Source organism: Pseudoflavonifractor sp. MSJ-37 (assembly GCF_018917965.1).
Classification (GTDB): Bacteria; Bacillota; Clostridia; order Oscillospirales; family Oscillospiraceae; genus Pseudoflavonifractor_A.
Window position 1 is genome coordinate 228,002 of the sequence record NZ_JAHLPP010000001.1, and the last position, 230,686, is coordinate 458,687.

General features: G+C 61.6%; 201 protein-coding genes, 13 tRNA genes, 1 pseudogene, 1 CRISPR repeat array, 3 riboswitches and 2 other annotated features (2 of these 221 cut by a window edge). Of the genes and pseudogenes, 153 read left to right on the plus strand and 62 right to left on the minus strand.

All coding sequences use genetic code 11. The annotated features are described in order from the left end of the window. The 5 genes from KQI12_RS01040 to KQI12_RS01060 form a co-directional block, all read left to right on the plus strand. Window positions 1–326 carry the 3' end of a transglutaminase domain-containing protein gene (locus tag KQI12_RS01040; protein WP_216570004.1) on the plus strand. 691 nt of this gene lie to the left of the window's left edge, so the window shows 326 of its 1,017 coding nt (coding positions 692–1,017); its start codon lies beyond the left edge, outside the window; its stop codon occupies window positions 324–326. 101 nt (window positions 327–427) lie between these two features. After that, window positions 428–1,384 (plus strand): tRNA-dihydrouridine synthase, encoded by a 957-nt coding sequence (locus KQI12_RS01045; RefSeq protein WP_253290756.1) that lies wholly within the window; start codon window positions 428–430, stop codon window positions 1,382–1,384. Then, a complete protein-coding gene (locus KQI12_RS12690) occupies window positions 1,381–3,429 on the plus strand; it encodes an ASKHA domain-containing protein (RefSeq protein WP_216570006.1) in 2,049 nt (682 codons plus the stop codon). Before KQI12_RS01045 ends, KQI12_RS12690 begins: the two co-directional genes overlap by 4 nt. A 195-nt stretch (window positions 3,430–3,624) precedes the next feature. Continuing rightward, on the plus strand, window positions 3,625–4,350 hold the full coding sequence (locus KQI12_RS01055; protein WP_216570008.1) for a GntR family transcriptional regulator: 726 nt from the start codon (window positions 3,625–3,627) through the stop codon (window positions 4,348–4,350). A gap of 31 nt (window positions 4,351–4,381) precedes the next feature. After that, the gene (locus tag KQI12_RS01060; RefSeq protein ID WP_216570010.1) at window positions 4,382–4,672 is read left to right on the plus strand and encodes a hypothetical protein; all 291 of its coding nucleotides are present in this window, start codon (window positions 4,382–4,384) and stop codon (window positions 4,670–4,672) included. Between the two features lie 90 nt (window positions 4,673–4,762). Here KQI12_RS01060 and KQI12_RS01065 read toward each other — a convergent pair whose 3' ends face one another. Both KQI12_RS01065 and KQI12_RS01070 read right to left on the minus strand, forming a co-directional pair. Further along, entirely contained in the window at window positions 4,763–6,559 is a 1,797-nt protein-coding gene (locus KQI12_RS01065; RefSeq protein WP_371817915.1) for a Na/Pi cotransporter family protein, read from the minus strand. A gap of 512 nt (window positions 6,560–7,071) precedes the next feature. Beyond that, window positions 7,072–7,845: a hypothetical protein gene (locus tag KQI12_RS01070; protein WP_216570012.1), complete on the minus strand. Its 774-nt coding sequence runs from the start codon at window positions 7,843–7,845 to the stop codon at window positions 7,072–7,074. A 194-nt stretch (window positions 7,846–8,039) separates the two neighbouring features. Between KQI12_RS01070 and KQI12_RS01075 the strand changes: the two genes are divergently transcribed. From KQI12_RS01075 to KQI12_RS01155, 17 genes are all read left to right on the plus strand, one after another. Beyond that, window positions 8,040–9,131, plus strand: a complete 1,092-nt coding sequence (locus tag KQI12_RS01075; RefSeq protein ID WP_216570014.1) for an FAD:protein FMN transferase — start codon at window positions 8,040–8,042, stop codon at window positions 9,129–9,131. Next, window positions 9,100–9,522 (plus strand): NusG domain II-containing protein, encoded by a 423-nt coding sequence (locus KQI12_RS01080; RefSeq protein WP_253290757.1) that lies wholly within the window; start codon window positions 9,100–9,102, stop codon window positions 9,520–9,522. Before KQI12_RS01075 ends, KQI12_RS01080 begins: the two co-directional genes overlap by 32 nt. A 53-nt stretch (window positions 9,523–9,575) precedes the next feature. Beyond that, window positions 9,576–11,063 (plus strand): glycerol kinase GlpK, encoded by a 1,488-nt coding sequence (glpK, locus tag KQI12_RS01085; RefSeq protein WP_216571333.1) that lies wholly within the window; start codon window positions 9,576–9,578, stop codon window positions 11,061–11,063. 70 nt (window positions 11,064–11,133) lie between these two features. Beyond that, window positions 11,134–11,372, plus strand: a binding site (T-box leader). Between the two features lie 76 nt (window positions 11,373–11,448). Further along, entirely contained in the window at window positions 11,449–13,137 is a 1,689-nt protein-coding gene (leuA, locus tag KQI12_RS01090; protein ID WP_216570016.1) for a 2-isopropylmalate synthase, read from the plus strand. A 266-nt stretch (window positions 13,138–13,403) separates the two neighbouring features. Further along, window positions 13,404–14,141: a phosphatase gene (locus KQI12_RS01095; RefSeq protein ID WP_216570018.1), complete on the plus strand. Its 738-nt coding sequence runs from the start codon at window positions 13,404–13,406 to the stop codon at window positions 14,139–14,141. 254 nt (window positions 14,142–14,395) lie between these two features. Continuing rightward, window positions 14,396–17,155 (plus strand): CRISPR-associated helicase Cas3', encoded by a 2,760-nt coding sequence (gene cas3 / locus KQI12_RS01100; RefSeq protein WP_216570020.1) that lies wholly within the window; start codon window positions 14,396–14,398, stop codon window positions 17,153–17,155. Next, window positions 17,127–18,782: a type I-E CRISPR-associated protein Cse1/CasA gene (casA, locus tag KQI12_RS01105; RefSeq protein ID WP_216570022.1), complete on the plus strand. Its 1,656-nt coding sequence runs from the start codon at window positions 17,127–17,129 to the stop codon at window positions 18,780–18,782. Before cas3 ends, casA begins: the two co-directional genes overlap by 29 nt. Continuing rightward, window positions 18,775–19,368 carry a type I-E CRISPR-associated protein Cse2/CasB gene (gene casB, locus KQI12_RS01110; RefSeq protein ID WP_216570024.1) on the plus strand — a complete coding sequence of 198 codons (594 nt, stop codon included), beginning with the start codon at window positions 18,775–18,777 and terminating at the stop codon, window positions 19,366–19,368. Before casA ends, casB begins: the two co-directional genes overlap by 8 nt. Beyond that, window positions 19,361–20,446, plus strand: coding sequence for a type I-E CRISPR-associated protein Cas7/Cse4/CasC (cas7e, locus tag KQI12_RS01115; protein WP_216570026.1), 1,086 nt, complete (start codon window positions 19,361–19,363; stop codon window positions 20,444–20,446). The genes casB and cas7e overlap by 8 nt, the downstream gene beginning before the upstream one ends. Beyond that, window positions 20,443–21,093: a type I-E CRISPR-associated protein Cas5/CasD gene (cas5e, locus tag KQI12_RS01120; protein WP_216570027.1), complete on the plus strand. Its 651-nt coding sequence runs from the start codon at window positions 20,443–20,445 to the stop codon at window positions 21,091–21,093. The genes cas7e and cas5e overlap by 4 nt, the downstream gene beginning before the upstream one ends. Continuing rightward, window positions 21,084–21,725, plus strand: coding sequence for a type I-E CRISPR-associated protein Cas6/Cse3/CasE (gene cas6e, locus KQI12_RS01125; RefSeq protein WP_216570028.1), 642 nt, complete (start codon window positions 21,084–21,086; stop codon window positions 21,723–21,725). The genes cas5e and cas6e overlap by 10 nt, the downstream gene beginning before the upstream one ends. Then, complete coding sequence (cas1e, locus tag KQI12_RS01130) at window positions 21,718–22,662, plus strand: type I-E CRISPR-associated endonuclease Cas1e (RefSeq protein WP_216570029.1); 945 nt, start codon at window positions 21,718–21,720, stop codon at window positions 22,660–22,662. The genes cas6e and cas1e overlap by 8 nt, the downstream gene beginning before the upstream one ends. Next, entirely contained in the window at window positions 22,659–23,534 is an 876-nt protein-coding gene (gene cas2e / locus KQI12_RS01135; protein ID WP_216570030.1) for a type I-E CRISPR-associated endoribonuclease Cas2e, read from the plus strand. The genes cas1e and cas2e overlap by 4 nt, the downstream gene beginning before the upstream one ends. Before the next feature lie 45 nt (window positions 23,535–23,579). Further along, a CRISPR array of direct repeats spans window positions 23,580–25,864; the repeat unit is 28 nt; unit sequence CTATTCCCCGCACACGCGGGGGTGATCC. A 300-nt stretch (window positions 25,865–26,164) separates the two neighbouring features. Continuing rightward, window positions 26,165–26,384, plus strand: a binding site (T-box leader). Between the two features lie 61 nt (window positions 26,385–26,445). Then, entirely contained in the window at window positions 26,446–29,079 is a 2,634-nt protein-coding gene (locus KQI12_RS01140; protein WP_216570031.1) for a valine--tRNA ligase, read from the plus strand. Window positions 29,080–29,663: 584 nt separating this feature from the next. Further along, the gene (locus KQI12_RS01145; protein WP_216570032.1) at window positions 29,664–30,380 is read left to right on the plus strand and encodes a DUF5058 family protein; all 717 of its coding nucleotides are present in this window, start codon (window positions 29,664–29,666) and stop codon (window positions 30,378–30,380) included. A 13-nt stretch (window positions 30,381–30,393) separates the two neighbouring features. Further along, on the plus strand, window positions 30,394–31,131 hold the full coding sequence (locus tag KQI12_RS01150; RefSeq protein WP_216570034.1) for a hypothetical protein: 738 nt from the start codon (window positions 30,394–30,396) through the stop codon (window positions 31,129–31,131). Then, window positions 31,128–32,327: a M20 family metallopeptidase gene (locus KQI12_RS01155; RefSeq protein ID WP_216570036.1), complete on the plus strand. Its 1,200-nt coding sequence runs from the start codon at window positions 31,128–31,130 to the stop codon at window positions 32,325–32,327. The genes KQI12_RS01150 and KQI12_RS01155 overlap by 4 nt, the downstream gene beginning before the upstream one ends. A 384-nt stretch (window positions 32,328–32,711) precedes the next feature. Here KQI12_RS01155 and sigK read toward each other — a convergent pair whose 3' ends face one another. The 4 genes from sigK to KQI12_RS01175 all read right to left on the minus strand — a co-directional run bounded on the left by sigK (window position 32,712) and on the right by KQI12_RS01175 (window position 36,740). After that, window positions 32,712–33,407: an RNA polymerase sporulation sigma factor SigK gene (gene sigK, locus KQI12_RS01160; RefSeq protein ID WP_216570038.1), complete on the minus strand. Its 696-nt coding sequence runs from the start codon at window positions 33,405–33,407 to the stop codon at window positions 32,712–32,714. 130 nt (window positions 33,408–33,537) lie between these two features. Next, the gene (locus tag KQI12_RS01165) at window positions 33,538–33,822 is read right to left on the minus strand and encodes a hypothetical protein (RefSeq protein ID WP_216570040.1); all 285 of its coding nucleotides are present in this window, start codon (window positions 33,820–33,822) and stop codon (window positions 33,538–33,540) included. Between the two features lie 76 nt (window positions 33,823–33,898). After that, window positions 33,899–35,332 carry a PLP-dependent aminotransferase family protein gene (locus KQI12_RS01170; protein ID WP_216570042.1) on the minus strand — a complete coding sequence of 478 codons (1,434 nt, stop codon included), beginning with the start codon at window positions 35,330–35,332 and terminating at the stop codon, window positions 33,899–33,901. A 193-nt stretch (window positions 35,333–35,525) separates the two neighbouring features. Beyond that, the gene (locus KQI12_RS01175; RefSeq protein WP_216570044.1) at window positions 35,526–36,740 is read right to left on the minus strand and encodes a YgeY family selenium metabolism-linked hydrolase; all 1,215 of its coding nucleotides are present in this window, start codon (window positions 36,738–36,740) and stop codon (window positions 35,526–35,528) included. Between the two features lie 105 nt (window positions 36,741–36,845). On the opposite strand from KQI12_RS01175, the gene KQI12_RS01180 reads away from it, so the two are divergent. From KQI12_RS01180 to KQI12_RS01220, 9 genes are all read left to right on the plus strand, one after another. Next, window positions 36,846–37,853, plus strand: coding sequence for an ornithine carbamoyltransferase (locus KQI12_RS01180; RefSeq protein ID WP_216570046.1), 1,008 nt, complete (start codon window positions 36,846–36,848; stop codon window positions 37,851–37,853). 213 nt (window positions 37,854–38,066) lie between these two features. Further along, window positions 38,067–39,383 (plus strand): amidohydrolase family protein, encoded by a 1,317-nt coding sequence (locus KQI12_RS01185; protein ID WP_253290758.1) that lies wholly within the window; start codon window positions 38,067–38,069, stop codon window positions 39,381–39,383. Between the two features lie 85 nt (window positions 39,384–39,468). After that, window positions 39,469–41,793, plus strand: coding sequence for a xanthine dehydrogenase family protein molybdopterin-binding subunit (locus KQI12_RS01190; RefSeq protein ID WP_216570049.1), 2,325 nt, complete (start codon window positions 39,469–39,471; stop codon window positions 41,791–41,793). Window positions 41,794–41,805: 12 nt separating this feature from the next. Then, entirely contained in the window at window positions 41,806–42,675 is an 870-nt protein-coding gene (locus KQI12_RS01195) for a xanthine dehydrogenase family protein subunit M (protein ID WP_216570050.1), read from the plus strand. Between the two features lie 16 nt (window positions 42,676–42,691). Beyond that, window positions 42,692–43,168, plus strand: a complete 477-nt coding sequence (locus KQI12_RS01200) for a (2Fe-2S)-binding protein (protein ID WP_216570051.1) — start codon at window positions 42,692–42,694, stop codon at window positions 43,166–43,168. 88 nt (window positions 43,169–43,256) lie between these two features. Next, window positions 43,257–44,483 carry a 4Fe-4S binding protein gene (locus KQI12_RS01205; protein WP_216570052.1) on the plus strand — a complete coding sequence of 409 codons (1,227 nt, stop codon included), beginning with the start codon at window positions 43,257–43,259 and terminating at the stop codon, window positions 44,481–44,483. A 497-nt stretch (window positions 44,484–44,980) separates the two neighbouring features. Further along, window positions 44,981–47,200, plus strand: a complete 2,220-nt coding sequence (locus KQI12_RS01210) for a xanthine dehydrogenase family protein molybdopterin-binding subunit (RefSeq protein WP_216570053.1) — start codon at window positions 44,981–44,983, stop codon at window positions 47,198–47,200. A 15-nt stretch (window positions 47,201–47,215) separates the two neighbouring features. Then, window positions 47,216–49,471, plus strand: a complete 2,256-nt coding sequence (locus KQI12_RS01215) for a xanthine dehydrogenase family protein molybdopterin-binding subunit (protein ID WP_216570055.1) — start codon at window positions 47,216–47,218, stop codon at window positions 49,469–49,471. An 88-nt stretch (window positions 49,472–49,559) separates the two neighbouring features. After that, on the plus strand, window positions 49,560–50,909 hold the full coding sequence (locus tag KQI12_RS01220; RefSeq protein ID WP_216570057.1) for an amidohydrolase family protein: 1,350 nt from the start codon (window positions 49,560–49,562) through the stop codon (window positions 50,907–50,909). Window positions 50,910–51,044: 135 nt separating this feature from the next. Here the strand turns inward: KQI12_RS01220 and KQI12_RS01225 are convergent, their stop codons facing one another. After that, window positions 51,045–52,340 carry an acetyl-CoA hydrolase/transferase family protein gene (locus tag KQI12_RS01225; RefSeq protein ID WP_216570058.1) on the minus strand — a complete coding sequence of 432 codons (1,296 nt, stop codon included), beginning with the start codon at window positions 52,338–52,340 and terminating at the stop codon, window positions 51,045–51,047. A gap of 277 nt (window positions 52,341–52,617) precedes the next feature. Between KQI12_RS01225 and KQI12_RS01230 the strand changes: the two genes are divergently transcribed. Next, a complete protein-coding gene (locus KQI12_RS01230) occupies window positions 52,618–53,499 on the plus strand; it encodes a DMT family transporter (RefSeq protein WP_371817917.1) in 882 nt (293 codons plus the stop codon). Between the two features lie 57 nt (window positions 53,500–53,556). Here the strand turns inward: KQI12_RS01230 and KQI12_RS01235 are convergent, their stop codons facing one another. Continuing rightward, complete coding sequence (locus KQI12_RS01235) at window positions 53,557–55,935, minus strand: HAD-IC family P-type ATPase (RefSeq protein ID WP_216570060.1); 2,379 nt, start codon at window positions 55,933–55,935, stop codon at window positions 53,557–53,559. 180 nt (window positions 55,936–56,115) lie between these two features. Then, a complete protein-coding gene (ilvD, locus tag KQI12_RS01240; protein ID WP_216570061.1) occupies window positions 56,116–57,801 on the minus strand; it encodes a dihydroxy-acid dehydratase in 1,686 nt (561 codons plus the stop codon). Window positions 57,802–58,369: 568 nt separating this feature from the next. Between ilvD and nrdD the strand changes: the two genes are divergently transcribed. From nrdD to rplT, 6 genes are all read left to right on the plus strand, one after another. Then, entirely contained in the window at window positions 58,370–60,547 is a 2,178-nt protein-coding gene (nrdD, locus tag KQI12_RS01245; RefSeq protein WP_216570064.1) for an anaerobic ribonucleoside-triphosphate reductase, read from the plus strand. A gap of 80 nt (window positions 60,548–60,627) precedes the next feature. Continuing rightward, the gene (gene nrdG / locus KQI12_RS01250; protein ID WP_216570066.1) at window positions 60,628–61,152 is read left to right on the plus strand and encodes an anaerobic ribonucleoside-triphosphate reductase activating protein; all 525 of its coding nucleotides are present in this window, start codon (window positions 60,628–60,630) and stop codon (window positions 61,150–61,152) included. Window positions 61,153–61,443: 291 nt separating this feature from the next. Beyond that, window positions 61,444–62,958 carry a 4Fe-4S dicluster domain-containing protein gene (locus tag KQI12_RS01255; RefSeq protein ID WP_216570068.1) on the plus strand — a complete coding sequence of 505 codons (1,515 nt, stop codon included), beginning with the start codon at window positions 61,444–61,446 and terminating at the stop codon, window positions 62,956–62,958. A gap of 270 nt (window positions 62,959–63,228) precedes the next feature. Beyond that, window positions 63,229–63,780: a translation initiation factor IF-3 gene (gene infC / locus KQI12_RS01260; protein ID WP_216570070.1), complete on the plus strand. Its 552-nt coding sequence runs from the start codon at window positions 63,229–63,231 to the stop codon at window positions 63,778–63,780. A gap of 54 nt (window positions 63,781–63,834) precedes the next feature. After that, a complete protein-coding gene (gene rpmI, locus KQI12_RS01265) occupies window positions 63,835–64,038 on the plus strand; it encodes a 50S ribosomal protein L35 (protein ID WP_216570072.1) in 204 nt (67 codons plus the stop codon). Window positions 64,039–64,077: 39 nt separating this feature from the next. Further along, a complete protein-coding gene (gene rplT, locus KQI12_RS01270) occupies window positions 64,078–64,434 on the plus strand; it encodes a 50S ribosomal protein L20 (RefSeq protein WP_087259349.1) in 357 nt (118 codons plus the stop codon). Between the two features lie 54 nt (window positions 64,435–64,488). Here the strand turns inward: rplT and feoB are convergent, their stop codons facing one another. Next, window positions 64,489–66,534, minus strand: a complete 2,046-nt coding sequence (gene feoB, locus KQI12_RS01275) for a ferrous iron transport protein B (RefSeq protein WP_216570074.1) — start codon at window positions 66,532–66,534, stop codon at window positions 64,489–64,491. After that, window positions 66,531–66,785, minus strand: a complete 255-nt coding sequence (locus tag KQI12_RS01280; RefSeq protein WP_216570076.1) for a FeoA family protein — start codon at window positions 66,783–66,785, stop codon at window positions 66,531–66,533. Before KQI12_RS01280 ends, feoB begins: the two co-directional genes overlap by 4 nt. Window positions 66,786–67,098: 313 nt before the next feature. Here KQI12_RS01280 and KQI12_RS01285 point away from each other — a divergent pair, with 313 nt between their 5' ends. The 6 genes from KQI12_RS01285 to KQI12_RS01310 all read left to right on the plus strand — a co-directional run bounded on the left by KQI12_RS01285 (window position 67,099) and on the right by KQI12_RS01310 (window position 69,160). Further along, window positions 67,099–68,457: an MATE family efflux transporter gene (locus tag KQI12_RS01285; RefSeq protein ID WP_216570077.1), complete on the plus strand. Its 1,359-nt coding sequence runs from the start codon at window positions 67,099–67,101 to the stop codon at window positions 68,455–68,457. Window positions 68,458–68,621: 164 nt separating this feature from the next. Then, window positions 68,622–68,695 (plus strand) — tRNA-Gly (locus KQI12_RS01290). Window positions 68,696–68,698: 3 nt separating this feature from the next. Continuing rightward, window positions 68,699–68,775 (plus strand) — tRNA-Arg (locus tag KQI12_RS01295). A gap of 41 nt (window positions 68,776–68,816) precedes the next feature. Beyond that, window positions 68,817–68,893, plus strand: a tRNA-His gene (locus KQI12_RS01300). Window positions 68,894–68,961: 68 nt separating this feature from the next. Next, window positions 68,962–69,036, plus strand: a tRNA-Gln gene (locus KQI12_RS01305). 48 nt (window positions 69,037–69,084) lie between these two features. After that, window positions 69,085–69,160, plus strand: a tRNA-Lys gene (locus tag KQI12_RS01310). A 193-nt stretch (window positions 69,161–69,353) separates the two neighbouring features. Here the strand turns inward: KQI12_RS01310 and KQI12_RS01315 are convergent. Continuing rightward, window positions 69,354–69,749: a hypothetical protein gene (locus KQI12_RS01315; RefSeq protein ID WP_216570078.1), complete on the minus strand. Its 396-nt coding sequence runs from the start codon at window positions 69,747–69,749 to the stop codon at window positions 69,354–69,356. A 398-nt stretch (window positions 69,750–70,147) separates the two neighbouring features. Between KQI12_RS01315 and KQI12_RS01320 the strand changes: the two genes are divergently transcribed. The 8 genes from KQI12_RS01320 to KQI12_RS01355 all read left to right on the plus strand — a co-directional run bounded on the left by KQI12_RS01320 (window position 70,148) and on the right by KQI12_RS01355 (window position 81,151). Further along, window positions 70,148–71,236, plus strand: coding sequence for a glycerol dehydrogenase (locus tag KQI12_RS01320; protein ID WP_216570079.1), 1,089 nt, complete (start codon window positions 70,148–70,150; stop codon window positions 71,234–71,236). A gap of 148 nt (window positions 71,237–71,384) precedes the next feature. Then, a riboswitch (SAM riboswitch) is annotated at window positions 71,385–71,496 on the plus strand. Between the two features lie 94 nt (window positions 71,497–71,590). Further along, entirely contained in the window at window positions 71,591–72,775 is a 1,185-nt protein-coding gene (gene metK, locus KQI12_RS01325; RefSeq protein ID WP_216570080.1) for a methionine adenosyltransferase, read from the plus strand. Between the two features lie 169 nt (window positions 72,776–72,944). Continuing rightward, window positions 72,945–74,399, plus strand: coding sequence for a HAMP domain-containing sensor histidine kinase (locus KQI12_RS01330; protein ID WP_216570081.1), 1,455 nt, complete (start codon window positions 72,945–72,947; stop codon window positions 74,397–74,399). Continuing rightward, the gene (locus tag KQI12_RS01335; RefSeq protein WP_216570082.1) at window positions 74,368–75,075 is read left to right on the plus strand and encodes a response regulator transcription factor; all 708 of its coding nucleotides are present in this window, start codon (window positions 74,368–74,370) and stop codon (window positions 75,073–75,075) included. The genes KQI12_RS01330 and KQI12_RS01335 overlap by 32 nt, the downstream gene beginning before the upstream one ends. Window positions 75,076–75,505: 430 nt before the next feature. Continuing rightward, entirely contained in the window at window positions 75,506–77,320 is a 1,815-nt protein-coding gene (locus KQI12_RS01340) for an efflux RND transporter periplasmic adaptor subunit (protein WP_216570084.1), read from the plus strand. A 1-nt stretch (window position 77,321) separates the two neighbouring features. Then, a complete protein-coding gene (locus KQI12_RS01345) occupies window positions 77,322–78,065 on the plus strand; it encodes an ABC transporter ATP-binding protein (RefSeq protein ID WP_305849781.1) in 744 nt (247 codons plus the stop codon). Then, complete coding sequence (locus KQI12_RS01350) at window positions 78,062–79,252, plus strand: ABC transporter permease (RefSeq protein WP_216570087.1); 1,191 nt, start codon at window positions 78,062–78,064, stop codon at window positions 79,250–79,252. The genes KQI12_RS01345 and KQI12_RS01350 overlap by 4 nt, the downstream gene beginning before the upstream one ends. Window positions 79,253–79,279: 27 nt before the next feature. Beyond that, entirely contained in the window at window positions 79,280–81,151 is a 1,872-nt protein-coding gene (locus tag KQI12_RS01355) for an S-layer homology domain-containing protein (protein WP_216570088.1), read from the plus strand. 137 nt (window positions 81,152–81,288) lie between these two features. On the opposite strand, the gene KQI12_RS01360 is transcribed toward KQI12_RS01355, so the two are convergent. Then, window positions 81,289–81,379 (minus strand) — tRNA-Ser (locus KQI12_RS01360). Between the two features lie 423 nt (window positions 81,380–81,802). Between KQI12_RS01360 and KQI12_RS01365 the strand changes: the two genes are divergently transcribed. Both KQI12_RS01365 and KQI12_RS01370 read left to right on the plus strand, forming a co-directional pair. Next, window positions 81,803–82,621, plus strand: a complete 819-nt coding sequence (locus KQI12_RS01365; protein WP_253290759.1) for a cell wall hydrolase — start codon at window positions 81,803–81,805, stop codon at window positions 82,619–82,621. Window positions 82,622–82,780: 159 nt separating this feature from the next. Continuing rightward, window positions 82,781–83,926: a DUF4317 domain-containing protein gene (locus KQI12_RS01370; RefSeq protein WP_216570090.1), complete on the plus strand. Its 1,146-nt coding sequence runs from the start codon at window positions 82,781–82,783 to the stop codon at window positions 83,924–83,926. Here KQI12_RS01370 and KQI12_RS01375 read toward each other — a convergent pair. From KQI12_RS01375 to KQI12_RS01385, 3 genes are all read right to left on the minus strand, one after another. After that, entirely contained in the window at window positions 83,904–84,089 is a 186-nt protein-coding gene (locus KQI12_RS01375) for a hypothetical protein (protein ID WP_216570091.1), read from the minus strand. The genes KQI12_RS01370 and KQI12_RS01375 overlap by 23 nt on opposite strands. Next, entirely contained in the window at window positions 84,086–84,313 is a 228-nt protein-coding gene (locus KQI12_RS01380; RefSeq protein WP_216570092.1) for a helix-turn-helix domain-containing protein, read from the minus strand. Before KQI12_RS01380 ends, KQI12_RS01375 begins: the two co-directional genes overlap by 4 nt. Before the next feature lie 49 nt (window positions 84,314–84,362). Then, a tRNA-Ala gene (locus tag KQI12_RS01385) sits at window positions 84,363–84,438 on the minus strand. Window positions 84,439–84,783: 345 nt separating this feature from the next. On the opposite strand from KQI12_RS01385, the gene KQI12_RS01390 reads away from it, so the two are divergent. The 4 genes from KQI12_RS01390 to KQI12_RS01405 all read left to right on the plus strand — a co-directional run bounded on the left by KQI12_RS01390 (window position 84,784) and on the right by KQI12_RS01405 (window position 89,852). Further along, a complete protein-coding gene (locus KQI12_RS01390; protein WP_216570093.1) occupies window positions 84,784–86,142 on the plus strand; it encodes an MATE family efflux transporter in 1,359 nt (452 codons plus the stop codon). Window positions 86,143–86,170: 28 nt separating this feature from the next. Continuing rightward, window positions 86,171–87,031 (plus strand): hypothetical protein, encoded by an 861-nt coding sequence (locus KQI12_RS01395; protein ID WP_216570094.1) that lies wholly within the window; start codon window positions 86,171–86,173, stop codon window positions 87,029–87,031. A gap of 224 nt (window positions 87,032–87,255) precedes the next feature. Continuing rightward, the gene (locus KQI12_RS01400; RefSeq protein ID WP_216571347.1) at window positions 87,256–89,643 is read left to right on the plus strand and encodes a phosphoketolase; all 2,388 of its coding nucleotides are present in this window, start codon (window positions 87,256–87,258) and stop codon (window positions 89,641–89,643) included. After that, a complete protein-coding gene (locus KQI12_RS01405; protein WP_216570095.1) occupies window positions 89,640–89,852 on the plus strand; it encodes a hypothetical protein in 213 nt (70 codons plus the stop codon). Before KQI12_RS01400 ends, KQI12_RS01405 begins: the two co-directional genes overlap by 4 nt. A 90-nt stretch (window positions 89,853–89,942) precedes the next feature. Here KQI12_RS01405 and KQI12_RS01410 read toward each other — a convergent pair whose 3' ends face one another. The 8 genes and pseudogenes from KQI12_RS01410 to KQI12_RS01445 form a co-directional block, all read right to left on the minus strand. After that, complete coding sequence (locus KQI12_RS01410) at window positions 89,943–90,923, minus strand: lipoate--protein ligase (protein ID WP_216570096.1); 981 nt, start codon at window positions 90,921–90,923, stop codon at window positions 89,943–89,945. After that, window positions 90,910–91,770: a lipoyl synthase gene (lipA, locus tag KQI12_RS01415; protein ID WP_216570097.1), complete on the minus strand. Its 861-nt coding sequence runs from the start codon at window positions 91,768–91,770 to the stop codon at window positions 90,910–90,912. The genes KQI12_RS01410 and lipA overlap by 14 nt, the downstream gene beginning before the upstream one ends. Window positions 91,771–91,773: 3 nt before the next feature. Next, complete coding sequence (locus KQI12_RS01420) at window positions 91,774–92,013, minus strand: biotin/lipoyl-containing protein (RefSeq protein WP_216570099.1); 240 nt, start codon at window positions 92,011–92,013, stop codon at window positions 91,774–91,776. Window positions 92,014–92,099: 86 nt separating this feature from the next. Continuing rightward, window positions 92,100–93,044 carry a lipoate--protein ligase gene (locus KQI12_RS01425; protein ID WP_216570101.1) on the minus strand — a complete coding sequence of 315 codons (945 nt, stop codon included), beginning with the start codon at window positions 93,042–93,044 and terminating at the stop codon, window positions 92,100–92,102. Window positions 93,045–93,258: 214 nt separating this feature from the next. Continuing rightward, window positions 93,259–93,720, minus strand: a complete 462-nt coding sequence (locus KQI12_RS01430) for a low molecular weight protein-tyrosine-phosphatase (RefSeq protein WP_216570102.1) — start codon at window positions 93,718–93,720, stop codon at window positions 93,259–93,261. Between the two features lie 75 nt (window positions 93,721–93,795). Next, a complete protein-coding gene (gene ribE / locus KQI12_RS01435; RefSeq protein WP_216570103.1) occupies window positions 93,796–94,263 on the minus strand; it encodes a 6,7-dimethyl-8-ribityllumazine synthase in 468 nt (155 codons plus the stop codon). 61 nt (window positions 94,264–94,324) lie between these two features. After that, a pseudogene (gene ribB / locus KQI12_RS01440) lies at window positions 94,325–94,939 on the minus strand (3,4-dihydroxy-2-butanone-4-phosphate synthase); the annotation flags it as partial. Window positions 94,940–94,951: 12 nt separating this feature from the next. Further along, a complete protein-coding gene (locus tag KQI12_RS01445) occupies window positions 94,952–95,608 on the minus strand; it encodes a riboflavin synthase (RefSeq protein ID WP_216570105.1) in 657 nt (218 codons plus the stop codon). Between the two features lie 179 nt (window positions 95,609–95,787). Further along, window positions 95,788–95,903, minus strand: a riboswitch (FMN riboswitch). A 145-nt stretch (window positions 95,904–96,048) separates the two neighbouring features. Here KQI12_RS01445 and KQI12_RS01450 point away from each other — a divergent pair. Together KQI12_RS01450 and KQI12_RS01455 are read left to right on the plus strand one after the other, a co-directional pair. Then, window positions 96,049–97,356 carry a M18 family aminopeptidase gene (locus tag KQI12_RS01450; protein ID WP_216570106.1) on the plus strand — a complete coding sequence of 436 codons (1,308 nt, stop codon included), beginning with the start codon at window positions 96,049–96,051 and terminating at the stop codon, window positions 97,354–97,356. A gap of 16 nt (window positions 97,357–97,372) precedes the next feature. Next, on the plus strand, window positions 97,373–98,038 hold the full coding sequence (locus tag KQI12_RS01455) for a hypothetical protein (protein WP_216570107.1): 666 nt from the start codon (window positions 97,373–97,375) through the stop codon (window positions 98,036–98,038). A 61-nt stretch (window positions 98,039–98,099) separates the two neighbouring features. Here the strand turns inward: KQI12_RS01455 and KQI12_RS01460 are convergent, their stop codons facing one another. Then, window positions 98,100–98,855, minus strand: coding sequence for a hemolysin III family protein (locus KQI12_RS01460; RefSeq protein ID WP_216570108.1), 756 nt, complete (start codon window positions 98,853–98,855; stop codon window positions 98,100–98,102). A 197-nt stretch (window positions 98,856–99,052) separates the two neighbouring features. On the opposite strand from KQI12_RS01460, the gene KQI12_RS01465 reads away from it, so the two are divergent. Next, window positions 99,053–99,577 carry a ferritin family protein gene (locus KQI12_RS01465; protein ID WP_216570109.1) on the plus strand — a complete coding sequence of 175 codons (525 nt, stop codon included), beginning with the start codon at window positions 99,053–99,055 and terminating at the stop codon, window positions 99,575–99,577. An 88-nt stretch (window positions 99,578–99,665) separates the two neighbouring features. On the opposite strand, the gene KQI12_RS01470 is transcribed toward KQI12_RS01465, so the two are convergent. The 9 genes from KQI12_RS01470 to KQI12_RS01510 all read right to left on the minus strand — a co-directional run bounded on the left by KQI12_RS01470 (window position 99,666) and on the right by KQI12_RS01510 (window position 105,932). After that, entirely contained in the window at window positions 99,666–100,280 is a 615-nt protein-coding gene (locus KQI12_RS01470) for an S-layer homology domain-containing protein (RefSeq protein WP_216570110.1), read from the minus strand. A 52-nt stretch (window positions 100,281–100,332) separates the two neighbouring features. Further along, a complete protein-coding gene (locus KQI12_RS01475; RefSeq protein ID WP_216570111.1) occupies window positions 100,333–100,911 on the minus strand; it encodes a histidine phosphatase family protein in 579 nt (192 codons plus the stop codon). A gap of 1 nt (window position 100,912) precedes the next feature. After that, window positions 100,913–101,275, minus strand: coding sequence for a bifunctional adenosylcobinamide kinase/adenosylcobinamide-phosphate guanylyltransferase (locus KQI12_RS01480; RefSeq protein ID WP_216570112.1), 363 nt, complete (start codon window positions 101,273–101,275; stop codon window positions 100,913–100,915). Beyond that, the gene (locus KQI12_RS01485) at window positions 101,272–102,030 is read right to left on the minus strand and encodes an adenosylcobinamide-GDP ribazoletransferase (RefSeq protein ID WP_216570113.1); all 759 of its coding nucleotides are present in this window, start codon (window positions 102,028–102,030) and stop codon (window positions 101,272–101,274) included. The genes KQI12_RS01480 and KQI12_RS01485 overlap by 4 nt, the downstream gene beginning before the upstream one ends. Continuing rightward, window positions 102,012–102,548, minus strand: coding sequence for a bifunctional adenosylcobinamide kinase/adenosylcobinamide-phosphate guanylyltransferase (locus tag KQI12_RS01490; RefSeq protein ID WP_216570114.1), 537 nt, complete (start codon window positions 102,546–102,548; stop codon window positions 102,012–102,014). Before KQI12_RS01490 ends, KQI12_RS01485 begins: the two co-directional genes overlap by 19 nt. After that, complete coding sequence (locus KQI12_RS01495; RefSeq protein WP_216570115.1) at window positions 102,545–103,234, minus strand: histidine phosphatase family protein; 690 nt, start codon at window positions 103,232–103,234, stop codon at window positions 102,545–102,547. The genes KQI12_RS01490 and KQI12_RS01495 overlap by 4 nt, the downstream gene beginning before the upstream one ends. A gap of 133 nt (window positions 103,235–103,367) precedes the next feature. After that, window positions 103,368–105,221, minus strand: a complete 1,854-nt coding sequence (locus KQI12_RS01500; RefSeq protein WP_216570116.1) for a heavy metal translocating P-type ATPase — start codon at window positions 105,219–105,221, stop codon at window positions 103,368–103,370. Window positions 105,222–105,283: 62 nt separating this feature from the next. Then, window positions 105,284–105,502, minus strand: a complete 219-nt coding sequence (locus KQI12_RS01505) for a cation transporter (RefSeq protein ID WP_216570117.1) — start codon at window positions 105,500–105,502, stop codon at window positions 105,284–105,286. A gap of 58 nt (window positions 105,503–105,560) precedes the next feature. Then, the gene (locus KQI12_RS01510) at window positions 105,561–105,932 is read right to left on the minus strand and encodes a metalloregulator ArsR/SmtB family transcription factor (RefSeq protein WP_216570118.1); all 372 of its coding nucleotides are present in this window, start codon (window positions 105,930–105,932) and stop codon (window positions 105,561–105,563) included. 216 nt (window positions 105,933–106,148) lie between these two features. On the opposite strand from KQI12_RS01510, the gene KQI12_RS01515 reads away from it, so the two are divergent. Beyond that, window positions 106,149–106,236: transfer RNA gene (locus KQI12_RS01515), tRNA-Leu, on the plus strand. A 240-nt stretch (window positions 106,237–106,476) separates the two neighbouring features. Here the strand turns inward: KQI12_RS01515 and KQI12_RS01520 are convergent. Continuing rightward, window positions 106,477–107,682, minus strand: coding sequence for an FprA family A-type flavoprotein (locus KQI12_RS01520; protein WP_216570119.1), 1,206 nt, complete (start codon window positions 107,680–107,682; stop codon window positions 106,477–106,479). Window positions 107,683–107,855: 173 nt separating this feature from the next. Between KQI12_RS01520 and KQI12_RS01525 the strand changes: the two genes are divergently transcribed. The 28 genes from KQI12_RS01525 (at window position 107,856) to KQI12_RS01660 (ending at window position 136,181) form a co-directional block, all read left to right on the plus strand. Beyond that, on the plus strand, window positions 107,856–108,137 hold the full coding sequence (locus tag KQI12_RS01525) for a YabP/YqfC family sporulation protein (RefSeq protein ID WP_216570120.1): 282 nt from the start codon (window positions 107,856–107,858) through the stop codon (window positions 108,135–108,137). Window positions 108,138–108,155: 18 nt separating this feature from the next. Beyond that, window positions 108,156–109,385 carry a sporulation protein YqfD gene (locus KQI12_RS01530; RefSeq protein WP_216570121.1) on the plus strand — a complete coding sequence of 410 codons (1,230 nt, stop codon included), beginning with the start codon at window positions 108,156–108,158 and terminating at the stop codon, window positions 109,383–109,385. Next, window positions 109,382–110,359 carry a PhoH family protein gene (locus KQI12_RS01535; RefSeq protein WP_216570122.1) on the plus strand — a complete coding sequence of 326 codons (978 nt, stop codon included), beginning with the start codon at window positions 109,382–109,384 and terminating at the stop codon, window positions 110,357–110,359. The genes KQI12_RS01530 and KQI12_RS01535 overlap by 4 nt, the downstream gene beginning before the upstream one ends. Window positions 110,360–110,374: 15 nt before the next feature. Continuing rightward, window positions 110,375–110,878, plus strand: a complete 504-nt coding sequence (gene ybeY, locus KQI12_RS01540; protein WP_216570124.1) for an rRNA maturation RNase YbeY — start codon at window positions 110,375–110,377, stop codon at window positions 110,876–110,878. A gap of 89 nt (window positions 110,879–110,967) precedes the next feature. Next, a complete protein-coding gene (locus KQI12_RS01545) occupies window positions 110,968–111,225 on the plus strand; it encodes a helix-turn-helix domain-containing protein (RefSeq protein ID WP_216570126.1) in 258 nt (85 codons plus the stop codon). Between the two features lie 299 nt (window positions 111,226–111,524). Next, window positions 111,525–112,421 carry a GTPase Era gene (gene era / locus KQI12_RS01550; RefSeq protein ID WP_216570128.1) on the plus strand — a complete coding sequence of 299 codons (897 nt, stop codon included), beginning with the start codon at window positions 111,525–111,527 and terminating at the stop codon, window positions 112,419–112,421. Between the two features lie 7 nt (window positions 112,422–112,428). After that, window positions 112,429–113,223 carry a DNA repair protein RecO gene (gene recO / locus KQI12_RS01555; protein ID WP_216570130.1) on the plus strand — a complete coding sequence of 265 codons (795 nt, stop codon included), beginning with the start codon at window positions 112,429–112,431 and terminating at the stop codon, window positions 113,221–113,223. A gap of 17 nt (window positions 113,224–113,240) precedes the next feature. Further along, a complete protein-coding gene (locus KQI12_RS01560; RefSeq protein WP_216570132.1) occupies window positions 113,241–113,735 on the plus strand; it encodes a nitroreductase family protein in 495 nt (164 codons plus the stop codon). A 47-nt stretch (window positions 113,736–113,782) separates the two neighbouring features. After that, window positions 113,783–116,167 carry an endonuclease MutS2 gene (locus KQI12_RS01565; protein WP_216570134.1) on the plus strand — a complete coding sequence of 795 codons (2,385 nt, stop codon included), beginning with the start codon at window positions 113,783–113,785 and terminating at the stop codon, window positions 116,165–116,167. 148 nt (window positions 116,168–116,315) lie between these two features. After that, window positions 116,316–116,579: an HPr family phosphocarrier protein gene (locus KQI12_RS01570; protein ID WP_216570136.1), complete on the plus strand. Its 264-nt coding sequence runs from the start codon at window positions 116,316–116,318 to the stop codon at window positions 116,577–116,579. Between the two features lie 76 nt (window positions 116,580–116,655). Further along, on the plus strand, window positions 116,656–118,506 hold the full coding sequence (gene uvrC / locus KQI12_RS01575) for an excinuclease ABC subunit UvrC (protein ID WP_216570138.1): 1,851 nt from the start codon (window positions 116,656–116,658) through the stop codon (window positions 118,504–118,506). Next, window positions 118,497–119,042: a 16S rRNA (guanine(966)-N(2))-methyltransferase RsmD gene (gene rsmD / locus KQI12_RS01580; protein WP_216570139.1), complete on the plus strand. Its 546-nt coding sequence runs from the start codon at window positions 118,497–118,499 to the stop codon at window positions 119,040–119,042. Before uvrC ends, rsmD begins: the two co-directional genes overlap by 10 nt. A 45-nt stretch (window positions 119,043–119,087) precedes the next feature. Continuing rightward, on the plus strand, window positions 119,088–119,594 hold the full coding sequence (gene coaD, locus KQI12_RS01585) for a pantetheine-phosphate adenylyltransferase (protein ID WP_216570141.1): 507 nt from the start codon (window positions 119,088–119,090) through the stop codon (window positions 119,592–119,594). Window position 119,595: 1 nt separating this feature from the next. Further along, window positions 119,596–120,069 carry a hypothetical protein gene (locus tag KQI12_RS01590; protein WP_216570142.1) on the plus strand — a complete coding sequence of 158 codons (474 nt, stop codon included), beginning with the start codon at window positions 119,596–119,598 and terminating at the stop codon, window positions 120,067–120,069. 344 nt (window positions 120,070–120,413) lie between these two features. Further along, on the plus strand, window positions 120,414–120,851 hold the full coding sequence (mraZ, locus tag KQI12_RS01595; RefSeq protein ID WP_216570143.1) for a division/cell wall cluster transcriptional repressor MraZ: 438 nt from the start codon (window positions 120,414–120,416) through the stop codon (window positions 120,849–120,851). A gap of 36 nt (window positions 120,852–120,887) precedes the next feature. After that, window positions 120,888–121,823 carry a 16S rRNA (cytosine(1402)-N(4))-methyltransferase RsmH gene (gene rsmH, locus KQI12_RS01600; protein ID WP_216570144.1) on the plus strand — a complete coding sequence of 312 codons (936 nt, stop codon included), beginning with the start codon at window positions 120,888–120,890 and terminating at the stop codon, window positions 121,821–121,823. A gap of 38 nt (window positions 121,824–121,861) precedes the next feature. Beyond that, entirely contained in the window at window positions 121,862–122,428 is a 567-nt protein-coding gene (locus KQI12_RS01605) for a hypothetical protein (RefSeq protein WP_253290760.1), read from the plus strand. Window positions 122,429–122,605: 177 nt separating this feature from the next. Then, window positions 122,606–125,023 carry a penicillin-binding transpeptidase domain-containing protein gene (locus KQI12_RS01610; protein WP_216570145.1) on the plus strand — a complete coding sequence of 806 codons (2,418 nt, stop codon included), beginning with the start codon at window positions 122,606–122,608 and terminating at the stop codon, window positions 125,021–125,023. 84 nt (window positions 125,024–125,107) lie between these two features. Beyond that, window positions 125,108–126,604 (plus strand): UDP-N-acetylmuramoyl-L-alanyl-D-glutamate--2,6-diaminopimelate ligase, encoded by a 1,497-nt coding sequence (locus tag KQI12_RS01615; RefSeq protein WP_216570146.1) that lies wholly within the window; start codon window positions 125,108–125,110, stop codon window positions 126,602–126,604. Window positions 126,605–126,715: 111 nt separating this feature from the next. After that, complete coding sequence (mraY, locus tag KQI12_RS01620; protein WP_216570147.1) at window positions 126,716–127,702, plus strand: phospho-N-acetylmuramoyl-pentapeptide-transferase; 987 nt, start codon at window positions 126,716–126,718, stop codon at window positions 127,700–127,702. Window positions 127,703–127,745: 43 nt separating this feature from the next. Further along, window positions 127,746–128,957 carry a putative lipid II flippase FtsW gene (gene ftsW / locus KQI12_RS01625; RefSeq protein ID WP_216570149.1) on the plus strand — a complete coding sequence of 404 codons (1,212 nt, stop codon included), beginning with the start codon at window positions 127,746–127,748 and terminating at the stop codon, window positions 128,955–128,957. Between the two features lie 81 nt (window positions 128,958–129,038). Beyond that, entirely contained in the window at window positions 129,039–130,163 is a 1,125-nt protein-coding gene (gene murG, locus KQI12_RS01630; RefSeq protein ID WP_216570151.1) for an undecaprenyldiphospho-muramoylpentapeptide beta-N-acetylglucosaminyltransferase, read from the plus strand. 71 nt (window positions 130,164–130,234) lie between these two features. Further along, window positions 130,235–131,497, plus strand: coding sequence for a UDP-N-acetylglucosamine 1-carboxyvinyltransferase (gene murA / locus KQI12_RS01635; protein ID WP_216570153.1), 1,263 nt, complete (start codon window positions 130,235–130,237; stop codon window positions 131,495–131,497). 20 nt (window positions 131,498–131,517) lie between these two features. Continuing rightward, on the plus strand, window positions 131,518–132,420 hold the full coding sequence (locus KQI12_RS01640) for a cell division protein FtsQ/DivIB (RefSeq protein ID WP_216570155.1): 903 nt from the start codon (window positions 131,518–131,520) through the stop codon (window positions 132,418–132,420). A 24-nt stretch (window positions 132,421–132,444) separates the two neighbouring features. Further along, window positions 132,445–133,197 carry a DUF881 domain-containing protein gene (locus KQI12_RS01645; protein ID WP_253290761.1) on the plus strand — a complete coding sequence of 251 codons (753 nt, stop codon included), beginning with the start codon at window positions 132,445–132,447 and terminating at the stop codon, window positions 133,195–133,197. Next, window positions 133,197–133,553, plus strand: a complete 357-nt coding sequence (locus KQI12_RS01650; RefSeq protein ID WP_216570157.1) for a small basic family protein — start codon at window positions 133,197–133,199, stop codon at window positions 133,551–133,553. Before KQI12_RS01645 ends, KQI12_RS01650 begins: the two co-directional genes overlap by 1 nt. A gap of 95 nt (window positions 133,554–133,648) precedes the next feature. Continuing rightward, entirely contained in the window at window positions 133,649–134,812 is a 1,164-nt protein-coding gene (ftsZ, locus tag KQI12_RS01655) for a cell division protein FtsZ (RefSeq protein ID WP_216570159.1), read from the plus strand. A gap of 445 nt (window positions 134,813–135,257) precedes the next feature. Beyond that, on the plus strand, window positions 135,258–136,181 hold the full coding sequence (locus tag KQI12_RS01660) for a magnesium transporter CorA family protein (protein WP_216570161.1): 924 nt from the start codon (window positions 135,258–135,260) through the stop codon (window positions 136,179–136,181). 96 nt (window positions 136,182–136,277) lie between these two features. Here the strand turns inward: KQI12_RS01660 and KQI12_RS01665 are convergent, their stop codons facing one another. From KQI12_RS01665 to KQI12_RS01685, 5 genes are all read right to left on the minus strand, one after another. Further along, window positions 136,278–137,411 (minus strand): site-specific integrase, encoded by a 1,134-nt coding sequence (locus tag KQI12_RS01665; RefSeq protein WP_216570163.1) that lies wholly within the window; start codon window positions 137,409–137,411, stop codon window positions 136,278–136,280. Window positions 137,412–137,615: 204 nt separating this feature from the next. Continuing rightward, window positions 137,616–138,320, minus strand: coding sequence for a DUF5714 domain-containing protein (locus KQI12_RS01670; RefSeq protein ID WP_216570165.1), 705 nt, complete (start codon window positions 138,318–138,320; stop codon window positions 137,616–137,618). A 5-nt stretch (window positions 138,321–138,325) separates the two neighbouring features. Then, complete coding sequence (locus tag KQI12_RS01675; protein WP_216570166.1) at window positions 138,326–139,951, minus strand: NAD(P)/FAD-dependent oxidoreductase; 1,626 nt, start codon at window positions 139,949–139,951, stop codon at window positions 138,326–138,328. 10 nt (window positions 139,952–139,961) lie between these two features. Further along, entirely contained in the window at window positions 139,962–140,672 is a 711-nt protein-coding gene (gene deoD / locus KQI12_RS01680) for a purine-nucleoside phosphorylase (RefSeq protein WP_216570167.1), read from the minus strand. 229 nt (window positions 140,673–140,901) lie between these two features. Then, on the minus strand, window positions 140,902–142,098 hold the full coding sequence (locus KQI12_RS01685; RefSeq protein WP_216570168.1) for an acetate/propionate family kinase: 1,197 nt from the start codon (window positions 142,096–142,098) through the stop codon (window positions 140,902–140,904). Window positions 142,099–142,263: 165 nt separating this feature from the next. Here KQI12_RS01685 and KQI12_RS01690 point away from each other — a divergent pair, with 165 nt between their 5' ends. Then, entirely contained in the window at window positions 142,264–143,433 is a 1,170-nt protein-coding gene (locus tag KQI12_RS01690; protein ID WP_216570169.1) for a nucleotidyltransferase family protein, read from the plus strand. A gap of 60 nt (window positions 143,434–143,493) precedes the next feature. Here KQI12_RS01690 and KQI12_RS01695 read toward each other — a convergent pair whose 3' ends face one another. Next, on the minus strand, window positions 143,494–144,351 hold the full coding sequence (locus KQI12_RS01695) for a rhomboid family intramembrane serine protease (RefSeq protein WP_253290762.1): 858 nt from the start codon (window positions 144,349–144,351) through the stop codon (window positions 143,494–143,496). A 117-nt stretch (window positions 144,352–144,468) separates the two neighbouring features. Further along, window positions 144,469–146,799, minus strand: coding sequence for a polysaccharide pyruvyl transferase family protein (locus tag KQI12_RS01700; protein WP_216570170.1), 2,331 nt, complete (start codon window positions 146,797–146,799; stop codon window positions 144,469–144,471). 255 nt (window positions 146,800–147,054) lie between these two features. Here KQI12_RS01700 and KQI12_RS01705 point away from each other — a divergent pair, with 255 nt between their 5' ends. Next, on the plus strand, window positions 147,055–147,903 hold the full coding sequence (locus KQI12_RS01705; RefSeq protein WP_253290763.1) for an undecaprenyl-diphosphate phosphatase: 849 nt from the start codon (window positions 147,055–147,057) through the stop codon (window positions 147,901–147,903). A 41-nt stretch (window positions 147,904–147,944) separates the two neighbouring features. Further along, on the plus strand, window positions 147,945–150,830 hold the full coding sequence (locus KQI12_RS01710) for a DNA translocase FtsK (protein ID WP_253290764.1): 2,886 nt from the start codon (window positions 147,945–147,947) through the stop codon (window positions 150,828–150,830). 123 nt (window positions 150,831–150,953) lie between these two features. Here KQI12_RS01710 and KQI12_RS01715 read toward each other — a convergent pair whose 3' ends face one another. Continuing rightward, window positions 150,954–151,517, minus strand: a complete 564-nt coding sequence (locus tag KQI12_RS01715; RefSeq protein WP_216570173.1) for a nitroreductase family protein — start codon at window positions 151,515–151,517, stop codon at window positions 150,954–150,956. A gap of 339 nt (window positions 151,518–151,856) precedes the next feature. Here KQI12_RS01715 and KQI12_RS01720 point away from each other — a divergent pair, with 339 nt between their 5' ends. Genes KQI12_RS01720 through KQI12_RS01735 form a run of 4 tightly spaced genes read left to right on the plus strand, consistent with a single transcriptional unit; the run spans window position 151,857 to window position 156,085 of the window. Continuing rightward, a complete protein-coding gene (locus KQI12_RS01720; RefSeq protein WP_216570174.1) occupies window positions 151,857–152,951 on the plus strand; it encodes an ABC transporter substrate-binding protein in 1,095 nt (364 codons plus the stop codon). Further along, complete coding sequence (locus KQI12_RS01725) at window positions 152,944–154,638, plus strand: iron ABC transporter permease (protein ID WP_253290765.1); 1,695 nt, start codon at window positions 152,944–152,946, stop codon at window positions 154,636–154,638. The genes KQI12_RS01720 and KQI12_RS01725 overlap by 8 nt, the downstream gene beginning before the upstream one ends. Further along, on the plus strand, window positions 154,628–155,398 hold the full coding sequence (locus tag KQI12_RS01730; RefSeq protein ID WP_216570176.1) for an ABC transporter ATP-binding protein: 771 nt from the start codon (window positions 154,628–154,630) through the stop codon (window positions 155,396–155,398). Before KQI12_RS01725 ends, KQI12_RS01730 begins: the two co-directional genes overlap by 11 nt. Before the next feature lie 60 nt (window positions 155,399–155,458). Continuing rightward, on the plus strand, window positions 155,459–156,085 hold the full coding sequence (locus tag KQI12_RS01735) for a PHP domain-containing protein (RefSeq protein WP_216570177.1): 627 nt from the start codon (window positions 155,459–155,461) through the stop codon (window positions 156,083–156,085). A 75-nt stretch (window positions 156,086–156,160) separates the two neighbouring features. Here KQI12_RS01735 and lpdA read toward each other — a convergent pair whose 3' ends face one another. From lpdA to gcvT, 5 genes are all read right to left on the minus strand, one after another. After that, window positions 156,161–157,543 (minus strand): dihydrolipoyl dehydrogenase, encoded by a 1,383-nt coding sequence (gene lpdA / locus KQI12_RS01740; protein WP_216570179.1) that lies wholly within the window; start codon window positions 157,541–157,543, stop codon window positions 156,161–156,163. A gap of 104 nt (window positions 157,544–157,647) precedes the next feature. Further along, a complete protein-coding gene (gene gcvPB / locus KQI12_RS01745; protein ID WP_216570181.1) occupies window positions 157,648–159,096 on the minus strand; it encodes an aminomethyl-transferring glycine dehydrogenase subunit GcvPB in 1,449 nt (482 codons plus the stop codon). After that, window positions 159,093–160,409, minus strand: coding sequence for an aminomethyl-transferring glycine dehydrogenase subunit GcvPA (gene gcvPA / locus KQI12_RS01750; protein WP_216570183.1), 1,317 nt, complete (start codon window positions 160,407–160,409; stop codon window positions 159,093–159,095). The genes gcvPB and gcvPA overlap by 4 nt, the downstream gene beginning before the upstream one ends. A 4-nt stretch (window positions 160,410–160,413) precedes the next feature. Beyond that, a complete protein-coding gene (gcvH, locus tag KQI12_RS01755; protein WP_216570184.1) occupies window positions 160,414–160,794 on the minus strand; it encodes a glycine cleavage system protein GcvH in 381 nt (126 codons plus the stop codon). Window positions 160,795–160,869: 75 nt separating this feature from the next. Continuing rightward, window positions 160,870–161,949, minus strand: coding sequence for a glycine cleavage system aminomethyltransferase GcvT (gene gcvT, locus KQI12_RS01760; protein WP_216570185.1), 1,080 nt, complete (start codon window positions 161,947–161,949; stop codon window positions 160,870–160,872). Window positions 161,950–162,138: 189 nt separating this feature from the next. After that, window positions 162,139–162,226, minus strand: a riboswitch (glycine riboswitch). Between the two features lie 335 nt (window positions 162,227–162,561). On the opposite strand from gcvT, the gene KQI12_RS01765 reads away from it, so the two are divergent. Together KQI12_RS01765 and KQI12_RS01770 are read left to right on the plus strand one after the other, a co-directional pair. Next, window positions 162,562–164,355 (plus strand): FtsW/RodA/SpoVE family cell cycle protein, encoded by a 1,794-nt coding sequence (locus tag KQI12_RS01765; protein ID WP_216571358.1) that lies wholly within the window; start codon window positions 162,562–162,564, stop codon window positions 164,353–164,355. Beyond that, on the plus strand, window positions 164,352–165,722 hold the full coding sequence (locus KQI12_RS01770) for a penicillin-binding transpeptidase domain-containing protein (RefSeq protein ID WP_216570186.1): 1,371 nt from the start codon (window positions 164,352–164,354) through the stop codon (window positions 165,720–165,722). The genes KQI12_RS01765 and KQI12_RS01770 overlap by 4 nt, the downstream gene beginning before the upstream one ends. Window positions 165,723–165,758: 36 nt before the next feature. Here KQI12_RS01770 and KQI12_RS01775 read toward each other — a convergent pair whose 3' ends face one another. Continuing rightward, complete coding sequence (locus tag KQI12_RS01775; RefSeq protein ID WP_253290766.1) at window positions 165,759–166,850, minus strand: glycosyltransferase; 1,092 nt, start codon at window positions 166,848–166,850, stop codon at window positions 165,759–165,761. 111 nt (window positions 166,851–166,961) lie between these two features. Further along, on the minus strand, window positions 166,962–168,758 hold the full coding sequence (locus tag KQI12_RS01780; protein ID WP_253290767.1) for a CvpA family protein: 1,797 nt from the start codon (window positions 168,756–168,758) through the stop codon (window positions 166,962–166,964). 303 nt (window positions 168,759–169,061) lie between these two features. Here KQI12_RS01780 and KQI12_RS01785 point away from each other — a divergent pair, with 303 nt between their 5' ends. The 10 genes from KQI12_RS01785 to KQI12_RS01830 all read left to right on the plus strand — a co-directional run bounded on the left by KQI12_RS01785 (window position 169,062) and on the right by KQI12_RS01830 (window position 178,660). After that, window positions 169,062–170,900, plus strand: a complete 1,839-nt coding sequence (locus KQI12_RS01785) for a TIGR03960 family B12-binding radical SAM protein (RefSeq protein ID WP_216570187.1) — start codon at window positions 169,062–169,064, stop codon at window positions 170,898–170,900. Window positions 170,901–170,952: 52 nt separating this feature from the next. Continuing rightward, window positions 170,953–171,624: a TIGR03936 family radical SAM-associated protein gene (locus KQI12_RS01790; protein WP_216570188.1), complete on the plus strand. Its 672-nt coding sequence runs from the start codon at window positions 170,953–170,955 to the stop codon at window positions 171,622–171,624. Between the two features lie 180 nt (window positions 171,625–171,804). After that, a complete protein-coding gene (locus tag KQI12_RS01795; RefSeq protein ID WP_216570189.1) occupies window positions 171,805–172,311 on the plus strand; it encodes a DUF177 domain-containing protein in 507 nt (168 codons plus the stop codon). 43 nt (window positions 172,312–172,354) lie between these two features. Next, window positions 172,355–172,552, plus strand: coding sequence for a 50S ribosomal protein L32 (gene rpmF / locus KQI12_RS01800; RefSeq protein ID WP_216570190.1), 198 nt, complete (start codon window positions 172,355–172,357; stop codon window positions 172,550–172,552). A 142-nt stretch (window positions 172,553–172,694) separates the two neighbouring features. Further along, a complete protein-coding gene (locus KQI12_RS01805) occupies window positions 172,695–174,188 on the plus strand; it encodes a DUF512 domain-containing protein (protein ID WP_216570192.1) in 1,494 nt (497 codons plus the stop codon). Window positions 174,189–174,194: 6 nt separating this feature from the next. Beyond that, window positions 174,195–175,520, plus strand: a complete 1,326-nt coding sequence (gene der, locus KQI12_RS01810; protein ID WP_216570194.1) for a ribosome biogenesis GTPase Der — start codon at window positions 174,195–174,197, stop codon at window positions 175,518–175,520. 17 nt (window positions 175,521–175,537) lie between these two features. After that, on the plus strand, window positions 175,538–176,287 hold the full coding sequence (locus KQI12_RS01815) for a glycerol-3-phosphate acyltransferase (protein ID WP_253290768.1): 750 nt from the start codon (window positions 175,538–175,540) through the stop codon (window positions 176,285–176,287). Window positions 176,288–176,340: 53 nt separating this feature from the next. Then, window positions 176,341–177,342 (plus strand): NAD(P)H-dependent glycerol-3-phosphate dehydrogenase, encoded by a 1,002-nt coding sequence (locus tag KQI12_RS01820; RefSeq protein ID WP_305849782.1) that lies wholly within the window; start codon window positions 176,341–176,343, stop codon window positions 177,340–177,342. Between the two features lie 147 nt (window positions 177,343–177,489). After that, complete coding sequence (locus tag KQI12_RS01825) at window positions 177,490–178,149, plus strand: YitT family protein (RefSeq protein ID WP_371817920.1); 660 nt, start codon at window positions 177,490–177,492, stop codon at window positions 178,147–178,149. 13 nt (window positions 178,150–178,162) lie between these two features. Beyond that, entirely contained in the window at window positions 178,163–178,660 is a 498-nt protein-coding gene (locus KQI12_RS01830; protein WP_253290769.1) for an HD domain-containing protein, read from the plus strand. Window positions 178,661–178,740: 80 nt separating this feature from the next. Here the strand turns inward: KQI12_RS01830 and KQI12_RS01835 are convergent, their stop codons facing one another. After that, the gene (locus KQI12_RS01835) at window positions 178,741–180,021 is read right to left on the minus strand and encodes an adenylosuccinate synthase (protein ID WP_216570198.1); all 1,281 of its coding nucleotides are present in this window, start codon (window positions 180,019–180,021) and stop codon (window positions 178,741–178,743) included. A 379-nt stretch (window positions 180,022–180,400) separates the two neighbouring features. Then, window positions 180,401–181,045 (minus strand): hypothetical protein, encoded by a 645-nt coding sequence (locus KQI12_RS01840; RefSeq protein WP_216570200.1) that lies wholly within the window; start codon window positions 181,043–181,045, stop codon window positions 180,401–180,403. A 200-nt stretch (window positions 181,046–181,245) separates the two neighbouring features. Here KQI12_RS01840 and KQI12_RS01845 point away from each other — a divergent pair, with 200 nt between their 5' ends. The 27 genes from KQI12_RS01845 (at window position 181,246) to KQI12_RS01970 (ending at window position 203,424) form a co-directional block, all read left to right on the plus strand. Beyond that, entirely contained in the window at window positions 181,246–181,557 is a 312-nt protein-coding gene (locus KQI12_RS01845) for a YerC/YecD family TrpR-related protein (protein ID WP_216570202.1), read from the plus strand. After that, the gene (locus KQI12_RS01850; RefSeq protein ID WP_216570204.1) at window positions 181,544–182,302 is read left to right on the plus strand and encodes a class I SAM-dependent methyltransferase; all 759 of its coding nucleotides are present in this window, start codon (window positions 181,544–181,546) and stop codon (window positions 182,300–182,302) included. The genes KQI12_RS01845 and KQI12_RS01850 overlap by 14 nt, the downstream gene beginning before the upstream one ends. A gap of 3 nt (window positions 182,303–182,305) precedes the next feature. Continuing rightward, the gene (hslO, locus tag KQI12_RS01855; RefSeq protein ID WP_216570206.1) at window positions 182,306–183,190 is read left to right on the plus strand and encodes an Hsp33 family molecular chaperone HslO; all 885 of its coding nucleotides are present in this window, start codon (window positions 182,306–182,308) and stop codon (window positions 183,188–183,190) included. A gap of 151 nt (window positions 183,191–183,341) precedes the next feature. After that, window positions 183,342–183,417: transfer RNA gene (locus tag KQI12_RS01860), tRNA-Val, on the plus strand. A 5-nt stretch (window positions 183,418–183,422) separates the two neighbouring features. Beyond that, a tRNA-Asp gene (locus KQI12_RS01865) sits at window positions 183,423–183,499 on the plus strand. 3 nt (window positions 183,500–183,502) lie between these two features. Further along, a tRNA-Phe gene (locus KQI12_RS01870) sits at window positions 183,503–183,578 on the plus strand. A 57-nt stretch (window positions 183,579–183,635) separates the two neighbouring features. After that, a tRNA-Gly gene (locus KQI12_RS01875) sits at window positions 183,636–183,711 on the plus strand. A 33-nt stretch (window positions 183,712–183,744) separates the two neighbouring features. Next, a tRNA-Cys gene (locus KQI12_RS01880) sits at window positions 183,745–183,818 on the plus strand. A gap of 94 nt (window positions 183,819–183,912) precedes the next feature. Next, entirely contained in the window at window positions 183,913–184,563 is a 651-nt protein-coding gene (locus KQI12_RS01885) for a hypothetical protein (RefSeq protein WP_216570208.1), read from the plus strand. A 419-nt stretch (window positions 184,564–184,982) separates the two neighbouring features. Then, complete coding sequence (locus tag KQI12_RS12740) at window positions 184,983–185,939, plus strand: DUF6017 domain-containing protein (RefSeq protein ID WP_216570210.1); 957 nt, start codon at window positions 184,983–184,985, stop codon at window positions 185,937–185,939. Between the two features lie 70 nt (window positions 185,940–186,009). Further along, entirely contained in the window at window positions 186,010–187,734 is a 1,725-nt protein-coding gene (locus tag KQI12_RS01895; RefSeq protein WP_216570212.1) for a ParB N-terminal domain-containing protein, read from the plus strand. A 6-nt stretch (window positions 187,735–187,740) separates the two neighbouring features. Beyond that, entirely contained in the window at window positions 187,741–188,151 is a 411-nt protein-coding gene (locus tag KQI12_RS01900; protein ID WP_216570214.1) for a DUF3846 domain-containing protein, read from the plus strand. A gap of 6 nt (window positions 188,152–188,157) precedes the next feature. Beyond that, window positions 188,158–189,111 carry an ArdC-like ssDNA-binding domain-containing protein gene (locus KQI12_RS01905; RefSeq protein WP_216570216.1) on the plus strand — a complete coding sequence of 318 codons (954 nt, stop codon included), beginning with the start codon at window positions 188,158–188,160 and terminating at the stop codon, window positions 189,109–189,111. Beyond that, window positions 189,074–189,667, plus strand: a complete 594-nt coding sequence (locus tag KQI12_RS01910) for a hypothetical protein (protein WP_216570218.1) — start codon at window positions 189,074–189,076, stop codon at window positions 189,665–189,667. Before KQI12_RS01905 ends, KQI12_RS01910 begins: the two co-directional genes overlap by 38 nt. Before the next feature lie 14 nt (window positions 189,668–189,681). Beyond that, on the plus strand, window positions 189,682–190,527 hold the full coding sequence (locus tag KQI12_RS01915) for a hypothetical protein (protein ID WP_216570220.1): 846 nt from the start codon (window positions 189,682–189,684) through the stop codon (window positions 190,525–190,527). Window positions 190,528–190,682: 155 nt separating this feature from the next. After that, window positions 190,683–191,078: a hypothetical protein gene (locus KQI12_RS01920; RefSeq protein ID WP_216570222.1), complete on the plus strand. Its 396-nt coding sequence runs from the start codon at window positions 190,683–190,685 to the stop codon at window positions 191,076–191,078. Window positions 191,079–191,090: 12 nt separating this feature from the next. Beyond that, window positions 191,091–191,396: a plasmid mobilization relaxosome protein MobC gene (gene mobC, locus KQI12_RS01925; protein WP_216570224.1), complete on the plus strand. Its 306-nt coding sequence runs from the start codon at window positions 191,091–191,093 to the stop codon at window positions 191,394–191,396. Then, window positions 191,397–192,704 carry a relaxase/mobilization nuclease domain-containing protein gene (locus tag KQI12_RS01930; RefSeq protein WP_253290770.1) on the plus strand — a complete coding sequence of 436 codons (1,308 nt, stop codon included), beginning with the start codon at window positions 191,397–191,399 and terminating at the stop codon, window positions 192,702–192,704. Then, a complete protein-coding gene (locus tag KQI12_RS01935; RefSeq protein WP_216570226.1) occupies window positions 192,701–193,171 on the plus strand; it encodes a hypothetical protein in 471 nt (156 codons plus the stop codon). The genes KQI12_RS01930 and KQI12_RS01935 overlap by 4 nt, the downstream gene beginning before the upstream one ends. After that, window positions 193,172–193,798 (plus strand): DUF3801 domain-containing protein, encoded by a 627-nt coding sequence (locus tag KQI12_RS01940; RefSeq protein ID WP_216570228.1) that lies wholly within the window; start codon window positions 193,172–193,174, stop codon window positions 193,796–193,798. A 14-nt stretch (window positions 193,799–193,812) separates the two neighbouring features. After that, the gene (locus KQI12_RS01945) at window positions 193,813–194,682 is read left to right on the plus strand and encodes a hypothetical protein (protein WP_216570229.1); all 870 of its coding nucleotides are present in this window, start codon (window positions 193,813–193,815) and stop codon (window positions 194,680–194,682) included. Between the two features lie 337 nt (window positions 194,683–195,019). Further along, entirely contained in the window at window positions 195,020–195,880 is an 861-nt protein-coding gene (locus KQI12_RS01950; protein WP_216570231.1) for a hypothetical protein, read from the plus strand. Beyond that, window positions 195,877–196,638 (plus strand): class D sortase, encoded by a 762-nt coding sequence (locus tag KQI12_RS01955; RefSeq protein ID WP_216570233.1) that lies wholly within the window; start codon window positions 195,877–195,879, stop codon window positions 196,636–196,638. Before KQI12_RS01950 ends, KQI12_RS01955 begins: the two co-directional genes overlap by 4 nt. Before the next feature lie 162 nt (window positions 196,639–196,800). Continuing rightward, window positions 196,801–199,272, plus strand: coding sequence for a SpaA isopeptide-forming pilin-related protein (locus KQI12_RS12745; protein WP_371817921.1), 2,472 nt, complete (start codon window positions 196,801–196,803; stop codon window positions 199,270–199,272). Window positions 199,273–199,302: 30 nt separating this feature from the next. After that, window positions 199,303–201,699: a SpaA isopeptide-forming pilin-related protein gene (locus KQI12_RS12750; protein WP_371817923.1), complete on the plus strand. Its 2,397-nt coding sequence runs from the start codon at window positions 199,303–199,305 to the stop codon at window positions 201,697–201,699. An 86-nt stretch (window positions 201,700–201,785) separates the two neighbouring features. Then, window positions 201,786–202,979 (plus strand): type IV secretory system conjugative DNA transfer family protein, encoded by a 1,194-nt coding sequence (locus KQI12_RS01965; RefSeq protein WP_216570235.1) that lies wholly within the window; start codon window positions 201,786–201,788, stop codon window positions 202,977–202,979. A gap of 73 nt (window positions 202,980–203,052) precedes the next feature. Next, complete coding sequence (locus tag KQI12_RS01970; RefSeq protein WP_216570237.1) at window positions 203,053–203,424, plus strand: TnpV protein; 372 nt, start codon at window positions 203,053–203,055, stop codon at window positions 203,422–203,424. Window positions 203,425–203,473: 49 nt separating this feature from the next. On the opposite strand, the gene KQI12_RS01975 is transcribed toward KQI12_RS01970, so the two are convergent. From KQI12_RS01975 to KQI12_RS01985, 3 genes are read right to left on the minus strand one after another with little or no spacing between them, the layout of a single operon-like run. Next, window positions 203,474–204,499 (minus strand): virulence RhuM family protein, encoded by a 1,026-nt coding sequence (locus KQI12_RS01975; protein ID WP_216570238.1) that lies wholly within the window; start codon window positions 204,497–204,499, stop codon window positions 203,474–203,476. An 11-nt stretch (window positions 204,500–204,510) separates the two neighbouring features. Then, complete coding sequence (locus tag KQI12_RS01980; RefSeq protein ID WP_216570239.1) at window positions 204,511–205,419, minus strand: hypothetical protein; 909 nt, start codon at window positions 205,417–205,419, stop codon at window positions 204,511–204,513. 56 nt (window positions 205,420–205,475) lie between these two features. Then, window positions 205,476–206,411: a sigma-70 family RNA polymerase sigma factor gene (locus tag KQI12_RS01985; RefSeq protein WP_216570240.1), complete on the minus strand. Its 936-nt coding sequence runs from the start codon at window positions 206,409–206,411 to the stop codon at window positions 205,476–205,478. A gap of 246 nt (window positions 206,412–206,657) precedes the next feature. On the opposite strand from KQI12_RS01985, the gene KQI12_RS01990 reads away from it, so the two are divergent. The 7 genes from KQI12_RS01990 (at window position 206,658) to mobQ (ending at window position 213,821) form a co-directional block, all read left to right on the plus strand. After that, window positions 206,658–206,873: a transposon-encoded TnpW family protein gene (locus tag KQI12_RS01990; RefSeq protein WP_025654266.1), complete on the plus strand. Its 216-nt coding sequence runs from the start codon at window positions 206,658–206,660 to the stop codon at window positions 206,871–206,873. Then, on the plus strand, window positions 206,864–208,921 hold the full coding sequence (locus KQI12_RS01995) for a recombinase family protein (RefSeq protein WP_216570241.1): 2,058 nt from the start codon (window positions 206,864–206,866) through the stop codon (window positions 208,919–208,921). Before KQI12_RS01990 ends, KQI12_RS01995 begins: the two co-directional genes overlap by 10 nt. 71 nt (window positions 208,922–208,992) lie before the next feature. Further along, complete coding sequence (locus KQI12_RS02000; protein WP_216570242.1) at window positions 208,993–209,514, plus strand: CHC2 zinc finger domain-containing protein; 522 nt, start codon at window positions 208,993–208,995, stop codon at window positions 209,512–209,514. Next, window positions 209,486–210,787: a phage/plasmid primase, P4 family gene (locus tag KQI12_RS02005; protein ID WP_216570243.1), complete on the plus strand. Its 1,302-nt coding sequence runs from the start codon at window positions 209,486–209,488 to the stop codon at window positions 210,785–210,787. The genes KQI12_RS02000 and KQI12_RS02005 overlap by 29 nt, the downstream gene beginning before the upstream one ends. A 507-nt stretch (window positions 210,788–211,294) precedes the next feature. After that, window positions 211,295–211,510 (plus strand): DUF6471 domain-containing protein, encoded by a 216-nt coding sequence (locus tag KQI12_RS02010; protein ID WP_216570245.1) that lies wholly within the window; start codon window positions 211,295–211,297, stop codon window positions 211,508–211,510. A 16-nt stretch (window positions 211,511–211,526) separates the two neighbouring features. Continuing rightward, on the plus strand, window positions 211,527–211,733 hold the full coding sequence (locus KQI12_RS02015; RefSeq protein WP_216571373.1) for a DUF3847 domain-containing protein: 207 nt from the start codon (window positions 211,527–211,529) through the stop codon (window positions 211,731–211,733). A 378-nt stretch (window positions 211,734–212,111) separates the two neighbouring features. Next, on the plus strand, window positions 212,112–213,821 hold the full coding sequence (mobQ, locus tag KQI12_RS02020) for a MobQ family relaxase (RefSeq protein ID WP_216570247.1): 1,710 nt from the start codon (window positions 212,112–212,114) through the stop codon (window positions 213,819–213,821). Between the two features lie 97 nt (window positions 213,822–213,918). Here the strand turns inward: mobQ and KQI12_RS02025 are convergent, their stop codons facing one another. The 7 genes from KQI12_RS02025 to kdpC form a co-directional block, all read right to left on the minus strand. After that, a complete protein-coding gene (locus KQI12_RS02025; protein WP_216570248.1) occupies window positions 213,919–214,620 on the minus strand; it encodes a response regulator transcription factor in 702 nt (233 codons plus the stop codon). Then, on the minus strand, window positions 214,613–217,306 hold the full coding sequence (locus KQI12_RS02030; RefSeq protein ID WP_216570249.1) for a sensor histidine kinase KdpD: 2,694 nt from the start codon (window positions 217,304–217,306) through the stop codon (window positions 214,613–214,615). The genes KQI12_RS02025 and KQI12_RS02030 overlap by 8 nt, the downstream gene beginning before the upstream one ends. 72 nt (window positions 217,307–217,378) lie before the next feature. After that, entirely contained in the window at window positions 217,379–217,897 is a 519-nt protein-coding gene (locus KQI12_RS02035; RefSeq protein ID WP_216570250.1) for a LysR substrate-binding domain-containing protein, read from the minus strand. Window positions 217,898–217,933: 36 nt separating this feature from the next. Then, a complete protein-coding gene (locus tag KQI12_RS02040) occupies window positions 217,934–218,581 on the minus strand; it encodes a TrkA family potassium uptake protein (RefSeq protein ID WP_117785753.1) in 648 nt (215 codons plus the stop codon). 10 nt (window positions 218,582–218,591) lie between these two features. Continuing rightward, window positions 218,592–219,923, minus strand: a complete 1,332-nt coding sequence (locus KQI12_RS02045; protein ID WP_216570251.1) for a TrkH family potassium uptake protein — start codon at window positions 219,921–219,923, stop codon at window positions 218,592–218,594. A 112-nt stretch (window positions 219,924–220,035) separates the two neighbouring features. Beyond that, a complete protein-coding gene (locus KQI12_RS02050; RefSeq protein WP_216570252.1) occupies window positions 220,036–220,446 on the minus strand; it encodes a CBS domain-containing protein in 411 nt (136 codons plus the stop codon). A 7-nt stretch (window positions 220,447–220,453) separates the two neighbouring features. Continuing rightward, a complete protein-coding gene (gene kdpC, locus KQI12_RS02055) occupies window positions 220,454–221,056 on the minus strand; it encodes a potassium-transporting ATPase subunit KdpC (RefSeq protein ID WP_216570253.1) in 603 nt (200 codons plus the stop codon). A gap of 329 nt (window positions 221,057–221,385) precedes the next feature. Here kdpC and KQI12_RS02060 point away from each other — a divergent pair, with 329 nt between their 5' ends. The 10 genes from KQI12_RS02060 to KQI12_RS02105 all read left to right on the plus strand — a co-directional run. Then, entirely contained in the window at window positions 221,386–222,897 is a 1,512-nt protein-coding gene (locus KQI12_RS02060) for a ParB/RepB/Spo0J family partition protein (RefSeq protein ID WP_371817924.1), read from the plus strand. 312 nt (window positions 222,898–223,209) lie between these two features. After that, complete coding sequence (locus tag KQI12_RS02065; protein ID WP_118747572.1) at window positions 223,210–223,557, plus strand: hypothetical protein; 348 nt, start codon at window positions 223,210–223,212, stop codon at window positions 223,555–223,557. Then, window positions 223,550–224,266: an antirestriction protein ArdA gene (locus KQI12_RS02070; protein ID WP_216571376.1), complete on the plus strand. Its 717-nt coding sequence runs from the start codon at window positions 223,550–223,552 to the stop codon at window positions 224,264–224,266. The genes KQI12_RS02065 and KQI12_RS02070 overlap by 8 nt, the downstream gene beginning before the upstream one ends. Before the next feature lie 93 nt (window positions 224,267–224,359). Continuing rightward, window positions 224,360–224,830 (plus strand): PcfB family protein, encoded by a 471-nt coding sequence (locus KQI12_RS02075; RefSeq protein ID WP_216570257.1) that lies wholly within the window; start codon window positions 224,360–224,362, stop codon window positions 224,828–224,830. Between the two features lie 8 nt (window positions 224,831–224,838). Next, entirely contained in the window at window positions 224,839–227,751 is a 2,913-nt protein-coding gene (locus KQI12_RS02080; protein WP_216571379.1) for a DUF4368 domain-containing protein, read from the plus strand. Continuing rightward, window positions 227,748–228,092, plus strand: coding sequence for a TnpV protein (locus tag KQI12_RS02085; protein WP_216570259.1), 345 nt, complete (start codon window positions 227,748–227,750; stop codon window positions 228,090–228,092). Before KQI12_RS02080 ends, KQI12_RS02085 begins: the two co-directional genes overlap by 4 nt. A 166-nt stretch (window positions 228,093–228,258) precedes the next feature. Continuing rightward, window positions 228,259–228,474 (plus strand): helix-turn-helix transcriptional regulator, encoded by a 216-nt coding sequence (locus tag KQI12_RS02090; RefSeq protein WP_216570261.1) that lies wholly within the window; start codon window positions 228,259–228,261, stop codon window positions 228,472–228,474. Then, window positions 228,461–228,904 carry a hypothetical protein gene (locus KQI12_RS02095; protein ID WP_216570263.1) on the plus strand — a complete coding sequence of 148 codons (444 nt, stop codon included), beginning with the start codon at window positions 228,461–228,463 and terminating at the stop codon, window positions 228,902–228,904. Before KQI12_RS02090 ends, KQI12_RS02095 begins: the two co-directional genes overlap by 14 nt. Window positions 228,905–229,177: 273 nt before the next feature. Next, complete coding sequence (locus tag KQI12_RS02100) at window positions 229,178–229,468, plus strand: hypothetical protein (RefSeq protein ID WP_216571506.1); 291 nt, start codon at window positions 229,178–229,180, stop codon at window positions 229,466–229,468. A gap of 826 nt (window positions 229,469–230,294) precedes the next feature. After that, window positions 230,295–230,686: the 5' portion of an MFS transporter gene (locus tag KQI12_RS02105; RefSeq protein ID WP_002584949.1), read on the plus strand. 829 nt of this gene lie beyond the right edge of the window; 392 of the gene's 1,221 nt are visible here — the first part of the coding sequence; the start codon lies at window positions 230,295–230,297; its stop codon lies beyond the right edge, outside the window.

The window sequence follows — 230,686 nt, forward strand, 5'->3', positions numbered from 1 at the left end:
GGCCCGTGCCCTCCTGCATCGACGGGGACCATACCTGGTACCGGGAGAAGAAGCTCTCCTTCACGAGACCGGAGGATGTGGCCAAACGGGCCACACAGGCCATCCGGAAGAAGAAGGACCTGACCTTCCACTGGCGGGGCGGCTATCTGACTCGGGAGGTGCTGGGGGAACTGATGGCCCGGATGGAGTCCGCGGCGACGGAGAAGGGCCGCCACGTCCAGGTGAGCCTCAACTGGCCCCAGGCCGTCCTGCGGGCCTCCTTCCCGGAGCAGGCCCCGGCGGAGGCAGTCATGGCGCAGGAGGCCAACGAGGGCGAACAGTCCTGAAAAAACGGACGATACAGTTTTGAAAAGATATGATATAGTATAGACAAACGGCCCGGAGCCCCCGAAAGAGCGCCCCGGGCTGGGACGGGAGAGGAACGACGATGCGATATGACTGTGCCCCCATGGAGGGCGTGACCGGCGTGGTGTTCCGGCAGGTCCACCACCGCCATTTCCCCGGGGTGGACCAGTACCACGCCCCCTTCCTCTCGCCTACCAAGGACCATGTGTTCACCCACAGAGAGCGGCGGGAGATCGGGCGGGAGGCCAACACCGGCATCCCGGTGGTGCCTCAGCTCCTGACCAGGCGGGCGGAGGACTTCCTGTGGGCCGCGGAGGCCCTGTTCGACCTGGGCTATCCCCAGGTGGAGCTGAACCTGGGCTGTCCCTCCGGCACGGTGACGGCCAAGGGGAAGGGCTCCGGCTTCCTGCGGGACCGGGAGGGGCTGGAGGCCTTCCTGGACGAGGTGTTCGCCAAGGTGACCGGACCCGTGTCCATCAAGACCCGGCTGGGTCTGGAGGATCCGGAGGAGTTCTGGCCGCTTCTGGCGCTGTATGGCTGCTATCCCCTGGCGGAGCTGATCCTCCACCCCCGGGTGCGGGCCGACCAGTACCGGCATCCCGTCCGGCGGGAGGTCCTGCCCCGGGTGCTGGAGGAGTGGAAGCGGCCCCTGTGCTACAACGGAGATCTGGATACGCCGGCGGACATCGCCGCGCTGGAGCGGGACTGGCCCCAGATCGGGGCGGTGATGCTGGGGCGGGGACTGGCCGCCGACCCGGCGCTGATCCGGGCGCGGAAGGGGGGCCCGCCCCTGGAGCGGGCGGAGCTCCGGTCCTTCGTGGACGACCTGTACGACGGGTACAGCGCCGCCTTCGGAAGCCGCCGGAGCGCCATGTCCCGGATGAAGGAGCTCTGGGCCTATCTGCTCTGCCGCTTCGGGGACCATGAGAAGGCCGCCAAGCGGCTCCGGAAGGCCAGAGATACGGCGGAGTACGAGGAGACCGTCGCCCGGATTTTCGGAGAGCTCCCCCTCCTGCCGGAGACGAGGCCGGAGTGGTGAGCGGGGACCGGGCGTGGTGGGTCTACCTCCTGCGCTGTGCCGACGGGACCCTGTACACCGGGATGACCGACGATGTGGACCGCCGGGCCGCCGTCCACAACAGCGGCCGGGGGGCCAAATACACCCGGGGACGGCGCCCGGTGGAGCCGGTGTATCGGGAGCGCTGTGAGAGCCGGTCTGCCGCCTTGAAGCGGGAGGCGGCCCTGAAGAAGCTGAGCCGCCGGGCCAAGCTGGCCCTGATCGCCGCCCAGACAGAGGAGGAGAGGGAGCCTATGGAGCAGAGATCGTACATCCGTTTCCTGCCGTCCGGAGAGACGGCGGAGGCCGTCCCGGGGGAGAGCGTCATGGAGGCGGCCCGCCGGATGGGCCTGTGGCTGGACAGCCCCTGCGGAGGCCGGGGCACCTGCGGCAAATGCCGGGTAGAGCTCCGCCGGCCCGGCGGGACGTGGGAGAGCGTCCTGGCCTGCCAGACCGGGGCGGAGGGGGGCATGGAGGTCCGCCTGCCCGACGCGGCCGGGGGGATGGACATCCTCACTGCCGGCGGCGGCCGGACCGTGGCGGCCGACCCGCTGGTCCGCTGGACGGCCGTCCTCGGCCCGGAGCGGGGCTGCCGGACGCTCTGGGAGGGGCTGGTCCCTGCTCTGACGGAGGCGCTGGGCGGGCCCCCGGAGACGCCGGGCCTGCCGGTCCTCCGGGATCTGGGAGCCCTGCCCGAGGGGACAGAGCGGATCTGGGCCCTCCATGCGGGCCGGGAGGTGCTGGCCCTGACGGCGGAGGAGCCGAAGCCTCTCCTGCTGGCCTTCGATCTGGGCACCACGACGCTGGCGGGCTTCCTGCTGGACGGGATCACCGGGGAGACCTTGGCCGTGGGGAGCGCCCAAAATCCTCAGGCCGCCTATGGGGCCGATGTGATCGCCCGGATCGACGCCGCCGCCCGGGAGGGCGTGGAGCCCCTCCGGGCCGCCGTCCGGCAGGGGATGCTCCAGGTGGCGGAGGACATGGCCGCCCGGACGGGCCGGGCGCTGGGGGACGTGGTGCTGACGGTGCTGGCGGGGAACACCTGTATGCACCATCTGGCTCTGGGCATCCCGCCGGCCGCACTGGGGGCCGCGCCCTATGTGCCCGTGGCCCGGGCGGGGATGCTCCTGCCGGCGGAGGAGACCGGCCTGCCCGTCCATCCGGCGGGGAAGCTGGCCATGCTCCCGGATTTGGCGGGCTTCGTAGGGGCCGACACCGCGGCCTGTCTGCTGGCGGCCGAATTCGACCGGCGGGAGGAGCTGACCCTCCTGCTGGACATCGGCACCAATGGCGAGATGGTGCTGGGGGACCGGCACCGGCGGATCGCCTGCTCCACCGCCGCGGGGCCGGCCTTCGAGGGGGCGAAGCTCCGCTGCGGGATGCGGGGGACCGCCGGTGCCATCGACCATGTGCGTCTGGCGGAGGGCCGCCTGTCCGTCCATGTGGTGGGGGAGGGCAGGGCCCGGGGCATCTGCGGCTCCGGCCTGCTGGACGCCGCCGCCGCTCTGCTGGAGTCCGGGCTCATGGACGAGTCCGGGGCCCTGCTGGAGCCGGAGGAGCTGGAGGACGCGGCGCTGGCGGACCGCCTCACCGAGATCGACGGGATGCCCGCCGTGGTGCTCGCCCCGGCGGAGGATAGCGTGGACGGGAGCCCCGTGGTGCTGACCCAGATGGACATCCGGGAGCTCCAGCTGGCCAAGGCGGCGGTGGCCGCCGGCATCCGGCTCATGGCGGAGGACTTCGGCGCGGCGCTGGAGGACATCGGGACCGTGCTGATCGCCGGGGCCTTCGGCAACTTCATGGACCCGGAGAGCGCCCTGCGGATCGGCCTCCTGCCCCGGGAGCTGGCGGGGAAGCTCCACATGATCGGCAACGCCGCCGGAGCGGGGGCCTGTCTGGCCGCCCGGAACGGCGGGGAGCTGGCCCGCTGTGAAGCTCTGGCTGACGGTACGGACTATCTGGAGCTGGCGGTCCACCGGGGATTCTCCGACCTCTATCTGGAGGAGATGTCCTTCCCGGAGCAGTGAGGGGCCAAAACAGTACAGTCGAAATGGACAGTTTAGATACTGGATCGGAAAAATTTTTTGTAGGATATTGATATCTTGGAAAAGATGCGGTAAGATAAATAGGTATCCGTTTTATATCCATACAATTATAGAGATATAGGGGATATGAGGCGGATGCCACATCCCGGAACGCAGAAGCAGAGAGGAAGGCCCACCATGTCTAGAACGAACTACAGTGCCTACATGGCGATCAAGAACAAGATCCTGGAGATCTTCCGGACCGAGACCTTCGACCGGAACAAGCTCCCCTCCGAAGCCGCTCTGGCCAACCGGCTGGGCATCAGCCTCGTCACCCTGCGGGAGTCGCTGATGATGCTGGCTCTGGAGGGCTATATCACCAAACGGCACGGGTCGGGCAACTATGTCCATCCCAGTACGTTGGACTATGAGAACCGGAGCTACTACTACACGGAGTATCTGAAGAAGAAGGGCTATCAGGCCACGATCAAGCTCCTCTCTCAGGAGTGGCAGGTGGCCAATGAACAGGAGCGGGAGATGCTCAAGCTGGAGGACGGGGACAAGGTCCTGGTCAACCGACTGGTCTATCTGGCGGACGGGAACCCGGCGGTGTACACCATCGGTCGGATGCCGGAGAAGCTCTTTGTCCGCTGGGATGTGGAGGTCATGTCGTTCGCCCATATCCACGAGATGATCCGGGACTATATGGGCCGGGACGTGGCACACGCCCTGAACGAGTATATCCCCATCGGCCTGCCGGATCAGCTGGTGGATGTGTTCCAATCGCCGAAGGGGACGCCGATCGACAGCAGCGATCAGGTGTTCTACGATATCACAGATCTCCCGGTGGTCCACAATACCCACTACTTCAACCCCAAGTACTACCATCTGCGCACCCTCCAGAACTGGGATCTGGGACGCTGAGGCATAGAATAGATAGGAGGATCGATGAGCCATGAAAGTGTATGACACCATCCATAAGAACGAGCTGGAGCTGGACCGGCAGGGCCTGATCGACCAGATGCTGGCCAACCGTCAGGTGGACCTGTACCTGCCGGAGAAAAAGACCGATGAGGACGGCTATCTGACCTGGGACGTGGAGCACTGGAGCACAGTGGACGGCCGCCGCTTCATCCGTTGCTACTCTCTGGAGGGCCGGGTCCTGCGGGACTCCACCGCCCACAACAAATACGATCTGGACAACGCCTTCTTCCCGGAGGAGGCGAAAGAGGTCAAGCTGAGCTGACCGCTGGAACGAACGGACCGGCCGGACGCATCCCATGCGTCCGGCCGGTCTTTTGTATGCTATCTTCGTATCAGGAGAGGGCGCCTCGCGTCAGCCCTCGTGGGCCTTCCACTGCTCGATGGGGGCGTAGTACTTCTGGCGGGCAGCCTGGAACCGGAGGTCGAACTCCTTGTCCTCGCCGTGGTGCAGGGCGTGCATATAGGCGTGGGAATCGGTGCGGATCAGAGAGTCCGGGGGCGCGGTCTCCCGGACGATATACAGGGCGATGTTGGAGCAGTGGTCGGAGATGCGCTCCAGATTGATGAGCAGCTCCAGGAACTGGGTGCCCTGCTCGATGGTACACTCGCCGGTCTTGAGACGCTCGATGTGGCGGATGCGCAGTTCGTCCCGCATCAGGTCCACCACCTCCTCCACCGGCTCCACCTCCATGGCCAGAGCCTGAGAGCGCTGGGTATAGCAGTCCAGCGCCTTGTCGATGGTCTCGCCCACGGCGCCGGTCATGGCCTCCACCTCTTTCCTGGCGGCGCCGGAGAAGTGGAGCCCCCGCTCATGCAGGGCCACGGCGCAGTCGGAGATGTTCACGGCGTAGTCACCGATCCGCTCGAAGTCGGACAGGGTGTGCAGGAGCTCGGAGACCTTGGCGCTGTCCTCCGGAGAGAGGGATGCCCGGTCGCTGAGGCGGACCAGATAGCTGTCCAGCAGGCTCTCCAGCTTGTCCAGGGCGGCCTCGGTCTCCTTCAGCCGTTCCAGCTTCTTGGGGTCGAACTTGTCCTCCAGCAGCTCCACCGCCAGACGGTAGTTCTCCTGGGCGAAGCGGCCCATCTGGACCACCGTGTCATGGGACTTCTCCAGCGCCAGAGCGGGGGTGGCCAGGAAGCGCTCGTCCAGCACGGACACGTCATGCTGCTCGGAGTCGCCGGGGATGATGTGCTCCACCAGGAACACCAGCACGTCCCGGAAGGGGAGCAGGAGGATCGTACAGCCCAAGTTGAAGGCCAGATGCAGGTTGGCGATGCTGCCACGGTCCATGAGGCTGGTCCAGAAGGGGAAGTGGAAGAGGGCGTTGCCCACATACAGCGCGATCAGGAACACCAGCGTGCCCACCACGTTGAAGAGCAGGTGGATGCAGGCGGTGCGTTTGGCGTTCTTGCTGGCGCCGATGGCAGACAACAGAGCCGTGACGCAGGTGCCGATGTTCTGGCCCATGATGAGAGGGATCGCCACGTTGAACGTGACCACGCCGGTGGAGGTCATGGCCTGGAGGATGCCCATGGAGGCGGAGGAGCTCTGGAGCAGGGCCGTCACCAGCGCGCCCACTACCACGCCCAGGAGGGGGTTGGAGAAGGACACGAAGAGCTCCTGGAACTCGGGCATCTCCTGGAGGGGCGCCACGGCGATCTCCAGGGTGTGCATCCCGATGAACAGGAGGCCCAGGCCCAGCACGATTTGGCCGATGGTCTTTTTGTGCCCGCCCCGGATGAACATATAGAACAGGATGCCGATCACCGCCAGGATGGGGCCCAGGGCGGCGGGCTTGAGCAGGAGCATCAGGGGGTTGTCCGAGGAGATGTCGCCCAGCCGCAGGAGCTGTGCCGTCACCGTGGTGCCGATGTTGGCGCCCATGATGATGCCCACGGTCTGACGTAGCTTCATGATGCCGGCGTTGACGAAGCCCACGCACATGACGGTGGTGGCGGCGGAGCTCTGGATCAGGCCGGTGACCAGCGCGCCCAGCAGGACGCTCTTGAACACGTTGCTGGTCAGCCGCTCCAGGATGGTCTCCAGACGGCCGCTGGAGAGCTTCTCCAGACCCTCGGTCATCGTGGACATACCGAACAGGAACGTGGCGACTGCGCCGAGCATCGTGATGATGTCTATCAGATCCACACCATTTCCTCCTTGATCTCGATCATAGGGAAGCACACTTTGAGGCTATTATATAACGGAGAGACACCGTTCGTAAATCCCAAAGTCGGAAGTTGGGGAAGAATGTCTGTTTTGGATAGGATCCGGGGAAGCGATCTGGCGAAATTTTCGGACGGTATCCGAAGGGTCCCGACGAAAAAGGACCGTCCCCCAGCGGGGGACGGCCGCAGACGGTCGAAAAAGTCCGGTCTCCCGTTGAGTGAGACCGGAGCCTCGCAGAGTTCCGTCGCCCGCAGGCGACGGAATGAGAGGTAAGGTGTTTTTTCTGAGGACATGTGCCTCAGAAAAAACTCTTCTCAGGCCGCTGGTGTGCGAGCAAAGCGAGTGCGCGCGGCGGCCTGCATCCCCCTCGAAGAAATGCTGGTCCGTTCTTTGCAAAGAATGGGCCAGCATTTCTGAGAAGCGTGTCGAACTGGTTCGGCACGCAAAAAGGACCGTCCCCCAGCGGGGGACGGCCCTTCGGTCGTTCCGTATCACATGAGCTTCACGGTGTAGTACACCGCCATCGCCAGGAGCCACACGGCCAGCACGCCGTAGAGCATCATGGTGGCGCCCATCACCAGGCCGATGACCTGGACCAGCGCCGCCACCAGACCGGTGGCATAGATCATGGTGTAGTTGGCCTCCTCCGGGAGGACCTCCAACTTCCGGCCCTTCCAGGTCAGCACGCCGTCCCCGTTCTGGAGAGCGTGGGCGATCAGCGCTACGGCCACCAGAAGGACCACCTCAGCGGCCAGATAGCCGTACACCGCCGTGGGGTGCGCCACCCGGCGGTCCAGCAGGAACAGGCCCAGGAAGCCCGCCGCGCTCATGACGGCCATGGCGAAGAATTCCCGCTGATAGAGGTAGTACACCAGCGCCAGCGCCGCCAGACAGGGCACCGCCACGTAGAGGACCTTGATGCCCGTGCCCGCGTAGAGCTTGACCGCCACGGCACAGACGGCCAGCACGCCCAGCACAGTGGTCACCACCTGGGGCAGGAGCTTATGGGGGCCCTTCTTCCAGGAGACCACCCACCAGACCAACCCGGCCAGGAAGCACACCGGGAGCGCCACCGCCAGCACATCGAACACGCTCCGAAGCGCCACCGCGATCTGGATATCCTTCACTTTATAATCGGCATAATACCGGTTGAGGAGCAAAAGCAGAGCCTCTAGAACAACAGAGCCGCCGATCCAGATGAGGACGCGGTTCATCGCCGCTTCCTCCTGCTGTTTGGCCTGGTCCGCTCTTTCTCTCTTATCCATGCATTCATCTCCTGTGTCATGCAACGTTAGTCTCGCATTCGTATATTTTAGCAGATGCTCCCTGATTTTGCAACAGGAAAAACCCGCTTTTATGTCGCCTTGGATATTTACCGGGCCCGTCCTGATATGGTACAATGAGGACCGGATACCGGCCCTGCGCCGGACCTGAAAAAACGATCTTGGGAGCTTCGACTATGTGGAACCGTCACCTCTCTCTTCTCCTGCCCGTGGTCCTGCTGACGGGCCTCCTGCTCTCGGCCTGTTCCGCGCCCACGAGCGCCTCCGCCGGGGAGGAGCCCGCCGCCCGGCAGGTCTTCGCCATGAACACGATCATGTCCCTCCAGCTCTATGGCCCGGACAAGGAGGCCGCGCTGGAGGCTGCCGTGGACGAGATCGGCCGTCTGGATGCCCTCTTCGACCGGAACGACCCGGACAGCGACATCGCCCGCCTCAACGCCCACGCCGGGGACGGTTCCCCGGTGGCCCTGGCCCCGGAGACGGTGGAGGTCCTCTCCGCCGCCCTGGACGCCGGGACGGACACGGACGGGGCCTTCGACGTGACCGTGGCCCCAGTGATCGACGCCTGGGGCTTCGGGACCGGCGACGCGGCCCAGTACCGCCTGCCCAGCCGGTCCGAGCTGGACGGCCTCCTGCCGCTGGTGGACGCCTCCGCCCTCCATGTGGACGCCTCCGCCGGGACCGCCTGGCTGGATCGGGCCGGCATGGAGGTGGATCTGGGCGGCATCGCCAAGGGCTATACCGCCGCCCGGCTGGACGCCCTGCTGGATGGGTATGACGTGACCGACGCCCTGCTGGACCTGGGCAGCAGCACCATCGCCCTGCGGGGGACCAATGCCGCCGGCGATCGCTGGCGGGTGGCCGTCAAGGACCCGAAGGACCCGGACCGGTCCCTGCTGGTCCTCTCCCTGTCCGACGAGACGCTGTCCACCTCCGGGGCCTATGAGCAGTGCTTCACGGAGGACGGCGTGACCTATCACCACATCCTGGACCCCCGCACCGGCTGGCCGGGCCAGACCGGCATCTGCTCCGTCACTGTGGTGGGCGGGGACAGCGCCCGCACCGACGCCCTGTCCACCGCCCTGTTCCTGATGGGCCCCGACGAGGCGCTGGACCTGTGGCGGCGGGACGGCTCGTTCGACTGCGTGCTCTGCCTGGAGGACGGCCGGATCCTCCTCACCGAGGGGCTGGAGGACCGCTGTGCCTTTGCGGACGATACGGACAAGGAGGACGGCCATGGCTGGAACTGTGAGATCGTCCGCCGCTGACCGGCGGCGGCCCACCCTCTGGGACGGGGGCGTGGCCCTGCTGATCCTGGCGGCGGCGCTGGTGCTGCTCTGGCTCCTGCGGCCGGTCCCGGCGGACCGGCTCACCGCCGAGGTCCGGATGGACGGGGCCCTGCTCGGCGCCTATGACCTGTCGGAGCTGGGCGGCCGGACCGAGACCGTGGAGCTGGACGCCCCCTATCCCATGACGCTGGAGCTCCGCTCCAACGGGGTCCGAGTGGCCCACAGCGACTGTCCCAGTCAGGACTGCGTCCACACGGGCTGGATCGGCCGGGCGGGGGAGCAGATCGTCTGCCTCCCCAACAAGTGCATCATCTCCCTGACCGGCGGCGCGGATGCATCGGCAAACGACTTTGACGTAGTGGCGGGGTGAAAAGTTCCCGCCGGAACGACTTTTTCGAGGGACCCTTAGAAGGAGGCATCATGATGGGAGACTACCTGCTGGCACTGGACCAGGGCACCACCAGCTCCCGGGCCGTGGTCTTCGACCGCACACAGCGGATCGTGGGCATGGCCCAGAAGGAATTCACGCAGCACTATCCCCGGGAGGGATGGGTGGAGCACGACGCCATGGAGATTTGGTCCTCTCAGTACGGCGTCATGATGGAGGTACTGGCCCAATGCGGCCTCACCGGGGCGGACATCGCCGCCATCGGCATCACCGACCAGCGGGAGACCACGATCCTCTGGGACAGGGAGACCGGCCGGCCCATCCACAACGCCATCGTGTGGCAGTGCCGCCGCACGGCCCCGCTGGTGGATGACCTGCTGGCCCGGGGCTATGGAGACCACATCCGGGCGGTCACCGGCCTGGTGCCCGACGCCTATTTCTCCGCCACCAAGATCCGCTGGATCCTGGACCATGTGGAAGGGGCCCAGGCCATGGCGGAGGAGGGCCGCCTCCTCTTCGGCACGGTGGACAGCTGGCTCCTGTGGAACCTGACCGGCGGAAAGGTCCACGCCACCGACCGGACCAACGCCTCCCGCACCATGCTCTACGACATCCACCGGCTCCGCTGGGACCCGGTCCTGCTGGAGGCGTTGGACATCCCGGCCGCCCTCCTGCCGGAGGTCCGGGACTCCAGCGAGATCTACGGATATACGGACCTCCAGGGGGCGCGGGTGCCCATCGCCGGGATCGCCGGCGACCAGCAGGCTGCCCTGTTCGGACAGGCGTGCTTCTCCCCAGGCGAGGCCAAGAACACCTACGGCACCGGGTGCTTCCTGCTGATGAACACGGGCTCGGTGCCCTGCGCCAGCCGGAACGGCCTCATCACCACCATCGCCTCCAGCCTCGGGGGGAAGGTCCAGTACGCGCTGGAGGGCTCCGTGTTCGTGGGCGGCGCGGTGATCCAGTGGCTCCGGGACGAGATGCGCTTCCTGGACGAGAGCCGGGAGGCGGAGAAGTATGCCCGGTCCGTGCCCGACACCGGCGGGGTCTATCTGGTGCCCGCCTTCACCGGGCTGGGCGCGCCCTACTGGGACATGTACGCCCGTGGCTGTCTGGTGGGCCTGACCCGGGGCACGAAGCGGGAGCACATCATCCGGGCGGCACAGGAGTCCATCGCCTATCAGGTGGCCGATCTGGCCGCCGCCATGGAGAAGGACACGGGCCTCCAGCTCACCGACCTGAAGGCGGACGGCGGGGCCAGCCGGGATGCCTTCCTGCTCCAGTTCCAGGCGGACATCCTGGACCGCCCGGTCCAGCGCCCGGTCGTCCGGGAGACCACCGCCCTGGGAGCCGCCCTGCTGGCGGGCCTGGCTGTGGGCGTCTGGAAGGACCTGGATGAGCTCCGGGCCTCCTGGCGCCGGGACGCCCTCTTCACGCCGGACATGGCGCCGGACCGCCGGGAGACCCTGCTCCGCGGCTGGCACAAGGCCGTGGGCCGGAGCCTCGACTGGGCGGAGCATTGACGCCCGACCGCTCCACGCTCTGCCTACGACGATTCTCCTTGACGATCGCCCGCCTGCTTTGTATAATAGGAGAAAAGCGATGATGGGAAGAAGACAGGGAACGTCTCATCCAGAGAGCCGGCGGCGGGTGCGAGCCGGTATGAGGGCCCCCTGTGGATACTGGTCCCGGAGTTGTCCGCCTGAATCGGAAGTAGGGCGTGCCGACTGGCCTCGTTACCGGCTGTGGCCTTGCTGGAGGCCGTGAGCGTCTGCCGGAGACGGCGGACGGAACCAGGGTGGTACCGCGTACATGACTGCTACGCCCCTGACCGATTATGGTCAGGGGCTTTTGTTTTTCCCTCTGGCCCAAACTTTCTACGTTCTCATATTTTGGAGGTACAGCACGATGAGCAAAGGTTTCGAGAAGTATATCCCCTTCGTCCCCCTGAAGATGGAGCACCGCTCCTGGCCCGACAAGCAGATCAGCCATCCCCCCGTGTGGTGCTCCGTGGACCTGCGGGACGGCAACCAGGCCCTGGTGGACCCCATGAACCTGCAGGAGAAGCTGGAGTACTTCCACACGCTGGTGGACATCGGTATCAAGGAGATCGAGATCGGCTTCCCCTCCGCCTCGGAGACGGAGTATGAGATCTGCCGGGAGCTGATCGAGGGCGGCCACATCCCAGACGATGTGACCATCCAGGTGCTGGTCCAGGCCCGGCCCCATCTGATCCAGAAGACCTTCGAGGCCATCCGGGGCGCCAAGCACGTGATTCTCCACTTCTACAACTCCACCTCCACCCTCCAGCGGAAGGTGGTGTTCCACATGGACATGGACGGCATCACCAAGATCGCCACCGACGCCGCCAAGCTGATCTACGAGCTGTCCCAGCCCGTCATCGCCGAGGGCATGGACCTGCGGTATGAGTACTCCCCCGAGTCCTTCATGGGCACCGAGATGGATTACGCCGTGGAGATCTGTCAGGCCGTGCTGGAGGACCTCCACGCCACCCCGGAGAAGAGGGTCATCCTGAACCTGCCCACCACCGTGGAGAACTGCATGCCCAACTACTTCGCCGACGAGCTGGAGTACTTCATCTCCAAGCTGCCCAGCCGGGACTGCGCCATCATCTCCCTGCACCCCCACAATGACCGGGGCGAGGGCGTGGCCACCGCCGAGATGGGCCTGCTGGCTGGCGCAGAGCGGGTGGAGGCCACCCTCTTCGGCAACGGCGAGCGCACCGGCAACGTGGACATCGTGACCCTGGCCCTGAACATGCACACCCAGGGCGTGGACTCCGGCCTGGATTTCTCCCACATCAACCGGATCCGGGAGATGTACGAGCGCTGCACCAAGATGAAGGTGGGCGAGCGGCAGCCCTATGCCGGCGAGCTGGTGTTCACCGCCTTCTCCGGCTCTCATCAGGACGCCATCAACAAGGGCAGCCAGTATATGCAGGAGAGCGGCTCCGGCAAGTGGGAGATCCCCTACCTGCCCATCGACCCCGCCGATGTGGGCCGGCAGTACGAGCCCATCATCCGCATCAACTCCCAGTCCGGCAAGGGCGGCGCGGCCTTCGTCATGCAGCACTCCTTCGGCTTCGACCTGCCCAAGGCCATGCACCCGGAGTTCGGCCACATCGTGCAGGTGGAGACCGACCGGGTGGGCACCGAGCTCCAGCCCCAGCGGATCTACGAGCTCTTCAAGGAGAACTACATCGACGCCGCCAAGCCCTATGAGCTGGTCCGCCACGCCTTCGCCGAGTTCACCGACGAGGAGGGCCATTCCCACGTGACCTTCTCCGGCACCCTCCGGCACAAGGAGACCGTGTTCCAGGTCCAGGGCTCTGGCAACGGCCCCATCGACGCCTTCTTCAACGCGATCCACGGCCAGAAGATGGACCACTTCACCTTCGTGGACTACAAGGAGCACGCGATCAAGCAGGGCTCCGACTCGCAGGCCGTGGCCTACATCCACCTCCAGGATGAGAACGGGAAGGACTGGTTCGGCGTGGGCATGAGCCACAACATCAACCTGGCCCCCCTCCGCGGCATCCTGTCCGCCATCAACAGGGCTGTCACCGCGAAGGACTAAACACGTTCTGCCGGACGATCCGCGACTGAGCGGGATCGACAGGGCCGTCCGCCGCCTGTGCTACCCTCCCTTCGGGGGTGAGCGCTTCCACGGAGAGGGAACGTGCTCCAGCCGTACATGGGGGCGGAGGGGGGCTGCTCCCCCCGTTTGTCTGTTCCGCCAAACTTTACGGGCGGGGACCGGAATGGTCCCCGCCCGCTTGCATTTTCCGCCCGATCCGGGTATGCTTTTAGAGAAAAAAGACATCGAAAATGAGGAGACACAGCATGAAGCATCTCTTGGACAGCCATACCCACACCGTGGCCAGCGGCCACGCCTATTGTACTCTGCTGGAGATGGTCCGGGCCGCCGCCGACCAGGGCCTGGAGCTCATCTGCATCACGGACCACGCGCCCGCCATGGAGGGCACCACCTGCCCCGACTACTTCGCCAACCTGGGCGTGATCGACCGGGAGATCTTCGGCGTCCAGGTCATGGCCGGCGTGGAGCTGGACCTGCTGGACAGCGAGGGCCATGTGGATCTGGACCATCGGCTCCTGGCCCGGACGGACATGGCGATCGTCAGCCTGCACACCAAGTGTATCCCCACCGGGGATACGGCGGAGGCCTATACCAACGGGCTCGTCCGCGCCATGGAGGACCCCTATATCAACATCATCGGCCACCCGGACGACGGTCGCTATCCGCTGGACTACCCCACGCTGGTCCGGGCCGCCGCCGACCACGGGGTCCTGCTGGAGGTGAACAATAGCTCCCTGACCCCCGGCGGCTTCCGGCAGAACGCCCCGGTCCACTGCGCGGAGATGCTGAAGATCTGCAAGAAGGAGGGCGTTCCGGTGGTCATCGGCAGTGACGCCCACTTCTTCTCCTATGTGGGCCGCCATCAGTACGCCGAGGCCCTGCTGAAGGAGCTAGACTTCCCCGAGGAGCTGGTCCTGAACCGCGACCCCGCCGCCTTCCGGGCGGTCATCCAGACCAAGCGGGCGCAGGCGCGGAAGGGATGAAGAGGATAGATAATAATAGAAGGGTAGAAGGATGAAAAAGCTGGAGGGACGCTTCTGGAGGGCGTTCCTCCAGCTTTTTGCGCGCAAAGTCCGTAGAATGGGACTGTCATCGTGTTATGATGCGGAAAAAGGAATGAACTGGGAATGTTCGGCGAAAAGACGGAACGGGAGAGATGACGGATGGAATATTTGTGTGCCTCCACTTGATTTCTAGGCGAAATAGTGTATAATGAAATATACGAGGTGAGAACGATATGCTGGACCGAATGCCCCAAGCGATGCAGGGAACAGCGGCGGAGAGGCGCGCCGCCCTCGTGGCCAAGACAGATGCGGTGGACGAGCGGCTATGGCTCCCCCTGACGATCCATCTTCAGGACATAGCGTCCGTCATGCGGTATCTGGTGGAGGAATGGCTGCCGGAGCGGTATCATGAGAGCCTCGGTCTGAGCCGGGAGGACTTCATGGCATTGGCAACTGCGGCGGCGATGTTCCATGACATCGGAAAGAGCACCAAACTGTTCCAGTGGAGGATCACGGAGCGGAGACCGGAGCTGCGGGAACGCCTCCTGGATCTTGGGCTGGAGACGGAGTTCCAACAGCTGAGAGTGGATATCAGGCTCCCTCACGGCGCGGCTGGGGCAGAACTCCTCCGGCTGGAGGGCTTCGGGAGCAGTCTGGCCGCTGTGGTGGGGGCGCATCATGGGACTCCGGAGAGCTGGACAGATGTGGAAGACCAGCCGCTCTGGAGGGTCTCGCCACGGTCCTTCGGGTGGGAGAGCAGCAAAGACCGCTCTGGTCCGTGGGACGCGGTCCAGAAGGACCTGATTCGATGGGCGATGGAACAACAGGGACTGGAGTCTCCCGGGGCTCTGTCGGAGTGTTCAATCACGGCACAGATGGCCCTGACCGGTCTCGTCATCATGGCGGACTGGATCGCCAGCAATACGGCCTATTTCCCACTGATCCCTATGGAGGGACTGCCCGGGGAGGCACCGTCGGAGCGGGCGGAACGGGCGCTTGGGAAACTGCGTCTGCCAAAGCCGTGGAGCGTGTCGGAGGACTGGAAGTCCGAGGACTATTTCGAGGGACGGTTCGGTTTCGCCGCCAATGCGGTCCAAAAGGAGATGGAGAGAGCAGCGGCGGAGATGGAGGCACCCGGCGTGATGATCCTGGAGGCGCCTATGGGACAGGGCAAGACGGAAGCGGCGCTGGCCGCCGCGGAGATCCTGATGCAGCGCTTCCACTTGGGCGGAGCGGCCTTTTTCCTGCCTTCACAGGCTACTTCCAACGCCATGTTCCACCGGATGATCCAGTGGGCGAAGCATCAGCCGGACGCGGTCCGGATCGCCGTAGAACTGGTCCACGGTCAGGCGGGACTCAATGCAGAGTTCGAGGCGCTGGAGGAGGGGCGGGCACAGGTCGGACAGGGAGAGGCGGATGAGGAGTCCCTGACCGTCCACTCCTTCTTCCAAGGACGCAAGACTGGATTACTGGCGGATCTGGTGGTCGGCACGGTGGACCAGCTCCTGATGGCGGGACTGAAACAGCGCCATGTGATGCTGAGGCACCTGGGCCTGACCGGGAAGGTGGTCATCATCGACGAGTGCCACGCCTATGACGCATACATGAACATCTATCTGGACCGGGTGCTGGACTGGCTGGGCGCTTATAAGATTCCGGTGATCCTGTTGTCGGCCACGCTCCCGGGAAAACGCCGGGCGGGACTGCTCCGGGCCTATTCGGGACAGCGCAAAGCCAAGAAGCGGCAGACGGAAGAAGCGGAGACCAGCCAGGCCTATCCGCTGTTGAGCTGGATGGTGGATGGGACCGTCCATATGGATCCGATCCCGGACGGAGGAGAGCGCCGAAGCGTGGCGGTCCGGCGGGTGGAAGAGGACGTGGCAGCCGAAGCGGCTGGACGGGCGCTGGAGCAGGGCTGCGTCGGTATGATCGTCAACACGGTGAAGCGGGCGCAGGCTCTGCGGGACATCATGGCGGAGCGATATCCAGAGGCTGTGGTCCTGCTGGACCACTCCCGATTTCTGGCGCAGGACCGGCTGGAACACGAGGAAGAGATCCTGGACCGGGTCGGAAAGCGGTCCACGCAGGAGAAGCGGAAGGGCGTGCTGGTCATCGGCACTCAGGTGCTGGAGCAGTCTCTGGACCTGGACTTCGACCTGCTGATCACCGACCTGTGTCCTATGGAGCTCCTGCTCCAGCGGATCGGCCGTCTGCACCGGCATCCCAGACTGCGGCCGCAGGGGCTGGAAGAGGCCCGATGTCTGGTGATGGGAGCGCAGGACACACTGGAGCGCGGGAGCAGTGCCGTCTATGGAGACTATCTCCTCCTGCGGACCCGAGCCCTCCTGCCGGAGACGATCCGTCTGCCGGAGGACATCTCTCCGCTGGTACAAAAGACCTATGATGAGACCTGGTCCCCGGAGGACAGTCCGGAGTATGGAGCGGCAGAAGAGACATACCGGCTGGAGCAGGGGAAGAAACAGCAAAGGGCGAAGGGCTGCCTCCTGCCCCGGCCCGTACGGGGCATCGACCCCGACGGCATCGTGGGCCTGATGGATGACGCGCCGGGTCTCACGGATCCACAGGCCCGTGCGGCCGTCCGGGACGGAGACAGCGCCATCGAGGTGCTGGTGGTGCGTCGGACAGAGGATGGGGATCTGGAGTTGCTGTCCGGCGCGGAAAAAGGGACCCGATACCGGGCGGACAGCCAGCCCAGCAGGGAGGAAGCGAAGGCCATCGCGGCCCAGCGCCTGCGTCTGCCGGCCTATTTCGGCAAGCAGTATCGCGCGGAGGAGGTCATCCGCGAACTGGAACGCCGGACCTGGTGTCTGCCGCTCTGGACGCAGGCACCGATGCTGACCGGAGAACTGTTCCTGGTCCTGGAGGCGGATGGGACGGTCGAGCTGACCGGGGAAAAATTGTGTTACGATCCGTTGGTCGGACTGAGAGAAGTGGAGGGAGAGCATGGAGCTGATCGAATTCAATTTGCTTGAGGAACCGTGGATCCGGGTCATGACGGAGGACTGTACGGTCCAGGAGCGGTCCCTGACACAGGTGCTTCTGGAGAGCCACAAGTATCGGCGTCTGGCCGGAGAACTGCCGACGCAGGACGTGGCGGTCCTGCGCTTGCTGCTGGCGGTCCTCCATACGGTGTTCTACCGGGTGGATTCGGAGGGGGAGGACGACCCCATCGAGGAGGAGGATCAGGCCATCGAGCGCTGGCGGGAGCTGTGGGAGGCGGGGCATCTGCCGGAACCGCCCATCCGTGACTACTTAGAAGCGTGGAAGGACCGCTTCTGGCTGTTCCATCCGGAGCATCCCTTCTATCAGGTCCCGGGGGCCGGGAAGGGGACGGGCTACACGGCCGCCAAGCTGAATGGAGAGCTGTCGGAGAGCAGCAATAAGCTCCGGCTCTTCCCAATACGGGCCGGGAGGGAAAAAGAACGCCTCACCTATGCGGAGGCGGCCCGGTGGCTGGTCACGATCATGGGCTTCGATGATGTTTCGACCAAAGTAGAGACCGGAACGGGCCCAGGGTGGCTGGGCCAGCACATCGACCTCTATGCGACCGGAGATGATTTGTTTGAGACCCTCATGCTGAACCTTGTCTTTACAAGTGGAGAGGACACCATAGGAGAGGACACCATATGGGAAGAAAGTGTGCCGGCTTGGGAGAAACCCCCATTGAAAGAAGCGAAAAAGCGGCAAGTCGAAATGCCTAAGGACCAGGCGGGGCTGTTGACATTGCAGTCCAGGAGGATACTTTTGTACAGAGAGTCTGACAGAGTAGTAGCTTATCGGGTCACTGGAGGCGATTTTTTCGGGAAAGATGGAGATGTGGACGCATTCAACGAACAGATGACGCGATGGAGAAAAGAAGAGCGGAGCAGGACAAAAAAATTTTTTAGACCTGCCAAAGCAAATCCTGAGAGACAGATGTGGAGAGATTTTGAGACGATCATTGATGAGAAGAAAGAGGGACATAGACCGGGGATCGTAAGATGGGTACAGGAACTGAAAAAAGCAAAGGCCATGGGGAAGAAGATCGTCCACATCTCGTCGGTAGGTGCTGTGTATGATGCCAAGGGAAGTTCCATAGTAGAAGTCGTTGCAGATCACTTGGATTTTCATGCGGAACTTCTAGATGAAGTGGGAGGTCTATGGAACGAACGAATCCGTCAGACAATCGAGCGGGTCGATAAGGCGGCGTGGCTCCTTGGGAAACTGGCGGAGGAGCTCTTCCGGGCCGGGGGCGGTCTGCCGGACAGCCCCACACAGACGGCCAGAGTCCATCAGGCCAAACAGGAGTATTATGGCGCGGTGGACCTCCCGTTCCGGGGCTGGCTCCGGTCCATCAATCCGAAGCAGGGCAATGAGGAGGAGCTCCGGGCGGAAAAAGATATGGAATGGCGGCGGACAGCCTATCGGCTGGCGATGGAACAGGGCCGGAGGATGGTCCGCAGCGCCGGAGCGGCGGCCTTCACCGGCCGCTGGGTGAAGGACAGGAAAACAGACCGGGAGATCTGCCTCTCCTCGTCCAGTGCGTTTGACCGTTTTTCTTGGAGTATTCGGAAATGTTTTGGTATCGAAACGAAAAAGGAGGGAGAAGCCGATGGATGACCACAAGGCGATGGTGCGGTCCTATGTGCGGAAACGGCTGGGACAGTGGCAGAGGGAGACCAATGTCCATCTGCTCCGGGCGGATCTGGCGAACCTGCGCCGGGGGATCGGAAAGCGTCCCGGAGCGCTTCCGGAGCTCTGGGGCCTGCTGTTCCGGGACTTCCCGGAGGAACTCATGAGCCGGACCGGGGAGCCGACCTGGGCGGAATGGGCGGTGTCCGGCGCGCTGACCATCTATGCCCTGCATCAGCAGGGCACGGGAGAGAGCGTCCACGCGGAGGGCCAGCGGCTGGGCCTGGCCGTCCGCAGACTGGCGGGCGGCGATGAGGACCGGCTCAAGGCGGTCCAGCGCCGGTTCAATGCTTTTGCTACGGCACGGGACATGCCGGAGTGTATGCACCACCTGCGGGGGCTGGTCCAGCTCCTGCGCAGGGAAGGGATCCCGCTGGACTATGTGGAACTGGCGGGCGATCTGTATGAGTTCCAGACGCCGGAGGGGGCCGACCGGGTCCGCCTGCGCTGGGGACAGGATTTTTACCGGACCGTGGTCCGGGACGAAGATGGAAAGGATGACGACCATGCGTAACGATGAACGACTCTACGTAGATATCCACGTGCTCCAGACTGTGCCCCCCAGCTGCGTGAACCGGGACGACACCGGAAGCCCCAAGACCGCCGTCTATGGCGGCGTGACCCGGGCCCGGGTGTCCAGTCAGGCGTGGAAGCGGGCCATGCGGCTGAAGTTCCGGGAGATGCTCTCAGAGGGGGATGTGAGCCAGCGGACCAAGATGGTGGTAGACCTCATCGCGGCGGAGATCATCGCACTCTCTCCGGACTGTTCTGAGAAGCAGGCGCAGAGTCTGGGCCGGAAGGTCCTGGAGGCGGCCGGCATCAAGATCAAGGAGGACAAGGAGAAGCTCAAGACCGGCGCGCTGTTCTTCATCAGCCCCAGTCAGGTCCATGCCTTGGCAGCGATCGCGCTCCGGGAAGGAGATGGAAAATTCGACAAAGCGGAGTGTCAGGCCGCGCTGAAGAGCATGCCCGGTGTGGATCTGGCGCTGTTCGGACGGATGGTGGCGGACGATCCCTGCCTGAACTATGATGCGGCAGCACAGGTGGCCCATGCGATCTCCACCCATGCGGTGGAGAACGAGTATGATTACTTCACGGCGGTGGACGACTGCTTCCCGGAGGACAATGCGGGTGCGGGGCATCTGGGCACGGTGGAATTCAACTCCTCCACTCTGTACCGCTATGCCACCGTGAACGTGGGCGAGCTGGAAGGGATGCTGGGCGGGAAAACGCCGGAGGCGGTAAAAGCCTTCCTGGAGGCGTTCATCCGCAGTATGCCCACCGGGAAACAAAACACCTTTGCCAACTGGACCCGGCCGGACGCCGTCTATGTGACGGTCCGTAGAGATCAGCCCATCAATCTGGCCGGGGCCTTCGAGAAGCCGGTCCGGGCCGGGAACGAGGGCCATGTGGGGAACTCCATCCACGCCCTCGTGGAGTACGCGAAGGAGACCTATGCGGATTTTGCCTCCGCACCGGTGCTGGCCCTGACCGTGGGCAAGGGCATGGAGGGACTGGGAGAGCCCCATTCGGTGGATGAGTTGCTGGATGCGCTGGAGGCCTGGCTGAACAGCCATGAGGCACAGGGATGAGCACGCTGCTCTTGCGTCTGGCAGGACCGATGCAGTCCTGGGGGACGGACTCGAGATTCGACATCCGGCGCACGGGCCGGGAGCCCAGCAAGAGCGGCGTGCTCGGTCTGGCCGCCGCGGCGCTGGGCATCCGGCGGCGGGACAAAGAGGCGCTGCGTCCGCTGGCAGAGCTCCGCTTCGGCGTCCGGGTGGACCGAGAGGGCTCCATGATGCGGGACTTCCACACGGCGCGTCCGGCCAAAGGGAGCCCCTACGTGACGGAGCGCTATTATCTGGCGGATGCCGTGTTCGTGGCGGGATTGGAGAGCGGGGACAGAGGACTGCTGGAGCGGATCGGACAGGCCCTGCGGGCCCCGGCGTTCCCGCTGTATCTGGGGCGGCGCTCCTGCCCGCCGGTAGGACGCGTCTTCCTGGAGATCGTCGAAAAGCCTCTGGAAGAGGCCCTGAGGACCACCGCACCGCCGGGAGCGACTCGGCTGGTCCTGGACGCGGAGCCGGGGGAGGGGGGCGGTCTCATCCGTGATGTACCGCTGTCCTTCGATCCGGCCCGCCGGGAGTACGCCTACCGCCGGGTGACCGAGCGGTATCTGGGCTCTGACGCGGAGCATAATCCCATGGCGGAATTGGAGGACTGGATATGTACCTGACACAACTGCATCTGGATGGGGGCAGCCGCCGGACGCTGACGGCACTGTCTTCCCCAAACAAATTCCACGGGGCGGTCGAGAACGCGTTCCAGGGGCCCAGAAAGCGGAACTTGTGGCGGATCGACCATCGGAACGGTCAGGACTATCTCCTCCTCCTCAGTGAAGAGGTCCCGGATCTCACTGAGGCGGCGGACCAGTTCGCGCCGCCGGGGGAGACTTGGCAGACCAGGGAGTATGGGCCGCTCCTGGACCGGGTCCGGGCAGGCAGCCGATGGCAGTTCCGCCTGTGTGCCAGCCCAACTTACAGTGTCCCGGCGGGACCGGGCAAACGGGGGCGGGTCTGTGCGCACAGCACCACAGAGCATCAGATCCAGTGGCTGTTGGAACAGAGTGAGAAACATGGTTTCTCGCTGGAGCGGGACGACTTCACCGTCACGAAAGTGAAGTGGTACCGCTTCCGGAAGGGGACCACGGGCCATCAGGTGACCTTCCTGGCCGTGACCTACGATGGGACCCTGGAGGTCCGCGACCCGGACCGCTTCCGGGAGATGCTCTGCGGTGGGATCGGCCGGGGGAAGGCATACGGTGCCGGCCTCATGACGATCGTACACAGGGGAGAGGCTGATGGCTGAGATACCGGGCATGATCCGGCCGGAGTTGCAGGCCCTTCCCCAGATCGGGGACCGGATGACGTTCCTCTATCTGGAACGCTGTGTCCTGAACCGGCAGGACAGCGCCATCACCGTGACCGACGACCAGGGGACAGTGTTCGTGCCCGCCGCCGCGATCAGCGTACTGCTTCTGGGTCCAGGGACGAAGGTGACCCATCGTGCCATGGAACTGATCGGGGATGCCGGTGTCAGTGCCTTGTGGGTGGGAGAGCACGGCGTTCGATACTATGCCGGAGGCCGTCCGCTGACCCACAAATCGGATCTGCTGATCCGGCAGGCCCAGCTCGTCAGCAATACCCGCCTGCGGCTGGGCGTGGTCCGTCAGATGTACCGTATGCGCTTCCCGGGAGAAGATGTGTCCCAGCTCACCCTCCAGCAGCTCCGGGGCAGGGAGGGGGCCAGGATCCGCGCGGTGTACCGCCGTGCGTCGAAGGAGTGGAAGGTGCCTTGGAACGGACGGGCCTACGATCCGGATGACTTCGCAGGCGGAGATCCGGTGAACCAGGCGTTGTCCGCCGGCCACGCCTGTCTCTATGGGGCGGCCCATGCGGTGATCCAGGCGCTGGGATGTTCTCCAGGACTGGGATTCGTCCATACTGGACATGAGCGCTCCTTCGTCTATGACATCGCGGACCTGTATAAAGCGGATATCACCATACCGCTGGCCTTCGAGCTGGCGGCCACGGTGGATAAGGAACAGATCGGCTCTGCCATGCGGCGGCGGACCCGGGACGCCATGGTGCGCTGTCATCTCATGGAACGGATCGTACAAGATATAAGGACGCTGTTCGCCTGTGAAGGAGAAGAGACGGACGGCGGGGATGCGATCTATCTCTGGGACGATAAGAAAGGCATGGTAGAGAGCGGACGCTCCTACGGCATGGAGGAGGAGCGATGATCGTTGTGACGGTGACGGACTGCCCGCCCCGGCTCCGGGGAGACCTGTCCAAATGGCTGATGGAGATCGATACCGGGGTCTATGTGGGCCGGATGAGCCAGAGAGTTCGGGAAGAGCTGTGGAAACGGATCTGCGGCGAGTTGCCGAGAGGCCGGGCCACCATGGTGTATCCAGCCCAAAATGAGCAGCGGATGGAGTTTCGGGTCCACAATACGATCTGGCAGCCGGTGGACTTCGAAGGCCTGACGCTCATGCGGCGTCCTATCACGACCAGACCGCCGGAGGATGGGCAGAGACGGCCTCCCAGCAAAGCCGCGGTCAGTCAGATGGTCCAGGGGAAGCAGGCAGCCCGTGCCAGAAAAGAAGCGAGGGAGGGCTATGTGGTCATAGACATCGAGACCACGGGCCTGGACGCGGAACAGGACGAGATCCTGGAGTTGGGAGCGGTCCGTGTGATCAGCCACAAAATCGCGGAGTCGTTCTCCGCACTGGCCCGCCCTGTGCGTCCGATCCCGGATGAGATCACAGCCCTGACCGGGATCGGACAAGAGATGGTTTTCAAGGAAGGGAGAGAACTGTCGGAAGGATTGGAACGGTTTTGGAAGTTCATAGGCGAAAGCACTGTGGTAGGTCATAACCTCTCGTTCGACCTCGCTTTTCTGAGAAAGGCGAGTGTGCAGACTGGGATCTCTATGCCGAGGGTCTCCTATTGTGACACCCTGCGGCTGGCAAGAAGAGAGGTACGGGACATACCAGACTACCGGCTGGAGACGCTGGCGGCTTATTTCGGAATCGAGACAAAAGGCAGGCACCGAGCTCTGGAGGATTGCATCACGACCTTCCGGGTCTATGAGAAACTGAATGAAAACTGACTGCCGAGGGATCGAAAGCCCTTGATTTTCAAGGCTTTTTTTAGCCTATTCCCCGCACACGCGGGGGTGATCCCGATTCGCTCGAGGCGATGAGTCCGTCCTTTCCCTATTCCCCGCACACGCGGGGGTGATCCCAATCGGTCAAAATATTTAGGAGGACGAAACTTCTATTCCCCGCACACGCGGGGGTGATCCCCGGAGAGGAGAAGCCTGTGGAAAAGTGGTACGCTATTCCCCGCACACGCGGGGGTGATCCTTCTATTCGGATGTAATGCGTGGGCGGGTAAAACTATTCCCCGCACACGCGGGGGTGATCCCAGCAGGAACTATTGTACCCGCACCCGTAACCGCTATTCCCCGCACACGCGGGGGTGATCCTTTGCGTGCGCCTGCGTCTAGAGTCGGACGAACCTATTCCCCGCACACGCGGGGGTGATCCGTACGCCCATTGTGCTGACCGGGCGGCGGAGCTCTATTCCCCGCACACGCGGGGGTGATCCCATCAGCCCCGGCGGGCTGGTGCGGTACAAGCGCTATTCCCCGCACACGCGGGGGTGATCCTATGCCGCTAAAGTGAAAGCTGTATGCGAAGAGCTATTCCCCGCACACGCGGGGGTGATCCTTCGAGAAGGGAGCCTTCACCCGGGAAGAGGTCCTATTCCCCGCACACGCGGGGGTGATCCTCGGTTTCATATACACTCCCCCTTCAAGCCGTTCTATTCCCCGCACACGCGGGGGTGATCCGAGAGGTGGCCCCCGTGGAGTGGACCATCGTGACTATTCCCCGCACACGCGGGGGTGATCCTCGAAGCGGCCTTATGATGACATCGTGGAATGCCTATTCCCCGCACACGCGGGGGTGATCCCACCAGCGCCGCCGCCGCCGCCCGTGTCATCACCTATTCCCCGCACACGCGGGGGTGATCCCGGGCCATCGACACGGCCCTTGACGAACGGAAGCTATTCCCCGCACACGCGGGGGTGATCCCTACCAGAAGCAAGCGACGCTGGACTACACCGGCTATTCCCCGCACACGCGGGGGTGATCCTGAGGACTGGGGCGGCTCCTGCGCCGCTGCTGACTATTCCCCGCACACGCGGGGGTGATCCCTCAGGGACGCCGAAATAGATGCACAGGGGGCCCTATTCCCCGCACACGCGGGGGTGATCCCTCCTATATTGGCAATACCTTCCACGGAGTTTTCTATTCCCCGCACACGCGGGGGTGATCCGCTGGTCTGGGGACTTCCCCTGCATCAAACGCACTATTCCCCGCACACGCGGGGGTGATCCCGGAGATCGCCTGCATCGGCTGGTGTATCCTGACTATTCCCCGCACACGCGGGGGTGATCCCAGGGCCCGCCGTAGCTCCGGGTCGTCCTCCACCTATTCCCCGCACACGCGGGGGTGATCCCGATGACATAAACGGTCGTGATAGGAGGAGCACCTATTCCCCGCACACGCGGGGGTGATCCCGGTCTGGCTGGTGGTCTGGGTGGAGTTGGACGCTATTCCCCGCACACGCGGGGGTGATCCCTCTTCTTTTCGAGCAGGAGGATTTGGACCTTACTATTCCCCGCACACGCGGGGGTGATCCCTACGATGACAGCTATCGGGTGGACGCGCACTACTATTCCCCGCACACGCGGGGGTGATCCTGATGCTCCTGTCCTCCGACCGGAAGGACGGCACTATTCCCCGCACACGCGGGGGTGATCCCGACCGCTATCCCCTATCGCCCGCTCCATGATGCTATTCCCCGCACACGCGGGGGTAATCCTACGGCGTGGACCTTTACCGCGAGTGCTACGCCCTATTCCCCGCACACGCGGGGGTGATCCCACAGGAGGACCACAAAATGAAAACCGCCGGATCTATTCCCCGCACACGCGGGGGTGATCCTACGCCCTGATCCGCAAGTACATGGATGAGAGCCTATTCCCCGCACACGCGGGGGTGATCCCTGTGCCCCCGTACCGTCATCTCTCAGTCTGTGCTATTCCCCGCACACGCGGGGGTGATCCGGCTTATGGAGGGTATACAGATCGCCCAGAGCCCTATTCCCCGCACACGCGGGGGTGATCCCGCCTGAAGGCCGCAGCTTTTCCACTTGCTACACTATTCCCCGCACACGCGGGGGTGATCCCGTCATACAACAATCCCGCACTGCAATGCGGGGCTATTCCCCGCACACGCGGGGGTGATCCCGGGCAGGGACTATGCATATCATCATACAACCGCTATTCCCCGCACACGCGGGGGTGATCCGGTATCTGCGCTGGTGCCCTCGGTGATGCCCTTCTATTCCCCGCACACGCGGGGGTGATCCCACACACACGGGAATGATTTTGGCTGAACGAGTCAAGAAAACAAGAAAATATGGCATGATCGGCGCGGCGAGCAGTAGTGTAATGGCAGCACGCCTTGTTTGAGACAGTCCCGGTCCGATCCCGGGCGCTCGCTATGCTGTGGGGGCGATCCATCTGCAAAAAGAACAGTATCGTTCTCATCAGCCAAAGATCTCGGTCTCATGTCCTCGCCTCGATCTTCTTTCACTGTGCGCGGCCGGGCACTCCTCGCGTCCATATCCTCTTGACATTTCTCTCCCGCTCCCCTATACTGATAAAGTTGAACAGCGACGATGGGGAGGAGTACCCGTCTTTCTGGTGCAGAGAGGAGCCGGTCCGGTGCGAGGCTCCCGAGGAGAGCGGAGAAGGTCGTCCCGGAGCCGCGGCGCGGAATGGAGTAGGCGTCGCCGGAAGCCCCCGTTACGGGCAGGAGCGCGGCCCCGTTTTTTCGACGGGACCGAACTCAGGTGGTACCACGGACTGCTAAAGTTCGCCCTGAGCCCATGCGGCTCAGGGCGTTTTTCATCTGGATGGACCAGATATCTCATCAGGAGGGACCGATATGCCGAAAGAATTGAACAAGATCTATGAGCCTCAGGAGGTGGAGGACCGCATCTATAAGATGTGGGAGGAGAACGGCTGCTTCAAGGGCCGCCGTGATCCGGACAAGAAGCCCTTCACCATCGTCATGCCCCCGCCCAACGTCACCGGCCAGCTCCACATGGGCCATGCCATGGACTCCACGCTCCAGGACATCCTGATCCGCTTCAAGCGGATGGAGGGCTATGCCGCACTCTGGGTCCCCGGCACCGACCACGCCGGCATCGCCACCCAGATCAAGGTGGAGGAGGAGCTCCGCAAGAACGAGGGCCTCACCCGCTACGACCTGGGTCGGGACAAGTTCCTGGAGCGGGTCTGGGAGTGGAAGAAGAAGTACGGCAACCGCATCGTGGAGCAGCAGAAGAAGCTGGGCGCCTCCTGCGACTGGTCCCGGGCCCGCTTCACCATGGATGAGGGCCTGTCCAAGGCCGTGCGCCATGTGTTCGTCTCCCTGTACAAGAAGGGCCTCATCTACAAGGGCAGCCGGATCATCAACTGGTGCCCCCACTGCGTCACCGCTCTGTCTGACGCGGAGGTGGAGTATAAGGACAAGCCCGGCCACCTGTGGCACCTGAAGTACCCCATCAAGGGCGAGAAGGGCCGCTATGTGATCGTGGCCACCACCCGTCCCGAGACCATGATGGGCGACACCGGCGTGGCCGTGAACCCCAATGACGAGCGCTACAAGGACCTGGTGGGCAAGACCTGCATCCTGCCCCTCATGGATCGGGAGATCCCCATCGTGGCCGACGAGTATGTGGACATGGAGTTCGGCACCGGCTGCGTGAAGATGACGCCCGCCCACGACCCCAACGACTTCGAGGTAGGCCTGCGCCATAACCTGGAGACCATCCGGGTGCTGGACGACAACGGCAAGGTCAACGCCAACGGCGGCAAGTATGAGGGCATGGACCGCTATGAGGCCCGGAAGGCCGTCATCGCCGACCTGGACCAGATGGGCCTGCTGGAAAAGACCGAGGACCACGCCCATAACGTGGGCACCTGCTACCGCTGCGGCACCGATGTGGAGCCCATCATCTCCGCCCAGTGGTTCGTGAAGATGGAGCCGCTGGCCAAGGAGGCCTTGCGGGTGGTCAACGAAGGCGAGGTCCAGTTCGTCCCCGACCGCTTCTCCAAGACCTACACCAACTGGATGGAGAACGTCCACGACTGGTGCATCTCCCGTCAGTTGTGGTGGGGCCATCAGATCCCCGCCTGGACCTGCCAGGACTGCGGCCATATCACCGTGTCCGAGGAGGATCCCACCGAGTGTGAGCACTGCCGCTCCCACCACATCAAGCAGGAGGAGGACGTGCTGGACACCTGGTTCTCCTCCGCCCTGTGGCCCTTCTCCACGCTGGGCTGGCCCGAGCAGACCGAGGACTTCAAATACTTCTATCCCACCGACGTGCTGGTCACCGGCTACGACATCATCTTCTTCTGGGTGGCCCGGATGATCTTCTCCGCCTGCGAGCACACCGGCAAGCCGCCCTTCCACACCGTGTTCATCCACGGCCTGGTCCGGGACGACAAGGGCCGCAAGATGTCCAAGTCTCTGGGCAACGGCATCGACCCGCTGGAGATGGCGGACAAGTACGGCGCCGACGCCCTGCGCTTCAATCTGGTCACGGGCAACTCCCCCGGAAACGATATGCGCTTCTACACCGAACGGTGCGAGGCCATGCGCAACTTCGCCAACAAGATCTGGAATGCCAGCCGCTTCCTGATGATGAACCTGACCATCGACAAGTGCGAGCTGCCTGAGCACCTGGAGCTGGAGGACAAGTGGATCCTGTCCAAGCTCAACCGCGTGATCCCCGAGGTCACCGAGAACATGGAGAAGTTCGAGCTGGGCGTGGCCGCGCAGAAGGTCTACGACTTCATCTGGGACTCCTACTGCGACTGGTATATCGAGCTGACCAAGGCCCGCCTCCAGGGCGAGGACCAGGAGGCCAAGACCAACGCCCAGAAGGTCCTGTGCTACGTCCTGACCGAGACCCTGAAGCTCCTCCATCCCTTCATGCCCTATATCACCGAGGAAATCTGGCAGGCTCTGCCCCATGAGGGCGACTTCCTGATGCTCCAGAAGTGGCCGGAGCACCATGTGTCTCTGGACTTCCCCGAGGAGGAGAAGGCCATGGAGCTGATCATGGACGCCATCCGGGGCATCCGCACCCGCCGGGCCGAGATGAACGTGCCGCCCTCCAAGAAGGCCCATCTGACCGTGGCCACGCTGGAGCGGGACGTGTTCACCGCCGGGATCCCCTTCCTGAAGCGTCTGGCCTCCGCCAGCGACGTGGAGGTGGTGCCCTTCATCGAGGGCCAGGCCGAGCAGGAGGGCCAGGTGACCATCGTGACCCACGCCGCCCAGATCTCCATCCCTCTGGGCGAGCTGGTGGATCTGGAGAAGGAGAAGGCCCGCGTGCAGAAGGAGCTGGACAAGAACAAGAAGCTCCTCACCGGCCTGCAGGGCAAGCTGAGCAACCCCGGCTTCGTCTCCAAGGCCCCCGCCAATGTGGTGGAGGCCGAGCGGGAGCGGGCCGCCAAGCTCACCGCGCTGATCGACAAGCTGGAGAGCCAGCTCAAGAACATGTGACCATCGGTCAGCGTGTCGAACCAGCATTTCTGAGATGGGATGCAGGCCGCCGCGCGCACTCGCTGCGCTCGCACACTAGCGGCCCGAGAAGAGTTTTTTCTGAGGCACATGCCCTCAGAAAAAACGCCTTACATCTGATCCCGTCACCTGCGGGTGACGGAACTCTGCGAGGCTCTTGCATCGCTCAACGTGAGGAATGACTTTTTTGACCGTCTGCGACCGGGCATCCGCAAACACGCGGATGCCCGGTCTCTGCATCCCAGCGCTCTCTCCAGACGGATCAGGGGGTATTTTTCGGGGCGTTTTGCCCTGGAAATACCCCTTTTTCTTATAAGCGGAACGGAAATGCCGTATATGGAACGTGCGCCGCCTCCACCGTCTCCCGGCGCGGACAGGCCGCACTTGTCATGCTTTTTCGTTACCCCATACCGAAAAGCCCGATGGCCGGGGGATTTTCTTCTTTGCACGATCGTGCTATCCTAAGTCTGCAAACACCCACACGATCTGTGGAAAGGTGCACATTCCCGCAGACCTGCTCCCGTGGGCACCAGAGAAAAGCAGAGTTCGGAAAAAGGAGGAGAACCATGTCTGAGACTGATATCATCCAAACCATAAACCGTGAGATCATCCCCTTCTGCGCGCTCCTCATCCTCTTCGTGTGTGTACAGGCCATCCTGTTCATGCGGCACGCCCTTCGCTTCAACCACAAATACCAGCTCTTCTCCAAACAGGAGATCGCGAGCGCCATGCGGAGCTCCGCCGTCATCACGATCGGCCCGGCCTTCTCCGTGATGCTGGTGGTGGTGTCCCTCATCCCACTGCTGGGCTCCGTCGTCACGTTCATGCGCTGCGGCGTCATCGGCGCCGCCGATTACGAGTTGATGAACGCCCAGATCGCCGCGCAGGCCCTGGGCATGTCCTTCGAGGACCATGACCTGACTGCCGCCGCCTTCACTGTGGCCATCTTCGGATGTACGCTGGCCAGCGCGCCCTGGTTCATCCATACGATCATCTCCTGCAAGGCCATGGACAAGATGGCCATCAAGTCCGCCCACAAAAAGCGCTCCTTCATGCCGGTGCTGGGCACCGCCGCCAGCCTGGGCTTCATCGGCTACTGGGCCATCGACACCGGCCGCAAGAGCGTGGCGAACACCGTGTCCATCGTGGCCAGTCTGCTGGTGTCCTTCGCCGTGGCCAAGATCGCCAGGAAGGTCCCCAAGATCGCCGACTGGAGCATGGCCATCGCCATGGTGCTGGGCATGATCGTGGGCGCCGTCGTCAACATCATCACTGCCGGGTAAAGGAGGTCATGTCATGAACGAGAAGAACGAGTCCGTCCATGTGGACACCGCTGTGGAACAGGAATTCAACACCAGCTATACCGACAAGGTCCATGTGATCGGCCGGATCACCATGGCCATTGCCTTCCTCCTCTCCTTCCTGCCGGTGCTGTACCTGCACTTCGTCAAGGGCTATCAGGCGCCTCTGTCCGCCTACATCACCGTGGCCACCACCATCGCCGCCATGCGGGTGGGCATGTGGATCTCCGAGCCCTTCACCTGGTACCCCGTGCTGGGCTCCGCCTCCCTGTACATGGGCTATTTCTCCGGCAACGTGAAGAACCTGCGGGTGCCCGTGGCCCAGAACCTCCAGTCCAAATACAACGTGGAGGTCAACAGCCCCAAGGGCCAGGTCATCACCACCATCGGCGTGGGCATCTCCGTGTTCGTGAACATCGTCATCCTGCTGATCGTGGTGGCCGTGGGCACCGTCATCATCCCCATGCTGCCCCCGGTGGTGCTGAGCGCCTTCAACTACGTCATCCCCACTCTGATCGGATCCCTGCTGGCGATCCACTTCCAGAAGCGGGGCTTCGTGGGCGTCCTGCGCTGGGTCATCCCCAGCATCATCGTGTTCTTCCTGATGAAGAGCGGCATCGTGCCGCCCAAGTACGCGACCTCCATCTCCATCGCGGCCACCGTGCTGGCGGGCTACATCGTGTTCGTGGCCCAGGGGAAGATCGAGGACAAGAAGGAGGCGAACAAGGGATGACGATCGACACGAGCTGGGTCAGACAGGAGGCCGCCGCCCTCCAGGAGCAGATGGTCCGGGACCGCCGCTGGCTCCACAGCCACCCCGAGGTGGGCGAGCATCTGCCGGGGACCGTGGGCTATGTGGAGTCCCGTCTGGAGGAGATGGGCATCGCGTACCGGGAGCTCTGCGACAGCGGACTGGTAGTCCTGCTGGGCGGGAAGCATCCGGGCAAGTGCCTCATCGTCCGGGCGGACATGGACGCCCTGCCCATGCGGGAGGAGTCCGGACTGCCCTTCGCCTCCCAGTGCGACGCGGCCCACACCTGCGGCCACGACCTGCACACGGCCATGATGCTGGCGGTCTGCCGCATCCTGAAGGAGCATGAGGACGAGATCCAGGGCACCGTCAAGGCGGTGTTCCAGCCCGCGGAGGAGAACTTCCGGGGCGCGGCCAAGATGCTGGAGTCCGGCCTTCTGGAGGACCCGAAGGTGGACGCCGCCGTGACCCTCCATGTGAACTCCATGTCCCCCTATCCAGTGGGGGCCCTGTCCCTGATGCCTGCCGGGCCCATCCTGGCCTCCTGCGATACCTACCGTATCGAGGTGGAGGGCGTGGGTGGCCACGGGGCCTATCCCGCCAAGTGCGTGGATCCGATCTCCATCGGCGCCCACATCTTGGTGGCCCTCCAGCAGATCAACGCCCGGGAGCTGACCCGGGACGAGCCCATCGTGCTCACGCAGGGCAGCTTCCACAGCGGGAAGGCCCCCAACATCATCCCCTCCAGCGCGGTCATCGAGGGCACCCTGCGGACCTTCGACGAGGATCTGCGCCAGCGCTGTCTCAAGCGCATCGAGGAGATCGTCACATCGGTGGGGGAGATGTACCGGGCCAAGGCCGCCTTCACGGTGATGGGCGGCTGTTCCCCCATGGTCAACGACCCCGGCCTCCGCTCCGACGCTCTCCGATACTTCCGGGAGATGCTGGGCGAGGACATGGTGTTCGAGAAAAAAGAAGTGGGCATGGCCAGTGAGGACTTCGGCAATGTCATCAAGTACGTCCCCGGCATCCAGATCACGTTGGTGGCGGGCAGTACGCTGGATGGCGCCAAGTACCAGCAGCACCATCCCAAGGTGGTGTTCGATGAGGGCATCATGACCAACGGCACCTCGGCCTTCGTCACCTTCGCCCTCCGCTGGCTGGCGGAACAGCAATAAGACGAAACGATCCCCTTTCCTCCTCTATGACAGTGAGCTCCCCGAGACCCATCCGGGTCCGGGGAGCTCACGAAGCGTGTCGAACCAGTTCGACACGCTTCTCAGAAATGCTGGTCCGTTCTTTGCGAAGAACGGACCAGTATTTCTTCGATGGGGATGCAGGCCGCCGCGCGCACTCGCTATGCTCGCACACTAGCGGCCTGAGAAGAGTTTTTTCTGAGGCACATGTCCTCAGAAAAAACGCCTTACATCTGCTTCCGTCCCCTGCGGGTGACGGAACTCTGCGAGGCTCTTGTATCGCTCAACGTGAGAAATGACTTTTTTGACCGTCTGAGTGAGCTCCCCGAGACCCATCCGGGTCCGGGGAGCTCACGTCATTTCGGTCTATCGCTGACCCTCCATGGCGGCCTCCAGCTTTTGGAGGGCCTTCTTCTCGATGCGGGAGACATAGGACCGGCTGATGCCGCACCGGGCGGCGATCTCCCGCTGGGTCAGGGGCTCCCGGCCATCCAGGCCGTAGCGCAGACGGATGACCATGGTCTCCCGTTCGTCCAGGACCTCCTCCACACACCGGCGGACCCGTGCGCAGGAATCCCGGGTATGGAGGGTCTCCAGCATATCATCCTCCACCCGGATCGTGTCTAGGATGGACAGGGAGTCCCCCTCCTCACTGCCGTCCAGCGTCTCCGACAGGGAGACCTCCCCCTGGAGCTTCCGCTGGGCGCGAAAATGCATCAGGAGCTCGTTCTCGATGCACCGGCTGGCATAGGTGGCCAGGCGGACGTTCTTATCGGGCTTGAAGGTGCGGATGCCCTTGATGAGCCCGATGGTCCCGATGGAGATCAGGTCATCGGTGTCGCCGTTGGGGGTGTAGTACTTTTTGACGATGTGGGCCACCAGCCGGAGATTGTGTTCGATGAGGCGGTCCCGGGCGGAGCGGTCTCCGGCCCACATGGCCTCCAGACAGGCCCGTTCCTCCTCCGCCTTCAGGGGCCGGGGGAAGGACCCGCCCTCCCCGCCGGAGAGCCGCAGGGTCAGGAACAGACTGTTCAGCAGCAGAGCCAGCCACGGTGCGATCATAGGATGTCCTCCTCGCGTCAGCGTAGGGATGTCAGCATCCCCCAGAGCATCCTATTCCGGGAAGGGACGTCCCGATCACGGGACAGGGGACCGCTAAGTACGCCGCCCCCGGAGGGGACGGCGGAGCGCGTCAGCGCCAGCAGGAGCCGGACCGGTCCGAACGCCGGCCCTCCCACTCCGGATCCCAGGGCCCATCGCCCCGGAGGAAGCTGGGGAGGGACGGACCGTCTCCCCGGGAGCTCCCGGAAGAGCGGCGGTCGGTCTCCACCACATAGATGATCCGGCGGTCATCGTCCCCCTCGAAGGAACGTCCGCACGCCCGGGCGAAGCCGGGACAACGGCACTGTCCGCACCGATACCACCGGCACAGACAGCAGCAGTTTCTGCGGCCACAGTTGTTGGAACAGCTGCACATCGAGATCCCCTCCTGGATGAGTCGGCGGGAGGTCCCGCCATGCCATCCTATGCGGCGGGAGCGGAGCGGTGCCCGGTCAGCCATTGCGGAAGAGGGGCGACCAGGCCTTGGCCAGACGGCCCATGGCGGGGGCCATCTCCCCAGCATCCAAAGGGCCGTAGCCCATCACCAGGGTGGGGGGCGCATCCGGCTCCGGCGGCGTCAGAGCATAGTCCGACAGGGGGGAGACTCCGACGCCGGTCCGGGCCGCCGCCTCTACCAGCGCCCGCTCCGAGGGACCTGCCGAGGCCTGGAACAGCAGATGCAGGCCGGATCCCGTGCCGGAAAAGGTCCCCCAGGCCGTCAGGCCCGCTGCCTCTGCCGCGGCCAGAAGGGCGTCCCGGCGCTGGCGGTAGATGGTGCGCATCCGCCGGACATGGCGCTCGAAGTGGTCCAGCTCCAGGAACCGGGCCAGCGTGTACTGCTCGAAGGAGGGCACAGTGGAGGCGTAGAACAGGAATTCCTTCTGGTACCGCTCCAGGAGATGGGGGGGCAGGACCATGAAGCCGATGCGCAGAGAGGGGGCCAGGCTCTTGGCGAAGGTGTTCAGATAGATCACCCGCTCCCCGGTGTCCAGGCTCTGGAGAGCGGGGATGGGCCGGCCGTCGAAGCGGAACTCGCTGTCGTAATCATCCTCGATGAGATAGCGCCCCGGCTTCTCCATGGCCCAGTTCAGCAGAGCCTGCCGCCGAGAGACCGGCATGACTGTGCCCAGCGGGAAGTGGTGGGAGGGGGTGATGTGAGCCACCCGGGCTCCGGACCAGCGGAGGGCATCCACCCGCAGGCCGTGCTCGTCCAGCGGGATGGGGCACACCAGCGCCCCCGCGTGGGAGAAGAGCAGAGGGGCCTTCCGGTAGCCGGGGTCCTCCACGGCCCAGCCGCCATCGTGGCCCAGAAGCTGGAGGAGCAGGGCGGTCAGATACTCCGATCCGGCGCCCACCACGATCTGCTCCGGCTTGGCCCGGATGCCCCGGAAGGAATAGAGATACCGGACGATGGCCTCCCGGAGTTCCAGGACGCCCTGGGGCGGAGAAGAGGCCAGCAGGGCGCTGTCCTCCTGACTGAGCACCTCCCGCATGAGCTTGGCCCAGGTGGCGAAGGGGAAGTGGACGGTGTCCACCGCGTTGGTGGCGAAGTCATAGAGCACGGGCGTCTCCGGCCGTTCCACAGAGGCGGGGGAGATGGCTGGTCCGGCGGCGGGTACGGGTGCGTGAGGGATCTCATCCGGCTCAGGCATCCACACGAAGAACCCCCGCTTGGGCTCTGACCGGAGGTAGCCCTCGGCCAGGAGCTGGGAATAGGCCCCCTCTACCGTGACCACGCTGACCTCCAGATGGGCGGCCAGAGACCGCTTGGAGGGCAGACGGGTCCCGGGCGGCAGGACTCCGGCGGCGATCTCCTGCCGGATCTTTCGGTAGATCTGTTCATATAACGGCTGCCGGGCCTTGGGGTCCAGAGTCAAGGTGAGCATGGGGCCTTCCTCCAAAAACGATATCCTACCATGATACTGTAATATATAAGGTAGGGGATGGATCCATTATATCACGGGGATCCGACTGTGGATAGTGGACAGCGCCGCTCCGCAGGCAAAAAGAGCGCCCCGGGCGCACCGCTCGGCGGCACGCCCGGGGCTGTCTCATGTACACAGGAGAGCGCGGTCGGACTTAGTCCTTCTTGGGGACCATGATGGGCAGGGAGGCGTAGAAGCAGATGGCGTCCATCAGCTCGTCCACGGGCACCTTGTCCTGAGTGGAGTGGCACAGGGAGTCATCGCCGGGACCGTAGCCGATGGCGGGGATGCCCAGACGGCCGCACATATGGGTGGCGTTGGTGCAGAACTCCCACTTGTCCACGACGGGGGCCTTGTCGAACAGCTCGGTGAAGGCCTCCACGCCGGCCTTGATCAGAGGATGATCCTCGGGCATGACCCAGGAGGGGAAGTAGTCCACGCAGGTGATGTCGTAACCGGTGTAGGTCTTGACCTTCTCGGTGTCGATGGAGGCGGTGACGCCCTCGATGCCCTCGTAGAACTGAGCGGTCTCCTTCAGCAGGTCCTCGATGGACTCGCCGCAGGAGATGCGGCGGTCACAGGTGATGATGGCCTCGCCGGGGATGGTGTTCAGAGAGGGAGCCTTGCACTCCACCATGGTGACCTCGATAGAACCCTTGCCCAGGAAGGGATCCTCCACGAAGTCCTGGAACTTGTCCACCTTCTCCATGATGGGCAGAGCCTTCACCAGGGCGTTGTCGCCGCGCCAGGCGGTGGAGGCGTGGGCGCACTTGCCGGGAACGTCGATCTTGATCAGGGCACGGCCCTTGTGGCCGCGGATGACGCGGTTGTTGGAGGACTCGGCCACCAGCACGAAATCGGGCTTGATGTCGGGGTTCTCTTCCAGCATGGCCTTCACGCAGGAGCCCTCGACGTCCTCCTCGGAGATGGAGCCGGACACCCACAGGGTGAAGTCCTTGTCCAGGCCCAGAGCCTTCAGGGCCTTGCCGGCGAAAGTGATGCCGGTCAGGCAGCCCTTGTCGTCCACGGCGCCGCGGCCGCGGAGGACCTTGCCCTCCTCCATCTGGGCCTTCAGGGGATCCATGCCCCAGTCGGCGGGGTCGCCCAGCTCGACGGTGTCGATGTGGGAGTCATACATGAGGACGGTCTTGCCGGAGCCGACGCGGCCCACCACGTTGCCCACGGGATCCACGCGGACCTCGTCGAAGCCGAACTCCTTCATCTTGCCGGCCAGGAACTGGATGGCGTTGCCCTCATTATAGGTAACGCTCTCGATGGCGATGAAGTCCTTCAGGAACTGGACGACCTCGTCTTCCTGGGCCTTGACATACTCCTTGATCTGGGCCAGCGCTTCTTTTTTCGTGATCATGTGAATTCCTCCTTGATTTTTTCGAGAGATGCTGTTATGATTATACCATAAAGTTCTCAAGAGTTATAGAGACTTTTGGAAAAAATTTTTAGGAGGTTCACAACAATGAAGACTGGTCTCAAGGGCAAGCATTTCCTCTGCGAGCAGGATTGGACGAACGAGGAGCTCAATACTCTGATGGACGTGGCGTCCGCCCTGAAGATGGACAACCTGCTGGACACCCATAAGTACGATGAGCTGCTGAAGAACAAGACCCTGTTCATGCTGTTCTTCGAGGAGTCCACCCGTACCCGCAACGCTTTCGAGTGCGGCATCACCCAGCTGGGCGGCCACGGCAACTACCTGACCCCCAAGGCGACTCAGATCGACCACGGCGAGACTCCTCAGGACACCATCGAGGTCCTGTCCCGCATGGGCCACGGCCTGGGCATGCGCAACACCCTGGTGGGCGGCCACGAGTACATGCAGAAGCTGGCCAAGTATTCCAAGATCCCCATCTACAACATGCAGTGCGATCTGTGGCACCCCACTCAGTCCATCGCTGACCTGTTCACCATCAAGGAGAAGTTCCACAATGAGCTGAAGGGCCGCAAGTTCGTCATCTCCTGGACCTCCGCCGGCAACTACATGCGTCCTCTGTCCATGGCTCAGTCCCTGGTCACCCTGATGCCCCGCTTCGGCATGGACGTGACCCTGGCTGTCCCCTCCAAGGAGTTCGAGCTGATGCCCGAGGCCATGGAGACTGCCCGCAAGAACGCTGAGTTCTACGGCTCCAAGTTCGAGGTCTGCAACGACATGGACGCTGCCTGCGAGGGCGCCGACGTGGTCTACGCCAAGGGCTGGGGCCCCATCATGGCCGTGGGCGACGACGAGAAGGCCGGTGTCGAGATGATCAACGCCAACCCCGGCTGGTGCGTCGACTCCCGCCGCATGGCTCTGGCCAAGAACACCGCCATCTACATGCACTGCATGCCCGCTGACCGCGGCATCGAGGTCACCGACGAGGTCGCTGACTCCGCTCAGTCCGTCATCTATGATGAGGCCGAGAACCGCATGCACACCATCAAGGCCCTGATGGCTCTGACCATGGGCAACATCCAGAGCCGCCGCTAAGCAAGCGCTCTGACGCGGGACCTTTTTGTCCCCGCCCCGCCGCTCCGGCGGCGGGGCGGGGCTCCTGCGAAACCAGGAACAACAAACAAGGCGCCTCGCGCTTGACAAAAAAAGCGGCACATCGCACATATGTGCCGCTTTTTTTACGAATGTTCTGTGAAAACTGTTCGGTTTGAACTGAGAGGTACGCAAGCAACAGGGAGGATGGACAACATGGCAGCAGCGACTATCATCCACGGCGGAGCCGTGCTCCTGCAGGAGGGGCTCAAGATGGACTGGGGCGTCAAGCTCCAGGACGGTCTCATCGCGGAGGTGGGCCCCAACGGGAGCCTCACCGCTCAGGACGGCGACGAAGTGATCGAGGTCAGGGACCAGGTAATCCTGCCCGGCTTCATCAACGGACACAACCATATGTATAATGTGTTCTGCCGCGGTATCAGCACCGACGCGGTCGTCACCGAGTTCTCCAGCTTCCTGGACGACTACTGGTGGCCCTATATCGAGAACCGCATCACCCCCGAGTTCGCGGAAGTCACCGCCCGGTGGTCCAGCGTGGAGATGATCGACAGCGGCGTCACCACCAGCTTCGACATCCTGGAGGCCCCCAATGCCATCCCTGGCGCTCTGGAGCGGGAAGGCAAGGTCCTCAAGGAGGCCGGCCTGCGTGCCATCCTCACCTTCGAAGCCTGCCAGCGCATGAGCCCCGAGAACGCGGAGCTGGGCCTGAAGGAGAACGCGGACATGGTCCGCGCCCATCAGGATGACCCCTTCGTGAAGGGTGCCATGAGCATCCACACCCTCTTCACCTGCGACAAGGAGTATGTGAAGAAGGCCCGTGCCATGGCGAAGGAGCTGGGCTGCAAGTTCCATATGCACCTGTCCGAGAGCGTCTTCGAGCCCAACTGGGTGAAGGAGCACTATGACGATAAGCCTGTGCGCGTCTATGACGAGCTGGGCGTGCTGGACAGCGACGTCCTGGCTTCTCAGGTGGTCCAGGCAGATCAGGAGGAGATCGACATCCTGGCCCGGACCGGTGCGTCCGTGGTCACGATGCCTCTCTCCAACTGCGAGGTGGGCGGCGGCATCGCCCCTGTGCCCGACCTGCTGGACGCCGGCGTCAAGGTGGGCATCGGTACCGACGGTTATATCAACAACTTCTTTGAAGTCATGCGCGGCGCTTTCCTGATCCATAAGGCATTCCGGCAGGACCCACAGGTGATGGGTGCCCGGCAGGTCTACCGGATGGCCACGGATATGGGGGCCGATGCGCTCGGCATGCCGAACGCGGGGCGGATCGCCCCGGGGATGCTGGCCGACGTCATCACCGTCAAAATGCTCGATACGCCCACGCCCATCAACGAAAAGAATATCTACGACCAACTGATCCTGTATCGGAACCCCGCCGATGTGAAGAACGTCTTCGTCGGCGGCCGGCAGCTCAAGAAGGACGGCGTCATCACGACGCTGGACGTTGAGAAGGCCCGCGAAGAGATGCGCGCGGCCACCGCAGAGTTCTGGAAGTTCAAGTGAATCCAGGCCTTTTCCGTCCCTTAGACAGGAGGGAAAAGCGAAAAGCCCTGTTCCAGATGGGATCCCATGCGAGGAAGGTGATTTCATGCCCCTGTTAGGCGAACTGAATAAGAACTACAAGGTCATCAATCGATCCGTGCCCCGGATCGACGGAGTCGATAAGGTGAGCGGCCGGGCCCATTACGCCGCGGACCTGAAATTCGTGGACATGGTCTATGGCGGCTGCCTGCGCAGCGGTCATTCCCACGCCAAGGTCACCAAGATCGACACCAGCAAGGCCAAGGCCATGCCCGGCGTGCTGGCGGTCGTGACCGCAGCTGATATGCCCAAACCCAAGAGCTGTGCCGGCCCCGCCGCCTATATGTACCTGACGGATGAGGTCAAGTACGCCGGCGATGTGGTGGCGCTCGTCTGCGCCGAGACCAAGCTCATCGTGGAAGAGGCCCTCCGGGCCATCGAGGTGGAGTACGAGGACCTACCCGGCGTGTATACGATCCGGGAGGCTATGGAGCCCGGCGCTCCGGTGGTCCACGAGAACTACCCCGGCAACAAGTTCAAGGACTCCTATTTCCCCATCCGCAAGGGCGATGTGGAAAAAGGCTTCGAGGAGGCCGACCTCATCATCGAGCGGGAGTACGAGACCCAGTATATCGAGCACTCCTATATCGAGCCGGAGGCTGTGGTCTGCATCCAGAACCCCACCGACGGTGTCATGACCGTCCATGCTTCCGCGCAGAACCCGTTCTTCACCCGCCGCTACATCGCGGACGTCCTGGGCGTCGGCATGAACGAGGTCCGTGTGTTCCAGGAGAACGTGGGCGGCACCTTCGGCGGCAAGGAAGAGGGTCTGGGCATGCTGGCGGCCCGCTGTGCTTACCTGTGCAAGCTGGTGGGACGGCCCGTCAAGATGACCTTCTCCCGGGAGGAGTCCTTCCTGGAGAGCGCTAAGCGGCATCCCTTCCTGCTCCACTATAAGGTGGGCGTCAAGAAGGACGGCCATATCGTGGCCTGGGAGGGCAGCCAGATCGACAACTGCGGCGCCTACAACAACCAGACCCAGTTCATGAACTCCCGCGCCAGCATCCACAGCTGCGGCGCGTATACCATCCCCAACGTGAAGACCGACACCTTCGGCGTCTTCACCAACAACATCCACGGCGGCGCCATGCGCGGCTACAGCTCTCCCCAGCTGATCTGGGGCCAGGAGCAGCTGATCGAGGAGATCGCCGAGGAACTGGGTATGGATCCCCTGGAGTTCCGCCGTATCAACTGCCTGAAGGAAGACACCACGAACGCCACCGGCCAGGTCATGCACCACGTGATCCTGCCCGAGATCATGGAGTATACCGCCAAAAAGACGGACTATCAGCGCAAGCACGAGGAGTATAAGCACCAGACCAACAAGCATAAGCGCAAGGGCATCGGTATGTCCATCGCCCACCGCGGCTGTGGTCTGGGCGCCGAGTCTCCCGACGCCTCCGGCGCCATGGCCATCGCCAATGAGGACGGCACCGTCCTGATCAACACCGGTCTGGCGGAGAACGGCCAGGGTCTGAAGACCGCCTTCTCCCAGATCGCCGCCGAGGCCATCGGCATCCCCTATGAGCTGATCCGCTTCTACGGCACCGACACTCAGGCCATCGCCGACTCCGGCATGACCGTCGCCTCCCGCGGTACTGTCATGGGCTCTCAGTCCACCCGCAAGGTGGGCTATCGCCTGAACGAGATCATGCGCGGCAACGCGCTGGCCCTTGGCTTCTTCAAGGATCAGGAGGACGTGCATGACGTGTCCCAGATCGTGCTGGAGGACGGCTTCTTCCACACGACCTCCAAGCCCGATGTGAAGGTCCCCTTCAAGGACGTGTGCAATGCCAGTCTGTGGACCGGCCGCCAGATGGCCGCCTATGAGTGGTTCATGCCCCCGGCCTGCGATCAGGATCACCACACCGGTCAGGGCACCGCGTTCCCCACCTTCGCCTATGGCTGCTGTGTGGCCGAGGTCGAGGTGGACATGGATACCGGCTATGTGGATGTGGTGAAGGTCACCGCCTCCCACGACGTGGGCACCGCGATCAACCCCGCCCTGGTGCTGGGCCAGATCTATGGCGGCATCGTCATGGGTCAGGGCTACGCCGTCACCGAAGAGGTGGAGGTCAGCAAGGGCAAGGTCCGCAATCAGAACTTCGAGAACTATATCATCCCCACTGCCGCGGATATGCCCGAGATGGACGTGAATATCTTCGAGTGTGATGACCCCGCAGGTACTTTCGGGGCCAAGAGCATCGGCGAGCCCGCCACCGAAGCGGTGGGCGCGGCCATCATCAATGCCATCTACAACGCCACTGGCCGCCGCATCCGGGAGAATCCCGCCAACCTGGAGCGAGTCCTGCTGGGCAAGAAGCTGAGATAAGGGGAGTCACGAATGCAAAGACTGAGTTATCTGAAGCCCCAGACCCTGGAAGAGGCTCTGGGCTATCTGAACGAATACGGCGAGAAGGTCAAGCCCTACGCCGGCGGCACGGACCTGATGGTCCAGCTCCGGGAGCACACCTCCAAGCTAAAGGACGTGGAGTATCTGATGGACGTGCAGTATCTGCCGGAGCTGCGCGGCATCGAGGTCAAGGACGACTGCATCAGCATCGGCTGTATGACCTCTCACACCGAGGTGAACGAGTCTCCCGTCCTGCGGGAGCATGTGCCCTTCCTGTCCATCGCCTCCTCTACCGTGGGCTCCACCCAGGTGCGGAACAAGGGCACCGTGGGCGGCAACATCTGCAACGCCTCTCCCGCGGCGGACACCCTGTCCCCCTTCGTGGCCCTGAACGCCCGCCTGACCGTGGTCAGCGTGGACGGCACTCGCGAGGTGCTGGTGAAGGAAGCCATGGAGAAGGCCGGCAAGCTGAAGTTTGCCCCCAATGAGATGGCCACCCGGATCACCATCGACCGGCTGGACGGCTGGCATACCGCCTTCATCAAGCTGGGCCGCCGCAAGGCTCTGGCGATCTCCCGCATGAACTGCGCCGTGGCCCTGAAGCTGGAGGACGGCGTGATCGCCGACGCCCGCATCGCTCCCGGCTGCGTGTTCGCCACCCCCGACCGGGTGGAGAAGGCCGAGGAACTGGTGAAGGGCCAGAAGCCCTCCGCGGAGCTCTTCGAGAAGGCCGGCCTGGCCGTCTCCGAGGAGATGATCGCCCGCACCGGCATCCGCTGGTCGACCGAGTACAAGAAGCCTGTCATCGAGGCCCTCATCCAGCGCGCCCTCTGCCGGGCCGCGGGTCTGCCCGAGGACTGAGGGAGGAGGACTGGATATGAAGAAGATCACTTTGGAGTGTTTCCTCAATGAGGAGCCGGTCTCTCTGGAGATCGACGAGAATGCCCGTCTGCTGGACGTCATCCGTGACGTGGCCGGTCTGACCGGCACCAAGGAAGGCTGCGGCGTCGGCGAGTGCGGCGCCTGCACCGTCATCGTGGACGGCGAGACCGTGGATTCCTGCATCGTGCTGGCCGCCTCCATGCAGGGCAAGCACATCACCACGGTGGAGGGCCTGTCCAAGAACGGCGAGCTGGATCCCATCCAGCAGGCCGTGCTGGACCACCACGCTTTGCAGTGCGGGTTCTGCACCCCCGGCTTCCTGATGAGCGCCAAGGCGCTCCTGGACAAGAAGCCCGACCCCACCCGCGACGAGATCAAGATGGCCATCGCCGGCAACCTGTGCCGCTGCACGGGCTATCAGCAGCTGGTGGAAGCGTTTGAAGACGCGGCGAAGGAGTATCAGAAGCGCTGATGCACCCTGGGCCTGTCGATAGTATCCTCGCCGACTGACGGAGGAGGATCGACCCTATATTTTTGGAGAATAAGAGGAGCGATTAGAGATGTTCGACAAGGAAAAGGTCAAGGGCGCTTCTATCGGCGTCAAATTCTGCGGTTACGATCTCCAGAGCCCGTTCATCGTGGGATCCGGCCCTCTCACCTATGGTTCTGAGGGCATGATCCGTGCCCATCAGGCTGGTGTCGGCGCTGTGGTCACCAAGACCATCCGTCTGGGTGCCGCCATCAACCCCGCCCATCACATGGCCAAGATCAGCAACGAGGCGATCCTGAACTGCGAGAAGTGGGCGGATTCCGACCGCTTCCAGTGGTACGAGAAGGAGATCCCCGAGGCGGTCAAGGCCGGCGCCATCGTCATCGGCTCCGTGGGCCACACCCCCATCGAGGCCAAGGCCATCGTGGAGGACGTGGAGAAGGCCGGCGCTCACATCATCGAGCTGGTCTCCTACACCGAGGACACCCTGCTGCCCATGCTGGACTACGCCAAGGAGCACGTGAACATCCCTGTCATCTGCAAGCTGTCCGGCAACTGGCCCGATCCCGCCGGCACCGCCAAGAAGTGCTATGAGCACGGCGCCGACGGCCTGTGCGCCATCGACTCCATCGGCCCCACCCTGATGATCGACGTGGAGAAGCGCGCCCCCGTGATGATGAGCAACGACGGCTACGGCTGGATGACCGGCGCCCCCATCAAGCCCATCTCTCTGCGCATCAACAGCCAGATCACCCGCAACGTGCCTGGCTATAAGAACCTGTACGGCACCGGCGGCGTGATGAAGGCCGATGACGCCATCGAGTACCTGATGACCGGCTGCAACGCCGTGGGCATCTGCTCCGTGGGCATCCTGAAGGGCCTGGACTATGTGGAGAAGATGTGCTACAAGCTGTCCGACCGCCTGAAGGAGCTGGGCTTCAACTCCATCCAGGAGGCCATGGGCGTGGCTCTGCCCAACTTCCCTTCCACCGAGAACATCACCGACATGGGCTTCCACTTCGACGCCAAGAAGTGCTCCAAGTGCCACCTGTGTGAGACGGTCTGCTGCTACAAGGCCCGCAAGGTCATCGTGCCGGAGGACAAGACTCAGCTGCCGGAGATGACTCTGGACCGCAGCCTGTGCCGTTCCTGCGGCCTGTGCGCCGATGTGTGCCCCACCCACGCTCTGACTAGCTTCGTGGAGGACCAGTCCGCCGAGAACGCCAAGCGCGCCGCGGCTTCCAAGAACTTCGACGCCATGGTGAAGGCTCAGGATCCCAAGCTGCTGGAGCGCTGATCTCCGGCGGTACCATACTTACTGTGATACAAGCATCCCTATATCGTTACTGACAAAGTGACTCGACTGTCGTGGAGATGTCCCCCGGGCGTATGCATTTCGCGTCTGCCGCCCTGGCCGCCCGGGGGCCCTCCATTCAGCGACGGCGGGTGTATCAAACGTGCGTGTGAACCACTCCCTTGTGATGGAGGAGGGACCGCAGTTTCGTTCAGGCACGAGAAGGACAGGGAGGCAGGCGCGCTCCATCGAACACGCGGATGGAGCGCGCCTGCCTCCTTTTGTTGTGTTCTTTGATAACAGTCGAACGAACGGCTGCTGTACGTCGGGCATACCTGAGTGTTGGGACCACCGAGCGATGTAGACAGGCATCGGCGGCATCGGCACCGGACTCCAGGCTATGTGGACCGTAGTATGATGTAGTTGAAGTCGAGGAATGCCGTGGGCAGAGCCAGAAGCCGTCTCGATCACCGATTTTTTTTCATTAGGAGATGAAACGTATGAAGGCATATAGCCAGATCGGAGAAAGTACCCCTATCCGGGACGCAGCTCTGAAAGTGACCGGCCGAAAGATGTACGTGGGGGACATGAAGCTCCATGGGATGCTGTATGGAGAGATCGTGTTCAGCAAGGTGGCCCACGCCAAGATCCGCTCGATCGACACCAGCGCGGCCGAGGCTCTGCCCGGTGTGCGCGCGGTGGTCTGCTACAAGAACGCCCCCGACACCCTCTACAACAGCGCGGTCCGCTTCTATGAGCATCAGATCCCCGACACGGAGCGGATCTTCGACGACACCGTCCGCTTCGTGGGCGACCGTGTGGCGGCCGTGGCCGCCGATACCCCCGCGATCGCCAAGAAGGCGGCCGGACTCATCAAGGTGGAGTACGAGCCTCTGCCCGTCTATCTGGACCCTGAGGAGGCCATGAAGGAGGGCGCTTATCCCATCCACGGCGATAAGAACGCCATCACCACCATGGTCCATAACGCCGGCGATCTGGAAAAGGGTTTCGCGGAAGCCGACCAGATCTTCGAGGACCGTTATACCACTCAGCCCATCCATCACTGTGCCATCGAGCCCCATGTGACGCTGGCCGACTATGACTTCACCGGCAAGCTCACCGTCTATACGTCCTGCCAGAACACCTTCGGCTACCGCATCATCCTCAGCCGGATCTTCAAGATGCCCATGAGCAAGATCCGGGTGGTCACGCCCGCCATCGGCGGCGCCTTCGGCGGTAAGCTGGAGATGACCATCGAGCCTGTGGCGGCCCTGCTGTCCATGAAGGCTGGCCGTCCGGTGAAGCTGGCCCTCTCCCGTCAGGCCTGCATCGACTCCACCCGGACCCGCCATGCCTCTGTGGTGTATCTGAAGACCGGCGTGAAGAACGACGGTACCATCGTGGCCCAGGACGTGCGCATCATCACCAATACGGGCGCTTATGCCACCAGCGCCCTGAACGTGCTGGGCGCCCTGAGCCATAAGGTGTTCAAGGTCTACAAGATCCCCAATATGCGCTTCACCGGCATCCCCGTGTACACCAACACGCCCATCGCCGGCGCCATGCGCGGCTACGGCTCTCCTCAGGCCTTCTTCGGCCAGCAGCGCCAGTTCCAGAAGATCGCCAAGGCTCTGGGCATGTCTGTGGTCGACCTCCAGATGAAGAACCTGGTGGATCCCGAGGACTCCGATCCCATGGGCTTCAAGCTGGGCAACCCCCGTCCTAAGGACTGTGTCCGCCGGGGCGTGGAGCTCATGGAGAACTGGAAGCCTCTGGACGACGAGGGCGGCAAGTACGCCATCGGCGTGGGCATGGCCGTGGGCGCGCACGGCTGCGGCTGCTTCGGCGCCCACCGGGACCAAGCCGCCGTCATGATCAAGATGAACGAGGACGGCACCCTGACCTACTTCACCGGCACCCATGATATGGGCAATGGCTCCGTCACCGCCCAGACACAGGTCATCTCCAATACCCTGAAGCTCCCTCTGGCCTCAATCACCACGATGGAGGCCGACACCGATGCCTGCCCCTGGCAGCTGGGCGACTATTCCAGCCACGGCATCTTCGTGGTGGCCAGCGCGGCCAAAAAGTGCGCCGAGTCCGTGGCGGCCGATTTGATCCACCAGGCCTCTCTCATGCTGTCCAAGCCGGAGGAGGACCTGGAGATCTGCGAAGAAGGCATCCGGGTGAAGAGCACCGGAGAGACCACCTCCCTCAGCGATGTGATCGTCTACTCCCAGGACAAGTCCCACCACGAGATCATCTGTCAGGAGACCTATCCCATGCCCAACGGCCCCAGCGCCTATGGCGCCCACTTTGCCCGGGTCAAGGTGGAGAAGACCACCGGCAAGGTCATCGCCACCGATTATGTGGCCGTCCACGACGTGGGCAAGGTCATCAACCGGATGGGCATCGAGGGCCAGCTCCAGGGCGGCATCCAGATGGGGCTGGGCTATGCTCTGTGCGAGGGCCTGAAGTTCGACGAGAACGGCCGGAACATCTACAACAACTTCCGGAAGTATAAGATGTTCACCGCCGACCAGATGCCCAGCATCCAGGTGGACTTCATCGAAGAGCTGGAGCCCAACGGACCCTATGGCGCCAAGAGCATCGGCGAGGCCGCGGTCGTGCCAGCCAATCCTGCGGTGATGAACGCCGTGTGCGATGCGCTTGGGAAGGAGATCGACGGCTCCCCCTATCGGGACTGGACGGGTGAATAAGGAGGGCTCAGGAACATGGCTAATCATCGCAAAGATGTCTTTGCCAAAGTGACCGGCAAGGCCATCTACGCCAACGATATCAAGATGCCCGGCATGGTGTTCTGCAAGGTCGTGCGTTCTACCATCGCCAGCGGCAAGATCCTTTCTATCGACAGCTCTGAGGCGGAGAAGGTGCCCGGCGTGATCCGGATCATCACCGCCAAGGACATCCCAGGCATCCCCAACCAGCCTTGCGACCGGCCTGTCATCTGCGGCGACCGGGTGCGCTACATCGGTGATGCGGTGGCTCTGGTGGCCGCCGAGACCAAGGAGCAGGCCGAGGAGGCCGTCGCTCTGGTCAAGGTGGAGTACGAGCCCCTGCCCGCCAACTTCGACCCCATGCACGCGCTGGATGAGAATGCCCCGCTGGTCCACGACAGCGGCAACACCATCTGCAAGTGGAGGACCTTCCGGGGCGACGCCGAGGGCACCTTCCCCAAGTGCGACCATGTGATCGAGCGGGACTATGTGACTTCCCGGGTCCAGCATGTCTGTATCGAGACCGAGGCGGCGGTGGCCTACACCGACCAGATCACTAACCAGATGATCGTCCGGTGCCCCGTGAACAGCCCCTTCGTGATCCGCAAGACTGTGGCTGAGACGCTGGGCGTGCCCTACACGCAGGTCCGGGTGGTCCTGGCGGTGATCGGCGCCTCCTTCGGCGGCAAGAACTACGACATCGCCATGGCCTCCAGCCGGGCGGCTCTGGTGAGCCATCTGCTGGGCTGCCCCTGCAAGGTCTATCTGACCCGCGAGGAGTCCATCATGGAGGGCACCAAGCGCCATCCCATCCACGCCCACTACAAGGTCGGCTTCAATGATGACGGCAAGCTCCAGGCCATGCAGGTCCGGCTCGTGCTGGACGGCGGCGCCTACAAGAGCAAGACCTTCCCAGTCACTACCCGGATGGCCATCGAGGCCGCCGGCCCCTATATCGTGCCCAATATCGACACCATCTCCACCAGCGTATACACCAACAATGTGTACTCCGACGCCCTCCGGGGCTTCGGCTCCCCCCAGGTGGATTTCTGCTCCGAGTCCCTCATGGACGAGATCGCCAAGGAACTGGGCATGGACCCCGTGGAGCTACGCAAGCGCAATATGCTCTATGAGGGCTGTACCTCCACCACTGGCCAGCACATGACCAACGTGACGCTGGACAAGTGCTGGGAGGCCCTGGACGGGGCCGCCAAGGTGGAGGAACGCCGGAAGCGCATCGCCGAGTACAACGCCTGCCACACCGGCACCAAGAAGGGCCTGGGCATCGCGTTCCTGCACCGGGGCGAGTCCTTCGGCGCCGCCGGCCAGGGCATCGACACCGCCAGCGGCATGATCGCCCTCCAGCCGGACGGCAGTGTCATGGTGGCCTCTTCCATCGCCGAGGTGGGCCAGGGCGGCGCCAATATGCTGGTCAGCGTGGTCCACGAGACCCTGGGCGTGGACCGGGAGAAGATCCACCTGACCCCTGTGGATACCGGCTATCTCACCGATGCCGGCCCCACCGTGGCCACCCGCGGCACCGTCTTTTCCGGCGGAGCCGTCTGGAAGGCCTGCCTCAGTGTCCGGGAGAAGCTGACCGACTATGCCGAGAAGCGCCTGAACACCCGAGACCTCATCTTCGAGGACGAGTCCATCACCGATGCCAAGGACCCCGCCAACACGGTGCCCCTGCTGACGGTCATCGGCGATGCGTTCAATAATTCCGACCATCTGAATTCCCTGGGCTACTTCGCCGCGCCTCCGTTCGACTATGACCGGAGCACCGGAGTGGGCGACGCCTACTGGTCCTGGGTCTACGGCGCCGCCGCCGCTGAGGTGACGGTGGACCTGAAGACCGGCTCCGTGTCGGTGGATGACTACTTCGCCGTCCACGATGTGGGCCATGCCATGGACCCGGACGAGGTCGAGGGCCAGATCCGCGGCGGCGTGGCCATGGGCATCGGCTACGCCCTGACCGAGGAAGTGGATATGAAGGAAGGCCGCATCCGCAACCTGAACCTGGAGAACTACATCCTGCCCACCGCGCTGGATGTGCCCGACCAGATCCACGCCATCGCCCTGGAGATTCCCAGTGAGATCGGCCCTCTGGGGGCCAAGGGCCTCGGCGAGCCCGCCACCTGCAACGTGGCACCGGCCGTGGTGAACGCCATCGCCGATGCCTGTGGAAAGCGTATCCGGGAGCTCCCGGCCAATCTGGAGCGGATCCTCCTGGGCCACGCTATGAGCAAGTGATCCCTGCGTCTATGCATATCGGATAAATGTTCCGCAAAGTAGACCAAAGATCAAATAGATCAAGAAGACAGGAAAGGAAATGATCCGTATGAAGACTCTGTTCCGCAACCCCTGGATCGTGACCATGAACGACGATTTCGGGATGATCCGCAATGGATTCGTCCTCATCACCGACGACAAGATTACGGAAGTTGGATCCGACCCCATGCGGATGGCTCAGCTCAGCATCGAGGCTGACTCCGTCATCGACGCCGCTGATAAGATCTTGATGCCCGGCATGGTCAGCGCCCATACCCATCTGTTCCAGACCTTCATGCGCGGCCTGGCCGACGATCTGGAGCTGTATCCCTGGCTGTCCACTCAGGTGTGGCCCTTCTCCGAGCTGATGACCGAGGAGGACTTCTACTATGCCGGCCTGATCGGCTGCCTGGAGAACCTGAAGACCGGCGCCACCAGCTGCATCGACCAGCACTATATCTACACCTCTCTGAACAACGGCGACCATATCTTCGAGGCCATGCGGGATTCCGGCATCCGCGGCAATATGTGCCGCTGCTTCGCGAACATCGTGTATTACGAGAAGTTCCGCGAGGAGGATCAGGACCGCATCCTGAACGACATCAAGCGCCTGCACAGCGAGTGGGCCGGCAAGGAGAACGGCCGCCTGTCCCTGAGCATCGGGCCCCTGAACCCCTGGGGCGTCTCTCCCGACCTGTTCCAGAAGACCAAGCAGCTGTCCAAGGATCTGGGCGTGAAGTTCCAGGTCCACACCGCGGAAGATCAGGACGTGGTCACCAAGACCGCCGCGATGTACGACGGCATGCGCAACCTGGAGTTCTTCGACTCTCTGGGCATCCTGGACGAGGACACCCAGCTGGCCCACGCCATCTGGCTGGACGATCACGAGATGGAGATCCTGGAGAAGCGCCGCTGCCAGCCTGTCCACTGCCCCGTGGCCAACGCCTACCTGGCCGACGGCGTGGCCCGCGTGCCTGAGATGCTGAAGATGGGCCTGCCCGTGGCTCTGGGCACCGACGGCCCCGGCAGCAACAACTCCCAGGATATGCTGGGCACCCTGAAGTACACCGCCCTCATGCACAAGAACCACAACCTGAACGCCCACATCATCTCCAACCGGGACGTGCTGACCATGGCCACCCGCAACGGCGCCGTCGCCATGAGCATGGGCGGCCAGATGGGCCAGATCGCTGCCGGTCAGAAGGCCGACATCATCCTGGTCGACTGGAAGAAGCCCCACATCGCCCCTGTCCATCATCCCGAGTCCGCCCTAGTGAACAACGCCACCGGCAACGACGTGGATACCGTCATGGTCAACGGTGAGATCGTGGTCCGCAACAAGAAGTCCACCAAGATCGACGAGGTCGCCCTCATCGACGAGTGCCAGAAGCGCATCGAGTACATCAAGAGCAAGATGTAAGCGCTAAGATGTAAGATGTGACCGAAAAAGGACCCCGCCGGATGCCCGAAAGGGCGTCCGGCGGGGTCTTTTCATCTGTGGGACAGGGATCGTCGGGGGACTTCCACTATCCGCGCGCGGCGGTCAGCGTTCCGCTCACCACAGCATGAGCTCGTCGGCCTGCTTCCGCAGGTCGGCACGGAAGTCGGGGTGGGCGATCTGGATCAGGGCGTCCACCCGCTGGCGGATGGTCCGGTCCTTCAGCTTGGCGATGCCGTACTCCGTGACCACATAGTCCACGATGTTCCGGGAGATGGACACCACAGAGCCCGGCGTCAGGATGGGCTGGATCTTGGAGACCGTACCGTGCTTGGCGGTGGAGGCCACCGCCAGGATGCCCCGGCCGCCCTTGGAGTGGAAGGCGCCATAGGCGAAGTCGGTGGCGCCGCCGGTGCCGGAGAACTGCCGGGGGCCGATGCTCTCGGAGCAGACCTGACCGGTCAGGTCGATCTGGATGGCCGTGTTCACCGATACCATGTTGTCGTTCTGGGCGATGTTGAAGGGATCGTTGACCCAGGCCGCCCGGCGGAGCTCCACGGAGGTGTTCTCCGCCATATAGTCGTACAGGGCCTGATCGCCCCAGGCAAACGCGCCGATGGTCTTGCCGGGATTGAAGTTCTTCCGGGCGTTGGTGACCACGCCTGCCTGCAGGAGCTTGCCCATGGAGGAGGTCAGCATCTCCGTGTGGATGCCCAGATCCTGCTTGTCCATGAGGGCCTCGCCCACGGCGTTGGGCATCCCGCCGATGCCCAACTGGATGCAGTCGCCGTCGTGGATCAGGGAGACCACCTGCTCCGCGATCCGCTTCTCCACCTCGGAGGAGGGGGCGGCGGGAGCGTAGGGCAGGGGAGTGGCCGCCTCATAGATGTAGTCCGCCCGCTCGATGGGGATGGCGGTCTGGCCGAAGATGCGGGGGATATTGGGGTTGATCTCAAAGATGACCGTGTCCGCCGCGGCCATACACTCGGTGGTGCCCTGGAGGTCGAAGGACATATAGACCATGCCGTGCTCGTCCATCGGAGACACCGCCGCTACGAACACGTTGGGCCGCCGGGTCTCCACCATGGTCCGGCCCACGGAGTGGAGGTTCAGGGGCACCATGGAGTAGCGCTTGCTGGCATGGCCCGTCCGGCAGTTGTTGTTGTAGAAGAAGGTGATGATGTCGATGCTCCCCATCAGGGAGTCATCGGTCATGACCGGATAGTCCCCCATCATCAGCATGGTCCACAGATAGACATCCTCCACCCGGGGGGCGATGGTGTGCAGGCGCTTCAGAAACTGGGTGGGCTCGTTGCCGTAGATCGGCGTGGCGATCGTGTCACCGGACCGGATGAGGTCCAGCGCACCCTGGAGTGTTCCTGATTTGGACTGATAATATGCTTTGTGATCCATGTATGGTCCTCCTGACTTGTCTCAAAACACAAATAACACCCCATATTGTACTCATCCATCCCTGGTTTGTCAAAGGCATTTCTGCATTTGCGCGTCTGATTCTGTGAACTTTTTGTGACAAAAGCTGAGATATCGGCCATTTTACGGATGGGATGGAGCATGTGTTGAAAAATTGGACATGGACCAGTCCGCTGTGTGCGGTCTGCGGGAGGGCTTGCCACCCGCCGCCGGGTGTGCTATGCTCCTATACAAGAACGAGAGAAAAGGAGTTGTTCCTGTGCAGACGAGATATAAGGGCATCCTCTGCATCCTGTCGGCGGCCTTCTTCTTCGCGCTGATGGGTCTGTGCGTGCGGATGTCCGGAGATGTGCCCTCCATCCAAAAGAGCTTCTTCCGCAATCTGGTGGCGGCTCTGGTGGCCCTGGCCCTCCTGTGGAAAGCCCGGCCCGCCATCCACCCGGACCGGACTGCCTGGTGGGAGCTGTTCTTCCGTTCCTTCTTCGGGACGCTGGGCATCTGGTGCAATTTCTACGCGGTGGACCATCTGGTCCTGGCGGACGCCTCCATGCTGAACAAGATGTCCCCCTTTTTCGCGATCCTGTTCAGCTTTTTCCTGCTGAGAGAAAAGGTCTCCCTCTTCCAGGCGGGGGCGGTCATCGCGGCCTTCTGCGGATGCGTGATGATTGTGCGGCCCACAGGGCTGGTGACGGATCTGTTCCCCTCGCTGGTCGGACTCACCGGGGGCGCCTGTGCCGGTCTGGCCTATACGATGGTGCGGATGCTCAGCAAGCGGAAGGTCCCCGGGCCCTTCATCGTGTTCTTCTTCTCCGCCTTCTCCTGCGTGGCGGCGGCCCCGTGGCTCCTACTGGACTACCATCCCATGACCGGGGGCCAGCTCCTATGGCTCCTGCTGGCCGGTGCGGCGGCGGCCGGCGGACAGTTCTCCATCACAGCGGCCTATTCCTTCGCCCCGGCCCGGGAGCTGTCGGTGTACGACTACGCTCAGGTGCTCTTCTCCGCTCTGCTGGGCTTCCTCTTCTTCCGGCAGGTCCCGGACCTGTGGAGCTGGGCGGGCTATGTCGTCATCTGCGGCGCGGCAGTGGCCATGTTCCTCTATACCCGGAGACATTCGGAGCCGGCGGACTCTGCCGCGAAATAGGATAAAAAACGAGCTGTGGAAGCGTGATGGAACGCTTCTTCAGCTCGTTTTGGTGTCTCAGCGATCGGGATGAGAAGCCCCGGCTCTCCCGGCGGCCCAGGCCAGCCCGCTGAACAGGACCAGCCCCAGCGGGACCAGACGGAGGAAAAGCCGCCAGCCCGAGGCGGTGAGCGTCACCAGCTGGAACCAGGGGGAGAGGAAGCGCACCGCGGCGCACAGGGCCGTGGCCACTCCGGCCAGCACCGCCGCCCGGTAAGGGGTCATGGGCCGGCAGATCCATACCAGTACCAGCAGGCCGTTGAAAGCCAGCAGGAGGGCGCAGACGGTGGAGATCTGCGCCTGCGGCAGTCCCATCCGGCCCCCCAGCCACACGGTCCCGAAGATGGCGGCCAGGTCGGTGAGCCCGCCGGGGAGGGCCTTCCACAGCACGTTCCGCAGGAAATGCCCCCGGATGCGGACATAGGTGGGCTCGAAGGTCAGCAGGAAGGAGGGCGCTCCGATCAGCAGGCCGCTGACCAGACTCACCTGAGCGGGGACCAGCGGGTAGAGGAGGGGCAGGAAGAGCATCACCACCGCGGTCAGGAAGGAGAACAGGTTCTTCACTAAAAACAGGGAGGCGGAGCGCTCGATGTTGTTCACCACCCGGCGGCCCTCCCGCACCACCTGCGGGAGCACCGAGAAGTCCGACTCCAGCAGGACCAGATGGGACACCTGCTGGGCGGCGTCGCTCCCAGCGGCCATGGCGATGGAGCAGTCCGCGTCCTTCAGAGCCAGCACATCGTTGACGCCATCCCCCATCATGGCCACCTTGTGGCCTCTGGACTGGAGGGCGTGGAGGAGGGCCTGCTTCTGCTGGGGCGTCACCCGGCCAAAGACCGTGTACGCCTCTGCCAGCGGGGCCAGGTCGGTCCCCTCCGGGAGCGTGGACAGGTCCAGCCATCGTTCTGCCCCCGCGATGCCCGCCCGGCGGGCGGTCTGGGCCACGGCGGCGGCGTTGTCCCCGGAGATGATCTTCACGTCCACCCCCTGCTCTCGGAAATAGGCCAGAGTCTGGGGAGCATCCCGGCGGAGCTGGTCGGAGAGGAACAGGAAGCCCAGCGGCTCTGGCCGGCCGGTGAGCCGGTCTCCATCCAGCACGTCCCGGCCCCGGGCCAGCAGGAGGACCCGCTGACCGTCGTTGACGGCCTCCTCCAGATCAGGGGCGGCGGAGCGCCAGTCCGGACCCAGCAGGCGCTCCGGGGCGCCCAGCAGATAGGCCATGCCGTCGGAGAACACCAGCGCGCTCCATTTCCGCTCGGAGGAGAAGAACACCTCCCGTTCCGGCCGCCACAGGGGGGCCTCCGCCGGGAAGCGGGCCTTGAGGGCCTGCGCGGTGGCGTTGGCGCTGGAGGCCGTGTGGACGAAGGCGGAGACCAGTCCCTCCAGCGTCTCCCGGTCCAGCCCAAGAGGCCGGAGCTCCAGCACCTCCATACAGCCCTCCGTGAGGGTGCCGGTCTTGTCCAGACAGAGGGTGTCCACCCGGGCCAGCGCCTCGATGCAGGAGAGCTCATGGGCCAGCACCTGCCGCCGGGCCAGCTTGGCGGCCCCGACCGCCAGAGCCACGCTGACCAGCAGGTAGAGCCCCTCCGGGATCATGCCCACCATGGCAGCCACGGTGGAGCTGACCGTGTACCGTAGCCCCGCGTGGAGGAGGACATACTGCCGGTAGAAGAGCACGGTGCCCAGCGGCAGGACCGCCACGCCGATGATCCGGAGGAGCCGGTCCAGCGAGCGGATCATCTGCGAGCGGCTTCGGCGGCGGCCCTTGGCGGCCCGGCCGATGCCGGCGGCCCAGGAGTCCGGTCCCACCCGGTCCAGCCGGGCGGTACAGCGCCCCGCCGCCACGAAGCTGCCGGACAGGAGCCGGTCGCCGGGGCGCTTGAGGATCAGGTCGGCCTCGCCGGTGAGGAGAGCCTCGTTGACCTCGATGGAACCGGTCGTGACCACGGCGTCGGCGCAGATCTGGTCCCCGGCGGAGAGGGCCACGATGTCATCCAGCACCAGAGCCCCGGTGGGGACGAGGGAGGTCCGGCCATCCCGGATGACGGCGGCGGTGGGAGCAGAGAGGAGCGCGATCCGGTCCAGTGTCCGCTTGACCCGGAGCTCCTGTACGATGCTCACCGCTGTGTTGCAGGCCACGATCCCCAGAAAGAGCATATCCCGGAAGGCCCCGACCAGAAAGAGACAGGCGGCCATGGCCAGGAAGAGCAAGTTGAAGAAAGTGAACAGGTCGTCCCGCACGATCTGTCCTACGGACTTGGAGAGATCCCCGGCCGGGTCGGTGTTGTCCCACCCGGCGGCCCGGCGCTCCTCCGCCTGCTGGGCGGTGAGCCCCCGGGCCGGGTCCGGCTCCAGCCGCTCCACCGGCCTCCGCTCCCGTATCCGGTCCCATGCCATAGGCCACCCCTCCTTGTTTCGGTCGAATGAGGACGACAGATGCCGTCCGGGACAATAGTGTACCAGCTTTTTATGGATCGTCCAGAAACAGTTCCTTACGAATGGATGAAGAAAGACGAAAGACCTCCCCTGCCCATCAGAGAGCGGGGAGGTCTTTACGGTATAGCGGGGGAAGGGCGCTTACTTCAGCTTGCTGTAATCCATGACCGCGCCTTGGGCGCCGGAGGAGGCCAGCTTGCAGTACAGGCCCAGGTAGCCCTTCTCGAACTTGGGCTGGGGGCGGACCCAGTGCTTCAGGCGCTCGGCGATCTCCTCGTCGCTGACCAGCAGGTTCAGGGCGCCGTTGTCCACGTCGATCTCGACCTTGTCGCCGTCCTTGACGATGGCGATGGGGCCGCCCTCAGCGGCCTCGGGGGAGATGTGGCCCACGAAGCAGCCGTTGTTGGTGCCGGAGAACCGGCCGTCGGTGATTAGGGCGGTGGTCAGGGCCAGACCGCGGCCGTACAGGTACTTCATGGCCTTGAACATCTCGCGCATGCCGGGGCCGCCCTTGGGGCCTTCGTAGCGGATGACCACCACGTGGCCGTCCCGCACCTTGCCGGCGATGATGGCCTCCTCGGCCTCCTCCTCGGAGTCGAAGCAGATGGCCTCGCCCACGAAGTGATGCAGGCTCTTGTCGAAGGCGCCGGGCTTGGTGATGCCGGTGTCGGGGGCCAGGTTGCCACGCAGCACGGCCACGCCGCCGGTATAGCCGAAGGGATCGTTCAGCGTGCGGATGACCCGGCGGTCCTCGGGATACAGATAGTGGTGCCCGGCGATGTTCTCCGCCACGGTCTGGCCGCTGACGGTCATCTGGTCGGTGTCCAGGATGGAGGACATCTCGCCCATCAGGCGGACCACGCCGCCGGCCCGGTAGAAGTCCACCATATTGTACTTGGAGGCGGGGTTGATCTTGGCCACCTGAGGCGTGGTCTTGGACAGGGTGCCGAACTCCTCCAGCACGTTGATGTCCAGCTCGGCCTCGTGGGCGATGGCGGTCAGGTGCATGACGGCGTTGGTGGAGCCGCTCATGGCCAGGCAGACCTTGATGGCGTTGCGGACGCTCTCGTTGGTGATGACCTTGCGGGCGGTGACGCCCTTGTCCAGCAGCTCCATGATCTTGATGCCGGTCTGCTCGGCGAGAGCCAGGCGGGCGGCGGAGGAGGCGGGGGTGATGCCGCCGTCGGGCAGGGTCATGCCCAGAGCCTCGGACAGGGAGCACATGGTGTTGGCGGTGCCCAGATAGGAGCAGGAGCCGCAGGTGGGGCAGGAGCAGTCCTCCAGGACCTTGTACTCTTCCTCGGTGATCTTCTTGGCGGACAGCATGCCGTAGGCCTCAGCGCTGGAGGTCTGGTCGGACTGGCGACCGTCGAAGACGATGCCGCCCTCCATGGGGCCGCCGGGGAGCAGGATACAGGGGATGTCCAGCCGGGCAGCGGCCATGAGCAGGCCGGGCACGATCTTGTCGCAGGAGCCCAGCAGGACCAGCGCGTCGAACAGGTTGATCTGAGCCATGGACTCCACGGAGTTGGCGATCAGCTCCCGGGAGGGCAGGATGTAGTGCATGCCGTCATGGCCCTGGGCCATGCCGTCACAGCCGCCGATGACGCCGAATTCCACGGGGGTGCCACCGGCCCGGTAGATGCCGTCCTTCACCCGCTGGGCCACCTGACGCAGGTTGAAGTGACCGGGCACGCACTCGCTCCAGGCATTGGCGATGCCGATGATGGGGCGCTTCAGGTCCTCGGTGCTGAAGCCCATGGACTTGTAGGTAGCGCGGTAGTACTGGTTGTCGATGCCGCGCAGGATCTTTTCACTGCGATACATATTCGGATACTCCCTTTCTGTTGCGATCGCCCGGCCCCGCCGGGCGCGAATGAAAACCTTCCGCGGTAATAGTAGCACCCTACCGCCCTCATCGTCAACGCTTTTCGGCTACACTCTCCAGTTTTCGCTGCTCATCTCCTGTTTGCTCCATTATACATTATGTATACCACATCTTGTGAGAATGTCCTGGATCGCATCTAAATAAAGTGTCAAGCCCCCTGACACGATCCCGTCGTTTTGCTGTTTTTCCCGGAAGCCGCCGCCGGTTTTGCCCATGGCGCCGTGGCACCTTTTTGCCGGTCCGGGCCCGGAACTCCTACCGGCAGACAGGGTTCCCGGCCTTTCATGCAAAACGACAAGGGGGGGACGCTCCTGATGCTAAATATGGATTGCTTTTTCAGAGGGGCAACTATATAATGTACAAGGACCAGCGGAGGAACGGCTTTCTCTCTACTACATATTGTGCTATATTACCACTATATGTAGTAGAGAGACCGCCGTTTTCCATTGGCCCTCCGCAGGATGCGGGATATCCGGCGGAGCGATACGGAAGAGGAGCGATAGCGATATGAAGATCATGAAGCGAAGCGGCGCGGAGGCCCCGTTCGAGCGGGACAAGATCGTCTCGGCCATCACCCGGGCCAATCTGGCGGCTACCAGCTCCCACGAGCTGACGGACGAGCAGATCGAGGCCATCTCCCGTCAGATCGAGGACGCCTGCCAGAAGATGGGCCGGACCCCCTCCGTGGAGGAGGTGCAGGAGATGGTGGAGACCGAGATCATGCGGGACGGCGCCTATGAGACCGCGAAGCACTATATCCGCTACCGCTATGACCACAGCCTCCGCCGGTCGGCCAACACCACCGATGACCAGATCCTCTCGCTGATCGAGTGCAACAATGAGGAGGCCAAGCAGGAGAACTCCAACAAGAACCCCACCGTCAATTCGGTCCAGCGGGACTACATGGCCGGCGAGGTCTCTAAGGATATCACCAAGCGGCACCTCCTGCCCCGTGAGATCGTGGAGGCCCACGAGGCCGGCATCATCCACTTCCACGACATGGACTACTATGCCCAGCACATGCACAACTGCGATCTGGTGGACCTGGAGGATATGCTCCAGAACGGCACCGTCATCACCGGGACCATGATCGAGAAGCCCCACAGCTTCTCCACCGCCTGCAACATCGCCACCCAGATCATCGCCCAGGTGGCCTCCAACCAGTATGGCGGCCAGTCCATCTCTCTGGCCCATCTGGCCCCCTTCGTGGACGTCTCCCGCCAGCGCATCCAGGCGGAGGTCTTGGCGGAGCTGGCCGTGTGCGGCGGCTCTACGGCCCCCGACGTGGTCCGGAAGATCGTGGAGAAGCGCCTGCGGGACGAGATCCGGCGGGGCGTGCAGACCATCCAGTATCAGGTGGTCACCCTCATGACCACCAATGGACAGGCCCCCTTCATCACCGTGTTCATGTATCTGGGCGAGGCCAAGAGTGAACAGGAGAAGAAGGATCTGGCCCTCATCATCGAAGAGACCTTGAACCAGCGCTATCAGGGCGTGAAGAACGAGGTGGGCGTGTGGGTCACCCCCGCCTTCCCCAAGCTGATCTATGTGCTGGAGGAGGACAATGTGTCCCCGGACAGCCCCTACTACTATCTGACCAAGCTGGCCGCCCGGTGTACCGCCAAGCGGATGGTGCCCGACTACATCTCCGAGAAGATCATGCTCCAGAACAAGATCGACAAGAACGGAGAGGGCCACTGCTATGCCTGTATGGGCTGCCGCTCCTTCCTGACCCCCTATGTGGACCCGGAGACCGGGAAGCCAAAGTACTACGGCCGCTTCAATCAGGGCGTGGTGACGATCAATCTGGTGGACGTGGCCCTGTCCTCCCACAAGGATATGGACCGGTTCTGGAAGATCTTCGACGAGCGGCTCCAGCTCTGCTATGAGGGCCTCATGTGCCGCCACAACAGACTGAAGGGCACCCTGTCCGACGCGGCCCCCATCCTGTGGCAGTACGGCGCGATCGCCCGGCTGAAGAAGGGCGAGCCGATCGACAAGCTCCTCTATAACGGCTATTCCACCCTGTCTCTGGGCTACGCGGGCCTGTACGAGTGCGTGAAATATATGACCGGAAAGTCCCATACCGACCCGGAGGCCACCCCCTTCGCTCTGAAGGTCATGGAGCACATGAACCAGGCCGCCGCCGCCTGGAAGGAGAAGGAGCACATCGACTTCTCCCTGTACGGCACCCCCATGGAGTCCACCACCTACCGGTTCGCCAAGTGCCTCCAGAAGCGCTTCGGCGTCATCCCCGGCGTGACGGACAAGGCGTATATCACCAACAGCTACCACGTCCACGTGAGCGAGCCGATCGACGCCTTCACCAAGCTGTCCTTCGAGGCCCAGTTCCAGGCCCTCTCTCCCGGCGGCGCGATCAGCTATGTGGAGGTCCCCAATATGCAGGACAATCTGGAGGCGGTGCTCCAGCTCATGCGGTTCATCTACGACAACATCATGTACGCCGAACTGAACACCAAGAGCGACTACTGCCAGGTCTGCGGCTATGACGGCGAGATCCAGATCGTGGAGGACGACGGAAAGCTGGTCTGGGAGTGCCCCAACTGCCACAACCGGGATCAGGACAAGATGAACGTGGCCCGCCGGACCTGCGGCTATATCGGCACGCAGTTCTGGAACCAGGGCCGCACTCAGGAGATCCGCGAGCGGGTGCTCCATCTGTAAAGAGACCGAGAAACGCATCATCGAACGTTCGACCGGGACGGGCAGACGCCCGCCCCGGTCTTTGCGAGGAGTCTGATCGTATGAATTACGGAACCATCAAGACCCGGGACATCGCCGACGGCATCGGCGTGCGCGTGACCCTCTTCGTCTCGGGCTGCACCCACCACTGCCGGGACTGCTTCCAGCCGGAGACCTGGGACTTCGGCTTCGGCCAGCCCTTCACCGCCGAGGTGGAGGAGCATCTCCTGACCGAGCTGGACCACTCCTTCATCTCCGGCCTGACCCTGCTGGGGGGCGAGCCCTTCGAGCCGGACAACCAGCGGGCGCTGGTGCCCTTCCTCCGCCGGGTGCGGGCGGAGCGCCCGGGCAAGACCGTGTGGGCCTATTCGGGTTACACCTGGGAGGAGCTCACCGGGAAGACGCCCTCCCGGTGCCGGTGCGAGGTCACGGACGAGATGCTCTCTCTGGTGGACGTGCTGGTGGACGGGGAGTTCATGGCGGACAAGAAGGATATCTCCCTGCGCTTCCGGGGCTCCTCCAACCAGCGCCTGATCGACCTCCGCCGCACCGAGCGGAACGGGGAAGTCACGCTCTGGGAGGACTGAGAGCGGCATCCTATAATAATATGACGAATGGGATATCGAGCGGGAGCGGGACGGCATCCAGGCGGTCCCGCTCCCGCTTGTTTTGTCCGCCCAACATGAACCGTCTGGTTTTGTCTAGCTGGAAGGCTTGACATCACATTCTTCTTAAGACTGACCGGTCTGCTTGATATCGGATGGTTTTTATGTGCAGATGTATCAAAAACAAGGAAACTGATCGGTCTGCATTGCCAACGCTTCGTATTTCGGATATACTACCCCTTGAACGAGAAAAGCGAAAGGTGTGGAACGAATATGCGCGGGATGTATACCTCCGTCACTGAGATCCGACGCAATATCTTTACAGAGATCGCCCGTATGGCCTATGAGGGCGGCGACTATGCTAAAACGATCGAGGCCCTGCCCTATAAGATCCTGCCTGGTGAGCAGGCCCAGTACCGGGAGAGCATCTTCCTGGAGCGGGCCATCGTGGGCGAGCGCCTGCGGCTGGCCATGGGCCTGCCCGTGCGCTCGGCGGCGGCCTCTGCCCCCATCTCCGCCGGCATCGAGGAGAGCACCCGGCCGGAGAAGTACTACGAGCCGCCCCTGATCAACATCATCAAGTTCGCGTGCCACGCCTGCCCGGAGAAGCGGGTCATCTCCACCGAGGCCTGCCAGGGCTGCCTGTCCCATCCCTGCACGCTGGTCTGCCCCAAGGACGCGATCCATATCGAAAATGGCCGGTCCGTGGTGGATCAGGACAAGTGCATCAAGTGCGGCCGGTGCGTCAGCGCCTGTCCCTACAATGCCATCGTGAAGCAGGAGCGTCCCTGTGCCGCTGCCTGCGGCGTGAAGGCCATCGGCTCCGACGAGCTGGGCCGGGCCGACATCGACTATGACAAGTGTGTCTCCTGCGGCATGTGCCTGGTGAACTGTCCCTTCGGGGCCATCGCCGACAAGAGCCAGATCTTCCAGCTGATCGCCGCCATCAAGAGCGATGTGCCTGTGTACGCCGCCGTGGCCCCCGCCTTCGTGGACCAGTTCGGCCCCAAGGTCACCCCGGAGAAGCTCCGGGCCGCTATGAAGGAGCTGGGCTTCACCGACGTGATCGAGGTGGCGGTGGGCGCCGACCTGTGCGCCAGTGAGGAGGCCACCGACTTCGTGAAGAACGTGCCGGAGAACCTGCCCTTCATGGCCACATCCTGTTGCCCTGCCTGGTCCTCCATGGCCAAGAAGCAGTTCCCGGAGCAGGCCAAGTGCGTCTCCATGGCCCTGACCCCCATGGTCCTCACCGGCCGCCTGATCAAGATGGATCATCCCGATGCCAAAGTGGCCTTCATCGGGCCCTGCGCCGCCAAGAAGCTGGAGGCCATGCGCAAGAGCGTCCGGAGCGACATCGATTTCGTCCTCACCTTCGAGGAGATGATGGGCCTGTTCAACGCTAAGAGCATCGACATCGAGAACATCCCCGCTGAGGAGTTCCTGTCCGAGTCCAGTGCCGACGGCCGGAACTTCGCCGTCAGCGGCGGCGTGGCCCAGGCGGTGGTCCATTGCGTGCAGGAGATGTATCCCGAGGTGGGCGAGATCAAGGTGGCCAGCGCCCAGGGCCTGGAGGACTGCCGCAAGATGATGCTCATGGCCAAGACCGGCAAGTATGACGGTTATCTGCTGGAGGGAATGGCCTGTCCCGGCGGCTGTGTGGCCGGCGCCGGCTCCATGCAGCCCATCGAGAAGTCCGCCTTGGCGGTCACCAAGTATGCCAAGAAGGCGGAGAAGTCCTTCTGCTGTGAGACCGACTACTTGAAGGATCTGGCGCGGCTGGAGGAATGACCGGTCCAGCGGCCGCTAGACATGAGGGACGGCCCATGCCGTCCCTCACGCGGTCGCTTTCGGCATTTTTGTGGAAAAAACGATGCTTGACAGGCGGGCGGGGCCGTGGTATACTGGCTAAGCACAATAAAGCAGAACGGTTCCCGTCCTCACCTCCAGCGGACAGCGAAGAGGTCGATATCGCAGAGAAGCACGCCGGCTGGACCGGCGGCGTTCCCATGTGAGCGGCGGGTACCGAACTGGTAGCCGCTTTTTTGTCGTCTATTTACTATGAGTAGGAGGTGCTGCCGTATCAGCAACAAGGGTCATCAGATCAACGAGGAGATCCGCGACAAGGAAGTCCGCCTGGTCTCCGCCACCGGCGAACAGCTGGGCATCATGTCCGCCCGTGAGGCGCTGGAGAAGGCTGTCGAAGCCGATCTGGATCTGGTCAAGATCTCTCCCAACGCTGTGCCCCCCGTCTGCAAGCTCATGGACTACGGCAAGTTCAAGTTCGAGCAGACCAAGCGGGAGAAGGAAGCCAAGAAGAACCAGCGCGTCGTGGAGATCAAGGAAGTCCGTATGTCTCCCAGCATCGACGTGAACGACTTCAACGTCAAGCTGCGCAACGCACAGAAGTTCCTGGGCGAGGGCAACCGGGTCAAGGTCACTGTCCGTTTCCGCGGCCGTGAGATGGCGCATACCGACATCGGCCGGAACCTGCTCGTCAAGTTCGCGGAGGAGTGCGGCGAGGTGGCGTCGTTGGATAAGGAGCCCAAGCTGGACGGCCGCCATATGTCCATCTTCCTCTCCCCCAAGGTCGCGAAGGAAACCAAGAAGTAAGGCGTCCGCCTTGCTCGTGTCCCCATAATCGTTAAAGTAAAGGAGATCAACATCATGCCTAAGCTGAAAACCCACAGCGGCGCGAAGAAGAGATTCAGCCTGACCAAGTCCGGCAAGGTCAAGCGCGCCCATGCCTACAAGCGTCACCTGCTCAACGGTCACGGCAAGACCACCAAGCTGAAGCGCGGCCTCCGCGCCGGTGCCTATGCGGACAAGACCAACGAGCCCGCCATCAAGCGCCTGATCCCCTACAAATAAGCTATCATCTTTACTCATTATATAGGAGGCTAACCGACAATGGCTAGAGTCAAGGGCGCGATGATGACGCGCAAGAGAAGAAATAAGACCCTCAAGCTCGCCAAGGGCTACTTTGGCGCCAAGTCCAAGCACTTCAAGATGGCCAAGGAGCAGGTCATGAAGTCCCTGGTGTACGCTTACACCGGCCGCCGTCTGAAGAAGCGCGATTTCCGTCAGCTGTGGATCGCCCGCATCTCCGCCGGCTGCAAGCAGAACGGCATGAACTACTCCACCTTTATGAACGGCCTGAAGAAGGCTGGCGTGGAGATCAACCGCAAGATGCTCTCCGAGCTGGCTATCCACGACAAGGCTGCCTTCACCCAGCTCACCGAGCTGGCCAAGAGCAAGCTGGCCTAAGTTCCCATATCGGGATCGACGCCCCAAGACTATGTGTCTTGGGGCGTTTTTGTTTTAGGCCAGCCCCAGCCCCCGGGCGATGGCGGCGGTGAGGGCGCACAGGAGCATCCCCAGAGCGGTGGGGAGGAGGATGGCCAGCAGGGTCCACTTGGCGCTTCCGGTCTCTCGGTGGATGGTGAGGCAGGTGGTGGCGCATGGCCAGTGGACCAGAGTGAAGAGGAGCGTACAGGCCGCCGTCAGCTCCGTCCAGCCATGGGCCCGGAGGACATCACCCAGCGCAGTCAGTTCTCCGGTCTCCACCAGACTTCCGGCGGAGAGATAGCACATGAGGAGCACCGGGAGCACGATCTCGTTGGCGGGGGAGCCCAGCAGGAAGGCGGTCAGGATCGCCCCGTCCAGTCCCAGCCACCAGGCGAAGGGATCCAGCAGGGCGGCGCACCGGTCCAGCAGGGATAGACCGCCGGTGGACACGTTGGCGCAGAGCCACAGGAGGGCTCCAGCGGGCGCCGCCACCGCAGCTGCCCTCCCCAGTACGAAGAGAGTCCGGTCCAGCACCGAGCGCACCAGCGTCTGGACCAGCCTGGGCCGCCGGTAGGGCGGGAGCTCCAGCGTGAAGGCCGAGGGCGTCCCCCGGAGGAGCGTGGCGGACAGGAGCCGGGACATCCCGAAGGTGAGGACTACCCCCAGCAGGATGAGGCCGGTCAGGAGCCCCGCCGCCCGCAGGCTCCGCCCCGGCCCAGCCCCGGCGAAGAAGAGGCTGATCAGGGCGATGAGGGCGGGGAAGCGCCCGTTGCAGGGCAGGAGACAGTTGGTCAGCAGGGCGATGAGCCGCTCCCGGGGAGAGTCGATGATGCGGCATCCGGTGACGCCCACGGCGTTGCACCCAAGCCCCATGCACATGGTCAGGGCCTGTTTCCCGCAGGCGTGGGCCCGCTGGAAGGAGTGGTCCAGCACGAAGGCGGCCCGGGGGAGATATCCCAGGTCCTCCAGCAGACCGAAGAGAGGAAAGAACACCGCCATCGGCGGGAGCATGACGCTGACCACCCACGCCAGCGTCCGCCAGGCCCCCAGCACCAGGATGCCGTGGAGCCATCCCGGAGCGCCTAGTCCCAGAAGGAGGGCGCTCAGCCTGTCCTGGATCCCGAAGAGCCACCGGGACAGGAGCTGAGAGGGCACGTTGGCCCCGGCGATCGTGAGCCAGAACACCAGCACCAGTAGGAGGAGCATCACCGGGAGCCCGGTGAGCCGCCCGGTGAGGATCCGGTCCACCCGCCGGTCCCGGAGGGGCGGGGACGCGGGCTCCCGGTGGAGCGCGGCGTAGGCCAGGTCTTCGGCCGCCCAGACGGGGCAGGCGGCGAGCCGCTGGGAGAGGGCGTCGCCCTCCAGGCCCTGCTGGGCAAGCACGGCCCGGGCCTCTTCCAGCACGGAGGAGAGGTCCGCTGGCTCGGCCGCCGGGTCGATGGCGGAGGCGTCCCCCTCCAACAGACGGAGCGCCGCCCAGCGGGGCGGGAGGAGTCCGGTCCGTCCGGTGAGGCGCTCTGTCAACGGAGCCAGAGCCGCCTCGATGGGGGGGAGATAGGAGACGGGGCGGACCGCGGGGACGGGTCCGTCCAGCACCCGCGCCACAGCGGCCTTCAGGTCCTCCAGTCCATCCCCCCGGCTGGCGGCGGTCCCCACTACCGGGATCCCGAGCCGGGCGGAGAGGGCGCGCAAGTCCACGGAGACCCCTTTCCGGGCGGCTTCGTCCAGCAGGTTCACGCAGAGGACCGTCCGGGGCTGGAGCTCCAGGATCTGGAGGGCCAGCACCAGGCTCCGCTCCAGACAGGTGGCGTCGCAGACCACGATGGCGGCGTCCGCCTCTCCGGAGCGGAGGAAGTCCCGGGCGGCCTTCTCCTCGGCGGAGCGGGCCGCCAGCGAATAGGTCCCGGGCAGGTCCATGAGCCGGTATGTCCGGCCCTCATAGTCGTACCGCCCCTGGGCGGCGGAGACCGTCTTGCCCGGCCAGTTCCCCGTGTGCTGGCGCAGGCCGGTGAGGGCGTTGAAGAGGGTGGATTTCCCCACGTTGGGGTTCCCGGCCAGCGCGATCGTCGGGCCGGTCATCCGGAGACCTCTCCGGGGGCGGCGTCCAGCCAGATCCCCGCCGCGTCGGCCCGCCGGAGGGCCACCACCGCGCCCCGGAAGAGATAGGCGGATGGGTCCCCGGCGGGGCTCCGCAGGAAGAGGGAGACGGGGGTGCCGGGGATGAGCCCCAGCTCGGCGAGCCGCCGGCACAGTCCGGGCGAGCCGGTGAGCCGGGCCACCCGGCCGGACTCACCCTCCCGCAGGGCGGTCAAGGGTCGTTCGGTATCCATGAGCAGATCCCTCCACAGTCATCGAGGATGGCGGGGACGGCGTCCCCGCAGACTATCCTATTCCGGACCGCCGCGCCCGGTGAGGGGAGGGAGGAGAGGAGATGTCTTGCCGCCTTTCCACAGAGCGGAGCTGGATGTCAGAGGAGCGCTCTGTATTATCTGACGAAAAAGGGGGAGGACGGTTGACGAAAGCGGGAAAAACAGGTACAATAAACACCGTTTGAAAGGGAAAACACTTGCAACAGCCGCGGCCGTCGTGCCGCGGCTGTTATGATGCGGTGGGGAAATGAGAAAAAGGAGGAAACAGTCTGATATGTCTGAAAACAAGATGGGCGTCATGCCGGTGGGAAAGCTGATCTTCACCATGTCTCTGCCCATGGTCCTGTCCATGCTGATCCAGGCTCTGTACAACGTGGTGGACAGCATCTTCGTGGCCCAGATCGACGAGGGGTCTCTCACCGCCGTCTCTCTGGCCTTCCCGATCCAGAACCTGATGATCGCCATGGCGGTGGGCACTGGCGTGGGCGTCAACGCTCTGCTCTCCCGGAGCCTGGGCGAGCGCAACTTCGATACTGCCAACAAGACCGCGGAGAACGGCGTGTTCCTGGCGGTGGTGAGCCTGCTGGCCTTCATGGTGGTCGGCACCCTGGGGGCCGGAGCCTTTTTCCGGGTCCAGACCGACGACGCCAGCATCGTGGCCTACGGCACCACCTATCTGCAGATCTGCTGTATCGGCTGCGGCGGCATCTTCATCGAGATCATGATGGAGCGGCTCCTCCAGGCCACCGGCCGGACGTTCTACACCATGATCACCCAGGGGGCCGGCGCGGTGATCAACATCGTCCTGGATCCGGTACTGATCTTCGGCCTGGGGCCCTTCCCCAAGCTGGACATCGCCGGTGCCGCGCTGGCCACTGTGATCGGCCAGGTCGTGGCAGGCGTGCTGTCCGTGATCCTGAACCACAAGTACAACCACGATGTGGAGATGTCCTGGAAGGGCTTCCGGCCGGACGGGCACATCATCGCCCGGATCTATGCGGTGGGCGTGCCCTCCATCGTCATGAACGCGCTGAGCTCGGTGATGACCTTCGGCCTGAACCAGATCGTGGGCGCCTTCACCTCCACCGCCACGGCGGTGCTGGGCATCTATCTGAAGTTCCAGAGCTTCGTGTTCATGCCCATCTTCGGCCTGAACAACGGCATGGTGCCCATCGTAGCCTATAACTACGGCGCCCGGAAGAAGGAGCGCCTGGTGAAGGCGGTGCAAATCTGTGTGGTCACGGCGGTGGTCATCATGCTGATCGGCATGGCGGCGATCCAGTTCTTCAGCCCCCAGCTCCTGCTGCTGTTCAAGGCGTCGGAGAGCATGCTGGCGATCGGCGTGCCCGCTCTGAAGATCATCTGCCTGAGCTTCCTGTTCGCCGGCTTCAACATCATCGTGTCCTCCACGCTCCAGGCTTTGGGGCATGGCTTCCTGAGCATGATGGTCTCCATCATCCGCCAGATGGTGGTGCTCCTGCCGGCGGCCTTCCTGCTGTCTCTGGCGGGGGAGCTGGAGTTGGTCTGGTGGTCCTTCCCCATCGCCGAGGTGGTGGCCTTCGTCCTCTGTATCTTCTTCCTGCGGAAGATCTACTGCCAGGTGATCGCCCCGATGGCCAAAGCGGAGGACTGATCCGCGCCGGTCCGTCCGCGCCCGCCCATGGCTCCCCCGGAGCGTGGGCGGGCGTTTCCAGTCTTTTCCGACTTTTTTCAAAAAAACCGGAAAAGGCCCTTGACGATCGCGGGAAGCCGTGGTATCATAAACAAGCTGACATCGCTAAGACGTCTGTATCCCATGCGGGTGTAGTTCAATGGTAGAATCCCAGCCTTCCAAGCTGGTCGCGTGGGTTCGATTCCCATCACCCGCTCCATGTGCGCCTGTAGCTCAGGTGGATAGAGCAACTGCCTTCTAAGCAGTGGGTCAGGGGTTCGAGTCCCTTCAGGCGTGCCAGTGCCATGTCGCATGGCGATGTCCCGGCAGTCGTTCATATGGTGGGTATAGCTCAGTTGGTTAGAGCATCGGATTGTGGTTCCGAGGGTCGTGGGTTCGAGTCCCATTACCCACCCCATATACGACCCGTGGCGGAAGGGCTGGAGCGTCCGCTCCAGCCCTTTTGCTTTGGGCAGACGACCGCATGGGGGTGTAGCCAAGTGGTAAGGCACGGGACTTTGACTCCCGCATTCGCTGGTTCGAGCCCAGCCATCCCTGCCATCGCATGATATCGGTGAGGCGATGCTCCATCGTTCTTTTTCTTCGTTCGACTCGTTAGCTCAGTCGGCAGAGCAACTGCCTTTTAAGCAGTGGGTCCGGGGTTCGAATCCCCGACGGGTCACCAAAACGGAAACCCCGGAACCGCAATGGTTCCGGGGTTTTCTCTTACTCTCGCAAGGGCTTGCGGGCATCATACATACGTTGCGGGAAAGCGTCTATGATGGGGTGGGATGCGTATGTGACCGCAAAGATCACAGATGGGAACGCGATCGGAACGCCGCCCGGCGGGTCATCCACCGAAGGCGTCGCTTACAAACTCATCTCTGTGCGTGCAGCAGCTTGTTGGCGTAGTTGTTCAGTCCTTCACACGGTGCGTATTTTGCCTTGTATCCGGTCCCATCGATCACGACGAATGGAGCATATGCGACGATCGTTTCCTTAGAACCATCTGTCATGCTGAGCGTGAAGGTGACCGCTTGACCATTATATTCGTAATACGAATCATCTTTATGATAGATCGTGATCTCTTTGAGATATGGAACGAGTCCTTCGATTTCAGTTTCTGTGATCTGGATGGTCTTATCCGGCGGGCTCAAATGGACGGTCGCAGAAGTGATATCGGAGGGGGCCAGATCTTTGTAAGGCCTTTGAGTTCTAAAAATGAACATACCAGCGGCCAGGATACAGACTATGATAACGAGCCTCTTCTTCATATTGTGCCCTCCTTGCTGTATACTCCTATTCTTATAGACGTAAAATATTGCGGAAGGTTCCAAACATTTCCTCCATACGCGCAAAAAGGGAAGCGGCACGCCGCTATTCTAATCGGAGTCCACTAGAAAGTGAGCCGCTCCGCAACGGTGTGCCGCTCGAAATGCCGGAAGGCATTTCTATGAGGACAGTATATGTTGCCTTTCTCTGGATGTCAACTTGGATCGGGGCCGCGTCCCCTCCTGCTCTCCGCATTGGAGGGCCGGCTCTGCCTCCCCGGAGCATCCCTCCCGGCTGATATCTGTCCTTGACAGTTCAAGCGTTTGGATGCTAGAATGCCAGTCGAAACATCGAAACGCGGGCCGGACCGGCCCGAGACCGGATAAGGGAGTGTTATTCTATGTCCATCGGCATCAAGGCCCCCGGCAAGTACACCCAGGGCGCGGGCGAGCTGTCCAAGCTGGGCCTGAACGTGAAGAAGATGGGGAGCAAGTTCTTCCTCCTCTGCACCGCCAACACGAGGAAGCGTGTGGGAGAGACCATCGAGGAGTCTCTGAAGAGCGTGGAGAAGGACTATGTGTTCTGCGACTTCCACGGCGAGTGCTCCAAGGCGGAGATCAGCCGCGTCATGGACCTGTTCCAGGAGAACGGCTGTGACGTGATGGTGGGCATCGGCGGCGGAAAGGTCATCGACACCGCCAAGGCCGCCGCGGAGAACCTGGGCGGCAAGCCTGTGGTCATCATCCCCACCGTGGCCTCCAACGACGCCCCCTGTTCCGGCGTGGCCGTCATCTACAACGAGGAGGGCGTGGTCATCAAGGCGCTCCTGACCAAGCGCAACCCCGACCTGGTGCTGGTGGACACCTCCGTGATCGCCAAGGCCCCCGCCCGTCTGCTGGTGGCCGGCATGGGCGACGCTCTGGCCACCTGGTTCGAGACCCGCGCCTGCAAGCGCAGCGGCGCCAAGAGCATGGCCCGGGGCGTGTGCTCCAACACCGCTTACATGATGAGCAAGCTCTGCTACGACCTGCTGATCCAGAATGGAGCCGCCGCTCTGGAGGCCCTGAAGAAGGGCGAGAGCGATCCGGCGCTGGAGAACGTGGTGGAGGCCAACATCTACCTGTCCGGCATCGGCTTCGAGAGCGGCGGTCTGGCCGCCGCCCACGCCATCAACGACGGCTTCGCCTACGTCCCTGCCGCCCACGGCATGTACCACGGCGAGAAGGTGGCCTACGGCCTGCTGTGCCAGTTGATCCTGGAGGGCGCGCCTCAGGAGGAGTTCGACGAGGTGTCCCGCTTCTGCCGGACCGTGGGCCTGCCCACCAAGCTGGCGGACCTGGGCATCACCGAGGTGAAGGACGAGGAGATCCGCAAAGTGGCCGAGGCCGCCTGCGTCCCCACCCAGTCCACCAAGAACGTCCGGGCCGATATCACGCCCGACGAGGTCTACGCCGCTATCCTGAAGGTGGACGAGCTGGGCCGCCGGTAAACGAAACACAGGGAATGCCCGGACGAAGCGAAAACACGCGCCGTCCGGGCGTTTTTCATGGGAGGATGGAGGCCGTTCGTCCCGGCCGGCAATCTGCCTCTTGACAGCCTGCCCCGATCGGTCTAAAATAGACACACCAATCGAATAAGCCTTATCAAGAGCGGTGGAGGGAACGGCCCTATGAAGCCCGGCAACCTGCCAGCATCCCAAGCGGGTGTGGAAAGGTGCCAAATCCGGCGGTGACGATCGAAAGATGAGGAAAGCTCACAGGTCTTTATGCGCTCCGCCGGACGGCGGGGCGTTTTTTTGTCCCCATCCGATGAGGCAATGTGCAAAATAGAAAGGAAGTACCAAATGGCCAAGAAGCTTTTCACCTCCGAGTCTGTGACCGAGGGACATCCCGATAAGATCTGCGACCAGATCTCCGACGCCGTGCTGGACGCCATCCTGGAGCAGGATCCCAATGGCCGCGTGGCCTGCGAGACCACTGTCACCACCGGCCTCGTCCATGTGATGGGCGAGATCACCACCAAGTGCTATGTGGACATCCCCAAGATCGCCCGGGATGTGATCCGGGAGATCGGCTATGACCGGGCCAAGTACGGCTTCGACTGCGACACCTGCGCCGTCATCACCTCCATCGATGAGCAGTCCGCCGACATCGCCATGGGCGTGGATGAGTCTCTGGAGCGCAAGGAGGGCGAGTCCGGCGACGACCTGACCAACGGCGCCGGCGACCAGGGCATGATGTTCGGCTACGCCTGCGATGAGACCCCGGAGCTCATGCCCCTGCCCATCTCTCTGGCCCATAAGATGGCCATGCGCCTCACTGCCGTGCGCAAGCAGGGCCTGGTGGACTACCTGCGCCCCGACGGCAAGACCCAGGTCACCATCGAGTACGGCGAGGATGACAAGCCCGTCCGGGTGGACGCGGTGGTGGTCTCCACCCAGCACGGCCCCGAGGTCAGTCTGGAGCAGATCCGCAGGGACATGATCGAGCTGGTCATCAAGCCCACGATCCCCGCCGGCCTCATGGACGACGACACCAAGATCTACGTGAACCCCACCGGCCGCTTCGTGATCGGCGGCCCTCAGGGCGACTCCGGCCTGACCGGCCGCAAGATCATCGTGGACACCTACGGCGGCAGCGCCCCCCACGGCGGCGGCGCCTTCTCCGGCAAGGATCCCACCAAGGTGGACCGCTCCGCCGCCTATGCCGCCCGCTGGGTGGCCAAGAACGTGGTGGCCGCCGGTCTGGCCACCCGCTGTCAGATCCAGCTGGCCTATGCCATCGGCGTGGCGGAGCCCGTCTCCGTCCGGGTGGACACCTTCGGCACCGGAACCGTCTCCGACCAGGCCCTGGAGGCCGCGGTGGAGAAGGTCTTCGACCTGCGTCCCACTGCCATCATCCGGGATCTGGACCTGCGCCGCCCCGGCTACCGCAAGGTGGCCGCCTACGGCCACATGGGCCGCTCCGACCTGGATCTGACCTGGGAGCGTACCGACCGGGTGGACGCCCTGAAGGCCGCCCTCCAGTAAACGGGACAGGAACTGAGACGCGTCCCTCCGCAAAGCACGGCTGTGCGCGGAGGGACGCGTTTTTGGCCTTTCCCGGGAAAAGTTTCGAAAAAGTTTAGCATCTCCCCGTGGCGGGGGAGCGGCAGATCTGGTAAGATGACAGAGAGACGGACTGAGAGGAGCGGGCGGTATGGAGCGGCGGATCTTCCTATATCATACGATCGTGGTGACGGCGGCCCTGACCGCCCTGCTCCTGATCAGCGTGTTGGCGATCCGGCGGATCGATGACTACTATCTCCAGCGGTCCTTCACCGACCCGGACAGCAATGCCGCCCAGGTCCAGAGCCTGCTGGACGGGTGGGACCCGGATTCCGAGACCCTGGGGGCCCTCAGCCGGGAGCTGAGGGAGCTGGGATACAACTTCTGCGTCCAGGGGGATGGACAGGAGCTCTACTCCAGTCTGGACCCCTTCCAGCAGGAGATCCTCCGCCGCACCATGGGGGCGGTGGACTGGGCCGGGGACCGGGCTCTCTCCATCTGGAGCGAGGGCATCATGACGGTCGGGGTCCGGAACGGGGCCTATACACTGATTGCCATGTCCCACCCCGACGCCCCGGAGTTCTTCGGCCGCCAGCGGCCCCAGAACGAGACCATGCTCCTGACGGTGCTGGTGATCGGCGGGGCGGCGATCCTGGTGATCGTGTCCCTGAGCATGGTCTCCGCCAAGATCCAGGTCCGGCGGATGATGCGCCCGGTGGAGGCCCTGACCGCGGCGGCACGGCGGATCGAGGGGGGCGACCTGTCCCAGCCGGTGGGCTATGAGGGGAAGGACGAGTTCACCGCGGTCTGCGCCGCCTTCGAGCAGATGCAGGAGCATCTTCTGCGGGAGCGGGAGAAGAACGCCGCCCACGAGCGGGCCCGCACCGACCTGGTGGCGGGGATCTCCCACGACCTGCGCACCCCCCTCACTTCGGTGAAGGGCTACATCAAGGGCCTGCGGGACGGGGTGGCCAATACGCCGGAAAAGCGGACCCAGTATCTGGACATCGCCTACCGGAACGCCTGCCGGATGGACGTGCTCCTCCAGCGGCTGTTCTACTTCTCCAAGCTGGAGACCGGAGCACTGCCCTGGTTCCCGGTGGAGGAGGACCTGGGCCGCTTCGTGGAGCGCTTCGTCCGGGACACGGCAGGGGAGCTGGAGCAGAAGGGGGGCTCCATGGAGCTGGAAGTCCGTCCAGGCCCCCACCCGGTGCGGATCGACACGGAGCAGATGGGCCGGGTGCTATCCAACCTGACAGAGAACGCGGTGCGCTACGCCGGGGCCCACCCTCTGCGGCTGGTCCTGACGGTCTGGCGGGAGGGGGAGACGGAGCGTCTCCGCTTCGCCGACAACGGACGGGGCGTGGCAGAGGAGGATCTGCCCCATCTGTTCGAGCAGTTCTGGCGGGAGGACCCCGCCCGGAGCGGGAAGAGCGGCGAGGGCAGCGGCCTTGGCCTGTACATCGTGAAGCACATCGTGGAGACCCATGGAGGGACCATCCGGGCGGAGAACAGCGGCGGACTGGTGTTCGAGCTGGCTCTGCCCACCGGTCTGAAAGGAGGAGAGGACCATCATGCGGAAGATCCTGATCGCGGAGGACGATGAGGAGATCGCCATGCTGGAGCGGGACTATCTGGAGATCGAGGGGTTCCAGACCAAACTGGTGCCCGATGGAACGGCGGCGGCCTCGGAGGCATTGGGCGGCGGCTATGACCTGATCCTGCTGGACCTGATGCTGCCGGGGCGGAACGGCTATGAGGTCTGCCGCCAGATCCGGGACAAGGTGGATGTGCCGATCCTGATGGTCACTGCCCGCACCGACTCGGTGGACAAGATCCGGGGCCTGGGCCTGGGGGCCGACGACTACATCGCCAAGCCCTTCGACCCGGCAGAGCTGGTGGCCCGGGTGAAGGCCCACCTGAGCCGGTATGACCGGCTGGTGAAGGCTGGGAGCCGGGTGGACGCCTCCGACCGGGACACCATCACGGTGGGGGACCTGCGGATCCTGCCCCGGAGCTGGAAGGTCTACAAGGGAGACAAGGAGCTCCGTCTGCCCAACCGGGAGTTCGAGCTGCTGAAATTTTTGGCGGAGGAGCCCAACATCGTGTTCTCCAAGGAACAGCTCTTCGAGGCCATCTGGGGCTATGACTATGTGGGGGACAGCGCCACGGTCACGGTCCACATCGGCCGCATCCGCGAGAAGATCGAGGACGACCCGGCCCACCCCAAGATCATCGAGACGGTCTGGGGCGCGGGCTATCGGCTGAACAAAGAGAGATAGGGACTTGGTCTGTCAAAAAAGTTATTTCTCCCGTTGAGCAGTGCAAGAGCCTCGCAGAGTTCCGTCACCCGCAGGTGACAGAATGAGATGTAAGGCGTTTTTTCTGAGGACATGTGCCTCAGAAAAAACTCTTCTCAGGCCGCTAGCGTGCAAGCAAAGCGAGTGTGCGCGGCGGCCTGCATCCCATCGAAGAACGAACCAGCATTTCTGAGAAGCGTGTCGAACTGGTTCGACACGCTGGTCCCCCGGCGCCGAGCGGTGCCGGGGGCTTGTTTTTTGGCCGGATAGGAGAAAAACGAGCGCCGGAGCGCCCGAGATCTTCTCTGTGTTTATAGATCCTTTAGATTTCCTTCACATCGAGTTGAGAGCGGTCTGATATGATAGAGCCTGTTGAATTTAGATCCAGCATGGAAAGGATGGCTGAATGGATATGATACCGAAGCTGAGCCTGAAAAAGCAGACGGATGGAGCCCCTGCCTCCGAGGGCTCTGTCCCCAAGAGACGGCGGAGGAAGCTGCCCGTCAAGCGGATCGTGGCTCTGGTGGTCGTGGCCGCGGTGGCCGCGGGTGTGGTCAAGACCGTCCGGAGCAAAGGCGGACAGGCGGCGGCCGCCGCTGAGGGAGCCTATACCACCGCCGAGGTGGAGCGCCGGGACATCACCGCCACCATCACCGGAAGCGGCACCCTGGAGGCGGCGGACTCCTACTCTGTCACCACGCTGAAGGAGGGCACGATCCTCTCCGCCGACTTCCAAGAGGGGGACCAGGTCCAGGAGGGCACGGTCCTCTACACCATCGACAGCTCTGACGCGGCCACTTCGCTGGAGCAGTCCCAGCTCTCCGTGGATCAGGCCAAGCGGAATTATAACAATAAGGTGAAGGACAAGAGCGACCTGACCGTCACGGCCCCCGCCGCCGGCCGGATCGTGACCCTGGACGTGGAGGTGGGCGACGATGTGAACGCCGGCCAGCAGGTGGCCACTCTCCGGGACTCCGACACCATGAAGCTGAAGGTGCCCTTCCCGGCAGACGACGCCGAGCAGTTCTATGTGGGCCAGAGCGCCACCGTGACGCTGGACTCCACCTTCGAGACCCTCACCGGCACCGTCAGCGCCATCGATGCCAACACGGAGGTCCTCACCGGAAATATGATCGTCCACCAGGTCACGATCGAGGTGACCAACCCCGGCGGCCTCTCCACCACCCAGTCGGCCTCCGCTCAGGTGGCCGGGGTGGGCAGCACCTCCGGCGGCACCTTCCAGTATGAGGCGGAAAAGACCATCACCGCCAAGACCTCCGGCACCGTGTCCTCCATCCCTGTGTCCGAGGGTACCCGGGTCTCCGTGGGCCAGACCGTCCTCCAGCTCACCAGCGACGATCTGGACGAGCAGATCCAGAGCGCCTCCGACAATGTGCGCAATGCGGAGCTGTCTTACAGCAAGCAGGCGGAACAGCTGGAGGACTACACCATCACCGCCCCCATCACCGGCACCATCGTGGACAAGAACTACAACGCCGGCGAGACGACCGAGGCCAACAAGGCTCTGTGTACGATCTACGACCTGTCCTATCTGACCATGACCCTCAGCGTGGATGAGCTGGACATCTCCGACATCGCCGTGGGCCAGACGGTCTCCATCACCGCCGACGCGGTGGAGGACAAGACCTATACCGGCACCGTCACCAAGGTCAGCGTGGCGGGCACCTCCTCCGGCAGTGCCACCACCTATCCGGTGACCATCCGCATCGACGAGACCGACGGGCTCCTGCCCGGCATGAACGTGGATGCCACCATCGAGCTGGAGAGCGCCTCCGGCGTGCTGTCCATCCCGGCGGCGGCCCTGAACCGGGGCAACACCGTCCTGGTGACGGCGGACTCTCCCAGCGCGGTGGACGCGGCCACGGCCCTCCCGGCGGCCAGCGGCGCGCCGGACGCCGGGGACGCTCCAGCAGACGGCGAAGCCCCCGAGGGCGATGCGGACAAGGACGGGAAGAACGCCCAGAGCGCGGACAGCCAGCAGTACGTCTCGGTGCAGGTGACCACCGGCGTCAGCGACGGTGACTACATCGAGATCGTCTCCGGCCTCCAGGAGGGCGACGTGGTGGCCTACATCCCCACCAGCTCGTCTTCCGGCGGCGACTTCATGATGATGGGTCCCGGCGGCATGACCGGCGGTGATATGGGCGGCGCCCCCGGCGGAGGCGGCGGTGCGCCCGGCGGCGGCGGACCGGGAGGTGGCTTCTGATATGAGAGCGCTGATCGAATTCAAGGACGTCTGTAAGTACTACCAGATGGGTGACACCGTGGTGAAGGCGGCGGACGGCATCTCCTTCCAGATCTTCGAAGGGGAGTTCGTGGCCATCGTGGGCCAGTCCGGCTCCGGCAAGTCCACCTGCATGAACATCATCGGTTGTCTGGACGTGCCCACCTCCGGCACCTATCTGCTGGATGGCCGGGACGTAGGCGGCATGAACAGAGATGAACTGGCGGAGATCCGCAACGAGCTCCTGGGCTTCATCTTCCAGCAGTACAACCTGCTGCCCAAGCTGAATCTGGCGGAGAACGTGGAGGTCCCCATGATGTACGCCGGGGTCCCCAAGGCCGAACGCCGTCAGCGGGCTCTGGCCGCCCTGGATGTGGTGGGCCTCCGGGAGAAATACAAGCATAAGCCCAGCGAGCTCTCCGGCGGCCAGCAGCAGCGGGTGTCCATCGCCCGGGCGCTGGTGGGGGAGCCCTCCCTGATCCTGGCCGACGAGCCCACCGGCGCGCTGGATTCCCGCACCGGACGGGAGGTGCTGGCCATCCTCCAGGACCTGCATCGGCAGGGCCACACCATCGTCCTCATCACCCATGACAATTCCATCGCCGTCCAGGCCCAGCGGATCATCCGGCTGGAGGACGGCCACGTGATCTACGACGGTCCCGCCGACGCCCCGGAGGCGGTGGTCACGCCCAAAGCGGCCGGGACGGGAGAGGAGGCCGCCGTATGAGCATCTTCGAATCCCTGGAGCTGGCAGTGAAGAACATCGTCTCCAGCAAGACGCGGACCTTCCTGACCATGCTGGGCATCATCATCGGCGTGGCGGCGGTGATCCTGATCGAGGGCCTGGGCAACGGCCTGAAGGGCTATGTGACCGACAGCTTCTCCGACCTGGGCACCAACACCCTCAATGTCACCGTCCAGTCCCGGGGCGCTACCCGCCAGCTCAGCGTGGACGATATGTACGACATCGTGTCGGAGAACAGCGGCTATCTGGACCTGTGTTCCCCTACGGTCTCCATGCCTGGACAGGTGAAGATCGGCTCGGACACGGTGAGCACCACCAGTGTCTCCGGCGTCAGTGAGGACTACTTCACGATCTACGGCCGGGAGATCGCCCAGGGGCGGAGGCTCCAGTACAGCGACATCGCCGGCCGGGCCAAGGTCTGCGTGATCGGCGCCTATCTGGATCAGGCCTATTTCGGCGGCAATTCCGTGGGCCAGACCCTCCGGGTGGGGGGACAGAGCCTCACCGTGGTGGGCGTCCTGACCCAGAAGGACGACGATCTGGAGGAGAGCGGCAGTGACGACTGCCTCTATCTGCCGTACAGCACCGCCGCCCGCCTCACCGGCACTGTGAGCGCCTACGTCATCACGGTGAAGGACGAGGAGCAGGTCAAGCAGAGCGTGAGCGTACTGGAGAGCGCCCTCTACGAGGTGTTCGCCAGCGACGATTATTATAATGTGACCAGCATGTCGGAGATGGTAGAGACGATGACCAGCATGATCAACATCCTGGTGGGCATCCTGGCAGGCATCGCCGCCATCTCTCTGGTGGTGGGCGGCATCGGCATCATGAACATCATGCTGGTCTCCGTCACGGAGCGGACGCGGGAGATCGGCATCCGAAAATCGCTGGGCGCCAAAGAACGCTATATCATGCAGCAGTTCGTCATCGAGGCGGCCTGCACCAGCGCCCTGGGCGGCGTGCTGGGCATCCTGCTGGGGAAGGGACTTTCCACTGTGGCCTCTCAGGTGGCCAGCAGTCTGATGGACGCCAGCCTGAACGTGTCCCCCACCATGAGCGCAGTGGCCCTGGCCTTCGGGATCTCCGTGGGCATCGGCATCCTCTTCGGGTACCTGCCCGCCAAGAAGGCCGCCCGTCTGAACCCCATCGACGCCCTGCACTATGACTGACCGACGACAAGAAGGAGTAGGATCTCAATGAAGAAACGCGCACTGTGTCTGTTCACCGCCCTGTGCCTGACCGCCTCTCTGGCGGCCCCGGCCCTGGCGGCGGACGCGGACACCAAATTGGAGACCATCCGGGTGCTGGGCATCCTGTCCGGCGACGGGAACGGGAACTTGAATCTGGGGAACGCCGTCACCCGGGCGGAGTTCGTCACCATGATGACCGCCGCCTCTCCGTATAAGGATACCGTGGGCGCCAGCAACGGCTCCGCCCTGTTCAAGGACGTGAAGACCGGCCACTGGGCCAGCGGCTATATCCGTCTGGCTGTGGAGCAGGGCTGGGTGTCCGGCTATGTGGACGGCACCTTCCGCCCTGGGAACACGATCACGCTGGAGGAGGCCTGCACCGCCCTCCTGCGGATGCTGGGCTATGACTCCGGCGCCCTGGCCGGGTCCTTCCCCAGCGCCCAGCTCTCCAAGGCCAGTGCCATCGGCCTGCTGGACGACCTGGACGTGAAGCAGGGCCAGAAGCTGACCCGGCAGGAGTGCGTGGGCCTGTTCTACAATGCCCTCCTGGCGGAGACCGGCGGGGGACAGGTGTACGGCACGACCCTGGGCTATACCATCACCAACGACGAGCTGGACTGGCCCACGCTGGTGAACAAGAACACGAAGGGACCCTATGTGGCCCAGTCCGGCTCTGTGAGCCTGCCCTTCTCCACCAGCGGCGTGACGGTCTACCGGAACGGCACCGCTTCCAGCCTGTCCGCCGTGAAGCGGTACGACGTCTATTATTATAATGAGAGCCTGCGCACCGTGTGGGTGTACAGCGACCGGATCACCGGGACCTTGACCGACGTGTCACCCAACACCGCCGCCCCGACGGCCGTCACCGTAGCGGGGAACCGCTATGATCTGGGGACCTCCACCGTGGTCTACCAGTTCTCCAGCCAGGGCAGCTTCCGCACCGGCGACACTGTGACCCTCCTGCTGGGCAAGGACGGAGAGGTGGTCTCCGTCATCTCTGCCGCTCAGAACAGCGAGGATACCACCTACTACGGCGTGGTGGTGGCCAGCGCCAAGTCGGCCTCCAGCTCCAACACCACCAGCGCGGACAGCGCCAGCATCCAGACCGCCACTCAGGTGGCCTGCACCGACGGCGTCCTGCGGACCTTCTACCACAGCGGCTCCACCTGGTCCGCCGGCCGGATCGTGTCCGTGGATACTGATGGGAGCGCCAGCAGGCTCAAGGACCAGTCCAAGGCTACGCTGGAGGGCCGGTTCAGTTCGGACGGCTCCACCTTCGCGGGCTATCGTCTGGCCGCGGACGTGCAGATCCTGGACACGGACAGCACCGGCGGCTATGCCCGGATCTATCCGTCTCGTCTGGCGGGCAGCGATCTGTCCTCCGGCGATGTGCTCTACTACTCTCTGAACGGGAGCGGCGAGATCGACCGGCTGATCCTGAACAGGGCCACCGGCGACACCATGGACTATATCTACCTGACCCGGGCCGCCAGCGAGACCGGCGGCATGAGCGTCAGCGGGAGCTATACCTATTATCTGGACGGCCAGAGCCAGACCATCAGCGGCTCCACGGCGTACAGCGTGTCCATCGGCGGCGCCATGCTGGTCTACAAGGACGGCGCGGTGAACAACATCAAGCAGCTCCAGTCCGTGAGCCTGACCAGCCTTGGCGACCTGTATGCCATGTCCGACAACCGGAAGTATCTGCTGGACGAGGATGTGCAGGTGCTCCTGAAGGATGACAGCACCAGCAACGGCTATTATGTGACCAAGCTGGCCGACATCAACGATGACGACTACCGCCTGACCGGCTGGTACGACGACTTCGGCTATGCCGCCGGCGGCCGGATCCGTATCATCGTGGCCGCGCCGAACTGACCGGGATCCCCGGAACGAGAAATGCCCCCTGCCGGAAGGACTTACTTCCGGCAGGGGGCATCCTGTTTTACGCGGCCGAGGAAAGAGGATCGAAGGCAAAAAAGAAGGGACGCACCATACGGTACGTCCCTTTTCTCTGGCGCAGCAGGAGAGATTCGAACTCTCGAGCCGGGTTAGCGGCTACACGATTTCCAGTCGTGCTCGTTATGACCACTTCGATACTGCTGCATCGTTCTTCCTGTTACTGAGCGGTCAACTGCATCAGCAACAAGGTCTATTATACCACGCATATCCAAAACGTCAAGCACTTTTTTCAAAAAATCCGAAAAAATTTTCCGAAGCCTGCCGGAGCCCATGGTTTCGCCCTGCCGTCCGGGGGCGGGGAGGGGCGGTCCGGAGGCCGGATACGGAGCGGGGGAGAAGGGGTGGAAAAGTGGTAACAGATCGTTACCGAAAATGGGAACAAAAACAGGCGAAACAGGGCCTGCGGAGAAAATGGAAGCCTCTCGAACCGACTGCGCCGCAGTGCTTTCACGGACTCGACAAAAATAGTGCTTGCGATCTGCATGAAAAAGGGTTACAATATGGTTACGATCTAGTGAAAAAGAAGTAACAGTTTGTAATCGGAATGTAACGGGAGGTATCCTCATTATGATCCTGAAGCGTGTGTCCAGCCTGGCGCTGTGTCTGGCCCTGAGCCTGATGCTGTGCGTCCATGCGGCCGCCGCCGAGCGGAGCGCGAACGTAGTCGTGGACGGTAAGACCGCCGCGGCCAACGCCACGATCGAAGTCATCGATCAGAATACCTATGTCGCCTATTGGACCGTGGTGAAGGCCATGTATCCCAACGCCACCGCGTCCTGGGAGAACGGCCAGTCCGTGGCCCGCGCCAGCGGCCTGACCCTCTGCGTCAAGCCCGGCGCCAAGTATATCGTGGCCAACGGCCGCTATCTGTATGTGGCCGGCGGCGTGCGGCAGAACAACGGCAATATGATGGTCCCCGCCTGGGTGCTGGCCAAAGCCCTGGGCGCCAAGTCCGGCTGGGACGAGGCGACCCAGAGCGTGTGCTTCCAGTCCGGCACCGGTCCCATCGCCTCCGGCGACCGCTTTTATAACGCTGACGACCTCTACTGGCTCTCCCGCATCATCTATGCGGAGAGCGGGAACCAGTCCCTGGCCGGAAAGATCGGCGTGGGCAACGTGATCCTCAACCGGGTGAAGGACAGCCGCTTCCCCAGCACCGTGAAGGGCGTGATCTTCCAGAGCGGCCAGTTCTCTCCGGTCAGAAGCGGCTCCATCTACCGGACGCCCAGCGAGGAGAGCGTCATCGCCGCCAAGCTCTGTCTGGAGGGCGTCAATACCACCGGAAAGAGCCTCTACTTCATCAATCCGTCCGTGTCGCCCAACAGCTGGGCCAGCCGGAACCGCACCTGTGTGGCCACCATCGGGGCCCACGCCTTCTACGCCTGATCGGAATAGGATATATGGCTCAGCGATGTGCGATGGCATCGCTGAGCCATATTTTTTGCTTGCCCGCCGGGCTGGGATGGGCTATGATAAGGGGTACACTCGAACCGATATCCTCCGGGCCGCACCGGCCCGATCGAACGACAAGGAAGGGAAAGACCCATGAACGAAAAAGAAGTCTCCGAGATCCGCCGCCGGTTCCGCCGGGAAAAGACCAGCATCACCCACGTCCGCGGCTGTTATGTGAATGAGAACAAGGAGATCGTCTCCCAGTTCGACCAGTCCCTGGCTATGATGTCCGAGGATGAGCAGGACACCCTGCTGGGCATCCTCCGGCGGGCCCTGTCCGGCGGTCTGGGCCGGAACCTGCTGGGCATCAGCTTCGACACCCAGCAGGTGGTCCACAGCGAGGAGCACGGTCTCCTCATGTCCCTGCGGGATTCCGGCCTGAAGGACGAGGACGCGATCGCCGCCTTCTTCGGGAAGGTGATCGACACAGTGCCTCTGGAGGGGAGCTACCTGATCCTGCTGGCCCACGACCGCTATGATGTGCCCTATCGCTCCAAGGACGGCATGGACCAGGCGGATGCCTCCGACCAGGTGTACTCCTATATCCTGTGCGCCCTGTGCCCCATCAAGCTGACCAAGCCCGCCCTGAGCTATAAGATCGAGGAGAACGTGTTCCGGAGCCGGACCATCGACTGGGTGGTCTCCAATCCGGAGGTGGGCTTCCTGTTCCCGGCCTTCAACGACCGGAGCGCCGACCTGTACGAGACCCTCTACTACACCCGGAGCAGCGGCGACAGCCGGGAGGAGCTGTCCCAGGCCCTCTTCGGCCAGCCTCTGCCCATGCCTGCCGACCAGCAGAGGGAGACCTTCCAGGCCATCCTCTCCGACACGCTGGAGGACGAGTGCGACATGGACACCATCCAGGCCGTCCACGATCAGATCAGCCTGCTCCTGGAGGAGCACAAGCAGGACAAGGAGGCGGAGCCTCTGGTCATGGACCGGGACGCCATCGGCGGCGTGCTGGCCTCCTGCGGTGTCTCCCGGTCTCAGGTGGACCTGTTCAGCGAGGCCTATGACGCCCAGTTCGGCGAGGGGGCCAAGCTCCCGCCTCAGAACCTGGTGGATGTGAAGAAGCTGGAGGTCAAGATGCCCAGCGTCATGATCCGGGTGGACCCGGACCGGGGCGATCTGGTGGAGACCCGGGTGATCGACGGCGTGAAGTACATCCTGATCCGGGCGGACGAGAACGTGGAGGTCAACGGCGTGTCCATCCAGATCATCGACAGAGACGTCCCGTGATCAGGAGGAAGAGCTGGTACAGGCCGTAGGCCAGATCCCAGCCGTCCACGCCGATTGAGTGGAGGAGCCGGAGAGCCAGTCCCAGTCCCGTCCGCCGCAGGTCAGGAGATAGCCGCCTGCGGCGGACACCCTCCCGTGCCATCGCTACCGCGTCGGACATCATTTTGGCCGCCGCCTCCTGAGAGAGCGGGGCGGCGGTCCGGGACGGGGCGGTCCGCTCCGCTCCGAGCGCATGAGCTTCTGGAGGCTGACGTCCAGAGCCTCCGCCAGCGGAGCCAGAGTATCGATGTCCGGGAAGCCGATCCCGCGCTCCCAGCGGCTGACCGCCTTGGGGGGCACGCTGAGCTGCTGGGCCAGATCGACTTGGGTCATCCTCTGCTTTCTCATAAAACGCTCTGGACATAGAAAAACCGGAACATCTTTCGATGTTCCGGTTTGGTGGAGATAAGCGGGATCGAACCGCTGACCTCTTGAATGCCATTCAAGCGCTCTCCCAGCTGAGCTATACCCCCATATTCTGTTTCTACCTGTACTCCTTCTTGCTGTCTGCTGTTCAGCAAATCAACGTTGCTTATTATAACGCCTCATCTCTAAGATGTCAACCTCTTTTTTTGATTTTTTCTGATTCGACTCGACCTCCTTTGATCTGCGCGTTTGGATACTCTTGAGTATAGAGCGGTACTTGACATCCGCCCGGCACTGTTCTATAATCTGATCAGAACAATTGAATGTGTGCCGTGCTCGATCTTGTCCCCGTCGTCCCCACGCACGGCACATGACGTCTGAACGAATTGGACAGCGGGTTTCCCTATGACAGCGGAAGCCCGCTGTCTTTTTGAAGAAAGGACGGTGGTTCGATGGATCGGACCGAGAACAGGATGGGGGTCATGCCGATCCGCCGGCTGGTGCTCTCTATGTCCTGGCCCATGATGCTCTCCATGCTGGTGCAGGCATTGTACAATATGGTGGACAGCGTGTTCGTCTCCTGGCTCAACAACGACGCCTTCGTGGCCCTGTCCCTGGTGTTCCCGGTGCAGAGCCTGATCACCGCGATCCAGGCGGGCACCGGCGTGGGCGTCAACACCATGCTGTCCCGCCGCCTGGGACAGAAGCGGACGGAGGAGGCCCGGGCCGTGGCGGTCCACGGCTATGCCGTCTATCTATGCTATTGGCTGGTGTTCGCCCTGGCCGGCTGGTTCGGCGCACGGCCTTTCATGATGCTCTACACGGACCAGGACAGAGTCATCGAATACGGTGTCACCTATCTGCGGATCGTGACGATCCTGAGCTTGGGGTCCTGTATGCAGTTCGCCACCGAGCGGGTGCTCCAGGCCGGCGGCAACGCGGTAGGCCCCATGATCATCCAGGGGCTGGGGGCCGTGACCAATCTGGTGCTGGATCCGATCCTGATCTTCGGTCTGCTGGGCGTCCCGGCCATGGGCGTGGCGGGCGCAGCCCTGGCCACCGGACTGGGCCAACTGGTGGGGATGCTCATCGGCCTGACCATGGTGGCCCGGAAGGGCGTGGTCAAGGTATCGCTGAAGGGCTTCCGGCCTCAAGCCGCCGTGTTGGCGGACATCTACCGGATCGGTGTGCCTGCGATCGCCATGCAGTCTCTGTTCACCGTCATGAGCCTGGGCATGAACAAGATCCTCGGCCTGTTCTCGGAGACCGGCGTGTTCATCATGGGGGCCTATTTCAAGGCCCAGTCCTTCATTTTCATGCCCACTTTCGGTCTGAACAACGGCTTGACGCCGGTGGTGAGCTACAATTACGGAGCCAAGTCCCCGGAGCGGGTGAGCGGGGCCATCCGCTTCGCCCTGCAGATCGGCGGGACGATCATGCTGGCGGGCATGCTGATTTTCTGGCTGGTGCCCGGTCCGCTCCTGAGCCTCTTCCGGGCGGACGAGGCCACCCTGGCCGCCGGGATCCCCGCCCTGCGGATCTTGTCCCTGACCTTCCTGCCCGCCTGCGTGTCCATCCTGCTGAGTTCTGCGTTCCAGGCGGTGGGGAAGCCCTCCTACAGCCTGTGGCTCAGTCTCTTCCGGCAGATGCTCCTGCTGTTCCCCACGGCCCTCCTGCTGGGACGGCTGGCGGGACCGGGGGCGGTGTGGTATGCCTTCGTGATCGCGGAGGGCCTGCCCTGCATTGCCGCCGCGCTCCTGTACCGCCGGGTATACCGCACCGGTATCGCGCCCATCGACGGGCTGTCCTGACTCTATCTGACTGCGAGGTCCTATCATCATGAGACGTTCCATCACGATCCTTTTGGCGGGAGCCATGCTCCTGTCGGTCTCCGCCTGCTCCGGGTCGGCCGGGACCGACGGGATCCCCGCCCCGGCCGACCGCCCCGTGGCCTCAGCGGCGGCATCCCCGTCTGCTGCGGGAACACCCGCCCTCTCCTGGAGGGATGTCACGGAGGCGGATCTGGAGGACGCCCTCGCCGACCCGGAGGCGTTCCTGACCGGCACCGGCCCCCGGATCATCCGGCTGGGGAGCGCGGAGGAGCTGGGCCTGGACCTCTACGGCCTCAGCGGGCACTACGGCGGCGGCGTCCTGCTGGTCCCGGCGGTGGGGGAGCCCCAGTGGTCCGACCAGACCTTCCTGCCGGAGGAGGCTCCGATCCTGCCCATCCTGTGGCAGGGAGACTACGACGGGGACGGCGATGATGAGCTGGCGGTGGACTACCTCACCGTCAACAGCGCCGCGGAGCACATCTTCGAGCTCCATCTCTATGACCGGACCGAGGGACATTGGACCGATGCCGCCCTCCGGGCTGCCGACTGGGAGGGGGCCCTCCTGGAGCAGATCGGCTATACCTTCGACGCCCACACCGGTCAGGTGGACCTGACGGTGGACGGCTCGGACAGCACCTGCTGGCTGGAGGAGCAGCCGGATCCGGACCCGGAGCGTCCCCTGACCCTCCAGGGGGAGACCTACTTCCGGGAGGAGGACGGCCGGATCACCGCTATCTTCGGCGTGGGCCTCCGCCTCACCGGTGTGGAGGAGCCCTGGCAGTTCGCCCGCCTGCTGGCGGACGTGGATTGGAACGGGGAGGCCCTGAGCGTGGGACATCTGCGGCTGGAGACCAATTACGGAGCGTGAGGCTCATCTGAGAAGCCCTTTTTATTCCTATGGGCGGAACGAAAGGGGCTTCCCGCATCCTTATCCGTCAGTACAGAGCTTTTACGGCGCAGTATAGCGCCTCCTGCTTGACTTTACCGCTGTGGAGCATATAATAACAGCGTGATAAATGAGAGAAGGAGGTCGTTATCTTGGTGCGAAAGACAGCAGGCGCGGCAAAGACCGCCGCGAAAACCTCGACCCGGATGTCGAAGAAGGGGCCGCTCACCCCGGAGATGCTCCGTAAGATCGACGCCTACTGGCGGGCGGCCAACTATCTGGCCGCCGGGCAGATCTATCTGCTGGACGATCCTCTGCTCCGCAAGCCCCTGCGGCCGGAGCATCTGAAAAAGACCATCGTGGGCCACTGGGGCACGGTGCCGGGGCAGAACTTCATCTATACCCATCTGAACCGGATCATCGTGAAGTACGACCTCGATATGATCTATCTCTCCGGCCCCGGCCACGGAGGAAACGCGATGGTGGCCCAGACCTATCTGGAGGGCACGTACAGCGAGGTGTATCCTAACATCAGCCGGGATGCGGAGGGCATGAAGAAGCTCTTCCGGCAGTTCTCCTACCCCGGCGGTATCCCGAGCCACGCTGCCCCGGAGACCCCAGGCTCCATCAATGAGGGGGGCGAGCTGGGCTACTCTCTGGCCCATGCCTTCGGCGCGGTGCTGGACGATCCCAGCCTGATCGCCGCCTGCGTGGTGGGCGACGGCGAGGCCGAGACCGGGCCTCTGGCTACTGCCTGGCACTCCAACAAGTTTCTGGACCCGGTGACAGACGGCGCGGTCCTGCCGATCCTCCACCTGAACGGCTATAAGATCTCCAACCCTACCATCTTCTCCCGCATCACCCACGAGGAGGTGGAGGACTTCTTCAAGGGGTGCGGCTGGACCCCCCGCTTCGTGGAGGGGGACGACCCGGCCAAGATGCATCAGCAGATGGCGGCGGCCCTGGACTGGGCCGTCCGGGAGATCCAGCGCATCCAGCAGAACGCCCGAGCCAATGGCGACACCACCCGTCCCCGCTGGCCCATGATCGTGTTCCGCTCCCCCAAGGGCTGGACCGGGCCAAAGGAGGTGGACGGCCTCCGGGTGGAGGGGACTTTCCGGTCCCACCAGGTCCCTGTGTCCATCAGCGCGGACCATCCTGAACACCTGAAGATCCTGGAGGACTGGCTGCGGAGCTACCGCCCGGAGGAGCTCTTCGACCGGAACGGCACCCTCATCCCAGAGCTCCAGGCCCTGGCCCCCAAAGGGGACCGGCGCATGGGCGCCAATCCCCGAGCCAATGGCGGTCTGCTCCTGCGGGACCTGCGGATCCCGGATTTCCGGGACTATGCCGTCCCCGTCCCCGCCCCCGGCGCGGTGGAGGGGGAGGACATGACCGAGCTGGGCAAGTTCATCCGGGACATCCTGAAGCGCAACGAGGACGCCCGGAATTTCCGGGTGTTCGGCCCGGATGAGACCATGTCCAACCGGCTGGGCGCGGTGTTCCAGGAGAGCGACCGGTGCTGGAACGCCGACCGCACCGACCGGGACGACCATCTGGCTCCGGACGGCCGCATCATGGACGGGATGCTCTCAGAGCATATGTGCCAGGGCTGGCTGGAGGGCTATCTCCTCACCGGGCGGCATGGGGTGTTCAACAGCTATGAGGCCTTCATCCGGATCGTGGACTCCATGTTCGCCCAGCACGCCAAGTGGCTGAAGGTCTGTGCCCAGCTCCCCTGGCGGCAGGACATCGCCTCTCTGAACTATATCCTCTCTTCCAATGTGTGGCAGCAGGACCACAATGGGTTTACCCATCAGGACCCGGGCTTCCTGGACCATGTGGCCAACAAGAAGGCTGATGTAGTGCGGCTCTACCTGCCCCCGGACGGCAACTGCCTGCTCTCCTGCTTCGACCACTGCATCCGGAGCCGGAACTATGTGAACGTGCTGGTGACCTCCAAGCATCCCCGGCCCCAGTGGCTGACTATGGATCAGGCCATCAAGCACTGCACCCACGGCATCGGTATCTGGCAGTGGGCCTCCAATGATCAGGGGGAGGAGCCCGACATGGTCATGGCCTGCTGCGGCGAGACCCCCACGCTGGAGACTCTGGCCGCCGTGACCATCCTCCACAAGTATCTGCCCGAGCTGAAGATCCGGGTGATCAACGTGGTGGATCTGATGAAGCTCCAGCCCCATACGGAGCACCCCCATGGGCTGACGGACGAGGACTATGACGCCCTCTTCACTGTGGACAAGCCGATCATCTTCGCGTTCCACGGCTACCCCACTCTGATCCACGAGTTGACCTACCGCCGCCGCAACAAGCGGCTCCATGTCCGCGGCTATAAGGAAGAGGGGACCATCACCACCCCCTTCGATATGCGGGTGCAGAACGACATCGACCGGTTCCATCTGGTGGAGGACGTGGTGAAGCGTCTGCCCCAGCTGGGCAACCGGGGCTCCTTCCTGATCCAGCTCATGAAGGACAAGCTGGTGGAGCACAAGCAGTATATCATCACCAACGGCGTGGATATGCCCGAGATCCGGGACTGGAAGTGGAACGACGGGAAAGGGATCGAGATCGAATGAGGAGACAGGAGAGATGGCCCGGGACGCTTGGGAGCCTGCTGGTCCTCTGTGCCCTGATGTTGAGCGGCTGCGGCGGAGACCACGCGCCGGCGGAGACGCTCCCGCCCACGGAGCCGCCGGTCCAGACGGCAGAGCCGACGCCCTCCGCCTCGCCGGAGGTCCTGGCAGACTGGTCTGAGGCAGAGACCGCCGCTGCGGAGGGCTATTGAGCTCCGTCGCCGAAGAAAATAGTGTCCCCCGTCTGTTCGTGCGAGCAGACGGGGGACACTTCCATTTCGCCCGAGCTAGGATCGGACATCTCAATCGACGACGGCGGCGGCCATCTCCTCCGCGGAGATACGGTAGACCGCGCCATCGATGCCATTGGCGCGGAGAGAGGTCAGCACGGAACTGCGCTCATAGGGACATCCGATCAGCGCGGCGCAGATGGTGTCCGCGTCCACAGTGGAAAAGAAATCTCCATACACAGCGGCTTCCCGGATCACACCTTTTTGGATATCCAGCTTGAATTGGATCTTGCCGCCCGCGAAGCGGCTCGTCCGGTCGATGGTGAACTTAGGATCTTTGCCAAAGATCTGGTCCCAGCTCTGGAACCGCTCCCGCGCGATCGTTTGGATACGGGCCTCATCCTCCGGCGTCACCTGGTAGACGTCGGAGCTTCCGGCCATGATGTGGCGGACCATGGCATCTTTGAACGCCTCGTCATCCATGGGGGTGGGGAGGTGCTCAGAGATATTGGTGACCCGGTCCCGGACCGATTTGATGCTTTTGGAGACGATCTTATAGCGGTCTACCGTGGTGGAGGCCGCCATCTGCTCGATGTCGGTGTCGAAGAGCAGGGAACCATGGTGTACGATACAGTCCCCCAAACGATATTGGGCATTGCCGGAGAATTTTTTCCCATCGATGGTCAGATCGTTGCGGCCGTTGAATGAGGCATCGACGCCCATCTCCCGCAGTGCGTCGATGACGGGAGCGATGTACTGGCTGAATTCGATCTCGCCGGCCTCCTTGTGCTGGATGAAAGTGAACTGCCAGCCTCCGAGATCGGTATAGATCGTGCCGCCGCCGCTCATGCGGCGGACTAGATGGATGCCATGGGCATCGGCATAGGGCTTGTCGATCTCCTCCAGTACATTTTGATATTTGCCTATCATCAGTGTAGGGGTCGTGCGCCAAAAAAGGAACACCGTGTCTGGAAGACGTTTTTCCACTGTGAAGTAATATTCCAGCGCGAAGTTATGATAAACATCAGTGGAGCCGGTCTCAATATAGATCATGCACATCCTCCAGAGCTTCCCATGCTTTGTAGGAGCTGCGGGCGAGCGGAGCGGAGGCTACATGGCGGAAACCCTTGGAAAGTGCCAGCTCCTTCCAGCGCACGAAATCTTCCGGCGTGGCATACCGGGCCAGGGGATGATGCTGGGGAGAGGGCTGGAGATACTGACCGATGGTGAGGATATCACAGCCCGTCTCCAGGATGTCGTCCATCAGACGGCTGATCTGGTCCTCGGTCTCTCCCAGGCCGACCATGAAGCCGGTCTTGGTCAGCAGAGAAGGGTCCTGTTCCTTGCAATAGCGCAGGACGGACAGAGAGCGCTCGTAGCGGGCCTGGGGCCTTACGGCCTCCTGGAGCTCCTTCACCGTTTCCACATTGTGGTTCAATACCTCTGGATGGGCGGCGATGACCGTGTCCAGCGCGGCGTGATCGCCCTTCATATCGGAGATCAGCGTCTCTACCGTGGTGCCGGGACAGACTTTCCGGATGGCGCGGACGCATTTGGCAAACTGCTCTGCGCCGCCGTCTGGCAGATCGTCCCGGGTGGAACAGGTGAGGACCACGTGCCGCAGACCCAGTTTTTGGGCGGCTTTCGCGACGTTCATGGGCTCGTTTGGATCTGGGGGCAGAGGCCGGCCGGTAGTGACGTTGCAGAACCGGCAGTTCCTGGTACAGATGCTGCCCAGGATCATGAAGGTAGAGGTATGCTTCTGATAGCACTCGCCCAGATTGGGACAGTTGGCCTCCTTGCAGACGGTATTCAGCTTCAGGTCCCGCATCAGTTCGGCCACTTCATTGACGGCCTCCTGGTTATAGCGGACCTTCAGCCATTCCGGTTTCTTTTCCATGGCTCACTCCGTTTCCATGACTGCCACGGCAGTGTCTACCTTTACAGTGTCGCCCTCTTCGGCGAGCTGTTTTTTCAGCACACCGGATGCCGTGGCTTCGATCTGGTTGACGACCTTATCCGTCTCGATCTCGAACAGCGGCTCGCCGGCAGAGACGGTGTCGCCCTCTTCCTTCAGCCAGGCACACAGGACGCCGCTTTCCATCTCGGGGCGCAGCTTGGGCATTTCGATCTTTTTCTCCATCTTCGTTCCTTCCCTTCCTGCCGGAGGCCGGCAAATGCAGTTAGTGTTGTTTCGATCGCCATGGCTGGCGGGACCGGCTATGGAGATCACAGGAGCAGATCTAACAGCTCGTCTGCCGCTCCGCCGGCCAGACGGCGGCAGATGGCGGCGAACACATCGGGATCGAGACGCGCGCCGTTCAGAGAACGGGCGGCCAAAGAGCCGTCGAGGACCGCGCAGTCGAGGACCGCATCGGAAATGATGCCATGTTTGGCGCGATAGGTCACATGGATCGGGACACCGGCGAAGATGCCGGAGCGATCATAGGTGAAGGCCGGAGTCTTTCCCCAGGTCCAATCCCAGCTGCGGTATTTTTCGTCACGCAGACGGCAGACCTCAGACTCCTGTTCCGGGGTCAGCGTCATCCGGGGCTGGTCGGGAGGGACCATCTGGTCCAGCAGGTTGGCTTGGAATGCTTCGATGGTCATGGGGACGGTCAGGTGGTCCCGGATGTTGGTGACGGTGCAGATGGCGGACTGGGTGCCCTTGCTCTGGACGCAGTCGTTCTTCTGATGGGTGATGCGTTCCAGAGCCGTCAGATCGGAGGAGAAGAGCAGAGTCCCGTGATGCAGGAGCCGGCCACCCACCATCCGCTGGGCACTGCCGGAGATCTTCTGGTCGCCGATGGCGATATCGCAGACGCGATCTTTCCGGGCAGGGACACCGATGGCGTTCAGCGCGGCGATCACCGGGCCAAGTGCGGCGTCATAGTCCACGGCACCGTTCGTCTGCGTGATATAGGTATAATTCACATTGCCCAGATCGTGGTAGACCGTTCCGCCGCCGGAGATCCGGCGTACGACAGGGATGCCTTTCCGCCGCAAGGCCCCTATCTGGACCTCATGACAGATGTTCTGATAGCTTCCCACGATGACAGCGGGGGAGTTCTGCCAAAGGAGGAACACATCGTCATCGGTAAAGGTCTGAAAAACGAATTCCTCAAACGCTTGGTTGTAGAATGGGTCGTGGGAAACGTTCTGTATCGTGAGCATGGCGGCCGGCACCTGCCTTTCCTGTGGAGCGCAGATCATAATGGATCTGCTCGAGATCACACTCTGTGGTTTATTATATACGCTCCGGGCCTGATGTCAATAATGGTATGCCGGTCGGGAGAAAATAGTGGAGGACCTTCCAAACAGCGGCACAAAGCATAGGACAGCCAGCCGTGCCATAACAGGCTTCGGCTGGCTGTCCATCGGAGAGAGGTCAAGCCTCGGCGGACTGGATGTGGGCCAGCAGGGACTGACAGCCCTCCAGCACATCGATCCAGGTCCGGTCGAAGTCCCGGGTGAACCAGGGGTCGGCGATGTCCCGGGGAGCGGTGGAGAAGTCCAGCAGACGCCGGACCTTGCCCTCCGGGTCGCCGCCCAGGATCTGGAGCATCCCGGGCAGGTTGCTCCGCTCCGCCGCCAGCAGATAGTCGTACTTGGCGTAGTCGCCCCGGCGGAGCTGACGGGCGGTCTTTCCGGCACAGCCGATGCCGTGCTCGGCCAGCTTGGCCCGGGCGGGAGGATAGACCGGGTTCCCATGCTCCTCGTCGCTGACGGCGGCGGATGCGATCTGGAACTGCCGGGACAGGCCAGCCCGGTCTACCAGGTCCTTCATGACGAACTCCGCCATGGGGGAGCGGCAGATATTGCCGTAACAGACGAATAGGATCTTAGTCATGTGACAGGACACCTTTCATGGAAGATTGGATGGTATGAGCATGCCGGAGGGACGGGACACAGCTGGGAAGAGGCCTCAGTCCTCCATGGAGCGGATGAGGGAGACCATCTCCAGCGCGCCCAGCGCGCAGTCATAGCCCTTGTTGCCCGCCTTGGAGCCGGCCCGCTCGATGGCCTGCTCGATGTTCTCGGTGGTGAGCACGCCGAAGAGCACGGGGATGCCGCTGTCCAGCGAGACGGAGGCGATGCCCTTGGAGACCTCATTGCACACGTAGTCGTAGTGGCTGGTGCTGCCCCGGATCACCGCGCCCAGACAGATTACCGCGTCATACTTGCCGCTGTGGGCCATCTTGGAGGCGATGAGCGGGATTTCGAAGGCGCCGGGGACCCAGGCGGTGGTGATGGCATCCTCGGAGACGCCGTGGCGGAGGAGCCCGTCCATGGCGCCGCCCAGGAGCTTAGAGGTGATGAACTCGTTGAAGCGGGGCACGACGATGCCCACGCGGATGTCGGATGCGGTCAGCTTGCCTTCCAGAGTTTTCATGATGATGTCCTCCTTGATCGAGTCGAGAGTGGATGGTGGATCGTTGAGAGCAGATGGATCAGAGATCGCCGTGGGAGCGCCGCCAGTCCTGAAGGTCCCGGATGGTGATGAAGGTCAGCCCCCAGCGGCCGGCCAGCTCCATGAGCTGGGGGGTGCGCATCATGGTCCCGTCCTCCGCCATGACCTCACAGCACAGACCGCAGGGCTCCAGCCCGGCCAGCCGGCACAGGTCCACGGTGGCTTCGGTGTGGCCATTGCGCTCCAGCACTCCGCCGGGCTTGGCCATCAGGGGGAACATATGACCGGGACGGCGGAAGTCCGACGGCCGGGCCGCCGGGTCCACACAGGCCCGGGCGGTGACGGAGCGCTCCACGGCGGAGATGCCGGTGGTGGTGCTCACATGGTCGATGGACACGGTGAAGGCGGTGGCGTGGTTGTCGGTGTTGTGGGCCACCATCTGGGGCAGCTCCAGCCGGCGGCAAAGCGCCTCCGACATGGGCATACAGATGAGCCCTTTGCCGTGGACGGCCATGAAGTTCACGTTCTCAGTGGTGGCGTGGCGGGCCGCGCAGATCAGGTCTCCCTCGTTCTCCCGGTCCGGGTCGTCGGTGACCAGGATCAGCTTCCCGCGCCGCAGGTCCTCTAGTGCTGTTTCGATCGTGCTGAACTGTGCCATTGTTCGTTCCTCCTAAAAGCCGTACCGGGCCAGGAAGTCCCGGTCGATGCCGCTGTTCCCTGCGGAAGGCTCCTCTGCCGCCGGAAGCGTGAGGAGCCGTTCCACATACTTGCCGATCACGTCGTTCTCCAGGTCCACCCGGTCGCCGATCCGCCGTTCCCGGAGGGTGGTGGCCGACACGGTGTGGGGGATTGCCGAGACGGAGAAGCTCCGGTCGGAGACCCTGGCCACCGTCAGGCTGATGCCGTCCACCGCGATGGAGCCTTTCTCGACCACATAGCGCAGGATGGAGGGGGCGGCCTCGATGGTGTACCACACCGCGTTGTCATCCCGCTGGATGTGGACGATCCGGCCCACACCGTCCACATGGCCGGAGACGATATGGCCGCCGAAGCGGCCGCCCGCCCGCATGGCCCGCTCCAGATCCACCCGGCGGCCGGGCTTGAGCCCCGCCAGCGCGGAGCGGTCCAGAGTCTCGTGCATCACGTCCGCCGTGAAGCCGTCCACCGTCAGGCTCGTCACCGTCAGACAGACGCCGTCCACCGCCACACTGTCCCCGATGGCCAGATCGTCCAAAACGATCTCGGCCCGGATGGTCAGCACGGCAGAGCGGGCCCCCCGCCGGACGGCGGTGACGGTGCCCACCTCCTCGATGATGCCGGTAAACATACGATCGCCCTCCTGAAAAAGAGTCAAAAAATACCGCCTCTGGAACAAGATGCTCCAAGGCGGCGTCATGGACGGGAACACGCCCCCGGCCATGAGACGAAAAAAGCCCTGGAACCGTCCGGCATCGCCAGACGCTCCAGGGCCTCATGCTCATGCGAAGGGAGGGATATCCCGATACACATGATCTTCTTCCATCCAGACTATACTGTCGGCTCCGGGATCACACCGGATCATGCCTTTCGGCTCGCGGGCTATAACCGCCGGTAGGGACTCACACCCTGCCCTGAAGATCGATCAGATCTAACGGGGCAGAGTATACACCCGCTTTTTTCAGCTGTCAAGCAGGAATTTTTCCGGGAGTTGCCAGAGATGGTGGATGCGTGTACAATGGGGAGGAAGGAAACAGAGGCGGGCCCGCCCCGCCGGAAGGGATGAGTGTGATGGATCAGCAGACCCAGTCGATCTTCGACTTTTTGGACGCGGGCGTCAGCCCGTGGCACGCGGCGGCGGAGTCCGTCCGCCGTCTGGAGGCGGCCGGATATGTCCGTCTGGAGGAGACGGACCGCTGGCGGATAGCTCCGGGAGGCCGGTACTATGTGACTCGGAACGGCTCGGCTGTGGCCGCCTTCCGGGTGCCGGAGGGGGCCGTGGAGGGCTGGCGAATCGCCCTGTCCCACAGCGATGCCCCCACCTGGCGCATCAAGAACAGCGGGGTAGAGCAGGCCCCGTCCGGCTGCGTGAAGCTGGAGACTGAGGGCTATGGCGGGATGCTCATGGGCACCTGGCTGGACCGGCCTCTGGGCGTGGCGGGCCGGGCGGTAGTCCGCACGAAGGAGGGCCTCTCCAGCCGGACGGTCCATCTGGACCGGGATCTGCTGGTGATCCCCAGTGTGGCGATCCACTTCGACCGGGGCGTCAATGAAGGCCGCCGCTGGGATCCTCAGACCGACCTCCAACCCCTGTGGGGGCAGATCGGATGTCCGCCTTTGGAGGACTTGATCGCGGCGGAGCTGGGCGTGGCCCGGGAGGATCTGATGACCTGGGATCTGGAGCTGGTGACCCGCCAGAAGGCCGCTCTGATCGGTCCCGAGGGGGAGTTCTTCCTGAGCCCCCGGATCGACGATCTGGAGTGCGCCGGGACCACGCTGGAGGGCTTCTTACAGGCGGGATCGACGCCTGACGGGACGCTGGTCCTCTGGGGGATGCTGGACAATGAGGAGGTGGGATCCTCCTCCCGGCAGGGTGCCGAGGGGACCTTCCTGATGGACACGCTGGAGCGGCTCCTCCACGCCTTGGGCCAGGGGCGGGAGGACCTGCGGCGGTGCGCCGCCAACGGACTGGTCCTGTCTGCGGACAACGGACACGCTGTCCACCCGGACCACCCGGAGAAGTCGGACCCCCAGAACGGGCCCAAGCTCAACGGAGGCGTGGTGGTAAAGATCAACGCCAGCCAGAAGTACACCACCGACGCGGTGAGCGCCGCCCTCTTCGGGGAGATCTGCCGCCGGGCGGGAGTGCCGATCCAGCGCTTTGCCAACCGGGCGGATATGCCAGGCGGTTCCACGCTGGGGAACCTCCAGGGACACAGCCTGTCCAGCCCCATGCTGGACATCGGACTGGCCCAGCTGGCCATGCACTCCGCTGTGGAGACCGCCGGGACCGCCGACATCGGCCATATGATCCGGGCGGTCCGGGCCTTCTGTGAGACGCCTTTTCAGTGCGTAGACGACGGACAGTACCGGATCTGAGGAAGGAGGGACGGACATGAAGCGCGTCGCGAAGATCATCGCCGTCGGGATCGCTCTTGGGCTCCTCCTGCTTTTGATCCGGGGCCTGTTCCAGATCGAGGAGGGGATCTTCCTGCGGGGCTATCTGGTCCTGGCAGCGGTGGTGCTGGTCGGGACGGTCCTGTTCAACGTCCTCTACCAGATATCCTATCAGCGGCGGCTCCAAAAGCTGGTGCCTCTGCTGGATCAGGGGGACACGGAGGGCTATCTGACCGGGGTCCGGGCCCTGCTGGAGACGGCCAGAGGACGGGCGCTGCGGAGCGTCCTCCAGCTGGATCTGGCCGCCGGATATCTGGAGGCCAAGGAGCTGGACCGGGCGATCCAACTCCTGGAGGGACTGCCTGTATCCCGGAGCCGGACGGTGGAGTTGTGCCGCCGTCTGGACCTCTGTCTGGCCTATTTCGAGGCGGAGCGGCCGGAGGAGGCGATGGCGGTCTACCGGGACAGCGGAGCCCTGTTGGCGGAGGGCCGGGGCAGAGCGCCCTACGGCGGGACCATCGCGGTGGCGGATATCCTGGCTGCGCTCCAGGAGGGAGACCGTCCGCGGGCGGAGGAACAGATCCGGGCGGCTCAGGCGGCTTGGCCGGAGCCCCGCGTCCAGCGGGCTTTGACCGAGATCGGGGAACGCCTCGATAAGAAATGAATGAAACGAGCGGGCGGACCTTTTTGTAAGGTCCGCCCGCTTGCGGTGTTTTTGGGGGATATCACATGAGGGCGACCACCTGATACATGAGGAAGAAGTGGCAGATGGAGCCCAGCAGGATGAACACGTGGAAGATCTCGTGACAGCCGAAGCGGGGGGCGTCCCGCAGAGGCCATTTGACGGCGTACAGCACGCCGCCCACCGAGTAGAGAATGCCGCCCAGCAGGAGCCAGGAGAACCCGGCGGCGGGGAGGATCCGCACCAGAGGCACCAGCGCGATCAGAGCCATCCACCCCATGAAGAGGCAGAGGCCGGCCGTGACCCAGCGGGGGGCGTCGATCCAGAACAGCGCCAGGAAGAGCCCGGCGATGGCCAGGACCCAGATCGCCCCGAACAGCCCCCAGCCCCAGCCGCCGCAGGAGCGGAGCGCGATCAGGCAGATGGGGGTGTAGGACCCGGCGATCAGCAGGTAGATGGAGGCATGGTCATACTTCCGCAGGGCCACCCGGCCCTTCACGGAGGTATCGACGCAGTGGTAGAGCGTGCTGGCGGTGTAGAGTCCAATCATGGACAGGCCGTAGATCAGGAAGGACACCGTATGCCACAGGTCCACCCTCAGCGCGTGACAGCGGACCAGCAGGAGCACCGTGCCGATGACGCCCAGCACCGCGCCGATGCCGTGAGTGATGGCGGACCAGGGGCGGAGGCCGTCGTAGGGGTCCCGGCCTTTCTCGGTGGCCAACTTCCGGCGGGCGGGCTTTTGAGGCCGATAGTAGAGCTTGGAGGAGTCCCCAGGCAGGATGTGTTCTTGTGCCATGAAAGTCACCTGACCTTTTCAGAGACATTGGGACAGGGACCATCCCTGTCTGGGTCCAGTATAGCACATACACCGTGAAATAGTCAACAGAGACACATGAACTAATTATGAATATCATATTACAAAAATTGGAGTTCTGATGGAGCGAAGTCCAGCGTAGAGTGGAGCAGAACAGCCAGGCGCGGGGAGGCGGTCGGATGGAGGAGATGGTGCGGTGCGGCGGCGGCGTCCGGGCGGAGTCGCCCTGGCCGGAGATCCGGGTCCAAAGGCGGGATCTGCGGTATGCCCGGGCGATCCTGAGCAACGTGGGTGGGATGGGCTCGGAGATGTCGGCTGTGGGCCTCTATCTCTACGACGGGCTAGTCCTGTCCGGCCGGGAGGAGCTGGGACAGCTCTTCCACGAGACGGCCCAAACGGAGATGCGCCATCTGGAGGTGTTCAGCCGTCTGGCCCTCCTGCTGGGAGAGGAGCCCCGGCTGTGGAGCATCCAGCGGGGGCGGCGGCTCTGGTGGACGCCGGAATATCTCCAGTATGACCGGATGATCGGCCCGCTATTACAGAACGCCATCCGGAGCGAGCAGGCCGCCATCCAGAAATATGAGAGCCAGGCCCGCTGGATCGGAGATGAGTACGTCCGGGCGGTCCTGCGCCGGGTCATCGAGGACGAGACCTGTCATCTGGAGCAGTTCCAGCGGCTGTGGCGGATGCATACGGGGCGGTAGAACGAGTTCGTTTCAAAACGAGGATGGACGGTCCCCGCGGCCATCGAAGGCCGAAGGGACCGTCCATTTCAGATCAGTGCGGCACCGTTTACTCATAGACTGCCATATGGGCGTTCAGGGCATTGCAGATCATCTGGGCGGCATCGTCTCGGGTCAGGGGGGCGGAGGTGTCCAGTCCCTGGAGACCGTCGTAGAGGCCGACCCGGCTGGCCAGCTTGTCGGCGGCGGCCCGCCAGCCGGTGCCGCCGATGCCCTCGTACTGGGGGTCATAGCCCAGTGCCACCAGGAGCATCTTGGCGGCCTCGGAGCCAGTCACGTTGGCGGCCGGGGCGAAGGTGCCGTCGCCCCGGCCGGTGATGATGCCCTGCCGGACGCAGTAGGCGATGTACTTCTCGGCCCAATGGCCCTGAGTGTCGGTGAGATCGGTCTTGAGGTCATCCAGATCCGATATCCGGCTGCCGTTCATGGTGACGCAGATCAGGCGGGCGAAGGAGGCCCGGTCGATCTTCTGCTTGGGGGCATAGCGGCCGTCGGAGAGGCCGGCGATGATGCCGAGCTCGCTGACCATGGAGACGGCCTCCTTGTGGACGATCTCGTCTTTGTCCGGGAACGTGTCATAGCTGGCGGCCCGGGCCGCCAGAGCCGCGCCCAGGACCAGGGCAGACGCCAGACCGGCGCTGAGGACCATTCGGAAACGCTTCATCAAGATCCCTCCTCATTCATCTGGAGCGTGGAGAACGGTTGGCGGTGTGGAGTCAAAACTCCTCCAGGACCCGCAGGCGGCCATGCTCTTCCACACAGAGGTAGCCGCCGCCATTTGAGACATGATACTCGAAGTAGGACCGCTCCGGTTCGGCGAAGCCGGACAGGACCGCCATGATCGTGCCGCCGTGGACCACCAGCGCGGTGCGGCCGGAGGCCCCGTCGGTCAACAGAGGGGCAAAGGCCGCCCGGCACCGGGCCATGAAGGCCTCTGGATGCTCCCCTTCCGGGATCGGTCCGGCGCAGCTGCCCTCTACCCAGGTCCGATAGCGAGGGTCGTGTTCCAGGTCGTGGAAGTTCCGGCCCTCGAAGGCGCCGAAATCACACTCCCGGAAGTCCTCCACCGGCACCGGATCCAAGGCGGGGAAGCAGAGGGCCGCCGTCTCCCGGCAGCGGAGCATGGGGCTGACGAAGAGGCGGTCTGCCCAGAAGAGCTCCGGCCGCTGGTCGATGCTCCGCCGCAGGTCCATGATGCCCTCGGCGCAAAGGGGCTCGTCGGTGCGGCCCCCCACATAATTGGAGATCAGATTGCCAGCGGTCTTGCCGTGGCGGAGGAACAAAAATTCTCTCATATCACTTCAACCTCAGTCCAAGTCCGCAGGAGATCCGCTCCACCCGTTCTGAGGCCGCCGCCAGACGGCAGAGGGCCCGTCCGGTCTCCTCCCGCCAGCGGCGCTCGAAGGGGTCCAGGGGGACCACGCCGAGACCGATCTCGTCGCTGACCACCACCGCGCCGGGGTTCCCGGCCAGAAAGCGGTCGATATACGCGGTCAGGTCGCCGCCCTGCTCCAATACGGTCCGGCAGATCCGATGGAACCGGTCTACTGCTGGGGCGGAGAGGGCCTCCTCCGGTCCACATGGGACGGGGGAAAGGCCGGTCTGGGCGGTCACATAAGCGGCCTTGCCCTGATGGGCGCCGCCGATATACAGCTTCATACATACCTCCAGGTCAGGGCCGCCGCCAGGGCGATGGCCAGCTCACAGAGTTGGAGGGACCACCCGGCCAGGTCCCCGGTGATGCCGCCGAACTGGCGATAGGACACATGGCGGTACCAGCCCCAGCACAGGGCCGCCGCCAGCAGGGCCGCGCCTCCGGACACGGGGGAGAGCCACAGCATCCCCGCCGCCGCCAGCAGAGCGAAGAGGACCATGGTCCCCGTGACCACCGCCCGATGGGAGGCGTCGGCGAAGGCCTGGAGCATCCCGGAGGGGCGGGCCCCCTTCCAGTTGGCCAGGGCCAGACCGCTCAGGGCCCGGGAGAGGACGAAGCCCAGCCCCGTCACTCCAAGGCTCCGCAGAGAGGAGAGCTGACTGGCCGCCCCCAGATAGAGGACCAGCCATGCCCCGCAGGACACGATCGCGAAAGCGCCAGCGTGAGGGTCCTTCAGGATCTCCAGCTTCCGCTCCCGGCTCTGGTGAGAGGAGAGCGCGTCCACTGTGTCGCAGAAGCCGTCCATATGGATCCCACCGGTGATGAGCAGAGGGAGGACGGTCAGTCCCGCGCCCCGCAGGAGAGGGGAGAGCTCCAGCAGGCCGCACAGCCAGCCCCAGGCCAGACTGATCAGTCCCACCGCCCCGCCGATCAGCGGGAAGAAGCAGATGGCATAGCGCATATTCTCCCGGCTCCACTCCACCTGGGGCATGGGCAGGCGGGAATAGGTGGAGAACGCGATCACGAGGGCATGGAACATGGGACATCTCCTTTCAGGACCAGCGGCAGGCCGCAGACCACCTCCACCGCCAGATCGGCCCGCCGGGCCAGACGGACGTTCAGCCCCCCCAGCAGGGCCAGATAGGCCTCCATCTCAGGGCCGTACCCGATGCCGTCGGAGAAGATCTCGTTGCTGACCACCACCACGTTGGTACAGCGGTCCAGCAGACCGGAGAGCTGGTCCCAGAGTGCATGGGCGCAGTCAGCAGGGGGATCGGCGGCGAACATCAGATCTGCCGCCAGATTGGACAGGTCCTCCAGCAGGACCGAGGCCCCCTCCGGGATGGAGAGGCCGGTCAGGCCGTCGGCGCACTCCAGTGTCCGGAAGCCCTTCCCGGAGCGCATCCGCCGGTGGCGGGCGATCCTGGCCTGAGCCTCCGGCCCCTGAGCGGGCATGGCGGCCAGATAGTATTTGGGGCCGGGACAGAGGGCGCGGAGCAGGTCCTCCGCCCAGGCGGATTTCCCGCTGCCGCTCCCGCCGGTGACCAGAGCCGTCATGGCTGGCCATCCTCCAGATAGTGGACGTCGTTCAGCTCCAGCGCCCGGAAGCCCCCATCCTCATAGGCGAAGCGGCAGACGCTGGCGTTGCGGAGATAGCCCGCCTGGTCCATCCGCTCCGGGACCAGCAGATGGACCAGCGTCTTGATGGACAGGGCGTGGGAGACGATGAGTCCAGCTCCGCCGCCCTGGACGGCCACGGCCTCCGCGGCGGTGCGGAGCCCGTCCAGGAGCCGGGCGGAGAGCTCGGAGAAGGACTGGCTCATGCCGGTGGAGTCGTGGTCCTTGTGGACGCAGTCCACCGCCTCCGGGAGCCGGTGGTTCAGATTTTCCAGAGGGATCGGCTGGCCGTCATAGCCCCGGAGGGAGGTGAGGAACTCCAGATTAGGCCGTCCCTCCAGGTCCCCGAGGCACCATTCCCGAAAACGCTTGTCGGCGGTACAGGGCAGGCCGCCCTGACCCATGTGCGCCAGCAGGATGCGGGCGGTCTCCCGGGCCCGGCCGCTGTCGCTGGACCAGGCGGCGGTGAACCGGACGCCCTCCCGGCGGAGGCCCTCGCCCAGCCGGGCGGCGGCCTCTTCTCCGGCGGGAGTCAGGGGAGAGTCGGCCCAGCCCTGAGAGCGGTCCAGGAGATTGAGCATGGTCTGCCCGTGGCGGACCAGATAGAGGATAACGGTCTGCTGCAAATCAGTCACCTTCTGTGTCAGTCGAATGTACTCCTTGATTCTACCATATCGGACGGGCAAGCGCCACCGTCTCTTGCGGGGAAGCGAAAAAAAGCGGCATCCGGTCGAATGACGGATGCCGCTCTGCGGGGGATCACGCGTCCTTATCAGAGTGGAGGGCACGCATGGAGTTGAGGATGGCGAGCACCGCGACGCCCACGTCGGCGAACACGGCCTCCCACATATTGGCATGGCCCAGCGCGCCCAGGATCAGCACCAGGAACTTCACTGCCAGAGCGAATATGATGTTCTGCCGGACGATGGAGAGAGTCTTGCGGGCGATGCGCACCGCCGCGGCGATCTTAGAGGGCTTGTCGTCCATGAGGACCACATCGGCGGCCTCGATGGCGGCGTCGGAGCCCAGCGCTCCCATGGCGATGCCGATGTCGGCCCGGGAGAGGACGGGGGCGTCGTTGATGCCGTCGCCCACGAAGGCCAACGCACCCTTGGAGGAACGCTCCTTCAGGAGCCGCTCCACCTGGTCCACCTTATCAGAGGGGAGAAGCTGGGCGTGGACCTCGTCCAGACCCAACTGGGCGGCCACATCCTCAGCCACGGCCTGCGCATCGCCGGTGAGCATGACGGCGCGGCGGACGCCGATGGACTTCAGGGCGGCGATGGCCGGAGCGGCATCGGGCTTGATCTCGTCGGAGATCACCAGATGGCCGGCGTAGATGCCGTCCACCGCCACATGGACGGTGGTGCCGACCTTATGGCAGGGATGCCAGGACACGCCGATCTCGTCCATGAGCTTGCCGTTGCCGGCGCAGACGAGGCGGCCGTCCACCCTGGCCCGGACGCCTCGGCCGGAGAGCTCCTCCACATCGGTGACACGACTGGCGTCGATGTCCTTGCCGTAGGCGTCCTTGATCGAGCGGGAGATCGGGTGGTCGGACCAGCACTCGGCCAGCGCCGCCAGCTCCAGCAGATCGGCCTCACTGTACTGGTCCGGATGGATGGCGGTGACGTTGAACACGCCTCGGGTGAGAGTGCCGGTCTTGTCGAAGACCACGATCTCAGTTCGGGCCAGGACCTCCATATAATTGCCGCCCTTCACCAGCACGCCGGCCTTGGACGCGCCGCCGATGCCGCCGAAGAAGGCCAGGGGCACCGAGATCACCAGGGCGCAGGGGCAGGAGATGACCAGGAAGGAGCAGGCGCGGCCCACCCAGTCGGCCCACGCGCCATGGAGGAAGAGGGGCGGGATCAGCGCCAGGGCCGCGGCGGCGATCACCACCACGGGAGTGTAGTACCGGGCGAACTTGGTGACGAAGGCCTCCGCCTTGGCCTTACGGCTGGAGGCGTTCTCCACCAGCTCCAGGATCCGGGAGACAGTGGACTCCTCGAATGCCTTGGTGACTTGGACCCGAAGCAGACCGGTCAGGTTCACACAGCCGCTGATCACGTCGGTGCCGGGAGAGACCTCCCGGGGCAGAGACTCGCCGGTGAGGGCGGCGGTGTTCAGGGTGGAGGACCCCTCCAGGATCACGCCGTCCAGAGGGACTCGCTCGCCGGGTTTGACCACGATCACATCGCCGACGGCCACATCCTCCGGGTCCACCTCATCCGATCCACCGTCCTTCTCGAGGTTGGCGTAGTCCGGCCGGATGTCCATGAGAGAGGCGATGGACTGCCGGGACTTGCCCACGGCGCAGGACTGGAAGAGTTCGCCCACCTGATAGAAGAGCATGACGAACACGGATTCAGGGTACTCACCGGTGGCCAGCGCACCGATCGTGGCCAGAGCCATGAGGAAGTTCTCATCGAACACCTGACCATGGGCGATGTTGCGCACCGCCTTCCACAGCACGTCCCAGCCGATGACGGCGTAGGGGACCAGGAAAAGGAGCAGACGGACCGGCCCCTGGGCTGGCATCAGGGCGGCCAGGATCAGCAGAGCGGCCGCCGTCAGGATGCGGTAAAGCGTCTTTTTTTGCTTTTTCGTCATGAGACAGACCTCCTGTCGGGAAAGATGTTCCCGTCTTTGCGGGCCGGGGGAAGGAACGCGGATCAGATGTCGATCTTACAGTCGGGCTCTACCCGCTTGCAGATCTTGACCGCCTCCTGGAGGATGGCGTCGAATCGGGCGTCATCGGCGTCCAGGGTGAGTTTCTGGGAGAGGAAGCTGACACGGGCGTCGTTCACGCCGTCGATGCGCTTGATGGCCTCCTCCATCTTTGCGGCGCAGTTGGCACAGTCCAGGTCGATGAGCTTGAAATGCTTTTTCATAGTGAGACGCTCCTCCATAACATATCGTCGTGATCGTGTGGGACAGGGAGACAGACCATCATTCGGCCACGTGTTCCATGCCCTGGTCCAGAATGGTACGTACATGCCCGTCGGAGAGGGAGTAGAACACAGTCTTGCCCTCACGGCGGTACTTGACCAGCTTGCTCTGCTTGAGAGCCCGGAGCTGGTGCGAGATGGCGGATTGGGTCATGCCAAGCAGATCGGCGATGTCGCACACGCACATCTCTGATTCGAAGAGCACGTAGAGGATCTTGATGCGGGTGGAGTCGCCGAAGATCTTGAAGAGCTCGGCCAGGTCATAGAGGATGTCCTCGTCTGGCATGGTCTCGTTCACCTTGCTCACGATATCCTCGTGGACGGTGGAACATTCGCAAACTTCAGCACGGCCGCGGTCATGGTCGGCTGCCATAGGCGGTCCTCCTTTCTGAAAGATCGAACATATGAGCAATTGTTCATTTGTTATTATATGCGGACGTACAGGGATGTCAAGAGAAAAATGCAAAAAAGCTGGGTGAGGTGGACACCGTAAAAAAGAATGGGGAAAATCGAAAAAAGAGGTTGACAGATGATGCTGGCGGTGATAATATATATCTTGCGCTGAGCGGTGCGCGGCGCTGAATGAAATGCACGAGTGGTGGAATTGGCAGACTCGCTAGATTCAGGTTCTAGTGTGCATTACGCACGTGCGGGTTCAAGTCCCGCCTCGTGCACCACAAAAAGAGACATGCGAGAGCATGTCTCTTTTTGTATCTTCAGCACGATGATCGAGGGGCTGGAGCGGCTCCTCCACATGATAGAGGCCCGGTCCCAGGGGGCGTCACTATCACGGACCATCTGCTCTTCGATGCCTGGCGGCTCCATGAACTGTTTTGTGATCTGGACCTGCTGACGAAATGAAAAATGAGCCCTCCCGCTGTCCTTGGCGGGAGGGCTCGCTGCGTATCGGGGGAGGATCAGCCGTGCATGGAGGCCAAGATGGCATCCTTGAGCTGGTGGAGCTGCTCCAGAGCGCCCTCGTTCAGAGCGGACTTGATGGTGACGACGGGCTCCAGCACGGTCATGCCCTTCATCTCATCCAGCTGGGCCCGGAGCTGCTTGGCTGCGGTGGGGCCCCAGGTGCCGTTCTCTATCAGGCCCACGGTCCGGTCCCGGAGGCCCAGGGCCTTCATGTCGTGGAGGAAGTCCAGCATGGCGGGATAGATCCCGTTGTTGTAGGTGGGGACGGCCAGCACCAGATGACTGCACCGGAACGCGTCGGCGATCAGCTGGGACACATGGGTGACGGACACATCCCGGACCGTGATGCCCTTCACGCCGGCATCGGCCAGCGCGCAGGCCAGCACGTTGGCGGCGTTCTCCGTGTCGCCGTACATGGAGCCGTACAGGATGGCCACAGAGGTCTCCTCGGGCTCATAGCGGCTCCAGCGGTCGTACTTCTCCAACAGCCAGGGAAGGTCGGTGCGCCAGATGGGACCGTGGAGGGGGCAGATGGTCCGGATGTCCAGAGCGCTCAGCTTCTTCAGGGCCGCCTGGACCTGAGGGCCGTACTTGCCCACGATGTTGGTGTAGTAGCGGCGGGCGTCGTCCAGCCACTGGCTGGGAAAGTCCACCTCGTCGTTGAAGATATTGCCGTCCAGCGCGCCGAAGGAGCCGAAGGCGTCGGCGGAGAAGAGGAGCTTCTCGGAGGCCTCATAGGTCACCATGACCTCGGGCCAGTGGACCATGGGGGCAAAGTGAAAGGTCAGCGTGTGGGACCCCAGCGGGAGACTGTCCCCCTCCTTCACGACCACGGCGCGGTCCGCCAGATCCAGGCCGTAGAACTGGCTCAGGAAGGTGAAGGTCTTGGCGTTGCCCACCAGCTTCATCTGGGGGAAGCGGAGGACCAGCGCCTCGATGTTGGCGCAGTGGTCGGGCTCCATATGGTCGATGATTAGATAGTCCAGCGGACGGCCGCCCAGCACATGGGCCACGTTCTGTAGGAACTGCGCGCCGATGGAGGCGTCTACCGTGTCCATGAGGGCGGTCTTTTCGTCCAGGATCAGATAGGCGTTATAGGCCACCCCGCGGGGGATGGGGAACAGGTTCTCGAACAGGGCCAGACGGCGGTCAGAGCCGCCCACCCAGTAGACCGAGTCGGTGATCTTGCGGGTACAATACATAGATGCGTTCTCCTTTGGTGTGAGAGATCGGGATCGGATCGTTTCTGACCGCATTATAGAACGAACGATACGCCGTTTCAAGGGGAAACCGGTAGAACGATGAGTTTTATGGACTGGGACAGGCAAGCCTCCGGCCGCCGCCGCATAGGGTCTGGGAGAGAGGGGGGCACCCAATGGGAGAGCGGCGGAAGCGGGAGAGCATCCTGGAGCGGACGGCGGAGGTGTTCGACCTGCCGGGGGATCTGGTGGCAGGCCTGCCCCGGATCGAGCTCATCGGAGACCGGGAGCTGCGCATGGAGAACCACCGGGGCATCCTGGCCTACGGAACGGAGGAGATCCATATCTCCGGCGGACGGCTGGTCCTGCGGGTGCGGGGCGAGGAGCTGGAGCTGCGGGCCATGAACGCCGGGGAGCTGCTGATCACCGGGCGCATCCGGGGGCTGGAGCTGGAGTGACCGAGAGGAGGGCGGCGGATGAGACGGATAGTGGGCTGGTTCAGGGGCGCGGTGGAGGTAGAGGCCGCCGGACCCTTCCCGGAGCGGTTCCTGAACCTCTGCGGCCGGCAGAGGGTGCCCTTCTGGGGCGTGGAATGGCGGGGCGGCGGGACCGTGCGTCTCACGGTCCCCCGGCGGGCCAGGCGGCGGCTGGATGGCCCTGCCGAGCGGGCGGGCTGTTCGCTCACCACGCTGGGGGAGAGCGGCCTGCCGGTGTTCCTGGGCCGGTTCCGGCGGCGGTATGCCCTGCTGGCGGGACTGGCTCTGTCGATGCTGGCGGTGATGCTCATGACGGCCTTCGTGCTGGTGGTGGATGTGGAGGGGAACGACACGGTGTCCACAGCCGAGATCCTCACAGTCCTGAGCCGCCTGGGGGTGCGTCCGGGGGCGTTCGGGCCGCCTCTGGACGTGGACGCGGTGGAACAGCGGGCTCTGATGGAGCTGGAGGGCCTGAGCTGGATGTCCATCAACCTCCATGGGGCCCGGGCGGAGGTGCTGGTCCGGGAGCGGGCCGAGCCGCCGGAGATGGTGGAAGAGGCCCCCTATGGGGACATCGTGGCAGAGGTCCCCGGTGTGATCGAACGGCTGGAGGTGCTGGCCGGGGAGACCGACCGGACAGTCGGGGAGCCGGTGGCAGCAGGGGATGTGCTGATCCGGGGGAACGTCCTGCTGGAGGGCCCCCAGTACAGCGAGCATGACGTGGGCTGGCGGCAGGTCCGGGCCCGGGGGAGGGTATGGGCATCCACCTGGCGGGAGCTGACGGCGGAGATCCCGCTCACCGCCGCCGTCAAATCTTACGACGGGGCGGAGACCACCCGCTGGTCTTTGACTGTGCTGGGCCGGCGGATGGATCTTTTGGAAAAGAGTTGGATTCCCTATCCACGGTATGATAAAATAGGAGACACATGGAGCCTGCCGCCGGTGGGGGAGTGGAGCCTGCCGGTGACCCTGAGCCGGATCCGGATCCGGAGCTATCGGACGGTGCCCGCCCGGATCGATCCGTCCGCCGCCCTCGCGATGCTGGAGGAGCGGCTGGAGGCGGCCCTCCGGGCCCAACTGGGGGAGGAGGGCTCCATCGTCCAGACCGCGTATACCTCTGCGGTGACTGACGATGTGCTCACCGTCGGCATCCAGGCGGAGTGCAGGGAGGAGATCGGACGGTTCGTCCCGTTCGAGGCTCCGGAAGAAGGAGACAGAACGAACTCATGACAGAACAGACCATCAATATCGAACGCATGGAGGACGCCATCGACATTTTCGGCTCCTTCGACGAGAACGTGAAGCTGATCGAACAGGAACTGGGCGTCACCATCCTGAACCGGGACTCCCAGATCAAGATCTCCGGCGAGGGGGAGGCGGTCCTGCACGCCACGAAGGCGCTCCAGGGCCTGCTGACCCTCTCGGCCAAGGGAGAGGCCATCAACGAGCAGAACGTCCGCTACATCATCAACCTGGTGCGGGCGGGCAGCGAGGACAAGATCGGGGACCTGGCCCGGGACGTGCTCTGCGTCACCGCAAAGGGCAAGCCCATAAAGCCCAAGACCCTGGGCCAGAAGCGCTATGTGGAGGCGGTCAAGAAAAACACCATCACGCTGGGCATCGGCCCCGCCGGCACCGGCAAGACCTATCTGGCGGTGGCCGCCGCCGTGGCCGCCTTCCGGGACAAGCAGGTCAACCGGATCATCCTGACCCGGCCCGCGGTAGAGGCCGGCGAACGGCTGGGCTTCCTGCCCGGCGACCTCCAGTCCAAGGTGGACCCGTACCTGCGGCCCCTGTACGACGCCCTCTTCGATATGCTGGGGCCGGAGAACTACCAGAAGTATGTGGAGCGGGGGAACATCGAGGTGGCCCCGCTGGCCTATATGCGCGGCCGGACCCTGGACGACTCCTTCATCATCCTGGACGAGGCCCAGAACACCTCCCGGGAGCAGATGAAGATGTTCCTGACCCGTCTGGGCTTCGGCTCCAAGATCGTGATCACCGGCGACATCACCCAGATCGACCTGCCCACCGACAAGGTCTCCGGCCTGAAGGAGGCCATGCGGGTGCTCAAGGACGTGGAGGACATCGCCATCTGTAAGCTGGGTGAGGCCGATGTGGTCCGCCATGTGATCGTCCAGCGGATCATCAAGGCCTATGAGCGGGACGAGGAGCGCCGGGCCCGGCGCGCGGACAAGCACTGAGAGAGGAGCGGGACCATGGAGCATCAGATCATCATCGAGACCGAGGTGGAGGGCGTGGAGGAGTACGCCGACGCCCTGCGGCAGGTGATCCCCGCCGCCCTGGAGGCGGAGGGCGTGGGCCTGCCCTGCGAGGTGGATGTGCTTTTCACCGATGACCCGGGCATCCACCAGATCAATCTGGAACAGCGGGAGGTGGACCGGGCCACCGATGTGCTGTCCTTCCCCATGTTCGAGTTCACGCCGGGGGAACCGCCCACGGTGGAGGACGGGGACCTGCTGGACCCGGGCACGGAGTTGCTGCCGCTGGGGGACATGGTCCTCTCTGTAGACCATATCCGAACGCAGGCGGCGGAGTTCGGCCACAGCGAGCGCCGGGAGCTGTGCTATCTGGCGGTCCACTCGGTCCTGCACCTGCTGGGCTATGACCATATGGACGAGGGGCCCATGAAGCGCCAGATGCGCGCCCGGGAGGAGGCCATCCTCGGGGCGCTGGGGATCCGGCGGGAAACGGAAAACTGACCGAGAAAAAAGAACGATCCCGCTCTCACGTTCGTCGTGAGAGCGGGATCGTTTCGGTCGATGGACCTGGAAGGATAGGGAGAGACATCATGTTCATCAACAAGACAAAGGATGGAAGGAACAACATCAGCGGGCCGCAGATCGCGGCCCGGCGGAAGGAACGGGGCCTGTCCCAGCGGGCGCTGGCGGACCAGGTCCAGCTCCTGGGGTTGGACATCGACAAGAACGCGGTGCAGAGGATCGAGTCCGGTCAGCGGTTCGTGACCGACATCGAGCTGGCCGCGTTCGCGGCCTATTTCCAGACCACGGTGGACGCGCTCCTGGAACGCGCGGACGATCCGGCCTGATACGGGGAGAAAGTGTTCTCGAAGGGGCGAAAACGTGCTATACTGGAACGACAGTCTGCGCGGACAGAGGCACACCGGGGCACAGCGCCGGACAGAAAGGAGGCGGGCATGAGGCGACATGTTCCGGAACTGGAAAATATAAACTCTTTGGTTGTTAAAAGATAGACATATCTTTTAAAGAAAAAAGGGTTTTCAGCCTGAAAAAGTTGTGTTATACTCATGCGTAGACACGGAGAACTGCTCAGACCGTGTACCATACTGTATATCAAAACAGTCGAAAGAAAGTTGAGGATGACCTTATGGAGATCAAACGTTCCGGAATGATCAGTATCGTGGGCCGGCCCAATGTGGGCAAGTCCACCCTGACCAACGCGCTCGTCGGCGAGAAGATCGCCATCGTGACCAACAAGCCACAGACCACCCGCAACCGCATCTGCGCCGTGGTGGACCGGAAGGACTGCCAGTTCGTGTTCATGGACACCCCCGGCCTCCACAAGGCCCGCACTAAGCTGGGCGACTACATGGTCAAGGTGGTCAAGGACAGCGTGGCCGATGTGGACGCGGTGTGCCTCATCGTGGAGCCCATCCCCCATGTGGGCGGGCCGGAGGAGGAGCTGATCGGCCGCATCAAGAGCCTGGGCGTCCCCTCGGTGCTGATCATCAACAAGATCGACACCGTGGAGAAGGAGGAGCTCCTGGCGGTCATGCAGGCCTATGCCCAGGTCCACGACTTCAACGCCATCCTGCCGATCTCCGCCAGGACCGGAGAGGGCGTGGAGGAGGTGCTGGACGTGCTGAGCCAGTTCCTGCCGGAGGGGCCCCGCCTGTTCCCGGAGGGCATGGTCACCGACCAGCCCGAACGGCAGGTCTGCGCCGAGATCATCCGGGAGAAGCTGCTCCTCTGCCTGGACAAGGAGATCCCCCACGGCACCGCGGTGGAGCTGGTCCGCTTCGCCGAGCGGGAGCGGGACGGCGTGATCGAGATCGACGCCACCATCTACTGCGAGAAGGAGAGCCACAAGGGCATCATCATCGGCAAGGGCGGCGCCATGCTCAAGAAGATCTCCACGCAGGCTCGTCAGGACATCGAGCGCTTCATGGGCGCGAAAGTCTACCTCCGTACCTGGGTGAAGGTGAAGGAGAACTGGCGGGACAACATGAACCTGATCCACGACTTCGGCTTCAAGGACGAGTGATCCGTCCATGCTGCTGACCACTCAGGGCATCGTCCTCCGGGGCGTCGATTATAAGGAGTCCGACAAGATCCTCACCGTCCTGACGAGGGACGGGGGAAAGCTGACCGTGCGGGCCAAGGGGTGCCGCCGGAAGGGCAGCCGCCTGGCCGCCTCCGTCCAGCTCCTGGCCTGGTCCGACATGACCCTGTTCGAATACCGGGACCGCTATACGCTGAACGACGCGGAGCCTCTGGAGCTGTTCTGGGGGGTCCGGAGCGACGTGGAGAAGGTGGCCCTTGGCTCCTATTTCGCCGAGGTGACGGAGGCCGTCTCGGGCGAGGGGCAGGCAGATCCGGCGGTGCTGTCCCTGCTCCTGAATTCCCTCTACGCCCTGGACAAGCTGGACCGGCCCCTGCCGCTGGTGAAGGCCGTGTTCGAGCTGAAGCTGCTGAGCCTGATCGGCTACGAGCCCCTGCTGGACGCCTGCGCCGTCTGCGGCGCGGTGGAGCCGGAGGACGCCCGCCTCCAGCTCGCGGAGGGGATGCTGACCTGCGCCAAGTGCCGCTCCGGCGGCGAGGGCCCGTCCGTACCGGTGAGTCCGGCCGTGCTGACCGCCATGCGCCGTGTGGTGTACGGCGACCCCAAGCGTCTCTTCTCCTTCGCGCTGGACGAGGGAGGACAGAAGGGGTTCGCCCGTGCCTGCGAGCGCTTCCTGATGACCCAATTGGACCGGAGCTTCCGGACCTTGGAATTCTATAAAACGCTCCGTGTCCATGAGGACGGCGGAGCGGTCCCGCCGGCAGCCCCGGCGGGGGAGACATAACAGGAGGGAAAGACCCGATGAAAGACCCCATCTTCCAGCGCGTGAGCGTACGCAAGTTCACGGATGCCCCCGTCACCGACGAGCAGGTGGAGCGGCTCCTGCGGGCCGCCATGGCCGCGCCGTCCGCCACCAACCAGCAGCCCTGGGAGTTCTATGTGGTGCGCGATCCGGAGAAGCTGATGGAGCTGTCCCGGTGCCACGAGTATTCCATGTGCGTGAAGAACGCCACGCTGGCGCTGGTGCCCTGCTATCGGAAGGAGGCCCGGCATCCCGAGTACCTCCACCTGGATCTGAGCGCCGCCACGGAGAACATCCTGCTGGAGGCGGTGCAGATGGGGCTGGGCGGGACCTGGCTGGGCATCGCCCCGGTGCCGGACCGCATGGCGAAGATGCGGGAGATCCTGGATCTGCCGGAGGGGCTGGAGGCCTTCGCCATCGTACCTCTGGGCCAGCCGGAGCGGGACAAGCCTCGCCAGGACCGGTATGACCCATCCCGGGTCCATACCCTCTGAACAGAAGGGAGCGCCCCAGCCGGGAACGGCTGGGGCAGATGCCATATATGACAGAATTGTTTGAACGATCCATCCAGACCCTGGAGCTGCCCGCCGTGCTGGCGCGGCTGGCGGAACAGGCCGTCACGGAAGAGGGCAAGGAGCGGTGCGCCGCCCTGCGCCCCCAGACCGACCGGGACGATGTGGAGCGTCTGCTGGCCGAGACCACCGCGGCGGCGGACATGATGACCCTCAGCGGGACGCCCTCCTTCACGGGGGTGAAGCCGGTGGGGGCCTCGCTCCAGCGGGCCCATATGGGCGGAGCCCTGAACACCCGGGAACTGCTGGACATCGCGGCGGTCCTCCGTGCCGCCCGGAACGCCAAAGAGTACGCCGACGGCCGGGCGGGAGGCGAGAAAAAGACCTGCATCGACCACCTCTTCGCCTCTCTGACCGCCAACCGGTTCCTGGAGGAGAAGATCGGAGGCTCCATCGTGGGCGAGGACGAGATCGCCGACTCGGCCAGCCCGGAGCTGGCCTCCATCCGCCGTCACATCCGGGCCACGTCCAGCAAGGTGCGGGACATCCTCCAGCGGATCCTGTCCTCCAATCAGGCCAAGTACCTCCAGGACGCGATCATCACCCAACGGAACGACCGCTATGTGGTCCCGGTCAAGTCGGAGCACAAGAACGACATCCCCGGCCTGGTCCACGACGTGTCCTCTTCCGGCTCCACCTTCTTCATCGAGCCCATGGGCGTGGTGAAGGCCAACAACGAGCTCCGGGAGCTCCAGTCCAAAGAGGAGAAGGAGATCGAGCGCATCCTGGCGGAGCTCTCCGCCGACTGCGCCGCCAGCCGGGAGGACATCGCGCAGGACTACGACCTGCTGATCCTCCTGGACGTGATCTTCGCCAAGGCCAAGCTGTCCTACCGGATGAAGGCCTCCGCCCCCAAGCTCGTGGAGCGGGGCGTGTCCCTCCGCCGGGCCCGGCATCCCCTGCTGGACCCCCGCAAGGCCGTGCCCAACGACCTGAGCCTGGGGGGGAGCTTCGATACCCTGGTCATCACCGGCCCCAACACCGGCGGCAAGACCGTCACCCTCAAGACCCTGGGCCTGCTGGCCCTGATGGCCCAGTGCGGCCTCCACATCCCTGTGGATGGGGACAGCCATGTGCAGGTGTTCTCCCGGGTGCTGGCCGACATCGGTGACGATCAGTCCATCGCCCAGAGCTTGTCCACCTTCTCCTCCCACATGGTGACGATCGTGGGCATCTTGAAGGAGGTGGACGACCGGTCCCTGATCCTCTTCGACGAGCTGGGCGCCGGTACCGATCCGGTAGAGGGCGCGGCCCTGGCCGCCGCCGTGATCGAGAGCACCCGCGCCGCAGGGGCGCTGGTGGCCGCCACCACCCATTACGCGGAGCTGAAGGTCTACGCCATGACGACCAAGGGGGTGGAGAACGCCTCCTGCGAGTTCGACGTGGACTCGCTGGCCCCCACGTACCGTCTGCTGGTGGGCATCCCCGGCAAGTCCAACGCCTTCGCCATCTCGGAGCGGCTGGGCCTGCCCAAATATGTGATCCAGAAGGCTGCGGACCGCCTGGACGCGGAGAACGTCCGCTTCGAGGACGTGCTGACCCAGCTGGACGAACAGCGCCACCAGATGGAGGCCGAGAAGGAGAAGGCCGCCCGGCTCCGCCGGGAGATGGAGGACTCCGCCAAGGCCGCCCGTACCTATCGGGAACAGCTGGAGAAGGAACGGGCCAAGGCGGTGGAGAAGGCTCAGGCCGAGGCGCGCCGCATCCTGGACGAGGCCCGGGACACCGCCGATCAGGTGTTCAAGGAACTGAGCGATATGCGCAAAAAACAGCGCAGGGAAGAGGACTGGCAGAAGGTCAACGACCAGCGCGCCGGCCTCAAGCACCGGCTCAACCAGGCGGAGGACAAGCTGGGCGCCCGGCCCGAGGCCCCCACGCCGCCGCCCACCCGCCCCGCCCAGGCCGGCGACACGGTGGAGCTGGTGAAGATGGGCACCCAGGCCACCGTCATCAGCGTCAACCGGGACGGCTCCCTCCAGCTCCAGGCCGGCATCCTGAAGATCAGCGCCAAGCAGAGCGAGGTGCGGGTCGTGGAGGGTGCGGAGAGCCAGACCAAGAAGGCGGCGCAGAAGGTCGTCCATCGGGCGGAACACAAGCTCCGGAGCCTGGGCGCCTCCCCGGAGGTGGACCTGCGGGGCATGATGACCGACGAGGCCATCGGCGCCCTGGACATCTTTTTGGACAATGCCGTCATGGGCCGCCTCAACGAGGTGATCGTGATCCACGGCAAGGGCACCGGCGCCGTGCGCAAGGCGGTGCGGGAGCACCTGAAGCGGAGCCGCTACGTCAAGTCCTTCCGCCCCGGCCGCTACGGCGAGGGCGAGGACGGCGTCACTGTGGTGGAGCTGAAGTGACCGCGCCTCTCCATCGGGAACAGATGTGCACCGAGGGAAGGATGACGACTGCGTTCGCTGGAATTTGTTCAAAATGTCATTGACGGTCCGGTCCAAATTTGCTATGCTATATGCATAGTATGCGAGTGCATATGGGGAGGAAACGCTTATGTATATGAAAGAGGCAGTGGTGAACAACCAGGTCGGCCTGCACGCCCGTCCGGCCACGTTCTTCATCCAGAAGGCCAATGAGTTCAAGAGCTCCATCTGGGTGGAGAAGGAAGAGCGCCGCGTCAACGCCAAGAGCCTGCTGGGCGTCCTGTCGCTGGGCATCGTGAAGGGCACCTCCATCGATCTGATCGCGGACGGTCCGGATGAGAAGGAGGCCGTCGAGGCCCTCATCGAGCTGATCGGCTCCAACTTCTCTGAGTAACAACTATGCGCAAGAGGAAAAGCGCCGCAGTCAGCGGCGCTTTTTTTCCACCGTTTTCCGGGGGATGTGAGATCCGATGACCTTCGATGAACTGAAAGAGAAAGCCCACAGCCTGCCGCTGAAGCCCGGTGTGTACATCATGCAGGACGCCAAAAACACGGTGATCTATGTGGGCAAGGCCAAGGCGCTCAAGAACCGGGTCAGCCAGTATTTCGCTGACCTGGCCTCCCACACGGAGAAAACGCGGGCCATGGTCAGCCAGATCGACCACTTCGATGTGATCGTGGCCGACTCGGAGTTCGAAGCCCTCATCCTGGAGAACTCCCTCATCAAGCGGCATCAGCCCCACTACAACATCCTACTGAAGGACGACAAGGGCTACCCCTATATCCGGCTGACAGTGAAGGAGGCCTACCCGAGATTCTCCCTGGCCAACAGGGCGGCAGAGGACGGGGCCCGGTACTTCGGGCCCTACGGCAGCCGTGGGAGCACGCAGGCTATCATCGACGCCCTGCGCACAGCGCTCCGGCTCCCCTCGTGCAGCCGGAAATTCCCCCGGGACATCGGGAAGGAGCGGCCCTGCCTCAACTATCACATGGGCCAGTGCGACGGCTACTGCCGCCGGGAGATGGACCAGTCCCGGTATGGGGAGGCCATCGAGCAGGCGGTCCGGCTCCTGGAGGGCAAGTTCCAGGAGGTGGGCGACGAGCTCAAGGCGGAGATGGAGCAGGCGGCAGAGGAACTCCGATTCGAGCGGGCCGCCGAGCTCCGGGACCGGTACCGGGCCATCGAGCTGTTGGGCAAGCGGCAGAAGGTGGTGGCCGGGAGCCTGGCCGACACCGACGTGGTGGGCTTCCACCGGGGCGAGGCCAAGAGCTGCTTCGTGGTCCTGCACTATGTGGGGGGCGAGCTGGCCGCCAAGGACTGGGACCTGATGGACACCCCTATGGAGGAGGACCGGAGCGATGTGATCTCCGCCCTCCTGCGGCAGACCTACGGCTGCCGGGCCGACCTGCCCCGGCAGATCCTCCTGCCCTGCGAGCTGGAGGACGAGGTCCCTCTGGCCCGGATGCTCTCGGAACAGGCGGGCCGCCGGGTGGAGCTGGTGAACCCCCAGCGGGGGGCCAAGATGGATCTGATCCGGCTGGCGGACAAGAACGCCGTGGAGGAGGTCATTCGGGCCACCACCCGGGAGGAGCGCCAGAGCAGGCGGGTGGAACTGCTGGGCCGGATGCTGGGCCTGCCGGAGCCGCCGGGCCGGATCGAAGCCTACGACATCTCCAACACCGGAGACGACGATATCGTGGCCTCCATGACCGTGTTCGTCAACGGTCGGCCCCTGAAGCGGGACTACCGGCACTTCAAGCTCCGGGAGATGGAGCATCCGGATGACTACGCCGCCATGGAACAGGTGCTGGAGCGGCGGTTCCGCCGGTATCTGGACGGGGACGAGAAATTCGGAGCCATGCCCGAGCTGCTCCTGATCGACGGCGGCACCACCCACGCCCGGGTGGCAGTGAAGGTGATGCGGGAGCTGGGGCTGTCCGTCCCTGTGTTCGGCATGGTCAAGGACGACCGCCACCGGACCCGGGCCCTGGTGGACCCCCAGGGGGCGGAGATCGGCATCCAGAGCGAGCCCGCGGTGTTCGCCCTGGTGGGCCAGATCCAGGAGGAGACACACCGCTTCGCCATCGAGTTCAACCGGCTCCAGCGGACGAAGCGGGTCAGAGGCTCAGTGCTGGACCAGATCCCCGGCGTGGGCGAAAAGCGCCGGGACCAGCTCCTGAGCCATTTCAAGAGCGTGAAGCGTATCCGGGAGGCCGGACTGGAGGAACTGGAGGCCGTGGTGCCCAAAAATGTGGCACAGGCGGTCCATCAGGCCCTCCGGCGGCCAGAGCAGGAAAGGAAGGATGACAGATGCGAGTGATCACCGGCTCCGCCAGGGGCAAGCGTTTGAAGGAACTGGAGGGCATGGAGACCCGGCCGACCACGGACCGGGTGAAGGAGGGGCTCTTCAACATCATCCAGTTCGACCTCGAGGGCCGCCGGGTGCTGGACCTCTTCGGCGGCACGGGACAGCTGGGCATCGAGGCCCTGTCCCGGGGCGCGGCCTCCTGCGACTTCGTGGACCTGCGGAAGGACGCGGCGGCTGTCATCCGGGCCAATCTGAAGGAGACCCGTCTGGAGGACCGGGGCCGGGTGGTCCAGGGGGACTCACTGTCCTTCCTGGCCGGGTGCAGAGGAAAGTATGATGTGATCTTCCTGGATCCCCCCTATGCCTCCGGCCTGCTGGAAAAGGCCATGGAGCTGGTCTGCAAGATTGACATCCTTTCGGAACATGGTATAATGGTCTGCGAAAGTGCCGCGGATCATGTCCTGCCGGATGTGGAAGCCCCTTATGAGAAAGGGCGGGACTACCGCTATGGCAAGATCAAGATCACTCTGTATCGGCGGGGGCTGTGAACCACGCCTCCGGATGCCTGTGCCGGGAGAGGAAAGAGGTCCCCTGTGAAAACTGCGATCTACCCTGGAAGCTTCGACCCCATCACTCTGGGTCACCTGAACATCATCAAGCGCGCGTCAGTGTGCTTCGACCGCCTGATCGTCTGCGTGATGGTGAATTCCGATAAGCTCCACACCGGGCTGTTCACCCCGGAGGAGCGGGCGGAGCTGATCCGAAAGGTGGTCTATAAGCTGCCGAACGTAGAGGTGGACTGGTCCACGACCCTCCTGGCGGAATACGCCCGGGAGAAGCGGGCCTGCACGCTGGTGAAGGGCCTGCGGGCGGTGTCCGACTATGAGAACGAGATGCAGATGGCACTGCTCAACCGGAAGCTGAACCCTAGGCTGGACACCATGCTGATGCCGTCCAGCACGAAATACACCTACGTCAGCTCCAGCGTGGTCAAGGAGATGGCCCGCTATGGAGCGGATCTTTCGGATTTCGTCCCCCGGGAGATCATCGATGACATCGACCAGCGGATGAAAGAACGGATGAAAGAAAGGAGGGGCTGACATGGCCAGCGGCGTGGAAGAATTGATGGATCTGCTCTATCAGCTGATCGACGAGGCCAAGAATATGCCGCTCAGCGGAGACAAGTGCATCGTCGAGCGGGACAAGGCCCTGGATCTGATCGACGAGATCAGGGGACAATTCCCCATGGAACTGAGCGAGGCGCGGAAGCTGATCGCCAGCCGGAACGACTATATCGCCTCGGCCAAGCGGGAGGCCGACCTCATCAAGCGTCAGGCGGAGGACAAGGCCAAGCAGATCCTGGCGGAGGATGAGCTTGCGGCCCAGGCCAAACAGCGGGGCAGCGAGATCATGCGTCAGGCCGAGGAGCGCAGCCGGGAGCTGCGGCAGGCGGCCAACGCCTACTGTGAGGACGCCCTGCGCCGCACGGAAGAGGCGGTGGCAGAGGCCTATGACGAGATCAAGAAGTCCCGTACCCGGTTCCGCAGTGCGGCGGCGGGGATGAACAACAAGTGAGGGCCCTTCGGCGGTCCGCCCGGTGTAACGATCCGGGCGGACCGCTTTTTTGACGTTCCAGTGCAAAAAAGAGTGGAAAACGGTGGGAAAACGCCGCTGGATGACATATCCTGCCGCAAAAAGAGACCTGCACGGTGGTCCAGAGCGGCGGTATTATTTCAATCGAACGTATGTTTTTGTACTGAAAACCGCAGTTTTACTCGGGAAATATCCATTTCTTTTGAGAAAAAGGGGAAAGAAATACTTGCAATTCCCACGCGGAGCAATTATACTAAAAAGCAGAGTGGAGCAGAATGGAGGAAAATGGAGCAGATCTCCATCCTGCCGGAGGGAGGGAACGGTCCGTGACTGGCACCTACGAGCACAGCATCGACGCCAAGGGCCGTATGTTCCTGCCCTCCAAGCTCCGGGAGGAGCTGGGCTCCAGCTTCCATATCGCCGTAGGGGCCAACCGGGACAGCGCTGGGATATGCAAGTATCTGGTGATGTACCCTCAGGCCGCCTGGCAGAAACTCCAGGAACGGGTGGCGGAGCTGCCCAGCGCTCAGGCCGCCGCCATGGACGTCATCTTCGGCAACGCCGCCAAATGCGAGCCGGACAGCCAGTGGCGCATCCTGATCCCGCAGGATCTGCGGGATTATGCGGGCCTCACCCGAGACGTGGTGGTGGTCGGCAACAACGACAAGGCCAAGATCTGGGACGCCGAGACTTGGAACGCCAAAAAGAAACGCGAGCTCACGCCGGAGCAGGTGGCCGACACCATGCTCCTGCTGGGGCTCTGACCTGATATGATCGGAAACGAGAGGAGCACATCCGGTATGGCAGAGTTCACCCATCGCCCCGTCCTGCTGGAGGAGTGCATCCAGAGCCTGGCCATCCAGCCGGAGGGCATCTATCTGGACGGGACCTTGGGACGGGCGGGCCACTCCCGAGCGATCGCGGACCGGCTCACCACCGGCCGCCTCATCTGTGTGGACCGGGATCAGGCGGCGCTGGACGCCGCCCAGGAGCGCCTCGCCCCGTGGATGGACAAGGTCTCCCTCGTCCACAGCAATTTCTGTGAGATCGACGCCATCCTGGACGGGCTGGGCATCCCCGCCGTGGACGGGATGCTCTTCGATCTGGGCGTGTCCTCCCCACAGCTGGACGACGCCTCCCGGGGGTTCTCCTATATGGCGGACGCCCCGCTGGATATGCGCATGGATCGGAGCGACGTCCTCACGGCCCGCACCGTGGTCAACGAGTGGCCCCGGGAGGAACTGCGCCGGATCTTCTCCCAGTATGGAGAGGAGCGCTACGCCGGACTGATCGCCGCGGCCATCGAGCGCCGCCGGGCCGAGCGTCCGATCGAGACCACGCTGGAGCTGGTGGACGTGATCCGTTCCGCCATGCCCGGCAAGGCATTGAGAGAGAAACAGCACCCGGCCAAGCGGTGCTTCCAGGCGATCCGCATCGCCGTGAACGATGAGCTGACCTCCGTGGACCGGATGCTCCGGGCAGCGGTGCCCCGGCTCAACGCCGGCGGACGGCTGGCGGTGATCTCCTTCCACTCGCTGGAGGACCGGATCGTGAAGAACGGGCTGGCGGAGTTCGCCCGCGGCTGTATCTGTCCGCCGGATTTCCCGGTCTGTGTGTGCGGCAGGAAGCCGGTGATCCGGCTGGTGGACCGCAAGCCCATCGTCTCCGGCGCGCAGGAGCTGGAAGAGAACCCACGCGCCCGCAGTGCCAAGCTGCGCGTGGCGGAGAAGCTTTGATCTTTCCATCCCGCTGAGAGGCGGGGATAGTCTCACGAATGATAAAGGAGCTGGTCCCCATGGCTTCTATGGCCAAGCGCAGTGCGAGACATGTCTATCAGAACGTGCCGGGCAGCAGCTATGACGGCTCTGCCGTCCGGCGGCTGGAGCGTGAGCCGGTCGCCCAGCCCAGGGTCCGCCCCAGGGAGCGGGCCGTCGCCCGTCCCCGCGTCAAGGTCCGGGAGGCGGGGAAGGTCGCGCCCTTCGCCGTGGCGGGCTTCGCCGCCGTGGCGGTGTTCGCGGTGCTCCTGCTCATGAGCTACATCCAGCTGGCTCAGATCTCCAACGACGTGGTGTCGCTCAAGAGCGAGATGACCACGCTCCAGAGCGACGAGGCCCAGCTGCGGGCAGAGTACGCGCTGGCCTACGACCTGAGCGACATCGAACAGAAGATGACTGCGGACGGCAGCATGAGCCATCCGCAGGACAGCCAGATCTGCTATGTGGACCTGTCTGAGCCTGATTCCATCGAGTTCCCCACCGGCGAGGCGCCGGTGAAGGGCCTCGCCGGGCTGGTGAAGAGCGTCCAGGACTTGGTGGGGGAGATCGTGGAATATTTCCGCTGAGCCCTCATACAGTGCATTGCAGACCTCAAAAGAGAAAACAGGGCTGCCTTCCGAGTGTATCTGAGGCCCGCGGCGCGGGCCGAGACGAGAACGACGACTGGCGGCCTCCCAGCGAGGGCGTAAGAAGGAAGTTCTTACGCCCTCCTGTGATATCATCGCCCACGCAAGGAGAGACCCATGAAAAACGACAAGAAGCGGCAGAAGCCGGACCGGAACACGAACCGCACCGTGCTCCGCAGGACGCTGTTCCTCATGGCTATGTGCGGCGTGGTGAGCTTCGTCCCCCTGATCTACAAGCTCTATGACCTCCAGATCCGTCAGCATGACGAGCTCCAGGCCCGGGCTTTGGATCAGCAGACCTGGGACCAGGCCGTCACCGCCGACCGCGGCACCATCTATGACAGCAAGGGGACCCCGCTGGCCATGAGCGCCGAGGCCTATTACATCCAGCTCTCCCCCAACGAGATCCTCCAGCGGCAGAAGGAGTACGACGACAAGGTGGCCAAGGCCGGCGAGGAGTCCGACCCGGAGAAGCGGGCCAAGAAGATGCCCTCCTACGACAAGCCCACCAGCGAGTCCATCGCCCAGCATCTGGCGGCGATCCTGGATCTGGACGAGGCGGATATCCTGAAGCGGCTGGCCAAGACCGAGTCCAAGTATGAGATCATCAAGACCCAGGTGGAACGGGAGACCGCCGACCAGGTCCGGGAGTACGCCTCCGGCAACGGCCTCTCCTCCGGCATCTATGTCCAGCCCAGCTCCAAGCGGTACTACCCCAACAACAGCCTGGCCGCCCAGGTGATCGGCTGGGTCCAGTATGAGGACAACAGCGCCAGCCACGGCGCCTACGGCATGGAGGCCATCTATGATGACGAGCTGGGCGGCAAGGTGGGCCGCGTGGTCACGGCAAAGACCGGCAAGGGCACTCAGATGCTCTACCGGTATGAGGACTATGAGGACGCGGTGGACGGCAACGATCTGCACCTGACCATCGACGCCACCATCCAGTACTACTGCGAGCGCATCCTGGCCGAGGGCATCGAGAAGTTCGACGTGCAGAACGGCGGCTTCGCCATCGCCATGGACCCAAAGACCGGCGCGATCCTGGCGTGGGCCAACTCGCCCACCTACGATCTGAACACCCCCCGCACCATCACCGACCCCATCCTCAAGGCCAAGCTGGAGCAGATCCAGAACAGCAACGCCACCGATGAGGAGAAGTCTCAGCAGAGCACGGAGCTCCTCTATGACCAGTGGAGCAACAAGGCCATCAACGAGCCCTATGAGCCCGGCTCCACCTTCAAATCCATGGTGCTGGCCGCCGCGCTGGAGGAGGGCGTGGTCAATGAGAACAGCTCCTTCTACTGCAGCGGCGTGGCAAAGGTAGCGGACTGGTCCATCCGGTGCTCCAAGCGCACCGGACACGGGGCCCAGACCCTGGCTCAGGCCGTGGCCAACTCCTGCAACCCGGCCTTCATCGCCATCGGTCAGAAGCTGGGGGCCGAGAAGTTCTACGACTATCTGGAGGACTTCGGCTTCCTGTCCCAGACCGGCATCGACATGATGGGCGAGCCCGCCGCCCCCAACTATAACATCATCTGGCCCAGGGACCGCTTCACCAGCGCCAACGGCCTGACCAATCTGGCCACCGCCTCCTTCGGCCAGCGCTTCAAGGTCACGCCGATCCAGCTCCTGACGGCGGCCTCCTCCGTCGTCAACGGCGGACATCTGATGAAGCCCTACGTCATGGACAGCATCACCGATGCCGACGGCAATGTGATCGAGAGCACCGAGCCCACCGAGATCCGTCAGGTGATCAGCGAACAGACCAGCGAGCGCTGCCGCTCGATCCTGGAGGGCGTCGTCAAGCCGCCGGGCACCGGCAAGGCCGCCTATGTGGCGGGCTACCGCATCGGCGGAAAGACCGGCTCCTCGGAGACCGACGCCAAGGACCACACCATCGTCTCGTTCCTGGGCTTTGCCCCGGCCAACGACCCTCAGGTGATCGTCCTGCTGGCCTACGACAATCCCAAGCCTGTGGCCCCCGGCGCCAACGTGACCGCCGGAGGCTGGTACATCAGCGGCGGCAACATGGCGGCCCCCCAGGCCGGCAAGCTGCTCACCGACATCCTGGACTACATGGGCGTCGCCAAGCAGTACACGGATGAGGAGAAGGCCGTCATGGATATGCCGGTGCCCTCTCTGGTGGGCATGAGCCTGACCGACGCCGCGGCCCGGCTGAAGGAGAACGGTCTGGACGTGCGGACCGAGGGCGAAGGCGACACCGTCACCGCCCAGATCCCCGCTGCCGGCGTCTCCATCCCCGGAGGGAGCAAGGTCATCCTGTACATGGGCGCCGAGAAGCCCACCGACAAGGTGGCCGTCCCCAATGTGGTGGGCCTGAGCCGGACCCAGGCTCAGGAGGCCATGACCAGCGCGGGCCTCTATCTGAAATCCACCGGACTCACCATCGGCAGTGACGTGAAGGCTGAGAGCCAGGGCATCGCCTCCGGCACCGAGGTGGAGCGCGGTACGGTGGTGGAGGTCCACTTCATCCAGAGCACCAGCAGCGGCGGCGCGGGCACCGGCCTGTAAGCGCCCCGGCAGAGAGAAGAGCGTTTCCCAGCTTCCCAGCACAGATGAGAGCGGATGTCATCAACGACCCGAAGGGGTGACAGTATGAGATCGCGCCAGCTTTTGGCCGGCGTCGCCCCTTCGGGGGCGCCGTTCGACCCTGATATGGAAATTTGTGGTATATCATATGACAGCCGGACCGTCCGGCCGGGGGAGCTCTTCGTGGCCCTCCCCGGCTGGCGGACCGACGGGCACCGTTACATCCGGGAGGCGCTGGACAAAGGCGCCGCCCTGGTCCTGTGTGAGCGCCCTCCGGAGGGGGAGGGGCCCTGGATCCGGGTGCCGGACGCCCGGGCGGCGCTGGCGGCGGTGTCCGCCAACTGGTTCGGCCATCCGGCGGAGGAGCTGACCGTGATCGGCGTCACCGGCACCAATGGCAAGACCACCACCACCTGCCTGCTGAAGGAGGTGCTGGAGCGGGTGACGGGGGAGAAGGCCGGCCTAATCGGGACCAATCAGGACCTGATCGGAGACACGGTCCTCCCCGCGGTCCGCACCACCCCGGAGAGCTGGGAGCTCCAGCGGCTCCTGCGGCAGATGGCGGACGCGGGGTGCCGCTATGTGGTGATGGAGGTCTCCTCCCATGCCCTGACGCTGAAACGGACGGCGGGGATCCGGTTCGCTGTGGGGGCCTTCACCAATCTGACCCAGGACCATCTGGACTTCCACGGCACGATGGAGGCCTACCGGGCCGCCAAGGGGCTCCTGTTCCGCCAGTGTGACCGGGCCGTCATCGACCTGGATGACGAGGCGGGGCGGTACTACGCCCGCACCGCTCCCTGCCCCGTGTACACCTACTCGGAGCGGCGGGACGAGGCCGACCTGACCGCCAAGAACGTGCGGCTCTTCCCGGACCGGGTGGAGTTCGTGGCGGTGGAGCGGGGCGGCCTGTGTCGGGTGTCCCTGCCGATCCCCGGGGGCTTCACGATCTACAACGCTCTGGCGGTGTTGACCTGCGGCCGCCTGCTGGGGCTCGGGCTGGAGGAGATGGCCCAGGCCCTCCGGGAGACCAGGGGCGTGAAGGGCCGGATCGAGCCGGTCCCGGTCCCGATGGACTTCACGGTCCTGATCGACTACGCCCACACGCCGGACGCCCTGGAGAAGCTCCTCATCACGGTGCGGGACGCCACGCCCGGGCGGGTGATCTGCCTCTTCGGGTGCGGCGGGGACCGGGACCGGTCCAAGCGCCCCGTCATGGGGGCGGTGGCCTCGGCGCTGGCGGACATCGTGGTCCTGACCTCGGACAATCCCCGGAGCGAGGACCCGGAGGCCATCCTCGCCGATATCCGCGCCGGGATGGACGGGTCAGCCGTCTGCCAGACCGAGCCGGACCGGCGGAAGGCCATCCGGCTGGCCCTCTCTCTGGCCCGGACAGGGGATACGGTGGTCCTGGCCGGGAAGGGCCATGAGACCGAGCAGGAGACCGCCGGACAGAAGATCCATTTGGACGAGCGGGAGGAGGTGGCCGCCTGGTCCCGCCAGACCGTGCCCGCCATGTGGAAACTGGATGAGAAGTCCCAGGGACCGGGGGATATTTCGTAACAAATTCACCGGCACCATCGGTGGAAATACCGGGGCGAGTGTGATACAATACCTCTCTGTGATATCGTGCAAACTGTCTGAAAGAGGTACGGAGGTTCAAAAGAAATGGATATGAGGATCATACTGAGCGTCATCCTGGGGTTCCTGGTGTCGGCCGTGGCGGGAAAGCTGCTCATCCCCGTCCTGCGGGCCCTGAAGGCCGGTCAGTCTATCAAGGAGATCGGCCCCACCTGGCACATGACCAAGCAGGGCACCCCCACCATGGGCGGTCTGATGTTCATCATCGCGGTCGCGGTGGTGCTGGCGGCAGTCGGCTGGAAGGATCTGGCCGCCGGCCGTCTGGGCGGGCTGTATACCTATGTGTTCGCCCTGGTGTTCGGCGCGATCGGCTTTTTGGACGACTATATGAAGGTGAAGAAGCATGAGAACACCGGCCTCACCGCCGGCCCCAAGTTCCTGCTCCAGCTGGCGGCGGCCATCGTGTTCACCATCCTCCTGCGCAATGAGGGGTACCTGACCCCCGACCTGTACATCCCCTTCGCCAATGTGACCTTCCAGATCCCCTGGGTGGTCTATATGGTCTTTGCCGCCTTCGTCATGGTGGGCACCGTGAACGCGGTGAACATCACCGACGGCATCGACGGACTGTCCAGCAGCGTGACGGTGCCCGTGGCCCTGTTCTTCGCTCTGGCGGCATCCCGGTGGGGGAGAGACGATATCGGCGTGCTGGCGGCGGCTCTAGTGGGCGGCCTGCTGGGCTTCCTGATCTACAACTTCCACCCGGCCAAGGTGTTCATGGGCGACACCGGATCCCTGTTCATGGGCGGCATGGTGTGCGGCCTGGCCTTCGCCCTGGATATGCCCCTGATCCTGATCCTGGTGGGCATCATCTACATCGCGGAGACCCTGTCCGACATCATCCAGGTGGCCTATTTCAAGGCGACCCACGGCAAGCGGATCTTCCGCATGGCGCCTCTCCACCACCATTTCGAGATGGGCGGCTGGAGCGAGGTGAAGCTGGTGGTGGTGTTCACCAGTGTGACCGTGCTGTTCTGTGTCCTGGCCTGGCTCGGGATCCTGGGACGCTATCCCGCGTGACGCGGCACATCCAGTAAGTCTTTGACCGGAAGGAGGCGGGCCCATGGCTCGGAAAGCAAAGCGCGACCGGACCGTCGAGGAACAGCTGGCCCACGGGCCGGTGGATATGCCCTTCCTCATGCTGGTCCTCATGCTGACGGTGATCGGCGTGGTCATGGTGTTCTCCGCCTCTTACGCCACGGCGCTCTATGACGCCAAGACGGCCCACAACGACCCCACCTATTACTTCGTGAAGCAGGCGGGCTTCGCCGTAGGAGGCGTCCTGGCCCTGTATATCGTCACCAAGATCGACTACCAGTCCTTCCGGTGGATGTCGGTGGGCGTGCTGGCGGCGTCCTATGTGCTCCTCCTGCTGGTGTTCACCCCTCTGGGCTTCGGCAAGGCCACAGTGGGCGCCCAGCGCTGGCTCAAGCTGGGACCCATCAACTTCCAGCCCTCGGAGATCGCCAAGATCGGCGTCATCCTGTACTTCTCGGCCCGCCTGTGCAAGCGGAACACCGAGAAGCCAAAAAAGCTGGATCCCCGCTCCAACCTGAGCGGCCCGATCGCCTTCCTGCGGCGGATCGGCTTCACGGAGCTGATCCCCTATGGCATGATCCTGGGCTCCATCGCGGTGCTGATGCTGATGGAGCCCCATCTGTCCGGCACCCTGCTGATCCTGCTGGGCGGCGCGGCGGTGCTCTTCGCCGCCGGCATCCGGCTCCAGTGGTTCGGCGTGGGCCTGGGCGGCGTGGCTGTCCTGCTCCTGCTGATGATGGCCGGCTATCAGAGCGACCGCATCAAGATCTGGCTGGATCCCTGGGCGGACCCGAGAGGGGACGGCTTCCAGACGATCCAGTCCCTGCTGTCCATCGGCTCCGGCGGCCTGCTGGGGGTGGGACTGGGCAAGAGCCGGCAGAAGTTCGACTTCCTGCCGGAGCCTGAGAACGACTATATCTTCGCCATCGTCTGCGAGGAACTGGGCCTGGTGGGGGCCTGCGTGATCCTGTTCCTGTTCGCCCTGCTGATCCTGCGGGGCTTCTGGATCGCGATCCATGCCCGGGACCGGTTTGGCGCCCTGCTGGTGGTGGGCATCATGACCCAGATGGCGGGACAGGTGTTCCTGAACATCGGCGTGGTCACCAACCTGCTGCCCCCCACGGGCATCTCCCTGCCCTTCTTCAGCTATGGCGGCACCGCCCTGCTGATCCAGTTGGCGGAGATGGGCATGGTGCTCAGCGTGTCGAGGCAGATCCCGGCGGCGAAGTCGGGATAGCGCCGCGGCGCGGAGGGGACGGAACGGTCTGCATAAGAAAAACACGCGGAGGGGAAGGGCTCTCCGGTAGGAGGTCATCGTATGAACGTACTGTTCACCTGCGGCGGGACCGCAGGACATATCAATCCGGCCGTGGCGCTGGCCCGGCTGTTCCAGCTCCGGGACCCGGACTGCAAGGTGCTCTTCGTGGGCGCCGACGGCGGCATGGAGACCCGGCTGGTGCCCAAGGAGGGCTATGACATCAAGACCGTCACGATCACCAATTTCCGGCGGTCCTTCACCCCTGCGGCCATCGGCCACAACATCAAGACCGTGTTCAATATGGGCCGCTCCCGGAAGCAGGCCGACCGGATCCTGAAGGAGTTCCAGCCGGATCTGGTGGTGGGCACCGGCGGCTATGCCTCCTATCCCATCGTCAACGCGGCGGCGGCCAAGGGCATCCCGACCGCTGTCCATGAGTCCAATGCCGTCCCCGGTCTGACCACCAAGGCCCTGTCCAAGGTGGTGGATGTGGTCATGGTGGGCTTCGAAGAGAGCCGGGACCACTATGAGGATCCCTCCAAGGTGGTCATCACCGGTACTCCCGTCCGGGGCGACTTCTTCCAGTACACCCGCAGGGAGGCCCGGGAGAAGCTGGGCATCGCCGATGACCGACCGGTGGTGGTCTCCGTGTGGGGCAGCCTGGGCGCCGAGGCCATGAACAAGCAGATGGCCGACTTCATCGCTCTGGAGTGCAAGGCGGGCGAGCCCTTCCACCACATCCACGGCGCGGGCCGGGAGTTCCAGAACATGGGCCGCCTCCTGAAGGAGCGGGGCGTGGACCTGGCCGCCCATCCCGGCATCGACGTGCGGGAGTACATCTATGATATGCCCGTGGTCATGGCCGCGGCGGACCTGGTGCTCTGCCGGGCCGGCGCGTCCACGATCTCCGAGCTGACCGCGATCGCCAAGCCCTCCGTGCTGGTGCCCTCCCCCAATGTGGTGGCGGACCATCAGACCAAGAACGCCCGGGTGTTGGCCGAGGCCGGCGGCGCGGTGCTCCTGCCGGAGAAGGAGTCCTCCGGCCAGAAGCTCTATGAGATCACGGCGGACCTGCTGTCCAACAAGGAGAAGCGGGACGCCATGGGCGAGGCCCTGCGGCATATGGCCGTGCCCGACGCCAGCGAGAAGATCTACAAGACTCTGATCGGGCTGGCGAAGAAATAAGTCCGTCTGCACCCGATGCGCCCCTTCACCATAGGATGGTCCGACGAGACCATTGAGTGGAGGGGAATGTCATGAGCGATGTGTTGTACGTCCGGGGCGGGCGGCCCCTGAACGGGAGCGTCCGGGTCCACGGGGCGAAGAACAGCGCCCTGCCGATCCTGGCGGCGGCTCTGCTGGCCCCCGGGACCAGCGTGATCCGCAACTGCCCGCCTCTGTCCGATGTGGAGGCCTCGCTGGCGATCCTGCGACATCTGGGCTGTTCCGTACGGCAGGAGGGGGATGCGGTCACGGTAGACGCCTCGTCCCCGGTCCGGTGCGACGTGCCCGACGCTCTCATGCGGGAGATGCGCTCCTCCGTGATCTTCCTGGGGGCGATCCTGGGCCGCATGGGGGAGGCGGAGCTGTCCTATCCCGGAGGGTGCGAGCTGGGGCCGCGGCCCATCGACCTGCATCGGAAGGCCATCCAGGCATTGGGCGGCACGATTCAGGACGCGGGCGGACATCTGCGGTGCTCCGGCCGCCTCGTTGGCCGGGAGATCGTACTGGGCCGCCCCAGCGTGGGGGCCACGGAGAACGCCATGCTGGCGGCGGTGGCGGCCGCCGGGACCACGGTCCTGTGCAACGCCGCCCGGGAGCCGGAGATCGTGGATCTCCAGACCTTCCTGCGCTCCATGGGGGCCAGCGTCCGGGGGGCGGGGAGCTCCGTGGTGGTCATCGAGGGCGGACGGCCCCTCCACGGCGGGGAGCACACCGTCATGGGGGACCGGATCGTGGCCTGTACTTATCTGGCGGCGGCGGCCGCCGCCGGGGGAGACATGACCGTCACCGGAGTGGATCCTCGGCATCTCTCGCCCGTCACTTCTGTGCTGGCCGAGGCGGGATGCGCCGTCCGCAGTGAGGAGGACCGGGTGCGCCTGACGGCTCTGGCGCCCCTCAGCGGGAGCCGGCCGATCCATACCGCCCCCTATCCCGGCTTCCCCACCGACGCCCAGCCGCCTCTGATGGCGGCACTGGCCAAGGGCACAGGGACGACGCTCTTCGTGGAGAACATCTTCGAGAGCCGGTACCGGCACGTAGACGAGCTGGTCCGCATGGGGGCGGACATCCGGGTGGAAGGCCGCGTAGCAGTGGTATGCGGCGTGCCGGGGCTCCACGGCGCGGCGGTGGAGGCCTCCGATCTGCGGGGCGGGGCGGCCCTCGTGGTGGCCGCTCTGGGGGCCAGAGGCGAGAGCCGGATCGGCGGACTGCGCCACCTGGACCGGGGCTACTGGCGGCTGGAGCAGGCCCTGCGGGACCTGGGGGCCGCAGTGGAACGGACCGGGACACGAGCTTAGAAAAAACGGAGGGGAATGGTATGGCGGCGAGAAAGAGAAGGACACGGCGCAGACGGGGACGCTTCAGCATCCTCTATAAGCTGTTGTCCGTCCTGCTGATCGCGGCGGCCATCCTCACCGGCTGTATCGTCTTTTTCCGGGTGGATCAGATCGTGGTCAGCGGGGAGACCCGCTATACCGACGAGCAGATCGTGGCCGCGGCAGGGGTGGAACAGGGGGAGAACCTGTTCCGCCTCAACAAATTCGATATGGTCCGGCAGATCCGCTCCAAGCTCCCTTACATCGACACGATCGCCATCAGCCGGAAGCTGCCGGACACGCTGGTCATCACTGTGACCCCCAGCACGCCGGCGGCGGTCATCCAGAGCGGCGGGAAGTGGTGGATGCTGGACACCGGGTGCAAGATCCTGGAGCAGGGGGACAGCACTCTGGCCCAGGGCCGCGCGGTCCTCACCGGCCTGACGCCCCTGTCGCCCGCAGTGGGCAGCGGCCTGGCCGTGGAGGAAGGGGAGCAGAAGAAACTGGACGGCCTGGAGAAGCTCCTCTCCGCCCTGACGGAGCGGGGCATGGTGGACAAGCTCACCGATTTCATCGACCTGACGGCGGAGAACGAGGTGCGCTTCGGCTATAATGGGATCCTGACGGTGGAGATGCCCCTCTTCGATGACTTCCAGGCCCAGACCTGGCGGCTCCAGCGGGCCCTGGAGGAGCTGGAGGCCCGGAACGGCACCGTGGCCGGGACCCTCCATCTGCCGTCTGAGGGCAACGAGGCCTGGCTCATGGCCGACCGATGGATGCCGGACTCCTCCGCCGCGTCTGCGGCTCCCGCCCCGGAGGGGGATGGGACGGCGGAGACCGGAGCGGGGACCGAAGGGGACGGCGTGTCCCCCACGCCCTCTCCGACCCCAAGTCCGGAGCAGTGACCGAGGAAGAAGGAGAACAGTGAGATGCATATCCCAAAGATGCGTGAGCCGGGGGAGCTGGCTGTGGTGGCCGTGTTCACCCTGCTGGGCTTCCTGTTGGCAGTCCAGCTCAAGAGCGTGAAGCTGAACACGGCAGTGGACGCCACCAGCGCCAGCCGACTGGAGACGCTCCAGGAGCTCTATAACGACCTGTCCGCCGAGCGGGATGGGCTGAAGGATCAGCTGGCGGATACCCAGAAGGAACTGGAGGAGTATCGGTCCGCGGCGGCCTCCGGCGAGAGCGGGAGCGCCATCAAGGCCGAGATCGAGCAGCTCTCTCAGGCGGCGGGCCTCACCGATGTGGAAGGCCCGGGCGTCATGGTGATCCTCAGCGACTCCAAGGCGGAGAACACCAGCGGGGACGAGGCCGACTATCTCATCCACGACAGCGACCTCCTGTCCGTCATCAATGAGCTCCGGGACGGCGGGGCGGAGGCTCTGTCCTTCAACGGAGAACGCATCCTGGCCACCAGCGAGGTCCGCTGCGCCGGGTCCGTGGTGCTGGTCAACGGGAAGCGCTTCGCCGCCCCCTTCGTGATCTACGCCATCGGCGACCCCACCACCCTCTATAACGCCCTGACCATGCGGGGCGGCGTGGTGGACGTGCTCAGCCAGTGGAAGATCGGCGTCACCGTGCAGATGAGCGACAAGCTTCTGATTCCCCGCTACAATGGCACGATCGCCAGTGAGTATCTCTCCCCGGCCTCGGAGAGCGGCGAGGAAGGGGGCGTGGGCTGATGCTGAGACTGGAATTTTTTGGCCTGGTCCTGGGGCTCCTGCTGGGCTGGCTGTGTCCATGGACCTTCCCGGCGGGATGGTCCATCTATGTGGCGGCGGGCCTGCTGGGCGCGCTGGATTCGGCCTTCGGCGGGTGCAACGCCCGGATCAAGGGGACCTTCAAGCTCAGCATCTTCCTCTCCGGGACCATCGGGAACACGCTGATCGCCGTGTTCCTCTCCTGGCTGGGACAGAAGCTGGGCATCCCCCTCTATATGGCGGCAGTGGTGGTGTTCGGCACCCGGATGTTCCAAAATTTTGCGGAGATCCGGCGTGAGCTATTGACTGACCGCCGAAAGAGCGATAAAATACAATAAGATATGATATTGAAGTATTTTCTTACGGCACGAAGGAAGGAAAGCACAGTGTTCCCGAACAGGAGTGCCGAATCGACATACTAGGAGGAGCAGTTATGGCGTTTGGACTGGATACCGGGCCTGACAGCGTCGTCACGATCAAAGTAGTCGGCGTGGGCGGCGGCGGAAACAACGTGGTCAACCGGATGATCGCGGACGGCATGGAGGGTGTCGATTTTATCGCAGCCAATACGGATAAACCGTTCCTGGACGTGTCCAGGGCGACCTATAAGATCCAACTGGGCGAGAAGCTCACCGGCGGCCGCGGCGCGGGCGCCGATCCGGAGAAGGGCCGCAAGGCCGCCGAGGAGAGCCGCGCCCAGATCTCCAAGACCCTGGAGAACACCGACATGGTGTTCATCACCGCCGGCATGGGCGGCGGCACCGGCACTGGCGCGGCCCCTATCGTGGCCGACATCGCCAAGGAGATGGGCATCCTGACCGTGGGCGTGGTGACCAAGCCCTTCAACTTCGAGGGCAAGCGCCGCATGATGCAGGCGGAGAAGGGCATCGAGGATCTGCGGGATAAGGTGGACAGCCTGGTCATCATCCCCAATGAGCGTCTGAAGTACGCCACCGATCAGAAGATCACCTTCCTCAACGCCTTCCAGATCGCGGACGACGTGCTGAAGCAGGCCGTACAGTCCATCTCCGATTTGATCAAAAAGACCGGCCTCATCAATCTGGACTTCGCCGACGTGTCCGCCGTCATGAAGGACGCGGGCATGGCCCACATGGGCGTGGGCCGGGCCGCCGGCAAGAACAAGGCCGAGGAGGCGGCCAAGCAGGCCATCTCCAGCCCCCTGCTGGAGACCTCCATCGACGGTGCCAAGGGCGTGCTGGTCAACTTCACCGGCCCGCTGGACATGAGCATGGACGAGGTGGACGCCGCCGCCAGCCTGGTGAGCGAGGCCGTCCATCCCGACGCCAACATCATCTTCGGTACCACCTTCGATGAAAACATGGACGACGAGATCCGGATCACCGTGATCGCCACCGGCTTCGAGGAGAACTACCCCGGCGCTCTGTCCAACAAGCCCTTCACCGCCGCCGGCGAGAAGAAGGATGCCCCTGCGGCTCCGGCCTCTACGCCCTTTGCCCCCAAGACAGAGGCCGCCGCTCCCGCCGCCTCTGCCCCCAGCGCTCCCGCTGGGGAGAGCACCGGCATGACCGATGACGGCTGGGACGATATCTTCAAGATCTTCGACCGCAAGCACTGAGCCTATGAGGCCCCGGCGCGGAGCGTTCGCTCCGCACCGGGGCCTTTTCCCTTTGAAAAGGAAATTTTACGGGCCAAAGAGCGGCGTTGTCCTTGCCTTCCACGGGGGCGGGGTGTATAATGAACAAGTAAACGGGGTGGTCTGCCAGACCATCCCGCAGGCAAGGCGGCCGCTTTCGCGGCCCCTTCGTGGGGAGAGACCCACAGATCAGCTTGGCCAGCGAAGGAGTGATATGCGCCGTGAGCAGCGACCCTTGGAGTCGAAAACGGGATCATACATCAGCAGCGGCGCACAGAGCCTGAACGGGTGAGGACCATCCGTCCGTCTGTACTGCCGCGGTGTCTGTGTGCCCGGAAAGGGTATAGAGACGAAAAACGAGACAGACAGGCGGGCTTTTTCTCTGTTTAGAGAGGGATGAGGCCCAGCCGGGAAAGGCGGGATCTTTTTGCTTTCTATCTACAAGACCATCGACGGAAAAATGACGAAGCTGGACGCGATCCAGGACGGATGCTGGGTCAACCTGACCTACCCCAGCGAGGACGAACTCAACACCGTGGCTGCCACGCTGGCCGTGGAGCCTTCCTTCCTCCGGGCGGCGCTGGATGAGGAGGAGACCTCCCGCATCGATACCGAGGAGGGGCAGACCCTCCTGATCATCGACGTGCCCTCTGTGGAGAAGGACGATGCGGTGGTGTACTCCACCCTGCCTCTGGGCATCATCGTCACCGAGAAGCACATCATCACTGTCTGCCTGAAGGAATCCTCCATCATCCGGGATTTCCAGGACGGACTGGTCCGCAACGCGGAGACCCAGAAGCGCACCAGCTTCATCCTCTATATGCTCCTGCGGGTGGCCAAGCGCTTCCTGCAGTACCTGAAGCAGATCGACAAGATCTACAACTACATGGAGCGTCAGCTCTACAAGTCCCAGCGGAACAAGGAGCTGATCCAGCTCTTGGATCTGGAGAAGTCGCTGGTCTACTTCAATACGTCATTGAAGGCCAACGAGGTCACGCTGGAGAAGATCCTCCGCGGCCGCATCATCACCCTCTACGAGGAGGACCACGATCTGCTGGAGGACGTGCTGATCGAGGTGCGGCAGGCCATCGAGATGGCCAACATCTACTCCTCCATCATCTCCGGCATGATGGACGCCTTCGCGTCGGTCATCTCCAATAACCTGAATGTGATCATGAAGGTGCTGACCTCCATCACCATCCTGCTGACGATCCCCAACATCGTGTTCGGCTTCTACGGCATGAACGTGGCGGGCCTGCCGCTGGACCAGTTCTGGTGGTTCCCGCTGATCGTGGCGGCCCTGATCATCGGCGGAACGGCGGTCATCCTGAAGAAGAAGGACCTGTTCTAATACAGAATATCGAACGAAAAACGGCGGACAGCTTGGGAAGAACGCTTCCCGGCTGTCCGCCGTTCTATTTTTTTGCTCACAGAGGGGCGGACCGTTTTATTTCAGCGCCGCTGCGACCCGGCCCAGAGTATCCTGATGGGTCTTGTCCAGCAGGTGGGTGTAGATGCGTCCGGTGGTGGAGGGGGTGGAGTGCCCCAGAGCACGGCCGATGTCGAAGAGCGGGGCGCCCTGAGCAGAGGCCACGGTGGCAAAGGTATGCCGCAGGCCGTGGAGAGTGAGCTTGGGCAGTCCATGGCGGCGGACGAACCGGGTGAAGGCCAGCGAGACCGCGTTGGGCGAGTACGGGGTTCCACGGCGGTCCACCGCCACCAGACCGGAGTCCGGCCAGGCTGGGCCAAGGGCCAGCTTGGCCTCCGCCTGACGGGCCCGCTCCCGCTTCAGGAGCCGATAGAGCTCGTCTGTCATGTACAGGGCCCGGGTGGAGGCGCGGGTCTTGGTCTCCTTCTCCACGATCAGGGCCCCGGCGGCGGTGCGGGCCTGACAGATATGGATCTTGCGGAGGCGGAAGTCCACGCTGTCCCAGCGCAGACCGCAGATCTCCTCCCGGCGGAGGCCCAGGAACCCGGCCAGCTTCACGATCAGCTCCAGCCAGGTGCCCTCCACCAGGATATAGAGCTCCTTCAGCTCGCTCGGGGTGTAGTATCCGATCTCCGGCCGGATGGTCCGGGGCGGCTCTACCCGGTCGGTGGGACAGCGGAGGATCACATCCTGGCGCACCGCCGTGTGGAGGGCGGCGGAGAGCAGGTCATGGTGCCGCCGCACCGTATTGGGAGAGAGGTGCTTGTCCCGGACCAGCATGGTGTAGTAGCTCTGGATGTCCAGAGGGGAGAGCTTCTGGACCGGGATGTCCCCGATGGCCCCGTCGATGTGGTTCTCGATGATCTTCCGATAGGCGTAGAGGGTGGTCTCCGCGCGATTGGGAGCGATCACGTCGTTGACCCAGTAGACCAGCCAATCGTACAGAGTCAGGGCCTGTGGGACGATGTTCTGCTGGGTCTCCTTCTTCACTTGAAACTCACGCAGAGCGCGGCGGGCGGCGTTGAGGGTGGGGAAGGTCTTGTAGCCCCGGACTCGGCGGCCCACGTCGTCCGACCCGTAGTCCATATAGACATAATACTTGTTCCGGGCCTGATCGTAGGAGATGTTGGCTTCGATTTTGATGCGCGGCATGACGGATTCCTCACTTTCGACAAACTTCGGGTACGCTGGTTCAGTTTTACCATATTTTCATCGAAATTTATAGTGTGAAGAATGAAAAAGATGAATGAATGATTTTTAGTATATCATATCAGAGAAGTTGGAGGAGAGAAGGCTGGACAGGCGTAAAAAAGCCCCGGAGCCGTTAGGCTCCGGGGCTTGAGGGGAGGATCTGGTCTAGGGGTGGAAGGGACAGCGGCGTCCGATACATTCGCCGTTCTCGCGGGACCAATGACAGCGGATCAGATCCGGCAGTTCCATGTCCACACCCAGATGGGCAGATACGAAGGGGACCGCGGTGGAGATGGCTAAGAAAGAGTCCCGTTTACAGCACCGGGGGCCGCCGATCCGGCCGATGGCCTGGAGACAGGACCCGGTGAGCTGGTCACACAGCCCGAAGCTGTCTGCGGACAGAGGCGTGGTCCCGGTGGCGATACTGGCGAAGATCCCGGCGCTGACCGCCGCGCCGCAGCACCCCCAAAAGCCGCAGATCCCGCCGGGGACCTTTTGGCTCCGACGTTCCAGCTCAGCCAGAGCAGGGGCCAGATCCACTGTGCCGCCCGCATTGTGATAGGCGGTCAGGAGCGCGGCCCCCACCAGCGTGTGGTGTTCCGGGCCGTGCATATGGATCGGCGGCAGGTCCATGAGCCGCTGGGCGATCCGGATCGGGTCGGCGGAAGGCTCATCCAGACAGGCGGAAACGATCGCGGCGCGGCTCTCTTTCCCGTGGCAGTCGTCGCAGACGAAATGGCCGTTCTCACAGTGGGCGCTGCCGGAGAAGGTCCGGCCGCAGAGCGCGCAGGTCAGGGGACGCTCCTCCCGGAGATAGACCAGCGGCGCACCGCAGAGGAGACAGGCATTGGGCTGGTGGATCTGAGACATGACGGTCATCCTTTCTGCTGTGCCATCGCCACGGCCTCGGCGATCCGCACACCGTCTACGGCGGCGGAGACGATGCCGCCGGCATATCCGGCGCCCTCGCCGCAGGGATAGAGACCCCGCAGGCCGGTGGACTGGAAGTCCTCCCCGCGGAGGATCCGCACCGGGGAGGAGGAGCGGGTCTCTACGCCGGTGAGGACCGCGTCGGGGGCGGCGAAGCCCTTCACCTTCCGGTCGAAAAGGGGGAGGGCGTCCCGCAGGGTATCGGCCACATAGCCGGGGAGACAGCGGCGCAGGTCGGTCCAGGTGACGCCGGGGCGGTAGGTGGGCGCCACTCTACCGGGGCCTTGAGAGGGCCGCCCGGCCAGGAAGTCCCCTACGGTCTGGGCGGGGGCGTGGAAGGCGGCGGGACCGGGCTGGCCCGGCTCCAGACCGCCGGTGCCTACCGCCCAGGCGGCGTGTTCCCAAGCCTCCTGGAAGCGGACGCCGGCCAGAGGATCGCTGCCAGGGAAGTCCTCAGGGCTGACCCCTACGAGGAAACCGCCGTTGATGTTCTCCCCGTCCCGGGCCCGACAGCTCATGCCGTTGGTGACCACCTGCCCGTAGTCGGAGGCGGCAGCTACCACCTGTCCGCCGGGACAGACACAGAAGGTGTAGGCCGACCGGCCCGAGGGCAGGTGGCAGGAGAGCTTGTAGTCCGCCGGAGGCAGGTCCTTCCAGTAGTCTCCGAACTGGGCGGCGCTGATATCCGCCTGCCGGTGCTCGATGCGCACGCCGATGGCGAAGCTCTTCCGCTCCATGGGCAGACCAAGATCCTGAAGGAGGGTGAAGGTGTCCCGGGCGGAATGGCCGGGGGCCAGGATGACGGTGTCGCAGGGCAGGTCATAAGGGCCAGTCTCGGTCATGACCGTGACGCCCGCGATCTGGCCGTCGGTCTGCCGGATGCCGGTGAGCTGGCTCTCGAAGCGCACGTCACAGCCCAGCCGGATCAGTTCCAGCCGGAGGTCCCGGACCACCTCCCGGAGGACGTCGGTGCCGATGTGGGGCTTGTGGCTCCAGGCCACGTCGGCGGGCGCGCCGGCCCCCACCAGCGTGTCCAGCACGGTGCCGATCCGGGGATCGTGGGTGCCGGTGGTCAGCTTGCCGTCGGAGAAGGTTCCGGCGCCGCCCTCGCCGAACTGCACATTGGAGCTCTGGGAGAGCTGACCGGTCTGCCAGAACTGTTCCACATCCTGGGCCCGTTCCTCCACAGGGCGGCCCCGCTCCAGGACCACGCAGGGGATCCCGGCCCGGGCCAGATAGAGAGCGGCGAAGAGCCCGGCGGGGCCCATGCCCACCACCACCGGCTTTCGGTCCGAGGACCGCAGGACGGCGGGGAAGCGGTAGGGCTTCCGCTCCACCTTGCGGATCCGGCCGCCGGAGCACCGGGAGAGGACTTTGTCCTCCTTCTCCACAGAGACCTGGACTGTGCAGACCAGATGCACGTCGTTCTTCTTCCGGGCGTCGATGGACTGGCGGACCAGCCGGAGGACGCCGATGTCCCGATAGGGGACCCCCAGGAGCTTGGCGGCCCGGCGGCGGAGCTGCTCCTCATCACTGCCCACCGGCAGGGAGATGTTGTCGATCTGAAGCATGATGCGCTCCTTAGAGGGCGGCGGCGGTGTCCAGCGCCACCTCCATCATGGCGGTGAAGGAGGTCTGCCGCTGTTCCGGAGTGGCATGGACGCCGGTGAGGAGCTCGTCGGAGACGGTGAACATCCCAAGAGCATTCTTCCCCAGCCGGGCGGCATTGCAGTAGAGGGCGTTGGACTCCATCTCGATGGCCAGGACGCCCATCTTCTTCCAGTCATCCACCGGGGACACATCGTCATAGAACACGTCGGCGGAGAGGACGTTGCCCACCACGCAGTGGAGGCCCTCCCGGGCAGAGGCGATGGCCTCGGCGGTCTTGAGCAGGGGGAAGGAGGCGATGGGGGCGAAGGTGCCGGGCAGATGGTACTGGGCGGCGTAGTTGGAGGAGGTACAGGCGCCGGCGGCCATGACCAGATCGCCCAGATGCAGGTCGGCCCGGATGGAACCGGTGGTGCCGATCCGCAGGATGTTCTCCACCCCGTAGAACTGGAAGAGCTCATAGGAGTAGATGCCCATGGAGGGGCAGCCCATGCCGCTGCCCTGGACGGAGACGGGGACGCCCTTGTATTTGCCGGTGAAGCCCAGCATCCCCCGGACGCCGTTGACCTGCACGGCATCGGTGAGGAAGGTCTTGGCGATGAATTTGGCCCGGAGCGGGTCGCCGGGCATGAGGACGGTCTTGGCGTAAGCGCCGTTCTCTGCTTCGATATGGGGAGTAGACATGATGGAAGTTCCTCCTTCGATGGTCATTCGGAGTCGTATCGTGTTCGAGTCTATTGTAATCGGTCCGGCCGAAAGCCGCAAGAGGGGAGTTGACGGACGATCGACAAGGGCAGAGGATCCTGATGAGATAGGAGAGACGAAAGAGCCTGGGATCGGTCCGTAGACCGGAAAATGCCCCCGCCGTCTGGCGGGGGCATTTTGATCCGTTCATACGGTCGGGAGCGCTCGCTTACTTGCCGACGATCTCGGCGGTGTCACGGGCGATCATGAGCTCCTCGTTGGTGGGGATCAGCAGGACCTTCACCTTGGAATCGGCGGCGGAGATCACGGTCTCCTTGCCGCGGACCTGGTTGGCCTCGACGTCCATCTTCACGCCCATGAACTCCAGACCGGAGGCGATGGCCATACGGGTGCCCATATCGTTCTCGCCCACGCCGGCGGTGAAGATGATGGCGTCCACGCCGCCCATAGCGGCGGCATACGCGCCCACATACTTGCGCACGCTGTACTGGAAGGCCTCCAGAGCCAGCTTGGCGCGCTCGTTGCCCTTCTCAGCGGCCTCTTCCAGATCGCGGAAGTCGGAGGACACGCCGGAGATGCCCTGCACGCCGGACTTCTTGTTCAGGATGGTCAGCATCTCGTTGATGTCCATCTTGTACTTGTTCATCAGGTACTCCAGGATGCCAGCGTCCAGATCGCCGGAGCGGGTGCCCATGGGCACGCCGGCCAGAGGAGTGAAGCCCATGGTGGTGTCCACGGACTTGCCGCCGTCGATGGCGGTGATGGAGGAGCCGTTGCCCAGATGGCAGGAGATCAGCTTGAGCTCCTCGATGGGCTTGCCCAGCATGGCGGCGGCGCGGCCGGCCACATACTTGTGAGAGGTGCCGTGGAAGCCGTAGCGGCGGACCTTGTCGTTCTCATAGTACTCGTAGGGCAGAGCGTAGATATAGCTCTTGGCGGGCATGGTCTGATGGAAGGCGGTGTCGAACACGGCGACCATGGGCACGCCGGGCATGACCTTCTCGCAGGCCTTGATGCCGGTGATGTTGGCGGGGTTGTGCAGGGGGGCCAGGGGGATGCACTCCTCCAGAGCGGCCATCACAGCGTCGTCGATCTTGACGGAGGAGGCGAACTTCTCGCCGCCATGCACCACGCGGTGGCCCACGGCCTCGATCTCGCTCATGCTCTTGATGACGCCGTGGTCGGGGCTGGTCAGGGCGTCCAGGACGGCCTGGATGGCCTCGGCATGGGTGGGCATGGGGATCTCGAAGACGTGCTTGGCGCCGGTGGCCGGGATCTTATGGGTCAGGCGGCCGTCGATGCCGATGCGCTCACACAGACCCTGAGCCAGGACCTCCTCGGTGCTGGGATCCAGCAGCTGATACTTCAGGGAGGAGCTCCCCGCGTTGATGACAAGAACCTTCATGACACATGACTCTCCTTTGTTCATTTTAGTGTGGTCCGCCCTTGCGGCCGGACAGGAAGGTATTGTAGAATAAGTACATCGTACCCTATTTTAGCCTATTTTTCGGGAAAGGACAAGAGCGGAGGACCGTTCTGTGCAGGATTTTTTTCGAGAGGAGGGCGGGCCATGTCCGTCATTGGGATCGTTGCTGAATATGATCCGTTCCACACCGGCCATGCGTGGCATATCCACCAGACTCGCCAGTCTTTGGACGGAGACGGACCGGTGGTCTGCGTCATGAGCGGGAACTGGGTCCAGCGGGGCGGGCCGGCCTCCACGGACAAATGGAGCCGGGCGGCCCGGGCCGTCCGGGGCGGAGCGGATCTGGTGCTGGAGCTCCCCACCGTGTGGGCCTGTGCCTCAGCGGAGCCCTTCGCCCGGGGAGCCATTAGCATCCTGGCTGGCTCCGGAGTGGTGGACAGCCTCTCCTTCGGCAGTGAGACCGGGGAGCTGGAGCCCCTCCGCCGGGCGGCGGACGCATTGGAGGGGAGGGCCTTCCGGGAGGCCCTCCAGCGGCAGGTCCGGACGGGACAGTCCTTCCCGGCAGCCCGGCAGGCGGCGCTGGAGGAGCTCCTGGGCCCTGCGGGGGCGGAGCCTCTGTCCCGGCCCAATGACAGTCTGGGGATCGAGTACCTGCGGGCCGTCCCGGCGGGATGGACCGTCCGGACGGTCCCGCGGAGAGGCGCGGCCCATGGCGAAGGCCCTGCGGCGGGCTTCGCCTCGGCGTCCCACCTGCGGGACTGCCTCCGGGCGGGGGAGCCGGACCGGGCGGCCCCCTATCTCACCGAGCCATGGACCGGACCGGTCAGCGACTGGGGACGCTGTGCCCCGGTGCTGATGGACCGGGTGCGGACCATGAGCGTGGCGGACTGGGCGGCCCTGCCGGACAGCGGAGCGGCGGAGGGGCTGCCGGAACGGCTGGTCCGGTGTGGACGGACGGCCCGCTCGCCGGAGGAGTTCCTGATGCTGGCCAAGACCCGGCGCTATGCCCATGCGCGCCTCCGGCGTCTGCTGGTCTGGGCCTTTTTGGGGCTCCGGGCGGCGGACCGGCCGGAAGTCCCCCTCTATCTGCGTCCGCTGGCCTTCAACGGCCGGGGCCGGGCCCTGCTGGGGGAGATGAAGCGCCGGGCCTCCCTGCCCATCCTCACCAAGCCCGCCCATATCCGGGACTTGTCCCCGGAGGCACAGGCCCTGTTCGCGCTGGAGGAGCGCTGTACCGACCGCTTTGGCCTGTGTCTGCCCGACCTGCCCCCCTGCGGGGAGGAGCTGAGACGCGGTCCGGTGGTCCTGCCATGAAAGAACGGCCCGCCCCTGTTGGAAGAGACAGGGGCGGGCCGCGTTTCTGAGGAGCGAAGCTCACTGGATGTGGACGTGGTCATTGATATGGTCCTGACAATAGCAGTAGTAGCCGTTGCACTTGGAGCAGTAGCGGAACTCCATGTCGGGATAGTCGGTGTCGGTCTTGCCGCAGACGGCGCACTTGTGGATATGACCCTTCTTCTGCTGGGCCTCCCGGGCGGCCTTGCGGAAGTTGACGGTCTGGGCGGAGCGCTGATACTGGACCTGACGGCGGTTCCGCTTCAGCAGGTCGGTGATGTCCGACCAGAAAAAGAGAAAGTAGTTCAGGATCGCGACCAGCGGCAGGAGGGCGCCCACCAGGTCCAAGGACAGGAGACTGCTCAGCACGCCCCAGGCGAAGAGGGCCGCGTCGAACCAGGCCAGCCACTTCACCTTGATGGGGATGATGTAGAACAGCAGGACCTGCAGATCCGGATACAGAGTGGCGAAGGCGAAGAAGAGAGACAAATTCACATACTGCATAGTCACGAGCGTGAGGCCGCCGGACAGGAGCCCCAGGACCATGCCTACCACCACGTTCAGGATCAGGCCAAGGCCGTAGAACACGGTGAATTTCGTGGTGCCCCACTCCCGTTCCAGCGAGGAGCCGATGAACCAGTAGAAGTACAGCTCCAGCAGGAGGAAGATGCCGTTGTTAGAGGGGACGAACACGAAGGTGACCAGCCGCCAGACCTGTCCCCGCAGGACATAGGCGGGCACGAAAGCCAGCAGGGAGGAGAGAGACAGGCCTCTGCTGAACATATCCAGCAGGTAGACCAGGACGTTCCCCGCCACGATGATGGTCATCAGGTCAGGGATGCCGAGCCGGGGGTGCTTCATGCAGAAGCGGTCCAGCCAAGTGTCGATCGAGCGCAAATGGATGACCTCCTAAAATATCGGATGTAATGGATCTCTGTGCCCTCTATCCTATCACAGAAACGGGATGAAAAACCGAACGATCTGTGAATTTTTTGTGGGAAACATTTGAACGGATCATTTCAGGACTTTGCGGATCATCTGCTTCATCCGGGGCGTGAGCGCCTTGGCCGCCATCCGGTAGGGGAGGGGCGGCAGAGAGAGGAAGTCCTTCTCGGTCTCGGCGAAGGGCCGGGCCCGGAAAGAGGCGAAGAAGGCGTTCCGCTTGGCATTGGCCTTCAGGGGGGAAGCCAGACGGGGGTTCCCGGCCACAGCCTCGGCCAGAGGGCGCTCTACCTGACCGAAGCGGGGAGCGAGCTTCTGGAACAGTGCCTCGCCCTTGGGAGAGTCCACCAGGACCATAGAGATGCCCTTGTCCCGATCGACCGGGAGAGAGAGCTTGGGGTCCAGGCCCCAGTAGTCCGCCAGTGTGAAGTCAGCGGGGCGGCTGGTGTTCGTATACCGGCATTGGGGACAGGAGGGCCGCAGGAAGAGCTGCATCCCGAAGCCCCGGCCGTAGCCGGTGTGGTTGAAGTCCTCCGTATAGACTGAGCCGTCGGCGAAGGAGGCAGTGAAATAGGGGTGGGACCAGCCGTGGGATTTGTCCTTGAAGCGGACGCCGGTGACCTGGGCGCCGCCGTGGGTCTCCTCCAGACGGTCCAGATACGCCCGGAACACCGCCGGGGAGGGCACGCCATGGCACACCAGATCGCAGGTGACCAGTCCGTCATAGTCCTTCCCCAGATACCGCCGCAGACCGTCGATCTGGCAGGGCACGCCGGAGAAGAGGACCGGCACGCCCTGCTCCAGCAGGTCTCTGGCCTGCCGGAAGGAGCTGCCCAGGTCGCTCTGGACATACTTGGAGCCCCGCATGGGGGCCAGCTCCGCCTCTGTGCGGGCGCAGACGTGGCGGGCGGTCATGGTCTCGTCCAGCACGGTGCCGAACACCGCGCCGCCCTGCTCCAGTGTCCAGTGGGCCAGCAGGGAGAAGAAGCCTCCGGAGGAGGAGCGGAGCCGTTCGTCCTCATCGGCGTTCCAGACGGCGTGGACCCGCTCCGGCGCCGGACCTGCCGGGCGGGGGTGGAGGATGGGGCAGGTCTGCTCACACTTATGGCAGAGGACGCAGGCGTCGGACACGGCGGGTCGCAGGAAGCCCTCATGGTCGGGGACCATGGAGATGGCCCCGGTGGGACAGATGGAGGCGCAGGCGGTACAGCCAGTGCAGAGGGAGGAGGCGCAGAGGACCGGACGCTTCCTGCCCGCCTCCGGGACCTCCTCCGGCCGCTCCGGGGGGAGAGCAGAGCCTTCCACGGCGGCCTTGAGATAGGCCAGAGAGTCGGACCGTGCCTCGGCCAGCCTCGCGTGGATGGCGGCGTAGTCCATGGGGGCGTCCACCGGGGCGGTGGAGTCCAGCCCCACGATCCGGTCGGCACAGCCCAGCCGGGAGAGGAGGCTGTAGATCCGGGACCAGGTGGGGTCGGCCCGCTCCTTGGGGGACATGGAGGTGAAGAAGGGACGGTCGAACTGGAGGGAGAACACCGAGCCGTGGAAGGAGTTGGTACATACGCAGGCGGCGTGTTGGAACAGGCCCAGGAACTCCCGGGGACCGGCGTCGAACACCAGTTCCTTCGCGCCGGGGATCTTCCGGCGCGCGCCGGCCAGCTGGACGATGGGCCAGCCGGTGCGCTCAGACAGGGCCTGTGCGTAGGGAGCCACCTCGCCTGGGTCGGAGACGAAGTAGCAGAGGATATAGGGGCCCTGCTCCTTAGGGGGGAGAGCCAGCTCGCCCCACTGTTCGGCGGTCAGCAGGAGGGTGGGGTCCAGCACCACCCGGGCGTCCCGGCCGGCGACCTCCCGGATCAGCACCTGCCCCCGCTTCTCCCGGGCGGACAGGGCGTCGAAGGAGGCCAGATAGCCCTTGAACTGCGCGTCATAGGGCGGCGGGAGCACAGGGGTACCAAGGCTGGGGGCGTAGGCGATCTTCCGGCCCTGCCTCACGAAGTCCAGCAGGAAGGCGGGCTCGAACTGCTTGTCGGCGAAGATATTGGGGTTCCAGATCTGATCGCTGCCCGCCACATAGACGTCATAGGCGGGGGGATCCTCCTTCAGCTGCCGGAAGGAGGTGTACTGCCTGGGACTCAGGACCATCTGCTCCGCCACGAAGGCGTTGAACCGGTCATAGCGGGCCTTGAAGGCGGGATAGTGCAGGGCGGTGTGGGCGTCGGAGGCCATGGCCCGGACCGAGCGGGACTTTTTGAACAGCTCATTGGTCCGGGTGGTGTGGGGCAGACGGAAGTCAATGATCTCGCACTCGTGCCCCAGCCCCTGGATGGCCCGCATGGTGGCGTAGGCCTGAAGCTGTGCCCCATAGTGGTGGGCGAAGTGGAAGGTGATGAGACCGGTTTTCATGATGGACATGTCACTCCCAAGAACGTTCTCCGCAGACAGCGGGACGGCCGGATGGGCAGATCCCGGATGCCGGCAGTCGGATGGTCCCTCCAGTATACCATGATCGGAGCAGGGGCTTCAAGACCGGCGCCGGGGCGGTCAAGAGAAAAAATATGGTACACGACCGGAAGATGTGATATACTATCCTCGTATGCCCATACAGAGGGGCATGCCGTTCAGATCCCATATCACTCGATACATATGGAGGGAAGAAGATTGAACATCCTGTACAGCATCCTCTTGGGCATCATCCAGGGCGTGGCGGAGTTCCTGCCGATCTCCAGCTCCGGGCATCTGGTGCTCTTCCAGACCTTTTTCGCGTTCAAGGACACGGATTCCATGCTCTTCAACGTCCTGCTGCACCTGGGCACCCTGGTGTCGGTGTGCATCTACTACCGCAAGGACATATGGGAGATGATCCGGGAGTTCTTCCAGTGGATCGCCGCCCTGATCCATCGGGACGGGAAGGAGGCCGGACGGCCCACGCCCGCCCGCCGGATGATCGTCCTCATCATCGTGGCGACCCTGCCCCTGTTCGTGGTCGTGCCGGTGAAGAAGTGGATGGAGGCGACCCTCTCCACCAACATGACCGTATCGGTCGCCCTGCTGATCACCGGCTGTCTGCTGTACTTCTCCGACCGGATGGCCAAGGGACATAAGAATGCCAAGACCGCCACCGTGGTGGACGCCCTGGTCGTGGGCGCGGCTCAGGCCGTGGGCACGATCCCGGGCATCTCCCGGTCCGGCATCACGATCTCCGCCGGCCTGTTCCGGGGCTTCGACCGGAAGTTCGCGGTGCGCTTCTCCTTCCTCATGAGCCTGCCCGCCGTGCTGGGCGCCAACGTGCTGGAGATCGGCGACGCCGTGGCTCAGGGCATCGACCCCAAGGTACTGCCCGTCTATCTGATCGGCGTGGCGGTGGCCGCCGTAGTGGGCTATCTGTCCATCCGGCTGGTGTCCCTGCTCTCCGACAAGGGCAAATTCGGCATGTTCGCCTATTACTGCTGGGTGGTGGGCCTCGGCTCCCTCATCGCCGGGATCATCGTGCCCCTGTTCAGCAAGTGACCGGCACACGACCTAAAACGATCTAGAAAGGAATGGACTCCATGGCCACTGCACCGAAAAAGACCTCCGGCGGGAAACGGTCCGCCTCCTCCAGCGGGAAGCGGACCGCGTCCTCCGGGACCAGCCGGACCCGCTCCGGGGGAGGAGGGAGCCGGAAGAAGCCGTCCGCCCCGGCCCCCCGGCCCTTCCGGCGGGAGGTGGGGGCCCTCGTCTGCCTGCTGCTGGCCGTGTTCGCGGCCCTGGGCTATTTCCATGTCCAGGCCCTGTTCATCGACTTTTTCGGGAAGCTGGCCAAGGGCCTGATCGGCTACGGCTATTATCTCCTGCCTCCGGCCCTGCTGGGGGCCAGCGGGATCCTGGCCTTCCATCGGGGGCGCCCGGTCCGTCTGCGGGTGTGGTGTGTCCTGCTCCTGCCCGTGCTGTTCGGCGCGCTCCTGCACCTGTTTTTGGCCAAGGGCCCCTTCGCCTGGAACGCCTCCCTTCTGAAGGACCTGTGGGCCCAGGGCGAGGCCGTCCAGTGCGGCGGCGCGCTCAGCGGCCTGATCGCCATGGCCCTCCAGACCGTGTTCAGCAAAGCGGGGGCCTGCGTGGTGTTCGTGATCGGCGGGGCCGCGCTTGGGATGGGGGCCCTCCATGTGACCCCCGCCGACATCGCGGACTATCTCCGGGACCGTCCGGAATATGAAGAGGAGGAGCTCCCGCCCCGCCGGAGCAGAGAGCAGGCCCATGCCCGTCGGGAGCGCGGCCGGACCTCGGACATCGACATCCCTGTGGATGACGGCCCGCTGGTGGGGAAGGAGCCGCCCAACGATCCCATCTTCCAGCGGAAGGGCAAATTCTTCAACAAGAAGCCCTCGGTGCCCACTCCGGACCAGATCCTCACCGGCGAGGGCCGTGCCGAGCCCTCGGAGCACACGGTGCCCGGCATGAGCAAGCCGGAGCCGGTCACCGTCCCAGAGCCGGAGAAGGCGGTCCAGGAGCCGCCCGTCCGTCCGTCCGAGCCCGTCGTGGAGCCGGAGGAGGAGCACGCCGCTCCGGCCACGGAGGAGCCCAAGCCTCCCTTCGGCCTGTTCCGTGCCGCGCCGGAACCGTCCGTCCGGGAGGAGCCCCATCCAGCCCCCGAGCCGGAGGATCTGGCGGGACCGGAGCCCTTCCCGCCGGAGGAGCCGGAGCCGGTCCGTCCCTCCATGCCCCCCATGCCGCCGGTGCCGGAGATCCAGCGGGAGCCCGCTGTGGGCCAGCCCCAGTCCAAGGCCGCTAGGGCGGAGGAGCAGGCCCGGGCCGCGGCCGAGATGAGTCAGGCCATCGAGCAGGGCATGGCCGCCGGGAACGAAGGGGAGCAGTACCAGTACCCTCCCATCGACCTGCTGGATCAGAGCAGCGGCATATCCGCCGGAGACGTGGCCGGGGAACTGCGGTCCAACCAGATGGAGCTGGCCTCCACGATCCAGTCCTTCGGCATCGACGCCACCATCGTGGACGCGGTCCGGGGGCCCTCCGTCACCCGGTATGAGCTGGAACTGGCCCAGGGCGTGCGCATGAACAAGCTCACCAACCTGACCGACGATATCGCGCTGGCACTGGGCGCCACCGGTGTCCGGATCGCCGCCATCCCGGACAAGAAGTCCATGGTGGGCATCGAGGTGCCCAACAAGCTGGTGGCCCCGGTGGGCATCCGGGACGTGATCGACTCCAGAGAGTTCCGGGAGAGTCCCTCCAAGGTCTCCTTCGCCGTGGGCAAGGACATCAGCAACCGCTGTGTGGTCTGCAACATCGGTAAGCTGCCCCACCTGCTGATCGCCGGCACCACCGGTTCCGGCAAGTCCGTGTGTACCAACTCCCTGATCGTCTCCCTGCTGTACAAGGCCACTCCGGAGGAGGTCCGGCTGATCATGGTGGACCCCAAGATGGTGGAGCTGGGCATCTACAACGGCATCCCCCATCTGCTGATCCCCGTGGTCACCGACCCCAAGAAGGCGGCCGGAGCTCTCCAGTGGGCCGTGGTGGAGATGATGAAGCGCTACAAGGCCTTCTCCGAGGTGGGCACGCGGGACCTGAAGTCCTACAACGCCCTGGCTGAGCGGACCGAGGGCATGAAGAAGATGCCCTCGGTGGTGGTGGTCATCGACGAGCTGGCCGACCTGATGCTGGTGGCGGCGAAAGAGGTGGAAGAGTCCATCTGCCGGGTGGCCCAGATGGGCCGCGCCGCCGGGATGCACCTGATCATCGCCACCCAGCGGCCCTCCGCCGACGTGATCACCGGCCTGATGAAGGCCAACATCCCCAGCCGGATCGCCTTCGCGGTGCAGTCCTCTCTGGACTCCCGCATCATCCTGGACAACACCGGCGCGGAGAAGCTGGTGGGCCGGGGCGATATGCTCTACTTCCCACTGGGCTCCGGCAAGCCCCAGCGGATCCAGGGCTGCTTCATCTCGGACGAGGAGGTGGCCCGGGTGGTGGAGTTCGTCAAGCGCAGCGGCACCGCCGACTACGACGAGGAGGTCCTCCACCAGATCGAACAGAACGCGGCCGCCAAGGACAAGAGCGGCAAGAACAGCGGCGGCGCCGATATGCCGGACGACAGCGACAGTGAGGAGTACGACGAGCTCCTGCCCAACGCCATCGAGGTGGTGGTGGAGTCCGGCATGGCCTCCGTCTCCATGCTCCAGCGGCGGCTGAAGCTGGGCTACTCCCGGGCCGCCCGTCTGGTGGACCAGATGGAGGAGAAGGGCGTGGTCGGTCCCTTCGAGGGCTCCAAGCCCCGGCAGGTGCTGATCTCCAAGGCCCAGTGGCAAGAGATGAAATACCGGCAGAACATGCCCGCCGGCGCGCCTCCCCTGGCCGACGAGCCGGTCCCGGAAGAGCTGGAGTTCGAGCGGGACGCCATCGAGCAGGGCCCGCCCCCCTTCGATATGGACGACTGTTGATCAGCTGGTCCATGGGCTGGATGATCGTCGTCCGCCCCCTTCGATATGGACGACTGGACCGCATGGAAAAAGGTCCCGGAGCGATCGGAACGCTCCGGGACCTTTCTGTATGCAGGGAAGACCTCAGCTCCGGTGGAAGATCACCGGGGGACGGCGGTCAGGGGCTGCCGTCACGGGCTTGGTGGGATAGCCCAGGGTCAGGGTGGACACCAGCTCATAGGAGTCGGGCACGCCGTACTCCTTCTTGAAGGCGTCGGAGGCGAAGTAGTACTCCGCGAAGCCGATCCAGCAGCTCTCGATGCCCATGCTCCGGGCGGCCATCATGATGTTGGAGGCGGCCAGAGTGCAGTCATAGACATGATAGTGGGCAGCGGTGTCGCCGTAGACGATCACGAGGGAAGAGGCGTGGTTGAGCACGCTGAAATTAGGGTCCTCCAGCCCCTTCTGATACTGCTGGAGGTGGGGATAGTCCTCCAGATGGGCCAGCAGGTCGGCCTTGATGACCTGGTTCAGCCGCTCGATCTCGTCCTTGTCCTGGATGACCACGAAGCCCCAGGGCTGCGTGTTGTTTCCGGTGGCAGCCATGGTGCCCAGACGGAGGAGCTGGTCCATGGTCTCGGGGGAGACGGGCTGGTCCGTGTAGCTCCGGACACTGCGGCGGGTGGAAATGGCAGAGATGACGTCCATTACGATCGTTCCTTTCGATGTTCATGGTCAGGGCAAACAGACGCGGGGCTGGATCCCAGTGCCATGACCTTTGGGTATGTTCGTATTATACGACTTGGACCATGGTCCAAGTCAAGCGCTTTTTGAGAAAAGTGTCTGCGCCAGACGGACGATCATATGACGGGATAACGTCATTATATCGAAAATGACATGGCATTTTTCCTGCAATATCATATCTTTGAATAAAGTACCGGGGCCGTTGGAGATGGGGCGGGACTATGATATAATGGGTCGGCCCGAGGGCGGAAGACCGATCCCTGCGGGCCAAAACTATCATGAAATAAGGAAGGACAGACACGAATGAAGCGAAATATCCTGGCCCTGTCTCTCGCTCTGGCCATGGGCGCCAGCCTGACCGCCTGCGGCGGCGGCTCCAGCTCCACCCCCGCCCCCTCCGCCAGCACCGCCGTCGAGCCCACCGCCTCTCAGGCGGCCGCTCCTGAGCTCTCCGGCACCATGAAGGTCGTCGCCACCGGCGACATCTACGGCCCCCTGTTCGAGCAGTTCACCGCCGACACCGGCGTGGACGTGGAGTACATCTCCATGTCCTCCGGCGAGGTGCTCTCCAAGCTCCGCGCCGAGGGCGGCACTCCCTCCGCGGACCTGTGGTTCGGCGGCGGCATCGATGCCTTCATGAGCGCCAAGGACGACGGCCTGCTGGAGCAGGTGCAGTTCGACGCGGCCGAGGACCTGGATCCCACCTATCGGGACGCTGACGGCTACTGGTACTCCAAGGGCATCACCATCGTGGGCTTCCTGCTGAACAACGGCCTGATGAAGGATCTGGGCCTCACCGATCCCACCAGCTGGGCGGACCTGACCGACAGCCAGTACGCCGGTGAGATCGTCATGTCCAACCCCGCCGTGTCCGGCACCAACTACGCCGTGGTCAACGCCCTGCTCCAGAGCCTGGGCGACGAGGAGGGCTGGAACTACTTCACCGCTCTGAACGACAATATCGCCTACTATGGCAAGCGTGGTTCCGACCCCAAGAACAAGGTGACTTCCGATGAGTTTGCCATCGGCATCACCTACATCGACCGGAGCATCGAGGCCCTCACCGAGGAGAACGACGTCTCCATCGTGTACCCCACCGACGGCATCCCCTGGGTCCCCGAGGGAGTGGCCGTGTTCAAGAACGCGGACAACGTGGACGCCGCCAAGTACTTCGTGGAGTGGCTGTTCAGCAATGACGACCACCTCCGTACGCTGGCCGAGCTGGAGCAGAAGGACGGCTCCAAGCTGATCAAGCCCAGCCTGGAGGGCGTGGAGCTGAGCTATGACCCCTCCATCCTGATGAAGGAGGACCTGTCCCAGTTCGGCGCTCAGCGCGAGGACATCCTGGCCAAGTTCGAGACCCTGATGGGCGACAAGGCCAATGTGGCCGATGAATAAGCCTGCTTTCCAAAGCAGAGGGAAAAGGGTCTCCTCCAAGGAGGCCCTTTTTCGCATCGGTGAAGGCGTGGACAAGCTGGTGCTCCTCTTCCTGCTTGGGAGCGTATGCCTCTTCGTCCTGTGGCCCATGACCTGCATCCTGCTGCGCAGTCTGCACCTCTCCGGCGGGGACGGCTTCACTCTGTCCTCCTATGTCCAGGTGTGGACCAAATACCAGAGCGCCCTGCGCAACAGCTTGTTCATCGGCATAGTGTCCGCTCTGCTCTGCACCCTGTTCTCCGTGTCGGCGGCGGTGTTTCTGTCCACCCGGCGGGGATGGATGAAGGGACTGTGCATGGCGGTCCTGCTGGTGTGTATGGTGTCGCCGCCCTTCGTCTCCTCGCTGGCCTATATCCAGCTATACGGACGGCGCGGGTGGATCACCTACCGCCTACTGGGCCTGAGCTGGGACCCCTATAACAGCTGGGGCGTCATCTGGATGCAGGCGCTCTCCTTCGTGCCCATGAACGCCCTGTTCCTGATCGGCATCCTCAGCAAGCTGGACGGCGGGAGCCTCCGGGCGGCGCGGGACCTGGGCGCCCGTCCGGGAGCCATCCTCCGGGACGTAGTGCTCCCCCTGATGCGGCCAGGCATCCTGGTGTGCCTCCTGCTGTCCTTCGTCCGGTCCTTGGCGGATTTCGGCACGCCGGTGATCATCGGCGGCCGTTCCACCACGCTGGCGGCGGAGATCTATCTCCAGGTGGTGGGCTACTCTGATCTGGAGAAGTCCTCGGCCATGAACATGTTCCTGCTGGTGCCGTCCATCGCCTTCTTCTTCCTGTACCGGGCGCTCATGCGTCGGTCCGACCGGCTCACCGAGGGGGCCAGAGGGAAGCAGGAGAGCCTGTCCCTGCCGCTGTTCCGGTGCGGCCCTCTGGGCTGGCTGGCCGTGGCCATGAGCCTGCTCTTCTTCGTGATGATGACGCTCCAGTACGGATGCATCTTCCTCTCCGGCTTCCTGAAGAGCACCAAGGGCGTCTATTCCTTCACACTGAAGTACTGGCATCAGCTGTGGACGATCAGTGGCTCCACCATGGTCCGGAGCGTCATCTACTCTCTGATCGTCTCTCTGGGCGGCACCCTGTTCGCCATGCTCTTCGCCTATTACATGGAGCGGCGGCGGGTGCCCGGGCGGAGCCTGTTCGACTGCCTGGTGACCCTACCCTATATGCTGCCGGGCACCTGCTTCGGCATCGGCTATATCCTGGCTTTCAACCATGCCCCCCTGAAGCTGACGGGGACGGCGCTGATCGTGATGGCCAACATGATGTTCAAGCAGCTCCCCACCTCCACCAAGATCTGCTCGGCCTCCCTGACGCAGGTGCCGGTCTATCTGGAGAAGGCGGCCCGGGACTTGGGCGGCGGCCAGATGGCCGTGGTGCGAGACGTGATCCTGCCGGGCCTTCGGCCGGCGTTCCTGAGCTGCTTCGTGTACAATTTCTCCAGCAGCATGACCACCGCCGGGTCCATCATCTTCCTGATCGACCCGGGCAGACAGCTGGCGGTGTTCAAGCTGTTCGACGCGGTATATACTGGGGACTATGCCCTGGCCTCGCTGATCGCCAGCGCCATCACGGTGATCGTCCTGGCGGTGGAGGGCCTGGTGTTCCTGATCAGTTGGAAGGGGGCGGCACGCCGTGTATCTTGAGCTATCCCATCTGAACAAGCGTTTCGAGGACCGGGAGGTGGTCAAGGACCTCTCCTTCGGTCTGGAACGGGGCGAACTGCTGTGCATCCTGGGCTCCTCCGGGTGCGGCAAGACCACCACTCTGAACATGATCGGCGGGTTCCTCCGGCCGGACGGAGGGCAGATCCTGCTGGACGGGGAGGACATCACCGACCTGCCGCCGGAGCGGCGGCCTGTGACCACTGTGTTCCAGTCCTACGGCCTTTTTCCCCACATGACGGTGCTCCAGAACGTGACCTATGGGCTGAAGTTCCAGGGCTGTCCCAGGGCAGAGGCCCGGAAGAAGGGGCTGCGCTATCTGGAGATGGTGGGCCTGAAGGACTACGCCGCCGCCCGGATCCATGAGATCAGCGGCGGAGAGCAGCAGCGGGTGGCCCTGGCCCGGGCCCTGATCGTGGAGCCCAAGCTCTGCCTGCTGGATGAGCCGTTCTCCAATCTGGACGCGGCCCTGCGGGTGAAGATGCGCCGGGAGCTGAAAACGCTCCAGCGGGATCTGGACATGACTATGGTGTTCGTCACCCACGATCAGGAGGAGGCCATGATCCTGTCCGACCACATGGCCATCATGAGGGAGGGACGGCTGATCCAATACGACCGGCCCATGGAGATCTATCATCATCCCGCCGATGCCTTCGTGGCCCGCTTCCTGGGCGTGAAGGATCTGATCTGGGAGCCGGATGGCCGGCTCCTGAAGGTCATCCGGGACGGCGGAGCGGAATGAGAAGAGGATAGCACAGTCCGAAAAAGTCATCGCTGAAACGATATCAGGAGGCGCTTCGATATGCTGGTAGATATGCATCTGCACGAAAAGACCTGTTCCTCCGACAGCTTCCTCAGCCTGGAGGAGATCGTCACGATCGCCCGGGCCAGAGGGCTGGACGCGGTGTGCATCACAGACCACGACAGCATGGGCCTGCGGGACTATGCGGCGGAGTACAGCCGGAAGGTGGGCTTCCCCATCTTCGTGGGAGTGGAGTTCTTCTCCCTCCAGGGGGACATCACCGCATGGGGCATCGAGAACTTCCCGGACCACCGGATCGACGCCCAGCCGTTCATCGACCAGGTGAACGCCGCGGGGGGCTTCTGCGTGTCCTGCCATCCGTTCCGGAACAACAAGAGGGGGCTGGAGGAACACCTGCGGAAGGTGAAGGGGCTCCACGGTGTGGAGGTCCTCAACGGGAGTACGGATCTGGAGGCCAACCGGACCGCTCTGCGGTACTGCCGGGAGCTGGGGCTCCAGGCCATCGGCGCCAGCGACGCCCATGTGCCGGAGAACGTGGCCAAGTATGTCACATGGCTCCCAGAGCGGGTGGATGACTTGACCGACTTCCTGGCCCAGCTCCATAGCTGTACCACTAAGCCCGCCATCTGGAACGGCTCTGCCTACGATGTGGTGGAGACCTTCTGAGACATCTGGATGAAACAAGAGTCCCGCACGGCAGTGAGCCATGCGGGACTCGTTCGCTTTTTTTGGGGGGCGTTTTTAGCGCTTGCGGGCGGGAGCGGAGTGGAGGCTCCGGCCGAACGCGGCCTCGACGGCCTCGGTCAGGCCTTCCACGAAGGTAGGATGAGGACGGACCGGGGAGAGGAGCTGCTCGGCCGTCAGGCCCAGCGTCACAGCGGTGTTCAGCTCGCTGATGATGTCGGTGGCCCGGTGGCAGAGGAGCTGGGCGCCCAGCAGGACATGGGTGTCGGCATGGAACACCACCTTCATGAAGGTGCGTCCGCCGCCCTCGATGACGGTACGGCCGTTGCCGCCCATGACGTACTTGCCCACCAGAGTGGGGATGCCCTGAGCCTTGCACTCGTCGGCGGTCAAGCCGGTCTGCGCGATCTCGGGGCTGGTGTACACACAGGAGGGGATGGGAGCGCAGGCCCGCTCAGCGTCGTGGCCGTAGAGCATCTCCACGGCGCGGGTGCCCTCGGCCTCGGCCTTGTGGGCCAGTTGGATGCCGCCGATCACATCGCCGATGGCCAGGATGGAGGGGATGGAGCTCTGATATTTCTCATCGACCACGATCATGCCGCGGTCAAGCTCCACCTCCACGCCGTCGAACAGGCCGGCGGTATTGGCGCGGCGGCCCATAGCGGCCAGGACAGTGGGGGCCACAGCGGCCTTCTCCTCGTCTTTATAGGTGAAGTGGACGGTGATCTGATCGCCGTCTTTGGTCAGGCTGGAGACCTTGGCGGAGGTGTAGATCTCTACGCCCTGCTTCTTCAGCTGCATAGTGACGGCCTGAGAGATCTCCCGGTCCAGATTGGCCAGGATGCGCTCCAGAGCCTCCACGATGATGATATGGGTGCCCATGGCGGCCCACACAGTGGCCAGCTCCACGCCGATGACGCCGCCGCCGATGATGACCATGGTGTCGCGGGGGGTGATGTCGTCCAGCAGCTCATCGCTGGTCACCACACCGGGCAGGTCCAGACCGGGGATCGGGGGACGGGAGGGGATGGAACCGGCGGCCACCAGGATGTTGGCGGCCTCATAGGTCTGGCCGCCGGCCTTGACGGTGTTGGGGCCGGTGATGACGGCCTTCTCAGCGACCAGATCGATCTTATTGCCCTTGAACAGGAAGGCATAACCGTCCCGCAGGGTCTCTACCACCTGGGTCTTGCGGGCGGCCAGACCGGCCCAGTCAGGCTCCACGCTGCCCAGAGACACGCCGGGGACGCCCTCCTTCAGCTCCTGATAGAGCTGGGAGGAGTGCATGAGGGCCTTGGTGGGGATACAGCCGCGGTTCAGGCAGGTGCCGCCGGGCTCACGGGACTCGAAGATAGCCACTTTCTTGCCGAGCTGGGCGGCCTTGACCGCGGCGGCGAAGCCGCCGGGGCCGGCGCCGATGACGAGCAGATCGTATTCCATGATGATAGACCTCCTGAAAAATCGAAGTTCGTAGAAAAAGCGGCGTCCGCCGGAGCGGACGCCGCTTTGCGGTCGGATAGACGCGGTCTCAGGATGAGACGAGCTTAGGCGCCGAACTCGTAGCGGACCACGGGATGACGGGCAGCCTTGGTCTCATCGGGACGGCCGATGACCGTGTGATGAGGCGCGGCGTGGCAGGCGGCGGGGTCCTCCTTGGCAGTCTTGAGGATCTCAGCCATGACGGCGCAGGCCTCGTCCAGCGTCTCGCGGGACTCGGTCTCGGTGGGCTCGAACATGAGCGCCTCGTGGACGATGAGGGGGAAGTACATCGTAGGCGGATGGATGCCGTGGTCGAGCATGCTCTTGGCCACGTCCAGCGCGGACACGCCGGTCTCCTTCTTGAGCTCCGCCAGATCCAGAACGAACTCATGCATGCAGATGCCGGGATAGGCGGCGATATAGCCGGCCTCTTCCATCTTCTTCTTCATGTAGTTGGCGTTCAGGACGGCGGTCTGAGCGGCCTCACGGACGCCGGAGTTGCCCAGAGTCATCAGGTAGGCAACGGCGCGTAGGACCACCAGGAAATTGCCGTAGAACATCTTCACCTGGCCGATGGACTGAGCGGAAGGCTCCTCACCCAGCGTGGAGGCGGGCAGGAAAGGCTTCAAGATCTCCTTGCAGCCAACGGCGCCGGAGCCGGGGCCGCCGCCGCCGTGCGGCGTGGAGAAAGTCTTGTGCAGGTTCAGGTGGCACACATCGAAGCCCATGTCACCGGGACGGGCCACGCCCATGACGGCATTCAGGTTGGCGCCGTCATAGTAGCACAGGCCGCCCGCGTCGTGGACGATCTTCGTGATCTCCAGGATGTTCTTATCGAACTTGCCGACCGTGTTGGGGTTGGTCAGCATCAGGCCCGCGGTGTCAGGGCCAACGACCGCGCGGAGGGCGTCCAGATCCACCATGCCGTCGGCAGTGGAGGTGATGGAGCAGACCTCGAAACCGCACATGGCGGCGGTGGCGGGGTTGGTGCCGTGAGCGGAGTCGGGGACGATGATCTTCTTCCGAGCGTGGTCGCCGCGGGACTCGTGGTAAGCCTTGATCAGCAGGACGCCGGTGAACTCGCCATGGGCGCCGGCGGCGGGCTGGAAGGTCATGTCGTCCATGCCGGTGATGCCGCACAGATACTTCCGGGCCAGAGAGTACACAGTCTCACAGCCGGAGACGGTGTGCTTGGGCTGGAGGGGATGGATATCGGTGAAGCCGGACAGGGCGGCGATGGACTCGTTGACCTTGGGGTTGTACTTCATGGTGCAGGAGCCCAGAGGATAGAAGCCGTCGCACACACCGAAGGAGCGGCGGGCCAGAGCGTTGTAGTGACGGGAGAGGTCGTTCTCGCTGACCTCGGGGAGCCGGGGGGCGGAAGCACGCTTGAAGGAGGCGGGGATGTCAGCCTTGGGCACTTCCTTAGTGGGGTCCAGACCCACAGTGGTCTTGTAGGGGGTCAGGACCTTGTTGCCGCGGCCGGGCTTACTCAGCTCAAAGATCGTTTTCATTTTCCGTACGCCTCCTTGATGACGGCCACAGCCTCGTCCAGGTCGGCCTTGGTGCAGTACTCCGTGACGCACCACAGCACGCCCTCCTTGACGGGCAGTCCGCCCAGAATGCCCTTCTGCTCCAGGAAGCAGAGGACACGGTCGGCCTCAGGGAGCGTGGTGACGAACTCATGGAAGAACTCGCCGGGATGGACGAGCTCGATGCCGTCGATCTTGCACAGCTCGGAAGCCAGATAGTGGGCCTTGGCATAGCACTGGTCGCCCACCTCAGCCAGACCCACAGGGCCCATCTCCGCCAGATAGACGGAGGCGGTCAGGGCGCACAGCGCCTGGTTGGAGCAGATGTTGGAGCTGGCCTTCTCGCGGCGGATGTGCTGCTCACGGGCCTGCATGGTCAGGACGAAGGCGCGCTCGCCCTTGTCATCGGTGGTCTCGCCCACGATGCGGCCGGGCAGCTTGCGCATCATCGCGGTGGTGCAGGCCATGTAGCCCAGATAGGGACCGCCCCAGGCCAGAGGCATGCCCAGAGGCTGGGCCTCGCCAACGGCGATGTCCGCGCCGTACTCGCGCTGGCTCTTCAGCACGCCCAGAGTGGCGGGGTTGGAGCCGATGATGTACTTGGCACCGGCGGCATGGACGATCTCGCCCAGCTCGTCGCAGTCCTCCAGTTGGCCGTAGAAGTTGGGCTGCTGGACATAGAAGCAGGCGGAATCGTCGGCCAGGAGGGACTTCAGGGCCTCCTTATCGGTGACGCCGTCCTTGGAGGGCACCACGATGACCTCGGTGTTGGAACCGAAGGAGTAGGTCTTGATGACGGACAGAGCGTCGGGATGCACGGTCTCGGAGACCAGCACCTTGGAGCGCTTGCGGTCCCTGCACATGGCAGTGGCCTCGGCGGCGGCGGTGCCGCCGTCATAGACAGAGGCGTTGGACACGTCCATGCCAGTCAGCTCGCAGATCATGGTCTGATACTCGAAGATGGACTGGAGGATGCCCTGGCTGACCTCGGCCTGATAGGGGGTGTAGGCGGTGACGAAGATCTCGTTGCGGCAGATCTGGGTCACGGCGGAGGGAATATAATGGCGCTCGGCGCCGGCGCCCCGCAGGATGGTGCGGAAGCGGGTGTTATGCTTCGCCAGGGACTCCATGGTCCGGCTGATCTCCAGTTCGGACTTGGGCGCGGGGAGGTCCAGGGGACCATGGATCATGACCTCAGCGGGAACGTCCGCGTAGAGATCGTCCATGGACTTCAAGCCCAGGCTCTCCACCATCGCCTGTCGCTCTTCCGGAGTAGAGCACAGATAACTGGACATCAGATCACTCCTTCTCGGCGGCGCAGTGAGCCTCGTAAGCGGCGGCATCCAGCAGCTCCTCGGTCTCGGACACGTCCTTGACCTTGATGAACCAGGCGCCGTAAGGATCGCTGTTGACCTTGGCGGGATCGTCCAGCAGCTCCTCGTTCACGGCCTCGACGACGCCGGACACGGGGGAGAGGACATCGGACACGGCCTTGACGGACTCGACGTCGGAGAAGGCATCGCCCACGGAGACGGAGTCGCCCTCCTGGGGCAGGTTGACGAACACGATGTCGCCCAGCTCGTTCTGAGCGAAGTCGGTGACGCCGATGACATAGGAGTCGCCCTCCTGGCGGACCCACTCGTGAGACTTAGCGTACTTCAGATCGGAAGGGATGTTCATGATGATGATCTCCTTTATATCGAATATTTTTATCGTTTTGGGTAAGACTATATCGATGCTGTGGTCCGAAAGGGATCACTGAGCACGCTTGTAGAAGCAGGACTTGGTGACCTCGCACTCGACCTTGCGGCCGCGGACGTCCACCAGGACCTTGGTGCCGGGCTCCTTATACTCCACGGGGACGATGGCCACGCCCACGGCGGCGCCGATGTAGGGGCAGTGAGTGCCGGAGGTGACGAAGCCGATCTTCTTGTCGCCGTCGTACACGTCGCAGTGCTCGCGGATGATACCGCGGCCAGTGACCTTCAGGCCGACCTTGCGGCGGGAGACGGGACGGGCCTTCTCCAGAGCGGCCTTGCCGATGAAGCTGGGCTTGTCCATCTTGACGAAGATGCCCAAGACGGCCTCGTAGGGGTTGATCTCAGCGGACAGTTCATGGCCGTACAGAGGCATGCCGGCCTCCAGGCGCAGGGTGTCGCGGGCGCCCAGACCGCAGGGGATCAGGCCCTCGTCCTTGCCGGCCTCCAGCAGCTTGTTCCACAGAGCGGGCGCGTCAGCGGAAGCGCAATAGATCTCGAAGCCGTCCTCACCGGTGTAGCCGGTGCGGGACACGATGGCCTTGATGCCGTCCACATCGCCGTTGGCGATGAAGGTGTAGTTGCCGGAGGGGATGGTCTTGGAGAGCTTGGAGAGGATGGCCTCGGCCTTGGGGCCCTGCAGGGCCACCTGCGCCACCTGATCGGAGATGTTCTCCATGGTGCAGTCGCCGGTGAGATGCTCGCCGATCCACTTGGCGTCCTTCTCGCAGTTGGCCGCGTTGACCACGATGAGATAGGCCTCATCGGAGCACTTGTAGACGATCAGATCGTCCACCACGCCGCCGTCATCATAGCACATCAGGCTGTAGCGGGCATAGCCGTCCTTCAGGTCGGTGTAGTCGTTGGTCAGCAACTCGTTGAGGTTCTTCAGGGCGTCCTTGCCGCGCAGGATCAGCTCGCCCATGTGGGACACGTCGAACAGACCGCAGGCCGTACGGACCGCCATGTGCTCGGCGACCACGCCGCTGTACTGGACCGGCAGGAGCCAGCCGGCAAAGGGCACGATCTTGCCGCCGGCGGCGACGTGACAGTCATAAAGAGGGGTTTTCTTCTCCATGGTTCAAGACCTCCTATAAAAAGTCATACTTGAGATTTTGAAAAACATACCAGGGGTCGAAGATATGCATGAAAAAGGCGTATGGAGCCACTGCGGCACCATACGCCTCTGTCATGACCTGAAAGTTTCCCCCATCCGGGATGGGGTTGCCTCGTCGGTGCAGGGAGAGATCCCTGCTTTCCAGAGCCTCGTCAGCGGCCGATCCTTTTGCCTGAGAGCTTTTCTCGTGTTTCCCCTTCGGCGGTGTATGCTATACACGCTCTCTCGGCCGCGTCATCCGACTATATAGACTTCATCTATAAAAACTGCTTGAACTATCGGGACTTATTTCATACTTAACAGTATAATACTTTTCGCCGAAATGTCAACAGGTTTTTTAGCCTTGATGTGAAAACCTTGAAGCCGATCTGGGCAGATCGGCAAGACTGGTCCGTTCAGCCTATGGGCGGCGGGGCCTCCGGCCATTTGCGCAGGGGGCGGAGATGTGGTATGATAGACGGCAGATATCCTTGGATGAGTCATCGTCCATCGGATGGAGGTGGAGCTGTTTTGATCTTGACGCGACTCCAGGCCCTGCTCCAGGGGTTCCTGGATCTGCCGGGGCAGTGGCCTATGGCGGCGGCCTGGTATACCGCCGTGGTCCGCTTCGTGTTCCCGGTGCTGGCGCTGGGGATCCTGGCGGGGGCGATCCGCTCGCTCCTGCGGGTGCCCCATGTGCCGGAGGTGTGGGCCTATCTCACCCTCCCCAACGGGGCTCAGGAGCCCCTGACCCATTGGGAGAACATCCTGGGCCGGAGCGGGGCCTCCGACGTGGTGCTGAACTACCCGGTGGTGTCCCGCCAGCACGCCGCCCTGATCCGGGCAGAGGATGAGAGCTGGACCGTCTATGACCTGGAGTCCAAGGGAGGCGTGACGGTGAACGGGAAGCCGGTGGACGGCGCGGCCCCGGTGTCCTTCGGCGACGTGATCGGCCTGAGCGGCGTGGAGACGGTGCTTCTGCCCGTGTCGCTGGAGGAGCAGGAGGAACGGCGTCACCGCCGCCGGAGCCTGGAGCGGCCGGTGTCCCCCTGGGGGGCGCTGGTCCTGCTGACGGTGTTCCAGGTGCTGACCGCCCTCCAGCTGGTGGTGTCCGCGGGGGAGGAGGCCACGGCGGCCCTCCCGGCGGCGTTCTTCTGCCTGACGGCCCTCATGTGGGTGTATTTCCTGACGCTGCGGGCCCTGCGGCGGATCGGCTTCGAGATGGAGCTGATCGCCTTCTTCCTGTGTACCCTGTCCCTGTCGGTGACGGCCTCGTCGGCGCCCCAGGCCCTGTTCAAGCAGCTGGCCGCCATGGTGCTGGGCCTGGTCCTGTTCCTGGTGCTGGGGGTGTTCCTCCGGGACCTGGAGCGGGTGAAGAAGATCCGCTGGCTCATGGCCGTGGGCGCGATCGGACTGCTGGGCCTCTCTCTGGTGGCTGGACAGGTGAAGTACGGCGCGGCCAACTGGATCAACATTGCCGGCATCTCCTTCCAGCCCTCTGAGGTGGGCAAGATCTGCTATATCTTCGCCGGAGCGGCCACGCTGGAGCGGCTCTTCCGGAAGCGGAACCTGGGGCTGTTCATCCTGCTGACCGGCGTGTGCATGGGCTGTCTGGCCCTGATGAGCGACTTCGGCACCGCCGCCATCTTCTTCATCACCTTTTTGGTGATCGCCTACCTCCGCTCCGGGGACTGGGCCACCCTGGCCCTGATCTGCGGCGCGGCGGTGTTCGGCGTGTTCGTGATCCTGTCGGTGAAGCCCTATATCCTGCGGCGCTTCGCCACTTGGGGCCACGCCTGGCAGTACGCCTCTGACGGCGGCTTCCAGCAGACCCGCACCATGTCCGCCGCCGCCTCCGGCGGCCTGGTGGGCGTGGGACCGGGCCGGGGCTGGCTCCACCGGGTGCCCGCCGCCGACACGGATCTGGTGTTCGGCATGCTGTGTGAGGAGTGGGGCCTGATCATCGCCGTGCTGGCGGTGTGCGGGATCCTCTGCTTGACAGTCTTCGCGGTGCGGGCCTCCCGGGCGGGGCGGTCCAGCTTCTATGTGATCGCCGCCTGCGCCGCCGGGTCCATGATGGTGTTCCAGGCCACCCTGAACGTGCTGGGCGCGGTGGACATCCTGCCCCTGACCGGCGTGACCTTCCCCTTCGTGTCCAACGGCGGCTCATCCATGCTGTCCTCCTGGGGACTTCTGGCCTTTTTGAAGGCCACAGACACCCGGCAGAACGCCAGCTTCGCCATCCGCCTGCCCTCCCGCCGCCGGGGCCGGAGGGAGGAGGAACGTCTGGCCCGCCGGTCCCCGGAGCGGGAGGATACCGAGGGGCTGGAGGGCTTCGACTTCGGCCAGGGACCGGATGCCACCTATCGAAAGGGGGACCGTCCATGAAAAAGATCGAGAAACGGGCGGTGATGTGCCTCCTGCTGGCGCTGATCCTGCTGGCGGGACTGGCCCTCTTCTGTGTGCGCTTCGCGTTGGACGGCGGCCGCTGGGCAGGCTTCGCCGCCAACCGGCACCTCTACAACAGCCAGGGACAGCTGGCGGTGGGCCGGGTGCTGGACCGGGACGGGGACGTGCTCTCTTGGCCTGGAGAGGATGGGAGCCGCCATTATTACGACAACGCCACCGTCCGCAAGGCCACCCTCCACGCGGTAGGAGACCGGTCCGGCAACATCGGCACCGGGGCACTGACCGCTTTCGCAGACAAGCTGTCCGGCTATAACTTGCTCACCGGGGCGTACAGCCCGCTGGGGGAGGGGAACGACCTGTACCTGACTCTGGATGCCCGGTACAACTACATCGCCTATGAGGCTCTGGGGGGCAAGAAAGGCACGGTGGGCGTCTATGACTACACCAACGGGCAGATCCTCTGCATGGTGTCCGCCCCCACCTTCGATCCGGCGGACCCGCCGAACATCCAGGAGGGAGACGACCGGTATGACGGCGTGTATCTGAACCGGTTCCTGTCCGGCACCTTCATCCCCGGCTCCATCTTCAAGACTGTGACTCTCGCCGCCGCGATCGAGCATATCCCGGACCTGTTCCAGCGGCGGTTCACCTGCACCGGCTCTACTGATGTGGGCGGCGAGCCCATCGCATGCCCCCGTGCCCACGGGGACATGGACATCTATGGGGCCCTCGCCAACTCCTGCAACGGCGTGTTCGGCCAGCTGGCGGCAGAGCTGGGGGCGGACACCCTGAACGAGTATGTGGACAAGGCGGGGCTCACCGGCTCCTACAAGGTCAGCGGCATCCCCACCGCCAAGGGCAGCTTCGACACCGGCTCCACGGAGAACCAGCTGGGCTGGGCCGGCGTGGGCCAGTACAACGATCTGGTGGACCCCTGCTCCATGATGGTGTGGATGGGGGCCATCGCCAACGGCGGAAAGGCGGCGGTGCCTCAGCTGATCCTCAAGACGGAGACGCCGCTGGGCATCCCCGGCTCCTTCTATCGAAAACACCAGACCAAGACTCTGGTGGAGGAGGACACGGCCCGGACGCTGGCCGACATGATGGCCAACAACGTGTCCCAGACTTACGGGAGCGGACGCTTCCCCAATATGGACCTCTGCGCCAAGTCGGGCACCGGCGAGGTAGGCGGCGGAAAAGCCCCCAATACCTGGTTCGCCGGCTTCCTGCGGAACGCGGACGCGCCCTATGCCTTCGTGGTGCTGGTGGAGGAGGGCAGCAATGGCTCCGACACCGCCGGCGCAGTGGCCTCTAAGGTGCTGGACGCGATCGTGAACGGATATTGAGGCGGCAGATGATGAACGAACGGCCCTCCCGGAGCGTCAAGCTCCGGGAGGGCCGTTTTCGGCCAGATCGGCGAAGAAGGCGGCGTTCTGCCGGCAGGAGGGGTCGCCGGGGCGGAAGGACGCGGCCTGCTCGTTCCACTGGGCCGCTTTGACTGGGTCCCCCAGATGCCACCAGCACAGAGCGATCTGGAAGGCGGGGAGATAGCCGTGGCAGTCCGGCCGGAGGAAGCCGCCCGCGGAGGCTCTCTGCCCGCAGCGGAGGGCCAGCTCATACCAGCGGAGAGCGGACCGCCAGTCCTCCTGCTGGAAGGCGAGGGCGCCCAGCCCGCAGCAGACCTCCGCCCGGGGGCCGTCGTAGGCCAGCGCCTCCAGCAGGGCCCGGACCGCCTGCCGGCGCCGGCCAAGAGCGGCATAGCAGTCGGAGAGGACTTGGCAGGCGCCGATCTGGTCCTCGACCCAGCCCTGACCGCGTTCCAGAAAGCCTTCCAGCACGGGGACGGCCTCAGAGAAGCGGTGGTGGTCCCGGAGCTCCCTGCCATAATAATACTGCTCCCGGGGGGAGAACACACGGCCGGAGGTCCGGAGACCCTCCAGGATCCGCAGGTTCCGGTCCGGGTCGCCGGGCCCCTCCTTCCGGTGGGTGACGGCGGCCTCGGTATAGACAATCGTCCCACGGGGCGGGACGGCTTCATGGACCGCCCCGGTCCAGCGGAGCCAGGGCACGTTCCGCAGGATCCGCTCCCGGTAGTAGGAGAGGACCGGGGCACCGTCCGGCCCCAGAGTCTGATAGCGGGCCATGACCACATCGGCGGCGGGGAGCGCCTGCTCCTTCACGGCCAGAAGGGCCTCCCGGTCCGGTGGGAGGATCACGTCATCGGCGTCCAGCCACAGGCAGAAGGGACAGCGGGCCTGATCGAAGGCGAAGTTCCGGGCGGCGGAGAAATCGTCCCGCCAGGGGAAGGAAAAAACTCGGTCCGCGGCGCGGGCGGCCAGCTCCGGCGTGCCGTCGGTGGAGCCGGTATCCACCAGCACCAGCTCGTCATAGAGCCCGGCGGCGCTCTCCAGACAGCGGGCCAGTACGGCCTCCTCGTTCCGGACGATCATGCAAAGGGAGATGGGAGCAGACATGACGCACCTCCAGACGTTCGATGGCCCATCCTATGCGGGAGGACATGGAAACGCCCCGCCTGGCAGCATGGAGCTGGCGGGCGGGGCATCGTTCTGGACGCGGAGATAGGATCAGGCGGCGGGGAGGTCGGTCCCGGTCTCATCCGCCGTCCCGGCCGGGGCTTCGCTGGGCTCTGGGTCTACCTCCGGCGCGCCAGAGACAGCGGGGACGGCCGTACCGTCGCCCCGGCGGTCCAGGGTGACGGCGGTGCCCCGGAGGATATCGGAGGTCCCGTCCGCCACCTCATGGTGGATGGTGACGGTATCGCCCACGTTGAGGATGACCGTCACCTGGTCCTGCGCGGCGGAGAGGGTATAGAAGGTCTCGCCGCCCTCCAGCCGGAGGAAGTAGTAGGTGTTTCCATCCAGCACGGCGGAGCGGATCTCGGCGATGACGCCGTGGACCTCGGTCTGGGGCAGGTCCTCCTCGGTGGTGATGCCCTTCTGGACCAGGAGCTGGATATACTTCTGCTCACAGTCGGACACGGTGGAGCCGGTGGCCACCACCTGATACTGGGCCACATTGACCATGGCGTAGCTCTTCACCAGATCGGTGGCATCCTTCAGGGGGATGAAATAGGTGGGCTCTCCGGAGATGTTCAGGAGCAGGGGGAAGGTGGCGGTGTAGCCCAGGTCCTGGACCACGCCCTGGGCGGAGAGCTGGGCCGCGCCCTCCGTGGCGCCGGGCGCCGAGTAGAACTTGGTCTCCTTGGTCCGCTGGTTCGAGAGGAGGAAGCCCAGATTGGACTGATCCGAGTTGATGGAGGTGATCCCGGTGTACATATACACGTCGTCATTGAGGGCGATGTAGTTGTACCCCTCGGTGGTGACGGTCACGTCCCGCTGGCCGAACACCGAGTTGAGGAAGCCGCGGATCAGAGTGCCGTGATAGTCATACTGCTCCATGATGAGCTGGGGCGTGTACAGATTGTCCACCCAGGAGGGCACATCCTCGTAGTACTGGCACGCTCCGGTGACAGCGTTGACCAGCACGGCGCCCTTGATGTCCACGCCGCCGAAGAGACCGATGGTCTTGACCATCCGGGGTGCGATCCAGTAGGGCGTGCCCTCCTCGTCGATCTCGAACTGAGGGGTGTCGAACATCATGGCGGGATAGTGGAACCGCAGGTGGCGCATGATGTTCCGGTTCAAGGGCTCGGAGAAGGAGTACTTCATGCCCTCGGGCAGACGGACCACCTGGGCCTCCTGGGTCACCATGTCCACCAGCACATAGGCGGGCAGGCCCTGAGACCGGTTGGTGAACCACTTGACCAGATCGGCGTAGGCGATGGGGGCCACCCGGACGGGCCGGCCCTGATAGTTGATCTGGGTGGAGTCGTTGGAGTACTCGAACTGGCTGACCATGTCGCTGAGGGTGCCCATCTGCCGGTCGCCCAGGTATTCGGCGGACTGCCGGTCCAGGGTGGGGATCTCGTTGAAGGAGATCTCGGCGATGTCGGCGGAGAAGTCGCCGTCCTGCACGGTCAGCAGGTCCCGATAAGCGGAGGCCCGCAGGATGGGCAGGGAGAGGACCTCGCCCACAGCGGCCACGACGACCAGCAGGAGGAACAGCGCCCCCACCGGCAGGCACTGTCGCTTCACGAAGCGGGCGTATTCCCGGAGATAGCCCTTGGCAGAGGTCTGCTCCGGCTCCAGCCCGAAGCCGGAGGTGAGGAGGGAGACCAGGGTGTAGACGATGCACAGGAGCCCCACGAAGCCGTAGAAGTCTCCGGACTGGGGGTTCAGGGCGGGGAGGGACACATAGAAGTAGACGGCCCCCACGATCGCGGTGACGGCCAGGGCGAACAGCACCCGTCCGGCCCGGCTCCGGGGCAGATGGTGCTTCACCTTGTTGGATGACTGACTCAAACCATATCCTCCTTAAAAGATCCCGTTCATGGACGGGGCGGATGGGGATGACGATGCCAGTATAACCTCTTTTTGGGGAAAACACAATGGCGGCCTGGAGTGGGCACAGGCCCCCATTGGGCGGAACGCCTGTGGGGGACGGCGGATGTGGACGGTTTTTGTGCCGTTTTTAGGGGAAACAGGGTTGCAATAGGGGATAAGAGAGGTTAAAATAAATAATCAGCCTTTTCTGATACCGAATGGACCTTCGCAGACGGTATCCGGGGCCATGACCTTGAGACAGAAAGCGACGGTAGTTCGGCTATGAATCGTACTTTGGAGCATATCCTGCCCCGCGTCCAGAAGCCGGCGCGGTATACCGGCGGAGAATACAACGCGGTGGTCAAGGACCTGGACAAGGTGGACACCCGCGTGGCCCTCTGCTTCCCGGACACCTATGAGATCGGGATGTCCAATCTGGGCATCCGGATCCTGTACGGCGTGATGAACGAGATGGATGGCGTCTGGTGCGAACGGGTCTTCGCTCCCTGGGGCGATATGGAGGACGAGATGCGCCGGGAGGGGCTGTCTCTCTATGGACTGGAGAGCGGCGATCCCATCGCTGACTTCGACATCATCGGCTTCTCTCTGGGCTATGAGATGGCCTACACCAATGTGCTCAACATGCTGGATCTGGCTGGTCTGCCCCTGCGGAGCGCCGACCGGGACGAGTTCGCCCCTCTGATCATCGCTGGCGGCACCTGCGCCTTCAACTCCGAACCGCTGGCCCCGTTCATCGATATCTTTTCTCTGGGCGAGGGCGAGGACGTGACTGTGGAGCTGATCCAGCTCTACCGGAAGGCCCGGGAGGAGTGCTGGACGAAGGAAGAACTCCTCCGCGCCGCCGCCAAGATCCCCGGCCTGTATGTGCCCTCCCTCTATGATGTGTCTTATAAAGAGGATGGCACTATCGCCGCCATCGAGCCGGCAGAGGGCGTACCTCCGGTGGTGACCAAGCGGATCGTGCAGGACCTGAACAAGTCCTATTTCCCGGTCAAGACCATCGTGCCCTCTACGGAGATCGTCCATGACCGGGTGATGCTGGAGGTGTTCCGGGGCTGTATCCGGGGCTGCCGCTTCTGCCAGGCGGGCTATGCCTACCGCCCGGTGCGGCCCAAGGACCCGGAACTGCTGATCCGGCAGGGCATCGAGTCCTGCAAGGCTTCCGGCTATCAGGAGATGACCCTGTCCTCTCTGTCCACCAGCGACTACCGCCGCCTGCTGGAGCTGTGCGATGGGCTCCAGGAGTGGTGCGACCCCCACGGGGTGAACATCTCTCTGCCCTCCCTGCGGGCGGACAACTTCTCCTGGGCCCTGATGGAGCGGCTCCAGCACGGCCGCCGGAGCGGCCTGACCTTCGCCCCCGAGGCGGGCACCCAGCGCCTGCGGGACGTGATCAACAAGAACGTGACCGAGGAGGATATCCTCAATTTCTGCCGCACGGCCTTCGCCGGAGGCTGGTCCACAGTGAAGCTCTACTTCATGCTGGGCCTGCCCACGGAGACCGATGAGGACGTGCTGGGCATCGCCGACCTGGCCGAGAAGGTCTACCAGACCTGGCGGGAGGTCACGCCCAACCGGAGCCGGGGCGTGAAGATCACCGTGTCCACGGCCTTCTTCGTCCCCAAGCCCCACACGGCCTTCCAGTGGGAGCCCCAGATCAGCCGGGAGGAGTACGAGCGCCGGGTGAAGCTCCTGCGGGAGCATATGAAGGGCCGCTCCATCTCCTACCACTGGCACGACCCGGAGACCAGCGTGCTGGAGGCCGTCCTGGCCCGGGGCGACCGCCGTCTGGCAGATCTGCTGGAGACGGTATGGCGCAAGGGCGCCAAATTCGACACTTGGGATGAGTACTTCGACTACGACCGCTGGATGGAGGCCTTCGCCGACTGCGGCATCGATCCGGCCTTCTACGCCAACCGGACCCGGGACAAGGACGAGATCCTGCCCTGGACCCCCACCTCTGTGGGCGTGAGCACCAAGTTCCTGTGGCGGGAGCGGGAGCAGGCCTACAAGGGCGTCATCACGCCGGACTGCCGGAAGCAGTGTACTGGATGCGGCGCCGACAAGCTCTACTGCGGTGAGTGCGATGCGGAGTGCTGATCCGGGCGCGCATGGAAATTTCGGAACTTAGGAACAAAGGAGCGGAGCGCCTATGACGACCCACAGGCTGGCCTTTTCCAAGCTGGATACGGCCCGATTCATCTCCCATCTGGATCTGATGCGGACCTTCCAGCGGGCATTCCTCCGGGCGGGTATCCCCATCAAGCATACCGAGGGCTTCAACCCCCATGCCTTCGTCTCCATCCCTCTGCCCCTGTCAGTGGGCTATTCCAGCACCTGCGAGGTGCTGGAGTGCCAGATCCTGGGGGAGGATCCGGATCTGGACGCGGTCCCGGAGCGGATGAACGCCGTCCTGCCCGCCGGGATCCGGGTGGAGCGTTGCTATGTGGCCGAGCGTCCGGTGAAGCAGATCGCCTATGTGAACTATATCGTCACGCTGGAATATGAGGGCGGCGCCCCCTTCGGCGCGGACACGGCCATCCAGGAGCTGCTGGCCCGGGAGAGCCTGATCATGCAGAAGCGGTCCAAGAAGGCCAAGAGCGGCTTCACTGAGGTAGACCTGATCCCACTGATCGCCAAGTCCACCGTGGAGGAGCGCCGGGACACCGTGACGCTGGATCTGGTGGTCCGGGCCAAAGACCCCGGCCTCAATCCGGAACTGATCCTGGCCGCCATCCGTCAGGAGTGTCCACAGGCGGCGCCCGACCTGACCATGTTCCACCGCCGGGCGGTGCTGGATCAGTCCATGGAGCCCTGGGAGTGATCTGGGGGACGTTCCACGCCCGTCATTGTGACATATGTGTGCTGTCACGGGACGAAGAGTGGACGCGGCGTATCGATACTGACCAAAGATCGAAAAAATAGGGGCCCGGCCGAAAAAAATATTTGACGATCGGGCCTTGACACGCTATAATATCTGCTGTGACATTGCGAGAGGTGTATCATGCGTCTGGATCTTCGAACCATCATCCATCGGCCGGGGGCCGAGTTGCCCTTCGAGCATACGCTGGACCTGTCCCAAGTGGACTTGTTCGAAGCCTGTCCATTCGCCCATCCGGTACACATCCACGGCATGGTCCGCAACCGGGCCGGCGCGCTGGAGCTCAAGGCGGTGGTGGATACGACGCTGGAGCTGGTCTGCGACCGGTGTCTCAAACCCTTCCGTCAGGAGATGGAGCTCCCGGTGGAGCACCTGCTGGCGGAGACGTTGGAACAGGAAGAGGATGACGATATCCTGCTTCTGGAGGACGGACAGCTGGATCTGGACGAGGTGTTCACCACTGACGTCATCCTGGCCATGGAGCCGAAGCATGTCTGTTCAGAGGACTGCAAGGGGCTGTGCCCCAAGTGCGGCGCCGACCTGAACGAAGGACCTTGCAGATGCAAGGCTGATGTAGATCCACGTTTGGCTGTGTTAGCACAGCTGTTGGATAAAGAGTCTGATGACTGAAGAATGTGCCCTGCCAGGGCATTGACCTAAGGAGGTGTCATAAATGGCAGTCCCTAAGAGTAAAGTGTCCAAGCAGCGCCGCAATAAGCGCCGCAGCTCCGTCTGGAAGCTGGAGACCCCCGGTATCACCACCTGCCCCAAGTGCGGTGCGTTCCGGCTCCCGCATCGGATGTGCAAGTCCTGCCTGAGCTACAACGGCCATGAGTTCGGCAAGCACGAGGCAGTGGCCGAGGCGAAGTAAATAGCCCGAAAAGAGGAGAGGGGAGCTATCCCCTCTTTCTTTTTGCCCGAAAGCATGGATCGGGGCTTGCGGCTTTTCCTGTCATGGATTAAAATAAAAGATGACTGACCGGTCTGGGACCGGCCGGAGCAAGGGGGAAGCTATGAGCCTGACGAAGATCCGGACCGTCGATCCCGGGAGTCCAGCCCAGCGGGCGGGCCTCCGGCCGGGAGAGACTGTGATCCAGGTCAACGGCCACACGATCGTGGACGTACTGGACTATAAATTCTATACCTACGACGCCAGGCTGGAGCTGGGCCTCCGGGACGGAGACGGCTCGGTCCGCACCGTGGTGCTGGAGAAGGCTGAGGGAGAGGATCTGGGCCTGAACTTCGAGACCTACCTTATGGACAAGGCCCGCTCCTGCGCCAACAACTGCGTGTTCTGCTTCGTGGACCAGATGCCGCCCGGGATGCGGGAGACCTTGTACTTCAAGGATGACGACGCACGGCTCTCCTTCCTGATGGGCAACTACATCACCCTGACGAACCTGTCGGAGCGGGAGATCCAGCGGATCATGGACCTGCGTGTCAGTCCTATCAACGTGTCGGTGCAGGCCACGGACCCGGAGGTCCGCCGGATGCTCCTGAAGAACCGGCGGGCGGGGGAGTGCCTGGACATCATGCGCCGCTTCGCCGCGGCGGGCATCACGATGAACTGTCAGGTGGTGGCCTGCCCCGGGCTCAACGACGGGCCGGTCCTCCAGCGGACCATGGAGGACTTGGCGGAGCTCTGGCCCGGCGTGAACAGCGTGGCCGTGGTGCCTGTGGGCCTGACCAAGTTCCGGGAGGGCCTGTGCCATCTGGAGAGCTATACGCCGGAGGGAGCCGCCGCCGTGATCGACCAGGTGGAGGCCTTCGCCGCCCGTTCCCTGCGGGAGCGGGGGACCCGGCTGGTCTGGTGCTCCGATGAGTTCTATCTGGAGGCCGACCGCCCCCAGCCGGAGGAGGAGACCTTCGAGGGCTTTGGTCAGCTGGAGAACGGCGTGGGGATGCTCCGTCTGCTGGAGTCGGAGTTCCACAGCGCCCTCCTCAGTGTGGAGGGAGACGAGGAGCCCACCTCCTTCACGATCGCCACCGGCGTGGCCGCCGCCCCCACCATCGCCAAGCTGGTGGAGGAGGCCAAGGCCAAATGCCCCGCGCTGAAGGGCGAGGTGGTGACGATCGCCAATCATTTCTTCGGCGAGACGATCACCGTGGCCGGCCTGATCACTGGCCGGGACCTGATCGATCAGCTCAGGGAGCGGGAGCTGGGGGAGCGTCTGCTGATCCCAGTGAACATGCTCCGCCACGAGGAGAACGTATTCCTGGACGACGTGACCATCGAGCAGGTGGAGGATGCCCTGGGCGTGACGCTGGTGCCTGTGGAGCAGGACGGCGGCGCTCTGCTGGACGCGCTCTTCGACGTGGACTGGGATGACGGCGGTACCGTGGAATGGGTCCCCTGCGGCGATGAGGATGACGAGGACGATGAGGACGAGGCGTGGGACGACGCCTATGAGGAATACGACGGCGAGGAGCGGGAAGAGCCCGCTCCTGCCGAGGAATACTACCGTTATAACCCGCCTCGCGGACGGGCGGAGAGAGAGGGAGAGTGAGTCGAGATGAAACCGTTAGTTGCCATCGTGGGCCGCCCCAATGTGGGCAAGTCCATGCTGTTCAATAAGCTCTGCGGCAAGCGGCTGTCGATCGTGGAGGATACCCCCGGCGTCACCCGGGACCGGCTCTACGCCGAGTGCGAGTGGCGGGACCGTACCTTCGATATCGTGGATACCGGCGGCATCGAGCCGGGCACCGACAGCCAGATCCTGACCTTCATGCGGGCTCAGGCTGAGATCGCGATCCAGAACGCCACGGTCATCGTTTTCGTGTGCGACATCAAGACCGGCCTCACCGCCTCGGACCATGAGGTGGCCAAGATGCTCCTGAAGTCCGGCAAGCCTGTGGTGCTGGCCGTGAACAAGATGGATCAGGTGGGCCGCACGAATCCGGATATCTATGAGTTCTACAACCTGGGTCTGGGCGATCCTATCCCGGTCTCCGCCGTCCACGGCCATGGCACCGGCGATCTGCTGGACGCCTGCTTCGACTACTTCCCCCCGGAGGAAGAGGAGGAGGCGGAGGACGATGTGGTCAAGGTGGCCATCATCGGCAAGCCCAACGTGGGCAAGTCCTCTCTGGTCAACCGGATCCTGGGGGAGGAGCGGGTCATCGTCTCCGATATGGCCGGCACCACCCGGGACGCGGTGGACAGCTATTTCGAGAACGAGAAGGGCAAGTACCTGCTGATCGACACCGCCGGCATGCGGAAGAAGTCCAAGGTGGACGACCCCATCGAGAAGTTCTCTGTCCTCCGGGCCACCATGGCCATCGAGCGGAGCGACGTGTGCCTGATCCTGATCGACGCCAACGAGGGCGTCACGGAACAGGACACCAAGGTGGCCGGTCTGGCCCACGAGGCGGGCAAGGCCTGCATCATCGTGGTCAACAAGTGGGACGCCGTGGAGAAGGACGATAAGACCATGGACCGGATGCGGGAGGAGGTCCGCCGGGACCTGGCCTATATGAGCTACGCCCCCATCCTGTTCATCTCCGCCCTCACCGGCCAGCGGGTGGGCCGCCTGTTCGAGCTGATCAACTATGTGAACGACCAGGCCGCCATGCGCATCACCACCGGCATGCTCAACACCCTCCTGGCCGACGCTACCGCCCGGGTCCAGCCCCCCAGCGACAAGGGTCGTCGGCTGAAGGTGTTCTATATGACTCAGGTGGGCGTGCGCCCGCCCCATTTCGTCTGCTTCTGCAACGACGCCAAGCTCTTCCACTTCTCCTATCAGCGGTATCTGGAAAATCAGATCCGCGCCACCTTTGGCCTGGAGGGTACACCGGTGAAGCTCACCATCCGGCAGAAGAGCGATAAGGAGGGATAAGGGTGAGTCCGGAATATTTGCCGCAGGTTGCGATCTTTGCCGTGGTGGGCGGGGGAGCGCTGGATTCCTTCCGCGCCTTCGTGAACGGCGGGCCGGACTGGGCGGTGATGTGCGCCGTGCCAAGTCCCCTTCTGCTGGCTGTGCTGGCGCTGATCACCGGGGCGGTCGCCTATTTTCTGGGCTGCTCCAACGGCGCGATCATTGTCTCCAAGTATATCCTGCGCAATGATATCCGCGATCACGGCAGCGGCAACGCGGGATTGACCAACTTCCACCGGGTCTTCGGCGGAAAGCTGACGCTGGTGGTCATTCTCTCCGATGTGGTAAAGGCGATCCTGGCGATCTCCTTTGCGCTTTTCGCGGTCTGGCTGGTGGGCTGGCCGGGGCTGAGTGCGCTGGCCAAGTACTGGGCGGGCCTGTGGTGCCTTCTGGGGCATATGTTCCCCTGCATGTTCGGCTTCCGGGGCGGGAAAGGCATCCTCTCCGGCGGCACGATCGCGATCATGATCGACTGGCGGGTGGCGCTGGTGGTCTGGGGCGGCTTCCTGATCCTGGTGGTGGTGACCCGATATGTGTCTCTGGGGTCCTGCTGGGCGGGGGCATCCTTCCCCTTCGTCACCTTCGCCGTCTACCGGGATCCGGTGCTGACGGTGCTGGCGGTGGCGATCGGGGGACTGATCCTGTGGAAGCACCGGGGCAACATCGGCCGTCTGCTCCACGGGACGGAGTCCAAATTCACCCTGCATAAAAAGAAAACGGAGGCCTGACGCCTGTGCGGACGGGTCTGACCGACGGATAATGGATAGAGGAGGCTATGACGATGAAGACAGCAGTCATGGGCAGCGGCGGCTGGGGCACGGCTCTGGCCCTGGACCTGCTGGAGAACGGACATGACGTGACCCTCTGGTCCTATCAGGAGGAGGAGTCTAAAGTCCTGCGGGAGACAGGGGAGAACCCCATGCTCAAGGGCGTCCCTCTGCCTGAAACATTGGCCCTGACCAGCGATCTCAGCTGCGTCAAGGGCTGCAAGGTGGTCGTCCTTGCCACACCGTCCTTCGCGGTGCGCTCCACCGCCCGGAGCCTGAAGGCAGTCCTGGACCCCGGCACGGTGGTGGTCTCAGTGTCCAAGGGCATCGAGAAGGACACCTCCCTCACTCTCACCGACGCGATCGGCGCGGAGTTGGGTCCGGACTACCCGGTGGTGGCCCTGTGCGGCCCCTCCCACGCGGAGGAGGTGGGACGGCGGATCCCCACGGCAGTCGTATCCGCCTCCAAGGACCAGAAGGCCGCGGAGATGGTCCAGGACCTGTTCATGAACGAGCGGTTCCGGGTGTACACATCCCCCGACATCGTGGGCGTGGAGCTGGGCGCCGCCCTCAAGAACATCATCGCCCTGTGCGCCGGGTGCTGTGACGGCATGGGCTTCGGCGACAACACGAAGGCCGCCCTCATGACCCGGGGCCTCACCGAGATCGCCCGGCTGGGCGTGGCCATGGGCGGCCGGAGAGAGACCTTCGCCGGCCTCACCGGCGTGGGCGACCTGATCGTCACCTGTACCTCTATGCACTCCCGGAACCGCCGCTGCGGCATCCTGATCGGTCAGGGCGTGCCAGTGCAGGAGGCCGTGAAGCAGATCGGCGCGGTGGTGGAGGGCTACTATGCCACCGCCACCGGAAAGGCGCTGGCCGAAAAGATGGGGGTGGAGATGCCCATCACCGAGGCGGCCTATGCCGTCCTGTACGAGGGCAAGGACCCGAGGAAGGTCCTCACCGAGCTGATGACCCGGGCCAAGAAGCATGAGATCGAGGACAGCTGGCTTTGAGCCAAGGCAGTCCCGCGCAGCAAGGCGGCGCTCCGAACGGGGCGCCGCCTTCGTCTATTTTGTCGTATGGACATCAGCATAGTACCGTGTTAAACTATAAGAAATTCGACATGAGATCCAAAGGAAAGTACGGGAAAGGAACGAGAAGTGGATAAAAGCGGAATGGTAAAGCGGTATTTATGTTTTCTGGTGGGCGTACTGATCAACTCCTTCGGCATCGGCTTCATCACCAAGGCGGCGCTGGGGACCTCGCCGATCTCCAGTCTGCCCTGCGTACTGAGCCTGCGCTTCACGCCGACTCTGGGGGAATTCACCTTCGTGATGAACACCGGGTTCATCCTGGCCCAGATCGTGCTCCTGCGGCGGGAATTCCAGAAGATCCAGATCCTGCAGATCTTGGTGAACGTGGTGTTCAGCGGCTTCATCGACGTGAGCATGTCTTTGCTGACGGCCCTGGACTTCCAGCCTCAGGGCTATGCCATGGAGCTGATCTCCCTGCTGGCGGGGTGCGCCATCCTGGCTCTGGGCATCTATGTGGAGGTCTCGGCCAAGGTGCTGATGGTCCCCGGCGAGGGCATCGTGGACGCGATCGCCAAGGTCAGCGGGAAAGAGTTCGGGTCGGTGAAGGTCTGCTTCGACGTCACCCTCATGGGCACCGCCACGGTGCTGTCTCTGGTGTTCTTCCATGGGCTCCAGGGCGTCCGGGAGGGGACGGTCATCTCCGCTGTGCTGGTGGGGCTGATCGTGAAGCTTTATCACCGGATCCTGCCCGGCATCGCCAAGATCGGCACGCCGGAAGCGGCCTGAGGGGAGGAACATCATGGGACTGGTCGGACGTGCGGTGGAGCAGATGATCCATTTCTATCGGGGAGACGGCTCTGATATCGCGCATTTTTTGAAGGTATACGCCCTGGCCCAGACCATCGGCCGGGGAGAGGGACTGGAGTCCGCCCTCCAGGAGACGCTGGAGCTGGCGGCAGTGGTCCATGACATCGCCTGTCCCGCCTGCCGGGAGAAGTACGGCGACACTGACGGCAAACATCAGGAGCGGGAGAGCCCCGCCATCGTGGAGCCCTTCCTGCGGGAGCTGGGCGTGCCGGAGGCGCAGGTCCGGCGGATCTCCTGGCTGACGGCCCATCACCACACCTACACCGGAGTGGACGGTCTGGACCATCGGATCTTGCTGGAAGCCGACTTTTTGGTGAACAGTGAGGAGAAGGGCCTGTCCCGGGCGGCCAGCGAGGCGGCGGAGGGACAGATCTTCCGCACGGAGACCGGGAAGCGTCTCCTGCGGTCCATGTTCCCGCGGGACGACTGAACGAGGAGCGGCCATAGGAAAAAAGCCCGTGGAGCCGGATGGCTCCACGGGCTTTCGTATTTCAGTGGGAGTAGACGTACTTACTTGTTGCGGTAAGCGATCTCGTGGCGCTTGGGACCGGTGGAGACGATGGTGATGGGGTAGCCGATGTGCTTTTCCAGGAACTCCACATAGTCCTTGGCGGCCTGGGGGAACTGCTCATAGTCGGTGACGCCGCGCATATCGCACTTCCAGCCGGGCAGGGTCTCGAACACGGGCTTGGCCTTCTCCAGCAGGGCGGGGACGGGGAACTCGGTGGTGACCTTGCCGTCGATCTCATAGCCGGTGCAGACCTTGATCTCATCCAGATAGCCCAGGCAGTCGATGGCGGTCAGGACCACCTGCGTGGCGCCCTGGACCATGCAGCCATATTTGGTGGCCACTGTGTCGAACCAGCCCACACGGCGGGGACGACCGGTGGTCGCGCCGTACTCGCCGGCGTCACCGCCGCGATGGCGCAGCTCCTCGGCCTCGTCACCGAACAGTTCGCTGACGAAAGCGCCGGCGCCCACGGAGGAGGAGTAGGCCTTGGTGACCACCACTACGTCCTTAAAGGCCGTAGGAGGCACACCGCCGCCCACCGTGCCGAAGCCGGCCAGAGTGTGGGAAGAGGTGGTCATGGGACAAATGCCCAGATTGGGGTCCTTCATGGAGCCGAGCTGGCCCTCCAGCAGGACCTCCTTGCCCTCGGCCAGGGCCTTGTGGACGAAGGCTACACCGTCGCCCATGAAGGGATGCAGGGCCTCGCGGTAGCCCATCAGCTCGTCGAACAGAGCCTTGGGATCCAGCAGAGGTTTATGATAGAGGTGTTCCATGAGCACGTTCTTCAAGGTGCAGATATGCTCCAGACGCTCCTTCAGACGGTCCTCGTCATACAGGTCGGCCACTTGGATGCCGATCTTGGCGTACTTGTCGGAGTAGAAGGGGGCGATGCCGGACTTGGTGGAGCCGAAGGCTTTGCCGGCCAGGCGCTCTTCCTCGTAGGTATCCAGCAGGATGTGGTAGGACATGAGCAGCTGGGTCCGCTGATCCACGATGATGTGGGGCGCGGGCACGCCGCCGTCCTCCAGGCTCTTGAGTTCCTTCAGGAAAGCGGGCACGTTCAGGGCCACGCCGTTTCCGATGATGTTGGTGGTGTGGGGGTAAAAGACGCCGGAGGGGAGCTGATGCAGGGCGAACTTACCGTAATCGCAGATGATGGTGTGTCCGGCATTGGCGCCGCCCTGGAAGCGGATGACCACATCGGACTGCTCCGCGAAGAGGTCGGTGATCTTGCCCTTGCCTTCGTCGCCCCAGTTGGCGCCGACGATCGCTTTGACCATAATGAGCCTCCTGCCGCGGGGATTCGCGCATTGGCCTTTTCCCGCGCGCAAACATGTCTCGCCGGGGGAGCCCGCATGGCTCCTCCCGCGGAACGGACTTATTATATCCCTTCTTTTTGGAGTTGACAAGGCGGAAAATGGGAAAATTTGAACGAAACAGGCATTTTCACAGAAGAAATATCAGAATGCTCCGTCTAAATAGACAAAGACCGCGCTTGGGATCGGCGGTCGGATATGGTATGATGAGGACGAAAGACATCAAAGGGAGGTGCGGCATTGTACATACTGTTGGCGGTCCTGTTCTTTCCTGTCTATGTGCTCTACCTATGTATGAAGAAAAATAAATGATCTCCCCAAGGCGGGAGGAACGGTCGGAGGGTCATCCTGAAGAGGATGGCCCTTCTCCGTTCAAAGGGAGCGGTATGGTCCGCAGGACAGGTCCCGGGGCCAGCAGGCCCGCCGGGACCCAGAGCATGAGGCCCTCCGGCCCCAGAGAGGGCTGGCTCTCCCGCAGGGCCCGGCGGAGAGCGGCAGGAGAGAGCTCCTCAGCCCCGTCCCTCAGCGCCTCCAGCAGGAGCCTCCGTCCAATCTTCCGCGGGAAGAGCTGGAGGGGAGACACTGTGGAACCGTCGGACAGGCGCCACAGGTCCCCGAAGCGGCCGGTGTGGACAGAGCCGCCCCGGTCCTCCACGACGGTCCAGGTGAGGCTCAGGATACCGTCTGCCTCCCAGTGTCCCAGAAGAGAGATCTGGGCGGACCAGGGACGGAAGGGACGCCCCTCGTCTCGGGCCTGGTCCGCGGCGGCTCCGGCGGCCTCCAGGAGCGGCCCAGACCACCGGGCCCGCCAGAGGGCGGACAGGCGCTCATACCACCGGTCGATCCGGCGGATGCCCCGCCCCTGGCTGGGGAGAGCGGGAAGGACACAGCAGACCGAGAGGACCGGCTGGCCCTCCTTCCGATAGGCGCGGGCGAAGCGCCGGGACCGGACCGGCGTGGGGGCGGGATGGATCGGCTGGACAGACATGGCGGGACTCCTCCTTCCGGATCGGGCGGGACGATCTGGGCCAGCCTATGCGGGGCGGGCAGGACGGGTGCGGCTGTTGAGTGGGCAAAATGTGAAAAAGACCTGTTTACTTTGTGGATTTAGTTTGATAAAATAGAGGTAGCGTCTCCTGTCCGTCGAGCAGAGACAGAGGGACGACGATCGAACGGGAGGGAACCGTTTTGGCAAAGATCATCAAGAAGGAGCAGAGCGACCTGCTCTATGAGACTATCCTTTCCCTGAGGGATCTGGATGAGTGCAAAAAATTCTTCTCTGACCTGTGTACCGTGGCGGAGCTCCGCTCCATGGAACAGCGCTTCGAGGTGGCGCTGCTCCTCAGCGACGGCATGATCTACAACGATATCCTGGAGCGCACCGGCGCCAGCAGTGCTACCATCAGCCGGGTGAACCGCTCTCTGCAGTACGGGGCCAATGGTTATCAGACCGTCCTGCCCCGGGTCAAGGAGAAGCTGAAGGCCGATGGCAAGCTATGAATTCCTGGCCGGGTGCTATGATGAGCTGACCCGGGACGTGGGCTATCAGAAGTGGGCAGACTATCTGGAGCGGCACTTCGCCCGGTCGAAGCTGCCCATCCACACGGTGCTGGATCTGGCCTGCGGCACCGGGAGCCTCACCTGGGAGCTGGCCCGCCGGGGCTATGAGACGATCGGCGCGGACCGGTCTGAGGAGATGCTGGCTCAGGCCAACGAGAAGGGGCTGGAGCTGGGGCTCGACGTGCCGGAGAAGCCGATCTTCCTCCACCAGTCCATGGACGAGCTGGACCTCTACGGCACCATCGACGCCTGCGTCTGCTGTCTGGACAGCGTGAACTATGTGACCCGACCTGCTGTGCTGGCCAGGGCGTTCCAGCGGGTCCACCTCTTCCTCATGCCTGGCGGGCTCTTCCTCTTCGACATCAACACGCCGGAGAAGCTCCAGGCCCTGGATGGACAGGTGTTCCTGGATGAGACGGAGGACACCTACTGTGTCTGGCGGGCGGAGTATTCCAAGCGCCGCCGGATCTGCTCTTACGCCATGGATATCTTCCGCCGGACGGAAGAAGGGCTGTGGGAGCGGGGCGAGGAGTTCCACGAAGAGTACGCCTATGAGCCGGACGAGCTGGAGGAGATGCTCCGGCAGGCCGGCTTCGTCTCGATCCGCCGCTGCGGCGAGCGGGTCATGCGCGCCCCAAGAGCGGGGGAACAGCGGATCTTTTTTATCGCACGAAAGGGAACATGAGATATGTCAGATCAGATCGTAAGAGTGCTGGCCAAGGACGCGCCGGTGAAGGCCAGCGCCATCTCCGCCCGGGACATGGTGGAGCGGGCACGGCAGATCCACAAGACGCTGCCCGTGGCCACCGCCGCGCTGGGCCGAGCCCTGATGGGATGCTCCATGATGGGCGATCAGCTCAAGGAGGAGGACGGCTCCGTCACCCTCCAGATCAAGGGCGGCGGTCCTCTGGGTTCCATCACCGTCACCTCTGACAGCTCCGGCAATGTCCGGGGCTATGTGCAGAACGGTGAGGTGGAGCTGGTGGAGAAGGCTCCCGGCAAGCTGGATGTAGGCCAGGCCGTGGGCACCGACGGCACCCTGACCGTCATCAAGGACATCGGTCTGAAGGAGCCCTATGTGGGCAGCATCGGCCTGCTGTCCGGCGAGATTGCCGACGATATCACCGCCTACTTCGCGGAGAGCGAGCAGATCCCCTCGGCCTGCGCGCTGGGCGTGCTGGTGGACAAGGACCAGAGCACCCTCTGTGCCGGCGGCTATCTGATCCAGCTCCTGCCCGGTGCGGACGACCGTGTGATCGACAAGATCGAGCAGGGCGTCCACCGGGTGGGTCCTGTGACCAATGCGCTGAAGGAGGGCATCTCTGCTCTGGAGCTGGTGCGCCGGGTCCTCAGCGACTTCGAACTGGAGGTGGTGGAGGAGTCTCCGGTAGAGTACCGGTGCTACTGCAGCCGGGACCGGGTGACCCGCGCCCTCATCAGCATGGGACGGGAGGAGCTGTCCTCCCTGATCGAAGAGCAGGGCGAGGCCGAGCTGACCTGCCAGTTCTGTGATAAGGTCTATCACTACTCAAAAGAGGAGCTGGAGCAGCTCCTGGCGGATATGAAAAAATGACCGTTCCCCCGGCCGGAGGGAGCCTCCCCTCCGGCCGGAGAAAAAAGAATGAGAAAAATCGAATTTGTGGTTGACAACAGAGCGATGGCTTGTTATAATAACATCCGTCGCGTGAGACACGGCACGAGAGTGTCTCAGGCTCGGACGAACTGGGAGCATAGCTCAGCTGGTAGAGCGCATGCCTTACAAGCATGATGTCACAGGTTCGAGCCCTGTTGTTCCCACCACATATGGCGTGGTAGTTCAGTTGGTTAGAACGCCGGCCTGTCACGCCGGAGGTCGAGGGTTCAAGTCCCTTCCGCGTCGCCATATGCCTCTGTAGCTCAGTTGGTAGAGCAGGGGATTGAAAATCCCCGTGTCGCTGGTTCGATTCCGGCCGGAGGCACCAAAGCCTCTGAGATGCGTACGCATCTCAGAGGTGTCCCTCGGGGCATCTGCATCCGATGCAGGTGTAGCTCATCTGGTAGAGCGCCACCTTGCCAAGGTGGAGGTAGCGAGTTCGAGCCTCGTCACCTGCTCCAAACAAAAGAGGATAGGTCTCCTGTCCTCCATATGGCGCCATAGCCAAGCGGTAAGGCAGAGCTCTGCAAAAGCTTTATCCCCAGTTCGATTCTGGGTGGCGCCTCCAAAAGCCCCGTATCATCATACGGGGCTTTGTTCTATATCTGTACAAAAGCAGGACGATCCCGGATGGGACGATAGAGGATAAGGAGGCGGCAGCAGTGAGGGACAGACAGAGACAGGCCGTGATCGCGGCGGTGCTGGTCTTGGGCCTGACGGCCTGCGGCGGAGAGACGGCGGACAGCGGGACGAGCGGAGGGAGTCTCCCGGCCCCCATGGGGACGGGTGAGCCTGCCGTCGAGACGCAGGCCCATCAGACGGCGGACACGACGGAGCTGACGGCGGTCCGGGCCAGGCTCCGGTCGGAGGGGAGCGTACTGGGCGCGGCCTATCTGGACTATGCCGGCGGCACAGAGCCGGAGGAGGACGGAACGGACTGGCTCCGGGGATCGCCGTACCTCATGGATATGCCGTTCCTGACGGACTGTCCCGTCGTGGAGGGGGAGGGGAGCGAATGGTATGCCCTCATCCCGACCGGGGCGGAAGACTGCATCCGGATCTGGCGGGCGGACCTGGCGGAAGACGGCACCATCCACCCGGCGGAGGATGTCCCATCCTATGAGGGCGGTCCCGGGGAGCCGGTGCTCCTCCGGTGCAACGTCAGCGACCTCTGGTCCAACGTCCTGATCGAGACTGCGGGACAGACCTTCCAGCCCTTCCTGTCTCTGAAGGACGGGCGGCTGGACATGGGACCGGAGGTCTGCGACCTGACCCGGTATGAGGACGGTCCTGACGGAGGAACAGCCGGATGAGGATGAAAAAAGACCGTGAAGCGATACTTCACGGTCTTTTTTTGGTGGACCTGATCGGATTCGAACCGACGACCCCTACAATGCGAATGTAGTGCGCTCCCAAACGGTGCAGTTCTATGCGCCACAAACCACACAGGAAACTGCCGACAATAATCAGATATTGTCGGAAAAAAGCGAAAAAAATATATGGCCTTGTTCAATTCTTCACGGTACAAGCCAAGAAGCAAGCATCCTGCGATAACCAAGCTATTTTTCCCTATTATACCCCGCCTATCTGTGAGATGTCAACACAATGGAGGAGATACAGTTCGCATCGGGGCAAAGGAATGTTGAAAAATGAAGATTTCGGACGATATGTTCGCATCCAAAAGCACGCTCGGCAGAGTGTGCTTTTTTATTATCATAGGAGGTAATCGTGTGTGAGTATTTCAACTGCATTCGACTATTATTACGGCGATGAAAGCAGCCAATTTTCTTTTTACCGCATTCCCCGCCAGCTTGTCACAGGACAGCAATTCAAGAAAATCTCCACGGACGCAAAGCTGCTGTACGGCCTCCTGCTTGACCGGATGGGCTTGTCTGCACGGAATAGCTGGTATGATGACGCCGGGCGTGTCTACATATTTTACACGCTGGACGAAATTCAGGAGGACTTGAACTGCGGACATGAAAAAGCCGTCAAGCTTCTATCCGAGTTGGACACAGATAAGGGCTGCGGGCTGATCGAACGCATGAAGCAGGGGCAGGGCAAGCCGACCAAAATCTATGTCAAGCGCTTCACCACTCGCCAAGTGACCGCTGAAACCATTGTGCCGCAAGAGGTTCCAAGACTTCCGAAAATCGGAAGTCAAGAAGTCGAAAAATCGGAAGTCAAGAGTTCCGAAAAGCCGAAGTCAAGACTTCCGATTATCAGAAGTGCAGACTTCGGAAAATCGGACGGTAATTATATTAAATCTAATCAAACTGATTTTAGCTATACTGATCCATCTATCCATCCATCACCTTCCACCGATGAGCAGAGATGGATGGATAGAAGCGAATACTTGAAAGAAATCAAAGAGAATATTGAGTACCCATTCCTTTGCCAGCAGTTCAACCGCGACGATGTGGACGAAGTGGTCGGGCTGATGGCGGATGTGATGTGTTCCACCCAGCAAACGATTCGGATCGGCGGCAATGACATCCCGCTGACGCAGGTGCAGGCCCGTTTCTATCGGCTGGACTACTCCATGATGGTCTATGTCTTTGAGAGCCTGCACCGAAATACCACCAAAGTCCGCAACATCCGTGCTTATCTGCTGACTACGCTGTTCAATGCACCGTTGACGATGAATAACTACTATCAGGCCGAAGTCCAACACGACTTCGGCCTTTGATTTTGGTTGAAAATGTGGCTCAAATTGAGACACATTTTTCGACATAAATCTTGAATACGGAGGTAAACCAATGTCCAACGAAAAGAAAAACCCGCTGATCGGCGCGTTTCGGGCACCGCCCGTAGGAACGCCGCCTTCCCCCACACAGCCCGCAAAGCAGCCAGAGACGCCCAAGAATGTCAAAGCACCTGCGACTCCGCTTTCTGCCCCCATCCTCACCAAGCTGGAGGAGAGCAAGAAAACCGTTGAGCCTGCCAAGGACGATAAGGCGGTCAAGGACGGCAAGCCCGCCGTAGCTGCGCCTGCACCCACCAAGCCGGAGGAGAGCAAGAAACCCGCTGAACCCGCCAAGGACGATAAGACCGTCAAGGACAGCAAGCCTGCCGCAGCTGCGCCCACTCCCACCAAGCCGGAGGAGGGCAAGAAACCTGCCGAGCCTGCCAAGGACGATAAGGCGGTCAAGGATGGTAAGCCCGCCGCAACTACGCCTGCTCCCACCAAGCCGGAAGAGGCAAAGAAGCCCGCTGAACCCGCCAAGGACGATAAGGCGGCCAAAGACGGCAAGCCTGCTGCGGCTGCGCCCGCACTCACCAAGCCGGAGGATGGCAAGAAACCCACAGAACCCGCCAAGGACGATAAGACCGTCAAGGACAGCAAGACTGCCGCAGCCGCACCTGCTCCCACCAAACCGGAAGAGGGCAAGAAAACTATCGAGCCTGCCAAGGTGGATGCGGTCAAAAAGCCGGTGGGACAGGAAACGCCCACTGCATCAGCTACCCGCACTGCGGACGGCCCGAAAGGTTCTGCCGTGACCAAGGTATTTGAGGATCGTCTGGACGCACCTACCGAAGCTGACCTTTTTAAGCTGCCTACCCCCGGTGAGGGCGAGATTTACAGCATGGCAATCCATTCGGCCTATCTGAAGGACTTTCTGGATCACCCGTTCACGGTAAACCGCGAGACGCAGGATTACAAAGACCTGTTTGAGTCCATCAAGAATTACGGCATCCGTGAGCCGGTCCTCTGCCGTCCCGGACGCAACGGTGGACTGGAGATCATCTCCGGCCACCGCCGACATGACATTGGCGCACAGCTGAACTACCCCATTCCCGTTCTCATCGAGCGTGTGGACGAGGATGACGCGCAGATTCAGTGCGTAGACGGCAACCTCCACCGCAAGGATATTCCGCTTTCGGAACTGGCCCGTGCCGCACAGATGAAGATGGACGCTTTGAAGCGCAAGGCAGGGCGGCGCTCCAAGGCAGACATTCTGGCCGGAAAAGAGCCGATGAAGCGGAGCGATGAGCAGGTCGGTGAAGATCTGGGTATGAGCCGTGCCAGCGTACAGCGATTGATGCGCGTCAATCAGCTGGAGGAGCCGCTGAAAAAGATGGTGGACAAGAAGGAATTGCCGCTGGCCACCGCCGAGCAGATTTCTCACATGAAGCCCGCCGAACAGAAAACGCTGGCTGACGCCATCGAAAAAGAGGGCGGCAAAGTCCCCTCCAAGACGGAAGCGGTCAAGCTCAAGGAAGAGAGCCGCGCCGGTACGCTGACCCCGCAGAAGATCGAGAAGTCGGTAGCGCCCACGAAGCGGGAGATCGACCCTCCGCTGAAGGTCACTTTTCAGGACGATGAACTGCGCCCCTACTTCCCAGAGAAGGGAACGACAGTTGCTACCGTCAAACGCACGATGTTTGAGGCGATGGATCTCCGCAAAAGGTCGCTTGAACGGCAAAAAGCAAAAACGCAGGCAGAAAATGACGGCAAAAAACGGTCTGAACCGGCGAGGTGATGGAGTATGACTGTCGTAATCGTTAAGCCGGGATATGCCCCCTATGAGGCGGACATCAACGGCTTGGATGAGATGCAGAAAGTCGTAGGGGGAATGATTCAAGCCATTTACCCCTTTGAGGATAACGCCGCAGTCGTTTGTAATGACGAGGGACTGTTCTTGGACTTGCCCTTCAACCGCAGTGTGTCTGGCGGATATGGCGGTGTGTTCGGGAACTTTTTTGTCTGTGGCTTAGGTGAGGAAGATTTCTGTTCCTTGACCCCGGAGCAGGTCAAGGTTTACAAGAAGGAGTTTCACAGTGCGGAAATTCTGATCGGAGCGAAGGGTAACACCCCCATTACGCTGAAGGTGCAGCCCAAGGCAGCAGGCGGCTCCGGCCGTGAGAAAGGCCGGGATACGCCACCCGGCCGGGAGTAAAGTACGATGCAAGAACAGCTTTCCGCAAGTGAGCGACTGAAGGCACTGACTGACCAGCTGGAGCAGGGCGTTTCGGATATTTTCCAAAGCGGCCAATATGCGGCATACCTCACGGCCATGTCGAAGTTCCATCATTACAGTTTTGGCAACGCCATGCTGATTTTCATGCAGTGTCCGAATGCTTCTCATGTTGCAGGTTATCACGATTGGAAAAGAAAATTTGGCCGACAGGTCAAGCGGGGCGAGCATGGTATCACCATACTCGCCCCCTGCCCTTACCGCAGACGGGAGGAAGTGGAGGAAACGGCCCCAGACGGCTCCACAGCCACGACCATCCAACTGGTGCAGCGCGTAGGTTTTCGGACAGTCACCGTGTTCGATGTGAGCCAGACCGAGGGGAAGCCGCTGCCGGAGCTTGTTCACAAGCTGACCGGAGGTGTGGTGGACTACGAACGCATAACCGAGGCGATCAGTCACCTCTCACCCTATCCCATCAGCATTGAAGCCTTTCCCGGCGCTGCCTATGGCTGCTGCAATTTCGTAGAGCAGCGCATTTTGGTGCAGCCGGATATGAGCCAGGTGCAGACCATCAAGACCATGATCCATGAGGTGAGCCATGCGAAACTCCATGCGCTGAAAGAAGACGCTGTTTCCGGAGAAAACCGGAGTGAGCAGCGTTCCTCCCGCGAGGTGGAGGCTGAAAGCGTAGCTTATGTGGTCTGCCAGCATTTCGGCATCGACACTTCCGACTATTCATTTGGGTATGTAGCCGGTTGGAGCCGAGGAAAAGACTTGTCCCAACTGAAAACATCGTTGGAGCGGATACGGGACACCGCTGCGGAATTGATCGATAGCATCGACCCGCCCAAAGAGTTGTCACCGCCAGTACAGGAAAAACCGGCACAGAAACGGAGGAATGCCCGTGGGAAAAGAAATCAGCCTGATCGCCTTTCTCGATGAAGTCGTGTACCGGAACACGCAGCACTATAAGAGCGATTTTGAACTGGACGCGCAAAAGCTGAGGGATGCGCTGGACAGCCCCAATCAGGATGAGCGCGTTTTCTACTTCATGTCCCGTCCAAACGGAACATGGTGTGTGCTGGAACGGGACGCTTTTCTTCGGGAGAGCGATGGCTACAAGATATGGACACATTATGCAAATATGCCTGCTGGTATCGAAGCCTACCGCATTGTCATTACCGGGCAGTGCGGAACAGCTCCTATGGGCTATGTGGTGAAGCTGAACTACCGGGAGCAGGTGCAGCGTGTCATCAAAGCCGCCCTCCCCATTGAGGATGTGGAATTGTCCTTCTATTCCGGTGAGAAAGTCAGGATACCGCTGGAGCAATACCGCAGACATCGGGAAGAAATCTTCTTTGAGTACGGCGCGATCCAGAATTTCCGCAACTGCCCGCAAAATGAAGCGGAGTTGTACCGTATCATCTCGATGGAACACCGTTTGCAAAAAGGCTGGCGGCCCAAAGTAAAAAAGAGGCCGGAGACTCCGGCCAGATAGGAGAGATACCACCCATGTCTGAGAAAGATAGCCGGGATAGCTTTTACTTTTTGAATGCTTATCAGGACGGCATAACGCCGGGGCAGAAAATCACGATCCAGCACAATGTCTCCTACAATGACTGGCGTGCTGCTCCGCACCTTGCCCCGCTGGTAAAGCTGACGGATGCGGAGATCAATCAGCGGAAAGAGGCCAGTATCACGCTGGAAAAGGAACTCTATGCCAAGCTGAAGCAAATCGCGTCAGAATGGGATGAGCAGGCGGCACATACAATGCTGCTGGAGCGTGCGCTGGAATATGTGCATACCCCGGAGGTAGAGCATACCGCCAATGAGTGGAAAGAGCGCGAGAACGGCGTGTGGGAGATCAGCAACCGCACCTACAAAATGCGTTATCAAATTACTTATGCAAAGGCCACCGATATTTATCTCGTCAGCTGGGGGATCATCTATAACGCACCCAAGCAGCCAAACTCCAAGTACGCAAATTACTGGGGCGACAGCATCTATGTTGCAAGACAGGATAAGAAAAAATATCCCAGCATGGAAGCGGCACAGAATTATATCCAAGGCCGGTTTGACCTGTATTCGCACCTGTTCCGGGAATTGTCTCCCCCTGTCCCCAACGAGTGCAAACGGATGTTCAGCATCAATGGCTGCCTGGCTCCCGGCTATACGCTGGCGCCGCCGGACAAGGAAGAACCCGACAAGCAGGCGGTGGACGATCTGCTGGCCTGTCTGGATGACAGCGATACCGCTGCACCGTCTGAAATACAGAAAGCCCCGGACAAGCCTGTTGAAAAAAACTCCAACGGAAAGAGTAAAGGCACTGTCAAAAAGAAGCACACCCCGACACGGTAGGGCAGCGGCGCTCTGCGTCGCTGTCCCAGCCAGCATGGAATTTTGACATCAAAATTCCGCCGGTTAAGGGCGCACCCCTAAAACCCCACGCTATGAAAGTCGAAATGCGTCTCGAATTGAGACGCATTACTTTTTGAAGAAACGGAGTGATGCCGATGCAGCCGGACTACTCGCCGTGGGGCGAGATACAAGCCCTTGACACGATCTATCCCGGCATCCATCTTATCACAGCTCCCGGACACGGCGGTATCGCCGTGGAATGGCCCGCCTATCTTGAATTGTCCGGCGCCGCACGCAAATGCGGCTTTCGTGAAAACGGCTGCCTTTGGTTTGAAGAGGATTGCTGTGAACAGGTGGTGCTTCGGGAACTCATTGACCGTGGAATGTGGACGCCTCCCAGCAGGATCACAGACCCCGCAAAATTTGAACAGGAAATTGACCGCGTTATTCGGATGTACCACCCGGACTACTGGGCGGAACGGGAAGCAGGCCATACCGTTCCCAAATTCACAAAAGCGGCCAAGAGAAGAAAAACGGAGCCTGCCCGCTGAGAGGAGGAGCAAATGAAGCCGTATAAGACGATGACTCTGCGGCTCAATGCCACCGAGTACGCCCATCTGTGCCGACAGGCGGAAGTGACCGGCTTGAAGAAGGAGCCGCTGGTGCGGCAGCTCATCATGGGCGTAAATCTGCGCCCCCGTCCGCCCGACGCCTATGCAGACCTGCTCCGTGCTTTGTCTGCCATCGGCAACAACATCAATCAGCTGGCCCATCAAGCCAACGCACGGGGCGCGGCCACCGGCGATGAGATCACAGAGGCTCTGCTGTTGGTGCATCAGACGGCACGGCTTGTTCGGGAGCGGCTCTGAATGGCTTATACAAAACTCATCGTCATTCATAGTCGGCTGGACAGGTGTTTGGACTATACGCAGGATGAAGAAAAGACTTCTTTGGAAACGGTGCTGGACTACGCCATGAATCGGGACAAGACGGAACAGGACTGCTTTGAAACCGCTCTGAATTGCAGCCGGGAAACAGCCTATGCGGACATGATGGATACCAAGCGCCGCTGGGGAAAGGTCAGTCGCAAGCGTAAAGGGTATCATGTGATTCAGTCCTTTGCCCCCGGAGAGGTCACGCCGGAGCAGGCGCACGCCATCGGCGTAGAACTTGCACAGCGGCTTCTGGCAAACCGATATGAGGTAGTCGTTTCCACCCATCTGAACAAGGCGCATCTGCATTCCCATATCGTGTTCAACAGCGTGTCCTTTGTGGACGGCGCAATGTACCGTGACCGTATCAAAGACCTGCTGGGCGGTGCCGGAGAAGGTATCCGCGGAACATCGGACGCGATCTGTCTGGAGTATGGCCTGTCCATCATCGAACCCAGTGAGCCGAGCGTCAGCCGCGCCGAGTGGGAGGCGCAGCAAAGCGGAAAACCCAGCTTTCGCAGTACCGTCCGTGTGGACATCGACACCGCAATCGCCGGCGCCTACACCATGCGCTCGTTCTGGAGCGAACTGGCGCGGATGGGCTATCAGGTCAAGCGGTATCCCCAAGTGACCCATGCGGCAGTCAAGCCGCCGGGCGGTCAGCGATTTTTGCGGCTGGACAAGCTGGGAGACGGTTACAGCGAGGCGGAGATACTGATGCGGCTGACCGCCGGACGAACTGGGACTGCACCGCTCATCAGCGACCATACACCGATTTTGCCGCAGCGGTATGTTTCCCGTGGGCGGCGATACCGGGTTCGCGGCAAACTGCCGCAGGCTGGCCGACCCAAGGGCTTCCGTCTGCTCTATCTGAAATATCTGTATCTGCTGAGAAAGCCGACATCTCGGCACAAGGCCCCAGTCTCACGGGCGGAGGTCATCAAGTTTGACTGCTATCAGGAGCAATTCTACTACCTGCGGGAAAATCGCATCGACAGCGCAGAACAGTTGTCCATGCAGATGGATGCACTGCAAGCAGAGATAGACAATCTGACTGACCGCCGTGCATCTTTACCGTTTGCACCGACGGCTGCCGGAGGATGCGGCCTGCTCCGAGGAAATTGGCACGATTACCGCACAGCTGCGGATACTGCGCCGGGAGCTGAAGTTATGCGCTCGCATCGAAGGCGATATTCCAGCCGTGCAGGCACAAATCAAAATACAGGAAGAAAGGAGCCGCCATGAAAAAACTGATAAAAGCAGACCTGAGCCGCGTGCTGGAGTTGATCGTAGCTTACCAACCCGTTAATCGGGCCGCATTGACAGCAGCGGCGAAAAGCCTGTCACAAAGCCGATCCAACGACTACCTGTTTCTGGCACGGAAAGACCGCTTCTGTTTGATGGATCTGTCCGAGGTCTATGCAGACGGCAGCGACAGCAATTCTTTTCTCGCTGCACTGGAAACACAGACCTGCTGGCCGGTGCTGGCGATGTTGCTCCATGTGGAGTGCGTAGAATACGGTGCTTACCGTGGCAGCGTAATTCTGGCGGATTACTCCGATTTAGTTCGGGGTGTGGCGTTTGCCGCGGCGCTTCCCGATGCCCAGCGTGAAGCGCATATCCGCGAAATGGTACGCCGCTGTGTGCGCTATGCGTCGCAGTGTACCATGATGGAACTGATAACTTATCTGAAAACCGGGAGGTGCGATTAAATGGACACAAGCGGAGAAGCGGCTGATCTGGTGGTCAAGGAGAGCATCCAACTGACCGAGGCCAGTATCAAGCTGCTGGCGGCAGGGAGTAAAAATCTTGCCGCCTTTTTATATGCCCTTGCCAAAGATAATAAAAAGCTGGTCGGCAAAACCAGCATGAACCGTCTGCTGCGAGAGGGCAAGGAACTGAAAAGTTTTTGCATCAAGGAAGAAGATTTTGCGGAGTTCCGCAAGTATGCCCGGCCTAATGTCCTCTTTGCGGCCGTCCAGGACACCAAGGCGAATGACGGGCTGGTGGCGCTTGTCACCAATACGGACTTCGTGCCGCAGGTCAACCTGTTCATGCAGCGCCGGGGTTATCCCGCCCCGACAGAGGAGCAGGAGGAGCCTGCGGCAAAAAAAGACGCACCCCGCACTCAACAAAGGAACTCCTCACCAGAGCGCGGGAATGGCTCAACAGCATCGAGGACGAGCCAGACGATGAGGACTACTGACACGGCGGAGAAGATCAGCGATATTCCCACCGTAAAAGGCCGGTTGGCAGTCTTGCAGAAAACCGCAGAGGGGATGCGGGAGGGACGGTCTGCTCCGCAACGCTCCCATTCGTCCCCACAAAAATCAAGATAAATGGAGGAATCACCATGGCAAATCTGGAACAGATCGTAAGCAGGAAAACGGAGAACGACACCAAATGGAAAGAACAGCAGCAGGCAGAACGGGATAATACCACTGCCATGCAGGACGCAGGGGTGATGGAGATCACCACCAGTCCCGATGCTTATGCGCGGTATCTGGAGATGCAGGGAGACAACCCCGCATACAGCGCCGGAAATATCGCACTGGTTATGTTCAGCGACCCGGAGGCCACCGTGTTCGGCACCCGTGACCGCTGGAAAACGCTGAATCGCTCCGTCATGGACAGTGAGAAAAACAATGGCGTCAAAATCTTTGCCCGCTCTCCCATGGGGCGCGGCTATACGCTGGCTGATGCCTATGACATTCGCCAGACGCAGGGCCGTGAGCTTTCCCGCATCTCTCTGAAAAATGACAGCAAAGAGATGGAAACGGCGCTGACCACCGTTCTGAACTACGCTGTCGTGCCAGTGGTCATTGATAAGGAGCTGCCATCGCCTGCTTTCTACGATGAAACCAATCTGGAACTGGCGATCAACCCGGATTACCCCGACAACGAAGCCTTTGCCGCAATCGCCGCCGAGGTCGCGCACAGCCGCTTTCATGCCAAAGGTGCGAACAGAAGTTATGACCGCGGCGAGTGCGATCTGGACGCACAGAGTATTTCCTACATTCTGTGCCGCAGATATGGGATCGAACGCCCCATGCCGGATATGACGAATCTGGCCGGACTTTATGAAGGCTGGGAGCCGCAGGAACGGCGACAGGCGCTGGACACCATTCAGGACACCAGCAAACAGTTTGGCCGTTCCATCGAAAAAAATCTGGAGATGGGAAAGCAGCGCAGCCGCGCCCCGGTGCATCGTCCGACCCGATAACGTCCAGTGGTGGTGGGGGTGTTTCCCCTTCGGGGAGTATGAGCCGCCGCGCACCCCTGTCAAGGCCGCACGATTGCGCCAGCAATCGTGCGCGAGTCGGCCAGTGCGCCCACTGGCCGAGCCTTGACCGTGCTGCTCGTCAGCTCATTGGGTAATCAAGGGGAGAACACCCCAAAAGCCGCTGTCAGCGGCTTTTGCCATATTGGGAGCGCGGTGCGTCCAACCGAGCGCCTGCGAACCCGCTGCCCGCCCCGCCGTGAGCCGTCGGCGGGGCGCTTTTGAAATGCGGCTCAAATTGAGACACATTTCTACATGATACGAATATGGAGGAACTGTTATGAAACGCACACTATCCCTGTGTTGCGCCGCACTTCTGTCCTGCCTGATGACCTGTCCGGCACTGGCGGCAGACGCATTGCTCCTGACGCCCAGCCTCTATCCCACAGAGGTCAAGGAATATGTCAACGGAGAAGAAATGCGGCTGGAGCGCACCTATCTGCTGTCCTCTGCGGATGATCCGGCCAACATCCCCGTTGGCGATTTTGACCGGGAGGGCTGGCATTATACGCTGCTGGATGTGACCCGGCAGGAAACCGTCAAAAGCGACGCAAAGGACTATGCCGAAACCTACACGCTGGACACGGACACAAAGGACATGGAGAAGATCATGCCCCAACTGGCAGCAGAGCGCACTGTCACCACGGAGGACGGCTACACCGGGACACTGATGCTGGACACTGCCAGCATCAAGGTCGAGGCCGCAGGCTACAACACTTCCACCCGAACAGTCACAGCCGCAAGGACTTATCCAAATTTGTCCGACGCCGATGTGTCGTTTGTGCCTAAAAGCATCACGGATAATGGCCGCACCCTGGAGCTGTCCGATGTGCAATGGCAGGAATCCGAAGGCTTTTACCACGCCTCTGCCACCTATACGGGAAAGACGTCCAGCAAATATGCTACCGGATATATCGTCACTGCGGACTATTCCGGCGAGGTAGTTCGTACCACTGCTGATGATACGGTCTACACCGCTGTTTTCAGCGGGACGCCGATCCAAACAAAAACAGAGACGCCCGATTGGAGATGGCTGCTGATCCTGCCCGTCGGTGCCGGTGCAGCTGGTCTTGGTGTACTGGGGAACAAGTGGCTGAAAAAGCGCAGAAACGAAAAGAAGTGGGAGGACTACACAAAATGAAATGGAAAACACTGTGCTTGTCTGCGGCGCTGACTGCCGCACTGACCGCAGTACCCGCCTACGCGCTGGACTACACGGTGGATGCCCCGGAGGATCACCTCTTCGGCAGGCCGACCAGCGTAGAGACGGCCACGGAATATGCCGCTTCCAATGTGGATCGCAGTAAGAATACGGCGCTGATCCCGCCCGCTTTTGGCAGCCCCACCAGTTACCTGCCGAATACGGGTGAGCCGCTGACACCAAACCTGATGCCAGGCGCGCTGAGTGGCGGCCTGCTCAATTCTGCCGGAGGGACTGGTACGGTGTCTTACCCTAAAGTGGACAGCGGCAGCTGGAGCGGAACGGCCTACACGCCAGTCACCTCTGACCTCTATTACAGCGGCGGTGATCTCGGCACGCTGAAGATCCCGGCCATTGGCCTAACAGTCAAGGTCTATGAAGGGACGGACAGTGCCGCACTCCGCAAGGGTGCAGGCCATTTTGCCGAGACGAGCATCTGGAACGGAAATGTCTGTATTGCCGGACATAACAGAGGCGTGAACAACCACTTTGGGAAGATACATACCCTCAGCATGGGCGATACCATCACCTACACAACAAAGCTGGGAACGAGAACTTACACCGTCACCAGCGTTTCCAAGGTGTCGGAAATGGATACCGGCGGCACGGCGGCCAGCTGTGATAACCGGTTGACCCTGTATACCTGCGTCAGAGATCAATCCGCTTATCGCTGGATGGTCTGTGCCGTAGAACGGTAAAACTACTATAAAGCGGCTGCTGAAATGTGGCTCAATTTGAGACACATTTCGACAGCCGTTTTCTCTTGCGATTTTCACAAGTCATTCACCTAATTTTTCAGCGGAAGGAGGTCATGCGAAAATCGCATAGCGCTTCCTTCTGCCCATTTTTAAGGAGGCACTATGAAAAAACGATTGATCTCCATGCTGCTGTTGGTGGTCATGGTGCTGGGGATGCTCCCGGCCACCGCTCTTGCCGCCAGCAGCGAGGAGGAAGCCCTTGGTGAAGTCAATATCTACAACGGTGAGCAGAAACTCTCGTACCTCTCCATCAACGGACGCATCCGGGAACTGATCTACACCTATTTCAATTATGTGGGTGCCAACGGAAAAACGAAGGAGATCCCTGCCTACTGCGTCAACCCCAACACCAAGGGCGTCCCGCAGACGGTGGCTCCCGGCCAGAGCATCAAATACATCGCCAAGGAAAAGGGCAGCGATCCGAAGGTCATGGGCATCATCGCCAACGGGTATCCCACCCGTGGCCTTTCGGAGCTGAAGCTGGAGAACAAGTACCACGCCTACTATGCGACCAAGATGGCACTGTGGTGCTACCTGCTCCCCAACTGGAACATCAACAACCTAAAGGTCAATCCCAACCTGACCGGTGCGGAGCTTCAGCGGGCGCAGGCTATTCTCGCCGCCGCAAAGGACATCTATGTGCGTGGCACGGCGTGGAGCAAGGTGCTATCGCCCCGCGTCACCGCAGCGGCTGACCGGGACACTGCTTATGCCGTTACAGTAGACGGACAGCAGTACAAGCAGCAGGTGTTTACGGTCCACTCGGATACCTGGGTGTGCGACTATGCCATCCGTGTTGCATTTTCGGACCCTGCTTCTGTTCCCGCAGGAACGCGCATCGTGGACATGAACAACAAGGATATTACGACGATCACCACCTCCGGCACCGGAGATGGCTATGATGGGAAATTCAAAGTTCTATATCCCGCCGCTGCGGTGGCAGGCAAGACCGGCAGCGTCCAGCTTTCCTTCTCTACTAATGTCTATCAATATGCGGTGTTCTATGCCACCTGCGCGGAGGTCAGCAAATACGGCCAGCTCCAGAACTATATGTGCGACACCGACCCCACTACCACAATGAGACTGTCCACATACAGTAATTACAGCGACGGTGAGAAAACCGAAGAACCCGACACCGGCCTGAAAATTATCAAGCTGGAAAAAGGCACGGACACGCCGCTGAGCGGAGCCGTCTTTGAGGTGATCGGTCCTGATGGAGCCACTGTTGGCACCTTCAATACTGGCTCGGACGGCACCGTGACCATCCCTCTGACGCTGGCTGGCAACTACACCGTGTATGAGCGCGTGGCCCCACTGAACCATCTTATCAGCGATACTCCCGCGCAGAACATCAAGGTGGAGTATGGCAAGGTGGCGGAGCTGACCTGCTGGAACGAGCCTTACGGAACGCTTCGCATCGAGAAGCTGTCCGACACTGGGGCGCACCTGCCCAGTGCCATGGTGCAGATCAAGCACATCGAGAGCGGCGTGACCTACACCGCTGAAACCAATTTTGCGGGCTATGCCATCTTTGACAACATCAAGCCCGGTGCTTATGAGATCAAGGAGATCACCGCGCCTTCCGGCTGGCTGAAGGACAATGCCACCTATACGGCTTCCGTGGCCACCGGCGAAACCACGACCTTTTCTCTCGTGAACAAGGAGCTGCCCGGTCTGCGGATCATCAAATATGACCGCAAGAACATGGTGGCAATGGCCAATGTCACCTTCGAGATTTTCCGAGACAGCGTTTCTCTCGGCAAATTCCGCACGGACGAGTTTGGTGAAATCCTCCTGACCGACGCTGCCCCCGGCACCTACCGCGCCGTGGAGGTAGACACCGGCAGCGACGGCCACATCCTCGACACCACGCCGCAGGAGGTGGAGTTGTCTGCCGGCGACGGCATCAAGGAATTGCTGTTCTTCAATGATGTGAAGCCGGGACTGCGGCTGGTCAAGGTGGACAGCACCGATCCCAGCAAGGTCATTCCCAACGCAGTTTTTGAAATTAAGTCCGTGGCTGGTGATTACGGTCCCAAGGAATTTATCACCGACCAGAACGGCGAAATTGACCTTTCCAAGCTGCCCACCGGCGCGTATGTGGTCACGGAAAAAGCCTGTGAGGGCTATATCATCGACCAGGCCCAGCGCATCATTCACTTGGACGCCAACGAGGACGCGCAGTTCGTTTTCACCAATACCATCAAGCCATCTCTGCAAATCATCAAGACCAGTTCGGACGGCTCCCGCCTGAAAAATGTGTCTTTCCGTATTGCCAAAATTGCGGACGGAACGCATTATCTTGACCGCACCACCAATGAGCAGGGCGAAATTCTGATTGCTGATTTGGAACCCGGTGTTTACTCCGTCAAGGAAACCGCCACGGATTCCTCTCACATCCTCGACCTGCGGGAGTATCACATGGAGCTGTTCGCAGGCCGAACCAGCACCCTGACCATCGAGAATCAGAAACGCCCCAACCTGACCGTCTACAAGCACGACGCCGACACCGGCGAGCCCATCGCAGATACCGTGTTTGAAGTCCGTGCCGCAGACGGTCACAGCGTCGATTAGATCAAGACAGACAGTGAGGGCAAGGCGGAGTTGAAAAACCTGCTGCCCGGTGTGTACGAAATCAGCGAAAAATCCGTGCCGTCGCCGTATCTGCTGGACGCGCCCTCTCAGCTTGCCACCCTCTACCCTAACCGAGATCACACCGTTTATTTTGAAAACCATCAGAAGCCCGCACTGACCGTTAAAAAGGTGGACAGTGTGACCGGCGATCCCTTGCAGGGTGCAAAGTTCCATGTTACCTACGCCAGCAACAATACCGGCAGCGGCGAGATCAATGACCTTGGCACTTTCTATACCGACGAAAGCGGCCAGTTCCAGTTGACCGGTTTGCGGGACGGCTGGTACAAGGTAACGGAGCAGGAGCCGCCCACGGGGTACGCCATCAAGGAGGCCACGCAGGAGGTCTATATCCAGTCCGGCACTTCCAAAGTGCTGACCTTTGAGAATATCCCTCTGTCTGCACTCATTGTCTGGAAGTACGATTCCGTCACTGGCGAAGCGGTGAGCAACGCCGTGTTCCAAGTGAAGTATCTCACCGGCACCTCCGGCACGGGCGGTACGGTCATCGGCACCTACAAGACTTCTGCCAACGGCAGCTTCACCGTTACCGGCCTGAAGGAAGGTACTTACATTGTAGAGGAACTTGCCAGTGACAGCGGCCATGTGATCGACACCGCGCCCCAGACCGCCTATATCAGCGGCAAGCAGCAGGATGTGGTGCAGCTCTATTTCGGCAACAGCCCCAAGGGCAGCCTGCTGCTAAAAAAGATCGACAGTGTGACCCATAAGCCCCTTTCCGATGTGGAGTTCATGGTGACGACCGCAGACGGAACAGTGGTGGGTGACGCCAACGGCAAATGTATCACTGACAGCGCAGGTACTTTCACGATTACGGACATCGTCCCCGGCACAACGCTGGTGGTGAAGGAAACCCGCGCAAGGGACGGCTATCTGCTGGACGACGCCCCGCAGACCGCAACCATCAAGGCGGGTCAGACCGTGACGCTGGAGTTCCGCAATCAGCCGCAGGGCTCCCTTATTATCAATAAGCTGTCCAGTGCGGATAAGAAAACACCCCTGGAGGGTGTGCTGTTCCAGATCACCTATTCCGATGGCAGCTTCGTGGACAATGGCGCACTTTCCAGCAAGGGCCTGTATCGGACTGATAAAAACGGCCAGATCATTCTCAGCTGCATCACCGGCACCATGATCGTGACAGAGGAGGAGACGATCCGGGGCTATCGCATTGACGAGACATCCCGCACACAGACCGTAGAAGTCCGCACAAATGACACCCAGCAGCTATGGTTTTATAACACGCCCGTTTCCGGCATCCTGATCCATAAAATTTCCAGCGTAGACGGAAAGGAAATCCCCGGTGTGACCTTCCTGCTCTATGACAGCACCAATACACCGGTTGCACAGGCCACCAGCGATGACCACGGCTACGCTTGGTTTGAGGACTTGCCCGCTGGACGCTACTTCCTGCGCGAGATGGAAAACGAGGGCTATGTGCGGGATACGCAGAAAAAGACCGTCTATGTGAAGCCCGGCGAGACTACTGAGGTCGAATGGGAGAATACCCCCATCACCGGACAGATCCAAATCACAAAGCGTTCTGCGGACTACAACTCCACCAATGGCCTGCCTGCCGGGACACTGCTGGAGGGCGCGGTGTTCGAGATCACCGATAAGGCCGGGAATGTAGTCGATACCATTCGTTCCAACAGCCGCGGACTGGCCATCTCCAAGCAGCTGCCGCTGTCCCGCTATTTCGTCCGCGAGGTGAAAGCGCCGGAGCATTACGGCATCAGTGAAAAGGAACTGACGATGTATCTGGAATATGAGGGCCAGATCGCCCGCCTTGAAGTGGAGGACAAGAGCCTATCCACCGGCGTGTCCATCACCAAGACCGGCCCCAAGGAGATCATGGCAAATCAGCCGGTACGCTTTGCGTTCTCGCAGATCGCCAATACCTCCAATGTCAGCCTGAGTAATTTCTATTGGCGCGATACCCTCCCCGCGCAGGTGCGGCTGGAGAAGGTCGTGACCGGCACTTACAACTTCCCCGGCACTTATAAGATCGTCTATCGCGTCAACGGCGGCGATTATCGCACTCTGGCCGATAACCTTTCGACTGGAAAGAACTACACGCTGGCTGCATCCTCTGTAGCGCTGGGGCTGGCCGCCAATGAGCGCGTGACGGAGGTTATGTTCGTATTCGGACAAGCTCCGGCAGGCTTTGCCCAGGTGGAAAGCCCCTATCTCTACTGTAAGGCCGTGGCCGGACTTCCGGCTGGCTCCTTTGTCAATGTGGCGGATGTCGGCGGAACTTATAACGGAACATGGGTGCAGGCAGTCAGCCGTTGGGTCATTTCGGTCTATGGAAAACCGACTGTTCCCAAGCTACCCCGCACCGGGTATTGATGCTGTCGAAATGTGTCTCAAATTGAGCCGCATTATTGGGGCCGCTCCGAAAAGGGAGCGGCCCTTCGCTGTGCAAGGAGGCGCACATGAGACGGAATCAGAATGACAGTCCGCTACTGTGGCTTCTGCCTGTCCCTGTGGTGCTTTGGCTGGCAGCACTGCTGGCAACGGAGTACAAAGCAGGAATGACGGTGTTTACACTGATGGGACGGTTTTCATGGTTGATGGAGCATCCGCTGTCTGTCCGGTGGACGCCGTATACGCTCAAGTTTATGCTGGGCGCACTGATCGCCTATGGCTTTGCCGTGGCGCTCTGCTGCTCTACCCGCGAAAACCGCAGGCCGGGAGAAGAACACGGCTCTGCCAAGTGGGGCAGTGCCAAGCGGCTCAATGCAAAGTACCGCGACAAAGACCCGCGCAACAACACCATCTTGACACAGAATGTCCGCATGAGCCTGAACGGGAAAATGCACCGGCGCAACCTGCTGCAAATCGTGATCGGCGGCTCCGGCGCAGGTAAGACCCGCTTTTTCGTGAAGCCAAATCTGATGGAGGCAAATTGCAGCTTTCTTGTGACTGACCCAAAAGGCGAAACGCTCCGGGCGGTAGCCCCGCTGCTGCTCCAGAAAGGCTATGTCATCAAGGTATTCGACCTGATCGACCCGGCCCGGTCGGACAGCTTCAATGCCTTTGCCTACATCAAGAACGATAAGGATGTGATGAAACTGGTCAACAACTTCATTAAAAACACCACGCCCAAGGGCGCGCAGCAGAACGATCCGTTTTGGGAGCGTTCCGAGATCGCACTGGATACGGCGCTCATTCTGTACCTGATCCATGAAGCGCCGCCGGAGGAGCAGAATTTTGAAATGCTCATCTATATGATCGAAAACGGCGGCGCAAAAGAGGACGATGACGATTATCAGTCCCCCTTAGACCTGCTGTTTGAGGCGCTGGAGGAGGATGACCCCAGCCATATCGCCGTGCGGGAATATAAGATCTACAAGCAGGCTGCGGGTGTTGTATGCTCTAAAAGACTTCTTAATCAAGCGGTTGGGAAGTCTCTTAGAACACACAACCTAAAATCGAAGAAAAGAGCGCAAGTTATGAGAAAAAACGAGAAAATCACTGCTCTGTATGAACGACTGAGCCGTGATGACTTTGGCAAAGATGATGACCAGCAGCGTGAGAGCAACTCCATATCGAATCAAGAGTTACTATGTAAAGGGTGGTTTCTCCCACCTAATACATATGACTGCGGCTCATTTGTGGTGAATTGAAAAGCAGTTGTAGGAAAGGAGAAGAAAAGTTCTTATAACCGCTGGAAATCAACACACGAAGGAGCTAATTTTTATGAAATCGCTATTTGAGCAACTGGGCGGCACTTATCATCAGGAGGGCGATTACCTTATCCCAAACCTTACCCTGCCGGATGAGCCAGAATATCAGATTGGCAAGTATGGGCGTATGCGCCGTAGCTATCTGAAAGAACATCGCCCTGTTCTCTACGCAAACTATCTCACGAGCGGAACGCTGCACCGGCATCTTGCGGAGATTGACCAAGCCTGCAATAAGCGAATGGAAATCATCATCTCTGCTATGGCGAAGCAGGAAGTCGTGACCGAAGTTCTGAAAGCCGCTGACCAGATGGAATGGGTGCGCCGGATGAACAGCATTCGCAGCCGTGCGGAGGAAGTCGTTCTGACCGAGCTTGTATATGCCTGATAAAACGCCCGTTATTGGCTGTTTGGCCGATAACGGGCATTTTTGCGTATCAGTCCTTTTGCTCTGTGCTGGCTACCAACCGGTCAAAGTCGCTCTGATACAGCCGATCCTGAATGACACGGTACTGCTCAAACTCGCTTTCCGCAAAGGCTTTTGCAATGGCAGCGGTGACCTTTCCCTTATCTCGTAGAATCTCTGCATCATTGAATTGCAGGAAAGCATCCAGCTTGGAGGCCCAATCTGCCATGGTCATGGGAATGTGCCGTCTGGCCTGCCGGGTAGCATAGTCCAGATACATGGTGACGATTTCGTTCAGCTCCTGCATTTCACCCATGGATAAGTAATTTTTTGCAACGGACACATCTGCCTTGACAATCTTGCCGTCAGGAGCATTCTTCCATGAGGACAGCCCCATGTGTTCCTTGGTGTGATCGGCTCGTGCCATAATGACCTCTGCCGCCGTGCTGCCATGGACGGCATAGTGCATCTTATTCTGAACTGTAGCAAAGAAATCCTTTGTGGTCTGGCTATCGAGAGAGTAGTCCACAGCGGTGGCGTAAATATCCGTGATTTTCTGGTAAAAGCGCCGTTCGCTGGCCCGAATCTCCTGAATCTCGGAAATCAGGTGGTCAAAGTAGTCCTCATCAAAAATCTGCCCGTTGATGAGTCTGCTCTTGTCTAGGACATAGCCCTGCTTAGTAAAGGTGTCCAGCACCTTGGTTGCCCACTGGCGGAACTGCGTGGCTCTGCCGGAATTGATCCGATAGCCTACGGCTATGATGGCGGACAGAGCGTAGAACTTATAGTGATAGGTTTTTCCGTTATCCGCAACTTGTGCAAAATTTGCACAAGTTGCATCTTCGGACAATTCACCGCTTTCATATACATTTTTCAGATGCTTTGTCACAACGCTCCGGTCTACATCAAAAAGCTGTGCAATGGCCTTTTGCGTCAGCCAGACATCGTGGTCCTGTACCCGTACCTCAATGCCGTCCTCATGGGCATCTTTCGTGAACACAAGGAAATCCACTGTGCTGTTGCGGATTTGCAGTTTATCCTTCTTGGCGTCTGCCATATCGTTTCACCTCAATCTTCTTCGCTGGTTTTCTTCCCTCTGCTCTTATAAACATTATACTGATTCTTGCACCGGGGGCTGCAAAATGCGGAATTGGAGCGGCTGCTCAGGAATACCTTCTGGCAGTGCTTGCACAGCCGCAGGGGCTTCTCTCCATCCACCAGCAGGAAGCTGAACATCATCTGGATGCCCAGCAGCAGAGAGTGAAAATCCCAATAGATGGTCGGCTTATCCAGCAGCTCAATATGATAGCTGGGTGCAATGCCGCCAAAAGCGGCTATACCCTTGCGGTACAGGTTTCGGGTGTCCTCATCGATCAGGTCATAATCGTTATAATACAGAATGGAAGTGGTCAGAGTGAAAGCCCAGTCCTTGAACTGCTGCGCCACCCAGTCATAGGCTTCAGCATACTCCCGCTGGAAACTCATGGTTTTCGCCATAGGCTCATCCGCAAAGGTCATGGTCAGCGCCACCATTGTTCGGTCACCGGACACACTCCAGCTGGACTCAACACCTCGTTTCACCACATCCAGCTGGTCAAAGGGATAGAACAGCGCCAGATAGTCCTCGGTTTCCATGGACTCCGCCTTGATGAAATGGTTTTTCGGCAGATACACCTTTTCATAGTCCATGAAGGACGGCGTAGTGGGCAGCGCTGTCATCAATCCCAGCAGGCCGTAATGGGTCACAAACTCCAGAATGGCCTTCTGTACCTCGTCCTCCGGACTGCGGTTCATCATCAGCATTCCCACGTTCAGCGCGTCCAGCACGATTCCCGGCGCTTCCTTCAGGGGATTATAGATGTCGGGCTTGGCGTTCTTCCCCGGCGTGATATACCGATTGCCGTCTGCGGCGGTTTTCAGTTCATAGCGGTCATACCGCACCCAATGGGAACGGGACTGCTCAAAGAGATTCTTCATGGCGCTGTTCCTCTCGACTCGTAATCCAACTATATATTAACCATATTACTATTGTATCAACCGTCCTTGGCTTCGTCAAGGGCGGCTTTTTTCTTTCTCGGAGGTGTTTTATTCTCCGGGCGAATTACCGCATTCTTGCCCATGGTTTGCAGCAGTTCTCCGAATACACGGAAAAACTCCTGTTCCCGCAGTGTCAGACTGCCGCCCGCCTCCTGCTTCTCCTGCAAATGCTGGTAGAACGCTCTTTGCAGCTTCTTATGAATGGTCATGCGCAGCTTGCGGATGTTCCGGTCAGACTGCCCCCGCAGCGCTGCCAGTTTGGTGGCGCTATATAGCCGCAGGGAGAGAAAATACAGCACTTCCTTGTGCTCCTCGCTGAGATCACGAATCATATCGGAGATGAATTTGTCCGCCGTCAGCTCGTGCATTTCATACGGGCAGTCAAAGAGAATGTCCAGAAAGAAGCCGCTGCAAAGCTGACGATATTCGGGATCATTCATCCAAAGCGGCACGATTCTCGGCTCCGGCACGGCCTGAAATTCCAGCGGCACACCGCCCCGCAGGTTTTCGTGGTCACGCTCCCGCCGCTCCCGGTTTCGGTCAAGCCTGTCCCACTCGGCAATAACACCTTGAAAATCCTTCAGCGTCCGGGCAGATTCCTCCGTGCGCTTCAGCGCCTCTGCGAGAATTTCCCGCTTCAGCCGTTTGTCGCTTTTCGGTGCGGCTTCGTCTTCCTCGTCCTCATCCTCCAGCTCGGCGGCATAGTCTCTGGGATGCTCGTCCTGCTCCAGCTCGCTTTCCAGCTCCAGCGTGCGTTCCTCCGCCAGCGCTTCCTCCAAACGCTCATCCTCCGGCGCACCATCGGAGGAGTCCGCCCAATCGGCGAAGCCATCCTCGGACAGTTCCAGAGCGTCATCTTCGGGCAAATCTTCTAATTCTTCTTCCTCATCGGAAAAATCATCGTCAAATAGATCATCCTCCCATAAATCCACGACGGCTTCACCTCCCCAAAAAATATTTTTCTTTTTTTCAAAAAACAGTTCCGATTTACACCCCGTTTTTCTCCTATTAGTGAAAGGGTAATCTGAACACAAGTTACTAAGGTTACTCTTTTTAAACACAGCGGACAGAAAGGAGAAATGAGCATGGAAAAGCAGTGTAAGGACGCGGTTGGCTTACAGCCAACGGAACCGGACTTATTATACCAAAAACCAACAAATAACGCAAGGAGGAAGCCTATGGAGCAAACGAAACAGGAGCAGTTCATCATCCGGCGCATCGGCGGCACCACCTACAAGGTCAGGGTCGCATTCAGCGAGACGGCAGCGGAGACCATGGAGGAAAAGATTCTGCGGATGATCCGCAATGAAGGGGTTACAAATGACGGCACTTATGATATAATGGAAGCACCACAAATGAGCCGTCAGTCTGAAAGGAGCGCCGAATGCGCATGAAACAGGCTGAGGAAAAGATTACCGCTCTGTATGAGCGGCTGAGCCGTGACGATGACAACGCCGGTGACAGCAATTCCATCGTGAATCAGAAAAGATACCTCGAAAGCTACGCCCAGCAGAGAGGCTACGCCAACTGCCGCCACTATACCGATGATGGCTGGAGCGGCGGCAATTTTGACCGTCCCGCATGGAAGCGGCTGGTGGCGGACATTGAGGCCGGAAAGGTGGCCCATGTTATTGTCAAGGACATGAGTCGGGCGGGTCGTGATTACCTGCAAACCGGCTTTTACACGGAGGTTTTCTTCCGGCAGCACAGTGTCCACTTTGTTGCCATTGCCAACGGCGTGGACAGCGACGATCAGAACAGCAATGAATTTGCGCCCTTCCTCAATATCATGAACGAGTGGTACCTGCGCGACCTGAGCCGCAAGCAGAAAACGGCCATTCGCGTCAAAGGGGAATCCGGCAAGCCAACCACCAACTGCGCCATCTATGGCTATAAGAAGGACCCAGAGAACAAATACCACTGGCTGATCGACGAGGAAGCGGCCGCCGTGGTGCGGCGTATCTTCCAACTGACCATTGAGGGCAAAGGCCCCTACGACATCGCCCGTATCCTGTTTGACGATAAGATCGACACGCCTGCGGTCTACTTCGGCAAGCAGAACAAGGGCGTCTGGAAAAGTAAAGAGGAATTTCCCAACCCATATAACTGGAGCGGCTATATCGTCGGGCAGATTTTATCCAAGCCGGAGTATATGGGGCATACGGTGAATTTCCGTTCCCACAAGCAGTCCTATAAGGATAAAGCGCCCGTCATGAATCCGCCGGAGGAATGGCTGATCTTCGAGAATACCCATGAAGCCATTGTGGATGCGGAAACATGGGAGCTGGCGCAAAAGCTGCGGAAAACACCACGGCGGCATGACACGCTGGGCGAGGCCAATCCGCTGACGGGACTTGTGTTCTGTGCGGACTGCGGCGCAAAGATGATGAATCATCGTTCACGGGGCGGTACGGAGAACAATCCCTATCCGTCAGATTTCTACGATTGTTCTACCTATACGCTGGCACATCAGAAACGCACCCACGCTTGCAGCGGACACTATATCCGCAGCAAGGTACTCCGGGAGCTGATTCTGGAAACCATCCGGGCTGCCAGCACCTTTGCCATCTCCGACCGGGACGCCTTTCTGGAAAAGGTGCGCTCTGCCTCCCAGCTGCGGCAGGCGGAAGCCGCCAAGGAAACCAAACGAAAGCTGAACAAGGAGAAAAAGCGGATTTCCGAGCTGGACACCATCATCAAGAAGCTCTATGAGTCCTTTGCCATCGGGCGCATTACCGGCGAACGCTTTGACAGCCTGCTGGCAGAATATGAGGCGGAGCAGAAAACGCTGACAGCGTCCGTCTCCGAAATGGAAACGCAGATGTCCGCCTTTGCCGAGGACACCGACCGAGCCAAGCAGTTTCTGGAGCTGGCAAAGAAGTACACGGACTTCTCTGAGCTGACCACGCCCATGATCAACGAGTTTATTGAGAAAATCATCGTCCACGCCCCGGAGCGCATTGACGGTGACCGGGTGCAGGAGGTGGAAATCTATCTACGGTTCATCGGGCGGTTTGAGCTGCCTGTCACGGAGCTGAGCGAAGAAGAAATCAAGCGGCAGGAGCAGCTCAAGCGGCACCGCATCAAGAGCCGGGAGCGGTATCAGAAAATCAAGACCGGTGAACACGCTGTCGGACAGCCCTTCATGCTGACCTGCAAGTGCTGCGGGCAGGAATTTGCCTCCAAGCGGACAAACACACTGTTCTGCGGTCCTAACTGCCGCTCCAAATTCTACCGGCAGGAGGCGGCGGAGAGCCGCAGCCGGGAATGCACCTGCGAGAACTGCGGCAAGGTGTTCACTACAACGAGGTCGGACGTGAAATATTGCAGTGACGATTGCCGCTATCAGGCGCAGATCAAGCGGCAGGGTGCACGAAAGGAAGCCTTGCGAGAGGCAAAGATTGAACCGGCTTTACCGGAGAAAGAAACGAAATCAGCATAAGATAAGACGCAAAACGGCGGCTTGCCCAGATCGGGCAGGCCGCCGTTTTTTTGCGCAGAAATGGAGGAACGATGAATCTTTTTGAAATTGTTAAATACGGCGTAAGCTGCCGGGATGCAGCGGAGCGGTACGGCGTGGAGGTCAACCGCTACAGTATGGCCCTCTGCCCGTTCCACAATGACCGGCATCCCAGCCTGTATGTGGCGGATGATCACTATTATTGCTTTGCCTGTGGGGAACATGGCGATGTGATCGACTTTGCCGCAAAGCTGTTCGGCTTGCCGCTCTATGCAGCAGCACAGCGTCTGGCAGCAGACTTTCACCTTACACCAGACAAGCCGCCCAGCGCAGCGGCGCTCCACGCAAAGTGTGTCCAAACAGAAGCACCGGATGAACGATTTATAGAAGCCTGCCACAACCTCGACCAGACAGAATACTATTTGGATATTCTGTGCACAGGTGATTCCTATGAACGTGCCGAGGTGATTCAGCAACAGATGGCAGACGGCGAGCTGGACAGGCTACGGCGGCGCTTAGAGAAAATTCATAAGGAGGAAATCGAAGATGGATATGACACCGCAGACGTGGCCTGAGTGGTACGACGGCAGGCACATCAACGAGGTGCTGTTCTGCCAGCAGTTCTTGGACAAGCACCCCATGAAATGTGTGCGTGGTCGGCTTTTCACTGTGGACGGGCTGATCGAGGACGAGGGACAGATTGGAAATCTCATTTTAGAGGAAATCTCCGGCTGTCTGACCTCCGGCTTGTCCAAAGTCGTGGCAAATCTGCTTGCCAGCATCAAACTGCAAGCCTATTCGCCGCCGCTGCCCATTGAGACGGACCGCATCCACGTTGCCAACGGGACGTATTTTATGAACGGTAGCTTTACCGCCGATAAGAGCTACTGCAACAACCGGCTGACGGTCGCCTACAACCCTGACGCACCCACTCCGAAAAAGTGGCTGCAATTCCTATCAGAGCTGCTGCAACCGGAGGACATTCCAACCTTGCAGGAATTTCTCGGTTACTGCCTGCTGCCTACCACCAAGGGGCAAAAAATGCTCATGCTCATCGGCAAGGGCGGCGAGGGCAAAAGCCGCATCGGTCTGGTCATGCGCTCCCTGCTGGGCGACAGCATGAACACCACCAGCATCCAGAAGGTGGAGAGCAACCGGTTCAGCCGTGCAGACTTGGAAAACAAGCTCCTGATGGTGGATGACGATATGGATATGAGCGCCCTGCCCAAGACCAATTATATCAAATCCATCGTGACCTCTGAGTGCAAGATGGACATGGAGCGCAAAGGCATCCAGAGCTATCAGAGCCAGCTCTATGTGCGTTTTCTCTGCTTCGGAAACGGTGCGCTCACCGCCCTGCACGACAAGTCCGACGGCTTCTTTCGCCGCCAGATCGTGCTGACCACCAAAGACCGGCCCGCTGGCCGAGTGGATGATCCGTTTCTGGTGGATAAGCTGCTGCGGGAGAAGGAGGGCATCTTCCTCTGGTGTCTGGAGGGTCTGCATCGGTTGATTGGGAACAACTATCAGTTCAGCATTTCCGGCAAGGCCAGAGAGAATATGGAGACGGTCAAGCGCAGCAGCAACAATGTGATCGAGTTTCTGCAATCTGAGGGCTATATCCGCTTTTGGGCAGACAGTGAAGCCAGCTCCAAGGCGATCTATGAAGCCTACACAAGATGGTGCGATGATAACGCACAAAAGCCCATGTCTGCCAACCGCGTCAGCTCTGAGCTTACACAAAATGAGCGGCTTTACAACGTGGAGGCCACCAACAATGTCCACGTCGGCGGCAAGCGGGTGCGTGGCTTTATGGGCATTGAGGTGGTCAATCCGCCGCCGTATTGAAAATGAGAAACGGACTTCAAAACAGCCGTACACGCCGTACACCCTGTACGGCTATTTTCAACTTCATCCGCAAAATACGGTTTTGCTTGTGCGTTTGGTGACGCATTTCACGGCATGGTGAAAAATTGTCCGCTGAATCGGCGGCCGGTACGCAAAACCAGCGTACACGAGGTCAGTTTTGCCGTACCGAGCCGTACACGGACAGCCTATTTTAACGGCTTCAAAATCAATGCTTGTGAAATCCGTGATGATTTTCGCCGCAGGTCGAACGCAATACACCATCCGGTGATTTACCGAAGCGCGAAGGCGCTGCACCTGACGGCGGCATATTCTGCCGTTCCGTATGCTCTCACACAGAACGATGAAGCCGATAGGGCGAAGTTGTGAACAGGGCATCACGGACGGAAATCTGAGCGGATTTGCGGAACGGCAGATTTTTCACCGCAAAGGGTACACAGTTCACTTACTCAAAAACCAGTATCACGAAAATATGGAGGTAAAAAGTTGATGAAATCCAATCTGAGAAATGAGATCAAATCGTACATCGTCCGTCAGGGAATGACCATGCAGGAGGTAGTCGATCTGCTGCGGGACGAACACGGCCGGTCCGACAGCGTATCCAACCTATCCAACAAGCTCCAACGGGAGTCCCTGCGGTATGTTGAAGCCGTTCAGCTTGCCGATGCGCTGGGCTATGAAATCGTCTGGCAGAAACGAAGATAAGGAGGGCTTTCGCATGATGACAGATACAGAAAAGAAGCTGTTGCAGGCGCAGCACCGGTTGGAAGAAGCGCAGGCACGGGATCGTGTCAAGGAGCGCAAAGCCAGAACGCGCAGGCTCATTCAAGAGGGCGCGGTTCTGGAAAAGGTGCTGCCGGAGGTTCGGACTATTGAGCTGTCTGAGTTGGAGGGGTATCTTTCACAAAAACTGGGAAATCAAACTTAAATTTCAGATGGGAGGTCTCTGGCGGAACCGGGGGCCTCCTTCTTTTTTCTCCCGTAAGGGCGCACTTACTCACCACCCTAAAGGGCAGTGGTATTTCCTGCGGAAAACGTGCGCTCTCCGAGGGGGATTTCGCTTTCTGCGGAAAGCGACAGACAATCCACAGCACTTGCAGGGTTCTGCTGTCATCGTCTGCGCAGACGGCAAATTCCCTGCGACGGGCGCAGAGAATTGTGGGTAGAAATTCTCTACCCCTGTTGCCGCCTGCCTGCGCAAACCTGCCGCCGGCAACTTTGGCGCAGAGATGGACGGGCAGGAGGCCCGTCCATTTTCTCTTTTGCGAAAGAGAAACAGAAAAAGAAAGAACGAGGTGAACAAGATATGGCGATTTACCATTTGGAAGCGAAGGTGGTCAGCCGGGGCGCAGGACGCTCCGCAGTGGCCGCCTCCGCTTATCTGAGCTGTTCCCGCCTGTATAACGATTACGACGGGATACAGCATGACTACACGAAAAAGCAGGGGCTTGTCTGGCAGGAGGTTTTCCTGCCGGAATACGCCCCACAGGAATGGCAAGACAGAGAAAAGCTCTGGAACGCCGTGGAGGAAGTCGAGACGGCCAAGGACAGCAGACTTGCCCGTGAGTTCGTCGTGGCGCTGCCCATAGAGCTAAGCCGTGAACAGCAAATTGAGCTGCTGCAAGACTTTATCCGGGAGCAGTTTGTGGCCGATGGAATGTGCGCCGACGCAGCCATCCACGACACCGACGGTCACAACCCTCATGCCCACATTCTCTTGACGGTGCGCCCGTTGGATGGGCAGGGACACTGGCAGTACAAGACCGAGAAGGAATACCTCTGCATGAAAAACGGTGAGGAACGGGGCTTCACCGCTGCCGAGTTCAAGTTGGCGCAGAACGAAGGTTGGGAGAAGCAATATCCATACAAGGTCGGCAAAAAGAAGGTGTATATGACGCCATCCGCTGCCGAGACGCAGGGGCTTGTCCGGGCTGACAAGCATCCCAAAAGCACCCGTTACGGCAGGCAAAATCCTATCTCCGAGCGCTGGAACAGCGAAGAACAGCTTACAGCATGGCGGGAGGCATGGGCAGATGTGTCCAATCGCTATCTGGAACGCGCCGAGCGGGAGGAACGCATTGACCACCGAAGCAACGCTGCACGGGGTCTGGATGAGATTCCCACCATCCACGAGGGCGTAACAGCGCAGGCGTTGGAGCGCAAGGGAATTATCTCTGACCGCTGTGAAATCAATCGACAAATCAAGGCAGACAATGCGCTGCTGCGGGAGCTGAAAGCTGAAATCAAAAAACTGGCCGCACTGGTCGCCCGCACTGTACCGGCCATTGCGGAGGGGCTGGAGAAACTGCGCAGCCAGGTGCTGATCTTCTGTTATCAGCTCTCCCATATTCGCGGTGGCAAATCGCATATTCAAGAATCCCTCGCCGTATGGAGGCCAGAGCTGGAGCGTTACACCGGTCTGGTGCAGCAGATCAAGGAAAAGAGCAAGGAGCGCAAAGCGCTGGTTGCTGAGAAAAAGGAATTGCCAATATACCATGTGAAACGCCACAAGGCGCTGACTGTCCGCATTGCCGAGCTGATAGAGGATTTGGAAGAACTGCGTTCCGAAAAGGCGCTCCTTTTGCAAAAATTTGAGTATGCGGAGGATGCAGGCGCAGAGGCGTTCCGCAAGGATATTGCCATCATGGAGTCCGGTCTGAAAAGGCTGGAGGCACAGGAGCAAAAATACGCTGCTGAATTAGATAAGGTTCTGGCTGAATATGCCGAGCTGAAAGCGCAGGCCGTGGATCTTGACCCGGTGGAGTTGCACGATGCACGGCAGGCCATCCGTCCTGAAAAGGAGCTAAATGCCGTCGAACAGCTACAGCGTGCTTACGGGGATAAGTACCGCCCGCTTGCTATGCTCGACAGCAAACGAAAGGCATCCGGGTTGCTTCACGAATATGCAGACGAACAGGCCGTACAAAAGCTGAAACGAGCGCAACAGCAGAAAATTCAGTCCGAACACACTCCCCCCCCCCAATCAAAGAAAAAACGAATCGACTTTGAACGTTAAGCTACGATTAGATGCAACATTTTTTACGGACAAGAGAAATCGTCATAACACAATTAGCGAGGCCGGCCATGTGCGAACACTGGCCGACCTCATATCATTAATTTACTTTTATCATACGATAGCCCACACCAATATGTGTTTGGATGTATTGTGGGGACTCCTCTGTTGGCTCCAGCTTTTTCCGCAGTGTTGTCATAAATACCCGCAGGGAAGCCACATCGTTATCCCAACTGCGGCCCCAGATATTTTGTGTGATAAAGGTATGGGTCAGTACCTTGCCGACATTCTTGGACAGCAGACACAACAGCTTATACTCAATGGGTGTCAGGTGAAGTTCGTTTTCATCCAGATAAGCGCATCCCCCGGCATAATCCACTTTCAACTTACCATTCACAAATACAGAACTGGCAGTAAACATCTCTGCCGTCATCAGAGAGAGTCTTCGCTGCGTCACCCGAAGTCGAGCCAATAATTCTTCAACAGAAAAAGGTTTTGTCAGATAATCGTCAGCTCCGGCATCCAATGCATGAATCTTGTCATTATCTTCACTTCTGGCGCTAATTACAATGATGGGGGCATTGGACCAGGAGCGTACCGTTTGAATGACTTGAACGCCATCCATATCCGGCAAGCCCAAATCCAGCAAGATGATTTCAGGATTGTGCGATGTGGCCTCCATAATGGCTGTCGAGCCATTGGGCGCTACCACATAACGATAATCATTTGTTTTCAATGTGGTTGTAATGAGATTTCGTACAGATGGGTCATCCTCAACCACTAATATCAAAGGTTTATTCATGAAGTTCTACCTCCCCGGCGGGTAATGTAAATGTGAACACAGTGCCATTTGGCTGATTGTCTGATACGGAAATCGTGCCGCCGTGGGCGGTCACAATGGACTTACAGAGGGACAGCCCCAATCCAAGGCTTCTGCGGCTGTCGACCACTTTATTGGCCCCACTATAAAACATATCGAAAATACGGGGTTTCTGCTCATCGGGAATCCCAGGGCCGTTGTCGGAAACGGAAACCGTGACCCATTGCTCTTTTTGATCGGTATGTATTTCAATTACTGAACCGACAGGGGTATATTTGATGGCGTTGTCAACCAAATTGATAATCACCTGAACGATCAGCTTCGCATCAATATGGGCAAGGACAAAGTCTTTGCCGCTGGTCACACGAATGATGTGTTCTTTGCTCTTTCTGTTGATGTGCTTCAGCGCTTCAGAAACGACCTCATCCATGAGTTCGATATTCCGAGTTAGATTGACCTGTCCGCCCTCAATTCGTGTGACTGCCAACAGGTTTTCAACGAGATTAATCAGCCACATGGAATCGTCATAAATATCGGTAAAGGTCTGCTCCCGTAGTGCATCGTCCATTTTTTTATAATTTGCAAGCAAATTGTCTGCGCTACCGGAAATCGCTGTCAAAGGCGTCCGAAGATCATGGGAGATTGCCCGCAGCAGGTTGGCACGAAGTTGTTCATTTTGTGCCAGGACAGCCGCTTCCTCCTTCTCCTTGGCATTTTTGATGTTTTCCAGCGCCAATGCGCACTCGCCAAGAATAGAGAGGAGTACGCTGTTTTCGAAAGAGTCCAGCGGAATACCGTTCACCGCAATACCAGCCACTCCATATACATGCTGGTTGACCCGAATCGCAAGGTATAAACACTTTGCACTGGATAATGTATCTGTTGTGGCACCGGCGTGTTTATTGTTTCGGAAGACCCAATCGGCGACTGCTTTCTCGTTCTCAGAAATTAAATCTTCCTGAATGCTATTAACAGCACGAAAAACGTTAGGAGTGGCAAGTTCTTTACCATCAGACAGGTAGACGACAATATCTTTTTTCAGCAGCTTCATGAGCTGCCCTGCCGTAGCGGTGATTACCGCATTCTCATCCTGCTCTTTTTGCAGAAGCTGGTTGGTTTCAAAAAGAATCTTTGTACGGTAAGCTGTATGGGCAGATTGTTTCGCATTTTCTTTCAGCCGGGTAGCGAGAGATCCGGAAAGCAGTGTTACTATAAACATAATGGTAAAGGTAACAATATAGTTCGGATCGTCAAAATGGAATGTCAGTCTCGGAGTGGTAAAAAAGAAATTGAAAACCAGCACACTGACAACCGAGGTCAGAATCCCGCACAGTCGGTTGGTTGTGATTACAGCGGTCACAAGTACGCCTAATATGTAAACTGCGATAATATTACTCTCCGTGAACCCAAGAGCGTCAAAGCCACAGCCAATTAGTGTAGCTACCAGCAATACGACTATACTCTTCAGAACATCACGCAGGGGCATCGCATCTACCTGCGCCTTACTCTTTTTTTCCTGATAGCTGGTTCCTGCGCTGGCATCCGGTATCACATGAATATCCAGATTAGGTACGCTGGAAATCAGGCGTTCCGTCAAGGTGGGCTTGCTGAAAATATTCTTTCGTGCAATGGTACTTCGTCCAATTACGATTTTTGAAATGCCGGAAAGACGGGCAAATTCCGCAATCTGATAAGGCACGTCATCGCCATAACTTGTCTCAATCGCAGCGCCAAGTTGCTGGGCCAGACGCTTATTATCCTGCAAACGCTTTTTATCATCGTCACTCATCGCCGCTGTATTTGGCGTTTCCACATAAAGAGCGGTAAATGTTCCCCGAAAGGCTCTTGCCATCCTTGCAGCAGTCCGAATGATTTTTGCGTTGGATGGCGACGAGGAAAGACATGCCAGAATGCGCTCGTCTGTATGGTAATCGCCTCGGCTCTGTACTCTGGCGCTTTCCGTCAGCAAGTTCACCCGGTCAGCGCACCGACGGAGGGCGATTTCCCGCAATGCGGTGAGATTTTCCAGCGTGAAAAAATTGACTGTTGCCCGCTGCGCCTGATCTTCCCGGTACACATTTCCACTTGCCAGTCGTTCCAGCAACTCCGCAGGCTCAATATCCACCAGTTCTACCTGATCTGCTTGATCAAAGGTGGAATCCGGAATGCGCTCCCGCACAAGAATTCCGGTGATAGAGGCTACTGTATCGTTGAGACTCTCGATATGTTGGACATTTACAGTCGTATAGACATCAATTCCTGCATTTAGCAGTTCCTGAACATCCTGATACCGCTTCGTGTGCCGACTGCTTTCGGCGTTGGTATGGGCCAACTCATCCACCAGTATGAGCTGGGGATTTCGCTTGAGCGCAGCATCAATATCAAATTCACGAAGGGTCATTCCTTCGTAAGCAATTTGCTTCACAGGAAGCTGCTCCAAGCCGTCCAGAAGTGCCATCGTCTGGGGTCGGGCATGGGGTTCTATGTATCCAGCAACCACATCGATGCCACGCTCCTTAGCCTGATGAGCCGCCTGAAGCATGGCATAGGTCTTTCCGACACCTGCGGCATAACCGAAAAAGATTTTGAGTTTTCCGCTTTTCTTAGTGGATGCATCGTTACGGATCGCACGAAGAAGCTGATCCGGATCTTGTCTTGGCAGTTCCATTTTACCCCTCCTATCTGTCACTCAAGTAAAAGCGATTCCCTTTTTCAATATTATAACACACAATGTCAAAACCTACATCTGCGACGGATCCACGGAAAATGCATTCAGGTATCCAATAAAAAAATCGATGACAGGTGATTTTTCAGATTTCCTCCATAGTACTTTTTGCGTGATTTGATTCTGGGTAATCGGCTCAATGGGCAAGTCAGCATATTCCATCACAACCGGGGCGCAACGAAGAAGCACCATCCGTGCATTATAATGCGTTTTTTCCGATACGTCTGTATTCTCCGGTAAAAAAATGATGTCCAATTTGTGTGTTTCCAGTTCTCTGCACAATTCACTTTCTTCTCCGCTGAAAATATAGATAGAGACATCCGGATGCTGTTTGCCGTAAGTCTCGAGAACATCTGAGAGACCGCCTGCCATGAATAGGTTGGAAAAACCAATTCGCAAGCTGTTTTCGCCGTAAGTCAGAGCAGTTTCTTGTCTATTCCAATTGTTTTCCAGAAAAACATCCAGTTTTTTCATCAGAAAATACCCCAAAATAAATATGGATGATGTACTTACAAGTAAAATAACATCCTGCATGGATTCACCCCCCAATTCCTTTGATTTTTCTTGAAATCAAGTATGAAAGCACTTTTGCAAATTTCTGTTACTTCCCAACGCCAACATGGTATCTCCTGCTTTCAGCACTGTGTCTGAAGAAATAGATAACTCCAGCTTGCCGCTTTTCTTGATTCCCATAATGTTAATGTTGAATTTTTTACGAATATCGAGCTCTCCAATCGAATGGTCCGCCCAATCTTTGGGAATGGGAATCTCAAACATGGCATGATTTTCATCCAGTTCTATGTAATCGAGAATGTGATCCGCACTGTAACGGATTGCTGTCCACTTTGCAAGCTGTTTTTCCGGGTAGACTACTTCATTTGCACCGTTACGCAGCAAAAATTTTTCCTGAACGTCAGTTGCAGCTCTGGAAACTACAAACCTCGCTCCTAATTCACTGAGCAGAGAAGTTGTTTCCAATGAACTTTGAAAGTTGTTGCCGATGGCCACAATGCATACATCATAGTTGCGAACACCGAGAGATTCCAAGAAATCGGCATTCGTACTGTCTCCAATCTGTGCATTGGTAACAAGGGGCAGAACAGCCTCTACACGTTCCTCCGAAGTATCTACCGCCATCACCTGATGACCCAAATGATTTAAGTGCAGGGCAATATGCTTTCCAAATCGCCCCAGACCAATTAGAAGAATTGATTTCATAATGTCTCCTTTATCCTACTGTTATTTTTTCCTTTGGTAGTTTTGAAACTTTCTTTTGTGCACTGGACAAGGCCGCAAAAATCAATGTAAGGCCACCTACTCGCCCAAAAAACATCAGCAGAATCAAAACACTCCGTGAGAGCAGATTCAGTTCCGGTGTAATCCCCAGAGACAGGCCGACTGTGCCAACAGCCGAGGCAGTTTCAAAAAGGCAGGTAAGCATGGGAAGTCCTTCGGAAACGCTGATGATAAGGCCACCGGTACAACATAGCGTAATATACATTAGCGAAATTGTCGCTGCGTTTTTTACGACATCATCATCGATGCGACGTCCAAAGAGGTGTGCATTTTCTCTGCGCCGAAAGGTGGAAATTGCAGTAGTAAGCAAAACAGCAATGGTTGTTGTTTTCAAACCGCCTGCGGTAGACCCGGGACTACCGCCGATCAGCATCAGCGCAATGGTGATAAATTGTCCGGCCTCACTTAAATCCGTTAATTCCACCGTATTAAAACCCGCCGTTCGTGGTGTCACGGCTTGAAAAAGAGAAGATAAAAGCCGTTCCTTTCGGGTAAGATCAGCAAACTCAAAAAAATAAAAGTACATTGCCGGAACGATCAATAAAACCGCTGTGGTACAAAGAATCACCTTACTCTGCATCCGATATTTGTGCAAATGCAATCGATTTGTCCGAATATCATCCCAAGTCAGAAAGCCAATGCCGCCAAACACAATCAAGAACATAATCGTAAAGTTTATGACTGGATTCGCTGCATAGCTGGTCAGGGAGGAAAAGGGAGTGCGCACACCCAACAGATCAAAGCCTGCGTTGCAAAAAGCGGACACGGAATGAAACAGTGCCATCCAAAGGCCAATTTTTCCGAAGTCACGGCAAAACACCGGTGCCATCACGGCTGCACACAGCAGTTCCATCACCAGTGTCACCCTGACGATAAAGCCAGTCAGGCGAACGATTCCTCCTACCTTTGGCGCTGAAATCGCCTCCTGCATGGTACTGCGCTGCATCAAAGAAATCTTCCGCCCGGAAATCATTGCAAAGGATGCGGCTACGGTAATAACCCCCATGCCTCCAATCTGAATCAGCAGTAAAATGACAAACTGGCCGAAGGCCGACCAGTATGTTGCCGTATCATGTATAATGAGTCCGGTTACACAGACTGCTGAAGTAGAAGTAAACAATGCCTCCGAGAAAGGCGTTGCCAGTCCGCTGCGGCTGGAAAACGGCAACATTAAAAGGAAGGTGCCGAAAAGGATCACACCGGAAAACCCGAGGATGATAATTTGAAACGAAGTCAACTTCCTTTTTAACAACATTACTCCCATAACTGCAATCCTCCTTTATACCCCTTTATGTGCCCTTAATCATAAATCAAAGGGAGTAAAGAAGGTAAAAGAGAATGCGTATCTGTATTAAGGCCGTCTAAAGATGCAGGACTTATTCTTTTTTATCACGAGCTTGTGCCAGAAATTCAATCAGCCGTTTCCTTGTCAGAATCCCGCATAGAGCATTCCGGCCATCAACGATGGGGACAAAATTCTGATTCAGCATTGAAGTTACAACCTGCTCGGAATCTGCATCTATTTGTAACGCAGGGCAAAAATCTCTGCGAACAATGCTGCCAAGTCGGTATCCCTCCTGTACTTTCAAGTCTGTTGTCTGGCAAACAAGAAGGTGGCGGAGGAAATCTCCCTCCGTCACGCTTCCAATATACTGTTCCTGATCATTCAGTACCGGGACAGCGGTATAGCCATGTACCATAAACCGTTCCAATCCCTGACGAATCGTATCCTTTTCATGAAGAAATACAGTGGAGATTTTGGGAATCATGATTTTTGCTATGTTCATTTCACCCCTACAGAATACCGTCCAGCATCAGATTGACTTCCAGCACATTGACGGTCTCTTCGCCAAAGATGCCAAGGAATCGTCCGTCGGTGCAGTTTTGGATGATCTCACGCACTTCATCTTCGGTCATATCATTTGCCTTTGCAATGCGTGCTACCTGATATTCCGCTGCTGCCGGGGAAATATGGGGATCAAGCCCACTGCCGGAACAGGTGACAAGGTCCACCGGAACAGCTGTTTCGTCCATTTCAGGATTTGCATTGCGGAGCTTTTCTACACGTTCTGCCACAAGCTGTGCATATTCCTCACTTGCCGGAGAGAGGTTGGAGGGAGCGGCGTACATCAGTGCCTTTCCGTTTTCATCCGTATAGGTTGAAACATCAATATTCATAATGCGCCCCCACATATGGGCTTCATCTGTATATTGCTGCCCAAGTAATTCACAGCCATATTTTTTCCCGTCTACTTCAATGATGCTTCCGCCTGCATTGTCCGGGAAAATTAGCTGAGCAATTCCTGTGACAACACCCGTATAGATTACGCCGCACAGCAGCGTAAAGATTAAAAAGATCATACCTGCCTTTGGCAGTACACTTTTCATTGTTTTCATAATATATACCCCCTTATCCGAAGATGGTGAGAAAAATTTTCTGAAGCAATTCCGGTTCCCATATGGCGAAACGCAGTGTAATCGCACATAGGACGGCTAAGGTCATTCCAAGAATTCCTTCAAAATACGAGATTGTTTGCGTCGGTTTACAAAGGGATACATATAAAAACAACTAAAAATGGACTGCCAACCTACTGAATTTACCGCCCTATCGAGACACAGGGCGGTTTTTTCATGGGCAGGGAAAGGAGGTATCCCTATCATCGGGGCTTGACTGAAAACGGTCAGGCCCTTTTTTCATGCCATCAAATAAGAAGGAGGTAATGCGAATGGCCGATGAAAGATCGAAAATTGTGACTGACGCAACCGGGCCGGACGCTGGCCTTGCCCCGGTACAGCCCGAGGCGGGCGGCGGTACTCCGGCCCCCAAGCAGGAGCAGACCGCTCCCGAAGCGGTTTCCCCGGATAAGGCCACGGCTCCCGAGCAGGTAACACCCACCCAGCCGGAGAAAGGCGCTGACGCTCCCAAGGAGCAGAAGGCGGCCAGCGTGTCTGTCTTTAACTTCTCTGAAATCATGGCCGAGAAGAAAGCGGCGGAAAAAGCCGCCGCCAGGCAGGAGGCAAAGGCCCCGGACAAAGGGTCTTCCCCTACGCCGACCAAGGAGGACGGGCCGAAGCAGGAAAAGCCCAAAGAGCAGGAACAGGCACCGAAGCGCCGGGGCCGACCGCCCAAGGCCGACAAGGACAAGGCTGCCGCTCCCGCACAGAAGGAAGCGCCCGGCAAGAAGGATAAGGCAGTAGAGAAATCTGCACAGCCGGGAAAAACGGAAAAGGCCGCTCCCTCCGGAAAGACAGAGAAAGCCCCCAAGGCTCCCAGTCCCTCTAAGGGTGCGTCGGAGGTAAAGGTTCCCGTTCAGGCTGAAACGCCTGCGGCTCCCGCCGAGGCTCCCCGTCCGGCCAAGGACGAACAGATCGTCTATATCAAGCTGTCCGAGCTCCATGCCTTCAAGAACCACCCCTTCCAAGTCCGCAACGACGAGGAAATGAAGGCTATGGTGTCCAGCGTCCGGGACAAGGGCGTGACCCAGCCCGCTATTGTCCGCCCCCGGGAGGACGGCGGCTATGAGATCGTGTCGGGCCACCGCCGCCAGAAGGCCAGCGAGCTTGCGGGCTTTACAGATATGCCCTGTATCGTCCGTAACCTGACAGATGAACAGGCTATCACGCAGATGGTAGAGGACAATACCAACCAGCGTGAAAATATCCTACCGAGTGAGCGGGCCAAGGCCCTGAAAATGCAGTTGGAGGCCATCAAGCACCAAGGGGCCAGGGAGGACACTTCGGGCCAACTTGACCCGAAGGACGCCGGGCGGCGTTCCAATGAGATCGTGGCCGAGCGCAACAAGATGACCGTCAAACAGGTGCAGCGGTATATCAAGCTCAATGACCTTGTACCGGATTTGCAGAAAATGATGGATGCCGGACAGATCAAATTCACTCCGGCGGTGGAGCTGTCCTACATCAAACCCAAGAACCAGCGGTATATTGCCGTTGCCATTGAAAGCCAGCAGTCAGCCCCTTCTCTCTCGCAGGCCCAGCGCATGAGGGAGCTTGACCAGAAGGGCGTCCTGAATGGAGATGTGATCGACGGCATTATGATGGAGGATAAGAAGGAGGTAGACAAAGTGATTTTGACAGGTGCGGAACTGAGCAAATACTTCGGGAAGGAAACCACCCCGAGGGAAATGAAAGACCAGATCATCAAGCTGCTGGACGACTGGAAGGGCCAGCAGAAGGAAGTTGCCAAGCCGGAAAAGAAGTCTCCCGAGGCGGAGAAGTAAAGCCCACTTCGGGACAAGTTGGCCCGAGGGTGTATGCGGGGCTCTGCCCCGCACCCCGAAGCTCAAAGGATATTTCATATTCCCCGTCGCCGGGTTTTCAGGTAGCATAGCCGGGAAAATCAGTCAAGGGCCACAGCCGCCGCAGGCGGTGCCAAAGCACCCTTGACGGATTTCTCCCGGATATGCTTTCAGGCGGCAAGCGACGGGGATATATATTCCTTTGAGCCGTCCCCCTTCCCACGGGAAGGGGCGGAGGGGTTGGGCTTATCCGGCGCAACTCTATTAAAAATGTAGAAACGGAGGGACAAAACCTTGAAACGACCTTTGGCATACATCACCGCCGCATGGTGCGGCGACCCCGACACGGATATGGAGATTGCGGCCCGCTACTGCCGGATGGCATACGAAGCGGGCTTTTCTCCTATCTGCCCCATTCTCTATCTGCCGCTGTTCATTAACGACGCTATCCCGGAGGAACACAAGAACGGGATTGATATGCGCCGGGATATGTTGCGCCGCTCCCATGTGCTTGTGGTCTGCGGCGGCGAGGTGGACGAGGATGTGAAAAATGATATTGCCGTTGCCAAGCGGCTCAATATCACGGCCACCACCCTTGACGGTATCCTGACCGTCAACCAGCAGGGCCGCCATGATGTTTGAAGCCTATGTGACCAATCTGGGGATGTACCCGGAACGGGGCGTTGAAGTCGGAGAATACCTGAGATTTCCCACTACCATTGAGGAAGTGCAGGCCCTGTTCTCCCGGATTGGCATAGACGGAAAACGCTATGAGGAATACTTCATCACCGATTATCAGAGTGATGTGCTGGGACTGTATGACCACCTCGGAGAATACGAAAACCTTGACGAGTTAAATTTCTTGGCGCACCTTCTGGAAGAAATGACCCCAGACGAGCTGGAAAAGCTGGAAGCAGTCATGGACGCCGGGGAGTACACAGGCAGCGTCAAGGATTTAATCAACCTGACCCAAAACCTTGACTGCTTCGAGTTTTATCCCGGAGTGAAGGACGAGGAAGAATTGGGCCGTATGTATATCTTGGAGTTTGAAGCTCTCACGGTGCCGGAGCACCTGATCGACTACATCGACTACGAGGCATACGGGCGGGATGTGCGTATCAACGAAGGTGGGCATTTTGCCCCCGGCGGCTATGTGTTCGACAATCAGAGTAAATTCATCGAGCACTATACCGGGCTGGACGATATTCCTGAGGAATACTGCATTTCCCATGTCCAAGCCCGGGACGAGAAGGAGGAAACACGCTCCATCTTGGAGACAATCAAGCAGTTCAAGGAGGATCCGCCTGTTCCCCACAAGGACAAGACGGGGCCTTCCCATGAGGAACGGTAGACCTCGGGCCAAGTTGGCCCGAGGTTCCACTATCCGGGCGGCTCCCCGGGGCCCTCCCGATTTCCCTAAATTTCCCGGAGGAAAGGAGGCAGTATGCAGGAATATGTAGAAGAACGGACAGTTGCCATATCCGTCAAAGCGGGCAAACTCTCGGGGCGGGCGCTGGCGGCGGCCTGCAAAAAAGTCCTGGCAGAAATGAAAAAGCACCATGAGGCGGCAAAACGGCCCCACGGCAGGCAGAGCGTAAAAAAGCTGATGAATCACTACGGCACCAAAAGCGCCATGACGCTGGTGGGAGCCCCCAAGGACTTTGACCGTATTGCCAAGGAGTTCCATGTGGACTACGCTTTTCACAAGACCAGTCCCGGCCACTACCTGCTGTTCTTCAAGGCAGATCAGGCGGATGCCATCACTGCGGCCTTCTCCAAATACACGGAAAAGGTCATGGGCCGCAGTCAGGAAAGGCCGTCTATCCTCGGCCAGCTCCGGCAGTTCGTGGAACAGATAGCGGCAAGGCCCAAGCAGAAGGAACGGGCCAGAGAGGCGGTGAAGGAAGAACGGTAAGCAAGAAAATCAAGAAATATGTACTTCCATATTTCCCGTATCTCATAGCCTTTTGGTTTTTCTCCAAGTGCGGCACCGCCTACCGCATGGCGGCTGGGGCCAACCTCGGGGAAAAACTGTTCGGCATGGTCAAGACCATCGGCCCGGTGTTTCAGTCCTATGCGCCTGGGCTGGGGCTTTTCGACCTCGCCGTGGGCGTGGCCGGAGCCGTAATATTGTACTTTGTGGTACAGTCCAAAATCAAAAAGGCCCGGAAGTTTCGCAGGGATATGGAATACGGCTCAGCCCGATGGGGCAACGAAAAGGACATCAAGCCCTTTGTCGATCCCAAGTTTGAAAACAATATGCTGCTGACCGCCACGGAACGGCTCACCATGAACACCCGTCCGAAAAATCCCGCCAATGCCCGCAACCTCAATTTTTGCGGAATCGGCTCGTCCGGCTCCGGCAAGACCCGCTTTTGGCTCACGCCGCAGCTCCTGCAAGCCCATTCTTCCTATGTGGTGGTAGACCCCAAGGGCGGCGTGCTGGGGCAGGTCGGTACATTTTTGCAAAAACGGGGCTATAAAATCAAGGTGTTCAACAGCATTGATTTTTCAAAATCCATGCACTATAACCCGCTGGCGTATATCAAGACCGAGGCGGACATTCTAAAGTTTGTCAACGCCCTTATTTCCAACACCAAGGGCGAGGGTAAGGAGGGCGATCCGTTCTGGACAAAGGCGGAAACGCTTTTGTACTGCGCTCTGCTGGGCTACATCATTTTTGAGGGAGCCGAGGAGGATCGGAACATGAATACGCTGGTGGACATGATCTCCGGCATGGAGGTCAAGGAGGATGACGAGGACTTTCTCAACGCCGTGGACTATATGTTCAAGGGGCTGGAGCAGCGCAAGCCGAATTGCTTTGCGGTGAAGCAGTATAAAAAATACAAGCTCAGCAGCGGTGTTGTATGCTCTAAAAGACTTCTTAATCAAGCGGTTTGGAAGTCTCTTAGAACACACAACCTAAAACCGAAGAAAGGAGCGCAAGTTATGAAAAAAAACGAGAAAATCACTGCTCTGTATGAACGATTGAGCCGTGATGACTTTGGCAAAGATGATGACCGACAGCGTGAGAGCAATTCCATTTCCAACCAAAAAGCAATGTTGGAGGAGTTCGCCGCACGGCAGGGGTTTACGAACATTGTTCATTTCACGGACGATGGCATTAGCGGCACTTGCTTTGACCGTCCCGGATTTCTGGCAATGATGAAAGAGGTTGAAGCCGGGAATGTGGAGTATTTGTGCATCAAGGACATGAGCCGCATGGGTCGTGACTATCTGAAAGTCGGTCAGATTATGGAAATCCTGCGTCAGCGTGGCGTTCGCCTTATCGCCATCAATGACGGCGTGGACAGTGCCAGAGGGGACGATGATTTTACCCCTTTCCGCAACATTATGAACGAATACTACGCCAGAGACACCAGCCGTAAAATCCGTTCCACTTTCCAGTCCAAAGGCAAGACCGGCAAGCACCTCACAGGCACGGTCATTTACGGCTATCTTTGGAACGAAGCCAGAGACCAATGGTTGGTTGACCCCGAAGCCGCCGAGGTGGTCAAGCGCATCTTTGCCATGACGATTGAGGGCTACGGTCCGTATCAGATCGCCAGCAAACTGAAATCGGAAAAGGTGCTTATTCCGTCTGCTTACCTTGCCCAACACGGCGAGGGCGTGAACAAAAACAAGACTTTCAAAGATATGTACGGCTGGGGTTCTTCCACCATCTGCAACATTCTTGAAAAGCGTGAATATCTGGGACACACCATCAATTTCAAGACCCGAAAGCACTTCAAGGACAAGAAAAGCCATTATGTCCCGGAGGACGAATGGACAATTTTCGAGAATACCCATGAGCCTATCATTGACCAGCAGACCTTTGACCTTGTGCAGAAAATCCGTGGGAATGTCAGACGCTACCCGGACGGCTGGGGCGAAGCAGCTCCCCTCACAGGCTTGCTTTATTGTGCCGATTGCGGCGGCAAGATGTATGTCCACCGTACCAACAACGGCAAGCGTATTTCTCAATATACCTGTTCCCAATACAGCAAAGTCCCAGTTGGAAAGCTCTGCAAGACCCAGCACCGTATCAATGAAGATGTGGTACTGTCCCTTGTTTCCGAAATGCTCAAAGCCATTGCCGAGTATGCGAAGCATGACCGAGCCGAGTTTGTCCGAGTGGTACAGGAAGCGCAGTCCAGCCAGCAGACAGCAGAGGTTAAGAAACAGCGGATACGCCTTGCCACCGCAAAGCAGAGAGTGTCCGAACTGGAAGTCCTGCTCTGTAAAATCTATGAGGACAACATTTTAGGAAAGCTGTCCGACAGCAGATACGCCACTCTGGACGCTCAATACGAAAAGGAACAGTCCGAGCTTACCGCTGAAATCTCTGCTCTGGAAAAGGCTATCAGGAGTTATGAAAAGCACGAAAAGGACGCTGATCGTTTTATCGCTCTGATTGACAAGTATGAGAACTTCGACAAGCTGACCATTGCTATGCTCAACGAGTTTATCGAGAAAATCCTTGTGCATGAGCGTGACCGCAAAGGCAGTATACAGACCACACAGGAGGTCGAGATTTACTTCAATTTTGTCGGTCGATTTGTTCCCCCGGCGTTTGGTGAAGTGGAGCTTACCCCGGAGGAATTAGAGGAAATCCGCAAGCGTGAGGAACGCAAGGACAGGCTTCATCAGAACTACTTGAAGCGGAAAGCCAGCGGAGCGCAGAAGCGATACGAGGACAAAATCAAGAAGCGGAAAAAGGCAGAAATTGAAGCTAAGAAAGCCGCCATTCGTGCGGAGGACATTGCAAAGGGCGTGTTCGTCCCTGTCAGCAGTTTACCGCAGAGAGAGCCGATGAAAGGAGTACAAACAGCATGAATATCACTTACACACAGAACGGAGATTATCTTATCCCGGACATCGTTATCCGCAAGACCAAGCCCCTCAGACACTACGGCAGACTTCGCAAGGCGTATCTGGAAATGCACCGCCCGATACTGTTCAATGAGCTGGTACTATCCGACAAGCTCTTTGAGCATTGCGCCGAGATTGACGAAGCGGCACGAAACCGCATGGAGCTGATCGTGCCAGAGCTGGCAAAGCAGTACGGCGTGACAGAGCAACTGAAAGCTGAAAACCAAATGGAATGGGTGCGGCAGATGAACGCTTGCAAGGCGCAGGCAGAGGAAGTTGTGAAGTTTGAGCTGATTTATGACTGATACTGAGAGCGCCCGGACGAAAAATGTTTGGGCGCTCTTACTGTATGAATAAATTGTAATTCTCCCATGATAAAGAAGTAAATGTTGTAAAGGAAACTTGACAAGAGATGCGTGTCATGCTATAGTAAGTTTGTAAAGGAAACTTGTCATGCAAGGAGGCGTTTTTTTGAAGAATAAAGTTGAGCAGTTACGAAAGGAGCGAGGATTAAATCAAGATGATTTTGCAAAAATGCTTTGTGTTTCAAGACAAACCATTAGTTCAATCGAAACAGGAAAGTATAATCCATCATTGGAATTAGCTTTTGCAATTTCAGACTTTTTTGGCAAACGGATTGAAGAAATCTTTATCTATGAAAGAGGTGCAGAAAATGAAAAAGAGTAATTTGATAACCGGGATATTATATGTGCTTTTCGGTGTGGCTTGTTTGATTGTTGCGCTGTTGATTGAAACAAAGTTAGAGGGCATTTTATGGGGCTTTGCTGGCGCAGGTATCTTCCCCGGAATTATGATGATATGCAAATATTTTTATTGGAGTTCCCCCAAAAATAAAGAGCGATACGAAGAGCGTTTGGAGAACGAACGAATTGAACAGCATGACGAGTTGAAAACAAAAATCAGAGATAGAGCCGGAAGATATACTTACAGCTTAGGACTGCTGGTTGTTTGTTTCTCCATTTTGATTTTCGGTATTCTCGGAGCATTGGAAGTCATTGATAATGCACGCATGATTGTACTCTATCTCAGCGGATATTTACTGTTTCAAGTTATCGCAGGAATTGTCATTTTTAATAAGCTGATGAAAAAGTATTAAGGAAAAATCCCTTTAGGAACTAAAGGGCGCACTTCTATACTCTCCTATCGGGAGTATCGTGCGTCCTGCGGAGCTTCATTCTCTGTCAGCAGAAAAAAGCTGCATGAGCGAGAATGTTTCGTCACTTCGTTCCGTCAAGGTGGCTACACCCCCTTGCGCCGCTTGTGCGGCTATCCCCTGTGTACTTGCCGTCCGCAAACGGTTTTGACAAACCGTTCGCCGCCAACAAGTTTGAAAATCAAGAATCTTAATTTGATAAAGGAGTGTGATTCTATGAAAAAGAAATTACCCATAATCCTCTTGGGTGTTATTTTGGCTTGTGTGTTGGTTTTCGGTTTAGGTCAGTTTACAAGGAACTACACGCAGACCGTGAAACGGGCTGCTGACAACAAACGGCGCTATGCTCCCGGCTGGGTGCATAGCACCTGTTTGTTGCGGGGGTTTCCAAAGGGGGCAGCGCCCCATTTGGCACACGACTTTGCGGAGCAAAGTGTAGTGTGTTATACGCTCTGTCGGCGTTGCCCTGAAAATACCGTTGCCGCCGGGGAGGGCAAGGGCATTTGACGCGGCAGGAAAGCAGGGCTTTGTTTGGGGCTGGTAAGCCGGAAACAAAGGGCTGATTTCAGCAGCAGACAGGGCGTATTATGAAAGCCCCCGTCCCTCGTCCTCCGCCCCCGGCCTATGGGACAAAAAGTCCCAAAGCTCTGGACACCGTGACCAGATGTGTGGCCACACTCCGGGAAAAGTAGCAGGACGGCAGGAAACCGTCAAGGCTGAAATGAATGGGCTGACGCCCGGCCTTGACCGTTCCCCGCCGCCCCGCTGGATGGGTGGACAAGGTGGCCAATCCCTAAAAGTGTTTGGCCGCACTCGTTCATTTTGGGGCCTTTCTTCTCCCAAAATTGAAATGGGCGGGAAAGCCCTAAAATGGCTTTCCCGCCTTGATTACCCATTAGCAAAGACGGGCGAGACTGTCAACGGCGGCGCTGAAAGCGCCGTTCATCTTGACCGTTGACTGGCTCGCCTGGCTTTGCTACTGCCCGTAAGAGATGGAAAAACAAGATGGAAAACAAGGTTAAAAATGGTTGACAAGTCTATCGGATGTGTGTTATACTGTGCGACAGTTTGAGATTGGAAGGAGGCTTACGTGTGTTAATTTGTGTACGCTAATAAGCAATAAAAAGTAGAAGTACCTTTCCACATGATGGTGGGCTTTTTTTGCGTGCGTATGCAAAGGAACACGTAGGTTTGACACGAGCAGTCTTTGAACTGTATCGTGGTGTTTTTTCGTGCTTTGTTGTTATGCAGGCGTCTGCCCTCTCTGTGGGACAACGCCTGCTTTTTATTGCAGAAACAAAGGAACAATGCAATAAAAAAGGAGGTTCGCATTATGACCCAAAACAACAATTCATGGAGAAAAACTTATTTTACACTTCTTGCCGGACAAGCAATATCCTTTATTAGCAGCGGTATTTTGCAAATGGCCATTATCTTTTATTTGGTTGCGAAAACTAATTCTGCAATCATATTGACGGCGGCAACACTGATTGGATTTTTGCCGCAAGCCTGTTTAGGCCCGTTTGCAGGTGCTTTTGTTGACCGGCACAGCCGTAAAAGCGTAATGATTGGTGCGGATTTGATAATTGCCGCCGCTGGCGGTATTCTGGCGCTGGTGGCGTTTTACATGGAATTGCCCGTATGGTCTATTATGGTTGTCCTGTTAATCCGAAGTGCGGGAACTGCTTTTCATTCTCCAGCATTCAGCGCAGCAACACCTATGAT

What these genes read in the sequence shown, in the direction of transcription:
- KQI12_RS01685 (WP_216570168.1), bottom strand. Translation starts at nt 142,098, where the DNA reads ATGAAGGTTCTTGTCATCAACGCGGGGAGCTCCTCCCTGAAGTATCAG.
- uvrC (WP_216570138.1), top strand. Translation starts at nt 116,656, where the DNA reads ATGACCTTCGATGAACTGAAAGAGAAAGCCCACAGCCTGCCGCTGAAG.
- glpK (WP_216571333.1), top strand. Translation starts at nt 9,576, where the DNA reads ATGGGAGACTACCTGCTGGCACTGGACCAGGGCACCACCAGCTCCCGG.
- KQI12_RS01650 (WP_216570157.1), top strand. Translation starts at nt 133,197, where the DNA reads ATGCTGAGACTGGAATTTTTTGGCCTGGTCCTGGGGCTCCTGCTGGGC.
- KQI12_RS01150 (WP_216570034.1), top strand. Translation starts at nt 30,394, where the DNA reads ATGAACGAGAAGAACGAGTCCGTCCATGTGGACACCGCTGTGGAACAG.
- KQI12_RS01315 (WP_216570078.1), bottom strand. Translation starts at nt 69,749, where the DNA reads ATGAAGAAGAGGCTCGTTATCATAGTCTGTATCCTGGCCGCTGGTATG.
- KQI12_RS02070 (WP_216571376.1), top strand. Translation starts at nt 223,550, where the DNA reads ATGTTTGAAGCCTATGTGACCAATCTGGGGATGTACCCGGAACGGGGC.
- rpmF (WP_216570190.1), top strand. Translation starts at nt 172,355, where the DNA reads ATGGCAGTCCCTAAGAGTAAAGTGTCCAAGCAGCGCCGCAATAAGCGC.
- KQI12_RS01850 (WP_216570204.1), top strand. Translation starts at nt 181,544, where the DNA reads ATGGCAAGCTATGAATTCCTGGCCGGGTGCTATGATGAGCTGACCCGG.
- KQI12_RS01285 (WP_216570077.1), top strand. Translation starts at nt 67,099, where the DNA reads ATGTCTGAAAACAAGATGGGCGTCATGCCGGTGGGAAAGCTGATCTTC.
- KQI12_RS01410 (WP_216570096.1), bottom strand. Translation starts at nt 90,923, where the DNA reads ATGATCTATATTGAGACCGGCTCCACTGATGTTTATCATAACTTCGCG.
- KQI12_RS01485 (WP_216570113.1), bottom strand. Translation starts at nt 102,030, where the DNA reads ATGTTCCATGCCCTCGTGATCGCGTTCTCCACCTATTCCCGCCTGCCC.
- KQI12_RS01970 (WP_216570237.1), top strand. Translation starts at nt 203,053, where the DNA reads ATGAAATCGCTATTTGAGCAACTGGGCGGCACTTATCATCAGGAGGGC.
- ftsW (WP_216570149.1), top strand. Translation starts at nt 127,746, where the DNA reads ATGGCTCGGAAAGCAAAGCGCGACCGGACCGTCGAGGAACAGCTGGCC.
- gcvPB (WP_216570181.1), bottom strand. Translation starts at nt 159,096, where the DNA reads ATGAAAACGATCTTTGAGCTGAGTAAGCCCGGCCGCGGCAACAAGGTC.
- recO (WP_216570130.1), top strand. Translation starts at nt 112,429, where the DNA reads ATGCTGCTGACCACTCAGGGCATCGTCCTCCGGGGCGTCGATTATAAG.
- KQI12_RS02035 (WP_216570250.1), bottom strand. Translation starts at nt 217,897, where the DNA reads ATGCAGGATGTTATTTTACTTGTAAGTACATCATCCATATTTATTTTG.
- KQI12_RS02025 (WP_216570248.1), bottom strand. Translation starts at nt 214,620, where the DNA reads ATGAATAAACCTTTGATATTAGTGGTTGAGGATGACCCATCTGTACGA.
- KQI12_RS01455 (WP_216570107.1), top strand. Translation starts at nt 97,373, where the DNA reads ATGAAGCGCGTCGCGAAGATCATCGCCGTCGGGATCGCTCTTGGGCTC.
- KQI12_RS02100 (WP_216571506.1), top strand. Translation starts at nt 229,178, where the DNA reads ATGAAAAAGAAATTACCCATAATCCTCTTGGGTGTTATTTTGGCTTGT.
- KQI12_RS01170 (WP_216570042.1), bottom strand. Translation starts at nt 35,332, where the DNA reads ATGCTCACCTTGACTCTGGACCCCAAGGCCCGGCAGCCGTTATATGAA.
- KQI12_RS01640 (WP_216570155.1), top strand. Translation starts at nt 131,518, where the DNA reads ATGGCGGCGAGAAAGAGAAGGACACGGCGCAGACGGGGACGCTTCAGC.
- ribE (WP_216570103.1), bottom strand. Translation starts at nt 94,263, where the DNA reads ATGAAAACTCTGGAAGGCAAGCTGACCGCATCCGACATCCGCGTGGGC.
- KQI12_RS01200 (WP_216570051.1), top strand. Translation starts at nt 42,692, where the DNA reads ATGAAGAAGATCACTTTGGAGTGTTTCCTCAATGAGGAGCCGGTCTCT.
- KQI12_RS01530 (WP_216570121.1), top strand. Translation starts at nt 108,156, where the DNA reads ATGAGACGGATAGTGGGCTGGTTCAGGGGCGCGGTGGAGGTAGAGGCC.
- kdpC (WP_216570253.1), bottom strand. Translation starts at nt 221,056, where the DNA reads ATGAAAACAATGAAAAGTGTACTGCCAAAGGCAGGTATGATCTTTTTA.
- ftsZ (WP_216570159.1), top strand. Translation starts at nt 133,649, where the DNA reads ATGGCGTTTGGACTGGATACCGGGCCTGACAGCGTCGTCACGATCAAA.
- KQI12_RS02000 (WP_216570242.1), top strand. Translation starts at nt 208,993, where the DNA reads ATGAATCTTTTTGAAATTGTTAAATACGGCGTAAGCTGCCGGGATGCA.
- KQI12_RS01470 (WP_216570110.1), bottom strand. Translation starts at nt 100,280, where the DNA reads ATGAAGCGTTTCCGAATGGTCCTCAGCGCCGGTCTGGCGTCTGCCCTG.
- deoD (WP_216570167.1), bottom strand. Translation starts at nt 140,672, where the DNA reads ATGTCTACTCCCCATATCGAAGCAGAGAACGGCGCTTACGCCAAGACC.
- KQI12_RS01280 (WP_216570076.1), bottom strand. Translation starts at nt 66,785, where the DNA reads ATGGATACCGAACGACCCTTGACCGCCCTGCGGGAGGGTGAGTCCGGC.
- KQI12_RS01140 (WP_216570031.1), top strand. Translation starts at nt 26,446, where the DNA reads ATGCCGAAAGAATTGAACAAGATCTATGAGCCTCAGGAGGTGGAGGAC.
- sigK (WP_216570038.1), bottom strand. Translation starts at nt 33,407, where the DNA reads ATGATCGCACCGTGGCTGGCTCTGCTGCTGAACAGTCTGTTCCTGACC.
- mobQ (WP_216570247.1), top strand. Translation starts at nt 212,112, where the DNA reads ATGGCGATTTACCATTTGGAAGCGAAGGTGGTCAGCCGGGGCGCAGGA.
- KQI12_RS01335 (WP_216570082.1), top strand. Translation starts at nt 74,368, where the DNA reads ATGCGGAAGATCCTGATCGCGGAGGACGATGAGGAGATCGCCATGCTG.
- KQI12_RS01220 (WP_216570057.1), top strand. Translation starts at nt 49,560, where the DNA reads ATGAAGACTCTGTTCCGCAACCCCTGGATCGTGACCATGAACGACGAT.
- KQI12_RS01330 (WP_216570081.1), top strand. Translation starts at nt 72,945, where the DNA reads ATGGAGCGGCGGATCTTCCTATATCATACGATCGTGGTGACGGCGGCC.
- KQI12_RS01795 (WP_216570189.1), top strand. Translation starts at nt 171,805, where the DNA reads ATGCGTCTGGATCTTCGAACCATCATCCATCGGCCGGGGGCCGAGTTG.
- KQI12_RS01905 (WP_216570216.1), top strand. Translation starts at nt 188,158, where the DNA reads ATGCAAGAACAGCTTTCCGCAAGTGAGCGACTGAAGGCACTGACTGAC.
- KQI12_RS01430 (WP_216570102.1), bottom strand. Translation starts at nt 93,720, where the DNA reads ATGACTAAGATCCTATTCGTCTGTTACGGCAATATCTGCCGCTCCCCC.
- KQI12_RS01255 (WP_216570068.1), top strand. Translation starts at nt 61,444, where the DNA reads ATGCGCGGGATGTATACCTCCGTCACTGAGATCCGACGCAATATCTTT.
- KQI12_RS01510 (WP_216570118.1), bottom strand. Translation starts at nt 105,932, where the DNA reads ATGGCAGCCGACCATGACCGCGGCCGTGCTGAAGTTTGCGAATGTTCC.
- metK (WP_216570080.1), top strand. Translation starts at nt 71,591, where the DNA reads ATGGCCAAGAAGCTTTTCACCTCCGAGTCTGTGACCGAGGGACATCCC.
- KQI12_RS01505 (WP_216570117.1), bottom strand. Translation starts at nt 105,502, where the DNA reads ATGAAAAAGCATTTCAAGCTCATCGACCTGGACTGTGCCAACTGCGCC.
- mraY (WP_216570147.1), top strand. Translation starts at nt 126,716, where the DNA reads ATGAGGATCATACTGAGCGTCATCCTGGGGTTCCTGGTGTCGGCCGTG.
- KQI12_RS01060 (WP_216570010.1), top strand. Translation starts at nt 4,382, where the DNA reads ATGAAAGTGTATGACACCATCCATAAGAACGAGCTGGAGCTGGACCGG.
- KQI12_RS01340 (WP_216570084.1), top strand. Translation starts at nt 75,506, where the DNA reads ATGATACCGAAGCTGAGCCTGAAAAAGCAGACGGATGGAGCCCCTGCC.
- KQI12_RS01475 (WP_216570111.1), bottom strand. Translation starts at nt 100,911, where the DNA reads ATGAGAGAATTTTTGTTCCTCCGCCACGGCAAGACCGCTGGCAATCTG.
- KQI12_RS01350 (WP_216570087.1), top strand. Translation starts at nt 78,062, where the DNA reads ATGAGCATCTTCGAATCCCTGGAGCTGGCAGTGAAGAACATCGTCTCC.
- KQI12_RS01765 (WP_216571358.1), top strand. Translation starts at nt 162,562, where the DNA reads ATGGCGGCGGCCTGGTATACCGCCGTGGTCCGCTTCGTGTTCCCGGTG.
- KQI12_RS01990 (WP_025654266.1), top strand. Translation starts at nt 206,658, where the DNA reads ATGGAGCAAACGAAACAGGAGCAGTTCATCATCCGGCGCATCGGCGGC.
- KQI12_RS01675 (WP_216570166.1), bottom strand. Translation starts at nt 139,951, where the DNA reads ATGCTTCAGATCGACAACATCTCCCTGCCGGTGGGCAGTGATGAGGAG.
- KQI12_RS01425 (WP_216570101.1), bottom strand. Translation starts at nt 93,044, where the DNA reads ATGCTCACGATACAGAACGTTTCCCACGACCCATTCTACAACCAAGCG.
- KQI12_RS01915 (WP_216570220.1), top strand. Translation starts at nt 189,682, where the DNA reads ATGTCTGAGAAAGATAGCCGGGATAGCTTTTACTTTTTGAATGCTTAT.
- rsmD (WP_216570139.1), top strand. Translation starts at nt 118,497, where the DNA reads ATGCGAGTGATCACCGGCTCCGCCAGGGGCAAGCGTTTGAAGGAACTG.
- ybeY (WP_216570124.1), top strand. Translation starts at nt 110,375, where the DNA reads ATGGAGCATCAGATCATCATCGAGACCGAGGTGGAGGGCGTGGAGGAG.
- KQI12_RS01450 (WP_216570106.1), top strand. Translation starts at nt 96,049, where the DNA reads ATGGATCAGCAGACCCAGTCGATCTTCGACTTTTTGGACGCGGGCGTC.
- nrdD (WP_216570064.1), top strand. Translation starts at nt 58,370, where the DNA reads ATGAAGATCATGAAGCGAAGCGGCGCGGAGGCCCCGTTCGAGCGGGAC.
- KQI12_RS01380 (WP_216570092.1), bottom strand. Translation starts at nt 84,313, where the DNA reads ATGAGAAAGCAGAGGATGACCCAAGTCGATCTGGCCCAGCAGCTCAGC.
- KQI12_RS01165 (WP_216570040.1), bottom strand. Translation starts at nt 33,822, where the DNA reads ATGTGCAGCTGTTCCAACAACTGTGGCCGCAGAAACTGCTGCTGTCTG.
- KQI12_RS01955 (WP_216570233.1), top strand. Translation starts at nt 195,877, where the DNA reads ATGAAATGGAAAACACTGTGCTTGTCTGCGGCGCTGACTGCCGCACTG.
- KQI12_RS01520 (WP_216570119.1), bottom strand. Translation starts at nt 107,682, where the DNA reads ATGTATTGTACCCGCAAGATCACCGACTCGGTCTACTGGGTGGGCGGC.
- gcvT (WP_216570185.1), bottom strand. Translation starts at nt 161,949, where the DNA reads ATGGAGAAGAAAACCCCTCTTTATGACTGTCACGTCGCCGCCGGCGGC.
- KQI12_RS01775 (WP_253290766.1), bottom strand. Translation starts at nt 166,850, where the DNA reads ATGTCTGCTCCCATCTCCCTTTGCATGATCGTCCGGAACGAGGAGGCC.
- KQI12_RS01095 (WP_216570018.1), top strand. Translation starts at nt 13,404, where the DNA reads ATGAAGCATCTCTTGGACAGCCATACCCACACCGTGGCCAGCGGCCAC.
- era (WP_216570128.1), top strand. Translation starts at nt 111,525, where the DNA reads ATGGAGATCAAACGTTCCGGAATGATCAGTATCGTGGGCCGGCCCAAT.
- KQI12_RS01645 (WP_253290761.1), top strand. Translation starts at nt 132,445, where the DNA reads ATGCATATCCCAAAGATGCGTGAGCCGGGGGAGCTGGCTGTGGTGGCC.
- KQI12_RS01560 (WP_216570132.1), top strand. Translation starts at nt 113,241, where the DNA reads ATGAAAGACCCCATCTTCCAGCGCGTGAGCGTACGCAAGTTCACGGAT.
- KQI12_RS01545 (WP_216570126.1), top strand. Translation starts at nt 110,968, where the DNA reads ATGTTCATCAACAAGACAAAGGATGGAAGGAACAACATCAGCGGGCCG.
- KQI12_RS01570 (WP_216570136.1), top strand. Translation starts at nt 116,316, where the DNA reads ATGTATATGAAAGAGGCAGTGGTGAACAACCAGGTCGGCCTGCACGCC.
- KQI12_RS01215 (WP_216570055.1), top strand. Translation starts at nt 47,216, where the DNA reads ATGGCTAATCATCGCAAAGATGTCTTTGCCAAAGTGACCGGCAAGGCC.
- KQI12_RS02015 (WP_216571373.1), top strand. Translation starts at nt 211,527, where the DNA reads ATGACAGATACAGAAAAGAAGCTGTTGCAGGCGCAGCACCGGTTGGAA.
- KQI12_RS02040 (WP_117785753.1), bottom strand. Translation starts at nt 218,581, where the DNA reads ATGAAATCAATTCTTCTAATTGGTCTGGGGCGATTTGGAAAGCATATT.
- KQI12_RS01835 (WP_216570198.1), bottom strand. Translation starts at nt 180,021, where the DNA reads ATGGTCAAAGCGATCGTCGGCGCCAACTGGGGCGACGAAGGCAAGGGC.
- KQI12_RS01920 (WP_216570222.1), top strand. Translation starts at nt 190,683, where the DNA reads ATGCAGCCGGACTACTCGCCGTGGGGCGAGATACAAGCCCTTGACACG.
- KQI12_RS01830 (WP_253290769.1), top strand. Translation starts at nt 178,163, where the DNA reads ATGGGACTGGTCGGACGTGCGGTGGAGCAGATGATCCATTTCTATCGG.
- KQI12_RS02045 (WP_216570251.1), bottom strand. Translation starts at nt 219,923, where the DNA reads ATGGGAGTAATGTTGTTAAAAAGGAAGTTGACTTCGTTTCAAATTATC.
- KQI12_RS01445 (WP_216570105.1), bottom strand. Translation starts at nt 95,608, where the DNA reads ATGTTTACCGGCATCATCGAGGAGGTGGGCACCGTCACCGCCGTCCGG.
- KQI12_RS01155 (WP_216570036.1), top strand. Translation starts at nt 31,128, where the DNA reads ATGACGATCGACACGAGCTGGGTCAGACAGGAGGCCGCCGCCCTCCAG.
- KQI12_RS01500 (WP_216570116.1), bottom strand. Translation starts at nt 105,221, where the DNA reads ATGACGAAAAAGCAAAAAAAGACGCTTTACCGCATCCTGACGGCGGCC.
- KQI12_RS01820 (WP_305849782.1), top strand. Translation starts at nt 176,341, where the DNA reads ATGAAGACAGCAGTCATGGGCAGCGGCGGCTGGGGCACGGCTCTGGCC.
- KQI12_RS01900 (WP_216570214.1), top strand. Translation starts at nt 187,741, where the DNA reads ATGACTGTCGTAATCGTTAAGCCGGGATATGCCCCCTATGAGGCGGAC.
- KQI12_RS01895 (WP_216570212.1), top strand. Translation starts at nt 186,010, where the DNA reads ATGTCCAACGAAAAGAAAAACCCGCTGATCGGCGCGTTTCGGGCACCG.
- KQI12_RS01420 (WP_216570099.1), bottom strand. Translation starts at nt 92,013, where the DNA reads ATGGAGAAAAAGATCGAAATGCCCAAGCTGCGCCCCGAGATGGAAAGC.
- KQI12_RS01390 (WP_216570093.1), top strand. Translation starts at nt 84,784, where the DNA reads ATGGATCGGACCGAGAACAGGATGGGGGTCATGCCGATCCGCCGGCTG.
- cas7e (WP_216570026.1), top strand. Translation starts at nt 19,361, where the DNA reads ATGCGTAACGATGAACGACTCTACGTAGATATCCACGTGCTCCAGACT.
- cas5e (WP_216570027.1), top strand. Translation starts at nt 20,443, where the DNA reads ATGAGCACGCTGCTCTTGCGTCTGGCAGGACCGATGCAGTCCTGGGGG.
- KQI12_RS01980 (WP_216570239.1), bottom strand. Translation starts at nt 205,419, where the DNA reads ATGAAGAATCTCTTTGAGCAGTCCCGTTCCCATTGGGTGCGGTATGAC.
- KQI12_RS01935 (WP_216570226.1), top strand. Translation starts at nt 192,701, where the DNA reads ATGAAAAAACTGATAAAAGCAGACCTGAGCCGCGTGCTGGAGTTGATC.
- KQI12_RS01400 (WP_216571347.1), top strand. Translation starts at nt 87,256, where the DNA reads ATGTCGAAGAAGGGGCCGCTCACCCCGGAGATGCTCCGTAAGATCGAC.
- KQI12_RS01225 (WP_216570058.1), bottom strand. Translation starts at nt 52,340, where the DNA reads ATGGATCACAAAGCATATTATCAGTCCAAATCAGGAACACTCCAGGGT.
- KQI12_RS01690 (WP_216570169.1), top strand. Translation starts at nt 142,264, where the DNA reads ATGTCCGTCATTGGGATCGTTGCTGAATATGATCCGTTCCACACCGGC.
- KQI12_RS01945 (WP_216570229.1), top strand. Translation starts at nt 193,813, where the DNA reads ATGGCAAATCTGGAACAGATCGTAAGCAGGAAAACGGAGAACGACACC.
- KQI12_RS01055 (WP_216570008.1), top strand. Translation starts at nt 3,625, where the DNA reads ATGTCTAGAACGAACTACAGTGCCTACATGGCGATCAAGAACAAGATC.
- KQI12_RS01465 (WP_216570109.1), top strand. Translation starts at nt 99,053, where the DNA reads ATGGAGGAGATGGTGCGGTGCGGCGGCGGCGTCCGGGCGGAGTCGCCC.
- KQI12_RS01950 (WP_216570231.1), top strand. Translation starts at nt 195,020, where the DNA reads ATGAAACGCACACTATCCCTGTGTTGCGCCGCACTTCTGTCCTGCCTG.
- KQI12_RS01770 (WP_216570186.1), top strand. Translation starts at nt 164,352, where the DNA reads ATGAAAAAGATCGAGAAACGGGCGGTGATGTGCCTCCTGCTGGCGCTG.
- KQI12_RS01535 (WP_216570122.1), top strand. Translation starts at nt 109,382, where the DNA reads ATGACAGAACAGACCATCAATATCGAACGCATGGAGGACGCCATCGAC.
- KQI12_RS01395 (WP_216570094.1), top strand. Translation starts at nt 86,171, where the DNA reads ATGAGACGTTCCATCACGATCCTTTTGGCGGGAGCCATGCTCCTGTCG.
- cas6e (WP_216570028.1), top strand. Translation starts at nt 21,084, where the DNA reads ATGTACCTGACACAACTGCATCTGGATGGGGGCAGCCGCCGGACGCTG.
- KQI12_RS01725 (WP_253290765.1), top strand. Translation starts at nt 152,944, where the DNA reads ATGAATAAGCCTGCTTTCCAAAGCAGAGGGAAAAGGGTCTCCTCCAAG.
- KQI12_RS01480 (WP_216570112.1), bottom strand. Translation starts at nt 101,275, where the DNA reads ATGAAGCTGTATATCGGCGGCGCCCATCAGGGCAAGGCCGCTTATGTG.
- casA (WP_216570022.1), top strand. Translation starts at nt 17,127, where the DNA reads ATGGAGCTGATCGAATTCAATTTGCTTGAGGAACCGTGGATCCGGGTC.
- rpmI (WP_216570072.1), top strand. Translation starts at nt 63,835, where the DNA reads ATGCCTAAGCTGAAAACCCACAGCGGCGCGAAGAAGAGATTCAGCCTG.
- KQI12_RS01840 (WP_216570200.1), bottom strand. Translation starts at nt 181,045, where the DNA reads ATGTCTGTCCAGCCGATCCATCCCGCCCCCACGCCGGTCCGGTCCCGG.
- rsmH (WP_216570144.1), top strand. Translation starts at nt 120,888, where the DNA reads ATGGCAGAGTTCACCCATCGCCCCGTCCTGCTGGAGGAGTGCATCCAG.
- KQI12_RS01490 (WP_216570114.1), bottom strand. Translation starts at nt 102,548, where the DNA reads ATGACGGCTCTGGTCACCGGCGGGAGCGGCAGCGGGAAATCCGCCTGG.
- KQI12_RS02060 (WP_371817924.1), top strand. Translation starts at nt 221,386, where the DNA reads ATGGCCGATGAAAGATCGAAAATTGTGACTGACGCAACCGGGCCGGAC.
- infC (WP_216570070.1), top strand. Translation starts at nt 63,229, where the DNA reads ATGAGTAGGAGGTGCTGCCGTATCAGCAACAAGGGTCATCAGATCAAC.
- KQI12_RS01965 (WP_216570235.1), top strand. Translation starts at nt 201,786, where the DNA reads ATGAGACGGAATCAGAATGACAGTCCGCTACTGTGGCTTCTGCCTGTC.
- KQI12_RS01565 (WP_216570134.1), top strand. Translation starts at nt 113,783, where the DNA reads ATGACAGAATTGTTTGAACGATCCATCCAGACCCTGGAGCTGCCCGCC.
- KQI12_RS01610 (WP_216570145.1), top strand. Translation starts at nt 122,606, where the DNA reads ATGAAAAACGACAAGAAGCGGCAGAAGCCGGACCGGAACACGAACCGC.
- KQI12_RS01460 (WP_216570108.1), bottom strand. Translation starts at nt 98,855, where the DNA reads ATGGCACAAGAACACATCCTGCCTGGGGACTCCTCCAAGCTCTACTAT.
- KQI12_RS01195 (WP_216570050.1), top strand. Translation starts at nt 41,806, where the DNA reads ATGCAAAGACTGAGTTATCTGAAGCCCCAGACCCTGGAAGAGGCTCTG.
- KQI12_RS01075 (WP_216570014.1), top strand. Translation starts at nt 8,040, where the DNA reads ATGTGGAACCGTCACCTCTCTCTTCTCCTGCCCGTGGTCCTGCTGACG.
- KQI12_RS01605 (WP_253290760.1), top strand. Translation starts at nt 121,862, where the DNA reads ATGATAAAGGAGCTGGTCCCCATGGCTTCTATGGCCAAGCGCAGTGCG.
- KQI12_RS01205 (WP_216570052.1), top strand. Translation starts at nt 43,257, where the DNA reads ATGTTCGACAAGGAAAAGGTCAAGGGCGCTTCTATCGGCGTCAAATTC.
- KQI12_RS01665 (WP_216570163.1), bottom strand. Translation starts at nt 137,411, where the DNA reads ATGCCGCGCATCAAAATCGAAGCCAACATCTCCTACGATCAGGCCCGG.
- KQI12_RS02010 (WP_216570245.1), top strand. Translation starts at nt 211,295, where the DNA reads ATGAAATCCAATCTGAGAAATGAGATCAAATCGTACATCGTCCGTCAG.
- KQI12_RS01700 (WP_216570170.1), bottom strand. Translation starts at nt 146,799, where the DNA reads ATGAAAACCGGTCTCATCACCTTCCACTTCGCCCACCACTATGGGGCA.
- KQI12_RS01790 (WP_216570188.1), top strand. Translation starts at nt 170,953, where the DNA reads ATGACGACCCACAGGCTGGCCTTTTCCAAGCTGGATACGGCCCGATTC.
- hslO (WP_216570206.1), top strand. Translation starts at nt 182,306, where the DNA reads ATGTCAGATCAGATCGTAAGAGTGCTGGCCAAGGACGCGCCGGTGAAG.
- cas1e (WP_216570029.1), top strand. Translation starts at nt 21,718, where the DNA reads ATGGCTGAGATACCGGGCATGATCCGGCCGGAGTTGCAGGCCCTTCCC.
- KQI12_RS01320 (WP_216570079.1), top strand. Translation starts at nt 70,148, where the DNA reads ATGTCCATCGGCATCAAGGCCCCCGGCAAGTACACCCAGGGCGCGGGC.
- KQI12_RS01185 (WP_253290758.1), top strand. Translation starts at nt 38,067, where the DNA reads ATGGCAGCAGCGACTATCATCCACGGCGGAGCCGTGCTCCTGCAGGAG.
- KQI12_RS01710 (WP_253290764.1), top strand. Translation starts at nt 147,945, where the DNA reads ATGGCCACTGCACCGAAAAAGACCTCCGGCGGGAAACGGTCCGCCTCC.
- lipA (WP_216570097.1), bottom strand. Translation starts at nt 91,770, where the DNA reads ATGGAAAAGAAACCGGAATGGCTGAAGGTCCGCTATAACCAGGAGGCC.
- casB (WP_216570024.1), top strand. Translation starts at nt 18,775, where the DNA reads ATGGATGACCACAAGGCGATGGTGCGGTCCTATGTGCGGAAACGGCTG.
- KQI12_RS01785 (WP_216570187.1), top strand. Translation starts at nt 169,062, where the DNA reads ATGAATCGTACTTTGGAGCATATCCTGCCCCGCGTCCAGAAGCCGGCG.
- KQI12_RS01145 (WP_216570032.1), top strand. Translation starts at nt 29,664, where the DNA reads ATGTCTGAGACTGATATCATCCAAACCATAAACCGTGAGATCATCCCC.
- KQI12_RS01355 (WP_216570088.1), top strand. Translation starts at nt 79,280, where the DNA reads ATGAAGAAACGCGCACTGTGTCTGTTCACCGCCCTGTGCCTGACCGCC.
- KQI12_RS01805 (WP_216570192.1), top strand. Translation starts at nt 172,695, where the DNA reads ATGAGCCTGACGAAGATCCGGACCGTCGATCCCGGGAGTCCAGCCCAG.
- mobC (WP_216570224.1), top strand. Translation starts at nt 191,091, where the DNA reads ATGAAGCCGTATAAGACGATGACTCTGCGGCTCAATGCCACCGAGTAC.
- KQI12_RS01365 (WP_253290759.1), top strand. Translation starts at nt 81,803, where the DNA reads ATGATCCTGAAGCGTGTGTCCAGCCTGGCGCTGTGTCTGGCCCTGAGC.
- KQI12_RS02050 (WP_216570252.1), bottom strand. Translation starts at nt 220,446, where the DNA reads ATGAACATAGCAAAAATCATGATTCCCAAAATCTCCACTGTATTTCTT.
- KQI12_RS02005 (WP_216570243.1), top strand. Translation starts at nt 209,486, where the DNA reads ATGGATATGACACCGCAGACGTGGCCTGAGTGGTACGACGGCAGGCAC.
- KQI12_RS02030 (WP_216570249.1), bottom strand. Translation starts at nt 217,306, where the DNA reads ATGGAACTGCCAAGACAAGATCCGGATCAGCTTCTTCGTGCGATCCGT.
- KQI12_RS01345 (WP_305849781.1), top strand. Translation starts at nt 77,322, where the DNA reads ATGAGAGCGCTGATCGAATTCAAGGACGTCTGTAAGTACTACCAGATG.
- KQI12_RS01080 (WP_253290757.1), top strand. Translation starts at nt 9,100, where the DNA reads ATGGCTGGAACTGTGAGATCGTCCGCCGCTGACCGGCGGCGGCCCACC.
- nrdG (WP_216570066.1), top strand. Translation starts at nt 60,628, where the DNA reads ATGAATTACGGAACCATCAAGACCCGGGACATCGCCGACGGCATCGGC.
- KQI12_RS01235 (WP_216570060.1), bottom strand. Translation starts at nt 55,935, where the DNA reads ATGGCATGGGACCGGATACGGGAGCGGAGGCCGGTGGAGCGGCTGGAG.
- KQI12_RS02095 (WP_216570263.1), top strand. Translation starts at nt 228,461, where the DNA reads ATGAAAAAGAGTAATTTGATAACCGGGATATTATATGTGCTTTTCGGT.
- murA (WP_216570153.1), top strand. Translation starts at nt 130,235, where the DNA reads ATGAGCGATGTGTTGTACGTCCGGGGCGGGCGGCCCCTGAACGGGAGC.
- ilvD (WP_216570061.1), bottom strand. Translation starts at nt 57,801, where the DNA reads ATGTATCGCAGTGAAAAGATCCTGCGCGGCATCGACAACCAGTACTAC.
- cas3 (WP_216570020.1), top strand. Translation starts at nt 14,396, where the DNA reads ATGCTGGACCGAATGCCCCAAGCGATGCAGGGAACAGCGGCGGAGAGG.
- KQI12_RS01370 (WP_216570090.1), top strand. Translation starts at nt 82,781, where the DNA reads ATGAACGAAAAAGAAGTCTCCGAGATCCGCCGCCGGTTCCGCCGGGAA.
- cas2e (WP_216570030.1), top strand. Translation starts at nt 22,659, where the DNA reads ATGATCGTTGTGACGGTGACGGACTGCCCGCCCCGGCTCCGGGGAGAC.
- murG (WP_216570151.1), top strand. Translation starts at nt 129,039, where the DNA reads ATGAACGTACTGTTCACCTGCGGCGGGACCGCAGGACATATCAATCCG.
- KQI12_RS01375 (WP_216570091.1), bottom strand. Translation starts at nt 84,089, where the DNA reads ATGATGTCCGACGCGGTAGCGATGGCACGGGAGGGTGTCCGCCGCAGG.
- KQI12_RS01735 (WP_216570177.1), top strand. Translation starts at nt 155,459, where the DNA reads ATGCTGGTAGATATGCATCTGCACGAAAAGACCTGTTCCTCCGACAGC.
- KQI12_RS01405 (WP_216570095.1), top strand. Translation starts at nt 89,640, where the DNA reads ATGAGGAGACAGGAGAGATGGCCCGGGACGCTTGGGAGCCTGCTGGTC.
- der (WP_216570194.1), top strand. Translation starts at nt 174,195, where the DNA reads ATGAAACCGTTAGTTGCCATCGTGGGCCGCCCCAATGTGGGCAAGTCC.
- KQI12_RS01940 (WP_216570228.1), top strand. Translation starts at nt 193,172, where the DNA reads ATGGACACAAGCGGAGAAGCGGCTGATCTGGTGGTCAAGGAGAGCATC.
- KQI12_RS01190 (WP_216570049.1), top strand. Translation starts at nt 39,469, where the DNA reads ATGCCCCTGTTAGGCGAACTGAATAAGAACTACAAGGTCATCAATCGA.
- rplT (WP_087259349.1), top strand. Translation starts at nt 64,078, where the DNA reads ATGGCTAGAGTCAAGGGCGCGATGATGACGCGCAAGAGAAGAAATAAG.
- KQI12_RS01720 (WP_216570174.1), top strand. Translation starts at nt 151,857, where the DNA reads ATGAAGCGAAATATCCTGGCCCTGTCTCTCGCTCTGGCCATGGGCGCC.
- KQI12_RS01590 (WP_216570142.1), top strand. Translation starts at nt 119,596, where the DNA reads ATGGCCAGCGGCGTGGAAGAATTGATGGATCTGCTCTATCAGCTGATC.
- KQI12_RS01210 (WP_216570053.1), top strand. Translation starts at nt 44,981, where the DNA reads ATGAAGGCATATAGCCAGATCGGAGAAAGTACCCCTATCCGGGACGCA.
- KQI12_RS01670 (WP_216570165.1), bottom strand. Translation starts at nt 138,320, where the DNA reads ATGTCTCAGATCCACCAGCCCAATGCCTGTCTCCTCTGCGGTGCGCCG.
- KQI12_RS12745 (WP_371817921.1), top strand. Translation starts at nt 196,801, where the DNA reads ATGAAAAAACGATTGATCTCCATGCTGCTGTTGGTGGTCATGGTGCTG.
- KQI12_RS01615 (WP_216570146.1), top strand. Translation starts at nt 125,108, where the DNA reads ATGAGATCGCGCCAGCTTTTGGCCGGCGTCGCCCCTTCGGGGGCGCCG.
- KQI12_RS01070 (WP_216570012.1), bottom strand. Translation starts at nt 7,845, where the DNA reads ATGGATAAGAGAGAAAGAGCGGACCAGGCCAAACAGCAGGAGGAAGCG.
- KQI12_RS01180 (WP_216570046.1), top strand. Translation starts at nt 36,846, where the DNA reads ATGAAGACTGGTCTCAAGGGCAAGCATTTCCTCTGCGAGCAGGATTGG.
- KQI12_RS01995 (WP_216570241.1), top strand. Translation starts at nt 206,864, where the DNA reads ATGCGCATGAAACAGGCTGAGGAAAAGATTACCGCTCTGTATGAGCGG.
- feoB (WP_216570074.1), bottom strand. Translation starts at nt 66,534, where the DNA reads ATGACCGGCCCGACGATCGCGCTGGCCGGGAACCCCAACGTGGGGAAA.
- KQI12_RS02075 (WP_216570257.1), top strand. Translation starts at nt 224,360, where the DNA reads ATGCAGGAATATGTAGAAGAACGGACAGTTGCCATATCCGTCAAAGCG.
- KQI12_RS01930 (WP_253290770.1), top strand. Translation starts at nt 191,397, where the DNA reads ATGGCTTATACAAAACTCATCGTCATTCATAGTCGGCTGGACAGGTGT.
- KQI12_RS01045 (WP_253290756.1), top strand. Translation starts at nt 428, where the DNA reads ATGCGATATGACTGTGCCCCCATGGAGGGCGTGACCGGCGTGGTGTTC.
- lpdA (WP_216570179.1), bottom strand. Translation starts at nt 157,543, where the DNA reads ATGGAATACGATCTGCTCGTCATCGGCGCCGGCCCCGGCGGCTTCGCC.
- leuA (WP_216570016.1), top strand. Translation starts at nt 11,449, where the DNA reads ATGAGCAAAGGTTTCGAGAAGTATATCCCCTTCGTCCCCCTGAAGATG.
- KQI12_RS01975 (WP_216570238.1), bottom strand. Translation starts at nt 204,499, where the DNA reads ATGGCAGACGCCAAGAAGGATAAACTGCAAATCCGCAACAGCACAGTG.
- gcvPA (WP_216570183.1), bottom strand. Translation starts at nt 160,409, where the DNA reads ATGTCCAGTTATCTGTGCTCTACTCCGGAAGAGCGACAGGCGATGGTG.
- gcvH (WP_216570184.1), bottom strand. Translation starts at nt 160,794, where the DNA reads ATGAACATCCCTTCCGATCTGAAGTACGCTAAGTCTCACGAGTGGGTC.
- KQI12_RS01715 (WP_216570173.1), bottom strand. Translation starts at nt 151,517, where the DNA reads ATGGACGTCATCTCTGCCATTTCCACCCGCCGCAGTGTCCGGAGCTAC.
- KQI12_RS02085 (WP_216570259.1), top strand. Translation starts at nt 227,748, where the DNA reads ATGAATATCACTTACACACAGAACGGAGATTATCTTATCCCGGACATC.
- KQI12_RS01175 (WP_216570044.1), bottom strand. Translation starts at nt 36,740, where the DNA reads ATGATCACGAAAAAAGAAGCGCTGGCCCAGATCAAGGAGTATGTCAAG.
- KQI12_RS01525 (WP_216570120.1), top strand. Translation starts at nt 107,856, where the DNA reads ATGGGAGAGCGGCGGAAGCGGGAGAGCATCCTGGAGCGGACGGCGGAG.